Annotated in this window: 208 protein-coding genes, 7 tRNA genes, 1 pseudogene and 1 riboswitch (2 of these 217 cut by a window edge); of the genes and pseudogenes, 161 read left to right on the top strand and 55 right to left on the bottom strand. The window is 72.6% G+C overall.

Going from position 1 to position 228,124, the window contains the following annotated elements; genetic code table 11:
• A protein-coding gene (locus ACQUSR_RS05365; RefSeq protein WP_431041366.1) for an ABC-F family ATP-binding cassette domain-containing protein crosses the window boundary here: on the top strand, positions 1-409 show its final stretch. It extends 1,229 nt beyond the left edge of the window; the window shows 409 of its 1,638 coding nt (coding positions 1,230-1,638); its start codon lies beyond the left edge, outside the window; it ends in the stop codon at positions 407-409.
• A gap of 128 nt (positions 410-537) precedes the next feature.
• On the opposite strand, the gene ACQUSR_RS05360 is transcribed toward ACQUSR_RS05365, so the two are convergent.
• The 3 genes from ACQUSR_RS05360 to ACQUSR_RS05350 form a co-directional block, all read right to left on the bottom strand.
• Positions 538-2,928 (bottom strand): Tex family protein, encoded by a 2,391-nt coding sequence (locus tag ACQUSR_RS05360; protein ID WP_431047401.1) that lies wholly within the window; start codon positions 2,926-2,928, stop codon positions 538-540.
• Between the two features lie 121 nt (positions 2,929-3,049).
• Complete coding sequence (locus tag ACQUSR_RS05355; protein WP_431041365.1) at positions 3,050-3,913, bottom strand: SCO6745 family protein; 864 nt, start codon at positions 3,911-3,913, stop codon at positions 3,050-3,052.
• Between the two features lie 92 nt (positions 3,914-4,005).
• On the bottom strand, positions 4,006-4,788 hold the full coding sequence (locus ACQUSR_RS05350; RefSeq protein WP_431041364.1) for an enoyl-CoA hydratase/isomerase family protein: 783 nt from the start codon (positions 4,786-4,788) through the stop codon (positions 4,006-4,008).
• A gap of 310 nt (positions 4,789-5,098) precedes the next feature.
• On the opposite strand from ACQUSR_RS05350, the gene ACQUSR_RS05345 reads away from it, so the two are divergent.
• Entirely contained in the window at positions 5,099-5,563 is a 465-nt protein-coding gene (locus ACQUSR_RS05345; protein ID WP_431041363.1) for an ATP-binding protein, read from the top strand.
• Here the strand turns inward: ACQUSR_RS05345 and idi are convergent.
• From idi to galE, 3 genes are all read right to left on the bottom strand, one after another.
• Positions 5,538-6,143, bottom strand: a complete 606-nt coding sequence (gene idi / locus ACQUSR_RS05340) for an isopentenyl-diphosphate Delta-isomerase (RefSeq protein ID WP_431041362.1) — start codon at positions 6,141-6,143, stop codon at positions 5,538-5,540. The two genes, ACQUSR_RS05345 and idi, sit on opposite strands and share 26 nt — an antisense overlap.
• A gap of 54 nt (positions 6,144-6,197) precedes the next feature.
• Positions 6,198-7,115, bottom strand: coding sequence for a cation diffusion facilitator family transporter (locus tag ACQUSR_RS05335; RefSeq protein WP_431041361.1), 918 nt, complete (start codon positions 7,113-7,115; stop codon positions 6,198-6,200).
• A 139-nt stretch (positions 7,116-7,254) separates the two neighbouring features.
• A complete protein-coding gene (gene galE, locus ACQUSR_RS05330) occupies positions 7,255-8,241 on the bottom strand; it encodes a UDP-glucose 4-epimerase GalE (protein ID WP_431041360.1) in 987 nt (328 codons plus the stop codon).
• Positions 8,242-8,499: 258 nt separating this feature from the next.
• Here galE and ACQUSR_RS05325 point away from each other — a divergent pair, with 258 nt between their 5' ends.
• The 18 genes from ACQUSR_RS05325 (at position 8,500) to ACQUSR_RS05240 (ending at position 30,029) form a co-directional block, all read left to right on the top strand.
• Positions 8,500-10,305 (top strand): DUF5941 domain-containing protein, encoded by a 1,806-nt coding sequence (locus tag ACQUSR_RS05325; RefSeq protein WP_431047399.1) that lies wholly within the window; start codon positions 8,500-8,502, stop codon positions 10,303-10,305.
• Positions 10,302-11,045: a sugar phosphate nucleotidyltransferase gene (locus ACQUSR_RS05320; RefSeq protein ID WP_431041359.1), complete on the top strand. Its 744-nt coding sequence runs from the start codon at positions 10,302-10,304 to the stop codon at positions 11,043-11,045. The genes ACQUSR_RS05325 and ACQUSR_RS05320 overlap by 4 nt, the downstream gene beginning before the upstream one ends.
• On the top strand, positions 11,033-12,094 hold the full coding sequence (locus ACQUSR_RS05315) for an iron-containing alcohol dehydrogenase family protein (RefSeq protein ID WP_431041358.1): 1,062 nt from the start codon (positions 11,033-11,035) through the stop codon (positions 12,092-12,094). Before ACQUSR_RS05320 ends, ACQUSR_RS05315 begins: the two co-directional genes overlap by 13 nt.
• A complete protein-coding gene (locus tag ACQUSR_RS05310; protein WP_431041357.1) occupies positions 12,072-12,851 on the top strand; it encodes a CDP-alcohol phosphatidyltransferase family protein in 780 nt (259 codons plus the stop codon). Before ACQUSR_RS05315 ends, ACQUSR_RS05310 begins: the two co-directional genes overlap by 23 nt.
• Positions 12,852-12,862: 11 nt before the next feature.
• Positions 12,863-13,744: a glycosyltransferase family 2 protein gene (locus ACQUSR_RS05305; RefSeq protein ID WP_431047397.1), complete on the top strand. Its 882-nt coding sequence runs from the start codon at positions 12,863-12,865 to the stop codon at positions 13,742-13,744.
• A gap of 78 nt (positions 13,745-13,822) precedes the next feature.
• Positions 13,823-14,758 (top strand): ABC transporter permease, encoded by a 936-nt coding sequence (locus tag ACQUSR_RS05300; protein WP_431041356.1) that lies wholly within the window; start codon positions 13,823-13,825, stop codon positions 14,756-14,758.
• The gene (locus ACQUSR_RS05295; protein WP_431041355.1) at positions 14,751-15,557 is read left to right on the top strand and encodes an ABC transporter ATP-binding protein; all 807 of its coding nucleotides are present in this window, start codon (positions 14,751-14,753) and stop codon (positions 15,555-15,557) included. The genes ACQUSR_RS05300 and ACQUSR_RS05295 overlap by 8 nt, the downstream gene beginning before the upstream one ends.
• A gap of 361 nt (positions 15,558-15,918) precedes the next feature.
• On the top strand, positions 15,919-16,794 hold the full coding sequence (gene hpnC, locus ACQUSR_RS05290; protein ID WP_431041354.1) for a squalene synthase HpnC: 876 nt from the start codon (positions 15,919-15,921) through the stop codon (positions 16,792-16,794).
• Positions 16,795-16,808: 14 nt separating this feature from the next.
• Positions 16,809-17,732: a presqualene diphosphate synthase HpnD gene (gene hpnD / locus ACQUSR_RS05285; protein WP_431047395.1), complete on the top strand. Its 924-nt coding sequence runs from the start codon at positions 16,809-16,811 to the stop codon at positions 17,730-17,732.
• A gap of 76 nt (positions 17,733-17,808) precedes the next feature.
• Complete coding sequence (hpnE, locus tag ACQUSR_RS05280) at positions 17,809-19,302, top strand: hydroxysqualene dehydroxylase HpnE (RefSeq protein WP_431041353.1); 1,494 nt, start codon at positions 17,809-17,811, stop codon at positions 19,300-19,302.
• The gene (locus ACQUSR_RS05275) at positions 19,299-20,396 is read left to right on the top strand and encodes a polyprenyl synthetase family protein (RefSeq protein WP_431041352.1); all 1,098 of its coding nucleotides are present in this window, start codon (positions 19,299-19,301) and stop codon (positions 20,394-20,396) included. The genes hpnE and ACQUSR_RS05275 overlap by 4 nt, the downstream gene beginning before the upstream one ends.
• A gap of 195 nt (positions 20,397-20,591) precedes the next feature.
• A complete protein-coding gene (shc, locus tag ACQUSR_RS05270; protein ID WP_431041351.1) occupies positions 20,592-22,541 on the top strand; it encodes a squalene--hopene cyclase in 1,950 nt (649 codons plus the stop codon).
• Complete coding sequence (locus ACQUSR_RS05265; protein ID WP_431041350.1) at positions 22,541-23,236, top strand: 1-hydroxy-2-methyl-2-butenyl 4-diphosphate reductase; 696 nt, start codon at positions 22,541-22,543, stop codon at positions 23,234-23,236. The genes shc and ACQUSR_RS05265 overlap by 1 nt, the downstream gene beginning before the upstream one ends.
• A 5-nt stretch (positions 23,237-23,241) precedes the next feature.
• The gene (gene hpnH / locus ACQUSR_RS05260) at positions 23,242-24,267 is read left to right on the top strand and encodes an adenosyl-hopene transferase HpnH (RefSeq protein ID WP_431041349.1); all 1,026 of its coding nucleotides are present in this window, start codon (positions 23,242-23,244) and stop codon (positions 24,265-24,267) included.
• A 4-nt stretch (positions 24,268-24,271) separates the two neighbouring features.
• Positions 24,272-25,438 (top strand): flavodoxin-dependent (E)-4-hydroxy-3-methylbut-2-enyl-diphosphate synthase, encoded by a 1,167-nt coding sequence (gene ispG, locus ACQUSR_RS05255; protein ID WP_431041348.1) that lies wholly within the window; start codon positions 24,272-24,274, stop codon positions 25,436-25,438.
• Between the two features lie 21 nt (positions 25,439-25,459).
• Positions 25,460-27,397, top strand: a complete 1,938-nt coding sequence (gene dxs / locus ACQUSR_RS05250; protein ID WP_431041347.1) for a 1-deoxy-D-xylulose-5-phosphate synthase — start codon at positions 25,460-25,462, stop codon at positions 27,395-27,397.
• Complete coding sequence (locus ACQUSR_RS05245) at positions 27,394-28,809, top strand: aspartate aminotransferase family protein (protein ID WP_431041346.1); 1,416 nt, start codon at positions 27,394-27,396, stop codon at positions 28,807-28,809. Before dxs ends, ACQUSR_RS05245 begins: the two co-directional genes overlap by 4 nt.
• A gap of 20 nt (positions 28,810-28,829) precedes the next feature.
• Positions 28,830-30,029 carry a serpin family protein gene (locus ACQUSR_RS05240; RefSeq protein ID WP_431041345.1) on the top strand — a complete coding sequence of 400 codons (1,200 nt, stop codon included), beginning with the start codon at positions 28,830-28,832 and terminating at the stop codon, positions 30,027-30,029.
• Between the two features lie 153 nt (positions 30,030-30,182).
• On the opposite strand, the gene ACQUSR_RS05235 is transcribed toward ACQUSR_RS05240, so the two are convergent.
• A complete protein-coding gene (locus tag ACQUSR_RS05235) occupies positions 30,183-30,992 on the bottom strand; it encodes a tyrosine-protein phosphatase (RefSeq protein ID WP_431041344.1) in 810 nt (269 codons plus the stop codon).
• 215 nt (positions 30,993-31,207) lie between these two features.
• On the opposite strand from ACQUSR_RS05235, the gene ACQUSR_RS05230 reads away from it, so the two are divergent.
• Positions 31,208-32,065: an SGNH/GDSL hydrolase family protein gene (locus ACQUSR_RS05230; protein ID WP_431041343.1), complete on the top strand. Its 858-nt coding sequence runs from the start codon at positions 31,208-31,210 to the stop codon at positions 32,063-32,065.
• Positions 32,066-32,184: 119 nt separating this feature from the next.
• Here the strand turns inward: ACQUSR_RS05230 and ACQUSR_RS05225 are convergent, their stop codons facing one another.
• Positions 32,185-32,628 carry an ATP-binding protein gene (locus ACQUSR_RS05225; protein WP_431041342.1) on the bottom strand — a complete coding sequence of 148 codons (444 nt, stop codon included), beginning with the start codon at positions 32,626-32,628 and terminating at the stop codon, positions 32,185-32,187.
• Positions 32,629-32,765: 137 nt separating this feature from the next.
• On the opposite strand from ACQUSR_RS05225, the gene ACQUSR_RS05220 reads away from it, so the two are divergent.
• The 3 genes from ACQUSR_RS05220 to ACQUSR_RS05210 are packed head-to-tail and all read left to right on the top strand — an operon-like array spanning position 32,766 to position 34,547.
• Entirely contained in the window at positions 32,766-33,641 is an 876-nt protein-coding gene (locus ACQUSR_RS05220; RefSeq protein ID WP_431041341.1) for a helix-turn-helix domain-containing protein, read from the top strand.
• Positions 33,642-33,644: 3 nt separating this feature from the next.
• Positions 33,645-33,902 (top strand): DUF397 domain-containing protein, encoded by a 258-nt coding sequence (locus ACQUSR_RS05215; protein ID WP_304464694.1) that lies wholly within the window; start codon positions 33,645-33,647, stop codon positions 33,900-33,902.
• Positions 33,903-33,941: 39 nt separating this feature from the next.
• A complete protein-coding gene (locus ACQUSR_RS05210) occupies positions 33,942-34,547 on the top strand; it encodes a hypothetical protein (RefSeq protein ID WP_431041340.1) in 606 nt (201 codons plus the stop codon).
• 10 nt (positions 34,548-34,557) lie between these two features.
• Here ACQUSR_RS05210 and ACQUSR_RS05205 read toward each other — a convergent pair whose 3' ends face one another.
• The 4 genes from ACQUSR_RS05205 to ACQUSR_RS05190 form a co-directional block, all read right to left on the bottom strand.
• On the bottom strand, positions 34,558-35,775 hold the full coding sequence (locus ACQUSR_RS05205) for an MBL fold metallo-hydrolase (protein ID WP_431041339.1): 1,218 nt from the start codon (positions 35,773-35,775) through the stop codon (positions 34,558-34,560).
• 91 nt (positions 35,776-35,866) lie between these two features.
• A complete protein-coding gene (locus tag ACQUSR_RS05200) occupies positions 35,867-36,562 on the bottom strand; it encodes a gamma-glutamyl-gamma-aminobutyrate hydrolase family protein (RefSeq protein ID WP_431041338.1) in 696 nt (231 codons plus the stop codon).
• A 45-nt stretch (positions 36,563-36,607) separates the two neighbouring features.
• Entirely contained in the window at positions 36,608-38,068 is a 1,461-nt protein-coding gene (eat, locus tag ACQUSR_RS05195) for an ethanolamine permease (protein WP_431041337.1), read from the bottom strand.
• Positions 38,069-38,366: 298 nt separating this feature from the next.
• Positions 38,367-39,143, bottom strand: a complete 777-nt coding sequence (locus tag ACQUSR_RS05190; protein WP_431041336.1) for a FadR/GntR family transcriptional regulator — start codon at positions 39,141-39,143, stop codon at positions 38,367-38,369.
• An 80-nt stretch (positions 39,144-39,223) separates the two neighbouring features.
• Between ACQUSR_RS05190 and ACQUSR_RS05185 the strand changes: the two genes are divergently transcribed.
• The 4 genes from ACQUSR_RS05185 to ACQUSR_RS05170 all read left to right on the top strand — a co-directional run bounded on the left by ACQUSR_RS05185 (position 39,224) and on the right by ACQUSR_RS05170 (position 43,989).
• Complete coding sequence (locus ACQUSR_RS05185; protein WP_431041335.1) at positions 39,224-40,591, top strand: glutamine synthetase family protein; 1,368 nt, start codon at positions 39,224-39,226, stop codon at positions 40,589-40,591.
• A gap of 118 nt (positions 40,592-40,709) precedes the next feature.
• On the top strand, positions 40,710-42,071 hold the full coding sequence (locus tag ACQUSR_RS05180; protein ID WP_431041334.1) for an aldehyde dehydrogenase family protein: 1,362 nt from the start codon (positions 40,710-40,712) through the stop codon (positions 42,069-42,071).
• Between the two features lie 5 nt (positions 42,072-42,076).
• Positions 42,077-42,874, top strand: a complete 798-nt coding sequence (locus ACQUSR_RS05175) for a 3-oxoacyl-ACP reductase (protein WP_431041333.1) — start codon at positions 42,077-42,079, stop codon at positions 42,872-42,874.
• Between the two features lie 80 nt (positions 42,875-42,954).
• Positions 42,955-43,989 (top strand): DUF2510 domain-containing protein, encoded by a 1,035-nt coding sequence (locus ACQUSR_RS05170; protein ID WP_431041332.1) that lies wholly within the window; start codon positions 42,955-42,957, stop codon positions 43,987-43,989.
• 21 nt (positions 43,990-44,010) lie between these two features.
• Here ACQUSR_RS05170 and ACQUSR_RS05165 read toward each other — a convergent pair whose 3' ends face one another.
• Positions 44,011-45,207: an alanine racemase gene (locus ACQUSR_RS05165; RefSeq protein WP_431041331.1), complete on the bottom strand. Its 1,197-nt coding sequence runs from the start codon at positions 45,205-45,207 to the stop codon at positions 44,011-44,013.
• A gap of 24 nt (positions 45,208-45,231) precedes the next feature.
• On the bottom strand, positions 45,232-45,975 hold the full coding sequence (locus ACQUSR_RS05160; protein WP_431041330.1) for a hypothetical protein: 744 nt from the start codon (positions 45,973-45,975) through the stop codon (positions 45,232-45,234).
• Between the two features lie 271 nt (positions 45,976-46,246).
• Between ACQUSR_RS05160 and ACQUSR_RS05155 the strand changes: the two genes are divergently transcribed.
• From ACQUSR_RS05155 to ACQUSR_RS05140, 4 genes are all read left to right on the top strand, one after another.
• On the top strand, positions 46,247-47,230 hold the full coding sequence (locus tag ACQUSR_RS05155; protein WP_431041329.1) for a hypothetical protein: 984 nt from the start codon (positions 46,247-46,249) through the stop codon (positions 47,228-47,230).
• Between the two features lie 509 nt (positions 47,231-47,739).
• On the top strand, positions 47,740-48,891 hold the full coding sequence (gene mycP, locus ACQUSR_RS05150) for a type VII secretion-associated serine protease mycosin (protein WP_431047393.1): 1,152 nt from the start codon (positions 47,740-47,742) through the stop codon (positions 48,889-48,891).
• 559 nt (positions 48,892-49,450) lie between these two features.
• Complete coding sequence (locus tag ACQUSR_RS05145) at positions 49,451-50,185, top strand: SseB family protein (RefSeq protein ID WP_431041328.1); 735 nt, start codon at positions 49,451-49,453, stop codon at positions 50,183-50,185.
• Between the two features lie 109 nt (positions 50,186-50,294).
• Positions 50,295-51,101 carry an MIP family channel protein gene (locus ACQUSR_RS05140; RefSeq protein ID WP_431041327.1) on the top strand — a complete coding sequence of 269 codons (807 nt, stop codon included), beginning with the start codon at positions 50,295-50,297 and terminating at the stop codon, positions 51,099-51,101.
• A 36-nt stretch (positions 51,102-51,137) separates the two neighbouring features.
• Here ACQUSR_RS05140 and ACQUSR_RS05135 read toward each other — a convergent pair whose 3' ends face one another.
• Entirely contained in the window at positions 51,138-51,506 is a 369-nt protein-coding gene (locus ACQUSR_RS05135; RefSeq protein ID WP_431041326.1) for a DUF1844 domain-containing protein, read from the bottom strand.
• 399 nt (positions 51,507-51,905) lie between these two features.
• Here ACQUSR_RS05135 and infC point away from each other — a divergent pair, with 399 nt between their 5' ends.
• The 10 genes from infC to ACQUSR_RS05085 all read left to right on the top strand — a co-directional run bounded on the left by infC (position 51,906) and on the right by ACQUSR_RS05085 (position 63,259).
• Positions 51,906-52,580 (top strand): translation initiation factor IF-3, encoded by a 675-nt coding sequence (gene infC / locus ACQUSR_RS05130; protein ID WP_431041325.1) that lies wholly within the window; start codon positions 51,906-51,908, stop codon positions 52,578-52,580.
• Positions 52,581-52,711: 131 nt separating this feature from the next.
• A complete protein-coding gene (gene rpmI, locus ACQUSR_RS05125; RefSeq protein ID WP_197991099.1) occupies positions 52,712-52,906 on the top strand; it encodes a 50S ribosomal protein L35 in 195 nt (64 codons plus the stop codon).
• A gap of 128 nt (positions 52,907-53,034) precedes the next feature.
• The gene (rplT, locus tag ACQUSR_RS05120) at positions 53,035-53,427 is read left to right on the top strand and encodes a 50S ribosomal protein L20 (RefSeq protein ID WP_304464710.1); all 393 of its coding nucleotides are present in this window, start codon (positions 53,035-53,037) and stop codon (positions 53,425-53,427) included.
• Between the two features lie 305 nt (positions 53,428-53,732).
• Positions 53,733-54,563, top strand: coding sequence for a TrmH family RNA methyltransferase (locus tag ACQUSR_RS05115; RefSeq protein ID WP_431041324.1), 831 nt, complete (start codon positions 53,733-53,735; stop codon positions 54,561-54,563).
• A 38-nt stretch (positions 54,564-54,601) separates the two neighbouring features.
• Positions 54,602-55,861 carry an ATP-binding protein gene (locus ACQUSR_RS05110; protein ID WP_431041323.1) on the top strand — a complete coding sequence of 420 codons (1,260 nt, stop codon included), beginning with the start codon at positions 54,602-54,604 and terminating at the stop codon, positions 55,859-55,861.
• A 116-nt stretch (positions 55,862-55,977) separates the two neighbouring features.
• Entirely contained in the window at positions 55,978-57,123 is a 1,146-nt protein-coding gene (pheS, locus tag ACQUSR_RS05105; protein WP_431041322.1) for a phenylalanine--tRNA ligase subunit alpha, read from the top strand.
• Positions 57,123-59,636 carry a phenylalanine--tRNA ligase subunit beta gene (gene pheT / locus ACQUSR_RS05100; protein WP_431041321.1) on the top strand — a complete coding sequence of 838 codons (2,514 nt, stop codon included), beginning with the start codon at positions 57,123-57,125 and terminating at the stop codon, positions 59,634-59,636. The genes pheS and pheT overlap by 1 nt, the downstream gene beginning before the upstream one ends.
• Positions 59,637-59,965: 329 nt before the next feature.
• The gene (locus ACQUSR_RS05095; protein WP_431041320.1) at positions 59,966-61,189 is read left to right on the top strand and encodes a PP2C family protein-serine/threonine phosphatase; all 1,224 of its coding nucleotides are present in this window, start codon (positions 59,966-59,968) and stop codon (positions 61,187-61,189) included.
• A gap of 49 nt (positions 61,190-61,238) precedes the next feature.
• A complete protein-coding gene (locus ACQUSR_RS05090; protein WP_431041319.1) occupies positions 61,239-62,567 on the top strand; it encodes a transcriptional regulator in 1,329 nt (442 codons plus the stop codon).
• A 161-nt stretch (positions 62,568-62,728) separates the two neighbouring features.
• A complete protein-coding gene (locus ACQUSR_RS05085; protein WP_304464717.1) occupies positions 62,729-63,259 on the top strand; it encodes an NUDIX domain-containing protein in 531 nt (176 codons plus the stop codon).
• Between the two features lie 70 nt (positions 63,260-63,329).
• Here the strand turns inward: ACQUSR_RS05085 and ACQUSR_RS05080 are convergent, their stop codons facing one another.
• Both ACQUSR_RS05080 and ACQUSR_RS05075 read right to left on the bottom strand, forming a co-directional pair.
• Positions 63,330-63,587: a hypothetical protein gene (locus ACQUSR_RS05080; RefSeq protein WP_431041318.1), complete on the bottom strand. Its 258-nt coding sequence runs from the start codon at positions 63,585-63,587 to the stop codon at positions 63,330-63,332.
• Positions 63,588-63,804: 217 nt separating this feature from the next.
• Complete coding sequence (locus ACQUSR_RS05075) at positions 63,805-64,662, bottom strand: 3-hydroxybutyryl-CoA dehydrogenase (protein WP_431041317.1); 858 nt, start codon at positions 64,660-64,662, stop codon at positions 63,805-63,807.
• Positions 64,663-64,921: 259 nt separating this feature from the next.
• On the opposite strand from ACQUSR_RS05075, the gene ACQUSR_RS05070 reads away from it, so the two are divergent.
• Positions 64,922-66,214 carry a glycoside hydrolase family 10 protein gene (locus ACQUSR_RS05070; protein WP_431041316.1) on the top strand — a complete coding sequence of 431 codons (1,293 nt, stop codon included), beginning with the start codon at positions 64,922-64,924 and terminating at the stop codon, positions 66,212-66,214.
• A 31-nt stretch (positions 66,215-66,245) separates the two neighbouring features.
• On the opposite strand, the gene ACQUSR_RS05065 is transcribed toward ACQUSR_RS05070, so the two are convergent.
• Positions 66,246-66,449 carry a DUF1918 domain-containing protein gene (locus ACQUSR_RS05065; RefSeq protein WP_431041315.1) on the bottom strand — a complete coding sequence of 68 codons (204 nt, stop codon included), beginning with the start codon at positions 66,447-66,449 and terminating at the stop codon, positions 66,246-66,248.
• A 105-nt stretch (positions 66,450-66,554) separates the two neighbouring features.
• A complete protein-coding gene (locus ACQUSR_RS05060) occupies positions 66,555-67,511 on the bottom strand; it encodes a DMT family transporter (protein WP_431041314.1) in 957 nt (318 codons plus the stop codon).
• Between ACQUSR_RS05060 and ACQUSR_RS05055 the strand changes: the two genes are divergently transcribed.
• The 7 genes from ACQUSR_RS05055 to ACQUSR_RS05025 all read left to right on the top strand — a co-directional run bounded on the left by ACQUSR_RS05055 (position 67,510) and on the right by ACQUSR_RS05025 (position 74,916).
• Positions 67,510-68,961: a PLP-dependent aminotransferase family protein gene (locus tag ACQUSR_RS05055; RefSeq protein WP_431041313.1), complete on the top strand. Its 1,452-nt coding sequence runs from the start codon at positions 67,510-67,512 to the stop codon at positions 68,959-68,961. The genes ACQUSR_RS05060 and ACQUSR_RS05055 overlap by 2 nt on opposite strands.
• A gap of 298 nt (positions 68,962-69,259) precedes the next feature.
• Positions 69,260-70,288 (top strand): N-acetyl-gamma-glutamyl-phosphate reductase, encoded by a 1,029-nt coding sequence (argC, locus tag ACQUSR_RS05050; RefSeq protein WP_431041312.1) that lies wholly within the window; start codon positions 69,260-69,262, stop codon positions 70,286-70,288.
• Positions 70,285-71,439 carry a bifunctional glutamate N-acetyltransferase/amino-acid acetyltransferase ArgJ gene (argJ, locus tag ACQUSR_RS05045; protein ID WP_431041311.1) on the top strand — a complete coding sequence of 385 codons (1,155 nt, stop codon included), beginning with the start codon at positions 70,285-70,287 and terminating at the stop codon, positions 71,437-71,439. Before argC ends, argJ begins: the two co-directional genes overlap by 4 nt.
• Positions 71,436-72,344: an acetylglutamate kinase gene (gene argB / locus ACQUSR_RS05040; protein WP_431041310.1), complete on the top strand. Its 909-nt coding sequence runs from the start codon at positions 71,436-71,438 to the stop codon at positions 72,342-72,344. The genes argJ and argB overlap by 4 nt, the downstream gene beginning before the upstream one ends.
• On the top strand, positions 72,341-73,567 hold the full coding sequence (locus tag ACQUSR_RS05035) for an acetylornithine transaminase (RefSeq protein ID WP_431041309.1): 1,227 nt from the start codon (positions 72,341-72,343) through the stop codon (positions 73,565-73,567). The genes argB and ACQUSR_RS05035 overlap by 4 nt, the downstream gene beginning before the upstream one ends.
• Before the next feature lie 7 nt (positions 73,568-73,574).
• Positions 73,575-74,165 carry an arginine repressor gene (locus ACQUSR_RS05030; protein WP_431041308.1) on the top strand — a complete coding sequence of 197 codons (591 nt, stop codon included), beginning with the start codon at positions 73,575-73,577 and terminating at the stop codon, positions 74,163-74,165.
• Positions 74,166-74,211: 46 nt separating this feature from the next.
• Positions 74,212-74,916 (top strand): hypothetical protein, encoded by a 705-nt coding sequence (locus tag ACQUSR_RS05025; protein WP_431041307.1) that lies wholly within the window; start codon positions 74,212-74,214, stop codon positions 74,914-74,916.
• Positions 74,917-74,953: 37 nt separating this feature from the next.
• Here the strand turns inward: ACQUSR_RS05025 and ACQUSR_RS05020 are convergent, their stop codons facing one another.
• From ACQUSR_RS05020 to ACQUSR_RS05000, 5 genes are all read right to left on the bottom strand, one after another.
• Entirely contained in the window at positions 74,954-76,780 is a 1,827-nt protein-coding gene (locus ACQUSR_RS05020; RefSeq protein WP_431041306.1) for an ABC transporter ATP-binding protein, read from the bottom strand.
• Positions 76,777-77,190 (bottom strand): lasso peptide biosynthesis B2 protein, encoded by a 414-nt coding sequence (locus tag ACQUSR_RS05015; protein ID WP_431041305.1) that lies wholly within the window; start codon positions 77,188-77,190, stop codon positions 76,777-76,779. The genes ACQUSR_RS05020 and ACQUSR_RS05015 overlap by 4 nt, the downstream gene beginning before the upstream one ends.
• Positions 77,183-77,455: a lasso peptide biosynthesis PqqD family chaperone gene (locus ACQUSR_RS05010; protein WP_431041304.1), complete on the bottom strand. Its 273-nt coding sequence runs from the start codon at positions 77,453-77,455 to the stop codon at positions 77,183-77,185. The genes ACQUSR_RS05015 and ACQUSR_RS05010 overlap by 8 nt, the downstream gene beginning before the upstream one ends.
• The gene (locus ACQUSR_RS05005) at positions 77,452-79,038 is read right to left on the bottom strand and encodes an asparagine synthase-related protein (RefSeq protein WP_431041303.1); all 1,587 of its coding nucleotides are present in this window, start codon (positions 79,036-79,038) and stop codon (positions 77,452-77,454) included. Before ACQUSR_RS05005 ends, ACQUSR_RS05010 begins: the two co-directional genes overlap by 4 nt.
• Positions 79,039-79,396: 358 nt before the next feature.
• Complete coding sequence (locus ACQUSR_RS05000) at positions 79,397-79,519, bottom strand: keywimysin-related RiPP (RefSeq protein WP_431041302.1); 123 nt, start codon at positions 79,517-79,519, stop codon at positions 79,397-79,399.
• Between the two features lie 249 nt (positions 79,520-79,768).
• On the opposite strand from ACQUSR_RS05000, the gene ACQUSR_RS04995 reads away from it, so the two are divergent.
• From ACQUSR_RS04995 to ACQUSR_RS04970, 6 genes are all read left to right on the top strand, one after another.
• Positions 79,769-80,185: a VOC family protein gene (locus ACQUSR_RS04995; protein ID WP_431041301.1), complete on the top strand. Its 417-nt coding sequence runs from the start codon at positions 79,769-79,771 to the stop codon at positions 80,183-80,185.
• A 136-nt stretch (positions 80,186-80,321) separates the two neighbouring features.
• Complete coding sequence (locus tag ACQUSR_RS04990; RefSeq protein WP_431041300.1) at positions 80,322-81,515, top strand: argininosuccinate synthase; 1,194 nt, start codon at positions 80,322-80,324, stop codon at positions 81,513-81,515.
• Positions 81,516-81,656: 141 nt separating this feature from the next.
• Positions 81,657-83,090 carry an argininosuccinate lyase gene (argH, locus tag ACQUSR_RS04985; RefSeq protein WP_431041299.1) on the top strand — a complete coding sequence of 478 codons (1,434 nt, stop codon included), beginning with the start codon at positions 81,657-81,659 and terminating at the stop codon, positions 83,088-83,090.
• Between the two features lie 163 nt (positions 83,091-83,253).
• Positions 83,254-83,805: a TetR/AcrR family transcriptional regulator gene (locus ACQUSR_RS04980; protein WP_431041298.1), complete on the top strand. Its 552-nt coding sequence runs from the start codon at positions 83,254-83,256 to the stop codon at positions 83,803-83,805.
• Positions 83,802-85,340 carry an MFS transporter gene (locus tag ACQUSR_RS04975; protein ID WP_431041297.1) on the top strand — a complete coding sequence of 513 codons (1,539 nt, stop codon included), beginning with the start codon at positions 83,802-83,804 and terminating at the stop codon, positions 85,338-85,340. The genes ACQUSR_RS04980 and ACQUSR_RS04975 overlap by 4 nt, the downstream gene beginning before the upstream one ends.
• 146 nt (positions 85,341-85,486) lie before the next feature.
• The gene (locus tag ACQUSR_RS04970) at positions 85,487-86,311 is read left to right on the top strand and encodes an alpha/beta fold hydrolase (RefSeq protein ID WP_431041296.1); all 825 of its coding nucleotides are present in this window, start codon (positions 85,487-85,489) and stop codon (positions 86,309-86,311) included.
• Between the two features lie 73 nt (positions 86,312-86,384).
• Here ACQUSR_RS04970 and ACQUSR_RS04965 read toward each other — a convergent pair whose 3' ends face one another.
• Complete coding sequence (locus ACQUSR_RS04965; RefSeq protein WP_431041295.1) at positions 86,385-87,062, bottom strand: lysophospholipid acyltransferase family protein; 678 nt, start codon at positions 87,060-87,062, stop codon at positions 86,385-86,387.
• A 254-nt stretch (positions 87,063-87,316) separates the two neighbouring features.
• Here ACQUSR_RS04965 and ACQUSR_RS04960 point away from each other — a divergent pair, with 254 nt between their 5' ends.
• The 3 genes from ACQUSR_RS04960 to ACQUSR_RS04950 all read left to right on the top strand — a co-directional run bounded on the left by ACQUSR_RS04960 (position 87,317) and on the right by ACQUSR_RS04950 (position 89,779).
• Positions 87,317-88,462 carry a glycerophosphodiester phosphodiesterase gene (locus ACQUSR_RS04960; protein WP_431041294.1) on the top strand — a complete coding sequence of 382 codons (1,146 nt, stop codon included), beginning with the start codon at positions 87,317-87,319 and terminating at the stop codon, positions 88,460-88,462.
• A 164-nt stretch (positions 88,463-88,626) separates the two neighbouring features.
• Positions 88,627-89,148 carry an RNA polymerase sigma factor gene (locus tag ACQUSR_RS04955; protein ID WP_431047391.1) on the top strand — a complete coding sequence of 174 codons (522 nt, stop codon included), beginning with the start codon at positions 88,627-88,629 and terminating at the stop codon, positions 89,146-89,148.
• Between the two features lie 127 nt (positions 89,149-89,275).
• Positions 89,276-89,779 (top strand): GNAT family N-acetyltransferase, encoded by a 504-nt coding sequence (locus ACQUSR_RS04950; RefSeq protein WP_431047389.1) that lies wholly within the window; start codon positions 89,276-89,278, stop codon positions 89,777-89,779.
• A gap of 32 nt (positions 89,780-89,811) precedes the next feature.
• Here ACQUSR_RS04950 and ACQUSR_RS04945 read toward each other — a convergent pair whose 3' ends face one another.
• Together ACQUSR_RS04945 and ACQUSR_RS04940 are read right to left on the bottom strand one after the other, a co-directional pair.
• Positions 89,812-90,276: a hypothetical protein gene (locus tag ACQUSR_RS04945; protein WP_431041293.1), complete on the bottom strand. Its 465-nt coding sequence runs from the start codon at positions 90,274-90,276 to the stop codon at positions 89,812-89,814.
• On the bottom strand, positions 90,269-90,637 hold the full coding sequence (locus ACQUSR_RS04940) for a hypothetical protein (protein WP_431041292.1): 369 nt from the start codon (positions 90,635-90,637) through the stop codon (positions 90,269-90,271). The genes ACQUSR_RS04945 and ACQUSR_RS04940 overlap by 8 nt, the downstream gene beginning before the upstream one ends.
• Before the next feature lie 394 nt (positions 90,638-91,031).
• On the opposite strand from ACQUSR_RS04940, the gene ACQUSR_RS04935 reads away from it, so the two are divergent.
• From ACQUSR_RS04935 to ACQUSR_RS04900, 8 genes are all read left to right on the top strand, one after another.
• Positions 91,032-92,102 carry a methionine ABC transporter ATP-binding protein gene (locus tag ACQUSR_RS04935; RefSeq protein WP_431041291.1) on the top strand — a complete coding sequence of 357 codons (1,071 nt, stop codon included), beginning with the start codon at positions 91,032-91,034 and terminating at the stop codon, positions 92,100-92,102.
• On the top strand, positions 92,099-92,776 hold the full coding sequence (locus ACQUSR_RS04930) for a methionine ABC transporter permease (protein WP_431041290.1): 678 nt from the start codon (positions 92,099-92,101) through the stop codon (positions 92,774-92,776). Before ACQUSR_RS04935 ends, ACQUSR_RS04930 begins: the two co-directional genes overlap by 4 nt.
• A 60-nt stretch (positions 92,777-92,836) precedes the next feature.
• Positions 92,837-93,649, top strand: coding sequence for a MetQ/NlpA family ABC transporter substrate-binding protein (locus ACQUSR_RS04925; RefSeq protein WP_431041289.1), 813 nt, complete (start codon positions 92,837-92,839; stop codon positions 93,647-93,649).
• Between the two features lie 188 nt (positions 93,650-93,837).
• Positions 93,838-94,476 (top strand): GNAT family N-acetyltransferase, encoded by a 639-nt coding sequence (locus tag ACQUSR_RS04920; protein WP_431041288.1) that lies wholly within the window; start codon positions 93,838-93,840, stop codon positions 94,474-94,476.
• Between the two features lie 87 nt (positions 94,477-94,563).
• A complete protein-coding gene (cbiE, locus tag ACQUSR_RS04915; RefSeq protein ID WP_431041287.1) occupies positions 94,564-95,811 on the top strand; it encodes a precorrin-6y C5,15-methyltransferase (decarboxylating) subunit CbiE in 1,248 nt (415 codons plus the stop codon).
• Between the two features lie 242 nt (positions 95,812-96,053).
• Entirely contained in the window at positions 96,054-100,352 is a 4,299-nt protein-coding gene (gene cobT, locus ACQUSR_RS04910) for a nicotinate-nucleotide--dimethylbenzimidazole phosphoribosyltransferase (protein WP_431041286.1), read from the top strand.
• A 268-nt stretch (positions 100,353-100,620) separates the two neighbouring features.
• Positions 100,621-101,841, top strand: a complete 1,221-nt coding sequence (gene cobA, locus ACQUSR_RS04905) for a uroporphyrinogen-III C-methyltransferase (RefSeq protein ID WP_431041285.1) — start codon at positions 100,621-100,623, stop codon at positions 101,839-101,841.
• Positions 101,842-101,885: 44 nt separating this feature from the next.
• Positions 101,886-102,704, top strand: a complete 819-nt coding sequence (locus tag ACQUSR_RS04900) for a TrmH family RNA methyltransferase (RefSeq protein ID WP_431041284.1) — start codon at positions 101,886-101,888, stop codon at positions 102,702-102,704.
• A gap of 59 nt (positions 102,705-102,763) precedes the next feature.
• On the opposite strand, the gene ACQUSR_RS04895 is transcribed toward ACQUSR_RS04900, so the two are convergent.
• Positions 102,764-104,038 (bottom strand): protein kinase domain-containing protein, encoded by a 1,275-nt coding sequence (locus ACQUSR_RS04895; protein WP_431041283.1) that lies wholly within the window; start codon positions 104,036-104,038, stop codon positions 102,764-102,766.
• Between the two features lie 704 nt (positions 104,039-104,742).
• Here ACQUSR_RS04895 and ACQUSR_RS04890 point away from each other — a divergent pair.
• The 3 genes from ACQUSR_RS04890 (at position 104,743) to ACQUSR_RS04880 (ending at position 107,004) form a co-directional block, all read left to right on the top strand.
• Complete coding sequence (locus tag ACQUSR_RS04890) at positions 104,743-104,949, top strand: hypothetical protein (protein ID WP_431041282.1); 207 nt, start codon at positions 104,743-104,745, stop codon at positions 104,947-104,949.
• A gap of 664 nt (positions 104,950-105,613) precedes the next feature.
• Positions 105,614-106,633, top strand: coding sequence for a phosphotransferase (locus tag ACQUSR_RS04885; RefSeq protein ID WP_431047387.1), 1,020 nt, complete (start codon positions 105,614-105,616; stop codon positions 106,631-106,633).
• 71 nt (positions 106,634-106,704) lie between these two features.
• Positions 106,705-107,004: a zf-TFIIB domain-containing protein gene (locus ACQUSR_RS04880; RefSeq protein WP_431041281.1), complete on the top strand. Its 300-nt coding sequence runs from the start codon at positions 106,705-106,707 to the stop codon at positions 107,002-107,004.
• A 54-nt stretch (positions 107,005-107,058) separates the two neighbouring features.
• Here ACQUSR_RS04880 and ACQUSR_RS04875 read toward each other — a convergent pair.
• The 5 genes from ACQUSR_RS04875 to ACQUSR_RS04855 all read right to left on the bottom strand — a co-directional run bounded on the left by ACQUSR_RS04875 (position 107,059) and on the right by ACQUSR_RS04855 (position 107,537).
• Positions 107,059-107,130 (bottom strand) — tRNA-Val (locus tag ACQUSR_RS04875).
• A gap of 40 nt (positions 107,131-107,170) precedes the next feature.
• Positions 107,171-107,242, bottom strand: a tRNA-Val gene (locus ACQUSR_RS04870).
• A 43-nt stretch (positions 107,243-107,285) separates the two neighbouring features.
• Positions 107,286-107,357: transfer RNA gene (locus ACQUSR_RS04865), tRNA-Val, on the bottom strand.
• A gap of 1 nt (position 107,358) precedes the next feature.
• Positions 107,359-107,432, bottom strand: a tRNA-Cys gene (locus ACQUSR_RS04860).
• Between the two features lie 32 nt (positions 107,433-107,464).
• Positions 107,465-107,537: transfer RNA gene (locus ACQUSR_RS04855), tRNA-Gly, on the bottom strand.
• A gap of 232 nt (positions 107,538-107,769) precedes the next feature.
• Here ACQUSR_RS04855 and ACQUSR_RS04850 point away from each other — a divergent pair.
• From ACQUSR_RS04850 to ACQUSR_RS04840, 3 genes are all read left to right on the top strand, one after another.
• A complete protein-coding gene (locus ACQUSR_RS04850; protein WP_431047385.1) occupies positions 107,770-108,870 on the top strand; it encodes a chorismate-binding protein in 1,101 nt (366 codons plus the stop codon).
• A complete protein-coding gene (locus ACQUSR_RS04845; protein WP_431041280.1) occupies positions 108,867-109,691 on the top strand; it encodes an aminotransferase class IV in 825 nt (274 codons plus the stop codon). The genes ACQUSR_RS04850 and ACQUSR_RS04845 overlap by 4 nt, the downstream gene beginning before the upstream one ends.
• Positions 109,692-109,789: 98 nt before the next feature.
• A complete protein-coding gene (locus ACQUSR_RS04840; RefSeq protein WP_431041279.1) occupies positions 109,790-110,626 on the top strand; it encodes a GNAT family N-acetyltransferase in 837 nt (278 codons plus the stop codon).
• Between the two features lie 64 nt (positions 110,627-110,690).
• On the opposite strand, the gene ACQUSR_RS04835 is transcribed toward ACQUSR_RS04840, so the two are convergent.
• On the bottom strand, positions 110,691-111,200 hold the full coding sequence (locus tag ACQUSR_RS04835) for a DsbA family protein (protein ID WP_431041278.1): 510 nt from the start codon (positions 111,198-111,200) through the stop codon (positions 110,691-110,693).
• Between the two features lie 165 nt (positions 111,201-111,365).
• Here ACQUSR_RS04835 and ACQUSR_RS04830 point away from each other — a divergent pair, with 165 nt between their 5' ends.
• Together ACQUSR_RS04830 and ACQUSR_RS04825 are read left to right on the top strand one after the other, a co-directional pair.
• Positions 111,366-111,785 carry a hypothetical protein gene (locus ACQUSR_RS04830; protein ID WP_431041277.1) on the top strand — a complete coding sequence of 140 codons (420 nt, stop codon included), beginning with the start codon at positions 111,366-111,368 and terminating at the stop codon, positions 111,783-111,785.
• Between the two features lie 92 nt (positions 111,786-111,877).
• Positions 111,878-112,048: a hypothetical protein gene (locus tag ACQUSR_RS04825; RefSeq protein ID WP_431041276.1), complete on the top strand. Its 171-nt coding sequence runs from the start codon at positions 111,878-111,880 to the stop codon at positions 112,046-112,048.
• Between the two features lie 17 nt (positions 112,049-112,065).
• On the opposite strand, the gene ACQUSR_RS04820 is transcribed toward ACQUSR_RS04825, so the two are convergent.
• Both ACQUSR_RS04820 and ACQUSR_RS04815 read right to left on the bottom strand, forming a co-directional pair.
• Entirely contained in the window at positions 112,066-112,623 is a 558-nt protein-coding gene (locus tag ACQUSR_RS04820) for a CGNR zinc finger domain-containing protein (protein ID WP_431041275.1), read from the bottom strand.
• A gap of 220 nt (positions 112,624-112,843) precedes the next feature.
• Entirely contained in the window at positions 112,844-113,257 is a 414-nt protein-coding gene (locus ACQUSR_RS04815) for an SsgA family sporulation/cell division regulator (RefSeq protein ID WP_003959770.1), read from the bottom strand.
• 190 nt (positions 113,258-113,447) lie between these two features.
• On the opposite strand from ACQUSR_RS04815, the gene ACQUSR_RS04810 reads away from it, so the two are divergent.
• The 4 genes from ACQUSR_RS04810 to ACQUSR_RS04795 all read left to right on the top strand — a co-directional run bounded on the left by ACQUSR_RS04810 (position 113,448) and on the right by ACQUSR_RS04795 (position 114,722).
• The gene (locus ACQUSR_RS04810) at positions 113,448-113,903 is read left to right on the top strand and encodes a TIGR02611 family protein (protein ID WP_431041274.1); all 456 of its coding nucleotides are present in this window, start codon (positions 113,448-113,450) and stop codon (positions 113,901-113,903) included.
• A gap of 76 nt (positions 113,904-113,979) precedes the next feature.
• Positions 113,980-114,051: transfer RNA gene (locus ACQUSR_RS04805), tRNA-Val, on the top strand.
• Between the two features lie 68 nt (positions 114,052-114,119).
• Positions 114,120-114,587, top strand: a complete 468-nt coding sequence (locus ACQUSR_RS04800) for an SRPBCC family protein (protein WP_431041273.1) — start codon at positions 114,120-114,122, stop codon at positions 114,585-114,587.
• Between the two features lie 63 nt (positions 114,588-114,650).
• A tRNA-Val gene (locus ACQUSR_RS04795) sits at positions 114,651-114,722 on the top strand.
• 58 nt (positions 114,723-114,780) lie between these two features.
• Here the strand turns inward: ACQUSR_RS04795 and ACQUSR_RS04790 are convergent.
• Positions 114,781-115,506 (bottom strand): exonuclease domain-containing protein, encoded by a 726-nt coding sequence (locus ACQUSR_RS04790; RefSeq protein ID WP_431041272.1) that lies wholly within the window; start codon positions 115,504-115,506, stop codon positions 114,781-114,783.
• Positions 115,507-115,733: 227 nt separating this feature from the next.
• Between ACQUSR_RS04790 and ACQUSR_RS04785 the strand changes: the two genes are divergently transcribed.
• The 4 genes from ACQUSR_RS04785 (at position 115,734) to ACQUSR_RS04770 (ending at position 120,312) form a co-directional block, all read left to right on the top strand.
• Positions 115,734-116,312: a DUF4365 domain-containing protein gene (locus ACQUSR_RS04785; RefSeq protein WP_431041271.1), complete on the top strand. Its 579-nt coding sequence runs from the start codon at positions 115,734-115,736 to the stop codon at positions 116,310-116,312.
• Positions 116,312-117,496 (top strand): hypothetical protein, encoded by a 1,185-nt coding sequence (locus ACQUSR_RS04780; protein ID WP_431041270.1) that lies wholly within the window; start codon positions 116,312-116,314, stop codon positions 117,494-117,496. The genes ACQUSR_RS04785 and ACQUSR_RS04780 overlap by 1 nt, the downstream gene beginning before the upstream one ends.
• Before the next feature lie 140 nt (positions 117,497-117,636).
• Positions 117,637-119,616 carry a threonine--tRNA ligase gene (gene thrS / locus ACQUSR_RS04775; RefSeq protein ID WP_431041269.1) on the top strand — a complete coding sequence of 660 codons (1,980 nt, stop codon included), beginning with the start codon at positions 117,637-117,639 and terminating at the stop codon, positions 119,614-119,616.
• A 135-nt stretch (positions 119,617-119,751) separates the two neighbouring features.
• Positions 119,752-120,312, top strand: a complete 561-nt coding sequence (locus tag ACQUSR_RS04770) for an HIT family protein (RefSeq protein WP_431047383.1) — start codon at positions 119,752-119,754, stop codon at positions 120,310-120,312.
• Between the two features lie 33 nt (positions 120,313-120,345).
• On the opposite strand, the gene ACQUSR_RS04765 is transcribed toward ACQUSR_RS04770, so the two are convergent.
• Positions 120,346-121,995, bottom strand: a complete 1,650-nt coding sequence (locus ACQUSR_RS04765) for a hypothetical protein (RefSeq protein ID WP_431047381.1) — start codon at positions 121,993-121,995, stop codon at positions 120,346-120,348.
• A 124-nt stretch (positions 121,996-122,119) separates the two neighbouring features.
• The gene (locus tag ACQUSR_RS04760; protein ID WP_431041268.1) at positions 122,120-124,273 is read right to left on the bottom strand and encodes an elongation factor G-like protein EF-G2; all 2,154 of its coding nucleotides are present in this window, start codon (positions 124,271-124,273) and stop codon (positions 122,120-122,122) included.
• A 234-nt stretch (positions 124,274-124,507) separates the two neighbouring features.
• Here ACQUSR_RS04760 and pgsA point away from each other — a divergent pair, with 234 nt between their 5' ends.
• The 15 genes from pgsA to ACQUSR_RS04685 all read left to right on the top strand — a co-directional run bounded on the left by pgsA (position 124,508) and on the right by ACQUSR_RS04685 (position 140,576).
• Positions 124,508-125,185: a phosphatidylinositol phosphate synthase gene (pgsA, locus tag ACQUSR_RS04755; protein WP_431041267.1), complete on the top strand. Its 678-nt coding sequence runs from the start codon at positions 124,508-124,510 to the stop codon at positions 125,183-125,185.
• A complete protein-coding gene (locus ACQUSR_RS04750; RefSeq protein WP_431041266.1) occupies positions 125,182-126,288 on the top strand; it encodes a phosphatidylinositol mannoside acyltransferase in 1,107 nt (368 codons plus the stop codon). The genes pgsA and ACQUSR_RS04750 overlap by 4 nt, the downstream gene beginning before the upstream one ends.
• Entirely contained in the window at positions 126,285-127,445 is a 1,161-nt protein-coding gene (locus tag ACQUSR_RS04745) for a glycosyltransferase family 4 protein (protein ID WP_431041265.1), read from the top strand. The genes ACQUSR_RS04750 and ACQUSR_RS04745 overlap by 4 nt, the downstream gene beginning before the upstream one ends.
• A gap of 458 nt (positions 127,446-127,903) precedes the next feature.
• The gene (locus tag ACQUSR_RS04740; protein ID WP_431041264.1) at positions 127,904-128,443 is read left to right on the top strand and encodes a hypothetical protein; all 540 of its coding nucleotides are present in this window, start codon (positions 127,904-127,906) and stop codon (positions 128,441-128,443) included.
• Between the two features lie 209 nt (positions 128,444-128,652).
• Positions 128,653-129,576: a pyridoxal 5'-phosphate synthase lyase subunit PdxS gene (pdxS, locus tag ACQUSR_RS04735; RefSeq protein ID WP_144382433.1), complete on the top strand. Its 924-nt coding sequence runs from the start codon at positions 128,653-128,655 to the stop codon at positions 129,574-129,576.
• A gap of 134 nt (positions 129,577-129,710) precedes the next feature.
• Positions 129,711-130,301: a pyridoxal 5'-phosphate synthase glutaminase subunit PdxT gene (gene pdxT / locus ACQUSR_RS04730; RefSeq protein WP_431041263.1), complete on the top strand. Its 591-nt coding sequence runs from the start codon at positions 129,711-129,713 to the stop codon at positions 130,299-130,301.
• Positions 130,302-130,363: 62 nt separating this feature from the next.
• Entirely contained in the window at positions 130,364-131,113 is a 750-nt protein-coding gene (locus ACQUSR_RS04725; RefSeq protein ID WP_431041262.1) for a YebC/PmpR family DNA-binding transcriptional regulator, read from the top strand.
• A 115-nt stretch (positions 131,114-131,228) separates the two neighbouring features.
• Positions 131,229-131,801: a crossover junction endodeoxyribonuclease RuvC gene (gene ruvC / locus ACQUSR_RS04720; protein ID WP_431041261.1), complete on the top strand. Its 573-nt coding sequence runs from the start codon at positions 131,229-131,231 to the stop codon at positions 131,799-131,801.
• A complete protein-coding gene (gene ruvA, locus ACQUSR_RS04715; protein ID WP_431041260.1) occupies positions 131,798-132,424 on the top strand; it encodes a Holliday junction branch migration protein RuvA in 627 nt (208 codons plus the stop codon). Before ruvC ends, ruvA begins: the two co-directional genes overlap by 4 nt.
• Before the next feature lie 61 nt (positions 132,425-132,485).
• Complete coding sequence (gene ruvB / locus ACQUSR_RS04710; RefSeq protein ID WP_431041259.1) at positions 132,486-133,577, top strand: Holliday junction branch migration DNA helicase RuvB; 1,092 nt, start codon at positions 132,486-132,488, stop codon at positions 133,575-133,577.
• 177 nt (positions 133,578-133,754) lie between these two features.
• Positions 133,755-134,243: a preprotein translocase subunit YajC gene (yajC, locus tag ACQUSR_RS04705; protein WP_431041258.1), complete on the top strand. Its 489-nt coding sequence runs from the start codon at positions 133,755-133,757 to the stop codon at positions 134,241-134,243.
• A gap of 187 nt (positions 134,244-134,430) precedes the next feature.
• Positions 134,431-136,167, top strand: a complete 1,737-nt coding sequence (gene secD / locus ACQUSR_RS04700; RefSeq protein WP_431041257.1) for a protein translocase subunit SecD — start codon at positions 134,431-134,433, stop codon at positions 136,165-136,167.
• A 1-nt stretch (position 136,168) separates the two neighbouring features.
• Positions 136,169-137,329 carry a protein translocase subunit SecF gene (gene secF / locus ACQUSR_RS04695; RefSeq protein ID WP_431041256.1) on the top strand — a complete coding sequence of 387 codons (1,161 nt, stop codon included), beginning with the start codon at positions 136,169-136,171 and terminating at the stop codon, positions 137,327-137,329.
• Positions 137,326-137,880 carry an adenine phosphoribosyltransferase gene (locus ACQUSR_RS04690; RefSeq protein ID WP_431041255.1) on the top strand — a complete coding sequence of 185 codons (555 nt, stop codon included), beginning with the start codon at positions 137,326-137,328 and terminating at the stop codon, positions 137,878-137,880. Before secF ends, ACQUSR_RS04690 begins: the two co-directional genes overlap by 4 nt.
• Positions 137,881-138,035: 155 nt before the next feature.
• On the top strand, positions 138,036-140,576 hold the full coding sequence (locus ACQUSR_RS04685) for a RelA/SpoT family protein (RefSeq protein WP_431041254.1): 2,541 nt from the start codon (positions 138,036-138,038) through the stop codon (positions 140,574-140,576).
• Between the two features lie 61 nt (positions 140,577-140,637).
• Here the strand turns inward: ACQUSR_RS04685 and ACQUSR_RS04680 are convergent, their stop codons facing one another.
• Both ACQUSR_RS04680 and ACQUSR_RS04675 read right to left on the bottom strand, forming a co-directional pair.
• Positions 140,638-141,867, bottom strand: coding sequence for a DUF349 domain-containing protein (locus ACQUSR_RS04680; RefSeq protein ID WP_431041253.1), 1,230 nt, complete (start codon positions 141,865-141,867; stop codon positions 140,638-140,640).
• A 224-nt stretch (positions 141,868-142,091) separates the two neighbouring features.
• The gene (locus tag ACQUSR_RS04675; RefSeq protein ID WP_431041252.1) at positions 142,092-142,892 is read right to left on the bottom strand and encodes a peptidylprolyl isomerase; all 801 of its coding nucleotides are present in this window, start codon (positions 142,890-142,892) and stop codon (positions 142,092-142,094) included.
• Positions 142,893-143,028: 136 nt separating this feature from the next.
• On the opposite strand from ACQUSR_RS04675, the gene ACQUSR_RS04670 reads away from it, so the two are divergent.
• The 4 genes from ACQUSR_RS04670 to ACQUSR_RS04655 all read left to right on the top strand — a co-directional run bounded on the left by ACQUSR_RS04670 (position 143,029) and on the right by ACQUSR_RS04655 (position 147,354).
• Positions 143,029-143,739 carry an MBL fold metallo-hydrolase gene (locus ACQUSR_RS04670; RefSeq protein ID WP_431041251.1) on the top strand — a complete coding sequence of 237 codons (711 nt, stop codon included), beginning with the start codon at positions 143,029-143,031 and terminating at the stop codon, positions 143,737-143,739.
• Positions 143,740-143,750: 11 nt separating this feature from the next.
• Positions 143,751-145,013, top strand: coding sequence for a histidine--tRNA ligase (gene hisS, locus ACQUSR_RS04665; protein WP_431041250.1), 1,263 nt, complete (start codon positions 143,751-143,753; stop codon positions 145,011-145,013).
• A gap of 209 nt (positions 145,014-145,222) precedes the next feature.
• Positions 145,223-145,900, top strand: coding sequence for a vitamin K epoxide reductase family protein (locus ACQUSR_RS04660; protein ID WP_431041249.1), 678 nt, complete (start codon positions 145,223-145,225; stop codon positions 145,898-145,900).
• Positions 145,901-145,980: 80 nt separating this feature from the next.
• On the top strand, positions 145,981-147,354 hold the full coding sequence (locus ACQUSR_RS04655; protein ID WP_431041248.1) for a replication-associated recombination protein A: 1,374 nt from the start codon (positions 145,981-145,983) through the stop codon (positions 147,352-147,354).
• An 88-nt stretch (positions 147,355-147,442) separates the two neighbouring features.
• On the opposite strand, the gene ACQUSR_RS04650 is transcribed toward ACQUSR_RS04655, so the two are convergent.
• Positions 147,443-148,153: a DUF2470 domain-containing protein gene (locus ACQUSR_RS04650; RefSeq protein WP_431041247.1), complete on the bottom strand. Its 711-nt coding sequence runs from the start codon at positions 148,151-148,153 to the stop codon at positions 147,443-147,445.
• Between the two features lie 194 nt (positions 148,154-148,347).
• Here ACQUSR_RS04650 and rpsD point away from each other — a divergent pair, with 194 nt between their 5' ends.
• Positions 148,348-148,959 carry a 30S ribosomal protein S4 gene (gene rpsD / locus ACQUSR_RS04645; RefSeq protein WP_304464785.1) on the top strand — a complete coding sequence of 204 codons (612 nt, stop codon included), beginning with the start codon at positions 148,348-148,350 and terminating at the stop codon, positions 148,957-148,959.
• Between the two features lie 260 nt (positions 148,960-149,219).
• On the opposite strand, the pseudogene ACQUSR_RS04640 reads toward rpsD, so the two are convergent.
• A pseudogene (locus ACQUSR_RS04640) lies at positions 149,220-150,218 on the bottom strand (ATP-binding protein); the annotation flags it as partial.
• Positions 150,219-150,399: 181 nt separating this feature from the next.
• On the opposite strand from ACQUSR_RS04640, the gene ACQUSR_RS04635 reads away from it, so the two are divergent.
• The 14 genes from ACQUSR_RS04635 (at position 150,400) to nusB (ending at position 163,756) form a co-directional block, all read left to right on the top strand.
• Positions 150,400-150,840 carry a DUF948 domain-containing protein gene (locus ACQUSR_RS04635; RefSeq protein WP_431041246.1) on the top strand — a complete coding sequence of 147 codons (441 nt, stop codon included), beginning with the start codon at positions 150,400-150,402 and terminating at the stop codon, positions 150,838-150,840.
• Between the two features lie 7 nt (positions 150,841-150,847).
• Positions 150,848-151,180: a DUF6167 family protein gene (locus ACQUSR_RS04630; protein ID WP_431041245.1), complete on the top strand. Its 333-nt coding sequence runs from the start codon at positions 150,848-150,850 to the stop codon at positions 151,178-151,180.
• Entirely contained in the window at positions 151,180-153,864 is a 2,685-nt protein-coding gene (alaS, locus tag ACQUSR_RS04625; protein ID WP_431041244.1) for an alanine--tRNA ligase, read from the top strand. Before ACQUSR_RS04630 ends, alaS begins: the two co-directional genes overlap by 1 nt.
• A 5-nt stretch (positions 153,865-153,869) precedes the next feature.
• Positions 153,870-154,334, top strand: a complete 465-nt coding sequence (gene ruvX, locus ACQUSR_RS04620) for a Holliday junction resolvase RuvX (RefSeq protein WP_431041243.1) — start codon at positions 153,870-153,872, stop codon at positions 154,332-154,334.
• A 103-nt stretch (positions 154,335-154,437) separates the two neighbouring features.
• The gene (mltG, locus tag ACQUSR_RS04615; protein WP_431041242.1) at positions 154,438-156,177 is read left to right on the top strand and encodes an endolytic transglycosylase MltG; all 1,740 of its coding nucleotides are present in this window, start codon (positions 154,438-154,440) and stop codon (positions 156,175-156,177) included.
• 13 nt (positions 156,178-156,190) lie between these two features.
• Positions 156,191-157,027, top strand: coding sequence for a shikimate dehydrogenase (locus ACQUSR_RS04610; protein WP_431041241.1), 837 nt, complete (start codon positions 156,191-156,193; stop codon positions 157,025-157,027).
• 160 nt (positions 157,028-157,187) lie between these two features.
• Positions 157,188-158,372, top strand: a complete 1,185-nt coding sequence (aroC, locus tag ACQUSR_RS04605) for a chorismate synthase (protein WP_431041240.1) — start codon at positions 157,188-157,190, stop codon at positions 158,370-158,372.
• Between the two features lie 26 nt (positions 158,373-158,398).
• On the top strand, positions 158,399-158,881 hold the full coding sequence (locus tag ACQUSR_RS04600; protein WP_431047379.1) for a shikimate kinase: 483 nt from the start codon (positions 158,399-158,401) through the stop codon (positions 158,879-158,881).
• Positions 158,878-159,981, top strand: a complete 1,104-nt coding sequence (gene aroB, locus ACQUSR_RS04595; protein WP_431041239.1) for a 3-dehydroquinate synthase — start codon at positions 158,878-158,880, stop codon at positions 159,979-159,981. Before ACQUSR_RS04600 ends, aroB begins: the two co-directional genes overlap by 4 nt.
• Positions 159,978-160,418 (top strand): type II 3-dehydroquinate dehydratase, encoded by a 441-nt coding sequence (gene aroQ, locus ACQUSR_RS04590; protein WP_431041238.1) that lies wholly within the window; start codon positions 159,978-159,980, stop codon positions 160,416-160,418. The genes aroB and aroQ overlap by 4 nt, the downstream gene beginning before the upstream one ends.
• A 155-nt stretch (positions 160,419-160,573) precedes the next feature.
• Positions 160,574-161,497 (top strand): Pro-rich N-terminal domain-containing protein, encoded by a 924-nt coding sequence (locus tag ACQUSR_RS04585; RefSeq protein WP_431041237.1) that lies wholly within the window; start codon positions 160,574-160,576, stop codon positions 161,495-161,497.
• Positions 161,498-161,564: 67 nt separating this feature from the next.
• Positions 161,565-162,689: a M24 family metallopeptidase gene (locus ACQUSR_RS04580; protein WP_431041236.1), complete on the top strand. Its 1,125-nt coding sequence runs from the start codon at positions 161,565-161,567 to the stop codon at positions 162,687-162,689.
• Between the two features lie 63 nt (positions 162,690-162,752).
• Positions 162,753-163,319 (top strand): elongation factor P, encoded by a 567-nt coding sequence (efp, locus tag ACQUSR_RS04575; protein WP_431041235.1) that lies wholly within the window; start codon positions 162,753-162,755, stop codon positions 163,317-163,319.
• 2 nt (positions 163,320-163,321) lie between these two features.
• Positions 163,322-163,756, top strand: coding sequence for a transcription antitermination factor NusB (nusB, locus tag ACQUSR_RS04570; RefSeq protein WP_431041234.1), 435 nt, complete (start codon positions 163,322-163,324; stop codon positions 163,754-163,756).
• 192 nt (positions 163,757-163,948) lie between these two features.
• Here the strand turns inward: nusB and bldD are convergent, their stop codons facing one another.
• Positions 163,949-164,449, bottom strand: coding sequence for a transcriptional regulator BldD (bldD, locus tag ACQUSR_RS04565; RefSeq protein WP_135337455.1), 501 nt, complete (start codon positions 164,447-164,449; stop codon positions 163,949-163,951).
• Between the two features lie 195 nt (positions 164,450-164,644).
• Between bldD and pyrR the strand changes: the two genes are divergently transcribed.
• The 14 genes from pyrR (at position 164,645) to ACQUSR_RS04495 (ending at position 181,379) form a co-directional block, all read left to right on the top strand.
• A complete protein-coding gene (gene pyrR / locus ACQUSR_RS04560) occupies positions 164,645-165,238 on the top strand; it encodes a bifunctional pyr operon transcriptional regulator/uracil phosphoribosyltransferase PyrR (RefSeq protein ID WP_431041233.1) in 594 nt (197 codons plus the stop codon).
• 95 nt (positions 165,239-165,333) lie between these two features.
• Positions 165,334-166,302: an aspartate carbamoyltransferase catalytic subunit gene (locus ACQUSR_RS04555; RefSeq protein ID WP_431041232.1), complete on the top strand. Its 969-nt coding sequence runs from the start codon at positions 165,334-165,336 to the stop codon at positions 166,300-166,302.
• 18 nt (positions 166,303-166,320) lie between these two features.
• Positions 166,321-167,610 (top strand): dihydroorotase, encoded by a 1,290-nt coding sequence (locus ACQUSR_RS04550; RefSeq protein ID WP_431041231.1) that lies wholly within the window; start codon positions 166,321-166,323, stop codon positions 167,608-167,610.
• Positions 167,607-168,191, top strand: a complete 585-nt coding sequence (locus tag ACQUSR_RS04545; protein ID WP_431041230.1) for a hypothetical protein — start codon at positions 167,607-167,609, stop codon at positions 168,189-168,191. The genes ACQUSR_RS04550 and ACQUSR_RS04545 overlap by 4 nt, the downstream gene beginning before the upstream one ends.
• Positions 168,188-169,327: a glutamine-hydrolyzing carbamoyl-phosphate synthase small subunit gene (gene carA, locus ACQUSR_RS04540; protein ID WP_431041229.1), complete on the top strand. Its 1,140-nt coding sequence runs from the start codon at positions 168,188-168,190 to the stop codon at positions 169,325-169,327. Before ACQUSR_RS04545 ends, carA begins: the two co-directional genes overlap by 4 nt.
• A complete protein-coding gene (gene carB / locus ACQUSR_RS04535; protein ID WP_431041228.1) occupies positions 169,320-172,631 on the top strand; it encodes a carbamoyl-phosphate synthase large subunit in 3,312 nt (1,103 codons plus the stop codon). Before carA ends, carB begins: the two co-directional genes overlap by 8 nt.
• 85 nt (positions 172,632-172,716) lie before the next feature.
• On the top strand, positions 172,717-173,826 hold the full coding sequence (locus ACQUSR_RS04530; protein WP_431041227.1) for a quinone-dependent dihydroorotate dehydrogenase: 1,110 nt from the start codon (positions 172,717-172,719) through the stop codon (positions 173,824-173,826).
• The gene (pyrF, locus tag ACQUSR_RS04525; RefSeq protein WP_431041226.1) at positions 173,823-174,671 is read left to right on the top strand and encodes an orotidine-5'-phosphate decarboxylase; all 849 of its coding nucleotides are present in this window, start codon (positions 173,823-173,825) and stop codon (positions 174,669-174,671) included. Before ACQUSR_RS04530 ends, pyrF begins: the two co-directional genes overlap by 4 nt.
• 237 nt (positions 174,672-174,908) lie before the next feature.
• Entirely contained in the window at positions 174,909-175,232 is a 324-nt protein-coding gene (locus ACQUSR_RS04520; protein ID WP_431041225.1) for an integration host factor, read from the top strand.
• Positions 175,233-175,292: 60 nt separating this feature from the next.
• Positions 175,293-175,892 (top strand): guanylate kinase, encoded by a 600-nt coding sequence (gene gmk, locus ACQUSR_RS04515; protein ID WP_431041224.1) that lies wholly within the window; start codon positions 175,293-175,295, stop codon positions 175,890-175,892.
• A gap of 34 nt (positions 175,893-175,926) precedes the next feature.
• Positions 175,927-176,199, top strand: a complete 273-nt coding sequence (rpoZ, locus tag ACQUSR_RS04510) for a DNA-directed RNA polymerase subunit omega (protein WP_304464803.1) — start codon at positions 175,927-175,929, stop codon at positions 176,197-176,199.
• Positions 176,200-176,305: 106 nt separating this feature from the next.
• Entirely contained in the window at positions 176,306-177,514 is a 1,209-nt protein-coding gene (gene coaBC, locus ACQUSR_RS04505; protein WP_431041223.1) for a bifunctional phosphopantothenoylcysteine decarboxylase/phosphopantothenate--cysteine ligase CoaBC, read from the top strand.
• Between the two features lie 363 nt (positions 177,515-177,877).
• Complete coding sequence (gene metK, locus ACQUSR_RS04500; RefSeq protein ID WP_431041222.1) at positions 177,878-179,101, top strand: methionine adenosyltransferase; 1,224 nt, start codon at positions 177,878-177,880, stop codon at positions 179,099-179,101.
• A gap of 127 nt (positions 179,102-179,228) precedes the next feature.
• Positions 179,229-181,379, top strand: coding sequence for a primosomal protein N' (locus ACQUSR_RS04495; protein ID WP_431041221.1), 2,151 nt, complete (start codon positions 179,229-179,231; stop codon positions 181,377-181,379).
• Between the two features lie 104 nt (positions 181,380-181,483).
• Here ACQUSR_RS04495 and ACQUSR_RS04490 read toward each other — a convergent pair whose 3' ends face one another.
• Complete coding sequence (locus ACQUSR_RS04490; protein WP_431041220.1) at positions 181,484-182,017, bottom strand: hypothetical protein; 534 nt, start codon at positions 182,015-182,017, stop codon at positions 181,484-181,486.
• Between the two features lie 225 nt (positions 182,018-182,242).
• On the opposite strand from ACQUSR_RS04490, the gene fmt reads away from it, so the two are divergent.
• The 7 genes from fmt to ACQUSR_RS04455 all read left to right on the top strand — a co-directional run bounded on the left by fmt (position 182,243) and on the right by ACQUSR_RS04455 (position 189,628).
• A complete protein-coding gene (gene fmt, locus ACQUSR_RS04485) occupies positions 182,243-183,175 on the top strand; it encodes a methionyl-tRNA formyltransferase (RefSeq protein ID WP_431041219.1) in 933 nt (310 codons plus the stop codon).
• A 94-nt stretch (positions 183,176-183,269) separates the two neighbouring features.
• Positions 183,270-184,712, top strand: coding sequence for an RsmB/NOP family class I SAM-dependent RNA methyltransferase (locus ACQUSR_RS04480; protein ID WP_431041218.1), 1,443 nt, complete (start codon positions 183,270-183,272; stop codon positions 184,710-184,712).
• Positions 184,713-185,010: 298 nt separating this feature from the next.
• Positions 185,011-185,166, top strand: coding sequence for a hypothetical protein (locus tag ACQUSR_RS04475; RefSeq protein WP_431041217.1), 156 nt, complete (start codon positions 185,011-185,013; stop codon positions 185,164-185,166).
• 125 nt (positions 185,167-185,291) lie between these two features.
• Complete coding sequence (locus ACQUSR_RS04470; RefSeq protein WP_431041216.1) at positions 185,292-186,383, top strand: hypothetical protein; 1,092 nt, start codon at positions 185,292-185,294, stop codon at positions 186,381-186,383.
• Positions 186,380-187,645 (top strand): MFS transporter, encoded by a 1,266-nt coding sequence (locus ACQUSR_RS04465; protein ID WP_431041215.1) that lies wholly within the window; start codon positions 186,380-186,382, stop codon positions 187,643-187,645. The genes ACQUSR_RS04470 and ACQUSR_RS04465 overlap by 4 nt, the downstream gene beginning before the upstream one ends.
• Before the next feature lie 55 nt (positions 187,646-187,700).
• On the top strand, positions 187,701-188,657 hold the full coding sequence (locus tag ACQUSR_RS04460; RefSeq protein WP_431041214.1) for a JmjC domain-containing protein: 957 nt from the start codon (positions 187,701-187,703) through the stop codon (positions 188,655-188,657).
• 29 nt (positions 188,658-188,686) lie between these two features.
• On the top strand, positions 188,687-189,628 hold the full coding sequence (locus ACQUSR_RS04455; protein WP_431041213.1) for an aKG-HExxH-type peptide beta-hydroxylase: 942 nt from the start codon (positions 188,687-188,689) through the stop codon (positions 189,626-189,628).
• On the opposite strand, the gene ACQUSR_RS04450 is transcribed toward ACQUSR_RS04455, so the two are convergent.
• Positions 189,574-191,760, bottom strand: coding sequence for an MMPL family transporter (locus tag ACQUSR_RS04450; protein ID WP_431041212.1), 2,187 nt, complete (start codon positions 191,758-191,760; stop codon positions 189,574-189,576). The genes ACQUSR_RS04455 and ACQUSR_RS04450 overlap by 55 nt on opposite strands.
• 144 nt (positions 191,761-191,904) lie before the next feature.
• Between ACQUSR_RS04450 and rpe the strand changes: the two genes are divergently transcribed.
• The 3 genes from rpe to ACQUSR_RS04435 all read left to right on the top strand — a co-directional run bounded on the left by rpe (position 191,905) and on the right by ACQUSR_RS04435 (position 195,352).
• Positions 191,905-192,591 carry a ribulose-phosphate 3-epimerase gene (rpe, locus tag ACQUSR_RS04445; RefSeq protein WP_431041211.1) on the top strand — a complete coding sequence of 229 codons (687 nt, stop codon included), beginning with the start codon at positions 191,905-191,907 and terminating at the stop codon, positions 192,589-192,591.
• A 129-nt stretch (positions 192,592-192,720) separates the two neighbouring features.
• Positions 192,721-193,713 carry a sugar-binding transcriptional regulator gene (locus ACQUSR_RS04440; protein ID WP_431047377.1) on the top strand — a complete coding sequence of 331 codons (993 nt, stop codon included), beginning with the start codon at positions 192,721-192,723 and terminating at the stop codon, positions 193,711-193,713.
• Positions 193,714-193,912: 199 nt separating this feature from the next.
• Positions 193,913-195,352 carry a GuaB1 family IMP dehydrogenase-related protein gene (locus tag ACQUSR_RS04435; RefSeq protein WP_431041210.1) on the top strand — a complete coding sequence of 480 codons (1,440 nt, stop codon included), beginning with the start codon at positions 193,913-193,915 and terminating at the stop codon, positions 195,350-195,352.
• Positions 195,353-195,395: 43 nt separating this feature from the next.
• Here ACQUSR_RS04435 and ACQUSR_RS04430 read toward each other — a convergent pair whose 3' ends face one another.
• The gene (locus ACQUSR_RS04430; RefSeq protein ID WP_431041209.1) at positions 195,396-196,139 is read right to left on the bottom strand and encodes a DUF2637 domain-containing protein; all 744 of its coding nucleotides are present in this window, start codon (positions 196,137-196,139) and stop codon (positions 195,396-195,398) included.
• A 308-nt stretch (positions 196,140-196,447) separates the two neighbouring features.
• Here ACQUSR_RS04430 and ACQUSR_RS04425 point away from each other — a divergent pair, with 308 nt between their 5' ends.
• Together ACQUSR_RS04425 and ACQUSR_RS04420 are read left to right on the top strand one after the other, a co-directional pair.
• Positions 196,448-197,944, top strand: coding sequence for an amino acid permease (locus ACQUSR_RS04425; RefSeq protein ID WP_431041208.1), 1,497 nt, complete (start codon positions 196,448-196,450; stop codon positions 197,942-197,944).
• A 10-nt stretch (positions 197,945-197,954) separates the two neighbouring features.
• Positions 197,955-198,410, top strand: a complete 456-nt coding sequence (locus ACQUSR_RS04420) for an Lrp/AsnC family transcriptional regulator (protein ID WP_304464815.1) — start codon at positions 197,955-197,957, stop codon at positions 198,408-198,410.
• Positions 198,411-198,557: 147 nt separating this feature from the next.
• Here the strand turns inward: ACQUSR_RS04420 and ACQUSR_RS04415 are convergent, their stop codons facing one another.
• Positions 198,558-200,075 (bottom strand): MFS transporter, encoded by a 1,518-nt coding sequence (locus tag ACQUSR_RS04415; RefSeq protein ID WP_431041207.1) that lies wholly within the window; start codon positions 200,073-200,075, stop codon positions 198,558-198,560.
• 65 nt (positions 200,076-200,140) lie between these two features.
• Here ACQUSR_RS04415 and ACQUSR_RS04410 point away from each other — a divergent pair, with 65 nt between their 5' ends.
• The 3 genes from ACQUSR_RS04410 (at position 200,141) to ACQUSR_RS04400 (ending at position 203,889) form a co-directional block, all read left to right on the top strand.
• Positions 200,141-201,088: a LysR family transcriptional regulator gene (locus tag ACQUSR_RS04410; RefSeq protein WP_431041206.1), complete on the top strand. Its 948-nt coding sequence runs from the start codon at positions 200,141-200,143 to the stop codon at positions 201,086-201,088.
• Between the two features lie 132 nt (positions 201,089-201,220).
• Positions 201,221-202,018: a carbon-nitrogen hydrolase family protein gene (locus tag ACQUSR_RS04405; RefSeq protein ID WP_431041205.1), complete on the top strand. Its 798-nt coding sequence runs from the start codon at positions 201,221-201,223 to the stop codon at positions 202,016-202,018.
• A 146-nt stretch (positions 202,019-202,164) separates the two neighbouring features.
• Entirely contained in the window at positions 202,165-203,889 is a 1,725-nt protein-coding gene (locus ACQUSR_RS04400) for a flavin monoamine oxidase family protein (protein WP_431041204.1), read from the top strand.
• A 93-nt stretch (positions 203,890-203,982) separates the two neighbouring features.
• Here the strand turns inward: ACQUSR_RS04400 and ACQUSR_RS04395 are convergent, their stop codons facing one another.
• The 4 genes from ACQUSR_RS04395 to ACQUSR_RS04380 all read right to left on the bottom strand — a co-directional run bounded on the left by ACQUSR_RS04395 (position 203,983) and on the right by ACQUSR_RS04380 (position 208,299).
• The gene (locus tag ACQUSR_RS04395) at positions 203,983-204,690 is read right to left on the bottom strand and encodes a DUF5995 family protein (RefSeq protein WP_431041203.1); all 708 of its coding nucleotides are present in this window, start codon (positions 204,688-204,690) and stop codon (positions 203,983-203,985) included.
• A 76-nt stretch (positions 204,691-204,766) separates the two neighbouring features.
• Entirely contained in the window at positions 204,767-206,149 is a 1,383-nt protein-coding gene (locus ACQUSR_RS04390) for a uracil-xanthine permease family protein (RefSeq protein ID WP_431041202.1), read from the bottom strand.
• A gap of 42 nt (positions 206,150-206,191) precedes the next feature.
• A complete protein-coding gene (locus tag ACQUSR_RS04385; protein WP_431041201.1) occupies positions 206,192-206,947 on the bottom strand; it encodes an ArsR/SmtB family transcription factor in 756 nt (251 codons plus the stop codon).
• Positions 206,948-207,054: 107 nt separating this feature from the next.
• Positions 207,055-208,299, bottom strand: coding sequence for an MFS transporter (locus tag ACQUSR_RS04380; RefSeq protein ID WP_431041200.1), 1,245 nt, complete (start codon positions 208,297-208,299; stop codon positions 207,055-207,057).
• Between the two features lie 114 nt (positions 208,300-208,413).
• Here ACQUSR_RS04380 and ACQUSR_RS04375 point away from each other — a divergent pair, with 114 nt between their 5' ends.
• The 10 genes from ACQUSR_RS04375 (at position 208,414) to ACQUSR_RS04330 (ending at position 217,886) form a co-directional block, all read left to right on the top strand.
• Positions 208,414-209,628, top strand: a complete 1,215-nt coding sequence (locus ACQUSR_RS04375; RefSeq protein WP_431041199.1) for an ROK family protein — start codon at positions 208,414-208,416, stop codon at positions 209,626-209,628.
• A gap of 103 nt (positions 209,629-209,731) precedes the next feature.
• Positions 209,732-209,862: riboswitch (FMN riboswitch) on the top strand.
• A gap of 150 nt (positions 209,863-210,012) precedes the next feature.
• Positions 210,013-211,143 (top strand): bifunctional diaminohydroxyphosphoribosylaminopyrimidine deaminase/5-amino-6-(5-phosphoribosylamino)uracil reductase RibD, encoded by a 1,131-nt coding sequence (gene ribD, locus ACQUSR_RS04370; RefSeq protein WP_431041198.1) that lies wholly within the window; start codon positions 210,013-210,015, stop codon positions 211,141-211,143.
• Position 211,144: 1 nt separating this feature from the next.
• The gene (locus tag ACQUSR_RS04365) at positions 211,145-211,780 is read left to right on the top strand and encodes a riboflavin synthase (protein WP_431041197.1); all 636 of its coding nucleotides are present in this window, start codon (positions 211,145-211,147) and stop codon (positions 211,778-211,780) included.
• A complete protein-coding gene (locus ACQUSR_RS04360; RefSeq protein ID WP_431041196.1) occupies positions 211,777-213,069 on the top strand; it encodes a bifunctional 3,4-dihydroxy-2-butanone-4-phosphate synthase/GTP cyclohydrolase II in 1,293 nt (430 codons plus the stop codon). The genes ACQUSR_RS04365 and ACQUSR_RS04360 overlap by 4 nt, the downstream gene beginning before the upstream one ends.
• A gap of 31 nt (positions 213,070-213,100) precedes the next feature.
• Positions 213,101-213,586, top strand: coding sequence for a 6,7-dimethyl-8-ribityllumazine synthase (ribH, locus tag ACQUSR_RS04355; RefSeq protein WP_431041195.1), 486 nt, complete (start codon positions 213,101-213,103; stop codon positions 213,584-213,586).
• 33 nt (positions 213,587-213,619) lie between these two features.
• A complete protein-coding gene (locus ACQUSR_RS04350) occupies positions 213,620-213,892 on the top strand; it encodes a phosphoribosyl-ATP diphosphatase (RefSeq protein ID WP_431041194.1) in 273 nt (90 codons plus the stop codon).
• Positions 213,893-213,948: 56 nt separating this feature from the next.
• Positions 213,949-214,797, top strand: coding sequence for an ATP phosphoribosyltransferase (gene hisG / locus ACQUSR_RS04345; protein WP_431041193.1), 849 nt, complete (start codon positions 213,949-213,951; stop codon positions 214,795-214,797).
• A gap of 46 nt (positions 214,798-214,843) precedes the next feature.
• Positions 214,844-215,296: a PH domain-containing protein gene (locus ACQUSR_RS04340; RefSeq protein ID WP_431041192.1), complete on the top strand. Its 453-nt coding sequence runs from the start codon at positions 214,844-214,846 to the stop codon at positions 215,294-215,296.
• Positions 215,297-215,445: 149 nt separating this feature from the next.
• Complete coding sequence (locus ACQUSR_RS04335; RefSeq protein WP_431041191.1) at positions 215,446-216,792, top strand: hemolysin family protein; 1,347 nt, start codon at positions 215,446-215,448, stop codon at positions 216,790-216,792.
• Between the two features lie 2 nt (positions 216,793-216,794).
• Positions 216,795-217,886 carry a hemolysin family protein gene (locus ACQUSR_RS04330; protein ID WP_431047375.1) on the top strand — a complete coding sequence of 364 codons (1,092 nt, stop codon included), beginning with the start codon at positions 216,795-216,797 and terminating at the stop codon, positions 217,884-217,886.
• A 13-nt stretch (positions 217,887-217,899) separates the two neighbouring features.
• Here the strand turns inward: ACQUSR_RS04330 and ACQUSR_RS04325 are convergent, their stop codons facing one another.
• On the bottom strand, positions 217,900-219,807 hold the full coding sequence (locus ACQUSR_RS04325; RefSeq protein ID WP_431041190.1) for an AAA family ATPase: 1,908 nt from the start codon (positions 219,805-219,807) through the stop codon (positions 217,900-217,902).
• 482 nt (positions 219,808-220,289) lie between these two features.
• Positions 220,290-220,889: a uridine kinase family protein gene (locus tag ACQUSR_RS04320; RefSeq protein WP_431041189.1), complete on the bottom strand. Its 600-nt coding sequence runs from the start codon at positions 220,887-220,889 to the stop codon at positions 220,290-220,292.
• Between the two features lie 159 nt (positions 220,890-221,048).
• Between ACQUSR_RS04320 and ACQUSR_RS04315 the strand changes: the two genes are divergently transcribed.
• A complete protein-coding gene (locus ACQUSR_RS04315) occupies positions 221,049-222,410 on the top strand; it encodes a peptidase C39 family protein (RefSeq protein ID WP_431041188.1) in 1,362 nt (453 codons plus the stop codon).
• A 333-nt stretch (positions 222,411-222,743) separates the two neighbouring features.
• The gene (locus ACQUSR_RS04310; protein ID WP_431041187.1) at positions 222,744-224,915 is read left to right on the top strand and encodes a putative bifunctional diguanylate cyclase/phosphodiesterase; all 2,172 of its coding nucleotides are present in this window, start codon (positions 222,744-222,746) and stop codon (positions 224,913-224,915) included.
• A 36-nt stretch (positions 224,916-224,951) separates the two neighbouring features.
• On the opposite strand, the gene bla is transcribed toward ACQUSR_RS04310, so the two are convergent.
• Positions 224,952-225,866, bottom strand: a complete 915-nt coding sequence (bla, locus tag ACQUSR_RS04305) for a class A beta-lactamase (RefSeq protein WP_431041186.1) — start codon at positions 225,864-225,866, stop codon at positions 224,952-224,954.
• Between the two features lie 109 nt (positions 225,867-225,975).
• On the opposite strand from bla, the gene ACQUSR_RS04300 reads away from it, so the two are divergent.
• The 3 genes from ACQUSR_RS04300 to ACQUSR_RS04290 form a co-directional block, all read left to right on the top strand.
• Entirely contained in the window at positions 225,976-226,920 is a 945-nt protein-coding gene (locus ACQUSR_RS04300; protein WP_431041185.1) for a LysR family transcriptional regulator, read from the top strand.
• Entirely contained in the window at positions 226,911-227,813 is a 903-nt protein-coding gene (locus ACQUSR_RS04295; RefSeq protein ID WP_431041184.1) for a serine hydrolase, read from the top strand. The genes ACQUSR_RS04300 and ACQUSR_RS04295 overlap by 10 nt, the downstream gene beginning before the upstream one ends.
• Before the next feature lie 180 nt (positions 227,814-227,993).
• Positions 227,994-228,124: the start of an SDR family NAD(P)-dependent oxidoreductase gene (locus ACQUSR_RS04290; RefSeq protein ID WP_431041183.1), read on the top strand. 664 nt of this gene lie beyond the right edge of the window; the window shows 131 of its 795 coding nt (coding positions 1-131); it begins with the start codon at positions 227,994-227,996; its stop codon lies off the right edge, out of view.

The raw sequence follows: 228,124 nt of genomic DNA, 5'->3' as shown, positions 1-228,124 counted from the left end.
GGGGGTGGTGGTCGGCGAGGTCGACCAGGCCCGCAAGCTGTTCTTCGGCGGCGAGTCGCTGCTGGAGGCGTTCGGGGCGGCCGTACCGGAGCTGGCGCCCGCCGACGTGCGCACCCTGCTCGCGAAGTTCGGCCTCAAGGCCGACCACGTGCTGCGGTCGGCCGCGACGCTGTCGCCCGGCGAGCGCACCCGCGCGGCGCTGGCGCTCCTCCAGGCCCGGGGCGTCAACCTCCTCGTCCTGGACGAGCCGACCAACCACCTGGACCTGCCCGCGATCGAGCAGCTGGAGTCGGCGTTGGCGTCGTACCCGGGCACGCTGCTGCTGGTGACGCACGACCGCCGGATGCTGGAGGCGGTGCACACGACGCGGCGGCTGCGGGTCTCGGAGGGCCGCGTCACGGAGGACTGACGCCTCGCGGCGCGCCTTGTCCCCTCCCCGCCCCTTCCCGCTGCGTCCAATGTGCGGCTCCGCCGGGTGGCGGGGTCTGGGGCGGAGCCCCAGTTCGGGAAGGGGTGGGGAAGAGGCGCCCGCGAGGGCTACAGCAAGCCCGCCCGGCGCAGCGCGTCCGCCATCGCCCCGTTCACCGGAGCCGCGTCCCGGCCGCCGCCGCCGCGCCCCTCGCGGCCGTTGCCCCGGCGCTGCTGCGGGGCGCCGCGCTTGGCGCCGCCGCCACGACCGCCGCGGTCCGCGCGCTCGCCGCGCTCGCCGCGGTCACCGCCCCGGACCCCGCCGGACGGCGCACCGGCGCCGTCGTCCAGTCGCAGCGTCAGCGAGATCCGCTTCCGCGGGATGTCCACGTCCAGGACCTTCACCTTCACGATGTCGCCCGGCTTGACCACGTCGCGCGGGTCCTTGACGAACGTCTTCGACATCGCCGAGACATGCACCAGGCCGTCCTGGTGGACGCCGATGTCCACGAACGCGCCGAACGCCGCCACGTTGGTGACGACCCCCTCCAGGACCATGCCCGACGCCAGGTCGCCGATCTTCTCGACGCCCTCCTTGAACGCGGCGGTCTTGAACGCGGGTCGCGGGTCGCGGCCCGGCTTCTCCAGCTCGCGCAGAATGTCCGTCACGGTCGGCAGACCGAACTTCTCGTCCACGAAGTCGGCCGGCTTCAGCGACCGCAGCACCGACGAGTTGCCGATCAGCGACGCGACCTCGCTGCCCACGGTCTTCACCATCGCCCGCACCACCGGGTACGCCTCGGGGTGCACGCTGGAGGCGTCCAGCGGGTCGTCGCCGCCGCGGATCCGCAGGAAGCCCGCGCACTGCTCGTACGCCTTCGGGCCCAGCCGCGCGACGTCCTTGAGCGCCTTGCGCGACTGGAACGGGCCGTTGGTGTCGCGGTGCGTCACGATGTTCTCCGCGAGCCCGGCGCCGATGCCCGACACCCGCGCCAGCAGCGGTGCGGACGCGGTGTTCACATCCACGCCGACGCCGTTCACGCAGTCCTCGACCACCGCGTCCAGCGAGCGCGAGAGCTTCACCTCGGACAGGTCGTGCTGGTACTGGCCGACGCCGATCGACTTCGGGTCGATCTTGACGAGCTCGGCCAGCGGGTCCTGGAGCCGCCGGGCGATGGAGACCGCGCCGCGCAGCGACACGTCGAGACCGGGCAGCTCCTGCGAGGCGAACGCGGACGCGGAGTACACCGACGCGCCGGCCTCCGAGACCATCACCTTGGTCAGCTTCAACTCGGGGTGCTTGGTGATGAGTTCACCGGCCAGCTTGTCCGTCTCACGCGACGCCGTGCCGTTGCCGATCGCGACCAGCTCGACCGCGTGCTCCTTCGCCAGCCGCGCCAGCTTGGCGAGGGACTCGTCCCACTTGTTCTGCGGGACGTGCGGGTAGACGGTGTCCGTGGCGACGACCTTGCCGGTCGCGTCGACGACGGCGACCTTCACGCCCGTACGGAATCCGGGGTCGAGGCCCAGCGTGGCGCGGGTCCCGGCCGGCGCGGCCAGCAGCAGGTCCCGCAGGTTGGCGGCGAAGACCCGGACCGCCTCGTCCTCCGCGGCCGTACGCAGCCGCAGCCGCAGGTCGATCCCGAGATGCACCAGGATCCGGGTGCGCCAGGCCCACCGGACGGTGTCCGCCAGCCACTTGTCGGCCGGGCGGCCGCGGTCGGCGACCCCGAAGCGCCGGGCCACCATCGACTCGTACGTGCTCGGGCCGGAGGCCACGACGTCCGCGGCGGGTTCCTCCGGCTCCAGGACGAGGTCCAGGACCTCCTCCTTCTCGCCGCGGAACATCGCCAGCACCCGGTGCGAGGGCAGCTCCGTGAAGGGCTCGGCGAAGTCGAAGTAGTCGGCGAACTTCGCGCCCTCGGTCTCCTTGCCGTCCCGCACCTTCGCGGCCAGCCGGCCCCGGCCCCACATGCGCTCGCGCAGCTCGCCGATCAGGTCGGCGTCCTCCGAGAACCGCTCGGTGAGGATCGCCCGCGCGCCGTCCAGGGCCGCCTGCGGGTCCGCCACGCCCTTGTCCGCGTCCACGAAGGCCGCGGCCGCGGCCAGCGGCTCCACGGACGGGTCGGTCAGCAGCCCCTCGGCGAGCGGTTCGAGGCCGGCCTCGCGGGCGATCTGCGCCTTCGTCCGCCGCTTCGGCTTGAAAGGCAGGTAGATGTCCTCCAGGCGCGCCTTGGTCTCGGCGTCCCGGATCCGCGCCTCCAGCTCCTCGGTGAGCTTGCCCTGCTCGCGCACCGAGTCGAGGATCGCCGCCCGCCGGTCCTCCAGCTCCCGCAGATAGCGCAGCCGCTCCTCCAGGGTCCGCAGCTGGGCGTCGTCGAGCATCTCGGTCGCTTCCTTGCGGTAGCGCGCGATGAACGGCACGCTCGACCCGCCGTCCAGCAGCTCGACGGCGGCCCTGACCTGCCGCTCCCGTACACCGAGTTCCTCGGCGATCCTGCCTTCGATGGACATCGTCACGCTCACGCTCGGTTCCTTGTCATCCCGTCCGATCTGCGGTCTGCATTGTGGCAGGTGACGGGCGCGGAGCGGCGGTGACGGGTCGGACATGCCGGTGACGGGCCCCGGCCGGCCGCTTGCGTCAGCCCTTGCCGATGAGATCGGCCGGGAAGGCGCCCGCCTCGAACGCCGCCGTCGTGAACGCCCCGGCCAGCTCGGTCAGCCGCGCGACGCCCGCCGCGCCCAGGTGCTCGTACGGCGCCCGGTCCAGCCGGTCCGTCGCGTCCTCCAGGGCCTTGCGCAGGTCCGTACCGGCCGGCGTCAGCTCGCCCTCGGCGTCCAGCAGCCCGCGCTCACGCAGCCGGTCCTGGGCCGCCGCCCACTCCTCCGGCGTCCAGCCGCGGGTCGCGAGGATCCACTTCGGGGACATCCCGCGCCCGCTCGCCGTGTGGCTGGCCAGCGCCTCGACGGGGTCGAGACCCGCCTCGACCAGGGTCATCAGATGGCCGTCGCCGCGGTGCTCGCGCAGCAGGGTGGCGGCGTGCCAGAGAGCCAGGTGCGGGGCCTGTGGGACCGGCAGGTCGGCGTGGGCCGCGTACAGCGGGCGGGCGGCGCGCGAACACGCCTCGGTGGCGCGCAGCGCCAGTTCGGCGGCCTCGGCCAGCTCCTTCGACGCGAGCGCCTCCTCGCCCAGCACCCGACGCAGCACGGAGTCGGCGGCGCGCAGCCGGGCGTCGAGCGCGGCCTGCGGGGTGACCACGTCCCAGGCGGCGGGTATGTGCCGGGCGACCAGCTCGTACTTGAAGTTGAAGAAGGTCGCGGCGACGGTGCCCGCGCCGACCCTGCCGAACGCCGCGGAGCGCCCCACGAAGTACGAGGCGGACCGGTCCGCCAGGCGGAGCGCCGTGAGCTCCCGGTGGTAGTCGGGGGCGAAGTAGACGGCGGAGTGGAGGGGGTTGACGACGTTGTGGCAGTGCCGTCCGGCGCGTGCGGGGAGTGAGGTCATGCCCGGCACGTTACCTGCGGGTACGGGCGACCGGAAGGGGGATCCAGTGATTGACCGACCGGTAGGTATGCCTGGCTGGAACCGTCCGGCGGTCAGTCCGCCGGCGGGGTCCAGGTGAACCGCGGGCTCCGGCGCTCCAGGAAGGCGGCCACCCCCTCCGCCTGGTCGCCGCTGCCCCGCGCCTGCCGCGCCCAGTACGCGATGCGGTCCTCCGTGACGGGCCCCGCCGCGAACTCCTTCGCCGCCGCCTGCGTCAGCTGCGACCGGGCGGCGAGTACCGCCGTGAACTCGGCCACGCGCTCGTCCAGGCCTCCCGCGGGCAGCACCTCGTCCACCAGGCCGGTGCGCAGCGCCCGTGCGGCGTCGATCAACTCGGCCGAGAACAGCAGGTACTTGGCGGTGGCCGGGCCCACCAGCGCCACCAGCCGCCGGGTGGAGGAGGGGCCGTAGACGATGCCGAGCCTGGCCGGGGTGATCCCGAAGCGGGCGTCCTCCTCCGCGAACCGCAGGTCGCACGCGGCGGCGAGCTGGCAGCCGCCGCCCACGCAGGAGCCCCGGATCGCGGCGAGGGTCGGCTTGGGAAAGGCGGCGAGCGCCTGCTCGGCGGTCGCCGCCAGTGCCTTGGACTCCTCGTTGCCGCCGGTCAGCGTGCCGATGTCGGCACCGGCGCAGAAGGTGTCCCCGGCGCCGGTGAGCACCAGGGTCCGTACGGCCGGGTCGGCGGCCAGCCGGTCCAGCAGCGCGGGCAGCTCACGCCACATTCCGGTGGTCATGGCGTTGCGTTTGGCGGGGTTGCGGATGACGACCGTGGCGACGCCGCCGGCGACGTCGTGCTCCAGGCCCGGTTCCGTACGCTGCTCCCTCTGCGGCTCCATGCGGCGGATCGTATCCGGGGCCGCCGACGCGCCCTCGGGCCGCCGGTCAGATCACAGGGGGTCACCAGAGCCGTCGGCGCGCTCCGGTGTACTCGGAAGTACTCGGTCGACTCCTGTCGCCCGCGCGACCTGAAGGTGCCGATCCAGTCGAAAGCCATCAATAGTTGCTGACTTGTGGTCAGTAGGCCGGACTATGCCCCGTGATTCCCAACACTCGACGTAGCGGTCGAGCGGCGATGGGTGGGTATCGGTCATGGAGATCCTCGGGAACGTCCCGCCTGACCACGGTCGGGCGGCTCCTCGTGCCCGCATGGCGTACGAGGGGGTCTGGCGGTTCACCGCCCCCGCGCTGGACTCCTCCGTACCGCGGGCCCGGCACGCCGTGCGCGACCTGCTGGCGCGTCAGGGCGTGCCCACGCACGGCGACCTCCTCCCCAGCCTGCTGCTGATCGTCTCCGAGCTGGTCACCAACGCCGTCCGGCACGCGGCCCTGCTCTCCCCGGAGATCGCCGTCGAGGTGTCGATCGGCCCCGACTGGGTGCGGGTGGCCGTGGAGGACAACCATCCGTACCGGCCCAAGGCGCTGGAGGCGGACCAGGGGCAGACCGGCGGCCGGGGCCTGCTGCTGGTGCAGGCGATCACGGCGGAGGCGGGCGGCGCCTATGACGTCGCGCACACCGCGAGCGGCGGCAAGGCGGTCTGGGCCGCCCTGCCGTTCACCCCGCCCGCCGCGGCGGCCCCCGCTCACATCACCAACCCGCACCGGGCCCGGTGAGCTCCCGGATCACCGGGCGGGCGGCGTCCAGGACCGTCGGGAACCAGGCCGAGAACGTACGGGTCTCGCGCAGCCGCGCCAGCTCCCCCGGGGTCACGAACGCGGTCTCGCCGATCTCGGCCGGATCCGGCCGCAGCTCCGCCCGGACCAGCCCCGCGAACAGGTGGTTGTACTCCTGCTCGACCAGACCCGACGCCGGGTCCGGATGGTTGTAGCGGACCGTTCCCGCCTCCCGCAGCAGCGTGGGCGCGACCCCCAGCTCCTCCCCGGTGCGCCGGGCGGCGGCGACGAACGGCGGCTCGCCGGGGTAGGGGTGCCCGCAGCAGGTGTTCGACCAGACGCCGGGGGAGTGGTACTTCCCCGGCGCCCGGCGCTGGAGCAGCAGCCGCCCGGAGTCGTCGAAGAGGAAGACGGAGAACGCGCGGTGCAGGCGGCCGGGTGCCAGATGGGCCGACAGTTTCTCGGCGGTGCCGATCGTCCGACCGTCCTCGTCGACCAGTTCCAGCAGGATCTGGTCCGTGGAGCCGCCCGGGGCGGGAGACGTGCCGGTGCTGCGGCCGTTGGTGGGTGTGATCGACATTGACCATCCTCGTCGTCGGTCCGGAATCATCAAGTCTGACGTAATCCTGCCCGGCTACAGGCAAGATCTGGCCTCGTGCTCCGCATGTCCACCGGGCTCCAGCTGGAACGTGCAGTGAGTGACGTCGAAATGCTCACCCAGACAGCCCTGCAGGTCGTGCAGCATCCGCTCGTGACCGACCGCGTCCAGCGCCTGAGGGCTGACCACCACATGCGCGGACAGCACCGGCATCCCCGAGGTGATCGTCCATACGTGCAGGTCGTGCAGGTCCTCCACCCCGTCGACGGAGAGGATGTGGGCCCGTACCTCCGCCATGTCCACGTCCTTGGGCGCCGCCTCCAGCAGCACGTTCAGCGTCTCCCGCAGCAGCTTCCAGGTACGCGGGACGATCATGAGCGCGATCAGCACCGAGGCCACCGGGTCGGCCGCCTGCCAGCCCGTGGTCAGGATGATCAGGGCCGAGACCAGGACGGCGACCGAGCCCAGCGCGTCCGCCAGCACCTCGAGGAAGGCGCCCCGTACGTTCAGGCTGTCCCGCTGCCCGGGCAGCAGCAGCGCCAGCGACACGGCGTTCGCGGCAAGGCCGATCGCACCGAAGACGAGGGTCAGCCCGCCCTCGGTCCCGGCGGGGGAGAAGAGCCGGCGCACCGCCTCGACCAGGATGTAGCCGCCGACCCCGAAGAGCAGCAGGCAGTTCCCCAGCGCGGCCAGGATCTCGGCGCGCGCGTATCCGAAGGTGCGGCGCGCGCTCGGCGGCCGGTTCGCGAAGTGGACCGCCAGCAGGGCCATGGCCAGACCGAGCGCGTCGGTCGCCATGTGCCCGGCGTCCGCCAGCAGCGCCAGTGACTCGGCCGCGACGCCGCCGACGATCTCCACGGCCATCACCCCCAGGGTGATGCCCAGGGCGCAGCGCAGCCGCCACTGGTGGGCGGCCGTCGCCGTGCCGTGGCCGTGACCGTGGCCCGCGCCCATAGCTCCTCCCGCCACTGGGGCTCCCGTCACCGGGACCGCCGGCGCCTCGCACCGGGACCACCGGTGCCTTACCGGTGGTCCCAGTGAACTACGGCGGCGCGCGCCGGGCCGGTCAGGGCGCCACGGCGGGTAACCCGGGTCAGGCGCGCCGCGCCTCCGGATGGCGCAGGCACCATCCCTCCCACGCCGACTCCACCATGGAGCGCACATCGTGCCGGGCGGTCCAGCCCAGCTCCTTGCCGATCAGTTCGGTCGAGCCGACCACCCGCGGCGGGTCGCCCGCCCGGCGCGGCTCCACCACCGGCGTCAGCTCCGTACGCCCGGTGATCTCAAGGATCAGATCCGCCATCTCGCGCACCGAGACGCCCAGGCCGGTGCCGATGTTCACCGTCAGATCGCCCGCGCCGTGCTGCCCGGCCAACCGGCGGGCGACCGCGAGGTGCGCGGAGGCCAGATCCTCGACATGGATGTAGTCACGGACACAGGTGCCGTCCGGGGTCGGGTAGTCGGTGCCGAAGATCCGCGGGGGCTCTCCGTGCGTGATCCGCTCGAACATCATCGGGACGAGGTTGAACACCCCGGTGTCGGCGAGCTCGGGCCGCGCCGCGCCCGCCACGTTGAAGTAGCGCAGACAGGCCGTGGAGATCCCGTACGCCGCGCCGGTTGCCCGGACCAGCCACTCGCCCGCCAGCTTGGTCTCGCCGTACGGGTTCACCGGCCGGCAGGGGGTCTCCTCCGTGACCGGATCCGCGTCCGGACTCCCGTAGACGGCCGCGGAGGACGAGAACAGGAAACTGCCGATCCCGGCCGCGGCGACCGCCTCCAGCAGCACGGTCAGCCCGTGCACGTTCTCGCGGTAGTAGCGCAGCGGCTGCTCGACGGACTCCCCGACCTGCTTGGCGGCCGCGAGGTGCACCACCCCGGTCACGCCGAGGTCGGCGAACGTCGCGTCCAGCAGTTCGCGGTCGAGTGTGGAGCCGGTCACCAGGGGAACGCCGTCCGGCAGCCGCTCGGCGATTCCGCTGGACAGATCGTCCAGCACCGCCACGCTCTCTCCGGCCTCCGCCATCGTCCTTACTACATGTGCCCCGATATATCCGGCACCGCCGGTGATCAGCCACGTCATGACGGCACCCTACCCACAGGGCCGCGGGGAGGGCGTTTGTCGGGGGGAGCGCCGATCCACCATGATGATCGCGGCAAGGCGCAATCCGTCGGTCACCCGATCGGGCGGTGAATGTGCGGTGAACGGATGCTTCCGTCCATCCGATAGCCTCTGCCGACATGCCGCCGCCCGCGCAGGGCCGTGGCACATGCCGCCCGCTGCCCGGATCGCTGTCGGCCGGGTCTGGCCGCCATGCCAGTTGCCAAGGAGTGAGTTCGTCTGTCGACCGCCATCCTCACCGGTCCGCCGGTCGTCGGCTCGTCCCTCGTGGACGACCTTCGGTCTCTGGGGTTCGACGTGCGTATGGCGGCTGACGCCGCCGAGGTAGCGACCGAGCTGGCCGCCGTCCCGGCGGGCGAGCGGGTCGCGGTCGTCGACGCCCGTTTTCTCGGCCACGTGCACGCGCTTCGGCTCGCCCTGACCGATCCCCGCTTCCCCGCGGCCGCGATCCCGGGCGCGGTCAGCGTCCAGCCCGAGGCTCGTTCTGCGCTCACGCGGGTTGTGGGCATTCGTTCCGCCGGGCGGAACGGGTGGGCACAACCGGTGCCGGACCTGCTTGCCCAGGACATGGTGGCCGCAGGCGTCAGCCTGCACACGCCCGAGCTCGGCGTGCTCGTCGCCTCCGTGCCCACGGACCCGCAGGACAGGGCAAGCGCGCGCGCCGCCGTCGACCGCGTCGACGACGAAGACGTACGGCTGCGCAGCGCCGTGAAGTCCCGCGACGGGTTCTTCACCACCTTCTGCATCAGCCCGTACTCCCGCTACATCGCCCGCTGGTGCGCTCGCCGCGGCCTCACCCCCAACCACGTCACCACCGCCTCCCTCCTCACCGCGCTCATCGCCGCGGGCTGCGCCGCCACCGGCACCCGCCCCGGCTTCATCGCGGCCGGCGTCCTGCTGATCGCCTCCTTCGTGCTGGACTGCACCGACGGGCAGCTCGCCCGCTACTCGTTGCAGTACTCCACCCTCGGCGCCTGGCTCGACGCCACCTTCGACCGCGCCAAGGAGTACGCGTACTACGCGGGCCTCGCGCTCGGCGCGGCCAACGCCGACGGCGACGACGTATGGGCGCTGGCGCTCGGCGCGATGGTGCTCCAGACCTGCCGGCACGTCGTCGACTTCTCCTTCAACGAGGCCAACCACGACGCCACCGGCAACACCAGCCCCACCGCCGCCCTCTCCGACCGGCTCGACAGCGTCGGCTGGACGGTGTGGGCGCGCCGCATGATCGTGCTGCCCATCGGCGAGCGCTGGGCGATGATCGCCGTGCTCACCGCCTGCACCACGCCCCGCATCACGCTGTACGCGCTGCTCATCGGCTGTGCGCTGGCCGCCTGCTACACCACCGCGGGCCGCGTGCTGCGCTCCCTGACGCGGAAGGCGCACCGGACCGACCGGGCCGCGGCCGCGCTCGCGGACCTCGCCGACTCCGGGCCGCTCGCCCAGGGCTTCGCCGCCGCCCTCCGGGGCCCGGCCCGCGCGCTGCCCGCCTTCGCCGCCCCGGCCGTGGCCCTGCTCGGCAGCGTGGCGATGGTCACCGTGGCGGCCGTCACACCCTTCGGCGGCCCGTGGCCGCTGCTGGCCGCCCTCGGCTACGCGCTGGCCTCCGGCCTCGCGGTGGCACGGCCCCTCAAGGGCCCCCTCGACTGGCTCGTACCGCCGTTCTTCCGGGCCGCGGAGTACTGCACTGTTCTGGTCCTGGCCGCCAAATCGGACGTGAACGGCGCCTTGCCCGCGGCTTTCGGACTGGTGGCGGCCGTCGCCTACCATCACTACGACACGGTGTACCGCATTCGCGGTGGCACCGGCGCGCCCCCGCACTGGCTGGTGCGGGTGATCGGCGGGCATGAGGGGCGGACACTGGCCGTCGCGGCCGCCGCCGCTCTCTGGCAGAACCAAGGCTTCACTTTTGCGCTGACGGCCCTCGCGGGCGCGCTGGCGCTGGCGGTGCTCAGCGAGAGCATCCGCTTCTGGGTGTCCTCCGGAGCACCCGCCGTACACGACGAAACAGGAGAACCCGCATGATCGGCCTCGTGCTGGCCGCCGGCGCCGGACGGCGTCTGCGTCCCTACACCGACACTCTGCCCAAGGCCCTGGTGCCCGTGGACGGCGAGACGACCGTCCTCGACCTGACCCTCGGCAACTTCGCGGAGATCGGCCTGACCGAGGTCGCGATCGTCGTCGGCTACCGCAAGGAGGCCGTGTACGCGCGCAAGGAGGCCCTGGAGCAGAAGTACGGCCTCAAGCTCACCCTCGTCGACAACGACAAGGCCGAGGAGTGGAACAACGCCTACTCCCTGTGGTGTGCCCGTGACGTCATCGCCGCCGCCGACGGCGTGATCCTCGCCAACGGCGACACCGTGCACCCGGTCTCCGTCGAGAAGACCCTGCTCGCCGCCCGCGGCAACGGCCAGAAGATCATCCTCGCCCTCGACACGGTGAAGAACCTCGCCGACGAGGAGATGAAGGTCATCGTGGACCCCGAGAAGGGCGTCCAGCGCATCACCAAGCTGATGGACCCGGCCGAGGCCACCGGCGAGTACATCGGTGTCACGCTCATCGAGCAGGCGGCGGCCGCCGAGCTCGCCGAGGCGCTGAAGGCCACCTTCGAGCGCGACCCCGACCTGTACTACGAGGACGGCTACCAGCAGCTCGTCAACGACGGCTTCAAGGTGGACATCGCGCCGATCGGCGACGTCTCGTGGGTCGAGATCGACAACCACGACGACCTCGCCAAGGGCCGGGAGATCGCATGCCGGTACTGACCCGGCTCATCCCGTCGCCCGTCGTCGTCGACATCTCCCCGGGCGCGCTGGACGACCTCGCGGGTCTCCTGGCCGACCAGCGGATCTCCGCCTCCGGCAAGCTCGCCATCGCCATCAGCGGCGGCTCGGGCGCCAAGCTGCGTGAGCGGCTGGCGCCCGCGCTGCCCGGCGCTTCCTGGTACGAGGTCGGCGGCGGCACGCTGGACGACGCGATCAAGCTCGCCGACGCCATGAAGAAGGGCCACTACGACGCGGTGGTCGGCATGGGCGGCGGCAAGATCATCGACTGTGCGAAGTTCGCCGCGGCACGGATCGGCCTCCCGCTGGTCGCCGTCGCCACGAACCTCTCGCACGACGGTCTCTGCTCGCCGGTCGCCACGCTCGACAACGACGCCGGCCGGGGCTCGTACGGTGTGCCCAACCCGATCGCGGTCGTGATCGACCTGGACATCATCCGCGAGGCCCCGATCCGCTTCGTGCGGTCCGGCATCGGCGACGTGATCTCGAACATCTCCGCGGTGGCCGACTGGGAGCTCTCCCACGAGGTGACCGGCGAGGCGATCGACGGACTGGCCGCCGCCATGGCACGCCAGTGCGGCGAGGCGGTGCTGCGCCACCCCGGTGGCGTGGGCGAGGACAGCTTCCTCCAGGTGCTGGCCGAGGGCCTGGTCCTCACCGGCATCTCGATGTCCGTCGCGGGCGACTCCCGCCCCGCCTCCGGCGCCTGCCACGAGATCAACCACGCCTTCGACCTCCTCTACCCCAAGCGGGCGGCCAGCCACGGCGAGCAGTGCGGCCTGGGCGCGGCCTTCGCCACGCACCTGCGCGGGGACAAGGAGACCTGCGGCCAGATGGTCGAGGTGCTGCGGCGGCACGGGCTGCCCGTCCTGCCGACCGACATCGGCTTCAACGAGGACGAGTTCGTCAAGGTTGTGGAGTTCGCGCCGCAGACCCGGCCCGGCCGCTACACCATCCTCGAACACCTGAACCTCTCCACCGACGCGATCAGGGACGCATACGCCGACTATGCAAAAACCATCAGTAGCTGAACTCCGGCCGGTCGTTCACCCCCCGGGGGTGAAGGACCGGCGGAGCGGTGAGCACTGGGCCGGCCGGCTCTACATGCGCGAGCTCTCGCTGCGCATCACCCGGCACCTGGTGAACACCCGGGTCACGCCCAACCAGCTGACCTACCTGATGACCCTCGCCGGTGTCCTGGCCCTTCCGGCCCTGCTGCTGCCGGGGATCGCCGGGGCGCTGCTCGGCGTACTGATGGTTCAGCTCTACCTCCTGCTCGACTGCGTCGACGGCGAGGTCGCCCGCTGGAAGAAGCAGTACTCGCTCGCCGGCGTCTACCTGGACCGGGTCGGCGCGTACCTGTGCGACCTCGCGGTGCTGGTCGGCTTCGGCCTGCGCGCCGCCGACCTGTGGGGCGACGGCTCGCCCGAGTGGCTGTGGGCCTTCCTCGGCACCCTGGCCGCGCTCGGCGCCGTCGTGATCAAGGCCGAGACCGACCTGGTCGGCGTCGCCCGGCACCAGGGCGGGCTGCCGCCGGTGCAGGAGGCGGCGGCCGAGCCGCGCTCGTCCGGGGTGGCACTGGCCCGCAAGGCCGCCGCGGCGCTGAAGTTCCACCGGCTCATCCTCGGCATCGAGGCCTCGCTGCTGATCGTGGTCCTGGCGGTCCTGGACACGGTCAGGGACGACCTCTTCTTCTCGCGCCTGGGCGTGGCCGTGCTGGCCGGCATCGCCGTCCTGCAAACCCTGCTTCACCTCGTGTCCATCCTCGCGTCGAGCAGGCTCAAGTGAACGCGGCCACGATGAAGGTCGGCGCGGTGGTGCTCACCATGGGCAACCGCCCCGCCGAGCTGCGCGCGCTGCTGGAGTCGGTCGCCAAACAGGACGGCGACCCGATCGAGGTCGTGCTCGTCGGCAACGGCTCGCCGCTGCCCGAGTACGACGTCCCCGGACTGACCGTGCGGACCGTCGAGCTGCCCGAGAACGTGGGCATCCCGGCGGGCCGCAACGCCGGGATCGAGGCGTTCGGACCGGGAGGGAGCGATGTCGACGTCCTGCTCTTCCTCGACGACGACGGGCTGCTGCCGAACCCGGACACCGCCGAGCTGTGCCGCCAGGCCTTCGCGGCGGACCCGAAGCTGGGCATCATCAGCTTCCGCATCGTCGACCCCGAGACCGGTACCACCCAGCGCCGCCACGTGCCCCGGCTCCGGGCCTCGGACCCGATGCGCTCCTCGCGCGTCACCACCTTCCTCGGCGGTGCCAACGCGGCCCGTACCAGCGTCTTCGCGCAGGTCGGCGGGTTGCCGGACGACTTCTTCTACGCGCACGAGGAGACCGACCTCGCCTGGCGGGCGCTGGACGCGGGCTGGATGATCGATTACCGGTCAGACATGGTCCTGAACCACCCGGCGGTCGCGCCCAGCCGGCACGCGGTCTACCACCGCATGGTCGCCCGGAACCGGGTCTGGCTGGCCCGGCGCAATCTGCCCGCCCTGCTCGTACCGGTCTATCTCGGCGTGTGGCTGCTGCTGACGCTCCTGCGTAAGCCGTCCAAGGCCGGGCTGCGGGCCTGGTTCGGCGGATTCCGCGAAGGCTGGAAGACTCCGTGCGGGCCCCGCCGCCCCATGAAGTGGCGTACGGTATGGCGCCTGACCCGACTGGGCCGACCTCCTGTCATCTGACAAGCTCGGATCTGAGAGCATCGGGCGCGATCCGGGGCACGGCCCCGGCAGCGCACCCTGAGGACGAAAGTGTCAACTGTGAGCGAGACTACGCACGACAGTGCGGTCGCCATGAGTGCCCCGCCATCCCCCGACGACGGCCTGACCCCCGCCGAGCTGGCGCGCAAGTACGGGCTGGAGGTCAGCGGCGCCCGAGTGGGCCTCAAGGAGTACGTCGGCCAGATGTGGGGCCGGCGGCACTTCATCCTGGCCTTCTCGCAGGCCAAGCTCACCGCGCAGTACAGCCAGGCCAAGCTCGGCCAGCTGTGGCAGGTGGCCACACCGCTGCTGAACGCGGCGGTGTACTTCTTCATCTTCGGCCTGCTGCTGGGCGGCCGGGGTGGCATGGAAAACGACATGTACATCCCGTTCCTGGTGACGGGTGTGTTCGTCTTCACGTTCACCCAGAGCTCCACCCTCGCCGGGGTGCGCGCGATCTCCGGCAATCTCGGGCTGGTGCGGGCCCTGCACTTCCCGCGGGCCTCGCTCCCCATCTCCTTCTCCCTCCAGCAGCTCCAGCAGCTGCTGTTCTCGATGATCGTCCTGGTCGTCCTGCTGCTGGGCTTCGGGCACTTCCCGGACTTCGCCTGGCTGCTGGTCATCCCGATCCTCGCGCTGCAGTTCGTCTTCAACACCGGCCTGGCGATGGTCATGGCCCGGCTGGGCAGCAAGACCCCGGACCTCGCCCAGCTCATGCCGTTCGTGCTGCGGACGTGGATGTACGCGTCCGGCGTGATGTTCCCGCTGCAGCACATGCTCGACAAGGCGGGCGCCCACAGCTGGGTCTCCGACCTCCTGCTGGCCAACCCGGCCGCCGTCTACATGGACCTGATGCGCTTCGCCCTGATCGACGGCTACACGTCGGACCACCTGCCCCCGCACGTGTGGGCGCTGGCGCTCGGCTGGGCCCTGCTCGCCGGCATCGGCGGCTTCGTGTACTTCTGGAAGGCAGAGGAGCAGTACGGCCGTGGCTGATCAGAACGTCGCACAGAACCGGGACAGGGCCGCCCAGGGCGGACGGATCCCCACCGTCATCGCCGACGATGTGCACATCGTCTACAAGGTCAACGGCGGCGCCCGCGGCCGCGGCAGCGCCACCGCCGCGCTGAACCGCATCGTCCGCCGCAAGAACGCGCCGGGCATGCGCGAGGTGCACGCCGTCCGCGGCGTCACCTTCGTCGCGTACCGGGGCGAGTCCATCGGCCTGATCGGCTCCAACGGCTCCGGCAAGTCGACGCTGCTCAAGGCGGTGGCCGGGCTGCTGCCGACCGAGCGGGGCAAGGTCTACACCGACGGCCAGCCGTCGCTGCTGGGCGTGAACGCGGCGCTGATGAACGACCTGACCGGCGAGCGGAACGTCATCCTCGGCGGGCTCGCCATGGGCATGTCGCGTGAGCAGGTCCGCGAGCGCTACGAGCAGATCGTGGACTTCTCGGGCATCAACGAGAAGGGCGACTTCATCACGCTGCCGATGCGGACGTACTCCTCCGGCATGGCGGCCCGGCTGCGGTTCTCGATCGCGGCCGCCAAGGACCACGACGTGCTGATGATCGACGAGGCGCTGGCCACCGGCGACCGGAAGTTCCAGAAGCGCTCCGAGGCCCGCATCCGGGAGCTTCGGAAGGAAGCGGGCACCGTCTTCCTCGTCAGCCACAACAACAAGTCGATCCGGGACACCTGCGACCGGGTGCTGTGGCTGGAGAAGGGCGAGCTGCTGATGGACGGCCCGACCGACGAGGTCATCAAGGCGTACGAGAAGGAGACGGGCAAGTAGTCCGGCCTCCTATGCGACCAGGCCCTATGTGATCAGGCCCCCGCCGGAATCCCGGCGGGGGCCTGATCACATAGGGCACCCCGCCCGTCCGTCCGTGCCGACTCGCACACAAATCCCCGCGCACGTTCGTGCGGTGCGGGGCGTAAGCTGGATCGGTGCCCATTTGGACCATGCCCGACGCATGTCCCCGTCACCGGTTCGGGGGCGTGGGGTCACCCGCCCTTGACAGGGCGGCGCGGCGTGTCCGCTTCGTGCCGATCCTGTTGGCCGGTGTAGAACGGGGGATGTGACGGCATTGGCCAGACGACGGCCCACCTCCAGGACTCCCACTGGGCCCGGTCGACAGGCGCACGCCCAGGCCGTGCTGGACAAGTCCGCGCACGAGAACTTCCCCGTCGCCCCGTTCTTCGTCCCGCGCGCGTGGCGTACCGATCTCATGGCCGTCTACGGCTACGCCCGCCTGGTGGACGACATCGGCGACGGCGACCTCGCCCCGGGCGGTGCCGACGCCGAGCTGCTCGGTCTTGACCGGGCCGCGGCCGACGATCGGCTCGAGATGCTCGACGCCTTCGAGACCGACCTGCGGCGGGTCTTCGACTCCGGGCCCGAGCCGCGGCATCCGCTGCTGCTCGCCCTGCGCCCCACGGTGCGCCGCCACGGCCTGACGCCCGGGCCCTTCCTGGGCCTGATCGAAGCCAACCGGCAGGACCAGCGGGTGCGGCGCTACGCCACGTATGACGACCTGGTCGCCTACTGCGAGCTGTCCGCCAACCCCGTCGGCCGGCTGGTCCTGGGCATCACCGGGACCACCAGCCCCGAGCGGGTCCGGCACTCCGACGCCATCTGCACGGCACTGCAGATCGTCGAACACCTCCAAGACGTGGCCGAGGACCTCGGCCGGGACCGGATCTATCTGCCCGCCGCCGACATGGAGCGCTTCGGCGTCGGTGAGGCCGACCTGGCCGCCCGGAGCGCGGGTGCGCCGCTGCGGGCGCTGATCGCGTACGAGGCGGAGCGCGCCGGGCGTCTGCTGACCGCCGGGGCTCCGCTGGTGGGCAGCGTGGACGGCAGGCTCCGGCTGCTGCTCGCCGGATTCGTGGCCGGCGGCCGGGCGGCGCTTGCCGCGATCGCCGCCGCGGGACACGACGTACTCCCCGGGCCGCCCAAGCCCACCAGGCGCGGTCTGCTGCGCGAGGTCGCCGCGACGCTGCGGCGCGAGGGGCGGGACGGACGGTGAACGGATCCCAGCGGATGTCCCCGCCGGTGCTCGCGGCGTACCGCTACTGCGAAGCCGTGACCGGACAGCAGGCCCGCAACTTCGCCTACGGCATCAGACTGCTGCCCGCCGAGAAGCGCTGTGCCATGTCCGCGCTGTACGCCTTCGCCCGCCGTATCGACGACATCGGCGACGGCGGGCTGGACGCCGATGCCAAGCGGGCACGGCTCGCGGACACCGGCGCCCTGCTGGCCCGGATCCGGGACGGCGGGATCGCGGAGGACCACACCGACCCGGTCGCCGTCGCCCTCGCGGACGCCGCGCGCCGCTTCCCGATCCCGCTCGGCGGATTCGACGAGCTGATCGACGGTGTGCTGATGGACGTGTCGGGGCGGACCTACGAGACCTGGGACGAACTCGTCGGCTACTGCCGGTGCGTGGCGGGTGCCATCGGGCGGCTCTCCCTGGGGGTGTTCGGTACGGTGCGGGGCGCACGCGACCCCGAGCGCGCCGCGGAGTACGCCGACACTCTCGGCCTGGCACTCCAACTGACGAATATCCTCAGGGACGTTCGGGAGGACTCCCGCAGTGGGCGCACCTACCTGCCCGCCGAGGACCTGGCCAAATTCAGCTGTCCGACGGCCTTCCACAGCCCCGTCCCGCCGCCCGGCGCCGACTTCACCGGTCTGGTGCTCTTCGAGGTCCGGCGGGCGAGAGCCCTGTTCAAGGAGGGGTTTCAGCTGCTGCCGATGCTCGATCGGCGCAGTGGGGCGTGTGTCGCGGCGATGGCCGGGATCTATCGCAGGCTCCTGGAGCGCATCGCCCGCGATCCCGCCGCCGTCCTGCGCGGCCGGGTCTCGCTCACCGGCCGCGAGAAGGCGTACGTCGCCCTGCGCGGGCTGTCGGGAGCGGACGCGTGGACGGTCGCCCGGCGCGGCGTGGGGGGACAGCCGCGATGATCCGGGCATACATGCACGTGCGATCAACCGACCGACGCGACTCCGCGTCCTTGACCACGCCTGAGGGGGTGAGCAGATGACGTCCCGCACCACGCGCACCGAGCGGCGGAGCGCCCACGCGGCCGGCCGCCCCGACGGGGCGGCCGCCGTGGTTGTCGGCGGCGGTCTCGCGGGCACGACCACCGCCCTGGCGCTGGCCGACGCGGGGCTTTCGGTGACCCTCCTGGAGAGCCGACCCCGGCTGGGCGGACTGGCCTTCTCCTTCCGCCGCCCGTCCCCGGCCGGTGAGCTGACCGTCGACAACGGCCAGCACGTCTACCTGCGCTGCTGTACCGCCTACCAGTGGTTCCTCCGCCGGATCGACGGCGCCCGGCTCGCCCCGCTGCAGGGGAAGCTGGACGTGCCGGTGCTCGACCCCGGCCACCGTGAGGGCCTGCGGCTGGGCCGTATCCGGCGCACCCGGCTGCCCGTGCCGCTGCACCTGGCCGCCAGCCTCGCCACGTATCCCCATCTGTCCCCAGCCGAACGGGTCAGGGCGGGCCGCGCCGCCCTCGCCCTCAAGGGCCTCGACCCGATGGACCCGGCGCTGGACGGCGTGGACTTCGCCACCTGGCTGCGAGCGCAACGGCAGTCGCCGCGGGCGGTCGAGGCGCTCTGGGACCTCGTCGGGGTGGCCACGCTCAACGCCACCGCCGACGAGGCCTCGCTGGGCCTGGCCGCGATGGTGTTCAAGACGGGGCTGCTGTCCGAGCCCGGCGCGGCCGACATCGGCTGGGCCCACGTCCCGCTGGGCGAGCTGCACGACACCCTGGCCCGCGCCGCCCTCGACAAGGCGGGGGTACGGGTCGAGCCGCGCACCCGGGCCACCTCCGTCACCCGCGACCCCGACGGCCGATGGTCCGTCACCACCGAGAGCGGGCCGCACGGCGGCGGCCGGCTGGACGCCGACGCCGTGGTGCTCGCCGTACCCCAGCGGGAGGCGCACGGGCTGCTGCCCGAGGGAGCCCTGGACGACCCCGGCCGACTGCTGCGCATCGGCACCGCGCCGATCCTCAACCTGCACGTCGTCTACGACCGCCCGGTGCTGCGCAAACCGTTTTTCGCGGCGATCGGCAGCCCGGTGCAGTGGGTCTTCGACCGTACGGAGTCCTCCGGGCTCAGCCGCCACCCCGACGCCGCCGGCAGCCAGTACCTGGCCGTCTCCCAGTCCGCCGCCCACGACGACATCGACCGGCCCGTGGCCGAACTGAGGAGCCGCTACCTGCCCGAACTGCGGCGGCTGCTGCCGGCCGCGCGCGGTGCCGCCGTCCGCGACTTCTTCGTCACCCGCGAGCGCACCGCGACGTTCGCCCCCACTCCGGGCGTGGGCCGGCTGCGGCCGCACGCCGCCACCAACGCCCCCGGTCTCTGGCTGGCCGGAGCGTGGACCGCCACCGGATGGCCGGCGACCATGGAGAGCGCCGTCCGCAGCGGCCTGCGGGCCGCGGACGCCGCGCTCTCCCACCTTGGCCGCCCCTATGAGAACCCGCTCCCCGCCCTGCGCGAGGAGATCCCCAAGGAAGCGGCATGAGCAGCACGACACAGAACAGAGGAGAGCTTGTGACCCCGGTGACCCCAGCTGTCGACACCGCAGGTGTCAGCGCGCTGCTGGAGCGCGGCCGCATGCTTGCCACCCCGGTGCTGCGGGCCGCCGTGGCCCGGCTGGCGCCGCCGATGGACGCCGTGGCCGCCTACCACTTCGGCTGGATCGACGCCCAGGGCCGCCCCTCCTCCGGAGACAGCGGCAAGGCGGTGCGCCCCGCTCTGGCGCTGCTCTCCGCGGAGGGTGCCGGGGCCCCCGCCGAGGTCGGCGTCCCCGGCGCGGTCGCGGTCGAACTCGTCCACAACTTCTCCCTGCTGCACGACGACCTCATGGACGGCGACGAGCAGCGCCGGCACCGGGACACCGTGTGGAAGCTCTACGGCCCCGCGCAGGCGATCCTCGTCGGCGACGCGCTGGCCGCCCTCGCCAACGAGGTGCTGCTGGAGCTGGGCACCGTGGAGGCGGGCCGGGCCACCCGGCGGCTGACCACCGCCGTCCGCAAGCTCATCGACGGCCAGGCCCAGGACATCTCCTACGAGCACCGCGAGCGGGTCACCGTCGAGGAGTGCCTGGAGATGGAGGGCAACAAGACGGGCGCGCTGATCGCCGTCGCCTGCTCCATCGGCGCGGTGCTGGGCGGTGCCGACGACCGTACGGCCGACACCCTGGAACGCTACGGCTACCACCTCGGCCTCGCCTTCCAGGCGGTCGACGACCTGCTCGGCATCTGGGGCGACCCGGAGGCCACCGGCAAGCAGACCTGGAGCGACCTGCGGCAGCGCAAGAAGTCCCTGCCGGTCGTCGCCGCGCTGGCCGCCGGCGGACCGGCCTCCGAGCAGCTCGCGGAACTCCTCTCGGCCGACGCGCAGAAGCCCGACGCGGAGTTCATGGACTTCGACGAGGAGGAGTTCGCCACCCGCGCGGCCATGATCGAACGGGCGGGCGGACGCGAATGGACCTCGCAGGAGGCCCGCAGGCAGCACGCGACCGCGATCGCCGCCCTGTCGGAGGTGGAGTTGCCCGCCCGGGTGCGCGGGCAGCTCGCGGCGCTCGCCGACTTCGTCGTCGTACGAGAGAGATGACCGCCGACGCCCGCCCCGGGCACACCGGCCACCCCGTCGGGTCCGCCCACCCGGGCCCCGCCGCCCGCACCGACAACTCCATATAGCTCGCAGTCGCCGACCGGCACCCGGCCCGGCCTCCACCGCGGAGGCCCGGGCGCCGGCCGACAAGAACCCCAGCACGGCAGACAGAGATCTCACCTGCAAGGGGAAGCCATGACAGCGACCACCGTCGAACCCTCCGAGACCCCGTCGGAGCCCGCCGCGTTGCGAGCGGCTCGCGACGCCATGGCCCGCGCCGTGGACCACCTGCTGGCCCGCCAGGACCCCGCGGGGTGGTGGAAGGGCGACCTGGAGACCAACGTCACCATGGACGCCGAGGACCTGATGCTGCGCCAGTTCCTGGGCATCCAGGACCGCGAGACCTTCGACGCCGCGGCCCGCCACATCCGCTCGCAGCAGCGCCCGGACGGCACCTGGGCCACCTTCCACGGCGGGCCGCCCGAACTCTCGGCCACCATCGAGGCGTACGCCGCGCTCCGGCTCGCCGGCGACGAGCCCGACGCACCCCACATGGCCGCCTGCTCCGCCTGGGTGCGCGACCGCGGGGGAGTCGCCCGAAGCCGGGTCTTCACCCGGGTCTGGCTCGCGCTCTTCGGCTGGTGGAAGTGGGAGGACCTGCCCGAGCTGCCCCCGGAGCTCATCTACCTGCCCCCGTGGGTCCCGCTCAACATCTACGACTTCGGCTGCTGGGCCCGGCAGACCATCGTGCCCCTGACCATCGTCTCCGCCAAGCGGCCCGTACGCCCCGCGCCGTTCGCCCTGGACGAGCTGCACACCGACCCGCGCCGCCCCGATCCGCCGCGGGCCGACGCCCCGGTGACCACCTGGGAGGGCGCCTTCCAGCGGCTGGACAGGCTGATGCACGCCTACCGCAAGGTGGCCTTCCGGCCGCTGCGCCGGGCCGCGATCAGGACCGCGGGCCGCTGGATCATCGAGCGCCAGGAGAACGACGGCTGCTGGGGCGGCATCCAGCCCCCCGCCGTCTACTCCGTCATCGCCCTGCACCTCCTCGGCTACGACCTGCGGCACCCGGTGCTGCGCGCGGGCCTGGAGTCCCTGGACCGCTTCACCGTCCGCCGGCCCGACGGAAGCCGCATGGTCGAGGCGTGCCAGTCCCCGGTCTGGGACACCTGCCTGGCCACCATCGCCCTCGCCGACGCGGGGCTCGAACCGGACCATCCCGCGCTGGTCAGGGCCGCGGAGTGGATGCTCGGCGAGCAGATCACCCGGCCCGGCGACTGGGCGGTACGACGGCCGAACCTGCCCCCGGGCGGCTGGGCGTTCGAGTTCCACAACGACAACTACCCGGACATCGACGACACCGCCGAGGTCGTCCTCGCGCTGCGCCGCGTCGACCACCCCGACCCCGAGCGCGTCGAGGAGGCGATCCGGCGCGGCGTCCGCTGGAACCTCGGCATGCAGTCCAGGAACGGCGCGTGGGGCGCCTTCGACGTGGACAACACCAGCCCGTTCCCCAACCGGCTGCCGTTCTGCGACTTCGGCGAGGTCATCGACCCGCCGTCGGCCGACGTCACCGCGCATGTCGTGGAGATGCTCGCCTGGGAGGGCCGGGCCCGGGACCCGCGTACCCGGCGCGGCGTCGCCTGGCTGCTGGCCGAACAGGAGGCCGACGGATCCTGGTTCGGCCGCTGGGGCACCAACTACGTGTACGGCACCGGGTCCGTCGTCCCCGCCCTCGTCGCCGCGGGCCTGCCCGCCTCCCACCCCGCCGTCCGGCGGGCGGTCAGCTGGCTGGAGCGGGTACAGAACGACGACGGCGGCTGGGGCGAGGACCAGCGCTCCTACGACGACCCCGCGGGCTGGCGCGGCCGCGGCGCCTCCACCGCCTCCCAGACCGCGTGGGCGCTGCTCGCCCTGCTGTCGGCGGGGGAGCGGGAGAGCGAGCCAGTCGAACGGGCGGTGAGCTGGCTGGCGCGGACCCAGACCGAGGACGGGACCTGGGACGAGCCGCAGTTCACCGGCACCGGCTTCCCCTGGGACTTCTCCATCAACTACCACCTGTACCGGCACGTCTTCCCGGTCACCGCGCTCGGGCGGTTCGTCCACGGCGAGCCGGACATGACCCGGTCCCGGAGACCCTGATGCCCGCGGAACCGGTCCCGCCGGCCGGCGCCGCACCGCTGCTGATCGCCTGCGCGCTCGGCATCGAGCGGCTCGCGCTGCGCGGCGCCGACCGCCCGGGGCCGCCCGGCCCCGTCACCGTGCTGCGCACCGGCATGGGCCCGCAGGCCGCCGAGCGCGCCGTGACCCGGGCGCTGGCCGCGGCGGGCCCGGCCGTGCGGGAGACGGCGGTCATCGCCACCGGATTCTGCGCGGGCCTGGCTCCCGGGATGCACCCCGGCGACCTGGTCGTCGCCGAGGAGACCCGTGACGAGCACGGCCGCACCCCGTGCACCGGCGGCGACACCTTGATCGCCGCCCTGACCGCCCTGACCGCCCTGTCCTCGCGTTCCGCGCCGTCGCGCGGCGGCGCCCCGCGCGCCCTGCACACCGGGCCGCTGGCCGGCTCTGGGCAGGTGGTGCGCGGCGCGCGGCGCGCGCGGCTGCGGGCCACCGGAGCGATCGCGGTGGACATGGAGTCCGCCGCCACCCTGCGCACCGCGGCGGCGGCCGGGGTGCGTCCGGTTGCGGCCGTCCGGGTGGTCGTGGACGCTCCTGAACATGAACTCGTCCGCATCGGAACCCTGCGCGGTGGAATATCGGCTTTCCGCGTACTACGCACACTGCTTCCGGCGTTCTTTGAATGGCACCGTTCTTTGCCGCTCCCCAGGAGGTGAGCTAGATGGCCATGCCGCTCCGTCAGTCCATCCGGGTCGCGACGTATCTCTTTGAGCAGAAAGTGATCCGTCGGCGCGAGAAGTTCCCGCTCATCGTGGAACTCGAACCGCTCTATGCCTGCAATCTCAAATGTGAGGGGTGCGGCAAGATCCAGCATCCGGCCGGTGTGCTCAAGCAGCGCATGCCGGTGGCCCAGGCGGTCGGCGCGGTCCTGGAGTCCGGGGCGCCCATGGTCTCCATCGCCGGCGGCGAACCGCTGATGCACCCGCAGATCGACGAGATCGTGCGGCAGCTCGTGGCGCGCCGGCGGTACGTCTTCCTGTGCACCAACGCGATGCTGCTGCGCAAGAAGATGGACCTGTTCCGCCCCTCTCCCTATTTCGCGTTCGCGGTGCACATCGACGGGCTGCGGGAGCGTCATGACGAGTCGGTGGCGAAGGAGGGCGTGTTCGACGAGGCGGTGGCGGCGATCAAGGAGGCCAAGAGGCGCGGCTTCCGGACCACCACCAACTCGACGTTCTTCAACACCGACACGCCGCAGACCGTCGTCGAGGTCCTGAACTTCCTCAATGACGACCTTCAGGTCGACGAGATGATGATCTCGCCCGCCTATGCCTATGAGAAGGCGCCCGACCAGGACCATTTCCTCGGTGTCGAGCAGACCCGCGAACTGTTCCGGAAGTCCTTCGCGCACGGCAACCGAAAGCGCTGGCGGCTCAATCACAGCCCGCTCTTCCTGGATTTCCTGGAGGGCCGGACCGATTTCCCGTGCACGGCCTGGGGCATCCCGAACTACTCCCTCTTCGGCTGGCAGCGCCCCTGCTATCTGATGGCCGACGGATACGTTCCGACATACCGCCAGTTGGTCGAAGAGACCGACTGGGACAAGTACGGACGGGGCAAGGACCCGCGCTGCGACAACTGCATGGCGCACTGCGGCTACGAGCCGACCGCCGTGATCGCCACCATGGGCTCGCTGAAGGAGTCGCTGCGCGCGGCCCGCGAGACCCTGAGCGGGAACCGCGGGTGACGCCATGACGGCAACGGAACCCGTCGCTCTCGGCCTCCCCGGGATGCCGTCCCGGCCGCTCGCCGAGCGCCGCAGGTCACGGCGCATCCAGGTGGGGCCGATCCCGGTCGGTGGCGACGCTCCTGTCTCGGTGCAGTCGATGACGACGACGGTGACGGCGGACATCGGTGCGACGTTGCAGCAGATCGCGGAGTTGACGGCGTCGGGGTGCCAGATCGTGCGGGTGGCGTGTCCGTCGCAGGATGACGCGGACGCGCTGCCGGTGATCGCGAGGAAGTCGCAGATCCCGGTGATCGCGGACATCCACTTTCAGCCGAAGTACGTGTTCGCGGCGATTGACGCGGGGTGTGCGGCGGTGCGGGTGAATCCGGGGAACATCCGGCAGTTCGACGACAAGGTGAAGGAGATCGCGAAGGCGGCCTCGGATGCCGGGGTGCCGATTCGTATCGGGGTCAACGCGGGGTCGTTGGACAAGCGGTTGCTGGCGAAGTACGGGAAGGCGACGCCGGAGGCGCTGGTGGAGTCGGCGCTGTGGGAGTGCTCGCTGTTCGAGGAGCACGGGTTCCGTGACATCAAGATCTCGGTGAAGCACAACGACCCGGTGGTCATGGTCAACGCGTACCGGCAGCTCGCCGCGCAGTGTGACTACCCGCTGCACCTGGGTGTGACGGAGGCGGGTCCGGCGTTCCAGGGGACGATCAAGTCGGCGGTCGCGTTCGGGGCGCTGTTGAGCGAGGGGATCGGCGACACCATCCGCGTCTCGCTGTCCGCCCCGCCGGCGGAGGAGGTCAAGGTCGGCATCCAGATCCTGGAGTCGCTGAACCTGCGGCAGCGCCGACTGGAGATCGTCTCGTGTCCGTCGTGCGGTCGGGCGCAGGTGGATGTGTACAAGCTGGCGGATCAGGTCACGGCGGGTCTGGACGGTCTTGAGGTGCCGCTGCGGGTCGCGGTCATGGGCTGTGTGGTCAACGGTCCGGGTGAGGCGCGTGAGGCCGACCTCGGTGTGGCGTCGGGCAATGGCAAGGGGCAGATCTTCGTCAAGGGCGAGGTGATCAAGACCGTGCCGGAGTCGAAGATCGTGGAGACCCTGATCGAAGAGGCCATGAAGATCGCCGAACGGATGGAGGCCGAGGGAGCCCCCACCGGGACCCCCGACGTGAGCGTGAACTGAACCAGGCAGAGGGGGATCACCATGTCACTCTTGGAGAACATCCGCGGACCGCGCGACCTCAAGGCCCTGCCCGCCGGACGCCTCGCCGAACTCGCCGCCGAGATCCGCGAGTTCCTCGTCCACGCCGTGGCCAGAACCGGCGGCCACCTCGGGCCCAACCTCGGAGTCGTCGAGCTGTCGATCGCCCTGCACCGGGTCTTCGACTCGCCCGCCGACCGCGTCCTGTGGGACACCGGGCACCAGGCTTACGTCCACAAGCTGCTCACCGGCCGCCAGGACTTCTCCAAGCTCCGGAGCAAGGGCGGCCTGTCCGGCTACCCCTCCCGCGCCGAGTCCGAGCACGACGTCATCGAGAACAGCCACGCCTCCACCGTCCTGGGCTGGGCCGACGGCCTGGCCAAGGCCAACGAGGTCCTCGGCCGCACCGACCGCCGCATCGTCGCGGTCATCGGCGACGGCGCGCTGACCGGCGGCATGGCCTGGGAGGCGCTGAACAACATCGCCGCCGCCAAGGACCGCCCGCTGGTCATCGTCGTCAACGACAACGAACGGTCCTACGCCCCGACCATCGGCGGCCTGGCCGACCACCTCGCAACCCTGCGCACCACCGACGGCTACGAACGCGTCCTCGCCTGGGGCAAGGACGCGCTGCGGCGCACCCCCGTCGTGGGTCAGCCGCTGTACGGGTCGCTGCACGGCGCCAAGAAGGGCCTCAAGGACACCCTCGCGCCGCAAGGCCTGTTCGAGGACCTGGGGCTGAAGTACCTCGGCCCCGTCGACGGCCACGACACCGCCGCCCTGGAATCCGCCCTGCGCCACGCCCGGCGCTTCCACGGCCCCGTCCTGGTGCACTGCATCACCGAGAAGGGCCGCGGCTACCGGCCCGCCCTGGAGGACGAGGCCGACCGCTTCCACACCGTCGGGGTCGTGGACCCGCTCACCGGCGCGCCACTGGCCCCCGCGGCCGGCCGGTCGTGGACGTCCGTCTTCGGCGAGGAGATGGTGCTGATCGGCGACGAGCGGCCCGACGTGGTGGCGATCACGGCGGCGATGCTGCACCCGGTCGGCCTCACCGCGTTCGCCGAGAAGCACCCGGACCGGGTGTGGGACGTGGGCATCGCCGAACAGCACGCGGCCGTCTGCGCCGCCGGGCTCGCCACCGGCGGCCTGCACCCGGTCGTCGCCGTCTACGCCACCTTCCTCAACCGGGCCCTCGACCAGATCCTGATGGACGTGGCGCTGCACCGGTGCGGTGTCACGTTCGTCCTGGACCGGGCGGGCGTCACCGGAACCGACGGACCCAGCCACAACGGCATGTGGGACATGGCGGTCCTCCAGGTCGTCCCGGGCCTGCGGATCGCCGCCCCGCGCGACGCCGACCAACTGCGCGCCCAGCTCCGCGAAGCCGTCGAGGTGGCCGACGCGCCCACCGTCGTCCGCTATCCGAAGGAGTCGGTGGGGGAGCCGATCCCCGCCCTGGCGCGGGTCGGCCGAATGGACGTGCTGCGGCGGCCGGAGGAGCCGGGCGGCGGTGGGGGACCGGGCCTTGTCGACGAGGCGTCCGGCGGCGGCATCGTCGACGTACTGATCGTCGCTGTCGGCGTGATGGCGGGCGTCGCCCTGGACGCCGCCGCGCTGCTCGCCGAACGCGGCATCGGCTGCACGGTCGTCGATCCCCGCTGGGTCAAACCCGTCGACCCCGCCCTGCCGCCGCTCGCCGCCCGCCACCGGTGCGTCGCCGTCATCGAGGACAGCGTCCGCAGCGCGGGCGTGGGCGCCGCGGTCTGCCAGGCCCTGCGCGACGCCGAAGTCGACCTTCCGGTACGGACCTTCGGCATCCCCGAGCAGTTCCTCGCCCATGCCAAGCGCGGCGAGGTGCTCGCCGACATCGGACTGACCCCCGCCGAGATCGCGGGCAGGATCAGCGCCGCCCTCGCCGCGAAGGAGACCGGCGTATGACCTCCACCGAGCGGGCCTCCACCGAGCGGGGCCCGGGCTTCGACCTCGGGAAGCTGCTCGCCGAGCGCGGAGCCGAGCGGTACGACCTGCACACCCGTCACCTGAACCACCAACTGCCGCGCATGCTGCGCACCATCGGCTTCGACATGGTCTACGAGCGGGCCGAGGGCGCGTACTTCTGGGACGCCGACGGCCGGGACTACCTCGACATGCTCGCCGGATTCGGCGTCATGGGCGTGGGCCGCCACCACCCCGTCGTACGCCAGGCCCTGCACGACGTGCTGGACGCGGGACTCGCGGACCTGACCCGCTTCGACTGCCCGCCGCTGCCCGGCCTGCTGGCCGAGCGGCTGCTGGGCCACGCACCCCACCTGGACCGGGTGTTCTTCGGCAACAGCGGTACGGAAGCCGTGGAGACCGCCCTGAAGTTCGCCCGCCACGCCACCGGCAGGCCGCGCGTGCTGTACTGCGCGCACGCCTTCCACGGGCTGACGACCGGCGCCTTGTCGGTCAACGGTGAGGACGGGTTCCGCAGGGGCTTCGACCCGCTGCTGCCGGACACCGCCGTCGCGCTGGGCGATCTGGACGCGCTGGAGCGGGAACTGCGGCGAGGGGACGTCGCGGCGTTCATCGTCGAGCCGATCCAGGGCAAGGGCGTACACCCCGCCCCGCCCGGCTACCTGCGCGCCGCACAGGAGCTGCTGCACCGGCACAAGGCGCTGCTCATCGCCGACGAGGTGCAGACCGGACTGGGCAGGACCGGGGACTTCTTCGCCTACCAGCACGAGGAGGGGGTGGCCCCGGACCTGGTCTGCGTCGCCAAGGCCCTGTCCGGCGGATACGTCCCGGTGGGCGCCACGCTGGGCAGGGACTGGATCTTCAGACGCGTCTACTCCTCCATGGACCGGGTGCTCGTCCACTCGGCGAGCTTCGGCTCCAACGCCCAGGCCATGGCGGCGGGTCTGGCCGTGCTCGCGGTCATGGAGGACGAGCAGATCGTCGCGAACGCGCGGGCCACCGGCGATCTCCTGCGCACCCGCCTCGCCGCGCTGACCGACCGCTACGAGCTGCTGCACGACGTACGCGGGCGCGGGTTGATGATCGGCATCGAGTTCGGCAGACCCCGGTCGCTGAGCCTGCGCGGCCGCTGGACGATGCTCCAGGCGGCCCGCAAGGGGCTGTTCGCGCAGATGGTGGTGGTGCCGCTGCTGCGGCGGCACCGGATCCTCACCCAGGTATCGGGCGACCACATGGAGGTCATTAAGCTCATCCCACCGCTGATCATCGGCGAGCGGGAAGTGGACCGCTTCGTCGGGGCGTTCACGGCGGTGATGGACGACGCCCACACCGGCGGCGGCCTGATGTGGGACTTCGGCCGCACCTTGATGAAGCAGGCGGTGGCCGGGCGCTGAGTCGCGGAGGGGGACGGGGAATGCTGGACACGGGGACGGTGCGCGGCGTCAACGCGATGACCGGGGACTGGGCGCGGGCCGCGGTGGGCGAGGCGGCCGAGGGGACGGTCTTCTCCGCCGCCGGGGTCTGGCCGCTGCTCGCGCTGCTGGCGCAGGGCGCGGACGGCCCCGCCCGCCGTGAGCTGGAGGCCGCGCTGGGCATCGAAGGGGCGGACAGCCCCCTGGCCTCGGGGCGCGCGGTGATCGAGGCGCTGGCCGCGATGGACGGCGTGGCCGCGGCCACGGGCCTGTGGACCCGGCCGGACCTGGTCCCCGTACGGGCAGCGTGGGAGGCGGCGCTGCCGCCGGGGGTGCGCGGCGAGCTGACCGGCCACCCGGAGCGGGACCAGGCGGAACTGGACGCCTGGGCCTCCCGGTGCACCCGCGGCGAGGTCGCGCGCATGCCGGTGCCGGTGACCCCGGACACCGTGCTGGTGCTGGCCGGGGCGCTGCTGCTGGAGACCACCTGGGGCGTGCCGTTCGCCGAGGGCTGGCTGGAACCGGAGCGCGGCCCCTGGCAGGGCCGGCGGCTGCTGGGGCTCCACCAGACCGTCAAGGACCTGGACCGGGTGCGGGTCGCCCCGCACACCGCCGCCGGGCCGCTGACCCTCGCCGAGGTCCCCGGTCACAACGGCCTGGCGGTGCATCTGCTGCTGGGCGCCGAGGGCACGCCCGGCGGTGAGGTGCTGAACGCGGGCCTGGCCGCCCTCGGCGGGGACTGCGCCACCGTGCCCGGCTCGGCCCTGCCCTTCGGCGAGTCCGGGCCCGGCGTCAGCGTGTGCGAGGCCACCGCGTGGGAGCCTGACCCGACGCTGACGATCTGCACCCCGCGGTTCACCGTCCGGGCCGACCACGACCTGCTGAAGCGGCCGGAACTCTTCGGCCTGCGCACCGCCATGGACGCCTCGCGCGGCCACTTTCCGGGCATCAGCCCGACGCCGCTGGCGGTCTCCTCCGGGCAGCAGACCATGACGGCGGGATTCAGCGCCGAGGGGTTCAAAGCGGCCGCGGTGAGCGCCGTCGGGATGGGCGTCGGCGGTGTTCCATGGGCCCGGTCGAGGCAGATCGGGGTCCGCTTCGACCGGCCCTTCGGCTTCCTGGCCGTGCATCGGGCCTCCGGCCTGGTGCTGGCGGCGGGCTGGGTCACCGACCCCGACGACGCTCCGGACCGCCCCTGGTGAGCCGACCGGCGTGGCGGGCCGGGGCTGGGGCCGAGCCCCGGCCCCCGGCGGCGAATCCGGCCGGAAGCGGGTCGGCCCGTGAGCGGCGGGTGCCGGGGGCAGCCAGAAGCAGCAGTTGTGCCGGGGTCGGCCCGTGAGCAGTGGGTGCCGGGGTCAGTCCGTGAGCAGCCGGGCCCGCAGCCGCTCGCGCGTCCGCTCGTCCAGCCCGAGGCCCTGCGCGAGGTAGCTCTCCGTACCGCCCCAGGTCTCCTCGATCGCCCCGTACGCCGCCGCCAGGTACTCCAGGCGGGCGTCGAACAGCGGGCTGAGCAGCTCCAGCACCTCCGGCGACATCGCGTCGGCCGAGGTGCTCTTGCGCCAGACCTTGTACCGGCGGTGCGCGGCGGCGGACTCCAGGTAGTCGGCCTCGATGGCGTCCCGGTCGACCCCGAGCGCGAGCAGGGTGACCGCGACGGACAGCCCGGCGCGGTCCTTGCCCGCCGAACAGTGCAGCAGCGCGGGTGAGCTGCCGTCGGCCAGCGCGCTCAGCAACCGCCTGTGCTCGGCGGTACGGGTCCGGATGATCTCCCCGTACGAGGCGATCATGCGGCCCGCGGCCCGCCCGTCGGCGAGCAGCTCGCGCAGCGTGGGCAGGTCGCCCTCGCGCACCATGGTCCAAAAGCCCGCCCCGTCGGCCGGATCGCTGAGCGGGATGTTCACGTTCCGCACGCCGGTGAGCGTCACGTCCGGGCCCTCGAGCTTGATGTCCGCGGCGTTGCGGAAGTCGAAGATCGTGTGCAGGCCGAGGGTGTCGAGGAAGGCCGCGTCCTGCTCGGTCGCGTGCGCCAGATGACCGCTGCGGAAGAGCACGCCGTGCCGGACCCGCCGCCCGTCGGTGGCGGGCAGGCCGCCCACGTCGCGGAAGTTGCGTACGCCCGCGAGCTCGGGCTCGACCGACGGGACCTGCGGGCTCTGCTGCGTCACGGGCACTCCTCGTGGGTCTCTCGGCGGCGCTGCCGCCGGCGCGGTGCGGCTGATACTGCCCAGCGGCTGTCCTGACCATACGACATGCGTTTCGGCGGAAAGAGTCTCGTCTGTATTCCGCATTCGGCAAAACTGACCAGGTGGGATAGATCACCCTTCGTCAACCCCTGGTTACGGTGGCGTAAGTCACTTCCGAGCGTGAAAGATGTACTGACGTGGCAGACGATTCGAAGACATTCACCAATAACGCGATCGGGTCGTACGCAGCCGTCGGGGACAGCTTCACCGAAGGCGTCGGCGACCCAGGACCTGACGGGCAGTTCGTCGGCTGGGCCGACCGGCTGGCCGTCCTGCTGTCCGACCGGCGCTCCGCCGCCGGGCCCGGGACCGGCGCCCAGGGCGGACCCGGCTCCGACGGCCAACCCGACCCCGCCTCCACCGACTTCCGCTACGCCAACCTCGCGGTACGCGGCCGCCTTCTGGACCAGATCGTCGCGGAGCAGGTGCCGCGCGCGAAGCAGCTCGCCCCCGACCTGGTGAGCTTCTGCGCGGGCGGCAACGACATCCTGCGGCCCGGCGGCGACCCCGACGACATCGCCGAGCGCTATGAGGCGGCGGTCGCCGACCTCACCGCCTCGGTGGGCACGGTGCTGGTGTGCACCGGATTCGACACCCGCGACGTGCCCGTACTCCGCCATCTGCGCGGGAAGATCGCCACCTACACCGCCCATGTCCGGGCCATCGCCGACCGGTACGACTGCCCGGTGCTCGACCTGTGGTCGCTGCGCTCGGTGCAGGACCGGCGGGCCTGGAGCGACGACCGGCTGCACCTGTCGGCGGACGGCCACACCCGGGTCGCGCTGCGTGCCGCCCAGGTGCTCGGCCTCGGCGTACCGGCCGACCCGGACCAGCCGTGGCCGCCGGAGGGCGTCCGCACGGCCGCCGAGGTCCGCCGCGACAACATCCACTGGGCGCGCGAGCACTTGGTGCCGTGGATCGGGCGGCGGCTGCGCGGCGAGTCCTCCGGGGACCACGTGGAGCCCAAGCGCCCCGATCTCCTGCCGCTGCGCTGACCCGGCCCGCGGCCGTCGGCCGCCGCGCCGTCCCCGAAGCGCCGGCCGGGCCCCCGTACCCGGCCGGCGCCGCCTGAGGAACCGGCCGCGGGCGTCCCACGCCCCCGGCCGATCCGGTCCTAACCGGTCAGGCAGGCCCATACGGTGCGGCCTTGGCCGCTCTCGTGCGGCCGCACGCCCCAGGACTCCGCGAGCGCCTCCACGAGCATCAGCCCGCGTCCGCCCTCCTGGTCGGCGCTCACCGGCCGCGTCCGCGGCTGGGTCCGGGCGCCGCCCTGGTCCGCCACCTCCAGCCGCAGCAGCGCCTCGGCCAGCCGCAGTTCGCAGCGGACCGACGCCGTGGTGGTGTGCCGCACCGCGTTCGTGACCAGCTCGGAGACCACCAACACGGCGTTCTCCCGCACCTCTTCGTCGATGCCCCAGTCCCGCAGGCGCACCAGGACCAGACCTCTGGCCTCCGCTACGGAGCTGCTCAGCGCCGGGAGAAGGAACGCGTCCTTGAGGCACCGGGTGACGGAACGGCCCGGGCGCCCTAACGAGAGAGCCTCATGGAAAGGAGCCACGCCGTCACTATGCTCTGTGCTCCGCGCAGATGGCAAGGATCAGTCTGTAAATTACAGAATCGTGCTGGACAGTCTGTCGTCGCGGCTGAGCCCGTGCCAGACTGCTGTGCGATGAACGTAGTTGGAGGGGAGCGGTAGTGGCGGAGACGCGGCCGGGTGGCGCCGGCGCCCCGACCGTCCTGCGGGTCGTGCTCGGCAAGCGGCTACAGGACCTACGGGAGAAGGCGGGGCTGTCGTACGAGCAGGCGGGCCGCGCCCTCGACGTCACCCACGCCACCATCCGGCGGATGGAGAAGGCCGAGGTCGGACTCAAGCTCCCGTACGTCGAGAAGCTCCTGGCGACCTACGGAGTCGCCGACGGCGAGGAGATCGACGCCTTCCTCGCCCTGGCCCGCGAGGCCAACCGGCCAGGCTGGTGGCACCGGTTCAAGGACGTCCTGCCCGACTGGTTCAGCGCCTTCGTCAGCCTGGAGGGCGAGGCCAGCGTCATCCGCGCCTACGAACCCCACTACGTGCCCGGGCTGCTCCAGACCGAGCGTTACGCCCACGCGGTGCTCCGCGCCGGCATGCCGCACGCCGCAGACAGCGAGATCGACCGCCTCGTCGCGCTGCGCGTGGAGCGGCAGACGCGGCTCACCCGCCAGGACCCGCCCCTGCTGTGGGTCGTGATGGACGAGACCGTACTGCGCCGCCCCATCGGCGGACCGGAGATCATGCGCGAGCAGATCGACCGGCTCATCGAGGCCGGCGAGACGATGCCCAACGTCAGGCTGCAGATCATGCCGTTCGCCTCCGGACCGCATCCGGCGATGTACGGCCCGTTCCACATCTTCCGGTTCCCCATCCCGGATCTGCCGGACATCGCGTACAGCGAGAGCCTGGTCGGCGGTGTGTACATCGACCGCCGCGACGACGTGTCGGTGTTCCTGGAGGCGCTGGACCGGATGTGCGCGCAGGCCGCGCCCGCACAGACCACACAGGCCATTCTGGGTGGCATTCGCAAGGAGATCTGAACCATGGATCGCATACGCACCGACCGCACCGGAATCTACAACGGCATGCCGGCGAGGGACCTCGGCACCGAGGGCTGGCACAAGCCGTGGAGCGGCGGGAACGGGGGAAGCTGCGTCGAGGCCATGAAGCTCGGGGACGGCCGGGTGGCGCTGCGCCAGTCCACCGATCCCGACGGGCCCGCCCTGATCTACACCGTGCACGAGATCGAGAGCTTCATCCAGGGGGCCAAGGCCGGCGAGGCCGACTTCCTGATCGCGTGAGCCCCCTCGCCCGCTCGTCCACCCCTTAACCTTCCCGCCATGACGACCTTGATGACGTACGCGGGGCCGGTCGACGCCCGTGCGCTGGTGACGCGCACCGGCGGGGTACCCCTCACGCCGGCCGGATTCAGCTGGCCCCGGTGCGCCAAGTGCGCCGGGCCCATGCAGTTCCTGGCGCAACTGCTCCTGGACGACCTCGTCCTGGCGGTCTTCATGTGCCAGAACGACCCGGGGATGTGCGACGACTGGGACCCGGCGTCGGGTGGCAACCGGGCCCTGCTGTTCCCACGCGGTGGGCTGGCGGCCGCCCCGGTGCCGGACCAGGGCGCCACCCTGCTGTCCGAGGTGTGCGGGATCGAGTACGCGACCATCGACGGGGCCGACTACGACGAGGCGCGCGACCAGTGGTCCAAGACGCGGGACCGCGACGTGCTGGAGGTCCTCGGCCAGTTCGGCGGTGCGCCGTCGTGGTTGCAGGGCGACGAGACGCCGCCGTGTCCATCGTGCGCGCGGCCCATGGGCTTCGCCGCGCAGCTCGAAGAGGGCCATGACCACCGCACGGCGATGAACTTCGGCGGAGGCGGCTGCGGATACGCGTTCGCCTGCGCGCCTTGCCGGCGCGCCGTGTTCCTCTGGCAGTGCTGACCGCCGGCTGCTACGAGAGGATCTCGTACGGGTCGCTCCGGACGGCGTCCGGGGAAGTCCGGGGACCTGCGTCCGGCCCCGGACCCGCACCGGGCCGGCGCGCCGCGACCGCCCGCCACCACGGCTCCAGCGGCAGCCCGTCCGCGGGCTCGAACGGCTGGCCCGGGCGGGGCATCACCACCGTCGCCCCGGCCGTCTCGGCGGCGGCCACGCTGCCCTCGGCCGGCTCCTCCCAGGGATGCGGGGCGAGGTTGAAGGTGCACCAGTGGATGGGCAGCATGAGCCCCGTCGGAGTGCCGCCCTGTAGATCGGTGTGGGCGCGCACGCCCTCCTCGGGCGTCATGTGGATGTCCGGCCAGAAGTCGGAGTACGCGCCGATCTGGATCATCGTCACGTCGAACGGCCCGTACACCGCGCCGATGTCCGCGAAACCGGGGAAGTAGCCGGTGTCCCCGCTGTGGTAGATCCGGTGGTCCGCACTGGCGACCACCCAGGACGCCCACAGCGTGTGCTGGGTGTTGCGCAGCGCCCGCCCGCAGAAGTGGCGGGCCGGGGTGGCCGTGAACGTGAGCCCCCCGACCTCGGCGGACTCGTTCCAGTCCAACTCGGTCATCCGGTCCACCGGGACGCCCCAGCGCTCCAGATGGGCACCGACGCCGAGCGGGACGACGAACCGCGCACCGGTGCGCAGCAGCGCCCGGACCGTCGGCATGTCGAGGTGGTCGTAGTGGTCGTGGGAGATCAGCACCGCGTCCAGCGGGCCCAGCTCGCGCAGCGGCAGCGGCACCGGATGCAGCCGCTTGGGCCCGGCGAAGGCGAACGGCGAGCAGCGCTCCCCCCACACCGGGTCGAACAGCACCCGCCGCCCGCCGATCTCCGCCAGCACGCTCGAATGCCCCATCCACGTCAGCCGCAGCCCGGAGGCGGGCGGCGCGGCGAGGTCCGCGATGGTCGTCGGGTGCACGGGCACGGTGCCGGCTGGCGCCCGCCGGGCCCGGTCCTCGGCGCGGGAGTACGTGGACAGGAACTTCAGCATGGACCCCGACGGGACGGTGCGGGCCGCCACCGGGTTCGTGAACACACCATCCGCGAAGTTCGGCGACCGCCGGATGCGCTCCATCCGCTCCCCGCTCGGCTCCGCTCCGAAGGCTGCGGGGCGCAGCGCGGCGAGCCGGGGACGACGCGGCCTCCGGTTGGCGGACAGCTCCGGCGCGTGGGAACCGGTCACGGCACCTCCAGGGTGAACGAGCGGGTCATCCCATTATCAGCCGGATCACGGGTCGCGCTCCGGGGCATAGCCCGCACCGGCCACCCCGGCCTCAGCGCGCCCCCTTCCGCGCCGCTTCCACCAGCGCCTCCATGACCCGCGGATCATCACCGGCCTCCGGGTGCCACTGCACCCCCAGCACGAACCCGGCGGGGTCCGGCAGTTCCAGCGCCTCCACCGTCCCGTCGTCGGCGAAAGCGCTGGTGACGAGCCCGTCGCCGAGCCGGTCCACGGCCTGGTGGTGATAGGTCGGAACCGACACCGGCCCGGGCAGCACCCGCGCCAGCAGCGTGCCCGGCACCGGCCGCACGTCGTGGTGGGCGAAGACGCCCGGCGGCCCGCCGTGCGCCTCCAGGTGCTGGACGAGCGTGCCGCCCCGGGCGACGTTCAGCAGCTGCATGCCCCGGCAGATCCCCAGCAGCGGCACCCCGGCCGTCAGCGCGGCGTCGATCAGGGCGAGTTCCCAAGCGTCGCGCTCCCGCGCGGGCGGACCGGTGCGGGGGTGCGGATCGGCTCCGTACCGTACGGGCTCCACGTCCGGGCCGCCCGCGATCACCAGCCCGTCCAGCCGGGCGACGACGTGGGCCGCCGCGTCGGGGTCGTCCGGCGGCAGCTGCGCCGCCAGGCCCCCCGCGCGCTGCACCAGCCGGTGGTATCCGGCGGGCAGCAGCGCCGCGGGCAGGTCCCAGACGCCCCACCGGGCCGAGGACTCCAGGTAGGTGCTGATGCCGATGAGGGGTGTGGACAACGGGTGCTCCGGTCTCGTTCTCGGTCTTGTTCGTCGGTCTCGGGCTCAGTCTCGGGAGAGTTCGGCCTCGGCCGCCGCCAGGGCCGCGAACTCCTCCTCGGGAGCGGCGGCGACCAGGCGGTGCCGGCTGTAGAAGGCGAAGTAGGCCAGTGCCACGGCGTACACGCCGAGCGCGATGAACGCCGCGTCCTTGTCGACCAGGAAGGTGGCCACCAGCGCGGAACAGGCCAGCACGAACGCCACCGACGATGTCACGACACCGCCCGGCGTACGGTACGGCCGGTGCAGCCCCGGCTCGCGGCGGCGCAGCACGATGTGGGACAGAGCCATCAGGGCGTACGAGATGGTGGCGCCGAACACCGCGACGTTCAGCATCCGGGCGCCGTCCTCCGACCAGGCGGCCAGCCCGAAGCCGAGCGCGCCCGGCACCAGCAGCCCCAGGTACGGCGCCTTGCGGCGGCTGGTCAGGGACAGGAAGCGGGGCAGGTAGCCGGCGCGCGAGAGGGCGAACAGCTGGCGCGACCCGGCGTAGATGAGGGAGAAGAACGAGGCGACCAGACCGGCGAGCCCCGCGTAGTTGACGATGCGGGACAACACGGTCGCCTTGCCGTCCGGCTGGAGCGCCTCGACCAGCGGATCGCCCGCCGACGCGACGGCGGCCGAGCCGCGCGCGCCGCACGCGGCGACGAAGGTGACCAGCGCGAGCAGCAGCAGGATGCCCATCGCGGCGGCCATGGCCTTGGGGAGCGTGCGGGCCGGGTCCTTGGTCTCCTCGGCGGCCAGCGGTACGCCCTCGACGCCCAGGAAGAACCACATGCCGAAGGGGAACGCCGCCCAGATGCCCAGGATGCCGAACGGCAGCCAGGAGTTGGCGCCGAACGCGTCCTTGTCGACGGGGATGTCGTTGAGCGAGCCCCCGTCGAACTCGGTGAGCGCGGCGCAGGCGAAGATGATCAGCGCGACGACGGCGATGGCGGTCACCACCAGGCTGAAGCGCAGCGCCTCGCCGACCCCCCACAGATGGATGCCGATGAACAGGGCGAAGCAGGCGAGATAGACCGGCCAGCCCGATTCCAGCCCGAAGAGGTTGAGGGACTCGACGTACTCGCCGATGAAGAGGGCGATGGCGGCGGGCGCGAGGACGTACTCGATGAGGATGGCCGTGCCGGTGAGGAAGCCGCCCCAGGTGCCCAGGGCGCGGCGGGCGAAGCCGTAGCCGCCGCCGGCCGTCGGCAGGATCGCCGAGAGCTCGGCCAGCGCGAAGACCAGACACGTGTACATCAGGCCCATCAGCACGGCGGCGATGGCCAGCCCGCCGAAGCCGCCCTCCGACAGGCCGGCGTCCCAGCCGGAGAAGTCACCGGAGACGACGTAGGCGACGCCCAGCCCGGTCAGCAGCAGCGGACCCGCGCTGCCGCGGCGCAGGGTGCGCCGCTCCAGATAGCCGTCGTCGGGGCCCTCGTGCACGGGGGAGGGGGCCGTTCGGGAGGGGGTTCCGTCTGCCATGGGGTGCTCCTGGCTGAACGCGGGGCGAAGGGGGGCGGCAATGGTGTGGGGCCATACCTTTGCCTTCTCTGGTGGCGCCGCGCAAGACCCTTGCGTAAAACCGCTGTAACGCGGACCTCACAACGTGGGCCTCGCAACGCAGACCTCACATGGCCGGGCGGATCCGCGTCGCCCCCGCGGCCCGGGAGCCGCCCCCTGCCCGGGAGCCGCCCCCTGCCCGGGTGCCGCCCGCGGCCCGGGAGCTGCCCTCTGTCCAGGAGTCCGCCCGCGGCCCGGCGCGGCAGCCGGCGCCGCGACATCAGCTGAGAAACCCGCGCAGCAGCGCCGCCGTGCCCGCGCAGTGCTCCCGCATCACCTCGCGCGCCCCGTCCGCGTCCCCGTCCAGCACGGCCTCGACCAGCGCGGTGTGCTGGGCCTGCGAGTGCTCCAGGTTCCGCACCAGCAGCGGGATGCAGTTCAGCAGGTCGTTCACGGTCGCCCGGACGGCCGCGTACTGGGCCGCCAGCGACGGCGACCCCGACAGCTCGGCCAGGGTCAGATGCAGCAGGGTGTCCAGCCGCCGGTACTCGGCCGGCGGCGCGGCGCCCGTCGCCTCCAGCGCGGCGCGCAGCCGCTCCGCCTGCTCGCCGGTCAGCCCGTGCGCGGCGCACAGCCCGGCCGCCCCCACCTCCAGCACCTCGCGGAAGCGCAGCGTGTCCTCGACGTCCACGCCGGCCACCCGGCGGCGCAGCTCGTCCTCGCCGTCGGCGGGCTCCGGCCGGGCGCACACGAACGTGCCCCCGTACCGGCCGCGGCGGCTGACCACCAGCCCCTGGTCCTGCAGCACCTTCAGCACCTCGCGCAGCGTGACCCGGCTGATCTGCAACCGCTCGGCCAGCTCCCGCTCGGCGGGCAGCCGGCCGCCGTCCGGCACCAGCCCGAGCCGGACGATCTGGAGTATCTGCTCCAGCGCCTCCTCGAAGCCGTTGCCCGCCCTGACCGGACGCAGCACCGGCGCCAGCCGGTCGTCCTCGGCGCCGCCGCTCCGGGCCTCGATCCGAGGCTCATCCCCGGCCTCGATCCGGTCCGCTTCCATAAACCCTCCGCCGCTACTTCCCAATCAATGGTCTGTGCCCCTACCTTATGACCTCCGGTCCACCGACAGGAGGCATCACTGTGTCAGACCGCACGCCCCCGCTCTCCGTCGACGAACTGAGAAAGCTCGTCGACACCGGGGAGATCGACACCGTCGTCCTTGCCTTCACCGATATGCAGGGAAGACTGCAGGGCAAGCGGTTCGCCGCCCGCTTCTTCCTCGACGACGCCCTGGAGCACGGCACCGAGGGCTGCAACTACCTCCTCGCCGTGGACGCCGACATGAACACCGTCGACGGCTACGCCATGTCCTCCTGGGAGCGCGGCTACGGTGACTTCGCCATGCACGGTGACACCGGCACCCTGCGCCGCACCCCGTGGCACCCCGGCACCGCCCTGATCACCGCCGACCTCGCCTGGCACGACGGATCCCCCGTCCTCGCCTCCCCGCGGCAGATCCTGCGCCGCCAGCTCGACCGGCTCGCCGAGCACGGCTGGACCGCCTACGCGGGCACCGAGCTGGAGTTCATGGTCTTCAAGGACACCTACGAGAACGCCTGGTCGCGCGGCTACCGCGAGATGACCCCGGCCAACCAGTACAACGTCGACTACTCCGTACTCGGCACCGGCCGCGTCGAGCCGCTGCTGCGCCGCATCCGCAACGAGATGGGCGCCGCCGGCATGACCGTGGAGTCCGCCAAGGGCGAGTGCAACCTCGGCCAGCACGAGATCGCGTTCCGCTACGACGACGCTCTCACCACCTGCGACCAGCACGCCATCTACAAGACCGGGGCCAAGGAGATCGCCGCCCAGGAGGGCATGGCGCTCACCTTCATGGCCAAGTACGACCAGCGCGAGGGCAACTCCTGCCACATCCACCTGTCGCTGCGCGACGAGGCCGGGCACCCGGTGCTCGCCGATGACGACGGCGAGTACGGCATGTCGAAGCTCATGCGGCACTTCCTCGCCGGACAGCTCGCCGCGATGCGCGACCTCACCCTCCTCTACGCGCCCAACATCAACTCCTACAAGCGGTTCCAGCCCGGTTCCTTCGCGCCCACCGCCGTCGCCTGGGGCCCGGACAACCGCACCTGCGCGCTGCGCGTCATCGGCCGCGGCCACGGGCACCGCCTGGAGAACCGGCTGCCCGGCGGCGACGTCAACCCCTACCTCGCCGTCGCGGGCATGATCGCCGCCGGTCTGCACGGGATCGAGAACGAGCTGGAACTGCCCGGCGCCTGCACCGGCAACGCGTACAACGGCGACGCCCGGCACGTCCCCACCACCCTGCGCGAGGCCGCCGACCTGTGGGCCGCCAGCCCCATAGCGCGCGCCGCCTTCGGCGACGACGTCGTCGAGCACTACCTGAACATGGCGCGCGTCGAGCAGCAGGCGTTCGACACCGCCATCACGGACTGGGAGCGCTTCCGCTCTTTCGAACGCATGTAGCGAGGTTGTGGGCAATCGTCCCGCACGGCGGGACGGGTGGGCACAACCCGACCACCGGCGTGCAGCCACGTATGAAACGCGACGTCGCGCGCCGCGAGGGCGAACACCAGGAGACACCGTGCAAGAGCTTCACGTATTGAACCCGGCCACCGAAGAGGTGATCGCGACGGTCCCGGCCGCGACCCCGGCCGACGTCGACGCAGCCGTGGCCCGCGCCGCCCAGGCGCAAAACGGCTGGGCGGCCCTGCCGCCGACCGACCGCGCCCGGCTGCTGCGCCGCTTCGCCGCCACCGTAGACGCCCACGTCGACGACCTCGCCGAACTGGAGGTCCGCGAGGCCGGCCACCCGATCGGCAACGCCCGCTGGGAGGCGGGCAACGCCCGCGACCTGCTCGACTACGCCGCCGGGGGAGTGGAGCGGCTGGCCGGCGCCCAGATCCCCGTCCCCGGCGGCCTGAACGTCACCTTCCACGAACCGCTCGGCGTCGTCGCCGTCATCGCTCCGTGGAACTTCCCCATGCCCATCGCCGCCTGGGGCACCGCACCCGCCCTCGCCGCGGGCAACGCCGTCATCCTCAAGCCCGCCGAGACCACCCCGCTCACCGCGCTGCGGCTGGCCGAACTCGCCCTGGAGGCCGGGCTGCCCGAAGGGCTCTTCCAGGTCCTGCCCGGCGAGGGCCCGGTCGCCGGCAACGCCCTGGTGGAGCACCCCGGCGTCGCCAAGGTCGTCTTCACCGGATCTACCGCCGTCGGCAAACGCATCATGGCCAAGTGCGCGGACGGCGTGAAGCGCGTGACCCTCGAACTCGGCGGCAAGAGCCCCAACATCGTCTTCGCCGACGCCGACATCGAGGCCGCCGCTGCCGCCGCCCCGGGCTCCTTCCTCGACAACACCGGCCAGGACTGCTGCGCCCGCAGCCGCATCCTCGTCCAGCGCTCCGTCCACGACCGCTTCATGGAGCTGCTGGAGCCCGCGGTGCTGTCCTTCACCGTCGGCGACCCGGCCGACCCCGGCACGCAGATGGGCCCGCTGATCTCCGCCGCCCAGCGCGAGCGCGTACGGTCCTACGTCCCCGAGTCCGCCCCCGCGGCCATCCGCGGCGAGGCCCCCGCGGGCAAGGGCTTCTGGTATCCGGCCACCGTCCTGGAGGGCTGGCCGTCGGACCGTACCGCCGTCGAGGAGATCTTCGGACCGGTCGCCGTCGTCATCCCCTTCGAGGACGAGGCCGACGCGATCCGGATCGCCAACGCCACCGACTACGGCCTGTCGGGGTCCATCTGGACCCGCGACGTCGGCCGCGCCCTGCGCGTCTCGCGCGCCGTCGCCGCCGGGAACCTGTCCGTCAACTCCCACAGCAGCGTCCGCTACTGGACCCCCTTCGGCGGCTTCAAGCAGTCCGGCCTCGGCCGGGAACTGGGGCCGGACGCCCTCACCGCTTTCACCGAGACCAAGAACGTCTTCATCAGCACGGAGGCCTGAACACCATGACCACGACCGACACCACCGACGACAACGTCTGCCGCCGCCTGGTGGGCCGTACCGCCGTCATCACCGGAGCGGGCAGCGGCATCGGCCTGGCCACCGCACGCCGGATCGCCTCCGAGGGGGCGAACGTCGTCTGCGCCGACATCGACCCGGTCGCGGGCAAGGCCGCCGCCGACGAGGTCGGCGGGCTGTTCGTCCAGGTGGACGTCACCGACGCCGAGCAGGTCGAGGCGCTGTTCCAGACCGCCCACGACACCTACGGCTCCGTCGACATCGCCTTCAACAACGCCGGCATCTCGCCGCCCGACGACGACTCCATCCTCACCACCGGGCTGGACGCCTGGAAGCGCGTCCAGGAAGTCAACCTCACCTCCGTCTACCTGTGCTGCAAGGCCGCCATCCCCTACATGCAGCGGCAGGGCAAGGGCTCCATCATCAACACCGCCTCCTTCGTGGCCGTGATGGGCGCCGCCACCTCGCAGATCAGCTACACCGCCTCCAAGGGCGGCGTCCTGGCCATGTCCCGCGAGCTGGGCGTGCAGTTCGCCCGCGAGGGCATCCGGGTCAACGCCCTGTGCCCCGGGCCGGTCAACACCCCGCTGCTGAAGGAGCTGTTCGCCAAGGACCCGGAGCGCGCCGCGCGCCGCCTGGTGCACGTTCCCGTCGGCCGCTTCGCCGAGCCCGAGGAGATCGCCGCCGCCGTCGCCTTCCTCGCCAGCGACGACTCCTCGTTCGTCAACGCCGCCGAGTTCCTGGTCGACGGCGGGATCGCGGGCGCGTACGTCACGCCTCTGTAACCATTGCCCGGAGCGGAGCCGGTGCGGGGTGCAGGGAGTAGTAAAGGCCGAGGTCACGTGCCTAAGGTGTCGGCGTGAGCATGACGACACCACCCGGTTGGTACCCCGACCCGGCCCACAGCGGCCCTGGCCTCGCCCCGGAACGCTGGTGGGACGGAGCCGCCTGGACCGAGCAGCGCCGCACCGCCCAGCCCGCTCCCCAGGGGCAGCCCACCCCCGGGGACCCGTCCCTGCACGCCGCGCCGACGATGGTCGGCATGCCGGGCCCGGCCGCCCAGGCCGCTCCCGCCCCCGGGACGCCGCAGCCGGGGTTCCCCGCCTCCCCGGCATACCCGGGCTCCCCCGGAGCCCCCGGCTACCCGGGATATCCCGCCGCACCCGACGGCGGCGCGCCGCGCGGCCGCGGCTCGAAGGCCGTCGCGGCGGCGGTCGCGGCGGTCGTCCTCGTCGCCGCGATCGTCGGCGGTGTCCTCCTGCTCCAGGACGACGACGGCGACGGCGACGAGCGGGCCAAGCAGGGCCAGAGCTCGCCGCCGGTCCCCGGCTCCGGCGGCGACAAGGGCGGCGACGCCGCGTCTGCCGCCGCGGACGCCATCAACGGCATCACACTGCCCGTGTTCACCGGCTGGGAGAAGCGGAACCACTCCGCCGGCGTGCTCCTCGCCAAACAGCCCTACCCCTGCCCGAACAACCCCGACGGCGACTGTCTGCGCGGCGGTGTGGTCACGCAGAACGCCGCCGGCGGCGGGTACCGGGCGACGACGGCGGAGGGCATAGCCAAGGAGGACATCGCCGAGAACGCCAAGGGCAACTACAGCGTCAAGTCCTACGGCGGCATCACCTCGCACACGGAGCTCAAGTCGGAGCCGGTGACCGTCGCGGGGCAGAAGGGCTACCGCGTCCTCTGGCGGATCGAGAACAAGGTGGGCGACGACGGATACGTCCAGTCGGTCGTCTTCCCCCGGCCCAGCGGAGGGGCCGGCGGGCCCCAGTCGATGATCGTCGTCCAGTTCGGCTTCGACGTGCACGACGAGGCCCCGGCGCTCACCGACATGGACAAGATCGTCAACGGCATCAAGCCGCTGAGCGCCCCGGGCGACAACGGGTCGGTGTGACGGGACCGGGGCGCGGGCCGGTCACAGGAACGTGCGGCCCTCGCCCCGGTACGTCGGCACCGTCTCCACCACCCGGTCACCGTCGACCAGGCACAACCGGTCGAAACGCTCGCACAGCTCACCGGCCTTGGCGTGCCGGAACCACACCTTGTCCCCGACCAGCAGGTCGTCTGCCGGCGGGCCCAGCAGCGGCGTCTGCACCTCGCCGGCCCCCTCCCTCGGGTCGTACCGCAGCCCCTCGGGCAGATACGGCTCCGGCAGCCGGTCCCGGCCCGCCACCCCCGACGCCGGATAGCCGCCGCCCAGCACCGTCACCACACCGACGCCCGGCCTGCGCACCACGGGCAGCGCGAACAGCGCCGCCGGGCGTCCCTGGAACGAGGTGTAGTTGTCGAACAGCCGCGGCTGGTACAGCCCCGAACCCGCCGCGATCTCGGTGACAGCCTCCTCCGCGGCGGTGTGCTGCACGCTGCCCGTGCCGCCCCCGTTCACGAACTCCAGATCCGCCACCGCCCGGACCGCCCGCACCGCCGCCGCCCGCCGCGCCGCCAGTTCCCGGCGCGCCGCGGCCTGCATCAGCCGTATCGCCCGCGACCGCACCGGATGCCCCGCCACCGCGTCGCCCACGCCGGCCACATGGCCCTCGTACGCCATCAGCCCGACCAGCCGGAAGCCCGGCCGCCGGCCGATCAGCCGGGCCAGCTCCGCGAGCCGCTCCGGATCACGCAGCGGAGACCGCAGCGCGCCGATCCGCACCCGCCCGCCCAGCAACCGCAGCGAGGTGTCCAACTCCAGACAGACCCGCACCACCTCGGTGCCGCCGCGCACCGCGTCGATCAGATCGAGCTGCGCCGGGTCGTCCACCATCACGGTCACGGCGGACGCCAGCTTCGGGTCCCCGGTCAGCTCCGCGAACCGGTCCCGGTCGGCCGACGGATACGCCAGCAGCACGTCCTGGAAGCCCTCGCGCGCCAGCCACAGCGACTCGGCGAGCGTGAAACCCATGACCCCCGTGAACCCGTCGAGCGCCAGCACGCGCTCCAGCAGCGCCCTGCACCGGACCGACTTGCTCGCCACTCTGACGGGTTTGCCCTGGGCGCGCCGTACGAGGTCGCGCGCGTTGGCGTCGAACGCCCGCAGATCGACGATCGCGACAGGGGCGTCGAGGTGCGCGGTGGCCCGCTCGTAACGGGCCCGGTCAGCGGCTGCGAGGGACATGAACGGCAGCTTGCCAGAATGCGGTTACCGGAGGGTAGAGGGCCAGCCGGTGCGCATGGCAGCCGGTGCCCCGTAGAGTGTCGCGCACGCCATGACCGGCAGGTCAGGGGCGTGATGTCCGCATACGGGCCGGGCTGCCCCGAAAGCGATGAGGCGGCCGCGGCGCGAGGTGAACAAGGTCCCGAGGAGTGACGAGGGGGTGCAGGTGAGCACCGACGCGGAGTACGCACGCCCGCCCCGCCCCGTGCCACCCCCCATGCCCGCATCGCCTCCACCACCCGTGCCCCCGCCTCCGCCGTCCGGGCCTGATTCTCCGGTGGCCGCGCCTTCCTCGCCTCTGCCGTCCGGGCCTGCCTCGCCTCTGCCATCCGGGTCTGCTTCCTCTGTGGCCGCGCCTGTTTCCCCCGCGTCCACGCCGCCGCCGGGGCCGCCCTTGCCCGCCTCGCCGTCGGCCGCGGCGAGCCGGAGCGCGCTCCCGGCGCCGTCCGGCCCGCCCGCGGCTGTCGCGTCGCGTGCGCCGCAGGGGTCGCCCGTGCCGCCCGCGCCCGAGGGGCCGTCGGCCGCGGCCGCACCCCAGGGTCCGGCCGCTTCTCCCGTGCCCACGGTGTCACCCGCACCCCCCGCGTCGCCCATGTCGCCCGCATCGCCCGTGTCGGCGGCGGCACCCGCGTGGGCTGTGCCCTCTGCCACCGCCGTGGCGTCGTCCACGCCGCCCCGTCGCGGCGTGCCGGTGGCCGACGACCCCACTCCGGTCCTGCCGCGTCGCATCGTGCGCCCCACCTCCCGGTCGGGCGCGGCCGCGCCCGTCGGCACGCCGCGCGTGCCTCCGCTGCCTCCGCGCCCAGTACGCGGTCCGGGTCCCGGAGCGGACACCTCGGCCTCGGTACGGGACGAGAGCGGGGCGGCCGCGGCCGCGACGCCGGGCGGGACGCCGCACCCGCCCGCCGCCCCCGGCATATCGCGCGAAGGCGGTCCGGACGCACCGGAGCGCCCCGGCCATTCGCCCGTACCACCGCGCCGTACTCCGGCTCCGACTCCGATGCCCACTCCGACTCCGGCGGATCACCCTCCGGCGGGCCCTTCAGCACCCGACGACACCGCCTTCGCCCTGACTGCCGAGGCGCCTCAGGACGGGAGTCCGGCTCCCGCGTCCGGCGCGGAGCCGTGGTACCGCACGGGTGGGACGGACGCCGCGCCCCACCCCGCCGGGCCCCCGCCGTATCCGCCCGCCACGGCGGACCACGACGACGCGTCCGTCCGTACCCGTACTCGCACGCGCGCCCGCGCCGCGACCGCCGCCGCATGCCTCGTACTCGGGCTCGGGCTGCTCGTCGGAGCCGCGGCCGGCAGCTGGCTCACCGGCGGCCCCGATGACCGGCCGACGGCGGAGGCCCGGTTCGCCCAGGCGCGCGCCGCCTGGCACAGCGTTCCGGTCGACGGCCTCTTCCCACCTGTCCTGAAGGGCAGGGAGGCAGGCCCCGGCGGCGCCGACCGCACCTGGATCCGGATCGCGGTCGCGCCGGACAGCAGCTGCGGCGGCGCGTTCGACCCACTGCTGGACAAGGCGCTGTCCCCCGTGGGCTGCAAGCGGTTGCTGCGCGCCACGTACACCGACGCCACGAGCACCAGCGTGACGACGGTCGGTGTCCTGGTGACCAGGGCGGACGCGGACGGTATGCGAGCGCTGCGCAAACGCTTCACCGGCGAGGCCCTCGACCGGCGCGCCGACCTGATGCCCCGGCCGTACCCGGCGAAGGGCACCGCCGCGGCCGAGTTCGGCGACAAGCAGCGTGCGACCTGGCGGATAGGCGTCCTGACCGACGCCCCGGCCATCGTCTACACGGTCACGGGCTTCGTCGACGGACGTACGGTCGGCGACCCGCGGCCCGCGAAGGAGGCGACGGCGAAGGGTGCGACCAGCACCCCGGCGCTGTCCGGCCTCGGCCATGACGCCGTGGGCGTGGCGAAGGGCATCGAACGCGCTTTCCGCGCGGCGGTGTCGGAGACGGAGGGCTCCCGGTGACTGTCCGAAGGCCGGGTGGCGAGCGGGGCCCCGAGCGGGTGACGGAAGCCGCACCGCGGCGCGCGCCGCAGCGTCCCGGCGGCACACGTACGGCTGGGGGCGACGGAGCCCACGAGCGGGGCGGAGGAGACCACGGGGCTCACGGAGGCCACGGGGTCCACGGGGTCCACGGGGTCCACGGGGTCCACGGGGTCCACGGGGTCCACGGGGTCCACGGGGCTCACGGAGACCACGGAGCCCCCGGAGACCACGGGGCCCACGGAGGCCCAGGGACGACCTTGCGACCAGGCCGTCACCAGCCCGCGGCGGGTACGCCGGCCGGTACTCCGCACGTCGCAGCGGAATCCGGCCTGCCCGGCTCCGGGACCGCCACCCCGGACGGCCCTCCGCGCGCCGCGGCGGACTCGGCGCCGCCCGGTCCGCGCCGCAGCCGTCCGCACCGCCTCCTGGGCGCACCCCGGGTGGCCGCCGCCGCGCTCGCCTCCGCCGTCCTCGCGGTGCTGCCCTCCATGCCGGCGCAAGCCGACGGCATACGGGAGCAGGAATGGGCGCTGGACGCCATCCACGCCCGTGACGCCTGGCGGACGACCAAGGGCGACGGCGTGACCGTCGCCGTCCTCGACACCGGCGTCGACGGCGAGCACCCCGACCTCAAGGGCCAGGTGCTCCCCGGCAAGGACCTCATCGGCTTCGGGGCCCGGCGCGGAGACCGGGCCTGGGCCCGCCACGGCACCGCCATGGCCGGGATCATCGCCGGTCGCGGGCATGGCACGGGAGGCGGCGACGGCATCGTCGGCGTCGCGCCCGAGGCCGAGATCCTCCCGGTACGGGTGATCCTGGAGGACGCCGACCCCGCCCGGAAGAAGGCCCGCGGCGCCCGTGGCAGCGCACTCGCCGAAGGGATCCGGTGGGCGACCGACCACGGCGCCGACGTGATCAATCTGTCGCTCGGCGACGACAGCGAGTCCGCCCACCCGGAGCCCGCGGAGGACGCGGCGGTGCAGTACGCACTGGGCAAGGGCGTGGTGGTCGTGGCCTCGGCGGGCAACGCCGGGGAGAAGGGCGACCGGGTCTCGTACCCGGCCGCGTACCCCGGCGTGATCGCGGTCACCGCCGTCGACCGGTACGGCTCGCGTGCGGCGTTCTCCACGCGCCGCTGGTACGCCACGGTCTGCGCCCCCGGCGTCGACGTCGTCATCGCCGACCCCGACCGCCGCTACTACCAGGGGTGGGGGACCAGCGCGGCCGCCGCGTACGTCTCCGGGGCCGCCGCGCTCGTCCGCTCCGCCCACCCCGAACTGAGCCCGGCCCAGGTCAAGCGCCTCTTGGCGGATACCGCGCAGTCGGGCCCCGACGGCGGCGGGCACAGCGACGAACTGGGCGCGGGCCTGGTCGACCCGGCGGCCGCGATCGAGGCGGGAGACGAGGTGCGGCCGCGGCCGCAACGGCCCGCGCCCGCCGCGTATTCGCGCCGCTACTTCGGCGAGGGCCCGGCCCGCACCCGTAACGCGGCCGAGGGAAGCGGCTCGAACCGGCTGGCTCTGACCGCGGGCCTCACGGGGGCCGTGCTCCTGGTCACCGCCGTCGCCGTGTGGCGGGGTACGGGTCCGCTGCGCGGGTTCGGCGGCGGCGCGGGCCGACCGGGAACCCGGACCCGCTGAGCACCGAGGCACGCCGCCCGGCCCCCTTCCGGGCTTCCCGGCCGCGTCGATGCGCGGCTCCGCCGCGGGGGCCCTCGAACGCCGAACGGGCCGGACGCCCAGCCGGTTGGGCCCCACGCCCGAGGGGCTACGGGGATCGGGCGCCCCAGCCGATCGAGGACCGGAGCCCGGGGCAGAGCACCTCGCCGGGCGGGAGTGCGTCGCTGTGCCGGCATGTCCCGCCGGGCTGGAACGCCCGCTTCGGAGCACCCGCCGCTCGGAGCACCCCAAGCCGGAACGCGTCACCGGACCGGAACGCCCCGCAGGGCCGGAGCACCCGCCGCCCTGGAGCACCCGTCCCGGAGCACCCGCTGAGCCGGAACACCGCTCCGGAGCCCCCGCCGACCCGAACGCGTCACCGGACCGGAACGCCCGCCGCCCCGGAACGCCCGCTGGGCCGGAACGCGTCGCGGTCGAGGGCGCCCGCGCGCGAACCCATTCCCATCCCACACGCGGCGCCACGCGGCACCCGTACCGGCCCGCCGACCGTCCCGCCGCGCCCCCCGGCTACCCTCGTCGCGTGGCGCTCAAGAACATCCCCGACCCTGGCTTCTCCGGCGACGACGGCTCCGCCGACCCTCGCCTGACCGCGGCGCTCGCCGCCTGGGCCGCCGATCCGTCGGCCGAGCCCGAGGTGCTCGGGGCACTGGCGGGAGCCCGGCTGCTCGTCCCGCTGGTCGCCGTACTCGGCGAGGTCGAGGAAGGGCCCGACGGCCTGCGCCGCGAGAAGACCAGCGACATGGCCGTGGCGACGCTCCAGGCGCCCGGTGGCCGCCGGGCACTGCCCGCGTTCACCTCGACCGACTCACTGGCGCGCTGGCGGCCGGACGCCCGCCCGGTGGCGGTGCCGCTGCGCCAGGCGCTGGAGGCCCTCGCCCACGAGAAGGCGGACACCCTGGTCATCGACCTCGCGGGACCGGTGACCTACCAGCTGACCGGCCCCGCGCTGCTCGCCCTCGCGGAGGGCCGGACCAGCGCGGACCCGCTCACCGACCCCGCCGTGGCCGAGGCGATCCGTACCGTGCTGGCCGCCGAGCCCGGCGTGGTCCGCGCGCACCTGGCGGCCGCCGCGGACGCCGACGGGACGCTCGCGCTCGCCCTCGCGCCGGGCGCCGACGCGCGCGAGACCGCGCAGCGTGTGGCCGGGGCGCTGGCCGCGCACGAGTCGCTCCGCGCCAGGCTGGTGCGCGGGCTGACCCTGGCACTCCTGCCGCCGGAGGCCTCCGTACCCGGAAAGCCGCTGTTCAGCCGCTGACCGCGCGCCGCCCGCGCACTGCCTCCCCGACTCTGATCTTCGAGAGGCGAAACCTCCTTGCTTGCCCCAGAATGCAAGCAAAGATCGCGATCCGACTGAGGAGAGCGTCATGGAGACCAGAACGGACGTCATCGAGACGAGAACGGTCGTGGCGGAGTTCGTCGGGACCCTGCTCCTGGTGTTCTTCGCCGTCGGATCGGCGGTCCTCGGCGCGCGCTACATCGGCACCACCGGCATCGCGCTCGCCTTCGGCTTCACACTGGTCGCACTGACCTACGCACTGGGTCGGGTGTCCGGGAGCCACCTCAACCCGGCGATCACCCTCGGGGTCCTGCTGGCACGCCGTATCGAGCTGCGTGCCGCCATCGAGTACTGGCTCGCGCAGCTCCTCGGCGCCATCGCGGGCGCGGCCCTGCTCCTGCTGCTCGCGAAACAGGTGCCGGACCTGGAGATCAGCGGTTCGTTCGGCAGCAACGGCTACGGGGACCGCTCCGCCGTGGGCATGGAGGCGGGCGGCGCGTTCCTGGCCGAGGTGATGCTCACGCTGCTGCTCGTCTACGTCTATCTCTCGGTGACCCGCACCGTGTCGGTGGGCGGTCTGGAGCCGCTGCCGATCGGCCTGACCCTGGCCGTGGTGACCCTGGTCGGCGTCCCGCTGACCGGGGCGTCGGTGAACCCGGCCCGCAGCCTGGGCCCGGGGATGTTCGCGGGCGGCGACGCGATGGAGCAGTACTGGCTCTTCCTGATCGCACCGCTGGTCGGCGGCGCGCTCGCGGCTGTGGTCCACCGGTTCACGCATGCCGACCTGGGGGCGGAGGGGATCGGCCTGGGGCCTGCGGGTCCGAAGACGGCCGCGGGTCTGGAGACGGCCGAGAGCCCGAACAAGGCCCCCGGCCAGGACGAGGGCGCCGACTAACGAGTAGGGCGCCCCCGCCCGCGCGTCGGCGCGGCTTCAGCCGCCGAAGATCGGGCCCGTGTACTTCTCGCCCGGCCCCTGCCCCGGCTCGTCCGGGACCACCGACGCCTCGCGGAACGCCAGCTGCAGCGACTTCAGCCCGTCCCGCAGCGGCGCGGCGTGGAAGGAGCTGATCTCGGTGGCGCTCGCCGTCACCAGGCCGGCCAGCGCGTTGATCAGCTTCCGGGCCTCGTCCAGGTCCTTGTGCTCCGCGCCCTCCTCGGCCAGCCCCAGGTTCACCGCGGCGGCGCTCATGAGGTGGACCGCGACCGTGGTGATCACCTCGACCGCGGGCACATCCGCGATGTCGCGCGTGATGTCGTCGTAGCCGGGGGTGTCGTTCGGGGCGGGGGTGGCGTCGCTCATGGCTCACTTTCCGATGGGTGTCGGCCGATGGGTGCCGGCCGCGTTCGGCCGGGTGTCGGCTTCACATGGGGGCAGGCGATGGGTGCCAGCTGGGGCAGGCGATGGGTGCCGGCGCCTGCCGGGTGCCGGCCTCCCAGCCTAGATCCCCAGGTCCGGCGGCCGAGAGGCGCCTCCGTTCGGCGTCGTGTAGAGTAAATGCCACGACCGGCTGGACAGCTATGCCCAGTCCGCAAGTGGAGGCTCCAGTCTCCCACCCAGTCGACCTCAGGTCGGCGGGTCACAGGTCAGGCTGCGCCCCGCGGTGATCGCGGCGGTGCTCCCGTCCGTTGGAGCCCCGCCTGCATTCCGTCGGGGCGTTTTGCATGTCACGGCGCGGTGGTCGTACAGAACAGACGTTACGTGGCTGTCGCTCAGGCGGTCGCGTGGTGCAACCGAGGAGGATCCATCAGCGCCGAGCCCCGCATCAACGACCGGATTCGCGTCCCCGAGGTGCGACTCGTCGGTCCCAGCGGCGAGCAGGTCGGCATTGTGCCGCTTGCCAAGGCCCTGGAGCTTGCGCAGGAGTACGACCTCGACCTGGTCGAGGTGGCGGCGAACGCCCGTCCGCCGGTCTGCAAGCTCATGGACTACGGAAAGTTCAAGTACGAGTCGGCCATGAAGGCCCGTGAAGCGCGCAAGAACCAGGCGCACACGGTCATCAAGGAGATGAAGCTCCGGCCGAAGATCGACCCGCACGACTATGACACCAAGAAGGGTCACGTCGTTCGGTTCCTCAAGCAGGGCGACAAGGTCAAGATCACGATCATGTTCCGCGGACGTGAGCAGTCCCGGCCGGAGCTCGGCTACCGGCTGCTGCAGCGGCTCGCGGAGGACGTCCAGGACCTCGGCTTCGTGGAGTCGAACCCGAAGCAGGACGGCCGGAACATGATCATGGTTCTCGGTCCGCACAAGAAGAAGACCGAGGCGATGGCCGAAGCTCGCGAGGCGCAGGCCGCCCGCAAGGCGGAGCGCCAGGGCGTCGCCCACATGGACCAGTCTCCGGGCCACGCCACGGAGCAGTCCGCCGAGGCGTGACTTCGGGGCCCGTGCCCCGACAGCCCGGGGCCACGGTCCCGGGAGACCAACGAAACAGCTGACGCTTTCGCATGCCGGTTTCACCGGCCTGGTTGCACCGGAAGCGCCACCGACGATGGAGAGTACGGCGCATGCCGAAGAACAAGACGCACAGCGGTGCCAGCAAGCGCTTCAAGATCACCGGCTCCGGTAAGGTACTGCGGCAGCGCGCCGGCAAGCGCCACCTGCTTGAGCACAAGCCGTCGACCCTGACGCGTCGCCTCAGCGGCACCGCCGAGATGGCCCCGGCCGACGCCAAGAAGATCAAGAAGCTTCTCGGCAAGTGACGCCCCCGCCCCGCTCCGGCGGGGTGCGCCCCCTCCTCGCCCGTCCTCGGGCAGGAGGAGCCCACCGATCGGGACCCATTCGTTTCCGGGCCGTGTGAACCTGCGGCCCCGTACAAGGAGTTAATCAAGTGGCACGCGTCAAGCGCGCAGTCAACGCCCACAAGAAGCGCCGGGCGATCCTGGAGCAGGCCAGCGGCTACCGGGGCCAGCGCTCCCGCCTGTACCGCAAGGCCAAGGAGCAGGTCACCCACTCTCTGGTCTACAACTACAACGACCGCAAGAAGCGCAAGGGCGACTTCCGTCAGCTGTGGATCCAGCGCATCAACGCCGCTGCCCGCGCCAACGGCATGACCTACAACCGCTTCATCCAGGGTCTGAAGGCCGCCAACGTCGAGGTGGACCGCAAGATCCTGGCCGACCTCGCGGTCAACGACGCCAACGCGTTCGCCGCGCTGGTCGAGGTGGCCCAGAAGGCGCTGCCGAGCGACGTCAACGCCCCGAAGGCCGCGGAAGCAGCCTGACGACCGCGTCAGCCGGACGTTTCCGCCGGACCCGCAGGCGAGTGCTTCGCCTGCGGGTCCGCGCGTTCCCGGCCGACACGGAACGCGGCCGGACGGTACCACCGGTCGCGAGCGTTGCAGTCCGGCTACCGGCTACCGGCTACCGGCTACCGGCTACCGGCGTCCGGCCGTCTGCGTCCGGCGCCAGGCCGCGAGCATCTGACGCCGGCCGCGTGCATCCGACACCGGCCGCCGCGGCCGTGCGCAGCGGCGCCCGAGGCGGTGAACCCGCGCGAACCTCCCTACCCCGAAGCGAGTGCAACGACATGGCCCCCGAGCTGACCTCCCTGCGATCGCCGCGCGTCGTCGCGGCCCGCCGCCTGGCGAAGCGCAGCTTCCGCGGCAAGGAGCGCCGGTTCCTGGCCGAGGGCCCCCAGGCCGTACGCGAGGCGGTCGCCCACCTGGTCGAGGTGTACGTGACGCCGGAGGCGGCCGAGCGCCACGCCGACATCGTCGCCGCCGCGCGCGCCGCCGGGGTGCCGGTGCTCACCGCTACCGACGAGGTCGTCGCCGCGATGTCCGACACCGTCACCCCCCAGGGCATCCTCGGCCTCTGCCGGTTCCTGGACTCGCCCTTCGAGGAGATCGTCGCGGCCCGCCCCCGGCTGGTCGCCGTCCTGGCGCACGTCCGCGACCCCGGCAACGCCGGGACGGTCCTGCGCTGCGCGGACGCGGCGGGCGCCGATGCCGTCGTGCTCACCGACGCCTCCGTGGACCTGTACAACCCCAAGTCGGTGCGGGCCTCCGTGGGCTCCCTGTTCCACCTTCCCGTCGCCGTCGGTGTACCGGTTGAAGAGGCCGTACGGGGGCTGCGCGCGGCAGGCGTCCGGCTGCTGGCCGCGGACGGCGCGGGCGATCGCGACCTGGACGCCGAACTCGACGCCGGCCGGATGGGCGGTCCCACCGCGTGGATCTTCGGCAACGAGGCATGGGGCCTGCCCGAGGAGACCCGCGCACTCGCCGACGAGGTGGTGCGCGTTCCGATCCACGGCAAGGCCGAGAGCCTCAACCTGGCGACCGCCGCCGCCGTGTGCCTGTACGCCTCCGCGCGTGCGCAGCGTGCTGCCGGAGGGTGCCGCAGCGTGACCTCCACCTAGTAGGGTTGCGACCCTGACGGCCGAGAGGGGGTGCGGGGATGGACGTGAGGACCTCCGATGCGAGGGCCGCCGACGCGAGGACGACCGGTGCCCGCGTGCCCGGCGCCCGCCCGCCCGGTGCCTACGGGCCCGCGGACCCCTCGCCGTCGCCCTCGTCGCCGTACGAGAGCCGGGAGCCGGCTCCGCCCGGCATCGGTCCGCAGTCCGTCCCCGGCCCGCAGTCCGGCCACGATCCGCAGTGTGGGCTCGGCCTGCACCCCGACGACCTGCCCGACGGTCTCGTCGTCGCCGACGAGACCGGCCGCATCACCTGCTTCAACGCCGCCGCCGCCCGGATCACCGACGTACGGCCCGCTGACGTCATCGGGCTGCCCGTGGAGAAGGCGCTCCCGCTGGAGGATCTGGAGGGGCGCCGCTGGTGGGCGCTGACCGATCCCTACGGCGGGCTGGCCATCCGGGTCGGCCAGCCCGAGCGGAATCTGCTGCTGCACGGCCGTGAGGTGCTGGTCTCGGCCCGGTATGTGCGCGAGCGCCCGGCCGGGCCCGTCTCCCGCCTCGTCGTCTCACTGCGCGGCACCGAGGCTCGCCGCCGCACCGAGCTCAGCCACGCCGAGCTGATCGCCACCGTCGCGCACGAGCTGCGCTCCCCGCTCACCTCGGTGAAGGGCTTCACCGCGACCCTGCTGGCCAAGTGGGAGCGGTTCACCGACGACCAGAAGCGGCTGATGCTGGAGACCGTCGACGCCGACGCCGACCGCGTCACCCGGCTCATCGCCGAACTGCTCGACATCTCCCGAATCGACTCCGGGCGGCTGGAGGTGCGCCGCCAGCCGGTCGACGTGACCGCCGCGGTCCGCCGCCATGTCCAGGCGCACACCGCCGCCGGCCAGGCCTCCGACCGCTTCCACATCCGGGTGCGGGAGCCGTTGCCCAGCCTGTGGGCCGACCCCGACAAGATCGATCAGGTGCTCGGCAACCTGCTGGAAAATGCCGTGCGGCACGGCGAGGGAACCGTCACCATCGAGGTGGCGCCCTCGTCATCCCCGCACGAGCGGGGATGCGCCGGAACGGCCGTGACCGTGAGCGACGAGGGCCCGGGCATTCCGGAGGAGTCGATGGGCCGTGTCTTCACCCGCTTCTGGCGGGGCAGCAAGCGCGGCGGCACGGGCCTGGGCCTGTACATCGTCAAGGGCATCGTCGAGGCGCACGGCGGGACGATCACCGTCGGCCGCGCCCCCGGCGGCGGCGCCAGGTTCCGATTTACGTTGCCCGTGGGCGCCCCGGCCTTCATGGCTTGACCCGCCCACGGGCTCTTCGCCCCCCGCGCGCCCCGTAGACTCGACCTTTGGCACCTTTGTGTCCTTGTCGTCCGTCCGCGGGGACCCCCAGCCAGCCAACCGGAAGCACGGAAGAGATGTCGGCACCCAATAAGTCGTACGACCCGGTCGAGGTCGAGGCACTGAAACCGGAAGAGATCGCCCGCGTGCGCGACGAGGCGCTCGCCGCCGTCGCCGCCGCCGGTGACCTCGACGCCCTGCGCGAGGTCAAGGCCGCCCACGCCGGCGACCGCTCGCCGCTCGCGCTGGCCAACCGAGAGATCGGCGCGCTCCCGCCGCACGCCAAGGCGGACGCGGGCAAGCGCGTGGGCCAGGCACGCGGCCAGGTCAACCAGGCCATCAAGGTCCGTCAGGAGGAGCTGGAGGCGGAGCGCGACGCCCGCGTGCTGGTCGAGGAGGCGGTGGACGTCACGCTGCCGTACGACCGCACGCCGGCCGGCGCCCGGCACCCGATCACCACGCTCTCCGAGCGGATCGAGGACATCTTCGTGGCCATGGGCTACGAGGTCGCCGAGGGCCCCGAGGTCGAGGCGGAGTGGTTCAACTTCGACGCCCTGAACTTCCCGCCGGACCACCCGGCCCGCGAGATGCAGGACACGTTCTTCGTCCAGGGCAACGACAAGACCGGTGCCGACAGCGGCTCCGCCGCGGGTGACTCCGGCGTCGTGCTGCGCACCCACACCTCGCCCGTCCAGATCCGGTCGATGATCGACCGCGAGCCGCCCATCTACGTGATCTGCCCGGGCCGGACGTTCCGCACCGACGAGCTGGACGCCACCCACACCCCGGTCTTCACCCAGGTCGAGCTGCTCGCCATCGACGAGGGCCTGACCATGGCCGACCTCAAGGGCACCCTCGACCACATGGTCCGGGCGCTGTTCGGCGAGGGCATGCGCACCCGGCTGCGGCCCAACTTCTTCCCGTTCACCGAGCCGTCCGCCGAGATGGACATGGTGTGCTTCGCCTGCCGCGGCGAGTCCGTGGGCAACCCGGACCGCCCCTGCCGCACGTGCGGCAGCGAGGGCTGGATCGAGCTGGGCGGCTGCGGCATGGTCAACCCGCGGGTGCTCGTGGCCTGCGGCGTCGACCCGGAGAAGTACAGCGGCTTCGCCTTCGGCTTCGGCATCGAGCGGATGCTGATGTTCCGGCACAACGTTGAAGACATGCGAGACATGGTCGAGGGCGACGTGCGCTTCACTCGGCCGTTCGGGATGGAGATCTGATGCGGGCCCCGCTTTCCTGGCTGCGGGAGTACGTCGACCTGCCGGCCGGTACCACCGGCCGCGAGGTGCAGGCCGCGCTCATCGCCGCCGGCCTGGAGGTCGAGACCGTCGAGCAGCTCGGCGCCGGCCTCACCGGCCCCCTGGTCGTCGGCCAGGTCCTCACCATCGAGGAGCTGGAGGGCTTCAAGAAGCCGATCCGCTTCTGCACCGTCGACGTCGGCACCGCGAACGGAACCGGCGAGCCGCAGGAGATCGTCTGCGGCGCCCGGAACTTCGCGGTCGGCGACAAGGTCGTCGTCGTGCTGCCCGGCGCGGTCCTGCCCGGCGACTTCAAGATCGCCGCGCGCAAGACGTACGGCAGGGTCTCGCACGGCATGATCTGCTCCGGCGACGAGCTGGGCATGGGCGACGACGGTACGCACGGCATCATCGTGCTGCCGCCGGAGTACGAGCCCGGCACCGACGCCATCGAGCTGCTGGAGCTGCGCGACGAGGTCCTCGACATCGCCGTCACCCCCGACCGCGGCTACTGCCTGTCGCTGCGCGGCCTCGCCCGCGAGCTGGCCACCGCCTACGGGCTGCCGCTGCGCGACCCGGCCCTGCTGGACGTCCCGCCGCCCAACTCCTACGGCTACCAGGTCCAGGTCTCCGACCCCGTCGGCTGCGACCGCTTCACGGCCCGCACCGTCACCGGACTCGACCCGCACGCCAAGTCCCCGATCTGGCTTCAGCGCCGCCTCCAGAAGGCGGGCATGCGCCCGATCTCGCTGACCGTCGACGTCACCAACTACGTGATGCTCGAACTGGGCCAGCCGCTCCACGCCTACGACCGGACCCGGGTCGACGGGCCCATCGGGGTGCGCCGCGCCGAGCCCGGCGAGAAGCTCACCACCCTCGACGGCACCCAGCGCGTGCTGGACGCCGAGGACCTGGTCATCACCGACAACCGCGGACCGATCGGGCTCGCGGGCGTCATGGGCGGCGCCGACACCGAGATCGCCGACACCGCGGAGGAGCCTACGGGCACCACCGAGGTCGTCATCGAGGCCGCCCACTTCGACCCGGTCGCCATCGCCCGCACCGCCCGCCGCCACAAGCTGTCCTCGGAGGCGTCCAAGCGGTTCGAGCGCGGCGCCGACCCGAACACCACCTCGGCGGCCGCCCAGCGCACCGTCGACCTGCTGGTGCTGCTCGCGGGCGGCACCGCCGAGGCCGGGGTCACCGAGATCGTCGCCCCCCGCGGGCCGCGCACCATCACCATCCGCGCCGACCACCCGGACAAGGTCGCCGGTGTCGCCTACGGCCGCGAGACCGTGGTCCGCCGCCTCCAGCAGGTCGGCTGCGACGTCTACGGGGCCGACGACCTGACGGTCACCGTCCCCAGCTGGCGGCCGGACCTGACCGACCCCAACGACCTCGCCGAAGAGGTCATCCGCCTGGAGGGGTACGAGAACCTCCCCTCGACCCTCCCGCAGCCGCCGTCCGGCCGCGGTCTGACCGAGCGTCAGCGCCTGCACCGGCGGGTCGGCCGCGCGCTGGCCGGCTCGGGTTACGTCGAGACGCTGAACTACCCGTTCCTCTCCGAAGAGGTCTTCGACCAGTTCGGCATGGCTCCCGACGACACGCGCCGGAAGGTCGTCCGCCTGGTCAACCCGCTCAGCGACGGCGAGCCCGCGCTGCGCACCACCCTGCTGCCGGGCCTGTTCGCCGCGCTGCGCCGCAACGACGGCCGGGGCGAGCACGACCTGGCGCTCTTCGAGACCGGGCTGGTCTTCCGGCCCTCCGGTGACGAGCCCGCCGCCGTGCGCCTCCCGGTCGACCGCCGCCCCACCGACGAGGAGATCGCCGCGCTGGACGCCGCGCTGCCGCAGCAGCCGCGCCGGGCCGCCGTCGTCCTCGCCGGGGCCCGCGAGCAGCACGGCTGGTGGGGCCAGGGCACCCCGGCGACCTGGGCCGACGCCGTCGAGGCCGGCCGCACGGTGGCGCGCGAGGCGGGTGTGGAGCTGATCGTCCGCCAGGACCAGCAGGCCCCGTTCCACCCGGGCCGCTGCGCCGCGCTGCTGGCCGTCGTGGACGGCCAGGAGATCCTCGTCGGCAACGCCGGCGAGATCCACCCGCGCGTGGTCAAGGCGCTCGGCCTCCCCGAGCGCACCTGCGCCATGGAGATCGAGCTGGACCGCCTGGAGCGGGCCGGCGCGGGCGCCGTCACGGCACCCCACGTGTCGACCTTCCCGGTCGCCACGCAGGACGTCGCGCTCGTCGTGGACGCCTCGGTCGCCGCCGGCGACGTCGAGGCCGCCCTGCGCGACGGCGCCGGCGAACTCCTCGAATCGCTGCGGCTGTTCGACGTCTTCACCGGCGAACAGCTCGGCGAGGGCAAGAAGTCCCTGGCCTACGCGCTGCGGTTCCGCGCCGCCGACCGCACCCTGACGGCCGACGAGGCGTCGGCCGCCCGGGACGCGGCCGTGGCGACCGCGGTCGAGCGCACCGGCGCCGTACTCCGCGGCGCCTGACGGCACCCGCGGGCGGGAGCGGCGGCGGCACGGCGGGAGCAGTACACGCGGGGCGGGGGAGCACCGCCCGCCCGCCCCGCGTCCCGTCCGGCCACCGGGCGCCCACCGGGCGTCCATCGGGGCGCACCTCGCGACAGACGAGGTGCGCCCCGCGCGCGTCCGAGGCCAGTACCTCGGTCATTGATCACCCGATCGGGTGAAAACCGTCCGGAGTCCGGTCAATTCGGTCCGGAAGATCGCGAGAATCGACCCGATCGCCACGGCCCACCGCACGCGCGTTCCCACGGGCCCGGCCAACCGCCTCATCCGGTTGCTAGGGGGCCGACTGCATGATCGGGACGAACGCGACCGGCGGTGCGCGTACCGGCACCGCACGCGTCGGCCGGGCCGTCGTCCTCATGCTGCCCGCCCTGTGGATCCTGTCCGTGGCCGCCTGGGAGCTGTTCAGCCCGTACGACACCCCGGTCGCCCAACTCCTCGTCGCCGTACCCGCCATCGCCTGCGCCGGCAGCGGCAGCCGGCGCTGCGTCGTGACAGGCGGCGTCAGCGCGGTCTGCGTGCTCATACCGCTCACGGCGGGCGCCCAGGGGCCCGGCGGCCCCGGCACCCTGCTCGGGAGCTGCGGGGCCATCGCCGCGGTCCTCGCCGCCAGCTATCTCGCCTCCGGCCGCGGCGTCCGGCTGGCCCGTGAACTGGACCGGGCCCGCGCCGTCGCCACCGCCGCGCAGGACGTCGTGCTGCGCCCGCTGCCCGCCCGGCTCGACGGCATGGCCCTGGCCGGCGGGCATCTGTCGGCCACCCGGGGTGCCGCACTCGGCGGCGACCTGTACGAGGCGGTGGCCACCGCCCACGGCGTGCGCGTCGTCATGGGCGACGTCCGCGGTCACGGCCTCGCCGCCATCGGCACCGTCGCCGCCGTGCTCGGCAGCTTCCGCGAAGCCGCCTACGACGAACCCGAACTCCCCGACGTCCTCCGCCGCCTGGACCGAGCCCTCCGCCGCCACCTGCGGGACCGGGCGCGCACCTCCCACCCGGTGGGCCGCGGGGACGAGCCGCAGAGCCCGCTCGCCGAGGAGTTCGTGACCGTACTCCTGCTGGAACTGCGCCCCGACGGCGAGGTGATCGCCCTCAACTGCGGCCACCCCTGGCCCTATCGGCTCACCGCCGCACCGGCGGACGGCCCGCCCGCGCGGCAGCTCGCCCCCGACGGCGTACTGCCCCCGCTCGGCCTCTTCCCGCTCCCCGCCGACCTGCCCCCGGTGCCCTGCGGCCACCTGCGGCACGGCGACGCCCTCGTGCTGCACACCGACGGAGCGGAGGACGCCCGTGACCGTGACGGCGCGTTCTTCCCCCTCGGTGCCGCCCTGAACCGCGCCGCCCGCCACCCGGCCATCGTCCCCTCCGACGTCGTCGCGGAGATACAGCGCGGCGTCCTCGCCCACACCGGCGGACGGCTCGCCGACGACGTCGCCCTGCTCGTACTGCGCCACGACCGCGCCGAAGCACCCACCCCGACCACCGCGTGCGCCGTCCACAGTTCACACGGGGTGTGAATCGCCCTCCGTTACGATGGTTACACAGAGCGCATCGGAGAGGGGGGCGATGGAGCCCAACACACTGCTCGACTCCATACTCGACGAAGCCGGGATGTCCCATGCGGGTCTGGCCGTGCGCATCAACGAGGCGGGCCGGGCGCGCGGACTGGCCCTGCGCTACGAACACACCGCCGTGGCACGCTGGTTGAAGGGGCAGCGCCCCCGCGGCCAGGTGCCGGACCTGATCTGCGCAGTCCTGGGAAAGCGGTTGCACCGCACCCTGACCCTCGACGACATCGGCCTCGGCACCCCCGGCCACCCCGCGACATCCCTCTCCGGCTTCGTCGAGCGCGCCACCGCCCTGTGGCGCTCCGACGAACAGCAGCGGCCCCACGTCATCGGCGCCCCCGCCGTCACCGGCACCCCGGCCGTCATCCCCGTATGGGAGTGGGAGAACCCGCCGGAGGACTCCGACGTCTCCCGGCGCGGCCTGACCAGGGTGGGCCAGGCGGACATCGAGATGCTGCGCGCCGCCCGCGCCCACTACGAGCAGATGTACCGCAAGGCGGGCGGCGTCGCGACCCGCGCCCGGGTCGTCGGCTTCCTCAATGCCGAGGCGGCGCCGCTGCTGCGCGGCGGCTACAGCGACGCCACCGGCCGTCAACTGCACCGGGCCACCGGCGGACTGGCCGCCGTCGCCGGCATCTGCGCCTACGACTCCGACGCGCACGGCCTGGCCCAGCGCTACTTCCACCAGGCGCTGCGGCTGGCCAAGGCCAGCGGGGACCGGGGACTGGGCGCGTACGTCATCGCGCTGCTGGTCAACCAGTCCCTGTATCTGAAGGAGTACCGCCAGGCCGTGGCGTTCGCCGAATCCGCGGTGCGCGCCGCGCGCGCCGAGGTCACCCCGGCGCTCGCCGCCGACCTGCACGCGATGCAGGCCAAGGCGTACGCGCGGCTCGGCGACGGCGCGGGGGCGCTGGCCTGCATCCGCCGTGCCGAGGCCGCTGCCGAACGCATCCGGCGGGGCGCGGAGCCCGACGAGACGGGGTACGTCCAGCCGGGCCTGGTCAACGTGCAGGTGGCGGAGGCGCTGCTCAGCCTCGGCGATCTGGCGGCCGCCCGCGAGCACGCCACCGCGGCCGTCGGCACCCCGGCGCACGACCGCGGCCGGGTGCACCGGCTGGCCATGCTCACCCACATCGAACTGCGCCAGGGCGACGCCGACCAGGCCGTGGCCACCGCGGTGGAGATGGCCCAGCGGGCCCGCGGAATGGAGTCACGGCGCCTGCGCGACCGGCTCCGGTCGGTGCGCGAGCACCTCACCGAGAGCCGCTGCGCGGCGACGTCCGAAGCCGCCGAACTCATCGACGGAGCACTGCGCGTGCCTCTGTGAGCTGGGGGCACCTCCCTGGGGGCACCTCCCGGACGGAGTCTGGGGGAGCAGTCCGAGGGAGGTGACTGGGGGAGCGCGCGACACGGTGAGCGCCTCCTTCCGGGTGCGTACGGGCCGTTGCGTCGGCATGCTGCCGTCTACGCGACGGAAGGTGGCTGACAGTGCGATGGAAGAATCTCGCCGAGCGGACCGTGTACGAGAACAGGTGGTTCCGGGTGAACCTCGCCGACGTGGAACTCCCCGACGGCCGCCATCTCGATCATTTCCTGATCCGGCTGCGGCCGGTCGCCGTGGCCACCGTGGTCAACGAGGCCAACGAGGTGCTCCTGCTGTGGCGGCACCGCTTCATCACCGACAGCTGGGGTTGGGAACTGGCCGCCGGAGTCGTCGAGGACGGTGAGGACATCGCGGCCGCGGCGGCCCGTGAGATGGAGGAGGAGACCGGCTGGCGGCCCGGACCGCTGCGGCACCTGCTGTCGGTCGAGCCGTCCAACGGGCTGACGGACGCGCGGCATCACATCTACTGGGCGGAGGAGGCCGCGTACATCGGCCACCCGCAGGACGACATCGAGTCCGACCGGCGCGAGTGGGTGCCGCTCAAGCTCGTCCCCGACATGGTCGGGCGCGGCGAGGTGCCGGCCGCGAACATGGCGGCGGCCCTGCTGATGCTGCATCAGATCCGGCTCGGCTGAACGGTTCGGCCGAGCCGGATCTGTTCGGCTCTCTGGCCTCTCGGCTGGCCGCCGAACGGCCGCGGCTCCGCTAGTGGCCCACGGCCTGCCACAGGGTGAGTACCAGTCCGCCGAGCCCGGAGAGCGCGGCGATCGACGGCAGCGGCCAGCGGGCGTGCTCCAACGTCCTTACCCGCGCGGCCAGTTGCGCCAGGTCCTGCTCGGCCGTCTCGGCCCGGTGGGCGAGGAGCGCGAGCCTGCCGTCGATCCGGGTCAGTCCGACGTCGACGCTTCCGCGGAGTTCCGCGAGCTCCGCGGCGGTCACGCCGTGCTCGGGCTCGGTGGTCACGGATCGTTCCCCCTTCTTCGGTGGGTGCGTGGGGTATCCAACGATCCGAGTGAACCGCGCATCGGGCGCGCGCGGGAGCGTGTGAGCAGGGTGGATGTGTGTCAACGCCGCACACCCCGTGCGAACTCGGAGTGCGGGGCCCTCACACACCAGGGCCCGGCCGCGGCCATCGCCGGGACCGGGCCCTGCCCCGCCCTGTGCGCAAGGGCGCAGGCGGTCAGTACGAGTAGAAGCCCCAGCCGGTCTTGCGGCCCAGCCGGCCCGCGTCCACCATGCGCTGGAGGATCGGGGGAGCGGCGTACAGCGGCTCCTTGAACTCGGCGTACATCGAGTCCGCGATCGCGGCGATGGTGTCCAGGCCGATCAGGTCGGACAGCTTGAGCGGACCCATCGGGTGCGCGCAGCCCAGCTCCATGCCGTTGTCGATGTCCTCGCGGCTCGCGATGCCCGACTCGAACATCCGGATCGCCGAGAGCAGGTACGGGATCAGCAGCGCGTTGACGATGAAGCCCGAGCGGTCCTGCGCCCGGATGGCGTGCTTGCCGAGCACGTTCTGGACCAGCGCCTCGGAGCGCTTGATGGTCTCCTCGCCGGTGGTCAGCGCGGGGATCAGCTCGACGAGCTTCTGCACCGGCGCCGGGTTGAAGAAGTGGATGCCGATGACCTGGTCGGGGCGGGAGGTGGCGACCGCCAGCTTGACCAGGGGGACGGAGGAGGTGTTCGAGGCCAGGATCGCGTCGGGCCGGGTGACCACCTGGTCAAGGATCTGGAAGATCTCCGTCTTGACCTGCTCGTTCTCCACGACCGCCTCGACGACCAGATCGCGGTCGGCGAACTCGCCCAGGTCGGTGGTGAAGCTGAGCCGCGCCAGCGCCGCGTCCCGCTCCTCGGGCGTGATCTTGCCCCGCTCCGCGGCCTTGCCGAGGGAGCTGGTCAGACGGGTACGACCCAGCTCCAGGGCCTCGCCGGTGGTCTCGGCGACCTTGACGTCCAGTCCGGAACGGGCGCACACCTCGGCGATGCCCGCGCCCATCTGACCGCAGCCCACCACTCCGACGCGTGCCACGTCTGCCACAGTGTCCGTCACATCGTGCCTTTCGCTGATCTACGGGACGGCGGGCCCCGTACGCCCTCCCGCGTTCGGCAGGAGTGGTCCACGGCGCCCGCACTCGCCCCAGACGTTACTCCGCCAGGGTGGGCAGCCGTCCGTCCGGGCGGTCTGGGAGCGCTCCCACGGGTGTGGAGCATTGCCCCCGGCTCTGGTGCCGTTCATCATCAGCGCAACGTGACCAGTACGTGACGCACGCTCAAGTCGAGCGACCAAGGGAGCGATCATGGGTGAGATCACGCGCAGAGGCCTGACGGTGACGGCGGCCGGGTTACTCGCCGCCACGGCGGTGCCGGCCGCGGCGGCGGCCGCCCCGGCGACCGACGGGCCCCCTCAGGAAGCGGCCGACGCCCGGGCCGCCGCTCGTCCGCCACGGGCGCCGGGGCGCCGGCACCAGTTCCGTGGGATGTGGCTGGCCACCGTCGCCAACCGCGACTGGCCGTCCAAGCCTGGCCTCCCGGCCGGGCAGCAGCGCCGGGAACTCCTCGCCCTTCTCGACTCGGCGGTCAAGCGCCGGCTCAACGCCGTGGTCTTCCAGGTCAGGCCCACCGCGGACGCCCTGTGGCCGTCCCCGTACGAGCCGTGGACGGAGTACCTCACCGGGAGGCAGGGCCGGAACCCCGGCTGGGACCCGCTGGGCGTCGCCGTGCGCGAGGCCCATGAGCGCGGCCTGGAGCTGCACGCCTGGTTCAACCCGTACCGCGTCGCCAACCACACCGACCGCTCCCGGCTGGTGCCCGGCCACCCGGCCCGGAGGCATCCGGAGTGGGTGGTGCCGTACGGCGGCAAGCTCTACTACAACCCGGGCCTGCCCCGGGTCCGCCACTTCGTCCAGGACGCGATGCTGGACGCCGTCGCACGCTACGACGTCGACGCCGTGCACTGGGACGACTACTTCTACCCGTACCCGGTGGCCGGTCAGAAGTTCAACGACGACGCGGCGTACGCACGCTACGGCAAGGGCTTCCCGGACCGGGCCGCCTGGCGGCGGAACAACATCGACCGCCTCGTGCTGGAGACGGCCCAGCGGCTGAGGAAGCTGAAGAAGGGCCGAGTACGGTTCGGCATCAGCCCGTTCGCCATATGGCGCAACAAGGCCACGGACCCGCGCGGTTCGGACACCCGCGCCGGTGTGCAGACCTACGACGACCTGTACGCCGACACCCGCAAGTGGGTCCGCGAGGGGTGGATCGACTACATCGTGCCGCAGGTCTACTGGAACATCGGGTTCCCGGTGGCCGACTACGCCAAGGTCGTCCCCTGGTGGGCGCGGACCGTCCGGGGCACGGACGTCGACCTCTACATCGGCGAGGCGCTCTACAAGGCCGGTGCGCAGGGGCAGCCCGCGCCCTGGCAGGACCCCGCCGAGCTGTCCCGGCACCTCACCTTCGACCGGGACTTCCCCGAGGTGCGCGGCAATGTCTACTTCTCCGCCAAGGAGGTGGCCGAGGACCGGATCGGAGCGATGGCACGCGTCGTCGCCGACCACTACCCGGGCCGGGTGCGACCGCCGCACTGAACCCGGCCGGGCGGGCGGCACGGGAGAGCCGTCAGGCGGGTTCTCCCGTGCTCCTCCGGTGGTCCACCACCGAGTCTGGTCCCGGCGTCATGATCGTTTCGTGGCCGTTCTCGGCACGGACGCGATACGGCGGTTCGCCGTTCTGCCCGAGCACCTCGACGATCTCCACGACGTGGTCGTGCTGTCCGACGACCCTGCCGTGCACTACCAGCCTGTCACCCTTGCTCGCATGCATCGCTCATGGCCTCCTGTCCGGCTCCTTCAGGAGATTGCTCGGTAGTTGCAGTCTATGGCGGGCTTCGCGGGTGTGCCCCTGATCGTCACGCTCCGGCCCTCTGGGTCACGCCGTCCGAGCCCGCTGGGTCACGGCGATGCAGACCAGCACCGCCGCCGCGGTGACCGGAGCGGCCGGGGTCAGGTGCTCGCCCAGCAGCAGCACCGACCACACCAGGGTCAGCAGCGGCTGGGCCAGTTGGAGCTGACTCGCCCGCGCCACGCCGATCGCCGCCATGCCCCGGTACCAGACCACCAGGCCCGCGAACTGCGAGCCCGCGGCCAGCCACAGCAGTCCGGCGACGGCGTGTCCGGTCAGCCGCGCCGGCTCGGCCGGCAGAGCGACGGCCGCGCCCACCACGGCCAGCGGCAGGCAGCCGACCAGCGCCCAGCCGATCACCTGCCAGCCCGGCATGTGCCCGGCCAGCCGCCCGCCCTCGGTGTAGCCCGCCGCGCACACCAGCAGCGCCGCGAACAGATACAGATCGCCTGTAGTCGGCGCGCCGCCGCTCTGCTGTACGGCGAAACCCAGCACCGCCGCCGCACCGGCCAGCGCCGCCGCCCAGAAGGTACGGGAAGGTCGCGCCCCGGTCCGCACGGCGGAGAACGCGGCCGTGGTGAGCGGCAGCAGACCCACCACCACCGCCGCGTGCGAGGTCGTCGAGGTCTGCAACGCGAGCGTGGTCAGCAGCGGGAAGCCCACGACGACCCCGGCCGCCACGACGGCGAGCCCCGGCCAGTACCGGCGATCGGGCAGCGGTACGCGCAGTGCGGCCAGGCAGCCGCCCGCGATCAGCGCCGCCAGCACCATCCGCAGGGAGGTGACGGACCAGGGGCCGAGGCCCTCCAGCGCCCAGGCGGTGGCGGGGAAGGTGAGCGAGAAGGCGGCGACACCGAGCCCGGCGAGCAGGGTGCCGGCGCCGGCACTCGCGGTGGCCCGTGTACGCGCGCCCGCGCCCGCGCCGCTCGCGCCGGTGCTCACCGCTATCGAGGTGGCGGGGATAGCGCTATCGTCATCTCTCATGCACGAGCGTAGCAGTGTGGCGGAGTTGGCCAACATCCTGCGGAGCGAACTCGACCGCTACTCGCCAGGTGAGAAGCTGTCATCCAGTCGAGCCCTGGTGGAGCGCTTCCGCGTCAGCCCCGTGACCGTCTCCCGCGCGCTGGCCGCGCTCGCCGCCGAGGGCCTGGTCGTCACCCGGCCCGGCGCCGGCGCCTTCCGGGCCGCTCGACCGCGTCCACGCCCCCCGCGCGCCGACGACACCTCCTGGCAGGAGGTCGCCCTGAGCGCGGAGACCCCGGGCGAACCGGTGCCCCGCTCCGTCGACGCCTCCGGGGTGCTCGCCACGCTCGCCGCCCCGCCGCCCGGCGTCGTCGAACTCAACGGCGGCTATCTGCACCCCTCGCTCCAGCCGGAGCGCGCCATGGCCGCCGCCCTGGCCCGCGCCGGACGGCGGCCGGGCGCCTGGGGACGCCCGCCGACGGAGGGGCTGGCCGAGCTGCGCGCCTGGTTCGCCCGCGAGATCGGCGGCGCGGCGGGCGTCGTCGCCCCCTCCGACGTCCTGGTCACCGCGGGCGGCCAGAGCGCGCTGACCACCGCGCTGCGTGCGCTCGCCGCCCCCGGTGCGCCCGTCCTGGTCGAGTCCCCGACCTACCCCGGCATGCTCGCCGCGGCCCGCGCCTCCGGTCTGCGCCCGGTGCCCGTACCCGTCGACAGCGACGGCGTCCGCACCGATCTGCTCGCCCAGGCGTTCCGGGTCAGCGGCGCCCGCGTCTTCGTCTCGCAGCCGCTGTTCCAGAATCCGACCGGCGCGGTGCTCTCCGTCGAGCGGCGCACCGAGGTGCTGCGCGTGGCGCACGAGGCCGGGGCGTTCGTCGTCGAGGACGACTTCGCCCGCCGCCTGGTGCACGAGGGTGCCGCCCCGCTGCCCGCCCCGCTCGCCGCCGACGACCCCGACGGTGTCGTGGTGCACGTCTGCTCCCTCACCAAGGCCACCTCGCCCAGCTTCCGGGTGGGCGCGCTCGCCGCCCGCGGCCCCGCCCTGGAGCGCCTCCGCGCCATCCAGATCGTCGACAGCTTCTTCGTGCCGCGCCCCTTCCAGGAGGCCGCCCTCGAACTGGTCGGCGCGCCGGTCTGGCGGCGCCACCTGCGCCACATCGCCGCCGAACTGCGCGGTCGCCGCGACGCCCTGGTCACCGCGCTCCGGTGGGAACTGCCCGAGGCGGCCGACATACGGCACGTGCCCTCCGGCGGCTTCCACCTGTGGCTGCGCCTGCCCGACGGCACGGACGAGTTCGCGCTGGCCGCCGCCGCCCTGCGCGCGGGGGTGGCCGTCGCCCCCGGGCGGCCCTACTTCTGCGCCGAACCGCCCGCCCCCCACCTGCGGCTGAGCTTCGCCTCGGCGGCGGGCGCCGGCGAACTGGCCGAGGGGGTACGCCGGCTCCGTACCGCGTACGACGACATTCTGGCCTGATCGTAAGGCGACGCCCTGGCCTCACTGTGCGGCGACATCCCGGCCTGACCGTGCGGCCGCATCCTGGCCCGGCCCGCGCCGCCGACCGGCGGCCCGCGGCGCCTCGGCCCCCGTGTCCGGTCGACGAGACGGCCCTCCTCGGGCCGTCTCTGCCGCAGGAACGGGCCGGCCGGGTCTAGCGTTCAAGAGATCCCTTCGGCAGCGGCGGGTCCGCGTGGCCTCGGTGGGACGGGGCCGCGCCACGCATTGCATAAAACTGCCGAGAACCGTATAGTCATGCCATCAAGAGGAGGCTTCCATGAAGGTACGTGCGGCAGTGGCAGGAGCAAGCGGGTACGCGGGCGGCGAAGTGCTGCGCCTGCTGCTCGCGCACCCCCGCGTCGAGATCGGTGCCCTGACCGGCAACTCCAACGCCGGGCAGCGCCTCGGAGGACTCCAGCCCCATCTGCTGCCGCTCGCCGACCGCGTGCTGGAGCCCACCACGCCCGACGTCCTCGCGGGTCACGACGTCGTCTTCCTCGCGCTGCCGCACGGGCAGTCCGCCGCTGTCGCGGAGCACCTCGGGGACGACGCGCTGATCATCGACTGCGGGGCGGACTTCCGGCTGAAGGACGCCGCGGACTGGGAAAAGTTCTACGGCTCCGCCCACGCGGGCACCTGGCCGTACGGGCTGCCCGAGCTGCCCGGAGCCCGGGACACGCTGAGCGGCTCGCGGCGCATAGCGGTCCCCGGTTGCTATCCGACCTCCGTCTCGCTCGCGCTCTTCCCGGCGTACGCGGCCGGGCTGGCCGAGCCCGAGGCCGTGGTCGTCGCGGCGTCCGGGACGTCTGGCGCGGGCAAGGCGCCCAAGCCGCATCTGCTCGGCAGCGAGGTGATGGGCTCCATGAGTCCGTACGGCGTCGGCGGCGGGCACCGGCACACGCCCGAGATGATCCAGAACCTGTCGGCGGTCGCCGGGGAGCGGGTCTCGGTGTCCTTCACCCCGACCCTCGCCCCCATGACCCGCGGCATCCTCGCCACCTGCTCCACCAAGGCCCGACCGGGGGTCACCGCTGCCCAGGTCCGCGAAGCGTACGAGAAGGCCCTGGCCCCCGAGCCCTTTGTCCACCTCCTGCCCGAGGGGCAGTGGCCCGCCACCGCCGCGGTGTACGGCTCCAACGCCGTGCAGATCCAGGTCGCCTACGACGAGGCAGCCGGCCGGATCATCGCGATCAGCGCCATCGACAACCTCACCAAGGGCACCGCGGGCGGCGCGGTGCAGAGCATGAACATCGCACTGGGTCTCCCGGAGGAGACCGGACTTTCCACGATCGGAGTCGCACCGTGAGCGTTACGGCAGCCAAGGGCTTCACGGCCTCCGGGATCGCCGCCGGGATCAAGGAGAGCGGCGGCCCGGACCTGGCCCTCGTGGCCAACCACGGGCCGCGTCTCGCCGCCGCGGGCGTGTTCACCTCCAACCGGATCAAGGCGGCCCCCGTCCTGTGGTCCGAGCAGGTCCTCAAGGGCGGTCAGGTCTCCGCCGTCGTCCTCAACTCCGGTGGAGCCAACGCCTGCACCGGCCCCAAGGGTTTCCAGGACACCCACGCCACCGCCGAGAAGGTCGCCGAGGTGCTCGGCCACAGCGCGGGGGAGGTCGCGGTCGCCTCCACCGGCCTGATCGGGGTCCCGCTGCCGATGGACAAGCTGCTGCCGGGTGTGGAGAAGGCAGCCGCCGAACTCTCCGCCCACGGCGGCGAGAAGGCCGCCATCGCCATCAAGACCACCGACACCGTGCACAAGACCGCCGTCGTGCAGAGCCCGGCGGGCTGGACGGTCGGCGGTATGGCCAAGGGCGCGGGCATGCTCGCCCCCGGCCTGGCCACGATGCTGGTCGTCCTGACCACCGACGCCGACACCGACGCCCCGGCGCTGGACGAGGCGCTGCGTGCGGCGACTCGTACGACCTTCGACCGGGTCGACTCCGATGGCTGCATGTCCACCAACGACACCGTGCTGCTGCTGGCTTCGGGTGCCTCTGGGCTGGCGCCGGACGCCGGCGAGTTCGCGGAGGCCGTCCGGGCCGTCTGCGACGATCTGGCCCGGCAGCTGATCGGCGACGCCGAGGGCGCGTCCAAGGACATCCGGATCGAGGTCGTCAACGCGGCCAGTGAGGACGACGCCGTCGAGGTGGGCCGCTCCATCGCCCGGAACAACCTGCTCAAGTGCGCGATCCACGGCGAGGACCCCAACTGGGGCCGGGTGCTCTCCGCGATTGGCACCACCACCGCCGCCTTCGAACCCGACCAGCTCAACGTCGCCATCAATGACGTCTGGGTCTGCAAGAACGGCTCCGTCGGCGAAGACCGCGAACTGGTCGACATGCGCTACCGCGAGGTGCGGATCACCGCCGACCTCGCGGCGGGCAGCGAGTCCGCCGTCATCTGGGCCAACGACCTCACCGCCGACTACGTCCACGAGAACAGCGCATACTCTTCATGACCACTCGCAAGCACACTGCACTACCCAAGGCGCGCATCCTCATCGAGGCGCTGCCCTGGCTGACCCGCCATCACGGCAAGACCGTCGTCGTCAAGTTCGGCGGCAACGCCATGGTCGACGACGGTCTCAAGGCCGCGTTCGCCCAGGACGTGGTCTTCCTGCGACACGCGGGCCTGCGCCCCGTCGTCGTGCACGGCGGTGGACCGCAGATCAGTGCCCAACTGGATCGACTCGGCCTGGAGTCGGAGTTCAAGGCGGGGCTGCGCGTCACCAGCCCCGAGGCCATGGACGTCGTACGGATGGTGCTCGCCGGACAGGTCCAGCGCGAGCTGGTCGGCCTGCTCAACCAGCACGGCCCGCTCGCCGTCGGCCTGACCGGCGAGGACGCGCACACCATGACGGCCACCAAGCGGTACGCCGAGATCGACGGCGAGCACGTGGACATCGGCCGGGTCGGCGAGGTCACCGACATCGACACCGGCGCCATCCAGGCCCTCCTGGACAACGGCCGGATCCCGGTGGTGTCCTCCATCGCCCGCAGTGCCGACGACGGCCACGTCTACAACGTCAACGCCGACACCGCGGCCGCCGCCCTCGCCGCCGCGCTGGGAGCCGAGACGCTGATGGTGCTCACCGACGTCGAGGGCCTGTACGCGGACTGGCCGAACAGCGACGACGTCATCAGCCAGCTCACCGCGAGTGAACTGGAGAAGCTGCTGCCCGAACTGGCCAGCGGCATGGTCCCCAAGATGGAGGGCTGCCTGTTCGCCGTGCGGAACGGGGTCACCACCGCGCGCGTGATCGACGGACGGGTACCGCACTCCATCCTGCTGGAGATCTTCACCGACGAGGGAATCGGCACCATGGTCGTGCCGGACCCAGTGCATCAAGGGGAGGAAGCATGAGCGAGGTACCGGACAACGCCATCCTGACCCAGCGCTGGCAGGGCGCGCTGATGGACAACTACGGTACGCCCCGGCTGCCGCTCGCCCACGGCGAGGGCGCGAGGGTGTGGGACGCGGACGGCCGCGAGTACCTGGACTTCATCGGCGGCATCGCCGTGAATTCCCTCGGCCACGCACACCCCGCCGTCGTACGGGCCGTGTCCGACCAGATCGCCACCCTCGGCCATGTCTCCAACCTCTACATCGCCGAGCCGCCGGTCGCGCTCGCCGAACGGCTGCTCCACCTGCTCGGCCGCTCCGGCCGCGTCTACTTCTCCAACTCCGGTGCCGAGGCCGTCGAGGCCGCCTTCAAGATCGGGCGGCGCACCGGCCGCACCCATATGGTGTCCACCACCGGTGGCTTCCACGGCCGCACCATGGGCGCTCTCGCCCTCACCGGACAGCCCGCCAAGCAAGACCCGTTCCGGCCGCTGCCCGGCGACGTCACCCATGTGCCGTACGGCGACGTCGAGGCCCTGCGGGCCGCCGTGACCACCGACACCGCGCTGGTGATCATCGAGCCGATCCAGGGGGAGAACGGCGTCGTCGTGCCCCCGGCGGGCTATCTGGCGGCGGCGCGCGAGATCACCCGGGCCACCGGGACGCTGCTCGTCCTCGACGAGATCCAGACGGGTATCGGCCGAACGGGCCATTGGTTCGAGCACCAGGCACAGGGCGTCGAACCGGACGTCGTCACCCTGGCCAAGGGGCTCGGCGGCGGCCTGCCCATCGGCGCCACCGTGGCCTTCGGCCCCGCCGCCGACCTGCTGACGCCTGGTCAGCACGGCTCCACCTTCGGCGGCAACCCGGTCGCGTGCGCCGCCGCGCACGCGGTGCTGGACACCATCGTCGCCGAGGACATCCTCGACCGGGTCAAGCGCGCGGGGGAGCGGCTGAGGGAGGGAATCGAGGCGATCGGACATCCGCTCGTCTCCCATGTCCGCGGCGCGGGCCTTCTGCTGGGTATCGTGCTTACAGAATCCCTCGCACCACGGGTGCAGCAGGCGGCTCAGGACGCGGGCCTCCTGGTGAACGCGGCCGTGCCGGACGTCATTCGACTCGCCCCGCCGCTCATCGTCGGCGACGACGTCGTGGACACCTTCCTCCAGGCGCTCCCCACAGCCCTGGACACGGCCCTGCACGCCCACCGCGTGGAGACGGGGTCCAACACATCCGGAGACTGACGAGAACATGACCGAGGCGCAGCACAACGAGCTACGGGACAGCGACGCACGGGACGCCAACGCGGCGGCACAAGCCGCCGCACAGGCCGCCGGCCAGGCCGTGCCGCAAACCCGCACCGCCCGCCACCGCCGGATCGTGGACATCCTCAACCGGCAACCGGTGCGCTCCCAGAGCCAGCTCGCGAAGCTGCTCGCCGATGACGGGCTCTCCGTCACCCAGGCGACCCTCTCCCGGGACCTCGACGAGCTCGGCGCCGTGAAGATCCGCAACACCGGCGGAGAACTGATCTACGCGGTGCCGAGCGAAGGCGGATTCCGCACGCCGCAGGCGCCCCTGGGGGAGTCCGCCAAGGAGGAGCGCATGCGCCGCCTCTCCGGCGAACTCCTCATCTCCGCCGAAGCCTCGGCCAACCTGGTCGTGCTGCGGACGCCGCCGGGCGCCGCCCAGTTCCTCGCCTCCGCCATCGACCAGGCCGAACTGCACGACATCCTGGGCACTATCGCGGGCGATGACACGCTGCTGCTCATCAGCCGTGACCCGGCCGGGGGACAGGCGCTCGCGGACCATCTGCTGGGCCTGGCCCAGAAGGCCCGCTAGCGGAAAATCGGTACCGGCACGATCGCACCCACCCTAGGCTGCCCGGGTGCTGATCCACACCGATGGCGACGCCGCCGCCCACCCCGACCTCGCTCCCCTCACGAGCCGGAGCTGGCAGAACCGCACCCATCGTGAGGCGCTGGCCGAACTGGTCCAGTCGGGCTGGACCCCCTGCGGACTCGGCGACTGGGCGATCGCGCTGCGCTCGCCCTCCGGACGGTTCGCCGCACGGGTCTGCCCGTTCGACCCCGCGTACGCGGCGTTCCTGGAACTGTGCCGCCGGTGCCCGGGCAACCGCTATCTGCCGCGTGTCGAACTCGCCGCCGCTCTCGACGGCGGAGGCACCCTCACGGTGCTGGAGTTCTTGGCTCCCGCGCCCGCGGAGCTCGCCACCCGCGCGGCCGAACGCTGGCACGCCGACGGCTCCGACGAGGATCCGGAGTTCGAGGCCCTACGGCACGCGGCGCGGGGCGTCGACGAGGAGTACCGGACCGCGACACCGTGGTGGTACGGGATCGACCTCAACGCGGGCAACGTCCGCCGCGCGCTCGACAGCCGGCTCACCCTGGTCGACGTCTTCTGCATGGACGGCGCCGCGCTGTACGGGCAGGTGCTCAAGGACGCGGACGTGGTGCGGCGGCAGATAGGGGAGGACCGGGTCCGGCACCTGCTGGAGATCCCGTACATCGCCCGGGAGTCCAGCCCCGAGGAGATCGACGAACTGCGCCGCGCCTGGGGCACGCACGCCTAGACGGCCCCGGACGCCTGCCGGAAGCCTCCTCGCGGACCTACGCGGGGAACGCGTGCCCGTCGTGCTGGGCGTGCGACAGCAGGCGGTAGTGCTCGCTGGTGTCCATCAGCTCGCGGTGGCTGCCGGTGGCGACCACTTCGCCGCCGTCGAGTACGACGATCAGATCCGCGCCCTGGATGGTCGAGAACCGGTGCGCGATGAGCAGCAGCGCGCATTCCGCCGAGATACGCCGGATGGAGCGGCGCAGCGCCGCCTCGTTGACCGCGTCCAGATGGGCTGTCGGCTCGTCGAGCAGCAGCAGGCTGGGCCGGGTCAGCAGCGACCGGGCGATGGCGATCCGCTGGCGCTCGCCGCCGGACAGCGCCATCCCGTGCTCTCCGGCATCCGTGTCCAGCCCGCGCGGCAGCCGGGAGACCAGCTCGGCCAGATGCGCCAGCTCGATCACCCGGTCGAGCTCGTCCGCGCCCGCGTCCGGAGCGGCGTACAGCAGATTCTCCCGCAGCGTGCCGTACAGCACCGGGGCGTGCTGCTCGACCAGGCCGATCCGCGCTCGGTGCTCGGCATGCCCGAGCTGCCGCAGGTCGTGGCCCTCGAACAGCACCTGGCCGCGGTCCGGGTCGTAGAACCGCTCGACGAGCGCGAAGACGGTCGACTTGCCGACCCCCGAGCTGCCGACCAGCGCGACATGCCCCTGTGGCGGCACCTGGAAGGAGACCCCGCGCAGCACCGGCCGACGCGGGTCGTACGCGAACCACACGTCCCGGAACTCCAGCACCGGGCCGTCCCGCCGCCGCTCCGGCCCGGCCGGACGCCTGGCGGGCGGAGCCTCCGGCTCTCCCGGCAGATCGAGGACCTCGGTGATGCGCCGGAGCGCGCCCGTGCCCTGCTCCATGGTGCTCACCGCCTGGAAGACGGCACCGAGCGGGGCGATCAGATAGAGCATGTACAGGAGGAACGCCGCCAGATCCGCGATCGAGCCGCTGCCCCCGGCCACCCGCACCCCGCCCACCAGCAGGACCACCAGGAAGGAGCCGTGGAGAGTGAGCTCGAGCGCCGGCGCCACCAGGGCGTCCAGCTTGCCCATGCGGACGCTCGCTTCGTAGGCGGTCCTCGCGTGTGCCGCGATGCGCTCGGCCTCCCGCCGCTCGGCGCGGCTGGCCCGTACGGTGCGGATGGCGCCCAGCGCCCGCTCCAGTTCCGCGGTCATGGCGCCGAGGCCTTGCTGGGCCCGGAGCGAGGCCCGCCCGATCGCCTTCAGCACCGAGCTGACGATCAGCGCGCCCACGACGATCAGGGCCAGCACGATGAGGAACAGGAGCCAGTCCAGCCAGATCATCAGGGCGACGACGCCGATGAGGCCGATGGTGCCGCTCACCGCGTCGGTGAACCCCTCGGCGATGAGCAGGCGCAGCGCCGTGCTGTCGGCGCTGGTGCGCGAGATCAGGTCGCCGATCCGGTGCCGGTCGTAGGTTCTCATCGGCAGCCGCAGCAGATGGTTGATGAGCCCCAGCCGGATGCCCAGGACCACTCCTTCGCCGGTTCGTGCGAGGACGTACCGGGCGACCGCCTGGACCGCTGCCTGGGCGACGAAGAGGGCGACCAGTACGCCGATGTAGCCGGCCAGGCCGTGGCCGGAGCCGGCCGCCTCGATCACGTTCTTGACCACCAGGGGCTGGGCCAGGCCCAGCGCCGAGCCGACCAGCGTTAGTGCCACCGCGCCGGAGATCCAGCGCCAGTGTCCGCGCAGGACGCGCAGCACCTGGCGCGGCGCCGACTCCGGTACGGCGGGCTCGGTGTCCCGGGGTTCGGGATTCCGGGGCGCGGGACCCGCGGTCGCGGGCTCGTGGTCGGGGCGGCGGCTCATGGGACGGTGAAGAAGGTCCGGAAGTAGTCGGGTGGGTGGTCCTCGCCGACCACCAGGCCCTCCGCCTCCACCCAGGCGTGCGCGCCGAACGGCGGCATCCGCCGGGCCCCCACGCACCAGGTCGGCCACTGGCCGTGCATCCGGCAGAGCAGGGCGGTCGCCAGCGACCTGGGCAGGCACCCCTCGGGTCCGGTGCAGGCGAGGCTGACCGCGGTGACGGCGTCCCGCGCCGCCTTGGCCTCCGCGTAACTGGCCGGACGGGCGTTGCGGCTCAGCCGGCCGAGCACCGTGCGGATCCGGCGGGGAGGCCGGCCGGCGAGTACCCGGGCGCAGCCCACGGCCAGGTGGGTGAGGATCCGGCGCGGCAACGGCACCGAGCGTGGATCGTGGGAGATGACCTGGCTACTCACCGGTATGACTCTCCTCCAGCAGGTCCGAGGACCGGAGGGCCACCAGCAGCTCCCGTACGTCCCGGCGGGCGGACTCGGTGTCCACGTCGTACGCGTCGGCCAGTTCCCGCGCCGCCTGGTCCGGGGTGCCTCCGGCCAGCAGCGTGCGCAGCACCTGGGCTCCCGTCGGGTTCAGGTTCCAGTACTCGCCGGAGTTCTCGTCCAGCAGCGCGATGCCGTAGTCGGTATCGGCACGGGACACGCCGTCGCGCAGTCTGAGCGTCATGGCCTCACTCCCGTACTCGGGATGGACGTACCGCGCAGTGTGCGCAGCCACACCTCGCAGGCCACCGACTGGTAGAGCGCGCCGTGCAGATCACGCGGATCGGCCTCGAGCGGATGACGGCACAGCTCACGCAGCTTGCCGGCGTCGATCAGCCCGAGCCCGCCGAGCTGCGACTCTTCCCACAGCCGCAGCATGTCCGCCCGGTTCTCGCGCAGCGCGTCGTCCAGATCGTTGACGCCTCCCGCCTTGGTCTGCCGGCTCAGGATCTCGTCGGGGAGGGTGCCGCGCATCGCCTCCAAGAGCAGCGGTTTGTAGTGCCAGGGGGTGTATTTCTCCTCGGGCCGCACGGACAGCGCCGCCTCCAGCACCCGGTCGTCGCAGTAGGGCGCGGCGAGTCTGAGTCCGGCCCTGGCCGCGAGCCAGTCGACCTCGCGGAGCGGACGCGTCGCGTCCAGCATTCCCAGCAGGTTGCCGTGGTGTTCCCGGCGCGCCGACAGCGGCTCGGCCGTGGGTGCCTCGGCACGGATCAGCTCTCGTACGGCGTCGGCCGCGTCCGCCGTCACCCACGGCGGCAGCAGGGGCGGTGGCCCCCAGCCGAGCGGGGGCGTGTCTTCCGTCGGCGGGGGCGCGGTCAGCCGGTCTGCCACCCCGAGCAGCCAGGAACTGTAACTGCGGTTGCCCCATAGTTGCCGGAGCATCAGCCCCGGCGGCCATCGATACTTGGCGGCGAGGCCGCGCAGCTGGCGCAGCGCGAACGCGGGGCGCCGGGCCAGCAAGGACCGCAGGTGGAAGGGCGAGCCGGTCAGCAGCTCGTCGCCGCCGAACCCGGTCAGGTGCAGCCGCGAGCCGCGGGCGGCGGCACGGCGGGCGATGGCGAGCCATCGCGCGTGGTCTGCGGCGGCCCGGCAGGGCTCGTCCATCGGCTCGTCCAGATCCAGCAGGCCGTGGTAGACATTCGGCAGCTCCTCCACGGGAATGACATGGTGCTCAAGGCTGGGAAGCGCGGCCGCGGTCCGGTGCGACCAGAACACGTCGTCTTCGAGCGGGTCCGGGCTCGCTGCCGTGTACGCGACGACCCGCGCGCCCGACCGGACCGCCAGGGAGCACACCGATGTCGAGTCCAGTCCGCTCAGATCGCTGCTGACCAGCTCCTGCCCCTTGACCCGCGCGGCCACCGCGGCTGCAAGCGCCTCGCGCAGCGCGCGAGCGCCTTCCGCCAAGGGGCGCTGCGGCTCGGGGGGCGCCCACCACCTGACCTGTCGTGACTCCCGGTCAGCGCCGAGTACCAGGCAGCTGTCCGTCGGCACATGGCGCACGCCGCGCCACAAGGGCAGGTCCGTCAGGGGGTGGAGAACGGGCGGGTACAGCAGATGCAGCGCCAGACGGCGCTCGTCCAGCGGCGCGTCGAGCAGGAAGGCCAGGGCGTCCGCCCGGTCCGACGCGACGGTGACGGAGCCGCATTCCGCGGCGAACACCCGCCGGAAACCGGTGACTGTGCCCTGGAAACGCACCTCCCCCGCCACTGATGCGATCACATGGGAAGTCCCGGTCAGTTTCGCCGCCCATGTGTCGAGATCGGTCACGTCACGCAACCGTGCGGCAGTTTCGGTGAGTTCTTCACAGGTCACGTCATGCTGACCGATCACGGTGATCGCGTTGTTCTCGCACTGCCCGGTGGTGACGCTGCCGGAATTCCACCGCCCCACCAGCCACGGGCGGCCGGAGGGGTGACGGATTGCCTTTTCGGCGCAGCTCCGCAACGCGTCGTCAACAGGGCCTGCCCCAGAGTGATCCGGGAGGACCACGAACCACGAGGGAATGGCGGCGAGGCCGGTCGGTACCACGGCTACACCGCCCTTCTAGCCCGGTGGCAGGCGACCACGCGCCCACCACCAGGTCTTTCAGGGGTTGGTTACGGTTACTGTCGTCCCTGCCGGCCGGTCAGCTGAACAGCCGGTGGAGGGCGAAGAAGTCCCGACGCCCACGCCGCTTGAAGAACCACAGCCCGGTCACCTTGGTGAAGGAACCGACCGCGGTCAGCGTCGGACGCTCGTACGTACGCATACGGTCTTTCCACCTCCATTGTGCAAGTGGGCGCTTGCCACGGCCCTGAACCAGACGGTATTAAAGCGCTCAACTACCCATATCTGTCCGCCTTTCGCTGGACCGTTGGCATTTCCAGGGTAAACCCGCCGATGCGTCATACGCCGTACAGGTCGGTGACCTGACGGTGACGGAGGTCTGCCAAGATCCACACGCGACCGGTCAGGAACGGAGAAGCGAAACCTCCCGCCCGACCGTAGCGTGAATCGCATGGACATCACGCTTTCACAGTGCTTCATCGCCGTCGACGACCATGACAAGGCACTCCCCTTCTACCGGGACGTTCTCGGCCTGGAGGTGCGCAACGACGTCGGGTTCGAGGGGATGCGCTGGGTGACGGTCGGCGCGCCGACGCAGCCCGACGTGAGCATCGTCCTCGAACCGCCCCTCGCGGACCCGAGCGCCTCGCCCGCCGACAAGCGGGCCATGGCGGAACTGCTGACGAAGGGCCTGCTGCGCGGCGTCATCTTCAGTACCGACGACTGCGACGCCGCCTTCGAGCGCATCCGCGCCGCGGGCGGCGAGGTGCTGCAGGAGCCGGTCGACCAGCCCTACGGCGTCCGCGACTGCGCCTTCCGCGATCCCTCCGGCAACATGGTGCGCTTCGCCCAGCCCCGGAATCGGTGAGCTCTGGTCCCGCGAATCCGCAGGAGGGCGGCGAAGGAGTCGGTCGGCCCTGACGGTCGGCAGCGGGCGCGTTGACGAAACATACGGTGGAGTGCATACTTATACCCATCAGCGTATGGACCGTAAGGAGAATCCCGTGACCGAGCGCGTCGTACTCGCCTACTCGGGCGGACTGGACACCTCTGTCGCCATCGGCTGGATCGCCGAGGAGACTGGCGCCGAGGTCATCGCCGTTGCCGTGGACGTCGGCCAGGGCGGCGAGGACCTGGACGTCATCCGTAAGCGCGCGCTCGCCTGCGGCGCCGTCGAGGCCGAGGTCGCGGACGCCAAGGACGAGTTCGCCGACGAGTACTGCCTCCCGGCGATCAAGGCCAATGCGCTGTACATGGACCGCTACCCGCTGGTGTCGGCGCTGTCCCGGCCGACGATCGTCAAGCACCTCGTCGCCGCCGCCAAGAAGCACGGTGCCTCCACCGTCGCGCACGGCTGCACCGGCAAGGGCAATGACCAGGTTCGGTTCGAGGCCGGGATCTCCTCCCTCGCCCCCGACCTGAAGTGCATCGCCCCGGTCCGTGACTACGCGATGACGCGCGACAAGGCCATCGCCTTCTGTGAGGCGAAGGACCTGCCGATCGCGACCACCAAGAAGTCCCCGTACTCGATCGACCAGAACGTCTTCGGGCGGGCCGTGGAGACCGGCTTCCTGGAGGACATCTGGAACGCGCCGATCGAGGACATCTACGAGTACACCTCGAACCCGGCCGCTCCGCGGGAGGCCGACGAGGTCGTGATCTCCTTCCGCGAGGGCGTGCCGGTGGCCATCGACGGCAAGCCCGTCACCGTGCTCCAGGCCATCCAGCAGCTGAACGAGCGGGCGGGTGCCCAGGGCATCGGGCGGATCGACATGGTCGAGGACCGGCTGGTCGGCATCAAGTCCCGCGAGGTGTACGAGGCCCCGGGCGCCATCGCGCTGATCACCGCCCACCAGGAGCTGGAGAGCGTCACGGTCGAGCGTGAGCTGGCCCGGTACAAGCGGCAGGTCGAGCAGCGCTGGGGCGAGCTGGTCTACGACGGCCTGTGGTTCTCCCCGCTCAAGCGGGCCCTGGACGGCTTCATCAACGAGGCCAACCAGCACGTCACCGGCGACATCCGGATGACCCTGCACGGCGGCCGCCCCGTCGTCACCGGCCGGAAGTCCGACGTCTCGCTGTACGACTTCAACCTCGCCACCTACGACACCGGCGACACGTTCGACCAGTCGCTGTCGAAGGGCTTCATCGAGATCTTCGGTATGTCGTCGAAGATCGCGGCCAAGCGCGACCTGGCCTGATCTCTCCGCTGCCGCTGCGGGCAGTCGTGCTGCTGGGGCGGCACGGGTGGGCGCAGCGGCGCCCACGGCGGGCAGCCGCTTCTCCCCACCGCACCGCCCACCGGCGGACAGCCGCCACACCCACCACGAGGAGCAGAGCAAGTGAGCAACGGTAACGGCGTCGGAGACGTTCGGCTCTGGGGCGGCCGCTTCGCCGACGGGCCCGCCGAGGCCCTGGCCAAGCTGTCGGCCTCGGTCCACTTCGACTGGCGCCTCGCGCCGTACGACATCGCGGGGTCCCGCGCGCACGCGCGTGTGCTGCACGCCGCGGGGCTGCTCACCGCCGACGAACTGGACCGCATGATCGCCGGGCTGGACCAGCTGGAGGGCGATGTGGCCTCCGGCGACTTCGTGGGCACCATCGCCGACGAGGACGTGCACACCGCGCTGGAACGCGGGCTGCTGGAGCGGCTCGGCCCCGAGCTGGGCGGCAAGCTGCGGGCCGGCCGGTCTCGTAACGACCAGGTGGCCACGCTCTTCCGGATGTATCTGCGGGACCATGCGCGGATCATCGGCGCCCTGCTCACCGATCTGCAAGAGGCGCTGGTCGGCCTGGCCGAGGCCCACCCGGCCGTCGCCATGCCGGGCCGTACGCATCTTCAGCACGCCCAGCCGGTGCTCTTCGCGCACCATGTGCTCGCCCACGTCCAGGCCCTGTCGCGGAACGCGGAGCGGCTGCGCCAGTGGGACGCCCGCACCGCCGTCTCGCCGTACGGATCGGGGGCCCTGGCCGGCTCGTCGCTGGGCCTGGACCCGGAGGCGGTCGCCCGCGACCTCGGCTTCGAGCACGGTTCGTCGGCGAACTCCATCGACGGCACGGCCTCCCGGGACTTCGTCGCCGAGTTCGCCTTCGTCACGGCGATGATCGGCGTCGACCTCTCCCGCATCGCGGAGGAGGTCATCATCTGGAACACGAAGGAGTTCTCCTTCGTGACGCTCCACGACGCCTTCTCCACCGGCTCCTCGATCATGCCGCAGAAGAAGAACCCCGACATCGCCGAACTCGCCCGCGGCAAGTCGGGCCGCCTCATCGGCAACCTGACCGGCCTGCTGGCGACGCTGAAGGCACTGCCGCTGGCGTACAACCGGGACCTTCAGGAGGACAAGGAGCCGGTCTTCGACTCCTGCGACCAGCTGGAGGTGCTGCTCCCGGCGTTCACCGGCATGATGGCCACGCTGACCGTCAACCGCGAGCGGATGGAGGAGCTGGCTCCGGCGGGCTTCTCGCTGGCCACCGACATCGCCGAGTGGCTGGTCAAGCAGGGCGTGCCGTTCCGGGTCGCCCACGAGGTGGCGGGGGAGTGCGTCAAGGAGTGCGAGGCGCACGGCATCGAGCTCGACCAGTTGACGGTCGAGCAGTTCGCGAAGATCTCCCCGCACCTGACCCCCGAGGTCCGCACCGTCCTGAACGTGCCCGGCGCGTTGGCCGCCCGTAACGGACGCGGCGGCACCGCTCCTTCCGCGGTCGCCGTGCAGCTCGCGGAGGTCAAGGAGGATCTGGCCGTGCAGCGGCAGTGGGCGGACGCCAAGCGCTGACCGGGGCGGAGGATCCAGCCCGACCAGCCCGACCAGCCCGACCAGCCCGACCAGCCCGACCACGAACGAAGCAGCCCGGCGCCGGTGGAGCGGCGCCGGGCTGCTGTGCGCGTCCACGCTCTTGAATGAGACACTCATGTCTCATCTGGGGTATGGTTGTCTCATGTCTGTTGATCGCGCCCAGGTGCTCCGGGAAGCCGCCGCCCTGCTCACCCGTAAATCGACCGCGTCCATGGACGAGATCGCCAGAGCCGCCGGAATTAGCCGCGCCACCCTCCACCGGCACTTCGCCGGGCGTGACGCGCTGATACGCGCCGTGGAGGAGCTGGGCATCGAGCAGTTCGAAGGAGCGCTGGACGCCGCCCGGCTGGACGAGGGCGACGCGATCGACGCGCTGCGCCGACTGGTCGCGGCCGTGCGCCCGGTCTCCGGGGTCCTCGCCTTCCTCTACACCGAGAACCAGCTCTTCGAGGGCGAGGAGATCAACGAGGGCTGGGCCCGGCTGGACGCGCGCGTGGGCGCCCTCTTCCGGCGCGGCCAGGAGGAGGGCGTGCTGCGGATCGACCTGACCCCGGCGTGGCTGACCGAGGCGCTGTACGGGCTGATCGCGGCGGCCGCGTGGGCGGTCCACGACGGACGGCTCGCAGCCAGGGACATGGACTACATGCTCGTCGAGCTGCTGCTGGGCGGGGCACGGCGGAGCGCGGAGTCATGAGCACCGAGCTGACGGAACGGGGCGTCATACCCGAGCTGCGGCCGGGGCGGTGGCTCGCGCTCGCCGTCCTGGTGCTCGCCGTCCTCCTCGTCGCCGTGGACGCCACCGTGCTGGGGCTTGCCACCCCGTACCTGAGCGAGGATCTGCGCCCCTCCAGCACCCAGCTGCTGTGGATCGGCGACGTCTACTCCTTCGTCATCGCCGGACTGCTGGTCTCCATGGGCAGCCTCGGCGACCGCGTCGGCCGTAAGAAGCTGCTGCTGTGCGGTTCGGTCGCGTTCGGTGCCGTCTCCGTGCTCAACGCCTACGCCGGCAGCCCCGAGATGATGATCGTCGCACGGGCCCTGCTGGGTGTGGCCGGCGCGACGCTCATGCCCGCCACGCTCGCCCTGATCCGCAACCTCTTCCACGATCCGCGTGAGCGCAGCCTCGCCGTCGGTATCTGGGGCGCGACGGCGTCGGCCGGTGCCGCGGTCGGCCCGGTCGTCGGCGGGTTCCTGCTGGAGCACTTCTGGTGGGGGTCGGTGTTCCTCATCAACCTGCCGGTGATGGCGGTCCTCGTCCTCGTCGGCGTTCGTCTGCTGCCCGAGTCGCGCGATCCCGCTCCCGGCCCCTGGGACCTGCTCAGTGTGGCGCTGTCCCTGGTCGGGGTGGTCGCCGTCGTCTACGCGGTGAAGGAGGCGGCGGCCTACGGGATGCGCTGGGACGTCGCGGCGGCGGGCGCCGTCGGCGCCGGTGCCCTGCTGTGGTTCGTACGGCGGCAGCTCACGCTCCCCGTACCGCTCCTGGACATGCGGCTGTTCCGGCACCGCGGCTTCTCCGGCGCGGTCCTGGCGGACCTGCTCACCATCCTCGGGCTGTCCGGCCTGATCTTCTTCCTCTCCCAGTTCCTGCAACTGGTGCAGGGCCGTGAGCCGCTGGAGGCGGGCCTCGCCGAACTGCCCGCCGCCATCGGGGCGGTGACGGCCGGCCTGGTGGCGGGGACGGTGGCCCGCCGGTTCTCGGTGCGGGCCGTGGTCTCCGGCGGACTGGCGGCGGTCGGCCTCGCGCTCGCCGCGCTGGCCTGGCTGGAGACCAGTACCGGCTATCCGGTGCTCGGTGCGGCCCTGCTGGTCGTCGGCGTCGGCGCGGGCTTCTCCTTCACCGTCACCGCGGACGTCATCCTCTCCAGCGTGCCCAAGGAGCAGGCCGGTGCCGCCTCGGCGGTCTCGGAGACGGCGTACGAACTGGGCGCGGCGCTCGGCATCGCCGTGCTCGGCTCCATCGTCACCGGGGTCTACCGCGGCTTCACCGTCCCCGCCGGCGCGGCGGGTGTGACCGGTGAGGCGCACGACTCCCTCGGCGGCGCCGTGGAGTCGTCGGCCGGGCTACCCGCCCCTGTCGCCGCGGAGCTGCTGGACTCGGCCCGCGAGGCGTTCGTCGAGGGGCTGCGGAGCGCGGCCGTGTTGGGCGCGTCCGTGCTTCTGGTGGCGGCGGTGGCGGCCTGGTTCCTGCTGCGCGGGCAGGAGCTGGCGGACAGCGCGCACGAGGAGTGACCCCGCGTCAGTAAGTAACCCTCAGTAACGGTGCGGTAGTGACGCAGTACTCATTGACGGGCAGTTAACGCGCTAGTGAAATAGCTGATCGCCGGTCGACAATGCCGACCGGCGATCAGCATGTCCCGACAATGGAGGGGGATTTTATGCGTTTTCGCGCGATTGTTCGCTCGCTGCTCGCCACCGCCGCGGTGGCCACGCTGTCTCTGACCGGGTTAGTCACTCCGGCAGCCGCCTCGGGAACGGACCTTCCGCCGCCCGGTGCCAACAACTGGTCCTGCAAGCCCGACTCCGCCCACCCCGAGCCGGTCGTGCTGGTCAACGGCACGCTCAAGCACATGTGGGAGAACTGGCTCACGCTCTCGCCCAGGCTCAACAGAGCCGGCTACTGCGTCTTCGCCTTCAACTACGGCACGTTGGGCACCGCCCCGATCGCCGACTCCGCGGCCGAACTGCGCGACTTCGTCGCCGCCGTGCGCGCCGCGACCGGCGCGGCCAAGGTCGACATCGTCGGGCACAGCCAGGGCGGCATGATGCCGCGCTACTACGTGAAGTTCCTGGACGGGGCCGACAAGGTCGACGACCTCGTGGGCATCGTGCCGTCCAACCACGGCACGACCAACCCGCTCGCCCTGGCGGCCGGCTGGACCTTCTGCCCGGCATGTCTGGAACAGCGCCCCGACTCCGACCTGCTACGACGGCTCAACTCCGGCGGCGAGACCCCGCCGGGCCCCGACTACACGGTCATCACCACGCGCTACGACGAGGTGGTGATCCCGTACACCAGCGCCTACCTCAGCGGCCCGGCCAAGAGCGTCACCAACATCAAGCTCCAGGACCGCTGCCCGCTCGACCCCTTCATGCACGACCAGTCCCCCAAGGATCCGGTCGTCGCCCAGTGGGTGCTCAATGCCCTGGGCCGCCCGGGCCCGGCCGACCCGGACTTCCAGCCCCACTGCCTCAGCCTCTGAAACCGCTTCAGGGTCTTCGGGGCGATCCCCCGAAGACCCTGAAGGCACGCGACCGGTACACGACCGGCGGGCGTCAGGCCGCCTTCTGCGCCCTGGCCTTGGTGGCGTAGATGTCCACGTACTCCTGGCCCGAGAGTCGCATCACGTCGGTCATCACCTCGTCGGTGACCGCCCGCAGTACATAGCGGTCGCGGTCCATGCCCTCGTACCGCGAGAAGTCCAGCGGGGCGCCGAAGCGGACCGTCACCGGCGCGATGCGCGGCATGCCCTTGCCGTCGGGCTGCACCCGGTCGGTGCCGATCATCGCGAACGGCACCACCGGTGCGCCGGTCATCAGCGCCAGCCGGGCGATGCCGGTGCGGCCCCGGTACAGCCGGCCGTCGGGGGAGCGGGTGCCCTCCGGGTAGATCCCGAAGGCATGACCCTCCTCCAGCACCCGGCGCCCGGTCATCAGCGCGGCGACGCCGCCGTGGCCGCCGTCCCGGTCCACCGGGATCATGCCGGCGGCGGTGAAGAACCAGGCCATCAGCCGGCCCTTGAGGCCCTTGCCCTTGACGTACTCGTCCTTGCCGATGAAGAACACCGGCCGCTTCACCACCAGCGTCAGGAACATCGAGTCGATGAACGTGACGTGGTTCCCGGCGACGATCACCGGACCGCTGGTCGGAATGTGCTCCGCCCCCTCGACGCGCGGGCGGAACAGTACGCGCAACAGCATTCCGAGCGTCGCCTTGAGGAAGATGCGGGACAACGGGTCCTCCGGTCGTGGTGGTCGGTCAGCGCTGCGGCGTACGGCTCATCCAGCGCACCGTTCACCGCACCTCGCGCAGCTGAGGACGATACTCGCGGGTCACACCCGTTCGCACACCGGGTTCACACAGCGGATACGCACTGTTGACTGAGGTTTTCCGCGCGTTTGGCACGCTGCCTCGCGCTGGCAAGCCGGTCATGCATACGATCACCAGGTCTTTTGGCAGGTGCCGGACAGCACGACAAGGAGTGTTCATGGAGCAGGAGCAGCAGCTGGGGCGGCGCGCCCTCCTGGGGGCGGCGGCCCTCGGTACGGGAGCGATGGTGCTGGGCGCGGCGGGAACCGCCGAAGCCGCCGGGCACAGCGGACCGGCCTCGTACAAGGAGCTGCCGGTGCCCACCGTCGTCGGGCACCGCGGGGCCTGCGGCTATCGGCCCGAGCACACCCTCGGTTCCTACCAGCTCGCCCTCGACATGGGCGCGGACGTCATCGAGCAGGACCTGGTCCCCACCAAGGACGGGCACCTGGTCTGCCGGCACGAGAACGACATCACCGCCACCACCGATGTCGCCGACCGCCCGGAGTTCGCGGGACGCAAGACCACCAAGACGGTCGACGGGGCGGCCCACACCGGCTGGTTCACCGAGGACTTCACGCTCGCCGAGCTGAAGACGCTGCGCGCCAAGGAGCGCATCCCGGACGTCCGCCAGCGCAACACCCTCTACGACGGCGTGTGGCAGGTGCCCACCTTCGAAGAGGTCCTGAAGTGGGCCGAACGCGAGGGCCGCGCCCGTGGGCGCCGCATATGGCTGCACATCGAGACCAAGCACCCCACCTACTTCCGCAAGCTGGGCCTGGGCCTGGAGGAGCGGCTGGCCAAGCTGCTGCGCCGGTACGGCCGGGACGCGGCGGACTCCCCGAACTTCCTGCAGTCCTTCGAGCCCAGCAGCATCCAGCGGCTCGGCAAGCTGGGCGTGCGGTGCCCGAAGGTCGTCCTGCTCGACGAGCCGGCCGTCAAGCCCTGGGACTTCGTGGAGTCCGGTGACCCGCGCACCACGGCCGACCTGCTCAAGCCCGAGGGCCTCAAGTGGATCGCCGGCTTCGCCCAGGGCATCGGCCCCTGGCTGCCGCAGGTCATCGCGCAGGACGACAAGGGCAAGCTCGGCGAGCCCACCACCCTCGTCCGCGACGCGCACGCCGCGGGGCTGCTCGTCCACCCGTACACGATGCGCAACGAGAACAGCTTCCTGCCGCTGGACTTCCGGGTCGGCGACGACCCCGCCGCGTACGGCAACGCCCTCGGCGCCTTGAAGGCGTACTTCGCCACCGGCATCGACGGCATCTTCTCCGACAACCCGGACACGGCGCTGCTGGCGCGGCAGGCGTTCCTGCGGTCCTGACGGCGTGTCGGGGCCACCGGCACCGGGTACCGGAGCCGGTGGCCCTTCGGCCACCGGGCGTCGGCCACCTGGGCGTCGTCCACCCGGAGGCCCGTTGTCCCCCGGTCGGGTGAGCTGTGGCCGTGTCGGCAACCACGCGCCGACGCGGCCACGTCCCGCCCGGCATGGACCTTGTGGAGGAACTGCGTCCGCTGCTCGCCGCCGAAGCCGCGGCCGAGGCGCACGGCGCCGGTATCGACCCCGCTGACCTGGAGCAGGGGGTGTGGTTACGGCTGCTGGAGCTCACCCGCACCGCGGGCCCGCCGCCGCAACCCGCCGCCTGGCTGCGGACCGCGGTACGGGAGGAGGCGCGCGGCGCCCGCCGCCGCGCCCACCGCGAGGTGCCCTATGACCCGGTCGGCGGCGGGCCGTCCGGCGGTCCCGAATCCTGCGCCGAGGGCCGGGTGCTGGCCGCCGAGACCGGGCGCGCGCTGCGCGAGGCGGTGCGCCGGCTGCCCGGCCGCTGCCCTCGGGTACTGGGCGCGCTGCTCTCCCGGTCCGATCCGACGTACCGGGAGATCGCGGGCGAGTTGGGAATCTCACAGGGCAGCCTGGGGCCGGTTCGTTCCCGATGCCTGGGTTGCCTGCGCAGAATGCTCACGGCGGAGGTTGCGGCTCCTGCCCTACGGGGAAGAGAGCGTGAGTAGCAATCGGCCCGCCACTCGGAGACGGCGTGCACCCTCACGGCGGCTCCACCAGGCCACACACCCCCGGTCGCCCACCCTCACCCTCGATGCGGCCGGGTGACTTCGGACATGGGGAGGCATGCGCACCATGGGCATGAGCGTGACCATCTCTGCGGCGACCGGGCACGACGCCGAGCAGATCCTCAAACTCCAGTACCTGTGCTACCAGCGGGAAGCGGAGCTCTACAACGACTACTCCATCGAGCCGCTGACCCAGTCCCTCGACGACCTCCGTGCCGAACTGGGCGAGGGCTGTGTGCTCGTCGCCCGGCTCGGCGCGGAGGTCGTCGGCTCGGTCCGCGGCGTCGTCGACGAGGACGGCACCGCCGCCATCGCCAAGCTGATCGTCCATCCGCGGATGCAGCGGCACGGCCTCGGCGGCCGGCTGCTGGCGGCGATCGAGGAGCGGCTCGCGGAGGAGGGGGCGGCCAAGCGGTACCGGCTGTTCACCGGCCACCGCAGCGAGGGCAACCTGCGCCTGTACCGCCGATGCGGCTACGCCCAGGTCGGCACGGAGGAGGTCAACCGCCGGCTGAGCCTGGTGCTGCTGGAGAAGACGGTCACGGCGTCGGCGTTCGCCACCAGCGCCTGACCCCGCGTCGGTACGCCACGGCCCGCCGGAGTTCAGCCCCGGCGGGCCTTTCGCAGCCAGACCAGGCCCGTGACCGGCAGGAAGATCGGGATGAACAGATACCCCATGCCGTAGTCCGACCACACCGTCTCGTCGGGGAAGGCGGACGGCGCCACCAGCGTCCAGGTGCCCACCGTCAGCACCCCCAGTAGCTCGGCGGCGCAGCAGACCAGCGCCGCCTTGCGGGCGCCCTCGCCGCCGCGTACGAGCGAGAGGGTGATGAAGGCGTACACGGCCGCGGAGACCGCCGACAGCACGTACGCCAGCGGAGCCTCCTCGTACTGGGCGATCAGCTGGAAGATCGAGCGGGACGCCGCCGCGACGGTGAACACCCCGTACAGCATCACCAGCAGCCGGCCGGGCCCCTGGCCCAGGCCCGCCCCCCGGGCGCCCGCGCCCGCGCTCGCCTCGGACCCGGCCTGCCGGGCAGCGGACTGCTCGGAAGCGGACTCAGGCACCGCTGCCTCCCCAGATGTCGAACAGGCGGACTTCGAGAACGGCCATGACCACCGCGCCGGCGGCCACCGTCGCCGAGCCCCAGCGGGTCCGCTCCGCCAGCGACATGAAACCGCCGATCGGCACCGCGAGGGCCGAGCCGATCAGGTACGCCAGGAAGATCGCCGTGCCCTGGTCGGGCTTCTCGCCGCGCGCCAGCTGGACGACCCCGATCACCAGCTGGACGAGCCCGAGCACGGAGACCACGGCCATGCCGATGAAGTGCCAGTCCTTGGTGGGCTGGTCGCGGTAGGCGGCGAACCCGCACCAGGCGGCCAGGGCGAGGGCGGCCACACCGATCGCGACCGTCAGAGGGTCAAGCATGGGACGACTCTAATCGGCGCGAAACACCGCGTTGCGGCCGGGCCCGGGGTGTCCTCGGATGTTCGGGGAGTGGACAAGAGTGTCCGCTATCTGGACTTAGTTGAGTCGTTCATCAGTCCGTCTGCTTTACTGGCCCGCATGACCGCGACGAGCAACCGCACTTTTGCGACCGAGGCGATGGAAGCGCCCGGTGCTCGTTGTATGTGTCGAATGTGTGACTGCTGAGGGCCCCTGCCTGCACCTCGCGCCCCGAAGCGAGATAGCGCGCCCCGCGTCAACGGAACCCGCAGCCGCGCCCACGCGCCCGCCGGGTCCTGTCCATGCCGCGTTCGCAATGAATGCCCCGTGCCCGGCGGTACCGCCGCCGCGCACTCGACAGTGACGGAAAACCCCTGTGATCACCACTACGGGCCTGACAAAGGTCTACCGCTCACGAGGCCGCGAGGTCACCGCCCTCGACGGTGTCGACCTGCACGTCCGCGAAGGAGAGGTATACGGCGTCGTCGGCCAGAGCGGCGCCGGCAAGTCCACCCTCATCCGCTGCGTGAACCTCCTGGAGCGGCCCAGCTCCGGCACGGTCACCGTGGCGGGCCAGGACCTCACCGCACTGGCCGGTCGCGGCCCCCGCGCGGGCAAGGCCCTGCGCCGGGCGCGTACCCGCATCGGCATGGTCTTCCAGCACTTCAACCTGCTCTCCTCGCGCACCGTGCAGGACAACATCGAGCTGCCGCTGGAGATCCTCGGCGTCTCCGGCAAGGAGCGCTCCCGCAAGGCCCTGGAGCTGCTGGACCTGGTCGGCCTCGCCGACAAGGCGAAGGCGTACCCCGCCCAGCTGTCCGGTGGCCAGAAGCAGCGCGTGGGCATCGCCCGGGCGCTGGCCGGCGACCCGAAGGTGCTGCTCTCCGACGAGGCGACCAGCGCCCTCGACCCCGACACCACCCGCTCCATCCTCCAGTTGCTGCGCGACCTCAACCAGCAGCTCGGGCTCACCGTGCTGCTGATCACGCACGAGATGGACGTGGTCAAGACGATCTGCGACTCGGCCGCGCTGATGCGCGGCGGGCGGGTCGTGGAATCCGGCACCGTCGCGGAACTGCTGGCCACCCCCGGCTCGGAGCTGGCGCACGCGCTCTTCCCGGTCGGCGGAGAGCCCTCGGCCCCGGGCCGCACGGTCGTGGACGTCACCTTCCAGGGCGAGGCCGCGACCCGGCCGGTCATCTCCGAACTGGCCCGTACGTACAACGTCGACGTCTCCATCCTCGGCGCCGCCATGGACACCGTCGCGGGCCGCCAGGTCGGCCGGATGCGGATCGAACTGCCCGGCCGCTTCGAGGAGAACGTCGTCCCGATCGGATACCTGCGCGAGCAGGGCCTGCAGGTGGACGTGGTGGAGCAGGACGGCCGCCCCGACGCGGCGGCCGCCGTTCCCGCCGCCCCCGCGCTGCTGAAGGAAGGTGCCAAGTGACCTGGTCGGAGATGCGGCCCCTGCTGGAGCAGGCGTCCGACGAGACCCTCTACATGGTCGGCTGGTCGGCCCTGATCGCCATCCTCGGCGGACTGCCGCTCGGCGTCCTGCTGGTCCTGACGGACCGTGGCGGCCTGCTGCAGAACGCCGTGGTGAACAAGGTCCTCGGCCAGGTGGTGAACATCGCGCGCTCGATGCCGTTCATCATCCTGATGGTCGCCCTGATGTCCTTCACCCGATGGGTGGTCGGCACCACGATCGGCCAGGACGCCGCGATCGTCCCGCTGGCCATCGGCGCCATCCCGTTCTTCGCACGGCTGGTGGAGACCTCCGTACGCGAGGTGGACCACGGGCTGGTCGAGGCCGTCCAGTCGATGGGCGGCAGCACCTTCACCGTCGTGCGCAAGGTCCTGCTGCCCGAGGCGCTGCCGTCGCTGATCGCCGGTGCCACCACCACCGTCGTCTCGCTCATCGGCTACTCGGCCATGGCCGGCACGGTCGGCGCGGGCGGGCTCGGCGACCTCGCCGTCCGCTACGGCTACCAGCGCTTCGAGTCGGACCTGATGTGGATCATCGTGGCCATCCTCGCGGTCGTCATCTCCCTCATCCAGCTCGCGGGCGACCTCGCCGCACGGCTGCTGTCCCACCGGGGCCGCGCCTCCACCGGCTCCTGACCCCGCACGCGGCGGACTCCCACCCCCGCACCCCCCCAGTAAGAGAGAAAGGCACTTTTCGTGCGTAATTCTGTCAAGATCACCACTGCCGTCCTCGCCGCCGGAGCCCTCAGCCTCGGGCTCACCGCCTGCGGAGGAGGCAAGGACGACGACGCGTTCGTCGTCGCCGCGAGCCCGGTCCCGCACGCGGAGATCCTCACCTACGTCAAGGACAACCTCGCCAAGGACGCCGGCCTCAACCTCGAGGTCAAGGAGTTCACGGACTACATCACGCCGAACACGGCGACCCAGGACGGCTCGGTCGACGCCAACTACTTCCAGACCCAGCCCTACCTCGACAACTTCAACAAGAAGAACCACACCGACATCGTGTCCGTGGTCTCGGTCCACCTGGAGCCCCTCGGGCTGTACTCCCGCTCGCTGAAGTCGGCGGACGACCTCAAGAAGGGCGCGACCGTCGCCATTCCGAACGAGGCCGTGAACGAGGCGCGTGCGCTCAAGCTGCTCGAGGCGAACGGCATCATCAAGCTCAAGAGCGGCGCGGGCACCGAGGCCACCCCCAAGGACATCGAGAAGAACCCCAAGGGTCTGAAGTTCAAGGAGCTGGAGCCCGCCCAGCTGCCGCGCTCCCTGGACGACGTCGACGCGGCCGTGATCAACGGCAACTACGCGATCGAGGCGGACTTCAAGCCCGCGAAGGACGCCCTGGTGCTGGAGTCCGCCAAGGACAACCCGAACAGCAACCTCCTGGCCGTGAAGAAGGGCCACGAGAACGACAAGGACGTCAAGAAGCTCGCCAAGCTGCTCACCTCTCCCGAGGTGAAGAAGTTCATCGAGGACAAGTACGACGGCTCCGTCATCGCCTCGTTCTGATCCGGCGCCCCGCCCGGGCTCCGTCCTGCCGGTCTCCGGCGGCTGACCCGCTCGGCCGAGGGCTCCCGTCCGCCGCCGCCCGGCCGGACCGGAGCCCTCGGCCGCCGCATTCCGTGCTGCACGTCAAGGGCCGATGCTGCATGCTGGGCTCTCCCGATGGCCCTGGCCCTGGTGTAACGGAGCGACACATGACATCCACCTTCCCGGATATCTCCATCAACACGGACCGGCTGGTGCTGCGCCCGTTCGACGCGTCGGACGTCCCCGAACTGACGGACATGATGAACGACGAGCTGGTCACCGCCTGGACCTCCGCCCCGCACCCGTACACCGCCGCCGACGCCCGCGAGTGGATCACCCGCACCGCCCCCGCCGAACGGATCTCCGGCCGCGGCATCGCCTTCGCCGTCACCGAGTTCCTCACCCAGCGCCTGGTGGGCATCGTTCATCTGACCAACACCGACTGGCGGTGCCTGTCCAGCGAGATCGCCTACGTCACCGCCCCCTGGGCACGCGGCGAGGGCTACGCCTCGGAGTCCGTCCTGGCCGTCGCGGGCTGGCTCTTCCGCGACCAGAAGTTCGAGCGTCTGGAGCTGCGCACGGCCGCCGACAACACCGCGTCCCAGCAGGTCGCCCAGAAGGTCGGCTGCGTCAGCGAGGGCGTCCTGCGCAACGCCTGGATAGCCCGTACCCAGACGGAGGACGGCGGCTGGACCGACATCCGCACCGACCTCATCGTCTGGAGCCTGCTCCCCGAGGACCTCGAAGGCGGCGTGGGGGAGCCCCTCAGCGGAGCCGGGTACGCCACGTTCGCCGACTGGGGCTGACATACCCGGTCCTTCGGCCTCCGCCGACCGGGGTACGCTCAACCAAGCCCCGACCCGCCTGCGAGAACAACCGGGAGACTCACGACGATGGCCGACCGCGTCACGGTGATCGGTTGGGACGGTTCCCCGCTGACCGACGCGGCTCGCTCCGCCGTCGCCGCCGCCACCCTCGTGGCCGGCGCCGCACACCACCTGGCCCTGCCCGACGTACCGCCCGGAGCGGAGCTGATCAGGCTCGGCAGCGTCGACCTCGCCGCCCGCCGGATCGCCCAGCACCGCGGCTCCGCCGTCGTCCTCGCCGACGGCGACCCCGGCTTCTTCGGCGTCGTACGCACCCTGCGGGCCCCCCAGCACGGCCTGGAGGTCGAGGTCGTGCCCGCCGTCTCCTCCGTCGCCGCCGCCTTCGCCCGCGCGGGCATGCCCTGGGACGACGCCCAGGTCGTCGTGGCCCACAGCCGCGACCTGCGGCGCGCGGTCAACGTCTGCCGCGCCCACACCAAGGTCGCCGTGCTCACCTCGCCCGGCGCGGGGCCCGCCGAACTCGCGCTGCTGCTCCAGGGCGTCCACCGGACCTTCGTCATCTGCGAGGCGCTGGGCACCCAGCGGGAGCAGGTGACCGTCCTCACCTCCGACAAGGTCGCCGACCACACCTGGCGCGACCCGAACGTGGTCATCGTCATCGGCGGCTCCGGCACCCGCCCGGCGCCGGCGCAGGGCTGGGGACACCTCCGGCCCGAGACCCAGGGCGGCTGGATCGCCGGCCGTGAACCGGACTACCCCGCGGGCGTGCGGGGCTGGGCGCTGCCCGCCCCCGCGTACGCCACCGTGCCGGCCGAGCACGAGTCCCCGCAGCTGCGCGCCGCCCAACTGGCCCGCCTCGGGCCGCGCGTGGGCGACCTGGTCTGGGACATCGGCGCGGGCAGCGGCGCGGCCGCCGTCGAGACGGCGGGCTTCGGAGCCGCCGTCATCGCCGTCGACCGCGACGCCGAGTCCTGTGCGCGGATCACCGCCCTGGCCCGCCGGTTCGGGGTGCAGCTCCAGGTCGTCCAGGGCATCGCCCCGCAGGTGCTGGAAGACCTGCCGGAGCCGGACGTGGTCCGGGTCGGCGGCGGCGGGGCGGCCGTCGTCGCCGCGTGCGCCGCCCGCCGCCCGGAGCGGATCGTCGCCCACGCCGCGACCCGCGACGAGGCCGAGGCGATCGGCGAAGCGCTCAGGGACGGCGGCTACGGCGTGGAGTGCGTCCTGCTGCAGTCGGTCGAGATGGACACCCGGGTCTGGGCGGAGCGGGAGCGCGCCGTCGCCTTCCTGCTCTGCGGCCACCGGCCCCACCCATGACCGCCGCTGAGCGGGGCGCGGGGTAGGCTGGCAGATCGTTGTACCGCCTGTACCGCCGCCCGGTGTTCGGTGATTTATATGCCAATGGCCGGAATGCGCCCCCCGCTTGGTGGGCCGCGGTACGGCAGGGCCGGGGACGTGCAACGTGCCGCGCACCGCGCACGCTCGTTCTTGCTGTGGGCGGGGTTGGAATGAGCACGAGCTGAGCACTGGCTGAGCACTAGCGATGGGCGAGGGAACGCATGACCGACACCGGCCAGGTCCCGGGCGAGGGGCTGCCGGAGAACGCAGGCGGACAACCCGGACTTCCGCCGCACTCCGCGGACGTTCACACCCCTGCCGACGCCGCACACCTCCAGCACCCGGGCGCGCCCGCCCCGACGGCGTACGCCTACCCCGACCCGCAGGTCGCACACCGGCAGGACGGCCCCGCCGGCGGTGACGAGGACGACCAGCTGCTGATGCCGGGCGCGCAGGGCGCGTGGGTGGAGCAGCAGGCGCAGTATCAGGTACCGCAGCAGGCAACGGCGGCCAACCGCCGGCCGCTGCACATGGGCCCGCCGGTGCCGGACGCGCCCACCGGCGGCGTCGTACGCTCGCTCGCCGACCGCGGCCCGGCCACCGCGTCGGCCGTCGCGCCGCACAGCGCGCCGCTTCCGCAGCAGGCCGCGCCCATGCCCGCCGGCGGACCGGAGTACCTGGACACGCAGTCCGTGGAATCCGCCGTGCCGGACGCGCAGATGACGGAGCCGCTGCCCGAGCCACTGCCGGGTCCGCAGCTCGGCGAGCTGCCGCCGATGGCCGCCGGGCCGTGGCCGGGCGACCCGCAGCAGGGGCTCGGCGTACCGGAGGAAACGGCCGGTCAGGTGGCGCAGCACGCCCCCGAACCGGTGTACGTGGAACCGCTCCCGCCGCCCGGGGAGATGCCCGGCGCCGCGATGCCGATGGCCGAGGCGCCCCCGGTGGCCCCGGCACCGGTGGGTCAGGTGCCGGCGGCCGAGACGCCCGTGGCCCAGGTGCCGGTGGCCCAGGCGCCGGTGGCGGAGACGCCCGGCGCGGGCGCGCCCGTGGGCGAGGCTCCTGCCGGTGAGGCGCAAGGATCCGAGGTACAGGGGGCCCCGGCGCAGGGGGCCGAGGCACAGGGCGTCGACGCGGTCGCGCCGGAGGCCGCTGTGAGCCAGGCGCCGGTCGCTGACGTGAACGAGGCGCCGGTCGCTGACGTGAGCGGGGGGCCGGTGGCTGAAGGCGTGTCGCTGCCTGAGCCTGCGGTGTCCGAGGTGGCGGTGGATCAGGCGGCGGCCGCGGACGCGCCGGTGGCCGACGCGCCCGCCGCCGGGCCGGACGCCGCGCCGCCCGCGGCCGGGGTTCCCGCCGACACGCCCGCCGTCGCCGCACAGCAGCCGGCGGAAGGCTCCGTCCTGCCCGAGCAGACGGGTGCGGTGGCCGAGCAGGCGGGCGTAGCAGCCGAGCAGACGGCGGTGGCCGCGCAGCCGGGCGTCGTGCCCGAGCAGCCTGGCGTCGTGCCCGCGCAGGCCGCGGTCGTCGCGCGGCCCGGTCAGTCCGTCGCGCCGGGTACCCCGGCGGAGGGCGTGCAGTCGGTCGCGGCCGCGGAGGCGCAGACCGAGCCGCTGCCGCAGGCGGTGCCGGTGGCCCAGGCGGCCGTACCGGCACAACCGGCGCCCGGTGGCGTGCCCGAAGCCCAGCAGTCCGCGCAGGCCCCGCAGTCCGCGACCCCCGTGCCGGGAGCCGAACCGCAGGGCGCGGTCCCGTTCGTGCCCGCACAGGCGGCCGGTGAGCCCGCCCCCGCCCCCGCCCCTGCGTCCGTCCCGGAGCAGCCCGCGCCCGCACCGGCGCAGCCGGTCGCGGCCGACGTGACGCAGGCCGAAGCCCCCGCCGCCCAGCCTGCGGCCGCCCCGAGCGGCTCCGAGCAGGAGCCCGCGGCCGAGGACGGGCAGGAAGCCGTGGCGGTTCCGTCGGCCGAGGAAGCTCCGTCGGCCGAGGAAGCTCCGGCAGCAGAGGTGGCCGAGGCCGCCGAGGCGGCGCCGGTGACCGAGCCCGCGACCGTCTCCGAGAACGAGCCCGCGCCGGTGACCGAGGACGAGGTCGCTCCCGCGAGCGAGGCCCCGGCCGTCGCTCCGGCCGGTTCCGCCTCGCAGCCTCAGCAGTCGGTGGCGTCAATAGACGAAGACACCCCGGCCGGGCCCGCCGACGGTGCCGAGGCCGCCGCCCCGGCCGCCGTGCCTGAGGGGCACGCGGCCGAGGAGACGGAGACGGTCCAGGCCGCCCAGGCGCCCGAGGCCCCAAGGCCCGAGACCCCGGCGGCTGACGCTCCCGCAGCGGATGGGGCCACCGAGGCCGACGCGGCTCCCGCAGCCGAGCCTGCCGCCGCTGCGGCCCCCGCGGCCGCCGAGCCCGTACCGGAGTCCTCGGCGCCCGACGTCCCGTCCGCGGACGCCCCGTCCGCCGAGGCCGGAGCCGATGCCCCGTCCGCCGAGGCCGCGGTCGGCGCCCGATCCGCCGAGGTCACGTCCGCCGACGCCGCGGCCGAGATTCCGACCGACGTCTCGAGCGAGGTCCCCGCCGAGGCGATCACGGGTCCCGCGGCGGAAGCCGCCGCCGACGGCACCGGGTCCGCTGCCCAGCCGCCCGCCGCCCGGCCCGCGCAACAGCCAGCCGCACCAGGCGAGGCCGAAGCCCCGGGCGAGTCGGCGGAAGCCGGTGCCGCCGAGTCCGGTGCCGCCGACGCGCCGGGCACCGACGGACCGGACCCCGACGCGCCGGAGGAGCCGCCCGCGCCCCCCGCCGGCCCGCCCGCCGAGGGGTACGGCGAGGCCGAGCGCGCCGCCGTGCACCGGGTGATGCGGGAGCGCCGCGACATCCGCAACGGCTTCCGGACCGACCCCATCCCGCACGAGGTGCTGCTGCGCGTCCTGGAGGCCGCGCACACCGCGCCCAGCGTCGGCCACTCCCAGCCGTGGGACTTCGTCGTCATCCGGTCCGAGGAGACCCGCCGTACGATGCACGAGCTGGCCACCCGCCAGCGCGAGGCGTACGCCAAGTCCCTGCCCAAGGCCCGGGCGAAGCAGTTCAAGGAACTGAAGATCGAGGCCATCCTCGACACCCCGGTCAACATCGTCGTCACCGCCGACCCCACGCGCGGCGGCCGGCACACGCTCGGGCGGCACACCCAGCCGCAGATGGCGCCGTACTCCTCGGCGCTGGCCGTCGAGAACCTCTGGCTCGCCGCGCGCGCCGAGGGGCTCGGTGTCGGCTGGGTCAGCTTCTTCGACGAGCGCGAGATGGTGCGGGCACTGGGCCTCCCGGAGCATCTGGAGGTCGTGGCCTACCTGTGCGTCGGGTACGTGGACGAGTTCCCGGACGAGCCGGAGCTGATGCAGGCGGGGTGGGCCAAGCGTCGCCCGCTGTCGTGGGTGGTCCACGAGGAGACGTACGGGCGGCGCGCGCTGCCCGGCGAGGAGCCGCACGACCTGCTCCAGGAGACCCTCCGCGGCATCCGCCCGCTGGACGCCAAGGCGCTCGGCGAGGCGTGGGAGCGCCAGAAGCGGATGACCAAGCCGTCCGGCGCGCTCGGCATGCTGGAGATCATCTCCGCGCAGCTCAGCGGCCTGTCCCGGAAGTGCCCGCCGCCGATTCCGGAGCCCGCCGCCGTGGCGATCTTCGCGGGTGACCACGGGGTGCACGCCCAGGGCGTCACCGCCTGGCCGCAGGAGGTCACCAGCCAGATGGTGGCCAACTTCCTGGGCGGCGGGGCCGTGTGCAACGCCTTCGCCAACCAGGTCGGCGCCGAGGTGTGCGTGGTGGACGTCGGCGTCGCGGGCGATCTGCCCAGTACGCCGGGCCTGCTGCCCCGCAAGGTGCGTGCGGGCACCGACGACTTCACCGCCGGCCCCGCCATGAGCCGCGAGGACGTGCTGCGCGCCATCGAGGTGGGCATCGAGACCGCCCGCGACCTGGTGGCCGCCGGGAACAAGGCGCTCCTCACGGGTGAGATGGGCATCGCCAACACCACCGTGTCGGCCGCGCTGATCTCGGTGTACACGGGTGCCGATCCGGCGGAGATCACCGGGCGCGGTACGGGCATCAACGACGAGATGCACGCCCGGAAGATCGATGTCGTACGGCGCGCGCTGGAACTGCACCAGCCGGATCCGGCGGACCCGATCGGCGTCCTGGCGGCGATCGGCGGACTGGAGCACGCGGCGATCGTCGGTCTGCTGCTCGGTGGCGCGTCCTTGCGTACGCCGGTGATCCTGGACGGAGTCAGCGCGGGGGCTGCCGCCCTGGTGGCGCGGGCGATCGCACCGGAGGCGCTGGCGGCGTGCATCGCCGGGCACCGCAGCGCGGAGCCCGGGCACCGGGCGGCCCTGACCAAGCTGGGGCTGCGGCCGCTGGTCGACCTGGATCTGCGCCTCGGGGAGGGCACGGGCGCGCTGCTCGCGCTTCCGGTGGTGCAGAGCGCCGCGCGGGCGATGCACGAGGTGGCGACGTTCGATTCGGCCGGGGTCACCGAGAAGGGCTGACCGCCGACCCGCCGGTGCCCGGCCCCGGGCACCGGCGGTCCTGCCCGTTCCACCGTTCCCCGGCTGCCTGGGAAGACCCGGCCTGCCGGTGTACCTCCCCTGCCGCGAGGCAGCGCCGACCACGTCGCGGGTGGCGGTGCCGGCCGCAGGTCGTAGGGTATGCGCCAGAAGGACCGGGGGAGGGGCCCGGGGAGGCCGGCCCCATACTTGATCAGCCGCTTCAGTGCCGCAGCGGTCAGCGCAACCGTACGAGGAGAGCCGCACCGCCATGCCTGAGAACTTCGCTTACCCCGTCGGACTGCGCCTGTCCGGGCGGCGTGTCGTCGTGCTCGGGGCGGGGCAGGTCGCGCAGCGCCGGCTGCCGGCACTGATCGCCTCCGGTGCGGACATCCTGCTGGTGTCCCCGTCGGCGACCGCCTCCGTCGAGGCGATGGCCGACGCGGGCGAACTGCGCTGGGAGCGGCGCAAGTACCGGGACGGCGACTTCGAGGGCGCCTGGTACGCGCTGATCACCACCGACGACCCGGAGGCCAACGCGGCGGCGTCCGCCGAGGCGGAGCGGCGGCGGGTGTGGTGTGTGCGCAGCGACGACGCCGAGGCCGCGTCGGCGTGGACCCCGGCGACCGGGCGCAGCGAGGGCGTGACCGTGGCCGTGCTGACCGGCCAGGATCCGCGTCGCTCCGCGGCCGTGCGGGACGCGGTGGTGGAGGGGCTGCGCGACGGCTCGCTCGCCGCGCCGCACCGCCGGAGCCGCACGCCGGGTGTCGCACTCGTGGGCGGCGGGCCCGGCGACCCGGATCTGATCACCGTGCGGGGGCGGCGGCTGCTCGCCGAGGCCGACGTCGTCATCGCCGACCGGCTCGGGCCGCGTGACCTGCTGGACGAGTTGCCGCCGCACGTCGAGGTGATCGACGCCGCCAAGATCCCCTACGGCCGGTTCATGGCCCAGGAGGCCATCAACAACGCGCTGATCGAGCACGCGAGGGCAGGCAAGGCGGTCGTGCGACTCAAGGGCGGGGACCCGTTCGTCTTCGGCCGCGGCATGGAGGAGGCCGAGGCGCTGGCGGCGGCCGGGATCCCGTGCACGGTGGTGCCGGGCATCTCCAGCTCCATCAGCGTGCCGGGCGCCGCCGGGATCCCGGTCACGCACCGGGGTGTCGCGCACGAGTTCACCGTGGTCAGCGGCCATGTCGCGCCGGACGACCCGAGTTCGCTGGTCGACTGGGCGGCGCTGGCCAAGCTGCGCGGCACACTGGTGCTGCTGATGGCCGTGGAGAAGATCGGCAAGATCGCCGCGGCGCTCATGGCTCACGGCCGGGACGGGGACACGCCCGTCGCCGTCGTACAGGAGGGGACGACCGCGTCGCAGCGGCGGGTGGACGCGACGCTCGCCACGGTGGGGGAGACGGTCGCCGCCGAGGGCGTACGCCCGCCCGCCGTGATCGTGATCGGCGACGTCGTCGCCGTCGGACCGCGTAACCGCCGGTAATACTCGGCGTTGGCACCACAACCAGGACAAGGCAGTATCACCCTGTGGCTGAACTCATCACCGTCGACGACCCCGGCGACCCGCGCCTGAGCGATTACCTCGGCCTGACCGACGTGGAGCTGCGCCGGCAGCGCGAGCCCGCCGAAGGGCTGTTCATCGCCGAGGGCGAGAAGGTGATCCGGCGTGCCCGGCAGGCCGGGTACGAGATGCGCTCGATGCTGCTGTCGGCCAAGTGGGTCGACGTCATGCGCGACGTCATCGACGAGGTTCCGGCGCCGGTGTACGCGGTCAGCCCGGACCTGGCCGAGCGGGTGACGGGCTATCACGTCCACCGCGGCGCGCTCGCCTCCATGCAGCGCAAGCCCCTGCCGGACGCCGGGACGCTGCTGTCCGCGGCGCGCCGCGTCGTCATCATGGAGTCGGTCAACGACCACACCAACATCGGCGCCATCTTCCGCAGCGCCGCCGCGCTGGGTATGGACGCGGTGCTGCTCTCACCGGACTGCGCGGACCCGCTGTACCGGCGGTCGGTCAAGGTGTCCATGGGGGCGGTGTTCTCGGTGCCGTACGCGCGCCTGGAGACCTGGCCGCGCGGTCTGGACGCGGTGCGCGACGCCGGGTTCACCCTGCTGGCGCTCACCCCCGACCAGAAGGCCACCGCCATGGACGAGGCCGCCCCGCACCGGCTGGACCGGGTCGCGCTGATGCTGGGCGCGGAGGGGGAGGGGCTGTCCCGGCAGGCGCTGATGGCGGCCGACGAGTGGGTCCGGATCCCGATGGCCCACGGCGTCGACTCCCTGAACGTGGGCGCCGCCGCGGCCGTCGCGTTCTACGCGGTCACCGCCGGCCGACCGCGGGACTGAACCGCGCCGCGGGTCTGAACCGTGCCGCAGGCCTGACCGTCATCAGGGGAGCGGCTCCCTCAGAGCCCGCCGGGGGTCTCGGGAGCCGTCGGAGCGGGTCGCCGGTCGAGCAGTCCGTCCACCGGGCCCTGGCAGCCCTGCGCCGCTCCGATGCCGAGTGCCGCCAGCAGCGTCACCACGATGAAGACGATCAGCCGCTGGCGCAGCAACCGGCGGTTCGGGCCGGCCGGGCGGCGGCCGCCGGAGCCGGTACGCGCCGGAGGCCGCCGCCCGGGACGCTGTACCGGAGTACGCCCGCCCGGACGGCTGCCCGGTGCCGTGCGCGATCCCGAGCGGGGCGCGGGTGGGCGTGATCCTCGCCCGGGCGTCGTCCGGGTGGCGCCCTGGGGGCGTGGCGTCGCCCCTTCCTCGGGACGGCGCTCGGTGCGCTGCCGCGCGTACTCGTCGGCACGCCGCCCGGTCGGCCGCTCCGGATGCTGCCGCGGGCCCGGCGCGCGGGTGTCCTGCACCCCGTGTGCCTCGCGGGCCGCGATCTCCTTCAACCGCAGCGACAGCTGGAGCGTGCTGGGTCGGTCCTCCGGGGCCTTGGCCAGGCAGGCGTGGATCAGCGGGGCGAGCGCGTCGGGCACCGCCATCAGCTGCGGCTCCTCGTGCACCACGCGGTAGAGCATCACCTCGGAACTGCCGTGCCCGAACGGGGTGTCGGAGGTCGCCGCGTACGCGAGGGTGGCGCCCAGCGCGAAGACGTCCGTGGCCGGGGTCACCGCCGCACCGCGCACCTGCTCGGGGGCGAGGAAACCGGGGGAGCCGACCGCCGTGCCGACGTGCGTCAGCGTGCTGGCACCGGTGGCCCAGGCGATGCCGAAGTCGATGATCCGCGGCCCCTTGGGGGACAGCAGGATGTTCGACGGCTTCAGATCACGGTGCACCACCCCCGCGTCATGGACCGCCAACAGCCCCTCGGCCAGGGCCGAACCGATCGACGCGACCTGCGCGGCGGGCAGCGGGCCCGCCTCGTTGATCTTGTCGTGCAGGGACGGCCCCGGGACGTACTGGGTGGCGAACCAGGGCCGTTCCGCGTCCAGATCGGCGGCCACCAGCCGGGCCGTACAGCCACCGCGGATCCGGCGCGCCGCCGACACCTCGCGAGCGAACCGCGACCGGAACTCCTGGTCCTCGGCCAGATCCGGGCGGATCACCTTCAGCGCCACGCGCTGGCCGCGCCGGTCGGAGCCGAGGTAGACCACGCCCATGCCGCCCGCGCCGAGCCGCCGATGGAGGCGGAACGAGCCGACGACACGCGGGTCCTCGCGGCGGAGCCGCATCATCGCCATGTCCGTCCCCTACCTCCGGTGGGGAGGCCCCACTCTCCGCTGCCGTTCCGTCTGACGAGCCACAGCTTACGGATTGACGGCCCGCCGTGCTGCGAGGCCGCGCATGCGTCGGACGACGGATTGTCAGAGGCCGCCGGGATCGACGAGTTGTGGGCCGGAGCCGGGGGAGCCGGGCTCCGTGCCGCGCCGCGTGGCCCCAAGCCGCCGTGGCGGAACGGAGTTTGATCCTGCGACAGGTGATCGTGCGGTGACGGTCACCGGTGCCGGGGACACGACCCGGACGTCTCAAGTGGCGGCGGACGGGATGGGCCGCCGGGCGGGGACGGCGGTGCGGCAGGGAGCGGTGGAAGTGAGCGAAGTCACTGGGGGCGCCTCCGGACTGGGCCCGGGGGACGGGGGTGTGGTGCGTACGGCCCGCCCGAGGCTGACCGGGCCCCGGCGCCGGCCGAGCACCCGGCCCCGGGGCGTCGAGGAGCAGGTGGGCGGATCCCTCCGGGAAGACCCCAGGTCCTGAGCCGGGTGTCTCCACCCAGGGGAGTACGCGCACCGGGTGGACGTCATCCTCATGGAGGCCCGCTAATCAGTACGAAGGCATGACGCCGGGGTACCGCCCCCGCGCCTAATGTTGAGGTCAAGCGGCGGGCGCAGCACTCGTCCCCCGAGGTCAGACGCCCGCCGCTGCTATGGACAGGGAGTGAGGAGCGATGGCGGACACGGCAGCGCGCACGGCCTCCCGGACGCGCGGACGGCATGTCGTCGACGCGTTCGGGGACCAGCTGACCGGCACCCGCCATCCCTTGGTCGCGGTGGCGATGGTGCTGCCGCTCGCGACGCTCCTCGCCGTCCTGTTCGGCGGCTGGGAAGCGGTCGCCACACAAGCGTCGTCCGTGGCGGGAATGCTGGGGCGCTGAGGCGCCCCGGGTCCGGGAGAGCGGCCCGGACCGGGGACTTCCGGCCATTAACCCCGTGGGGACGGGGGTGCGGCGGACGGCACGAATGCCCGGGTGGTTGGGGAACCGCCCGGGCATCGCGCCTTTTTGGCGCGAGTGGTTCGCGCCACGTGGCCACTTGGCCGCCGCCCCGGAATCGGCGGCGCAGCCGCCCCCGCCAGGCCTCCGCGCGTGTCGCGCCGCCGTGGCGCTCCTCACCCCTACCCCGATGCGCGGCCCTGCCGGGACGCGGCCTCTTTCCGGGCCCGCCCCGAACCGTGGTCCTGCCGGGATGCGGCGTCGTGCCGAGCCTGCCCCGAACCGTGGCCTCTGCCGGTGTTCCAGAGCGTGGCCGGCGGACCGTGCTGGGAGCCCGGCGCGCACAGCGTGGGAGCCTCCCCTCGCCCGGTGGGCTCGGCCGCGGAGATACGCGGCCCGGGAGGACCGCGCGGAGCGGGCGAGAGGCCGGCCGGGCGCGGACGCGGCGCCCGCTTCGCGTCACCGGTGGGTAGCATCCCCTCGACATCAGCACGTACGACGCGGGGCGGGAACCGTGAGCGCAGGACCGGGCGATCTCGCCGCGCCCCATATACGGCAACTCGCCGAGGCCGCCTGCCGGGCGAGCGCCCAGGTGCCCGAGGCGCCCATCGACCTGGAGACCCCGCACACGCCGCGGCGCGGCGGCAGCCGTGCCGGCGAGGCGGCCGTGCTCGCGGACCGCCCCGACGGGACAGTGGTCCGCTGCGGCCCCGTCGTCGCCAAGGCGCACGCCCCCGCCGCCGCGCCGGACGACCCGGCAGACCTGGCCGCGCGACTGCGTCTCGCCGCCGATCCACGGGCGGCGGGCATCCTGTTGCCCCCGCTGACGCCCGAGCCGGGCATCCTGCCGGGCGGCCGCCCCATGACCCTGTGGCCGTACGGCGCACCCGTCTGCCCGGACCGGCCCGAGGCGGCGCCGTGGGAGGAGGCCGGAGCGCTCCTCGCACGGCTGCACACGCTCCCGTACGGCGACCTGCCGCTGCCGCCGGCGCGCGGCCCCGCCAAGGCCGCCCGCGCGGTCGCCCGGCTCATCGGGTCCGCCGCCCGCGACACGGCGGCGGCCGAGGCCGTGCTGCGCGCCTGGGAGGGCCTGCCGCCCTGGGCGCGCGCCGAGGCCCCGGTCCCGGTCGCCCGTGCCGAAGCCTCCAGCCTGAGCGGCGGTGGCCGAGCCCCTGCCCCGAGCGGCCGCGCCGAGCCCCCGGGCCCGGCCACCCACGCGGAGGCCCCCGGCCCGGGCGGCCGCGCCGTATGCCACGGGGATCTGCACCTGGGACAGCTCGTACGGCACCCGGCGCCCGACGGGCCGTGGCTGCTCATCGACATCGACGACCTGGGCCTGGGCGACCCGGCCTGGGACCTCGCCCGCCCGGCCGCCTGGTACGCCACCGGGCTGCTCGCGCCCGGGGACTGGACCCGGTTCCTCGCCGCCTACCGCGCCGCCGGCGGCCCCGCCGGGGGCTTCGGCGACGACCCCTGGCCCGTGCTGGACGTCCCCGCCCGCGCGCTGACCGTGCAGTCGGCAGCAACCGCTCTTGCCAAGGCCGCGGCCGCCCGCGCCGGGCTGGACGAGGCGGCGGAGGCGATGGTCGACGCATGCGCCCGCATCGCCGGACTCCCGAGGCCGTAGGGTGAAGTCGACGTGCCCGCCGGGATGTTCCCGGCGGTGCGACCGTCCGATGTGTAAGGAGTTGAGCGGACATGCAGTGTCCCAAGTGCCACGCGCCGATGCATACCTACGACCGCAACGGTGTCCAGATCGAGCAGTGCAGCGGCTGCCGGGGGATCTTCCTGGACTACGGCGAGCTGGAGGCGCTGACCCGGCTTGAGGCGCAGTGGACGCAGCCCGCTCCGCCGCCCGCCGCGCCCGCCCCGCAGGCGTACCCGGCGCAGCCGTACCCCGCGGCCCCCGCCCCCGCCTGGGGCGCCCCGCAGCACCACGGACACCACGGGCACCACGGTCACAAGCGGGGCTTCGCCCACATGCTCTTCTCCTCCTGAGTGAGCACACGGCTGAGGGCCGGAGCGGATGCTCCGGCCCTCAGCCGATCGGTGTGGACGATACTGGGATTGAACCAGTGACCTCTTCCGTGTCAGGGAAGCGCTCTCCCGCTGAGCTAATCGTCCTCGGGACCGCGATCGCCCTCAGGCGACCCCGGGTACAGCGTGCGCGATACTGGGATTGAACCAGTGACCTCTTCCGTGTCAGGGAAGCGCTCTCCCGCTGAGCTAATCGCGCGGGCAGGCCCTCACGGGCCTGCGTCAAGTCCTCGCGGACCCAGTGGACGATACTGGGATTGAACCAGTGACCTCTTCCGTGTCAGGGAAGCGCTCTCCCGCTGAGCTAATCGTCCATGGAGGTGGAGACGGGATTTGAACCCGTGTAGACGGCTTTGCAGGCCGTTGCCTCGCCTCTCGGCCACTCCACCACACTCGCAGGGGACGGGAATCCCCCACTTCGAGCGGACGACGAGATTCGAACTCGCGACCCTCACCTTGGCAAGGTGATGCTCTACCAACTGAGCCACGTCCGCACATGTCCCCGGATGAGATCCGGAGGCATCGTATCCCCGGGGCGCTTTCGCGTCCCGGCGACGTGTTGAACTCTAGCGGATTCCTGAGCCAGCTCAAATTCCGTTTGCCCAGCGTGCTGCGCTGCTCGCGGCGCGCTCACCCGCTGTTCACCCGCCTGAGGCAGCGTTCACCCGCCTGAGGCGGCCCGCCGGAGCCCGCCATACACTCGCAGGCGTGTACGACCTGCCCCCTCTGTCCCGCCCGTCGCCCGCCACCGCCCTCAGCGGTCTGCGCGATGCGCAGGCCCCTCTTGCCAGGTTCGGCGGCCTCGTCGCCACCGACCTGCGCGATGTCACCCGGGACCCCGAAGCGCTGGAGTCCGCGGGCTTCTGGGCGGTCGTCGCCGACTTCGAGGGAGGTCTGCTCTGCGCCCGGTTCGGGGACGTACGCGGCGAGCCCGTACCCCGGCCCGTGCCCGGCGCCTGGCGCGGCCCCGCGCCCACCGACTGGACCTCCTCCCTGGACCGGGACGCCTATATCGCGGGCGTACGGCGGGTTCGCGAGCACATAGCGGCCGGTGACGTTTACCAGGCCAACCTGTGCCGGGTGCTGACCGCGCCGCTGCCCGACCCGGCCCGCGCCGACGTGGACGCCCTGACCGCACTGCTGGCGCGCGGCAACCCCGCCCCGTACGCAGGCACGGTCCGGCTGCCCGCCCACGGTGTGGAGGTCGCCACCGCCTCACCCGAGCTCTATCTGCGGCGCACCGGCCGCGCCGTGGAGTCCGGTCCGATCAAGGGCACCGGGCGGACGGCGGCGGACCTGCTGGAGAAGGACCACGCCGAGAACGTGATGATCGTGGACTTGGTCCGCAACGACCTGGGGAGGGTGTGCGCCACCGGCTCCGTGACCGTGCCCGCGCTGTGCGCCGTCGAGCCTCACCCCGGCCTGGTGCACCTGGTCTCCACCGTGCGCGGCGAGCTGGCCGAGGGGGCGGGCTGGCCGGAGCTGTTCGCCGCGACCTTCCCGCCCGGCTCGGTCACCGGCGCCCCCAAGTCCAGCGCGCTGCGGATCATCGGGGAGCTGGAGACCGCGCCCCGCGGGCCGTACTGCGGCGGCATCGGCTGGGTGGACGCCGACAGCGGCAGCGGCGAGCTGGCCGTGGGCATCCGCACGTTCTGGATCGACCGCGACCACCCGGGCGTACCGGTGCTGCGCTTCGGCACCGGCGCGGGCATCACCTGGGGCTCCGACCCGGAGCGCGAATGGGATGAAACCGAACTGAAGGCCTCCCGGCTGCTCACGGTAGCGTCGGGATCGGCACATCCGCTGACGGGAGGGAACGCACGGTGAGGATCTGGCTCGACGGAGCGCTGCGGGACGTGGACGACGCACGGGTGTCCGTGCTCGACCATGGGATGACCGTGGGGGACGGCGTCTTCGAGACCCTGAAGGCGGAGCACGGCAGGGCCTTCGCGGTCACCCGCCACCTGGAGCGGCTGGCCCGCTCCGCGCGCGGTCTGGGGCTGCCCGAGCCGGACCTGGACGAGGTGCGGCGCGCCTGCGCCGTCGTGCTGGAGGCCAATCCGATGCCGCTCGGCCGGCTGCGGATCACCTACACCGGAGGGTTGTCGCCGCTCGGCTCCGACCGGGGTACGACGGGGCCGACCCTCGCCGTCGCCCTCGGCGAATGCCCCCGCCGGCCGGACACCACCGCTGCGATCACGGTCCCCTGGACCCGTAACGAGCGCGGGGCGCTGGCCGGTCTGAAGACCACCTCCTACGCCGAGAACGTCGTGGCGCTCGCCCGCGCGCACGAACAGGGCGCGACCGAGGCGCTGTTCGCCAACACCGTCGGCCAACTCTGCGAAGGCACCGGTTCCAACGTCTTCGTCGTCCTCGACGGCGAGCTGCACACCCCGCCGGTCGCCTCCGGCTGCCTGGCCGGCATCACCCGGGCCCTCGTCGTGGAGTGGGTCGGCGCCAAGGAGACGGACCTGCCCCTGGAGGTGCTGGAGCGCGCCGACGAGGTCTTCCTCACCTCCACGCTGCGGGACGTCCAGGCCGTGGCGCGGCTGGACGGCCGGTCGCTGCCGGGCGCGCCGGGGCCGGTCACGGCCGAGGCCCTGCGGATCTTCACCGAACGGTCGGCGGCGGACCCCGACCCCGCCTGACCCACCTGACCCGCCAGGGCGGTACGTCCGCCGGTTCGGGGGAACGAAGATCCGAAACCGGGGTGACGCGCCTCCCCGGCGCCGGGTAGAACACCAGGGTGACCACCACCCTGCGGCCCACCGGACCAGAACGGCGTACCGACGACGGCGGGCGCTCCCGCGCGTACGACGTATGCGTCAACAGTCGCCCCGTCGGCCGGATCGACCTCGCCACCGACCATCGCTTCGGCCCCTCGGTGGGGCGGATCGAGCGGCTGGAGGTCGATCCGGCGGACCGGCACCGCGGCCGGGGCACGGTCGCCGCGCTCGCCGCCGAGGAGGTGCTGCGCGGCTGGGGCTGCGAACGGATCGAGGCCGGTGTCCCCGCCGGTGCCACGACCGCGCTGGGGCTCGCGGGAGCGCTCGGCTACAGCGAACGCGGCCGGAACATGATCAAGCACCTCGGCCAGTCCCCGGAGCTGCCCGCGGGCAGCACGGCCCGCCGCCTGTCGGACACGGAGTACCCGGCCTGGCTGGCCCACGAGCGCGAGGGCTACGTCCAGGAGTGGACCGCCCGTGGCGTCCCCGAGGAGCAGGCGCGCGCCAAGGCGGACAACGACTACGCGCAACTACTGCCCCAGGGCCCGGCCACCCCCGGGGCATGTCTGCGCATCCTCGCCCACGACGGCACCGACGTGGGGACGATATGGGTCGCGCTGCACAACCCGCGCGGCGACCAGGGGGAGGCGTACGTCTACTCCGTCGAGGTCGCCGAGGAGCACCGCGGGCGGGGCCACGGCCGCACCCTGATGCTGGTCGCCGAGCGCGAGTGCCTGGCGGCCGGCGTGCGCGACCTCGGACTCCACGTCTTCGCGGGCAGCACCACCGCGCTGCGGCTGTACGAGTCGCTCGGCTACCGCCCGACCCGGTTCAACCTCTTCAAGCAGCTGGTCTAGCGGCGGGCGGCCCGTCCGGCGGCCGGCGCCGGAAGGCCGCGCCGGTCAGCCGCCGGCCGGCCGGTCAGCCGGCCAGCAGGCGGGTGGCGATCTCCTCGATCCGCTCGCGCAGGCCCTCCTGGCTCTTGCCGCCGTCCAGCCGCTCCCCGCCGATCACATACGTGGGCGTGCCGGTCACGCCGATCGCCTTGCCCTCCGCCTCGTCGGCGTCGACGATCAGCAGGTGCCGCCCGTCGATCAGCGCGGTGTCCATCTCCTCGGCGTCCAGGCCCAGTTCCCGCGCGACCGCCACGAGCAGCTCCTCGCCGCGCGCGCCCAACTCCTCCGTACGCTCCAGCACCGCCTCGACGTAACTCCAGCCCTGGCCCTGCTCGGCGGCCTCCTCCGCGGCCTGCGCCGCCGCGCGGGCGTGCTTGTGCCGTTCCAGCGGGAAGTGCCGGAGCCGGATCTCGAGCCGGTCCCCGAACCGTTCGCGCAGCGCGCGCAGATCGGTCAGCGCGGTATGGCAGTCGGGGCACTGGAGCTCGCACCACACGTCGAGGACGAGGGGGCGGGGAAGGTCGGCGTCGCTCATGGGGCCAGTCTCCCAGCTCCCGCGGGTGTCCTCGAACCCGGAGCCGGTGGCACCTGGGGAGGAGGGCCGCCCCCGAGATGTCCCTGAGGCGGCCTCGGGGCCGTGGCCCGTACCGCGCCACAGGGTGCAGGATGGAAGCACAGTTCTCATCGCCAGGAGGATCCGATGCTGATCGACACCGTGTGCGTCGCACTCTCCGCGGGCGGTCTGGGCATCGCCCTGCTGACGGCGTACCGCAAGCGCTTCCTGGCCGCCGCCCGGATCGCCGCCTACGCGCTGATCCCCATCGGCCTGGCCATGACCGGGATCCTCGACTGGATCGCGGACCTGGTCTTCGATCCCACGGTGTGGCTCGGGTTCGCGGTGCTGGGCCTGTCCTGGCTGCTGTTCACGGTCACCCGCGCCGTGGAGCGGCGGCGGGCCGGAGAGCTGGAGGCCGGCGAGGGCACGGGGCGCGCGGCGGTCCCCTCCTCGGACGGCTCCGGACGCAGGCCGCTGGGCAGGGGGAAGGCCAAGCGGTCGGCGGGCTCGGGCGACGAGGACCTCTCCGACATCGAAGCCATCCTCAAAAAGCACGGGATCTGAGGTCCAGCATCCGAGACGGGACCCCGAACTACCGGCAGAAAACAGCGTGTTGGCCGCGGGGTGTTCGCCGCTGGGCCATGATCGTGCCCGAGATGCTGCAACAACCAGGGGAGACCTCTCCCGTCGAGAGCCCGACCGTTCCGCCCAGCGAAGAGCCCCGTGGCTGTCTCTTCGCCCTCTCCCAGCCTCCGCTCATGCTCTTCCTCGGGGTCATCGGCGCACTGCTGCTGCTCACCGCGGTCCACGATCTGTACCGGTGGTGAGAGTCAGGGGGAGACGGTCACTCCGCGGCCTCGCGCCGCCGCGCCCGGTAGGCCGCGACATGCAGCCGGTTGCCGCAGGTACGGCTGTCGCAGTAGCGGCGCGAGCGGTTGCGGGACAGGTCGACGAAGGCGCGTCCGCAGTCCGGTGCCTCGCAGCGCCGCAGCCGCTCGCGCTCGCCCGCGACCACCAGGAACGCCAGCGCCATGCCGCCGTCCGCGGCGAGGTGGTCGGCGACGGACGCGCCGGGCGCGAAGTAGTGCACGTGCCAGTCGTAGCCGTCGTGGTCGGTGAGCCGGGGAGTGGTGCCCGCGGCCGCGACCATCCGGTTGAGCAGGTCGACGGTGCTCTTGGTGTCGGTCGCGGCGAAGACCCGGGCGAACTGGTCGCGCACGCCGTGTACGGCCGCCAGGTCGCGTTCCCCGAGCGTCCCGACGTCGCTGATGTCGCTCTGTTCGACGAAGCGCCGCAGTGCGGCGACGTCGCCGAGGCCGTCGTGGCCCTCGCCCTGCGGCGCGGTGTTCACCAGCTCGACGACCACGTCGAGCGCGTACCGGGTGTCGTGGTTGATCAGCACGGTGTGGGCTCCCTGGCCGGCTGGGGCGGCGGTGGCCGCTCAGCGACCGCCGCCTTCGATCCTGCCGACTCTAGCGGCTGCGCGCGACGGTGCCGCCGCCACGGGACGCCGCGGCGACGGCACCGTCGTCACCTGTGCTGTGCCATTGCTGTGCCATTGTCGTGGGTGCGCCGTCTCCCCGAGTCGGACGGCGTCCTGTCTCAGCTCGCCTCGGACCCCCTCAGCTCTCCGCCAGGATGTGGGAGAGCTCCGTATCGAGATCGAAGTGGCGGTGCTCGGTGCCCGGGGGCACAGCGGCGTCGGTTCGCTTGAGGAACGATTCCAGGGCCCGCGCCGGGGCCTCGAGCAGAGCCTCGCCTTCCGGAGAGCTCAGGGCGATGCAGACGACGCCCTGACCGTGGCTGCGGGACGGCCAGACGCGGACGTCGCCGGTGCCCGTGGGCCGGTGCAGGCCCTCGGCGAGGAGATCGCGGGCGAACACCCACTCGACCGTCTCCTCGGCTCCGGTGTGGAAGGTGGCGTGCACGGCATAGGGATCGGCCGTGTCATACCGCAGGCCCGCGGGTACAGGCAGTGAGGACTCGCTCGACACAACGAGGCGCAGGTGCAGCTCGCAGCTGACCGTGGTGTTCATAAGCGCCAGGGCCTTTCGCTCAGTGTGCGCTCGGGGATTCGCACGTCGGCGAAATCGACATGCCACCTACGGTGCCGTTGTAAACCCCTCTGCCCGTTTTGTGGGTGTTCTGATAGCTCGTGCGGCGGATTATTCGGCGCGTCGATTCCGCCGTACCGGTGACGCCGCGGCATCGGGTACGTTTGGTTATATGAATGCGGAGAGTGACGGTCGACAGGGCGTCGCCGATTCGGCGGCCGACTCTGCGACGACGGGGGACGGCGCCAAGGCGGAACCGGCACTCGGTTCCAAGGCGCCGGGATTCATCAAGAGATCCCGCGCCCTGCATCTGAGCTGGCAGGTCGGGGTCTTCGTGGTGGGGCTCGCGGTCGTGGTCGTGGGCATCATCATGCTGCCCCTGCCCGGCCCCGGCTGGGTGGTGATCTTCGGCGGCATGGCGATCTGGGCGACCGAGTTCGTCTGGGCGCAGCTCGCGCTGCGCTGGACCAAGCGCAAGGTCACCGAGGCGGCGCAGCGCGCGCTGGACCCGAGGGTGCGGAAGCGGAACCTCACCCTGACGGTCATCACGCTGGTGATCTGCGCGGCCGCCGCGGCGGTCTACCTCTGGAAGTTCGGCATCGTGATGCCGTGGAAGATCGACGAGTGATCGAGGAGCGGCCCGTGACCGGCCGGCGGCTGGTCACGGGCACCGTCTGACATGCGCTAATGTTGGGCCTGCGCCCGGGCGATTAGCTCAGTGGGAGAGCGCTTCGTTCACACCGAAGAGGTCACTGGTTCGAACCCAGTATCGCCCACCCGGACCGAGGGCCCGGAGGTTTCACACCTCCGGGCCCTCGGCGTATCCGCGCCGCACACTGGTCTCATGGACTGGTGCCACTACCGCTTCCGCAGCCGCTGGGACCTCGACGCGCCCCCGGACGCCGTCTACGCGGCGCTCGCGGCGGCCGCGGACTATCCGCGGTGGTGGCCGCAGGTCCGCGAGGCGGCCCGCGGCGAGGGCGGCGGTGGCAGCGCCCGGATCCGCTCCCTCATCCCCTACGACCTCGTCGTGACAGCCGACCGGGTACGGGAGGACCCGGTGGCCGGGGAGCTGTGGACCGCGCTCCACGGCGACCTGGAGGGCTGGGCGCGGTGGACCGTACGCGCTCGCGGCGCCGGTGCCCGCGCCCTCTTCGAGCAGGACGTCGTGGTCCGCAAGCCGCTGTTGCGCCGCCTCGCCGTACCGGGCCGTCCCCTCTTCCGCGCCAACCACGCGCTGATGATGCGCGGCGGGCTGCGCGGACTGAGGGCGCTGCTGGCCGAGCGGGAGCGGGACCGAAACGCGGTTTGAACGAAGCCGCCCGCGACCTGTATTGTTCAGGTCGTTCCGCCGGGCAGACCGGCCGGAAACCCGGGGCGATTAGCTCAGTGGGAGAGCGCTTCGTTCACACCGAAGAGGTCACTGGTTCGAACCCAGTATCGCCCACCCCGACGAGGCCGGGCCGCCAACAGGCGGCCCGGCCTCGGGCATTGCCGGACGCGCACTACGCCGCGGCGGTCAGCTTCGGGCGCAGCGGCCACGCCGGGTCGCACGTCTCCTCCGAGCCGTTGCGCGCGAACCACGCCTGAAGGCCGCGGGCCTGTGCCGCGTACCACACCGCCTGCCGGGTGTGCAGCTCCGCCGGGCTCAGCCCCTCCAGCCGGCCCGCGAACCGGCGGCCGACCGCCCGGACGACCTCCAGCGCCGCGACCGCGTCGGCCGCCGCGTCGTGCGCGTCCAGCAGATCCACCGCGTAGTGCGCGCACAGATCGGTCAGCGTACGGCGCCCCTTGCGATAGCGGTCCAGATGCTTGTCGAGCACCCGCGGATCGAGCACACACAGCGAACTGGTCGACAGATAGGCGGCCAGCGAGGAGTTCCGATGCCGCTTCAACTCCCGGTCCAGCAGCGTCAGATCGAACGGCGCGTTCATCACCACCAGCGGTGTGCCGCGCATCGACTGCTCCGCCAGCGCCCGCGCCACCTCCTCCATCACCGGCGCCGGCCACCGCCCGTGGCGCTGCAGATGGTCATCGGTCAGCCCGTGTATCGCGCTCGCCGCCTCCGGGACGGGCACCCCGGGGCTCACCAGCCACCGCATGACCTCCGGCACCCCGCCCGGCACGCGCTGCACGACCAGCGCGGCGGACACGATCCGGTCACGTTCGACATCGACACCCGTGGTCTCCGTGTCGAAGGCGGCGAGAGGTCCCTCGAACCAGCACGGCATGGCCCCAACTCCTCGTGCTTGCGTGCCGAATGGCATGTACGACCGGGCCCGAGCAGGTGATACCCGAGGAAACCGGCCGTCGAACCGTCCTTCGTGCGCCGCCGATCGGTCCTCCGTGCGCCGCCGAACCGCCTTCGTTTGCCGACACTCCGGCCAGGAGACAACACAGGTGTACGGACCGGCTCTTCGCCGGACAGATACGGCAAAGCCCGGAAGGCGATGGCGACATGGCGCTCGCGCAGCCCGACCCGGCCACTCAGGCGCACAGCCCGTCACCCGAGCCGATCGCCCCACTGCGCGGCGCGCTCGCCACCACCGCCTGCATGGAGACCCTTCAGGTGGGCTATCTGCACGCCGTCGCGGCCGCCGCCGGCTGCTCCCTGGCTCAGCCCTTCCCCGACAACGGCATCGACTGGCACGTCAGCCACGCCTCCCGCGGCCACACCGTCGACGACGAAGTGACGATCAAGGTGCAGCTGAAGTGCACCTACCAGCTCGCCCCGCGGCCACCGGGCGCCACCTTCGCCTTCACCCTCGACAACGACCACCTGGTCAAGCTCGCCCGCAGCCCGGTGTCGGTGCACAAGATCCTCGTCGTGATGATCGTGCCCCGCCGCCAGGAGGACTGGCTCCGCGCCGGACACGACCGGCTCGCGCTGCGGCACTGCTGCTACTGGACCAACCTGGCGGGCCACCCGGTCACGGGCCGCCGCCGGACCACCGTGCGGATTCCGACCACGCGCGTCTTCGACGACCGCGCGCTCTGCGAGATCATGACCCGGGTCGGGGTGGGAGGGAGACCCTGATGCACTGGCCGACCGACGAGCCCGTACCCACCCCCCAACCCGGCCGGGTCGACCCGGCCGTGCTCGGCGCGCTGCTCGCCCGGCACGGCTGGCGGCGCCGCGGCGGCGCGCCCGGCCGGTACGCCCGCTGGACACCGCCCGGCCCCCTCGGCGGCGGCACCAGCCTGCTCGTACCCGAGAGCCACGACTTCCCCGACAGCGGCGACCTGCTCGCCGAGGCGCTCACCGCCCTCGCCCGCAGCGCCGCGCCGAGCGCCCGCGACGTGCTCGTCGGCCTCACCGTCCCCAGCGACGAGATCCGCTGGTGGCGGGATGTCCCCGAGTCCGTCGAGGGGGCGGCGGCCTGGACCGCCCAGGAGCAGCTGCGCGCCGCCGCCCGCACGATGCTGCTGGCCGGCGCCCTGGCCACCCGCGAACGCGCCGGATACCACGGCGCCCGGCACCGCCGCGCGGCCGAGGCGACGCTGGACCGGGTCCTGGTCGGCCCCGTCACCCCGGCGCCCGGCGGCCGGGCGCTGACCGTCTTCGTCCCCGTCAGCGGCGGGCGGGCGGTCACGGCCGCCCTGCTGCGCGCGCTGTACGCCGCCCGCGACGCCGCCGACTACCAGCGGGCCACCGGCGGCATGGAGGCGTTCGACGCCGCGGTGCGGGCGGGCGTCAGCCGCGAGCTGACCGACTCCCTGGTGGCACTGGTACGCGGCAGCGAAGGCACCCGCGTCGCGCTGGCGTGGTCACCCGCGGCGGGCCCTCCGGACGGCTTCACACCCCGGCCGGAACCGGTGGAGTTCACCCCCGGCGACCTGCCCGCGCTGCGCGAGGCCGGCGCCCGCTACCTGCGGGACGAGCCGTCCGTCCCGGTCCGGATCACCGGCGCCGTGGTCCGGCTGCGCCGCGCCGCCCCCGGCGGCCCCGGCACCGTGCGGCTGCGGGTGCTCGCCGGGGCCGACGTCGACCAGGTGCGCATCGCCCTGGACGAGGACGACTACCGCATCGCGGGGCACGCGCACCTGGTCGGGCTGCCGGTCCGGGTCAGCGGCCGACTGGAGAGCCGGGGCGGCTTCCGCCGGCTCACCGGGGCGACCGGTGTCACCCCCGTCGAGGTCGACGAGGCCGAGCGGGACCGGCTGGTCAAGGCGCTCCAGGAGAACCTGGACTTCTTCGAGGAGGCATGCGGCGGCGGCTGAACCCGCGCGCCGCCGGGCCCGGCCCGTACGAACGGGTGCGGGCCGGCGGCAAACCGTTTCGCGGTCACACCCTCCGGCTCGGTACGATTCACGCTGCGCGGCGAATCCGCTGCGACGCATCCATGAGTCAGGAGAGACCGGTGTCAGACGTCCGTGTGATCATCCAACGCGATTCCGAGCGGGAAGAGCGCGTGGTGACCACGGGCACGACGGCGGCGGACCTCTTCGACGGGGACCGTGCCATCGTCGCCGCGCGCGTGGCCGGGCAGCTCAAGGACCTGGCGTACGCGCTCGCCGACGGCGACGAGGTGGAGCCGGTCGAGATCTCCAGCCCGGACGGCCTGGACATCCTGCGCCACTCCACCGCGCACGTGCTCGCGCAGGCCGTGCAGGAGCTGTTCCCGGAGGCGAAGCTGGGCATCGGCCCGCCGATCCGCGACGGCTTCTACTACGACTTCGACGTCGAGAACCCGTTCCACCCGGACGATCTCAAGCGCATCGAGAAGAAGATGCAGGAGATCCAGAAGCGCGGGCAGAAGTTCGCCCGCCGCGCGGTGACCGACGAGGCCGCGCGCGAGGAGCTGGCCGACGAGCCGTACAAGCTGGAGCTGATCGGGCTCAAGGGCTCGGCCGCCGACGCCGCCGAGGGCGCCTCCGCCGAGGTCGGCGCGGGCGAGCTGACCATCTACGACAACCTGGACGCCAAGACCGGCGAGCTGTGCTGGAAGGACCTGTGCCGCGGTCCGCACCTGCCCAGCACCCGCGTCATCCCGGCCTTCAAGCTGATGCGCAGCGCCGGCGCGTACTGGCGCGGCAGCGAGAAGAACCCGATGCTCCAGCGCATCTACGGCACCGCCTGGCCGTCCAAGGACGAGCTCAAGGCGCACCTGGAGTTCCTGGCGGAGGCCGAGAAGCGCGACCACCGCAAGCTCGGCAACGAGCTGGACCTGTTCTCTATCCCGGAGGAGCTGGGCTCGGGCCTGGCCGTGTTCCACCCCAAGGGCGGTGTGATCCGCCGGGTCATGGAGGACTACTCGCGCAAGCGGCACGAGGAGTCGGACTACGAGTTCGTCAACACCCCGCACATCACGAAGGCCAACCTCTTCGAGACCTCGGGGCACCTGCCGCACTACGCCGAGTCGATGTTCCCGCCCATGGAGTTCGAGGGGCAGGACTACTACCTCAAGGCCATGAACTGCCCGATGCACAACCTGATCTTCAGGGCACGCGGGCGTTCGTACCGAGAATTGCCCTTGAGGCTCTTCGAGTTCGGCACGGTCTACCGCTACGAGAAGTCCGGCGTGGTCCACGGCCTGACCCGCGCCCGCGGCTTCACCCAGGACGACTCGCACATCTACTGCACCAAGGAGCAGATGGCGGACGAGCTGGACAACCTGCTCACCTTCGTCCTGAACCTGCTCCGCGACTACGGCCTCAGCGACTTCTACCTGGAGCTCTCTACCCGCGACGAGTCCGAGAAGTTCATCGGTGAGCCCGAGGAGTGGGCGGAGGCCACCGAGACGCTGCGCCAGGCCGCGGAGAAGCAGGGCCTGGAGCTGGTCATGGACCCGGGCGGCGCGGCCTACTACGGTCCGAAGATCTCCGTGCAGGCCAAGGACGCCATCGGCCGCACCTGGCAGATGTCGACGCTCCAGGTGGACTTCCAGCAGCCGAAGCGCTTCAACCTCGAGTACACGGCGGCGGACGGCTCCCGGCAGCGGCCGGTCATGATCCACCGCGCGCTGTTCGGCAGCATCGAGCGGTTCTTCGCGGTGCTGCTGGAGCACTACGCGGGCGCCTTCCCGGCGTGGCTGGCTCCGGTCCAGGCGGTCGGCATCCCGATCGGCGACGGCCATGTCCCGTACCTGCGGGAGTTCGCGGCCCAGGCGAAGGCCAAGGGGCTGCGCATGGAGGTTGACGCGTCCTCCGACCGCATGCAGAAGAAGATCCGCAACGCGCAGAAGCAGAAGATTCCGTTCATGGTCATCGCCGGTGACGAGGACGTGGCCAACGGTGCGGTCAGCTTCCGCTACCGCGACGGCTCGCAGAAGAACGGCATTCCGCGTGACCAGGCGATCGCCGAGATCGTTGATGTGGTGGAGCGCCGGATCCAGGTGTGATGCCTTCCCCGCATGAGCGGGGGTGATCCGCTGTAGCCGTACAACGGCGGCCAGCTCATGGCGTGGTCCCCGCACATGCGGGGGTTCGGGCCCCGGGGCGCTGACCCGGGGCCCGTTTCCATGCCGCCACGCCATATGCTGGCCCGCATGACGAGTGAGCCGGAGCAGCAGATCGGAGTCGGTACCCAGGACGCCTTCCAGCGCCTGTGGACGCCCCACCGGATGGCCTACATCCAAGGCGAGAACAAGCCGACCGGGCCGGGGGCCGATGACGGATGCCCGTTCTGCACCATTCCGGAGAAGTCCGACGAGGACGGGCTGATCGTCGCGCGCGGATCGCACGTCTACGCCGTACTCAATCTCTACCCCTACAACGGCGGACACTTGATGCTCGTCCCGTTCCGCCACGTCGCCGACTACACCGAGCTGGACAGCCGCGAGACCGTCGAGCTGGCGGAGTTCACCAAAGCGGCAATGGTCGCCCTCCGTACCGCCTCCGGCGCGCACGGTTTCAACATCGGCATGAACCAGGGCGCCGCGGCCGGCGCCGGGATCGCCGCGCATCTGCACCAGCACGTGGTGCCGCGCTGGGGCGGCGACACCAACTTCATGCCGGTCGTCGGCCACACCAAGGTGCTGCCGCAGCTGCTCGCCGACACCCGGCGGATGCTCGCCGACGCCTGGCCGCTGGGGTAGCGGGCGCCCCTGCCGGGCGCCCGCCACCGGCCATTACGCCATGTACTCGTCGGCCTTCGACGGCACCGGGGCCTGGACGGCGCCGCTGAGGAACGTCGCCCGCTGGCCGAACTTCTCGGTGTCCACGCCGTTGTCCTTGAGCACTCGGATCGCCGCCTCGTGGACCACGCGCAGGACGGGGGTGGCGGCGCGCAGCGCGTCGTCGGCCATGAAGCGGTGGCGCCACGGCTTGTCCGCCCAGGCGTGCCGCAGCCCGAACGGCTCGGGCAGGGTGAGCTTGCCGCCCAGGTAGTCCAGCAGCGGCGGGTACCAGGTGAGGGGGGCGCGCGCGGCGAGCCGTACCACCTCCTTGGCGTCCACCAGCGGCAGCGGGACCTCCTTGGTCTCCCAGAACTTGACCGTCTTGCTGACCGTCTTGGACGGCGCGGTGGGCTTGGTGGTGAACAGCGGGTGCACCGGGCCCAGCGCGTGCCCGGTGACCTCGATCCGCAGCGTGTTGTGCAGGTACGTCACCGTGACCAGCATGGTGATCACCAACTGGCCGTCCCACAGCACGAACTGCACGCCCAGGTAGTGCCGGTCGCCGGCGCCGAACTGCTGCTGGTCGCAGATCCGCTGGAGCTCGACGCCCTTTATCTGGTAGCCCTCCTCCTCGGTGGTGCCGCCGCGCGCCACCTCCTTGGCGCCCTCGCCGACGGGGGAGACCACCCAGTGCCGCACCGAGGGCGGGGTGAAGCCGCCGGTGTGCAGCGAGCCGCGCTCCAGCAGCCGCAGCTGGTCGTGGATGGACTTGATCACGTCCCAGCTGCGGAAGGGGTTGATCTCCTTGCCCTCTTCGGCCGGCACCAGGTCCTCGGCCATGTGCCAGCTGCCCCAGCGGGTGCCCATGCCGAGTATGCCCTTGCCGCCCGCGTAGAAGACGACGTTGCTGTACTGCTCGGCGGTGAGCTTCTCCAGGCCCTTGCGGAGCTGCTCGGCGGCGCCGCCCGGCGCGCTCGGCACGGCCTCGGGGATCTTGGCGCCGACGCCGCCGCCGGAGAGCAGGCCCGTCCAGCGGTCCCGCAGATCCTCCGCCGTGTGCTCGCTGATCCGCTTCGCCAGCCACCAGCCGATCACCGGGGCCACCGGGACCGCGCGCAGATACCAGCCCAGCGGCCCGCCGACCGGCATCTTGATCATGAAGAAGACGACGGCGGCCGCCAGGGCGACCAGCACCAGCGTGCCCACCGCGCCGACCCGCTTGTCCTGCGACCCGGCGATCGTGCGGCGCAGCTGGAAGGCGCCCAGCCACAGCAGCACACCGGGCAGGAAGAGGAGTCCGAAGACGACCATCAGCGCCGTCAGGCGGGCGTCGCGCTGCCTGCGGATGCGGTTGGCCGCCAGGCAGTGCTCCACGACCGTCTGCGGTTCGGTGCCGAAGGACTGGATCAGTTGCTTGCGTCCACCGCCCAGCATCCGCAGCTGCACCGCTCGCGCGAACGCCTCACCCAGATTGGGCTCGAAGAGGGATATCCGGGGTGCTTTGACCTCCGACACCGTCCAGTCGGAGTTCGCGTCCAGCAGTTTGGCCACCGGGCTGTCGCGATAGGCCGCTGACGCGAGGGCCTGCGTCGCCGCGGTCTGTCCCGCCGCCCCCGTGAGCGGGACCTGTGCCCCGGGACTGAAGTCGTATCCGTCCGTCACCAACGCCCCCAATACCGCATGCTGCTTGAGCTGCGGTATCAGGGTATCCACCGAGGGCGCCACCTGTCGCCGGGGCGTCGCAGAAGCCGCCCGCCCAAGGGGAGTTGGGCGGGCGGCGGCGCGATCAGGCCGCGGCGGTGGCCTGTTCCCGGATACGTTCCGCCAGTTGAGGGGGCATCGGCTCATGCCGGGCGTAGTCGCGGCTGAACCGCCCGGTGCCGTGCGACAGCGAGCGCAGGTCGATCGCGTACCGCCCGATCTCGATCTCCGGGACCTCGGCGCGGATCAGCGTGAGGCCGCCGCCGGACTGCTCGGTGCCCAGGACACGGCCGCGCCGCCCCGACAGATCGCTCATCACCGGGCCCACGTACTCGTCGGAGACCAGCACCCGCACCTCGGCGACCGGCTCCAGCAGGTGGATCGGGACCTCGGCGGCGGCCTCCCGCAGGGCGAGCGCGCCCGCGGTCTGGAACGCGGCGTCCGAGGAGTCCACCGAGTGCGCCTTGCCGTCGAGCAGCGTGACGCGCACGTCGACCAGCGGGTATCCGGCGGCGACGCCGCGGGCCGCCTGGGCCCGGACGCCCTTCTCCACGGACGGGATGAACTGCCGCGGCACCGCGCCGCCCACCACCTTGTCCACGAACTCGATGCCCGAGCCGCCGGGCAGCGGCTCCACCAGGATCTCGCAGATGGCGTACTGGCCGTGGCCGCCGGACTGTTTCACGTGCCGTCCGCGGCCGGGCGCCGGGGCGCCGAACGTCTCGCGCAGCGACACCTTGTGCGGGACGGTGTCGACCTGGACGCCGTACCGGGTGCGCAGCCGCTCCAGTGCCACGTCCCGGTGCGCCTCGCCCAGGCACCACAGCACCACCTGGTGGGTGTCCTGGTTCTGCTCCAGCCGCATCGTCGGGTCCTCGGCCACCAGCCGGGCCAGGCCCTGGGAGAGCTTGTCCTCGTCCGGCTTGCTGTGCGCCTGGATGGCCACCGGCAGCAGTGGGTCGGGCATCTCCCACGGCGCCATCAGCAGCGGCTCGTCCTTCGCGGACAGGGTGTCGCCGGTCTCGGCGTGGTTGAGCTTGGCGACACAGGCCAGGTCCCCGGCGATGGCCTGGGCCAGGGTGCGCTGCTGTTTGCCGAACGGCGCGGACAGGGCGCCCACCCGCTCGTCCACATCGTGGTCCTCATGACCACGGTCCTCCAGGCCGTGCCCGGACACGTGCACCGTCTCGTCCGGGCGCAGGGTCCCGGAGAAGACCCGCACCAGCGAGATCCGGCCGACATACGGATCGGAGGAGGTCTTGACCACCTCGGCGGCCAGCGGGCCGTCGGGATCGCAGGTCAGCGCCGGGCGCCGGGTGCCCTCGGGGGTGGTGACCGCGGGGGCCTCGCGCTCCATCGGGGTGGGGAAGCCGCCGGTGACCAGTTCCAGCAGCTCGATCGTGCCCAGTCCGTGCCGGGCCCCTTCGGCGGCGGGCGCGGCGGCCAGCACCGGGTGGAAGGTGCCGCGCGCGACGGCCTTCTCCAGGTCCTCGACCAGGGTCTTCATGTCGATCTCGGCGCCGCCCAGATAGCGGTCCATGAGGGTCTCGTCCTCGCTCTCGGCGATGATCCCCTCGATGAGCCGGTTCCGGGCCTCGGCGATCCGCGGCAGAAGCTCTTCGGCCGGTGCGGTCTCCTTCCGTTCGCCGGACGCGTAGTCGAAGATCCGCTCGGTCAGCAGGCCGATCAGCCCGGTGACGGGAGCGTGCCCGTCCGCGCCCGCCGTGCCGCGCAGCGGCAGGTACAGCGGCAGTACGGCGTCGGGGTCGTCGCCGCCGAACGCCGCCTGGCACGTCTGGACCATCTCCTCGAAGCCGGCCCGCGCCGACTCCAGGTGGGTGATCACCAGGGCGCGGGGCATTCCGACGGCCGCGCACTCCTCCCACACCATGCGGGTCGCGCCGTCCACCCCGTCCGCCGCCGAGACGACGAAGAGGGCCGCGTCCGCTGCTCGCAGACCGGCCCTCAGTTCACCGACGAAGTCGGCGTATCCGGGGGTGTCCAGTAGATTGATCTTGATCCCGGCCCATTCGACGGGGACCAGGGACAGCTGCACGGAGCGCTGCTGCCGGTGCTCGATCTCGTCGTAGTCGGAGAGCGAGCCGCCGTCCTCGACCCGGCCCGCGCGGTTCACCGCGCCCGTGGCCAGGGCCAGCGCCTCCACCAGTGTGGTCTTGCCGGATCCACTGTGGCCGACCAGCACCACGTTCCTTACGGAGCCGGGCTGGTCGGCCGTCATAGCCCTGCCGGCGGCCCCTGGGTTCGTATAGGTCCTCGTCCTGACGCCCATGTGTCTCGCCTCCCGGTCGACACCTGCGGTACTTCGAGCTTTCCACCGCGGTCACCAGCCGTCCATACGTCGCACACCCGGGCGTATCGTGATGCGTTCACTCCGGCCGCCGGACGCGTGACTACGATGGGCCAGCCGGTGGTCTCTTGACCGCTCGGCCCGTATCGACCCTCTGGGAAGGCCATGCTGAACAAGTACGCGCGTGCGTTCTTCACGCGTGTTCTCACACCGTTCGCCGCCCTGCTCATCCGCCTCGGGGTCAGCCCTGACGCGGTGACCCTCGCCGGGACCGGTGGTGTGATCGCGGGTGCGCTGGTCTTCTTCCCCCAGGGCGAGTTCTTCTGGGGGACGGTCACCATCACCTTGTTCGTCTTCTCGGACCTGGTGGACGGGAACATGGCGCGGCAGCTGGGCCGCTCCAGCCGCTGGGGCGCCTTCCTGGACTCCACCCTCGACCGGGTCGCGGACGGCGCGATCTTCGGTGGGCTCGCGCTGTGGTACGCGGGCGGCGGGGACGACAACGCGCTCTGCGCGGTCGCCATCTTCTGCCTGGCCAGCGGCCAGGTGGTGTCGTACACCAAGGCGCGCGGCGAGAGCATCGGCCTGCCGGTGAACGTGAACGGGCTGGTGGAGCGCGCCGAGCGGCTGGTGATCTCGCTGGTGGCGGCCGGTTTCGCGGGGCTGCACAAGTTCGGGGTCCCGCACATCGACATCCTGCTGCCGATCGCGCTGTGGATCGTCGCCGGCGGCAGCTTCGTCACGCTCGTCCAGCGGATGGTCACCGTCCGCAGGGAGTCGGCCGAGGCGGACGCGGCGGACGCGCAAACGGCCGCGGCGACCCCGGGAGGCGACCCGCGGTGAGGGAACGGCTGACCGACGCGCTGTACGGACTCGGCTGGGGCACGGTCAAGAAGCTCCCCGAACCGGTGGCCGTCGGGCTCGGCCGGCGCATCGCCGACCAGGCATGGAAGCGGCGGGGCAAGGGCGTGCTGCGCCTGGAGGCCAACCTGGCGCGCGTGGTCCCCGATGCCTCACCGCGGCGCCTCGCCCAGCTGTCGCGCGCGGGCATGCGCTCGTACATGCGGTACTGGATGGAGTCCTTCCGGCTCCCGGCGTGGAGCAAGGAGCGCGTGAAGAGCGGCTTCGACTGCGCCGACGCGCACCATCTCGTGGACGGCCTGGCCAGCGGGCGCGGCGTCATCCTGGCGCTGCCGCACATGGCCAACTACGACCTGGCGGGGGCCTGGGTCACCACCAAGCTCGGCGTGCCCTTCACCACCGTCGCCGAGCGGCTCAAGCCGGAGACGCTGTACGACCGGTTCGTGGCCTACCGGGAGGGGCTCGGCATGGAGGTGCTGCCGCACACCGGTGGCAGCGCCTTCGGGACGCTCGCCCGGCGGCTGCGCGCCGGGGGCCTGGTGTGCCTGGTCGCCGACCGCGACCTGTCGGCGTCGGGCGTCGAGGTGGAGTTCTTCGGTGAGACGGCCAAGATGCCGGCGGGACCGGCCCGGCTCGCCGCCCAGACCGGGGCGCTGCTGCTTCCGGTCACGCTCTGGTACGACGACTCCCCGGTGATGCGGGGACGGGTGCATCCGCCGATCGAGGTACCCGCGACCGGCACCCGGGCCGAGCAGGCGGCTGCCGTGACGCAGGAACTGGCCGACGCCTTCGCGGCCGGGATCGCCGCGCATCCGGAGGACTGGCACATGCTCCAGCGGTTGTGGCTGGCGGACCTTGACCCGGCGGCGGGCCTGGGGAACGGCGAGGACGACGGGCCGGGGAACGGCGACGACAGCGGGCCGGGGAACGGGCTGCACGCACAGCCGGACCGCTCGGCGGCCGGGTCCGACGGCTCGGTGCCCGGGTCCGACCGCTCCGGGTCCGGCCGCTCCGGGTCCGGGGGAGGGGCCGGCCGCGCGGCGACCGGGCCGCGCGACGACAGCTCCGGAACGGAGAAGCCGTGAGGATCGGGATCGTCTGCCCGTACTCGTGGGACGTCCCCGGCGGCGTCCAGTTCCACATCCGCGACCTGGCCGACCACCTGATCCGAGGCGGCCACGAGGTGTCCGTGCTCGCCCCGGCGGACGACGGGACACCGCTGCCGCCGTACGTGGTCTCCGCCGGACGCGCCGTGCCCGTGCCGTACAACGGCTCGGTCGCGCGGCTGAACTTCGGCTTCCTGTCCGCCGCGCGGGTCCGGCGCTGGCTGCACGAGGGCGCCTTCGACGTCATCCACATCCACGAACCCGCCTCGCCCTCGCTCGGCCTGCTGTCCTGCTGGGCGGCGCAGGGGCCCATCGTGGCCACCTTCCACACCTCGAATCCCCGCTCCCGCGCCATGATCGCCGCGTATCCGATCCTCCAGCCGGCGCTGGAGAAGATCAGCGCCCGGATCGCGGTCAGCGAGTACGCGCGACGCACCCTCGTCGAGCACCTGGGCGGCGACGCCGTGGTGATCCCCAACGGCGTGGACGTCGACTTCTTCGCGCGGGCCGAGCCCAGGAAGGAGTGGCAGGGCGGCACGCTCGGGTTCATCGGCCGGATCGACGAGCCCCGCAAGGGGCTGCCGGTGCTGATGCGCGCGCTGCCGCGCATCCTGGCGGAGCGGCCGGAGACCCGGCTGCTGGTCGCCGGGCGCGGCGACGAGAAGGAGGCGGTGGCGGGCCTGCCGCCTCAGATGCGGGACCGGGTCGAGTTCCTCGGCATGGTCAGCGACGAGGACAAGGCGCGGCTGCTGCGCAGTGTGGATGTGTACGTCGCGCCGAACACGGGCGGGGAGAGCTTCGGCATCATCCTGGTCGAGGCCATGTCGGCGGGCGCACCGGTGCTCGCCAGCGACCTCGACGCGTTCGGCCAGGTCCTGGCCGGGGGAGAGGCGGGCGAACTCTTCGCCAACGAGGACGCGGAGGCGCTGGCCGCGTCGGTGGTCCGGCTCCTGGGCGACCCGGCCCGCCGCGCCGGACTGAGCGACCGGGCCCGCAGGCACGTACGCCGCTTCGACTGGTCCACGGTCGGGGCGGACATCCTGGCGGTGTACGAGACGGTGACAGCGGGCGCGGCGTCGGTGGCGGCGGACGAGCGCACGGGCTTGCGGGCGCGGCTGGGACTGGCCAGGGACTGAGCCGGTGCGCGTCCGGCGCGGGCGGTACAGGTTCCGGTTCCGGGACGGTACGCCGCGCCGGGATGCGCGGGCCCGCGGGCCCGGGAGGCCGGCGTGTGCCGCGCCGAAGCGCCCCCTCCGGCCGGTGGGCGACTCACCCCGGGGCCGTGTCCCCCTCCGGGGGCAGGTTGCGTAGCCCCCGAAAGAGGTGCGGGGCGGAGCCCCGAGACGGGGTCCGGGGGCGAGGCCCCCACCCCCATCTAGCCCGTTGGGGGTCCCCCGGACGAAGTTTGGGGGAGTTTGAGGACCGGGGTCCGGGGCGGAGCCCCGGTTTCGGGAAGGGGCGGGGCTGGGGAGAGGCCCAAGGCACGCGTCGGGGGCGCGGTAGGCCGTCCGGGTGACGACCGTCGCCGGGGGCACCTTGGGGGCCCGGACGAGGTCTGGGGGAGGCCCGGCTGGGGGCGGTACCGTGGCGCGCCGTGAGCACTCTGATCTGGATCGTGGTCCTCCTCGTCCTCGTCGCCGTGTACCTGAGCTGGACCGCCGGACGCCTCGACCGCCTGCACAGCCGCCTGGACGCGGCCCGGGCGGCGCTGGACGCCCAGCTGCTGCGGCGCGCCTCGGTCGCCCAGGAGCTGGCCACCGCGGGCGTGCTGGACCCGGCCGCCTCGATCGTGCTCTACCAGTCCGCGCACGCCGCCCGGCAGGCCGAGGAGGAGCACCGCGAGGTCGCCGAGAGCGAGCTGAGTCAGACGCTGCGGGTCGTGTTCGGGGAGCCGGCGCAGGTGGAGGCCGTACAGGAGGCACCGGGCGGCGAGGCGACGCTGGGCGAGCTGGCCGAGGCCGTACGGCGGGTGCCGATGGCGCGGCGGTTCCACAACGACGCGGTCCGCTCGGCGCGCGCGCTGCGCCGGCACCGCACGGTGCGGCTGTTCCGGCTCGCGGGGCACGCGCCGTTCCCGCTGGCTTTCGAGATGGACGATGAGCCCCCGGCGACCCTGGTGGAACGGGCGGCCTGAGCGCCGTACCACCCCACTGGCCTGGTGTTCGTCCCCGCTTCCGGACCGCCCGGCAATCCACTGGCCTCGGATTGGCCCTTGCCGCCGGACCCCGTCGGCCGGTTTTGTCTGTCGGGTAGCAGTCGCGCCCGTGAACTGGCCCGTATCCGGCACGCCGGTACCGGGTCTTCCGGGCCTGTCGCGTCTTTCATCACCAAGTGAGGTCAACCGTGTCCAGCACGCTTCCCAGCACGCCCCGCCCCGACGAGGCTCCCGCCACCGGCACCGCGCGGGTGAAGCGCGGCATGGCCGAGCAGCTCAAGGGCGGCGTGATCATGGACGTCGTCACCCCGGAGCAGGCCAAGATAGCCGAGGACGCCGGCGCCGTCGCCGTCATGGCCCTGGAGCGCGTGCCCGCCGACATCCGCAAGGACGGCGGCGTCGCCCGGATGTCCGACCCGGACATGATCGAGGGCATCATCAACGCCGTCTCCATCCCGGTCATGGCCAAGTCCCGGATCGGCCACTTCGTCGAGGCCCAGGTGCTCCAGTCCCTCGGCGTCGACTACATCGACGAGTCCGAGGTGCTCACCCCGGCCGACGAGGTCAACCACAGCGACAAGTGGGCGTTCACCACGCCGTTCGTCTGCGGCGCCACCAACCTGGGCGAGGCCCTGCGCCGGATCGCCGAGGGCGCGGCCATGATCCGTTCCAAGGGCGAGGCCGGCACCGGCAACGTCGTCGAGGCCGTCCGCCACCTGCGCCAGATCAAGAACGAGATCGCCAAGCTGCGCGGATTCGACAACCACGAGCTGTACGCCGCCGCCAAGGAGCTGCGCGCCCCGTACGAGCTCGTCAAGGAGGTCGCCGAGCTCGGCAAGCTCCCGGTCGTGCTCTTCTCCGCGGGCGGCGTCGCCACCCCCGCCGACGCCGCTCTGATGCGCCAGCTCGGCGCCGAGGGCGTCTTCGTCGGCTCCGGCATCTTCAAGTCCGGCGACCCGGCCAAGCGCGCCGCCGCGATCGTGAAGGCCACCACCTTCTACGACGACCCCAAGATCATCGCGGACGCGTCCCGGAACCTCGGCGAGGCCATGGTGGGCATCAACTGCGACACCCTCCCCGAGGCCGAGCGCTACGCCAAGCGCGGCTGGTAAGCCCTCCGCCGGCGCGGCTCGGGCCGCGCCGGCACCCCTGCGCGGGAACGGCCCCGGCTCCGGCCGCGGGCCGTCCACCGCTGTCCCGGCCCCGCGCCGCCACAGCACTGATCCGTTCGAGAGGTTCCACTCCCGTGTCCACTCCCACCATCGGAGTCCTCGCCCTCCAGGGCGACGTCCGCGAGCACCTCGTCGCGCTCGCCGCGGCCGACGCGCTGGCCCGCCCGGTCCGCCGCCCCGAGGAGCTCGCCGAGATCGACGGCCTGGTGATCCCCGGCGGCGAGTCCACCACCATGTCCAAGCTCGCCGTGATCTTCGGCGTACTGGAACCGCTGCGTGCGCGGATACGGGACGGCCTGCCGGTCTACGGCACCTGCGCCGGCATGATCATGGTCGCCGACAAGATCCTGGACGGCCGCGAGGACCAGGAGACCCTCGGCGGCGTCGACATGATCGTGCGGCGGAACGCCTTCGGCCGCCAGAACGAGTCCTTCGAGGCCGCGATCGACGTCGCCGGCATCGACGGCGGCCCCGTGGAAGGCGTGTTCATCCGCGCACCGTGGGTGGAGTCGGTGGGCGGCGAGGTCGAGGTGCTCGCCAGGTACGACGGACACACCGTCGCGGTTCGCCAGGGCAACGTCCTCGCCACGTCCTTCCACCCCGAGCTGACCGGCGACCACCGCGTGCACGCACTCTTCGTGGACATGGTGCGCGCAGCCCGTTGAGCAGATCCCGGTAGGATCGCAGACGTTCGTATCGAAGTGGGTAACGCGAAGGAGACAGGCGGATGTCCGGCCACTCTAAATGGGCTACGACGAAGCACAAGAAGGCCGTGATCGATGCCAAGCGCGGCAAGCTCTTCGCGAAGCTCATCAAGAACATCGAGGTCGCGGCCCGCATGGGCGGCGCCGACCTGGACGGCAACCCGACGCTCTACGACGCCGTCCAGAAGGCGAAGAAGCAGTCGGTCCCGAACAAGAACATCGACTCCGCGGTCAAGCGCGGTGCCGGTCTCGAGGCGGGCGGCGCCGACTACCAGACGATCATGTACGAGGGCTACGGCCCGAACGGCGTCGCGGTGCTCATCGAGTGCCTGACCGACAACCGCAACCGCGCCGCCTCCGACGTCCGCGTCGCCATGACCCGCAACGGCGGCTCGATGGCCGACCCGGGCTCGGTGTCGTACCTGTTCAACCGCAAGGGCGTCGTCATCGTCCCCAAGGGTGAGCTCTCCGAGGACGACGTGCTCGGCGCGGTCCTCGACGCGGGCGCCGAGGAGGTCAACGACCTCGGCGAGTCCTTCGAGGTCGTGTGCGAGGCCACCGACCTGGTCGCGGTCCGCACCGCCCTCCAGGACGCCGGCATCGACTACGACTCGGCCGACGCCAACTTCCTGCCCACCATGCAGGTGGAGCTGGACGAGGAGGGCGCGCGCAAGATCTTCAAGCTGATCGACGCGCTGGAGGACAGCGACGACGTGCAGAACGTCTTCGCCAACTTCGACGTCTCGGACGACATCATGGAGAAGGTCGGCTGACACCGGGCGAACCAGGGGCCGGCGGGACACACGTCCCGTCGGCCCTCGCGTTGTCAGTGGCGGCCGCTACTGTCGGGGACTGATGTCCGAGGTGGCGCGGGAAGGGGGGCGTGCGATGCGCGTGCTGGGTGTGGACCCGGGGCTGACCCGGTGCGGCATCGGCGTGGTCGAGGGCGCCGCCGGCCGCCCACTGCACATGCGCGGCGTCGGCGTCGTACGGACCCCCGCGGACGCGGACACCCCCGACCGCCTGGTCCTCATCGAGCGCGGCATAGAGGAGTGGTTGGACGCCCACCGCCCCGAACTCGTCGCCGTGGAGCGGGTGTTCAGCCAGCACAACGTGCGGACCGTGATGGGCACCGCCCAGGCCAGCGCGGTGGCCATGCTCTGCGCCGCGCGCCGCGGGCTGCCCGTCGCCCTGCACACCCCCAGCGAGGTCAAGGCCGCCGTCACCGGTTCGGGGCGCGCCGACAAGGCGCAGGTCGGCGCCATGGTCACCCGGCTGCTGCGGCTGGACGCGCCGCCCAAGCCGGCCGACGCCGCCGACGCCCTCGCGCTCGCCATCTGCCACATCTGGCGCGCCCCGGCGACCGACCGGCTCCAGCGGGCCGTCGCCGCGCACCGCGCCACGACGTCACGACCCGCCCCCGGCCCGCTGCCCGGGGGACCCCAGAGAGGCACCACATGATCGCCTTCGTCAGCGGCCCGGTGGCCGCACTCGCGCCCGACACCGCTGTCATCGAGGTCGGCGGCGTGGGCATGGCGGTGCAGTGCAGCCCGGGCACCCTGTCCACGCTGCGGCTCGGCGAACCCGCCCGGCTCGCCACCTCCCTCGTCGTCCGCGAGGACTCCCTGACGCTGTACGGCTTCGCCGACGACGACGAGCGGCAGGTCTTCGAGCTGCTCCAGACCGCCAGCGGCGTGGGACCCCGGCTCGCCCAGGCCATGCTCGCCGTACACAGCCCCGATGCGCTGCGCGTCGCGGTCGCCACCGGCGACGAGAAGGCGCTCACCGCCGTCCCCGGCATCGGCAAGAAGGGCGCCCAGCGGCTGCTGCTGGAGCTCAAGGACCGGCTCGGCGCGCCGACCGGTCAGGCGGCGGCGCCCGCCGCCGCGCCCGGCCACCGTGCCCCCGACTGGCGCGAGCAGCTCAGCGCCGCCCTGGTCGGCCTCGGATACGCCGCGCGGGAGGCTGAGGAGGCCGTCGCCACCGTCGCGCCCCAGGCCGAGGCCGCCATCGCCGCCGGCGGGCAGCCGCAGATCCCCCAGCTGCTGCGCGCCGCCCTCCAGACCCTGAACCGGGCCCGATGAGCAGAAGCAGCCAACCGCACCCGCATCGCCCCGCCCCGCAACGAACCGTGAGGTTTCACCCGTGAACTGGGATGACGAGCCCGTACCCGCCCCCGCGACCGGCCTGCCCGCCGCAGGCGACCGGCTCGTCGGCGCGGTCGCCGACGGCGAGGAGCAGGCCATCGAGGCCGCGCTGCGCCCGAAGGACCTCGGCGAGTTCGTCGGCCAGGAGCGTGTCCGCGAGCAGCTCGACCTCGTCCTGAAGGCGGCGCGGCAGCGCGGCGGCACCGCGGACCACGTGCTGCTCTCCGGCGCCCCGGGCCTCGGCAAGACCACCCTCTCCATGATCATCGCGGCCGAGATGGGCGCCCCGATCCGCATCACCTCCGGGCCCGCCATCCAGCACGCCGGCGACCTCGCCGCGATCCTGTCCTCGCTCACCGAGGGCGAGGTGCTCTTCCTCGACGAGATCCACCGCATGTCCCGGCCCGCCGAGGAGATGCTGTACATGGCCATGGAGGACTTCCGCGTCGACGTCATCGTCGGTAAGGGCCCCGGTGCCACCGCGATCCCGCTCGAACTGCCGCCCTTCACCCTCGTCGGCGCCACCACCCGGGCCGGGCTGCTGCCACCGCCGCTGCGCGACCGCTTCGGCTTCACCGGCCACATGGAGTTCTACGCCCCGGCCGAGCTGGAGCGCGTCCTCCACCGCTCCGCCCACCTGCTCGACGTACAGCTGGATCCCGAGGGAGCCGCCGAGATCGCCGGCCGGTCCCGGGGCACGCCGCGGATCGCCAACCGGCTGCTGCGCCGGGTCCGGGACTACGCCCAGGTCAAGGCGGACGGCCTGATCACCGCCGAGATCGCCGGCCGCGCCCTGGAGGTGTACGACGTGGACGCCCGCGGCCTGGACCGGCTGGACCGCGGGGTGCTGACCGCCCTGCTCACCCTCTTCGGCGGCGGCCCGGTGGGCCTGTCCACCCTCGCCGTCGCGGTGGGGGAGGAGCGCGAGACGGTGGAGGAGGTCGCGGAGCCCTTCCTGGTCCGCGAAGGTCTGCTGGCCCGTACGCCGCGCGGCCGGGTGGCCACCCCCGCGGCCTGGGCCCACCTCGGCATCGCCCCGCCCCGGCAGGGTGCGGGCGGGGCCGGGCAGACAGGCTTGTTCGAAGCGTGACCGGGACGTGGCGGCGCGGAGACTGGTCCGGTCAGGAACCCTGGTGCCATGCTGGGCGTTGTTCCTTAGGCGCGGGCTCGCTTAGACTCCGCCGATGCCGTCCGTAGCGGGCGGCATACCCACCCCCGTAGACCAGGCCGCGTTCCCCCCGCGGTCGTGCGAAGGAAATTCCGTCCCGTGAATATCGTGACTCTCCTGCCGTTCATCGTGCTCATCGGGGCCATGTTCCTGATGACGCGGTCGGCCAAGAACAAGCAGCGCCAGGCCGTGCAGATGCGCGACTCGATCCAGCCGGGCTCCGGCGTGCGGACGATCGGCGGCATGTACGCCACGGTCAAGGAGGTGCACGACGACACGATCCTCCTCGAGGTCGCTCCCGGCGTGCACGCGATCTTCGCCAAGAACGCGGTGGGTGCTGTCCTGGAGGACTCCGAGTACAACTTCATCGTGCACGGCATCGAGCCGGAGCCGGTGGACGCCGACGCCCCGGTCGTCCCCGACGACGCCTCCTCGCTGACCGAGGCCGACGCCGACGGCTCCGTCCAGGACGAGAGCGAGAAGACGGACGTCGAGAAGGTCGACGTGGCGAAGACCGACCTGACCAAGTCGGACGACGACAAGGCCGACCGCGCGGCGGACGGCAAGGGCGACAGCGGCACGAAGTAAGACCCTTTACGGAGCCGCGTCGCTCCACCCTGGTGATCTTGGTGGGGTCCTCACGGGCCCCCGGGCCCAGGGGGAGCGTCGCGGTTCCGTGACGGTCTAGGCTCCGGCGGGGGCTCGTCCCCACAACATTCGTGGCCGCCCGGCGCACACCCGATGCCGGGGCGGTTGGACAGGGAGATACGAGAAGGTGGCAGCACCGAAGAAGGGCCGCAGGTCCCCCGGGGCCCAGGGCCGGCCCGGGCGCACCCTGGTCTTGATCCTGATCGCCATCGTGGCGCTCACCGCGGGGATGTTCGCCTCCGGTGAAACCACGCCGCGATTGGGCATCGACCTCGCGGGCGGCACCAGTTTCACACTGCAGGCCAAGAACCAGCCGGGCAAGCCCAACGCGATCAACTCGAAGAATCTGAACACCGCCGTCAACGTCATCGACCGGCGGGTCAACGGGCTGGGTGTCTCCGAGTCCGAGGTCCAGACCCAGGGCGACAAGCACATCATCGTGAACATCCCCAAGGGGACGGACGCGAAGCAGGCCCGCCAGCAGGTCGGCACCACCGCTCAGCTGTTCTTCCGGTCGGTGATCACCAGCGCTCCCGGCACCCCGACCCCGGAGCCGGGCGACACGGGTAAGAAGGACCAGGGCCAGGAGAAGGACAAGCAGGCCGACCAGGGCGACAAGACCAAGCCGTCCGGCACGCCGAGCCCCACCGCCACCACCCAGGGCCGCCCCGTCACCGACGCCCTCAAGGCCGACGAGACCCCCAAGCCCAAGGCCACCGAGAAGCCGGACGCCAAGAAGCCCGGCTCCGAGAAGCCGGCCGAGGACGACCCGGCCAAGCAGTTCGCCGCCCTGGACTGCCGCACCCCCAAGGCGCGCGCCGCGGCCGCTGAGAAGGCCGTGGGCGCCAAGGAGGACGCGACCATCGCCGCCTGCGGCGACAAGGGCATGAAGTACCTGCTCGGCCCCGTCCAGCTGCCGGGCACCGAGGTCTCCGAGGCAAAGGGGGCCTTCGACCCCCAGCAGAGCGGCTGGCACGTCCAGCTCGAGTTCACCGGCAAGGGCGGGAAGCGCTTCGGCGACATCACCGAGGAGCTCTCCAAGAAGCCCGAGGGGCAGAACCAGTTCGGCATCGTCCTCGACGGCGAGGTGTTCTCCGCCCCGAGCGTGAGCACCCCGATCCGCGGCGGCAGGGCCGTCATCAACGGCGACTTCACCCAGTCCTCGGCCGACAGCCTCGCCAACGTGCTGTCCTACGGCGCCCTGCCGCTCTCCTTCGACATCGTCGACGAGCAGACGGTCTCCGCGGCACTCGGCAGCGAGCAGCTCAGGGCCGGTCTGATCGCCGGCGCGATCGGCCTCGCGCTGGTCGTCATCTACCTCCTCGTGTACTACCGCGGCCTGTCCCTGGTGGCCCTCGCGAGCCTCGGGGTCTCCGCGATCCTGACCTACGTGATCATGACGCTGCTCGGGCCCGGTATCGGCTTCGCGCTGAACCTGCCCGCCGTCTGCGGTGCCATCGTCGCCATCGGCATCACCGCGGACTCCTTCATCGTCTACTTCGAGCGCATCCGCGACGAGATCCGCGAGGGCCGGACCCTGCGTCCCGCCGTCGAACGCGGCTGGCCGCGCGCCCGGCGCACCATCCTGGTCTCGGACTTCGTGTCCTTCCTCGCCGCCGCGGTGCTCTTCGTCGTCACCGTCGGCAAGGTGCAGGGCTTCGCCTTCACGCTCGGCCTGACCACCCTGCTCGACGTCGTCGTGGTGTTCTTCTTCACCAAGCCGCTGATGACGATCCTGGCGCGGAAGAAGTTCTTCGCCAGCGGCCACCCGTGGTCCGGTCTCGACCCCACGCGTCTCGGCGCCAAGCCCCCGCTGCGCCGCCGCCGCACCCCCGCCGCCCCCGCCGACCCGAAGGAGGCCTGAGATGTCGCGACTCGGAACTCTCGGCGCCAGGCTGTACCGAGGCGAGGTCGGCTACGACTTCGTCGGCAAGCGGAAGATCTGGTACGGCATCTCGATCCTCATCACCATCACGGCCATCGTCGGCCTGGCGGTGCGCGGCCTCAACATGGGCATCGAGTTCTCCGGCGGCGCGGTCTTCAACACGCCCAAGACCAGCATGTCCGTCTCGGAGGCCAAGGAGACCGCGGAGTCGGCCGCCGGCGGCCACACCGCCGTCGTCCAGAAGCTCGGCAGCGGCAAGCTCCGCATCCAGATCAGTGACCTGGACACCAAGGAGGCCGTGCCGGTCCAGGAGAAGATCGCCGACAAGCTCGGCGTCCCGGTCGGCAAGGTCGACACCCAGCTGGTCGGCCCCAGCTGGGGCGAGGAGATCGCCAGCAAGGCCTGGAAGGGCCTGGCGATCTTCATGGTCCTGGTGGTGATCTACCTCGCCATGGCCTTCGAGTGGCGGATGGCGTTGGCCGCGCTGATCGCGCTGATCCACGACCTCACCATCACCGTCGGCGTCTACGCGCTCGTCGGCTTCGAGGTCACCCCGGGCACCGTGATCGGTCTGCTCACCATCCTCGGCTACTCCCTCTACGACACCGTCGTCGTCTTCGACGGCCTGAAGGAAGCGTCGAAGGACCTCACCAAGCAGTCCCGCTACACGTACAGCGAGATCGCCAACCGGAGCCTCAACTCGACCCTGGTGCGCTCCATCAACACCACCGTCGTGGCACTCCTCCCGGTCGGCGCACTGCTGTTCATCGGCGGCGGCCTGCTCGGCGCGGGGATGCTCAACGACATCTCGCTGGCCCTGTTCGTCGGCCTCGCCGCCGGCGCGTACTCCTCGATCTTCATCGCCACCCCGCTGGTCGCCGACTTCAAGGAGCGCGACCCGGAGATGAAGGCCCTGGCCAAGCGGGTGCGCGCCAAGCGCGCCTCCGCTGCCGCCAAGGCGGAGTCCGCGGGCGACCCGGGGGACGCCTCCGCCGCGGACGAGGACGCGAACGCGGGCGACGACCGGGACGACGACCCCGAGGACGACGGCATGGCCGCGTCCGCCGGAGCCACCGGCCGGCGCCAGCAGCCCGCCTCCCGCAACCGCGGCCGCGGCCGCCCGTCGGGGAAGCGCCGATGAGCGCCGCGGGCAGCGACGAGCTGCGCGGACTGCTCCTCAGCCGCATCCACGACGTCCCCGACTACCCGAAGCCGGGCGTGATGTTCAAGGACATCACCCCGCTGCTCGCCGACGCCCAGGCGTTCGGCGCGCTCACCGACGCGCTGGCGGACCTGTGCGTACGGCACCGCGCGGACAAGGTCGTCGGGCTGGAGGCGCGCGGCTTCATCCTGGCCGCGCCGGTCGCGGTCCGGGCGGGGGTGGGCTTCGTACCCGTACGCAAGGCGGGCAAGCTGCCCGGTGCCACGCTCGGCCAGTCCTACGAGCTGGAGTACGGCTCCGCGGAGATCGAGATGCACGCCGACGCCCTCGCCCCCGGCGACCGCGTTCTGGTGATCGACGACGTGCTCGCCACCGGCGGCACCGCGGAGGCTTCGCTCCAGCTCATCCGGCGGGCGGGCGGCGAGGTCGCCGGATTGGCCGTACTGCTGGAGCTCGGCTTCCTCGACGGCCGCCGCCGACTGGAGCCCGAGCTGAAGAACGCGCCGCTGGATGCGCTGATCACGGTCTGAGCGGCATGGACCGTACGAGGGCGGGAACCCGGGCACCATCGGGTCCCGCCCTCCGGCACGCCGGGGCGCACGGCGGCCGCGCGGTCACCTCCGTGGCGGGATCGATACCATGGCATCCCGACCCCTGTGGTCCGGTCCCCGCTTGAGGAGTGCTCTTGCCAGACGAGGCCCAGCCGCTGACCGCCGCGCACCCGGACGAGCCGACCGCCGCCGACACCGCGGCGGCCCGGGAGCTGCCCAAGACCGGCGGTGGGGCGGAGGCGCGGTCCAAGGCCCAGCCGTCGGCCGGACCGGTCACGTCGGCGGCCAAGAGTCCCGCGACCACCAAGAGCCCGGCACCGGCCGCCCCCTCGCCGGCGGCTCCCGCCCGCCCGGCCCAGGGCCCGGCCCCGCGCTCCGGCTCCTCCAACCGGGTCCGCGCCCGCCTCGCCCGCCTGGGCGTGCAGCGCTCCAGCCCGTACAACCCGGTCCTGGAGCCGCTGCTGCGGATCGTACGGAGCAACGACCCCAAGGCCGACGCCGCCACTCTGCGCCAGATCGAGCGCGCCTACGAGGTCGCCGAGCGCTGGCACCGCGGCCAGAAGCGCAAGAGCGGCGACCCGTACATCACCCACCCGCTCGCGGTGACCACCATCCTCGCCGAGCTGGGCATGGATCCGGCCACCCTGATGGCGGGCCTGCTGCACGACACGGTCGAGGACACCGAGTACGGCCTCGACACCCTGCGCCGCGACTTCGGCGACCAGGTCGCCCTGCTCGTCGACGGCGTCACCAAGCTGGACAAGGTCAAGTTCGGCGAGGCCGCCCAGGCCGAGACCGTCCGCAAGATGGTCGTCGCCATGGCCAAGGACCCGCGTGTCCTGGTCATCAAGCTCGCCGACCGCCTGCACAACATGCGCACCATGCGCTACCTCAAGCGGGAGAAGCAGGAGAAGAAGGCCCGCGAGACGCTGGAGATCTACGCCCCGCTGGCCCACCGGCTGGGCATGAACACGATCAAGTGGGAGCTGGAGGACCTCGCCTTCGCGATCCTCTACCCCAAGATGTACGACGAGATCGTGCGGCTGGTCGCCGAGCGGGCGCCCAAGCGCGACGAGTATCTGGCCGTCGTCACCGACCAGGTCCAGGCCGACCTGCGCGCCGCCCGCATCAAGGCGACCGTCACCGGACGCCCCAAGCACTACTACTCCGTCTACCAGAAGATGATCGTGCGGGGCCGCGACTTCGCCGAGATCTACGACCTGGTCGGCATCCGGGTCCTGGTCGACACCGTCCGCGACTGCTACGCGGCACTGGGCACCATCCACGCGCGATGGAACCCGGTCCCGGGGCGGTTCAAGGACTACATCGCCATGCCCAAGTTCAACATGTACCAGTCGCTGCACACGACGGTCATAGGGCCCAGCGGCAAGCCGGTCGAGCTCCAGATCCGCACCTTCGACATGCACCGGCGCGCCGAGTACGGCATCGCCGCCCACTGGAAGTACAAGCAGGAGGCCGTCGCCGGCGCCTCCAAGGTGCGCACCGACGTACCGCGCCACACCGGCAAGGGCGCCGGAAAAGACACCGTCAACGACATGGCGTGGCTGCGCCAGCTCCTGGACTGGCAGAAGGAGACCGAGGACCCCGGCGAGTTCCTGGAGTCCCTGCGCTTCGACCTCTCCCGCAACGAGGTCTTCGTCTTCACACCCAAGGGAGACGTCATCGCGCTCCCGGCCGGCGCCACCCCGGTCGACTTCGCGTACGCGGTCCACACCGAGGTCGGCCACCGCACCATAGGAGCGCGGGTCAACGGGCGGCTGGTCCCGCTGGAGTCGACCCTCGACAACGGCGACCTGGTGGAGGTCTTCACCTCCAAGGCGCCCGGCGCCGGGCCGTCCCGCGACTGGCTGGGTTTCGTCAAGTCCCCGCGCGCCCGCAACAAGATCCGCGCGTGGTTCTCCAAGGAGCGCCGCGACGAGGCCATCGAGCAGGGCAAGGACGCCATCGTCCGCGCCATGCGCAAGCAGAACCTGCCGATCCAGCGGATCCTCACCGGCGACTCGCTGGTCACCCTCGCCCACGAGATGCGCTACCCCGACATCTCCTCGCTGTACGCGGCGATCGGCGAGGGCCATGTCTCCGCGCAGAGCGTGGTCAGCAAGCTGGTGCAGGCCCTGGGCGGCGAGGAGGCCGCCAACGAGGACATCGCCGAGACGGCCCCGCCCATCCGCCGCACCAAGCGCCGCGCCACCGCCGACCCGGGCGTCGTGGTCAAGGGCGTCGAGGACGTGTGGGTGAAGCTGGCCCGGTGCTGTACGCCGGTCCCCGGCGACCCCATCATCGGCTTCGTCACGCGCGGCAGCGGCGTCTCCGTCCACCGCGCCGACTGCGTCAACGTCGACTCGCTGTCCCAGCAGCCGGAGCGCATCCTCGACGTCGAGTGGGCACCCACCCAGTCCTCGGTCTTCCTGGTCGCCATACAGGTCGAGGCGCTGGACCGGTCCCGGCTCCTGTCGGACGTCACCCGCGTCCTGTCCGACCAGCACGTGAACATCCTGTCCGCCGCCGTACAGACCTCCCGCGACCGGGTCGCCACCTCGCGCTTCACCTTCGAGATGGGCGACCCCAAGCACCTGGGCCACGTGCTGAAGGCCGTCCGGGGCGTGGAGGGCGTGTACGACGTCTACCGGGTGACTTCGGCACGCCAGCGCTGACCCCATGAGGAAGCGGCCCCGGCGCGATGCGCCGGGGCCGCTTCCTCATACGGCGAGAACCTCAGCCGCCGAACTCCTCCAGGCCCTTCAGAGCCTGGTCCAGCAGTGCCTGCCGGCCTTCCAGCTCCTTGGCGAGCTTGTCCGCCTTGGCGTTGTTGCCCGCAGCGCGCGCGGCGTCGATCTGCCCGCGCAGCTTGTCCACGGCGTCCTGAAGCTGACCGGTCAGCCCCTGCGCGCGCGCCCGCGCCTCAGGGTTCGTACGACGCCACTCGGCCTCCTCGGCCTCCTGGATCGCCCGCTCCACCGCGTGCATCCGGCCCTCGATCTTCGGCCGGGCGTCCCGCGGCACATGGCCGATGGCCTCCCACCGCTCGTTGATCGCGCGGAAGGCCGCCCGCGTCGCCTTCAGCTCCGACACCGGGAGCAGCTTCTCGGCCTCGGCGACCAGCTCCTCCTTGCGGGTCAGGTTCTCCCGCTGCTCGGCGTCGCGCTCCGCGAACACCTCACCGCGCGCCTGGAAGAACACGTCCTGCGCCCCGCGGAACCGGTTCCACAGGTCGTCCTCGGCCTCGCGCTGGGCGCGGCCCGCCGCCTTCCAGTCCGCCATCAGGTCGCGGTAGCGGGCCGCGGTCGGACCCCAGTCGGTGGAGCCGGACAGCGCCTCGGCCTCGGCGACCAGCTTCTCCTTGGTCTTGCGGGCCTCCTCGCGCTGCGCGTCCAGCGACGCGAAGTGCGCCTTGCGACGCTTGGAGAACGCCGAGCGGGCGTGCGAGAAGCGGTGCCACAGCTCGTCGTCCGACTTGCGGTCCAGCCGCGGCAGGCCCTTCCAGGTGTCGACCAGGGCACGCAGCCGCTCACCGGCCGCCCGCCACTGGTCGCTGGCGGCCAGCTTCTCGGCCTCGGCGACCAGCGCCTCCTTGGAGTGCCGGGCGTCCTCGGACTGCTTCGCCTTGGCCGCCTTGCGCTCCTCGCGGCGGGACTCGACCTCGCCGACGAGCTTGTCGAGTCGCTTGGCCAGCGCGTCCAGGTCCCCGACCGCGTGGTGCTCGGCGACCTGCTGACGCAGATGGTCGATGGCGGTCATCGCGTCCTTGGCCGACAGGTCGGTGGTCCTGACCCGGCGCTCCAGGAGGCCGATCTCGACGACCAGGCCCTCGTACTTGCGCTCGAAGTAGGCGAGGGCCTCTTCAGGAGAGCCCGCCTGCCACGAGCCGACGACCTGCTCGCCGTCGGCCGTACGCACGTACACGGTCCCCGTCTCGTCGACGCGGCCCCATGGGTCGCTGCTCACAGCGCCTCCTCCACATGATGCCGAGGCGGGCGGGCGGCCCGCTGGCATCGTCCACAGTTTCTTCCGGCCGGGCCGCGCCCGGACCGGTCCGACGGGCTGCTGTCACACCGCTTCCTGGCGGCGCGAGGTTCTCGCGCGGGGCGGCAGCCGTCGGCGCAGGCGCCCCGCACAACGCCAACATAGGCGACCGGCGCCCCGGCTGTCCGCATCCAGCGCGACCGAAATCAGTCCTTCTCGACGGTTGCCTTGCTGATGGCGACGGTCTTCTTCGGGGCGCCGTCGTCCGGGTACTGGGGGTTGGCGGGCGTCAGACCCCCCTCGGCGATCTTCCGCACCGCCTTGAGCCCGGCCTCGTCCACGGTGCCGAAGGGGGTGTACGACGGCGGCAGTTCGCTGTCCTTGTAGACGATGAAGAACTGGCTGCCACCGGTGTGCGGCTGGCCTGTGTTGGCCATGGCAACGGTCCCCGCGGGGTACTTCACCGTCCCCTTCTTCTTGTCGGGCGTGCCCAGGCTGCCCAGGTTCTCGTCCGGGATGGTGTACTCCGGGCCGCCCATGCCGGTGCCCTCAGGGTCGCCGCACTGCAGCACGAACGGGTTCATGGCGACCAGCCGGTGGCACTTCGTGTCGTCGAAGAAGCCCTTGTCCGCCAGATGCTTGAACGAATTCACCGTGTGCGGGGTCTTGGCGGCGTCCATCGCTATGGTCAGATCCCCCTGATTGGTCTTCAGGGACATCGTGTACTTGGCCTTCTTGTCGATCGCCATCTTCGGCTCGGGCTTCGGCTTCGGGGCCGAAGGCGTCGGCGTCGGTGTGGCCTCCGCTGCGGAGTCCGACGACTTGTCGTCGCCCGAGAAGGCCCCCGCCGCGGCCGCGACGGCACCCGCCGCCAGCACCGCCGCGAGGCTGGAAGCGATCACCGCATTGCGCTGGCGCACCTTGCGCCGCGCCCCCTCACGCCGTTGCTGCTGCCGGGCGAACTTCTCCCGCGCGAGCTGCTTCCGCCGCTGCTCGTTACTGACCACCGGGTCCACTCCTCAATCCTCTGGGCCGTCTCTCCGGGCGCCTGGCCGTACCGTATACGGGTTCGCTGTGCGGGCAGCGCCGCCGGTAGGCTCTGGAACTGCCGAAATCTTCAGCCGCCGACTGTGAGGGACGATCGTGCTCATTGCGGGGTTCCCCGCCGGGGCCTGGGGGACCAACTGCTATCTGGTCGCCCCCGCCGCCGGTGAGGAGTGCGTGATCATCGACCCGGGCCACCAGGCCGCCCAGGGTGTCGAGGAAACGATCGCCAAGCATCGGCTCAAGCCCGTCGCCGTCGTCCTCACCCACGGCCACATCGACCATGTCGCCTCGGTCGTCCCGGTGTGCGGCGCGCATGACGTACCGGCCTACATCCACCCCGCCGACCGGTACATGATGAGCGATCCCGAGAAGGCCCTCGGCCGCTCCATCGGGATGCCGCTGATGGGCGAGCTCACCGTGGGGGAGCCGGACGACGTCCACGAGCTGACGGACGGCACCCGGCTGCGGCTGGCGGGAATGGACCTGACCGTCGCGCACGCTCCGGGCCATACCAAGGGGTCGGTGACCTTCCAGCTGCCCGAGCAGGCGGACATCCCGTCCGTCTTCTTCTCGGGCGACCTGCTGTTCGCCGGCTCCATCGGACGTACCGACCTGCCCGGCGGCGACATGGCCGAGATGCGTCAATCGCTGGCCCGCGTGTGCCTGCCGCTCGACGACTCGACCGTGGTGCTGTCCGGCCACGGCCCCCAGACCAGCATCGGCCGCGAGCGCGCCACCAATCCCTATCTGCGGGAGGTGGCCGCCGGCCAAGGAGCCGGGACCACGGCTCCGCGACGAGGAATGTGACAAGAACTTCCGTGAGTACCTTCCAGGCCCCCAAGGGCACCTACGACCTCATCCCGCCGGACTCCGCGACGTTCCTGGCGGTACGCGAGGCCATCGCCGCGCCGCTGCGGCGCTCGGGCTACGGCTACGTCGAGACCCCCGGCTTCGAGAACGTCGAGCTGTTCGCGCGCGGCGTCGGCGAGTCCACCGACATCGTGACCAAGGAGATGTACACCCTCACCACCAAGGGCGGCGACGAGCTTGCGCTGCGCCCCGAGGGCACCGCCTCCGTCCTGCGCGCCGCGCTGGAGGCCAACCTGCACAAGGCCGGGAACCTGCCGGTCAAGCTCTGGTACTCCGGCTCGTACTACCGCTACGAACGCCCGCAGAAGGGCCGCTACCGCCACTTCTCGCAGGTCGGCGCGGAGGCCATCGGGACCGAGGACCCGGCACTCGACGCCGAGCTGATCATCCTGGCCGTCGACGCGTACCGGTCGCTGGGGCTGCGGAACTTCCGGCTGCTGCTCAACTCCCTGGGTGACCGAGAGTGCCGCCCGGCCTACCGCGCGGCGCTCCAGGACTTCCTGCGCGGCCTCGACCTGGACGAGGACACCCGCCGCCGGGTCGAGATCAACCCGCTGCGGGTCCTGGACGACAAGCGGGAGGCCGTGCAGAAGCAGCTGACCGGCGCGCCGATGCTCCGCGACCACCTGTGCGAGGCGTGCAAGGCGTACCACGAGCAGGTCCGCGAGCTGCTGACCGCCGCGGGCGTGGCGTACGAGGACGACCCCAAGCTGGTGCGCGGCCTGGACTACTACACCCGCACCACCTTCGAGTTCGTCCACGACGGCCTGGGCTCCCAGTCCGCGGTGGGCGGCGGCGGCCGCTACGACGGCCTGTCCGAGATGATCGGCGGCCCCGAGCTGCCGTCGGTGGGCTGGGCGCTGGGCGTGGACCGCACGGTCCTGGCGCTGGAGGCCGAAGGTATCGAGCTGAACCTGCCGGCGGCCACCAGCGTGTACGCGGTGCCGCTGGGCGAGGAGGCCAGGCGCGTGCTGTTCGGGCTGGTCACCGAGTTGCGCAGGGCCGGGGTGGCGACCGACTTCGCGTACGGCGGCCGTGGCCTGAAGGGCGCGATGAAGTCGGCGAACCGCAGCGGCGCGCGCCTGGCGGTCATCGCGGGGGAGCGCGACCTCGCGGAGGGCGCCGTCCAGCTCAAGGACCTGGAGTCCGGTGAGCAGACGGCGGTGCCGCTGGCCGAGCTGGCCGAGACGGTCCGCGCCCGCCTGGCCTGACCTGACGTCCCGGGGCTGAGCCCCGGGACGTCAACCCCGTGGGCGCCGATTCATCCTGTCGGCGCCCATGCCCTTATGCGCATCGAACGGTGGACACGGCAGGATGGCGAGGGTTGTCCACAGGGGCGGACCGGAAGGCCACCGGTGCGGCACAATGGCGGCCGGTGTCCGGCAGGGCCGCGTGGCCTCAGGAGCGACGGAAGCGGGATATGGCGACGACAGTGGCGGACGGCGTGGACAGCGCGGACGGCGTGGACACGGACCGCGCCCGGACCGATGGTGTCCGCGGCGCGGTCGGCAGCGGCCGTGCCTTCGCGCTGCTGCTCGTGATCACCGGCGCGCTGGGGCTCCTCGCCGCGTGGGTCATCACGATCGACAAGAACAAGATCCTTGAGGCCAAGGCCGAGGGCAAGGTCTACACGCCCGGTTGCAGCCTCAACCCGATCGTCTCCTGCGGCAACATCATGGAGAGCGACCAGGCCCACGCGTTCGGCTTCCCGAACCCGATGCTGGGGCTCGTGGCCTACGGCATCGTGATCTGCGTGGGCATGTCGCTGCTGGCCGGGGCCCGCTTCCCGCGCTGGTACTGGCTGACGTTCAACGCGGGCTGCCTGTTCGGTGTCGGCTTCTGCACCTGGCTGCAGTACCAGTCGCTGTACGTCATCGGCTCGCTGTGCCTGTGGTGCTGCCTCGCGTGGGCCGCGACCATCGTGATGTTCTGCTACGTGACGGGCTACAACATCAAGCACGGCTTCCTGCCGGTGCCCGAGCGCCTCAAGCGCGGGCTGCTGGAGTTCCACTGGGTGGTGCCGGTGCTGTGGATGGCCGTCATCGGCATGCTGATCCTCACCAAGTGGTGGGACTTCTGGACCGGCGCCCAGGGCTGACGCCGCACCTCCTCGCCTCTCGCCGCCGGCCGCGTTCCGTGGCCGGCGGCGTTGTCAGTGCCGTGGCATAGGCTCGCCGTGTGGAGCCAGACCTGTTCACCGCCGCCGCCGAGGACCGTCAGGAGAAGGACCCGGCGGGCAGCCCGCTGGCCGTGCGGATGCGCCCGCGCACCCTCGACGAGGTCGTGGGCCAGCAGCATCTGCTGCGGCCGGGGTCGCCGCTGCGCCGGCTCGTCGGCGACGCCGGGCACGGCGGCCCGGCCGGACCGTCCTCGGTGATCCTGTGGGGCCCGCCCGGCATCGGCAAGACGACCCTGGCGTACGTCGTCAGCCAGGCCACCGACAAGCGCTTCGTGGAGCTGTCCGCGATCACCGCGGGGGTCAAGGAGGTCCGGGCGGTCATCGACGGGGCGCGCCGCTCCTCGGGGGCGTTCGGCCGGGACACCGTGCTCTTCCTGGACGAGATCCACCGGTTCAGCAAGGCTCAACAGGACTCGCTGCTGCCCGCCGTCGAGAACCGCTGGGTCACGCTGATCGCGGCCACCACGGAGAACCCGTACTTCTCGGTGATCTCACCGCTGCTCTCCCGGTCTCTGCTGCTCACCCTGGAGCCGCTGACCGACGACGACCTGCGCGGGCTGCTGGTCCGTGCGCTCACCGACGAGCGCGGGCTGGCCGGCGCCGTCACCCTCCCCGCGGACGCCGAGGCCCATCTGCTGCGGATCGCGGGCGGCGATGCCCGACGGGCGCTGACCGCGCTGGAGGCGGGCGCGGGCGCGGCGATCGCCAAGGGCGAGCCGGAGATCACGCTGACCACGCTGGAGGAGACGGTCGACCGGGCAGCGGTGAAGTACGACCGCGACGGCGACCAGCACTACGACGTGGCGAGCGCGCTCATCAAGTCCATCCGCGGCTCGGACGTGGACGCGGCGCTGCACTACCTGGCCCGGATGATCGAGGCGGGGGAGGACCCGCGGTTCATCGCGCGGCGGCTGATGATCTCCGCGAGTGAGGACATCGGCCTGGCCGACCCGACCGCCCTGCCGACCGCGGTGGCCGCGGCCCAGGCGGTGGCGATGATCGGTTTCCCGGAGGCCGCGCTCACCCTCAGCCACGCGACGATCGCGCTGGCGCTCGCACCCAAGTCGAACTCCGCCACGACGGCGATCGGCGCGGCGCTGGAAGACGTCCGCAAGGGGCTCGCCGGGCCGGTCCCGCCGCATCTGCGCGACGGGCACTACCAGGGCGCCAAGAAGCTCGGCCACGCCCAGGGCTACCTGTATCCGCACGATCTGCCGGGCGGCATCGCCGCGCAGCAGTACGCGCCGGACGCGCTGCACGGCAAGCGCTACTACGAGCCCACCCGGTACGGGGCGGAGGCGCGCTACGCGGACGTGGTCGAGCGGGTCCGGCTCCGCCTGCGCGGCGAGCGGGGCGACGGCGAGCCGTCGTAGCCCCGGGTCGGCCGAGGCGGCCGCGAGCCCGGCCTGCCCCTCAGTCCCCGCCGCCCACCGCTGTGGCGGCGGAGCCGTGCCGCCGTGGCTATTCCGCCGCCGCCTCGAAGAGCAGATGCATCGCGCGGCGCAGTTCCGCGATGTCCGCCACCGGCTCCGGGAAGTCGAACCGCGCGTCGAAGACCTGCTGGGCCGAGCCCGTGAACCGCACGCGCAGACCGAAGCGGTCCAGCGCCACCGGGACCGGCCGCCCGTGCGAGCCGCACACCGCGCGATCGCCGAGCAGTCCGCACAGCCCGCGCACCTGGTCGCTGTGGGCCGCGTGCAGATGCTGCAGCAGCTCGGCCTCGTGCGGGGCGAGCGGATCCGCGACGGCCGCCGCGAAGGCGTCCGGCTCCACGTCCTCCACGCCCCACAGGTCGTCCACACCCGCCTCGCCGACCTCCAGCCGCAGCAGCGTCCAGGAGGGCCCGTCCGCCGTGCCGAGGGAGAGGATCTCGCTGACCGGGTGCTGCTCGGCGAGCAGCATGGCGCAGGCCGCCCGTTCCTCGTCGCGTACGGGGGTCAGCCAACCGGCGACCCAGGCGCGTCCGCGGATGCGATGGGGGACCGAAACGGGGGCGACGTCAGTGATCTCCATCACGCAGGTCAGTTCGTCGTCCTGGGCGTACGCGGCCGCGCGGGCCGCCGCGGAGTGGCCGGAGACCAGCAATAGCACGTCTCCGTCGGGAGTCACGGCGCGCGCGGCGGGTCCGTACCCGCCGGGTTCGTCGGCGACCTCGATTCCGGGAATCGCCAAGGAGGCCGTAGCCTTGGAGTCCACGAGAGTGCGTACGCGCTCCGCCGCCGTAGGCCGCGGAGCGTCTTCCACGGGACGCGGCTGACCTTCCTCGGTGCTGTGAGCAGCACTGGGCAGGGGGATCCCAGGTCGAATCATGCGTTCTCCTCGGCTAAGGTAAGGCTAACCTAACTTACAACGGAGGTTCGTTCCACGTGAACCAGTCGCGTCCCAAGGTCAAGAAGTCGCGTGCGCTCGGCATCGCGCTGACCCCGAAGGCCGTCAAGTACTTCGAGGCCCGCCCGTACCCGCCGGGTGAGCACGGCCGTGGCCGCAAGCAGAACAGTGACTACAAGGTCCGTCTGCTGGAGAAGCAGCGTCTGCGCGCTCAGTACGACATCAGCGAGCGCCAGATGGCCCGTGCCTACGACCGCGCTCGGAAGGTCACCGGCAAGACGGGCGAAGCCCTGATCATCGAGCTTGAGCGCCGTCTGGACGCGCTCGTCCTGCGGTCGGGTATCGCCCGCACGATCTACCAGGCCCGCCAGATGGTCGTCCACGGCCACATCGAGGTCAACGGCCGCAAGGTCGACAAGCCGTCCTTCCGCGTCAGCCCCGACGACGTCGTGATGGTCCGCGAGCGCAGCCGCGAGAAGCACCCCTTCCAGGTCGCGCGTGAGGGTGGCTACGCCCCCGACGGCGAGACCCCGCGCTACCTGCAGGTCAACCTCAAGGCGCTCGCCTTCCGCCTCGACCGGGAGCCGAACCGCAAGGAGATCCCGGTGATCTGCGACGAGCAGCTCGTCGTCGAGTACTACGCCCGCTGATCCAGCGGCATCAGCCCGTACGGCGCCCCTCCGGCGCCTGAGGGCACCTGGGTACTTCCCCGCATTCGGCCCGCGGGCTCCCCACCGACTCCGGTCGGTGCGGCGCCCGCGGGCCGTCGCCGTCCCCGGCGCGCTCCGCCAGCACCCGCGCCACCGCCGCGGCCGGCCCGTCGCGCCGGCCCTCCCGCAGCGCCCGTTCGTACGCCGCGTCACCCAGCGCGGCCCGCGCCCGTCGCGCACAGTCCCGATGCGACGCCTCGCAGCTCCTGGTCGAGCCGCGCGGTAACCTCCGCCTGCCGGGGGCTGAACCAGTCCAGCTCGCACCACGTCGCCAGGCCCAGGTACCAGTCGCGGTGCCGCCTGCGCAGCCGTTCGGCCTCCCCCCCCAGCTCGGCCAGCCAACGGGCGCCGTACTCCCGCACGGTGGCCAGCATCCGGTAGCGGACCTGGTCGGCCGCGTCCTCCCGGACGACCACGGACTGCGTCACCAGACCGGTGAGCGCGGTCAGCACCTCCCCGCCCGCCAGTCCCGTGCCCGTGCACAGGTACTCCACCGCGTCGAGGTCGAAGTCCCCGTCGAAGACCGACAGCCGCGCCCACAGCAGCCGCTCCCGCGGAGTGCACAGCTCATGGCTCCAGCCGATGGCCGTCACCAGCGTCCGATGCCGGGGCGGCGCACCCCGCCCCGGACCGCTCAGCACCTGGAACCGGTCCTCCACCCGATGCAGCAACTGCTCGACCGACAGCGCCCGCAGCCGCCCCGCCGCCAGCTCCAGCGCCAGCGGAATGCCCTCCAGCCGGCGGCACAGCTCGGCGACCGACTCCGCGCGCGCCCGCGCCGTCGCCTCGAAGCCCGGCAGCACCGCGGCCGCCCGCTCCGCGAACAGCGCCACCGCGTCCGGCTCCGTACGCATCGGGCCCAGCGGGACGCAGTGCTCGCCCGCCGCCTCCAGCGGCCGCCGAGCCGTCGCCAGCACCCGCAGCCCCGGCGCCCGGCTCAGCAGACCGCTCACCAGCGCCGCGCACGCGTCCACCAGGTGCTCGCAGCCGTCCAGCACCAGCAGCGCCTCGCCCTGGGCGAAATGCCGGGCCAGCGCGGCGAGGGGCGCACGGCCCGGCCCCGCTTCGAGGCCCAGCGCCTCCAGCACCGCGCGGTCCAGCCGCTGCTCCAGCACGGCCAGTTCGGCCTCGCGGCCGATGAACCGGTCGACACAGCAGGGAAGGTTGCCCGGGACGGCCGGGTACGAAGGGCGCCGCATGGGACACGGGGCGTACTGAACGGTATGCGCACCGTACAATCCCGCCGGGCCGCCGCCCCGCGACCGACGGCCGTCCGGTTACGCGGACCGGGGGTTATCCGGTACGGACGCGCAGCCGCGGCGCGATAAGGTCGATGAAGCGAAACGATGGCGCTAACGACGCAGCAGGGAGCGGTGCAACGTGTCCGGTGGAGAGGTGGCCGGGATCATCGTGGCCGTCTTCTGGGCGATCCTCGTGTCGTTCCTCGCGCTCGCGCTGGTCCGGCTCGCGCAGACGCTCAAAGAGACCACCAGGCTGGTGGCGGAGGTGACCGAGCAGGCAGTCCCGCTGCTCAGCGACGCCTCCGCGACCGTGCGGAGCGCGAACACCCAGCTCGCCCGGGTGGACTCCATCGCGGCCGACGTCCAGGAAGTCACCGCCAACGCCTCCGCGCTCTCCTCGACCGTCTCCACCGCCTTCGGCGGGCCGCTGGTCAAGGTCGCCGCGTTCGGCTATGGCGTCCGGCGCGCGATCGGCCGCAAGCAGGCGCCCGAGCCGGAGCCCCGGCGCACCGTCATCGTCGGCAAGACCCTGCCGTCCGCCCGCTGGGGCGGCCGCCGCAACCGTGGATCGAAGGGCTGAGAGTCGGATGTTCCGCCGCACGTTCTGGTTCACCACCGGCGTCGCAGCCGGCGTGTGGGCCACCACCAAGGTCAACCGCAAGCTCAACCAGCTCACCCCGGAGAGCCTCGCGGCACGAGCCGCCGACCGCGCCGTCCTGGCCGGCCGACGGGCCAAGCTCTTCGCCCTCGACGTCCGCGAGGGCATGGCCGACCGCGAGACGGCCCTGCGCGACGCGCTCGGCCTGACCTCGGCGCCCCCCGCGAACGACCTTCCCGAGCTGCCCGCGCCGCGCAGCGGCGGCCGGCCCTCCCAGACCTATCCCACCCCCTACCGCACCACCGGAAAAGAGGACCACTGATGGAGTCGGCTGAAATCCGCCGCCGCTGGCTGCGCTTCTTCGAAGAGCGTGGGCACACCGTCGTGCCGTCGGCGTCGCTGATCGCGGACGACCCGACACTGCTGCTGGTCCCCGCGGGCATGGTGCCGTTCAAGCCGTACTTCCTCGGCGAGGTCAAGCCCCCCTACGCGCGCGCCACCAGCGTGCAGAAGTGCGTCCGCACGCCGGACATCGAAGAGGTCGGCAAGACCACCCGGCACGGCACGTTCTTCCAGATGTGCGGCAACTTCTCCTTCGGCGACTACTTCAAGGAAGGCGCCATCAACTACGCCTGGGAGCTGCTCACCACGCCCCAGGACAAGGGCGGTTACGGCCTGGAGCCCGAGAAGCTCTGGATCACCGTCTACGAGCAGGACGACGAGGCGGAGCGCATCTGGCGCGAGGTCATCGGCGTCCCCGCCGAGCGCATCCAGCGCCTGGGCATGGGCCCCAACTACTGGTCCATGGGCGTCCCCGGCCCCTGCGGCCCCTGCTCCGAGATCAACTACGACCGCGGCCCCGAGTTCGGCGTCGAGGGCGGCCCGGCCGTCAACGACGAGCGGTACGTGGAGATCTGGAACCTGGTCTTCATGCAGTACGAGCGAGGCCCGGGCTCCGGCAAGGAGGACTTCCCGATCCTGGGCGAACTGCCCAGCAAGAACATCGACACCGGCCTCGGTCTCGAACGCCTCGCCATGATCCTTCAGGGCGTGCGGAACATGTACGAGACCGACACCCTGCGCGTCGTGATGGACAAGGCCACCGAGCTCACCGGCGTGGCCTACGGCGCCGACGCCGCCTCCGACGTCTCGCTGCGCGTCGTCGCCGACCACATCCGCACCTCGGTGATGCTCATCGGCGACGGCGTCACCCCCGGCAACGAGGGCCGTGGCTACGTGCTGCGCCGCATCATGCGCCGCGCCATCCGCAACATGCGGATGCTCGGTGCCACCGAGCCGGTCGTCGGCGCGCTGGTCGACGTCGTCATCAAGACCATGGGCGAGCAGTACCCGGAGCTGGTCCAGGACCGCAAGCGCGTCGAGACCGTTGCCCTCGCCGAAGAGGCCGCCTTCCTCAAGACCCTCAAGTCCGGCACCAACATCCTCGACACCGCCGTCACCGAGACCAAGGCCGCCGGTGGCACCGTGCTCGCCGGCGACAAGGCGTTCCTGCTCCATGACACCTGGGGCTTCCCGATCGACCTGACCCTGGAGATGGCCGCCGAGCAGGGCCTGTCCGTGGACGAGGACGGCTTCCGCCGCCTGATGCGCGAGCAGCGGGAGCGGGCCAAGGCCGACGCCAAGGCCAAGAAGACCGGCCACGCCGACCTGTCGGCCTACCGCGCGGTCGCCGACACCTCCGGCTCCACCGAGTTCACCGGCTACACCCTCACCGAGGGCGAGGCCCGGATCGTCGGTCTGCTGGTCGACGGCGTGCCGTCGCCCGCCGCCTCTGAGGGCGACGACGTCGAGGTCGTCCTGGACCGCACCCCGTTCTACGCCGAGGGCGGCGGCCAGCTCGCCGACAGCGGCCGGATCAAGCTCGACTCCGGCGCCGTCGTCGAGGTCCGGGACGTCCAGCAGCCGGTGCCCGGCGTCAGCGTCCACAAGGGCGTCGTCCAGGTCGGCGAGGTGACCGTCGGCTCCGCCGCGTACGCCGCCATCGACGTCAAGCGCCGCCGGGCCATCGCCCGCGCCCACAGCGCCACCCACCTCACCCACCAGGCGCTGCGCGACGCGCTCGGCCCGACCGCCGCCCAGGCCGGCTCGGAGAACTCGCCCGGCCGGTTCCGCTTCGACTTCGGCTCGCCGAGCGCCGTGCCCGGCACCGTGCTCACCGACGTCGAGCAGAAGATCAACGAGGTGCTCGCCCGCGAGCTGGACGTCCAGGCCGAGATCATGAGCCTGGACGACGCCAAGAAGCAGGGCGCCATCGCCGAGTTCGGCGAGAAGTACGGCGAGCGGGTCCGCGTGGTCACCATCGGCGACTTCTCCAAGGAGCTGTGCGGCGGCACCCACGTGCACAACACCGCCCAGCTCGGCCTGGTGAAGCTGCTCGGCGAGTCCTCGATCGGCTCCGGTGTGCGCCGCATCGAGGCCCTGGTCGGCGTGGACGCCTACAACTTCCTCGCCCGCGAGGCCACCGTCGTCGCCCAGCTGACCAACCTGGTCAAGGGCCGCTCGGAGGAGCTCCCGGAGAAGGTCGCCGGCATGCTCGCCAAGCTCAAGGACGCCGAGAAGGAGATCGAGAGGTTCCGCGCCGAGAAGGTGCTCCAGGCGGCCGCCGGGCTCGCCGAGGGCGCCAAGGACGTTCGCGGCGTCGCCCTGGTCACCGGCCAGGTACCGGACGGCACCTCCGCCGACGACCTGCGCAAGCTGGTCCTCGACGTGCGCGGCCGACTGAGTCAATTGTCGGGGGCCGGCGACCGCCCGTCGGTCGTGGCGCTGTTCACCATGGCCAACGGCCGCCCGCTGACCGTCATCGCCACCAACGAAGCCGCCCGCGAGCGCGGCCTCAAGGCCGGCGACCTGGTCCGTACGGCCGCCAAGACCCTCGGCGGCGGCGGTGGCGGCAAGCCGGACGTCGCCCAGGGCGGCGGCCAGAACCCGGCCGCGGTCCCGGACGCCATCGAGGCCGTCGAGCGCCTCGTGGCCGAGCAGGCGTGACGCTCATGCGACGCGGCAGGCGTATCGCCGTCGACGTCGGGGACGCCCGGATCGGGGTCGCCCAGTGCGACCCCGACGGGATCCTCGCCACTCCGGTGGAGACCGTGCCGGGGCGCGACGCCCCGGCCGCCCAGCGGCGGCTGGCCGCGATCGTCGAGGAGTACGAGCCGATCGAGGTCGTGGTCGGGCTGCCCCGCTCGCTCAGCGGGCGGGAGGGCCCGGCCGCGGCCAAGGTGCGGGCCTTCGCGCAGACCCTCGCCAAGCGGGTCGCTCCGGTGCCGGTGCGGCTGGTCGACGAGCGTATGACGACCGTCACGGCGACCCAGGGCATGCGCGCTTCGGGAGTGAGCTCCAAGAAGGGCCGCAGCAGTGTCGATCAGGCCGCTGCCGTGGTGATTCTGCAGAACGCACTGGAGACCGAACGGGTGTCCGGGGAGCCGCCGGGCGAGGGCGTCGAAGTGGTCATCTGATCGCGATACGGTAACGTTCCGCGCGTTAACGGCAGCCGATGTATCCGCCCGCGCCACGAGCGCCGCGCCACCTCGGCTGCCGCCGCGCGGCCCTAGGGGATCGATGACTGAGTATGGCCGGGGCCCCGGCTCCCAACCGTGGCACCCCGACGACCCTCTGTACGGGGACCAGGGGTGGGGCGGGCAGCAGGCCGGGGCGGGTCATGATCCGTACGGGCAGGACCCGCTGGGGCAGCAGCCCTACGCGCAGGATCCTTACGGCGGTCAGCAGTATCCCGAGCAGTACCCGCAGGCGCAGGACTACCAGCAGTACCCGCAGCACGGGCAGCAGCCGTATCCCCAGCAGCAGTGGCAGGGGCAGGGCCATGAGCCGGGGTACCCCCAGCAGCCGCAGGCCCAGGGCCAGCACACCGGCGGCTGGGACCCCGGCTACGGCGCGGTCGACCCCACCGACCCGTACGCCCGTCCCGCCGACCCGCACACCGGCGAGTACCCCGACCACTACGCCGCCCCCGGCGCCTACCCGCCGCCCGAGCCGCACTACGCGCGTCAGCAGCAGGCGCAGCACGAGCAGCAGCCGGGTTATGCCCAGGAGCCGATGACGGCCGGGGCGGGGGCAGCGGCGCCGTCAGCTCCGGTGGAGACCGGCGGCGGTCCGGCCAAGCCCGAGCAGTCCGAGCAGGACGACCGCATCGGCGCCTTCCTGGCGGACGACGGCGAGGATGACGGTCCCGAGGAGCCCGGCCGCGGCCGCGGCCGTGCCGGCAAGAAACCCAAACGCCGCAGCGGCCTGGCCTGCCTGTTCACCGCCGTCGTGCTGGTCGGTGTCGTCGGAGGCGGCGGCTACTACGGCTACCAGTTCTGGCAGAGCCGCTTCGGCGAGCCTGCCGACTACGCGGGCGAGGGCACCGGGCAGGTCACCGTCGAGATCCCCGCGGGCGCGGGCGGCGCCGAGATCGGCGGCATCCTCAAGGACGCCGGAGTGGTGAAGAGCAGCGGCGCCTTCGTGAAGGCCGTCGAGGACAGCGGAAAGGTCATCCAGCCGGGCTCGTACACCCTCCGCAAGGAGATGTCCGGGGCCGCGGCCGTCGCGATGCTGACCGATGCCTCCGCGAACGGCCTCACCGTCACCGAGGGCATGCGCAACGCCGTTGTCTACGCCGCGATCGACAAGAAGATCGGCCTCAAGGCGGGCACCACCGCCGACATCGCCAAGCGTGAGGCCAAGAACCTCGGACTGCCCGACTGGGCCAACGACAACTCCAAGATCAAGGACCCGCTGGAGGGCTTCCTCTACCCGGCCCGCTACAGCGTGGGCAAGGGCGCCAAGCCCGAGGCCGTGCTGCGGCAGATGGTCAAGACCGCCAACGCGAAGTACGCGGACTACGACCTGAAGGGCGAGGCCAAGAAGCTCGGTCTGGACTCCCCGCTCCAGGTGATCACCGTCGCCAGCCTGGTCCAGGCCGAGGGCGTCACCCACGACGAGTACCGGAAGATGGCCGAGGTGGTCTACAACCGCCTCAAGCCCGACAACCCCGAGACCTACGGCAAGCTCCAGTTCGACTCGACGTACAACTACATCAAGAACCAGAGCAAGACCGACATCGGCCTCGACGAGATCAAGAAGTACGACAACCCCTACAACACGTACTTCTACAAGGGGCTTCCGCCGGGGCCGATCGGCAATCCGGGAGAGAAGGCACTCAAGGCTGTGCTGAACCCGACCCACGACGGCTGGTTCTACTTCCTCTCGCTCGACAACAAGACGACCCAGTTCACGAAGACCTACGCGGACTTCCAGAAGCTGTACAACGAGTACAACGACAGCAAGAAGAAGGGCTGAGGGAGGCGGGCAGATGACCTACAACCGCAGGGCGGCGGTGCTCGGTTCGCCGATCGCCCACTCCCTCTCCCCGGTCCTGCACCGCGCCGCCTACGCCGAGCTGGGTCTGACCGGCTGGACGTACCACCGCTTCGACGTGAACGAGGCCGGACTGCCGGACTTCGTCACCGGACTCGACCGGCGGGTGTGGGCCGGGCTGTCGCTGACCATGCCGCTCAAGCGCGCGGTCATCCCGCTGCTGGACGAGATCAGCGACACCGCGGCCTCGGTGGAGGCGGTCAACACCGTCGTCTTCACCGACGACGGCCGCACGGTCGGCGACAACACCGACATCCCCGGCATGGTGGCGGCGCTGCGCGAGCGCGGCATCGAACGGGTGGAGCGCGCGGCGGTGCTCGGCGCCGGGGCCACCGCCGCCTCCGCGCTCGCCGCCCTGTCCCGGATCTGCCCGGGGGAGGTCACCGCGTACGTCCGCAAGGCGAGCCGCGCCGCCGAGATGCGGGGGTGGGGCGAGCGGCTGGGGGTGCCGGTACGGACCGCGGACTGGGCCGACGCGGCGGAGGCGTTCGAGGCGCCGCTGGTGATCGCCACCACCCCGGCGGGTGCCACCGACGACCTGGCAGCCGCCGTCCCCGAGTGCCCCGGGGCCCTGTTCGACGTGCTGTACGACCCGTGGCCGACCCCGCTCGCGGCCGCCTGGTCCGCGCGCGGCGGCGCCGTGCTCGGCGGCCTGGACCTGCTCGTCCACCAGGCCGTGCTCCAGGTCGAGCAGATGACGGGCCGGACACCGGGACCGCTGGCCGCGATGCGCGCGGCGGGCGAGGCGGCACTGGCGGCCCGCGCCGCCTGAACCCGCCCGCGGCGGGCCACTGCGCCCCGGGCCGCGGGTCCACCCACTGAGACCGCGTCTGAGACGCCGACGCGGACGTGGGAGGATCGGAGGTGGCGGGCCAGGGCCGCGCACCCGGCCGCGCCGTCATACGCGTCAGGCGCGAGCATGAGGAGCACCGTTGAGCAGGTTGCGCTGGCTGACCGCGGGGGAGTCGCACGGCCCCGCACTCGTCGCGACGCTGGAAGGACTGCCCGCCGGCGTGCCGATCACCACCGAGATGGTGGCGGACGCGCTGGCCCGGCGGCGGCTGGGCTACGGCCGCGGTGCCCGGATGAAGTTCGAGCGCGACGAGGTCACCTTCCTCGGCGGCGTACGGCACGGTCTGACCCTCGGCAGCCCGGTGGCCATCATGGTCGGCAACACCGAGTGGCCCAAGTGGGAGCAGGTCATGGCCGCCGACCCGGTCGACGCCGAGATCCTCGCCGGGCTGGCCCGCAACGCGCCGCTCACCCGGCCCCGGCCCGGCCACGCCGACCTCGCCGGCATGCAGAAGTACGGCTTCGACGAGGCCCGGCCCATCCTGGAGCGCGCCAGCGCCCGGGAGACGGCTGCCCGGGTCGCCCTGGGCACCGTCGCCCGCTCGTACCTCAAGGAGACGGCCGGGATCGAGATCGTCAGCCACGTGGTGGAGCTGGCCGCCGCCAAGGCCCCGTACGGCGTCTACCCCGAGCCGTCCGACGTCGAGAAGCTCGACGCCGACCCGGTGCGCTGCCTGGACGCCGACGCCAGCAAGGCGATGGTCGCCGAGATCGACCAGGCCCACAAGGACGGCGACACCCTCGGCGGGGTCGTCGAGGTGCTGGCCTACGGCGTGCCGGTGGGCCTCGGCTCGCATGTGCACTGGGACCGTCGCCTGGACGCCCGGCTGGCCGCCGCCCTCATGGGCATCCAGGCCATCAAGGGCGTCGAGGTCGGCGACGGCTTCGACCTCGCCCGGGTCCCCGGCTCCAAGGCCCACGATGAGATCGTGCCGACGGCGGAAGGCCTCAAGCGGACCTCCGGCCGGTCCGGTGGCACCGAGGGCGGCCTGACCACCGGTGAGCTGCTGCGGGTACGGGCCGCGATGAAGCCGATCGCCACCGTGCCGCGGGCGCTGGCCACCGTCGACGTCACCACCGGCGAGCCCACCCAGGCCCACCACCAGCGCTCGGACGTGTGCGCGGTCCCGGCCGCGGGCATCGTCGCCGAGGCGATGGTGGCGCTGGTGCTGGCGGACGCGGTCGCCGAGAAGTTCGGTGGCGACAGCGTCGCCGAGACCCGCCGGAACGTCCAGGGCTACCTCGAGAACCTGGCCATCCGGTGACGCCCGCCGTCGTACTCGTCGGCCCCATGGGCGTGGGCAAGACGACGGTCGGCCGGCTCCTCGCGCAGCGCCTGGGCACCACCTTCCGGGACACCGACGCCGACATCGTCGCGGCCACCGGCAAGGAGATCTCGGAGATCTTCATCGACGAGGGCGAACCGCGCTTCCGCGAGCTGGAGCGGCAGGCCGTCGCGGCCGCCGTCGCCGAGCACCGCGGGGTCCTGGCCCTGGGCGGGGGAGCGGTCATGGACGAGGGCACCCGCGCCCTGCTCGCCGGGCTGCCCGTCGTCTTCCTGGAAATGGGCGTCCACGAGGCCGTCAAGCGCACCGGCCTCGACGCGCCCCGGCCGCTGCTCGTGGTCAACCCGCGGCAGCGCTGGCGCGAGCTGATGGAGCAGCGCCGCCCGTACTACACCGAGGTGGCGCGCGCCGTGGTCTCCGCCGAGGGCCGCAGCCCCGAGGACGTCGCCGACGCGGTCCTGGACGCACTCGAACTGAGGAAGGCATGACCACCGACACCACTCCCGCCCCCACCCGCATCCACGTCGGCGGCAGCGCCGGCAGCGACCCGTACGACGTCCTGGTCGGCCGCCGGCTCCTCGGCGAGCTGCCTGGACTCATCGGCACCGCGGCCAAGCGCGTCGCCGTGCTGCACCCCGAGGCCCTCGCCGAGACCGGGGAGGCGGTCCGCCAGGACCTCGCCGAGCAGGGCTACGAGGCGATCGCCATCCAGCTGCCCAACGCCGAGGAGGCCAAGACCGTCGAGGTCGCCGCCTACTGCTGGAAGGCGCTCGGCCAGACCGGCTTCACCCGCAGCGACGTCATCGTCGGCGTCGGCGGCGGCGCCACCACCGACGTCGCGGGCTTCGTCGCCGCGACCTGGCTGCGCGGCGTGCGCTGGATCGCCGTGCCCACCACCGTGCTCGGCATGGTGGACGCCGCGGTCGGCGGCAAGACCGGCATCAACACGGCCGAGGGCAAGAACCTCGTCGGCGCCTTCCACCCGCCCGCCGGGGTGCTGTGCGACCTGGCCGCGCTGGAGTCGCTGCCGGTCCACGAGTACGTCAGCGGCCTCGCCGAGATCATCAAGGCCGGGTTCATCGCCGACCCGGTGATCCTCGACCTGATCGAGGCCGACCCGGAGGCGGCCCGGACGCCCGCCGGGCCGCACACCGCCGAGCTCATCGAGCGCTCCATCCGGGTCAAGGCCGACGTGGTCTCCTCCGACCTCAAGGAGTCGGGGCTGCGCGAGATCCTCAACTACGGCCACACGCTGGCGCACGCGATCGAGAAGAACGAGCGCTACAAGTGGCGGCACGGGGCCGCGGTCTCCATCGGCATGGTCTTCGCCGCCGAACTCGGCCGTCTGGCCGGCCGGCTGGACGACGCCACCGCCGACCGGCACCGCGCCGTCCTGGAGTCGGTCGGGCTGCCGCTGACCTACCGCGGCGACCAGTGGCCCAAGCTGCTGGAGACCATGAAGGTCGACAAGAAGTCGCGCGGCGACCGGCTGCGGTTCATCGTCCTGGACGGGCTGGCCAAGCCGACGGTGCTGGAGGGACCGGACCCGGCGGTGCTGCTCGCGGCGTACGGCGAGGTCTCGGAGTGAGCCGGAAGGTGCTCGTCCTCAACGGGCCCAACCTCGGGCGGCTCGGCAGCCGCGAGCCGGACGTCTACGGCGCCACGTCGTACGCCGGACTGGTCCAGGAGTGCACCGCGCTGGGCGAGGAACTCGGCTTCGACGTCGAGGTCCGGGAGACCAACGACGAGGGCGAGATGATCCGCTGGCTGCACGAGGCCGCGGACGGGTCGATCCCCGTCGTGATCAACCCGGGCGCGTTCACGCACTACTCGTACGGCATGCGGGACGCGGCCGCCCAGCGCACCGCCCCGCTGATCGAGGTGCACATCTCCAACCCGCACGCGCGCGAGGAGTTCCGTCACACCTCCGTCATCGCCGCCGTCGCCAGCGGCACCATCGCGGGCTTCGGAATCGGCTCCTACCGGCTCGCGCTGCGCGCTCTGGCCGGGGAAACGCCTGGCTGACGGCGCGCGCCGGACCCGAGGCGGGCCCCGGCCCACTTCCCCGGCCGTGCACACAGCGACGGCCGGGGAAGGTACCGTTCGGTACGACCCGGCCCCACGGCCGTGTCACGGCATGCCAGTTGCCGTACGCACCGCACGAGACGGAGTGCCACCGGATGCAGCACACAGGGGGAGCGCCGCTGCCACCGCCCCACGGGGCAGGGCAGGGCCCCGGTGTCGGCTGGACCCAGGACGCGAGCCACCACCCCGTTCCGCCGCCTCCCGCGCAGCCCGCGGCGGCCCCGGCGCCGCCCGCCGCACCCCCCGCGGGCCATGTGCCGCCGCACCCGCAGCCCGGGACCGGGCCGATGCCGCCGGCGGGGCCGCCCGGAACCGGGCCGGTGCCCCCGCCCGGGCCGCCCGCCGGGGCGGCACCGCTCGAGGCCACGATGACCACGGGCCATGTCCAGCTCCCGCCCGGCGGGCCCGTGCAGATGCCCCAGCACGCCCCGGCCGGTGCGACCGCGGTCGCCGACGCCTCGCTGGCCGCCGTCGCCGTGCTGCTGATAGGCCCGGCGGGGGCGGGCAAGACCACCGTCGCCCGCCACTGGGCCGACCGCCGGCGGGTGCCGACCGCCCACATCAGCCTGGACGACGTCCGCGAATGGGTCAGGTCCGGCTTCGCCAACCCGCAGTCCGGGTGGAACGACAACTCCGAGGCGCAGTACCGCCTCGCCCGCCGCACCTGCGGCTTCGCGGCCCGCAACTTCCTGGCCAACGGGATCTCCTGCATCCTCGACGACGCCGTCTTCCCCGACCGCCCGGTCGTCGGCCTCGGCGGCTGGAAACGGCATGTCGGCCCCGGCCTGCTGCCTGTGGTGATCCTGCCCGGCCTGGAGATCGTCCTGGAGCGGAACGCCGCGCGCAGCGGCAACCGCAGGCTCAGCGACGAGGAGGTGGCCCGGATCCACGGCCGCATGGCCGGCTGGTACGGCTCGGGCCTGCCCATCATCGACAACTCCACGTACGACGTGGAGACCACCGCCCGGGTGCTGGACGAGGTCGTCGCCCGCTCCATCGCCAGCCCGCCGAGCTGGTAGCCGGGCCGCCGCCCATCCGGACCCGCTCAACCGGCCGCCGCGCTCCGCACTCCGTACGCTCGGAACCATGTCCGAGGTGTACGCGGCACGCCGTACGCGGCTGCGTGAACGCTCCGCGGCGGCGGGCGCCGAGGCCGCGCTGGTCTCCCGCCCCGCCAATGTGCGCTATCTGTGCGGGGCCGCGCCCCGCGGTGCGGTGCTGCTGCTGGGGGCCGCCGACGACCTCGGTGACCTCCTGGTGTGCCCGCAGGATCCGGCGGAGGCCGCGGGGGGCGCGGAGCTCGTCCGGCCCGACGACGCGCTGCGGCTGATGTCCCTGTCCGCCGCCGACACCGACGCCGCCGTGGCCGCGGTCGCCCTGGCCGAGGGCGCGGGCGCGGCGTCCCTCGCCGTCGAGGAGCACCACCTCAGCGTCGCCCGGCACCGGACCCTGCGCGCGGCGGCCCCCCGGCTGCGGCTGGCCGACCTGGGCTGTGCCGTCGAGCAGCTGCGCCTGGTGAAGGACGAGGAGGAGATCTCCTGCCTGCGGATCGCCGCCGAGATCGCGGACCAGGCGCTCGGCGAGTTGCTCGAGTCGATTCTCGTCGGGCGCACCGAACGCCACCTGGCGCTGGAGCTGGAGCGGCGGCTGATCGACCACGGCGCGGACGGCCCGGCGCTGCCCACGGCCGTCGGCTGCGGCCCGAACGCGGGACGCGCCCGGCACAAGCCCACCGACCGGCGGGTGGAGGAGGGCGACTTCCTCTGCGTCTGCCTGGGCGCGAACTACCGGGGCTACCGCTGCGAGGTGGGCCGGACCTTCGTCATCGGCACCACCCCGGCCGACTGGCAGATCGAGCTGTACGAGCTGGTCTTCGCGGCGCAGCGGGCCGGCCGGGAGGCGCTGCTGCCCGGCGCGGCGTACCGGGACGTGGACCGGGCGGCCCGCCATGTCCTCGACGCCGCGGGGTACGGAGAGGGCTTCGGGGCCCGTACCGGGCACGGCGTGGGCCTCGAAATCGACGAGGACCCTCGGCTCGCCCCCTCGGCCATGGGTAAACTGGACGCTTGCGTGCCGGTCACCGTCGAACCGGGGGTCCACCTCCCGGGCCGGGGCGGTGTCCGTATCGATGACACGCTCGTCGTCCGTCCCGAGGCGGACGGCGGGCCCGAGCTACTCACCATCACGACCAAGGAGCTGCTCGCGCTGTAGCCTCACGGCGCTCGCGTGGCATCTTCTGGTCCCACCAGCTTCAGTCCAGGAGATCCCGCAACCGTGGCATCCACGAACGACCTCAAGAACGGCATGGTGCTCAAGCTCGAAGGCGGCCAGCTCTGGTCCGTCGTCGAGTTCCAGCACGTCAAGCCCGGTAAGGGCCCGGCCTTCGTGCGTACCAAGCTCAAGAACGTGCTCTCCGGCAAGGTCGTCGACAAGACCTTCAACGCAGGCGTGAAGGTCGAGACCGCCACCGTCGACAAGCGCACGATGCAGTTCTCGTACATGGACGGCGAGTACTTCGTCTTCATGGACATGGACACCTATGACCAGCTGCACGTCGACCGCAAGTCCGTCGGCGACGCCGCCAACTTCCTCATCGAGGGCTTCGAGGCGACCGTGGCGCAGCACGAGGGCAGCGTGCTCTACGTCGAGCTCCCGGCCGCGGTCGAGCTGACCATCAAGCACACCGAGCCGGGTGTCCAGGGCGACCGCTCCACCGGCGGCTCCAAGCCCGCCACCCTGGAGACCGACTACGAGATCCAGGTCCCGCTCTTCATCACCACCGGTGAGAAGATCAAGGTCGACACCCGTTCGGGCGACTACCTCGGCCGGGTGAGCAGCTAACCGTGGCCGCCCGTAACAAGGCCCGTAAGCGCGCTTTCCAGATCCTCTTCGAAGCCGATCAGCGCGGTTGCTCCGTGCAGACCGTGCTCGCGGACTGGATCCGGCACGCCCGGACCGACGACCGGCAGCCGCCGGTCACCGAGTACACGATGCAGCTGGTCGAGGGCTACGCGCAGCACACGGCGCGGATCGACGAGCTGCTGGCCACCTATGCGGTGGGCTGGACGCTGGACCGGATGCCGGTGGTGGACCGGAACGTCCTCCGGCTCGGTGCGTACGAGCTGATCTGGGAGGACGGCACGCCGGACGCGGTGGTGATCGACGAGGCGGTGCAGCTCGCCAAGGAGTTCTCCACCGACGACTCCCCGGCCTTCGTCAACGGCCTGCTGGGCCGGCTCAAGGAGCTCAAGTCCGGTCTCCGCCGCGAGCAGCCGTAACCCAAGCCCAACGCCTCGGGCCCGGAGCGCGACCCGCGCACCGGGCCCGTCCGCGTATCCGGGCCTGTGCCACGGGCCCTTGCACACCCCAAGGGCCCTGGCACACCCGAAAAGCCGCCGGGGGCGGCGGAACCTCATGGCTCCGACGCCCCCGGCGGCACGTTTCTGCAGGTGGAATGGGTGGGTGGACGCCTAAACGTCCTCGTGCTGGACCGCGCGACGCGCGTCCGCGCCGAGCACGCCCCAGCTGATCAGCTGCTCGGTCAGCACCGAAGGCGACTGGTCGTAGATCACGGCCAGCGTGCGCAGGTCGTCCTGGCGGATCGACAGCACCTTGCCGTTGTAATCCCCGCGCTGGCTCTGGATCGTCGCCGCGTACCGCTGCAGCGGGCCCGCCTTCTCGGCCGGCACATGGGCCAGGCGCTCAAGGTCCAGCACCAGCTTCGGCGGCGGCTCGGCGGCCCCGCCCGGAGTGGTGCCGGGCAGCAGCTCCTGCACCGGGACGCCGTAGAAATCGGCCAGCTCGGCAAGGCGCTGCACGGTCACGGCACGGTCGCCGCGCTCGTAGGAACCGACCACCACGGCCTTCCAGCGGCCCTGGGACTTCTCCTCGACACCGTGAAGGGAGAGGCCCTGCTGGGTGCGGATGGCACGGAGCTTGGCTCCGAGCTGTTTGGCGTATTCGCTGGACATAAAGCTCCCCGGACGAGACTGGTAACTCACTGTGAGGTTACGCAGCGTAATCTCCATTCGTCAAGCCGAATGAACCTCACTGTGCGCCGTCAGGGGTGATGCCGGCGCTCCCGGTTGACCCTGCTACTGTGAATGGCGCAATTCCGACGTCCTTTAAAGTCCGTCCCGTGAGGCGGAGAAGGAGGTCCGTTTCGTATGGACGCAAACAGCCCGAACTCCGCGCCCGCGGTCCCGGCCCGCCCCGTTCTGGAGGCCCCGGACATCGCGCGGGTGCTCACCCGTATCGCCCACGAGATCGTCGAACGCGCCAAGGGCGCCGAGAACGTGGTGCTGCTGGGCATCCCCACCCGCGGGGTCTTCCTCGCCCGGCGTCTCGCCGCCAAGCTGGCGGACATCACCGGCCGGGACATCCCCGTCGGCTCGCTCGACATCACCATGTACCGCGACGACCTGCGGCTGCGCCCGGCCAGGGCCCTGGCCCGCACCGAGATCCCCGCCGACGGGATCGACGGCCGCGTCGTCATCCTCGTCGACGACGTGCTGTTCTCCGGCCGCACCATCCGCGCCGCCCTGGACGCGCTGAACGACATGGGCCGGCCGCGCGCCGTGCAGCTCGCGGTCCTCGTCGACCGCGGTCACCGCGAACTGCCGATCCGTGCCGACTACGTCGGCAAGAACCTCCCCACGTCGCTGCGGGAGACGGTCAAGGTCCAGCTCACCGAGGAGGACGGCCGCGACAGCGTGCTCCTCGGAACCGCCCGCGAGACCGCCCCGGCCGGCGAGCAGTAGCACTCCCATGTACGGCCCCGGTATCCGCTCGGGGGCCGTGCCCGCGCCTGCCCGCCCGTAGCCACCGCCACCCGCCTCACCCACGGAGTAACCGGATGAAGCGCCACCTCATCTCGGCCGCCGACCTCACCCGCGACGACGCCGTCCTGATCCTCGACACCGCCGAGGAACTGGCCCGGCTCGCGGACCGGCCGATCAAGAAGCTGCCCACCCTGCGCGGCCGCACCGTCGTCAACCTCTTCTTCGAGGACTCGACCCGCACCCGCATCTCTTTCGAGGCCGCCGCCAAGCGGCTCTCCGCCGACGTCATCAACTTCTCCGCCAAGGGCTCCTCGGTCTCCAAGGGCGAGTCCCTGAAGGACACCGCGCTCACCCTGGAGGCGATGGGCGCCGACGCCGTCGTCATCCGGCACCACGACTCCGGCGCCCCGCACCGGCTGGCCACCTCCGGCTGGATCGGCGGCTCGGTCGTCAACGCCGGCGACGGCACCCACGAGCACCCCACGCAGGCGCTCCTCGACGCCTTCACCATGCGCCGCCGGCTCGTCGGAGTCGAGGCCGGCCAGGGCCACGACCTGTCCGGCCGCCGCATCACCATCGTCGGCGACGTCCTGCACAGCCGGGTCGCCCGCTCCAACGTGCTGCTGCTGAACACCCTCGGCGCCGAGGTGACCCTGGTCGCCCCGCCCACCCTGGTCCCGGTCGGCGTCGAGAGCTGGCCCTGCGAGGTCAGTTACGACCTGGACGCGGTCCTGGCCAAGTCCGACGCCGTGATGATGCTGCGCGTTCAGCGCGAGCGGATGAACGCGGCCTTCTTCCCCACCGAGCGCGAGTACGCACGCCGGTACGGCCTGGACGGCGAGCGCATGGCCCGGATGCCCGAGCACGCCATCGTCATGCACCCCGGCCCGATGAACCGCGGCATGGAGATCACCGCCGAGGTCGCCGACTCCCCGCGCTGCACCGCCGTGGAGCAGGTCGCCAACGGCGTCAGCATCCGCATGGCCGTCCTCTACCTGCTGCTCAGCGGCGCCGAACTGCCTGCCGACACGACCACCGCGTAACCTACGGAGACTTCCACCATGAGCATGACCCTGATCCGCGGCGCCCAGGTCCTCGGCGGCGACCCGCAGGACGTCCTCATCGACGGCGAGACCATCGCGGCCGTCGGAGTCGCACTGGAGGCCCCCGAGGGCGCCACCGTCATCGAGGCCGAGGGCCGGATCCTGCTTCCCGGCCTCGTCGACCTCCACACCCACCTGCGCGAGCCCGGCCGCGAGGACTCCGAGACCGTCCTGACCGGCACCAAGGCCGCCGCCGTCGGCGGCTACACCGCCGTCCACGCCATGGCCAACACCTTCCCCGTCGCCGACACCGCGGGCGTCGTGGAGCAGGTCTGGCGGCTCGGCAAGGAGTCCGGCTACTGCGACGTCCAGCCCGTCGGCGCCGTCACCGTCGGCCTGGAGGGCAAGAAGCTCGCCGAGCTCGGCGCGATGCACGACTCCGCCGCCGGCGTCCGGGTCTTCTCCGACGACGGCAAGTGCGTGGACGACGCGGTGATCATGCGCCGGGCGCTGGAGTACGTGAAGGCGTTCGACGGCGTCATCGCCCAGCACGCCCAGGAGCCCCGGCTCACCGAGGGCGCCCAGATGAACGAGGGCATCGTCTCCGCCGAACTGGGCCTGGCCGGCTGGCCCGCCGTCGCCGAGGAGTCGATCATCGCGCGCGACGTGCTGCTCGCCGCCCACGTCGGCTCCCGGGTGCACATCTGCCACCTGTCCACCGCCGGCTCCGTCGAGATCGTCCGCTGGGCCAAGTCCAAGGGCTGGCACGTCACCGCCGAGGTCACCCCGCACCACCTGCTCCTCACCGACGAGCTCGTGCGCTCCTACGACCCCGTGTACAAGGTGAACCCGCCGCTGCGCACCGAGGCCGACGTGCTGGCCCTGCGCGAGGCCCTCGCCGACGGCACCATCGACTGCGTCGCCACCGACCACGCCCCGCACCCGCACGAGGACAAGGACTGCGAGTGGGGCGCCGCCGCCATGGGCATGGTGGGCCTGGAGACCGCGCTCTCCGTCGTGCAGCACACGATGGTGGACACCGGTCTGCTGGACTGGGCCCAGATCGCGGACCGGATGTCCTTCCGCCCCGCCGCCATCGGCCGCCTCGACGGCCACGGCCGCCCCGTCGCCGCCGGAGAGCCCGCCAACCTCACGCTGCTGGATCCGGCATACCGTGGTGTGGTGAACCCCGCGGGCTTCGCCTCCCGCAGCCGCAACACCCCCTACCGGGGCCTGGAGCTGCCGGGCCGCGTGACGCACACCTTCCTGCGGGGCCGGGCCACGGTCGTAGACGGGAAGCTGACGTGACACCTTTCATCACTCTGGCGGCGGAGCGCGAGTCCCAGGAGGTCACCGACTGGGCCGCGCGGCTCGGCTGGGTCGTGGGCCTGGTCCTCCTCATCGGCCTCGTCTACTGGCTGATGCGCGAGGGCTGGAAGTGGCGCGGCACGCTCCAGAGCGACCTGCCCGAGCTGCCCGAACCCCCCGCCGACCCCGGTCCTGCCCGGCTGACCGCGGCCGGCCGCTACCACGGCTCCACCACCGCCGGGCAGTGGCTGGACCGGATCGTCGCGCACGGCCTCGGCACCCGCAGCCGGGCCGAACTCACCCTCACGGACCAGGGCCTTGCCGTCGTACGGCCCGGCGCGCGCGACTTCTTCGTCCCCGCCGCGGAGCTGCGCGGCGCCCGGCTCGACAAGGGCATCGCGGGCAAGGTCCTCACCGAGGGCGGACTGCTGGTGATCACCTGGCGCCACGGCGACAAGCTGATCGACTCCGGCTTCCGCTTCGACCACGCCGCCGAGCACCCCGCGTGGACCGCGGCCATCGACACCCTCACAGGCGACAACGCCGTCGCCGTACAGCACGACCAGGAAGGCCAACGATGACGACCTCCACCCCGGGGGCCAGGACCCCCGCCGTACTCGTCCTGGAGGACGGTCGCACCTTCCGTGGCCGTGCCTACGGGGCCGTGGGGGAGACCTTCGGCGAGGCGGTGTTCTCCACCGGCATGACCGGCTACCAGGAGACCCTCACCGACCCGTCGTACCACCGGCAGGTGGTCGTCATGACCGCCCCGCACGTCGGCAACACCGGCGTCAACGACGAGGACCCGGAGTCCAAGCGGATCTGGGTCTCCGGCTACGTCGTCCGCGACCCCGCCCGCGTCCCGTCCAACTGGCGCGCCCGCCGCTCCCTCGACGACGAGCTCGCCGCCCAGGGCGTCGTCGGCATCAGCGGCATCGACACCCGGGCCCTCACCCGCCACCTGCGCGAGCGCGGCGCCATGCGGGTGGGCATCTTCTCCGGCGAGGCGGTCGCCGACGAGGCGGCCATGCTCGCCAAGGTGCAGGCGTCCCCGCAGATGAAGGGCGCCGACCTCAGCGGCGAGGTCGCCACCCTCGAGCCGTACGTGGTCCCGGCGATCGGCGAGAAGCGTTTCACCGTCGCCGCCGTCGACCTCGGCATCAAGGGCATGACCCCGCACCGGATGGCCGAGCGCGGCATCGAGGTGCACGTGCTGCCCGCCTCCGCGACCATCGACGATGTGTTCGCGGTGCAGCCCGACGGCGTGTTCTTCTCCAACGGACCCGGTGACCCGGCCACCGCCGATCACCCGGTCTCCGTCATGCGCGGCGTGCTGGAGCGGAAGACCCCGCTCTTCGGCATCTGCTTCGGCAACCAGATCCTCGGCCGCGCCCTGGGCTTCGGCACGTACAAGCTCAAGTACGGCCACCGCGGCATCAACCAGCCGGTGCAGGACCGCACCACCGGCAAGGTCGAGATCACCGCGCACAACCACGGCTTCGCCGTCGACGCCCCGCTCGACGGCCCCACCGAGTCCCCCTACGGCCGGGTCGAGGTCTCCCACGTCTGCCTCAACGACGACGTGGTCGAGGGTCTGCAGTGCCTCGACGTCCCCGCTTTCAGCGTCCAGTACCACCCCGAAGCCGCCGCAGGTCCGCACGACGCCGCGTACCTGTTCGACCGCTTCGTCTCCCTGATGGAGGGCCAGCGTGCCTAAGCGCACCGACATCCAGTCCGTTCTGGTCATCGGCTCCGGCCCGATCGTCATCGGCCAGGCCGCCGAGTTCGACTACTCCGGCACCCAGGCGTGCCGGGTCCTCAAGGCCGAGGGCCTGCGGGTCATCCTGGTCAACTCCAACCCCGCCACGATCATGACCGACCCGGAGATCGCCGACGCCACGTACGTCGAGCCGATCACCCCGGACTTCGTCGAGAAGATCATCGCCAAGGAGCGCCCCGACGCGCTGCTGCCCACCCTGGGCGGCCAGACCGCGCTGAACACGGCTATCTCCCTGCACGAGAACGGCGTCCTGGAGAAGTACGGCGTCGAGCTGATCGGCGCCAACGTCGAGGCCATCCACAAGGGCGAGGACCGCGACCTGTTCAAGGAGGTCGTCGAGGCGGTCAACGCCAAGATCGGCCACGGCGAGTCCGCCCGCTCGGTCATCTGCCACACCATGGACGAGGTGCTGGCGGGCGTCGACACGCTCGGCGGCTACCCGGTCGTGGTCCGCCCCTCCTTCACCATGGGCGGCGCCGGCTCCGGCTTCGCCCACGACGAGGAGGAACTGCGCCGCATCGCCGGCCAGGGCCTGACGCTGTCTCCCACCACCGAGGTGCTCCTGGAGGAGTCCATCCTCGGCTGGAAGGAGTACGAGCTGGAGCTGATGCGCGACAAGCACGACAACGTCGTGGTCGTCTGCTCCATCGAGAACTTCGACCCGATGGGCGTGCACACCGGCGACTCCATCACCGTCGCCCCGGCGATGACGCTCACCGACCGCGAGTACCAGATCCTCCGCGACATCGGCATCGCCGTCATCCGCGAGGTCGGCGTGGACACCGGCGGCTGCAACATCCAGTTCGCCGTCAACCCCGACGACGGCCGGGTCATCGTCATCGAGATGAACCCGCGTGTCTCCCGGTCCTCGGCGCTCGCCTCCAAGGCGACCGGCTTCCCGATCGCGAAGATCGCCGCCAGGCTCGCCGTCGGCTACACCCTGGACGAGATCCCCAACGACATCACCGAGCAGACCCCGGCGTCCTTCGAGCCCACGCTCGACTACGTCGTGGTCAAGGTGCCCCGGTTCGCGTTCGAGAAGTTCCCGGCCGCCGACGCCACCCTCACCACCACCATGAAGTCGGTCGGCGAGGCCATGGCGATCGGCCGCAACTTCACCGAGGCACTGAACAAGGCCCTGCGCTCGCTGGAGAAGAAGGGCAGCCAGTTCGCCTTCACCGGCGAGCCGGGCGACAAGGCGGAGCTGCTGGTCAAGGCCCAGGTCCCCACCGACGGCCGGATCAACACCGTGATGCAGGCGATCAGGGCCGGCGCCTCCCCGGAGGAGGTCTTCGACGCCACCAAGATCGACCCGTGGTTCGTCGACCAGCTCTTCCTGATCAAGGAGATCGCCGACGAGCTGGCGGCCGCCGCCGAGCTCGGCCCCGAGCTGCTGGCCGAGGCCAAGCGCCACGGCTTCTCCGACGCCCAGATCGCCGAGATCCGCGGCCTCGGCGAGGACGTCGTACGCCAGGTCCGGCACGCCCTCGGCGTCCGCCCCGTCTACAAGACCGTCGACACCTGCGCCGCCGAGTTCGCCGCGAAGACCCCGTACTTCTACTCGTCCTACGACGAGGAGAGCGAGGTCGCGCCGCGCGAGAAGCCCGCCGTGATCATCCTCGGCTCGGGTCCGAACCGGATCGGCCAGGGCATCGAGTTCGACTACTCCTGCGTCCACGCCTCCTTCGCGCTGCACGACGCCGGGTACGAGACCGTGATGGTCAACTGCAACCCGGAGACCGTCTCCACCGACTACGACACCTCCGACCGGCTCTACTTCGAGCCGCTCACCCTGGAGGACGTGCTGGAGATCGTCCACGCCGAGACCCAGGCCGGGCCGGTCGCCGGCGTCGTCGTCCAGCTCGGCGGCCAGACCCCGCTGGGCCTGGCGCAGGCGCTGAAGGACAACGGCGTGCCGATCGTCGGCACCCCGCCGGAGGCCATCCACGCCGCCGAGGACCGCGGGGTCTTCGGCAAGGTGCTCCAGGACGCCGGGCTGCCCGCGCCGAAGTACGGCACCGCGTTCTCCTTCGAGGAGGCCAGGCACATCGCCGCCGAGATCGGCTACCCGGTCATGGTCCGGCCCTCGTACGTGCTCGGCGGCCGCGGCATGGAGATCGTCTACGACGAGCCGTCGCTGGGCGAGTACCTGGAGCGGCACGCGGGACTGATCTCCGAGCACCCCGTCCTCATCGACCGCTTCCTCGACGACGCGATCGAGATCGACGTCGACGCCCTCTACGACGGCACCGAGCTCTACCTCGGCGGCGTCATGGAGCACATCGAGGAGGCCGGAATCCACTCCGGCGACTCTGCCTGCGCGCTGCCCCCGATCACCCTCGGCGGCTTCGACATCAAGCGGCTGCGGGCCTCCACCGAGGCCATCGCGCGCGGCGTCGGGGTCCGCGGCCTGATCAACATCCAGTTCGCCATGGCCGGGGACATCCTGTACGTGCTGGAGGCCAACCCGCGCGCCTCCCGTACGGTCCCGTTCACCTCCAAGGCCACCGCCGTGCCGCTGGCCAAGGCCGCCGCCCGGATCTCGCTGGGCGCGACCATCGCCGAGCTGCGCGCCGAGGGCATGCTGCCGGCCGCCGGCGACGGCGGCACCCTGCCGCTGGACGCGCCGATCTCGGTCAAGGAAGCCGTGATGCCGTGGACGCGGTTCCGCGACCCGTCCGGCGCCGGCGTGGACACCGTCCTGGGCCCGGAGATGCGCTCCACCGGCGAGGTCATGGGAATCGACTCCGTCTTCGGCACGGCGTACGCCAAGTCCCAGGCCGGGGCGTACGGCGCGCTGCCCACCAAGGGCCGGGCCTTCGTCTCCGTCGCCAACCGCGACAAGCGCGCGCTGATCTTCCCCGCGCGTGAGCTGGTCGCGCACGGCTTCGAGCTGATGGCCACCTCCGGCACCGCCGAGGTGCTCAGGCGCAACGGCATCAACGCCACCGTCGTCCGCAAGCAGAGCGAGGGCGAGGGACCGAACGGCGAGAAGACCATCGTCCAGCTCATCCACGACGGCCAGGTCGACCTGATCGTCAACACCCCGTACGGCACCGGCGGCCGCCTCGACGGCTACGACATCCGTACGGCCGCCGTCGCCCGCGCGGTGCCCTGCCTGACCACGGTCCAGGCGCTCGCCGCCGCCGTCCAGGGCATCGAGGCGCTGAGCAGGGGCGAGATCGGCGTCCGGTCGCTCCAGGAGCACGCGGAGCAGCTGATCGCCGCCCGCGAGGAGTGACCCCCCGCGCCCGCCCGCCCCGAGCCGGGGCGGGCGGGCGCGTGCGCCAACCCCCTGCACTCCCTCGCCGCGGAAGGCCCCCACCGTGTACGCCCTCTTCTTCAAACTCCTCTTCCGGCGCATGGACGCCGAGAAGGCCCACCACCTGGCGTTCGGCTGGATCCGGCTGGCCGCCCGCATCCCGGTGCTGCGCACCTTCGCGGCCGCCGTGCTCGTCCCCCGCCACAAGGCCCTGCGAACCGAGGCCCTGGGCCTGCGGATGCACGGCCCGTTCGGGCTCGCCGCCGGATTCGACAAGAACGCCACCGGGATCGACGGGCTGGCGATGCTCGGCTTCGACCACGTCGAGATCGGCACCGTCACCGCCGAGCCGCAGCCGGGCAACCCCAAGAAGCGCCTCTTCCGGCTCGTACCGGACCGGGCGCTGATCAACCGCATGGGCTTCAACAACGACGGTTCCGCCGCCGTCGCGGAGCGTCTGGCGGCCCGTAACCCCGTCTTCAAGACCACCCTCGGCGTCAACATCGGGAAGACCAAGGTCGTCCCCGAGGCCGAGGCCGTCGCCGACTACGTGACCTCCACCGAGCGACTGGCCCGCCACGCCGACTACCTGGTCGTCAACGTCTCCTCGCCGAACACCCCGGGCCTGCGCAACCTCCAGGCCACCGAGGCGCTGCGCCCGCTGCTCACCGCCGTCCGCGAGGCCGCCGACCGCAGCGTGCCCGGCCGCCGGGTCCCGCTGCTGGTCAAGATCGCCCCGGACCTCGCCGACGAGGACGTCGACGCCGTCGCCGACCTCGCCGTCGAGCTGGGTCTGGACGGCGTCATCGCCACCAACACCACCATCGCCCGCGACGGCCTGGGCCTCACCGCGGACCCGGCGCTCGTCGCCGAGACCGGCGGCCTGTCCGGCGCCCCGCTCAAGGCCCGCTCCCTCGAGGTGCTGCGCCGGCTGTACGCCCGCGTCGGCGACCGCGTCACGCTGATCGGGGTCGGCGGCGTCGAGACCGCCGACGACGCCTGGGAGCGGATCCTCGCGGGCGCCACGCTGGTGCAGGGGTACAGCGGCTTCATCTACGAGGGCCCGTTCTGGTGCCGCAAGATCCACAAGGGGCTGGCCGCCCGCCTGGCCGCCAGCCCGTACGCCACCCTCGCCGAGGCGGTCGGCGCCGACACCCGGAAGGAGACCGCATGACCTCCCAGGAGTCCCAGCAGCCCTTCGGCGCGCGGCTGCGCGCCGCCATGGACACCCGCGGGCCGCTGTGCGTCGGCATCGACCCGCACGCCTCCCTGCTGACCGCCTGGGGGCTGAACGACGACATCGCGGGCCTGGAGCGCTTCACCCACACCGTCGTCGAGGCGCTGGCCGGGCGCGTGGCCGTCCTCAAGCCGCAGTCCGCGTTCTTCGAGCGCTTCGGCTCACGCGGCATCGCCGTACTGGAGCGCGCCGTCGCCGACGCCCGCGACGCCGGAGCGCTGGTGCTCATGGACGCCAAGCGCGGCGACATCGGCTCCACCATGGCCGCGTACGCCGCGACCTACCTCGACCCGGCGAGCCCGCTGTTCTCCGACGCCGTCACGGTCAGCCCGTATCTCGGCTTCGGCTCGCTGCGCCCGGCGCTGGACCTGGCGCGGGAGAGCGGCGCGGGCGTCTTCGTCCTCGCCCTGACCTCCAACCCGGAGGGTGCCGAGGTGCAGCACGCGACGCGGGCCGACGGCTCGTCCGTCGCGGCCGCCATGCTGGACCACCTGCGAGCGGAGAATGCCGACGCGACCCCCCTCGGTTCGTATGGCGCCGTCGTCGGCGCCACGCTGGGCGAACTGTCCCGCTACGACTTGGCGATCAACGGACCGCTGCTCGCTCCCGGCATCGGGGCGCAGGGCGCGACCCCCGCCGACCTGCCCGCGGTCTTCGGTGCCGCGGTCCGGGACGTGGTCCCGAGCGTCAGCCGCGGGGTGCTGCGGCACGGCCCCGACCCGGCCGCGTTGGTCGACGCCGCGGAGCGGTTCGCCGAAGAAGTGCGCGCGGCGGTCGGCTGACCCGGCCGCACCGGCCGGCCAACCCGGCCGTTTTGCCCCGGAAAGTCCTCGGAAAGTCCAGGTCGATCGAGTCTGACCTGGACTTTTCGTCTGTTCTCGCTGACTGGAGCGGCGTCTGCCGCTAGTCTCCGTGACGAGCGGTCGTGCAAGCGCGTTGCGCGTTGCTCCCCAGGTGAGGGGCGACTAGGTTCCTCACCGGTCCATATCCGACAGTTCGACATCCGAGGTGACGTAGGCGTGGCTCTTCCGCCCCTTACCCCTGAACAGCGCGCAGCCGCGCTCGAAAAGGCCGCCGCGGCTCGCCGGGAGCGCGCCGAGGTCAAGAATCGGCTCAAGCACTCCGGCGCTTCCCTGCACGAGGTCATCAAGCAGGGCCAGGAGAACGATGTCATCGGCAAGATGAAGGTGAGCGCTCTGCTGGAGTCGCTGCCGGGCGTCGGCAAGGTCCGCGCCAAGCAGATCATGGAGCGGCTCGGCATCTCCGAGAGCCGTCGCGTGCGCGGTCTGGGCTCCAACCAGATCGCCTCGCTGGAGCGTGAGTTCGGCGGCAAGGCCGTCTGACGTTCCCCGGTTCTCCAGGGATCGTTTCCAGGCACTCCCGGGAACCTGGATAATCGCTGCATGAGTACTACGGTCTCCCGGGGGACGGACACCCCCGTTCCCCCGGCCAGACGCCCGCGGCTGACCGTGCTCTCCGGCCCCTCCGGGGTCGGCAAGAGCACGGTCGTCGCGCATCTGCGCAAGGCACACCCCGAGGTCTGGCTCTCGGTCTCCGCCACCACCCGCAAGCCGCGACCCGGCGAGCGGGACGGTGTCCAGTACCACTTCGTCGACGACGAGGTCTTCGACAAGCTCATCGCCAACGGCGAGCTGCTGGAGTGGGCCGAGTTCGCGGGCAACCGCTACGGCACCCCGCGGGAGGCGGTCCAGCAGCGGCTGGAGAAGGGCGAGCCGGTCCTGCTGGAGATCGATCTCCAGGGCGCCCGGCAGGTCCGCGAGTCGATGCCGGAGGCGCAGCTGGTCTTCCTCGCCCCGCCCAGCTGGGAGGAGCTGGTCCGCCGGCTCACCGGCCGGGGAACCGAGTCGCCCGAGGTCATCGAGCGGCGGCTGGCGGCGGCGAAGATCGAACTTGCCGCGGAGCCGGAGTTCGACGCGACCCTGGTCAACACCTCCGTCGAGGACGTAGCAGCCGAGCTGCTAGCCTTGATGGGAATTGCATGATCTTTACTCCCCATTCGGAAGGCGAAGGCAGAGAGTGTCCTCTTCCATCACCGCGCCCGAGGGCATCATCAACCCGCCGATTGATGAGCTGCTTGAAGCGACGGACTCGAAGTACAGCCTCGTGATCTACGCCGCCAAGCGGGCGCGCCAGATCAACGCGTACTACTCGCAGCTCGGCGAGGGCCTGCTGGAGTACGTCGGTCCGCTCGTGGACACCCACGTCCACGAGAAGCCGCTGTCCATCTCGCTTCGCGAGATCAACGCCGGTCTGCTGACCTCCGAGGCCGTGGAGAGCCCGGCTCAGTAATCGGTGGATACCTTCATCACGGGCCCGGCAGCACAGCTGCCGGGCCCGTGGTGTGTCATGGATGTGCGGGAGCACGAGTACACACGACGGCGTGGGAGAACGAGCGATGGACAAGCGACAGGTCGTCCTGGGGGTCAGCGGCGGGATCGCCGCGTACAAGGCGTGTGAGCTGCTGCGCCGCCTCACCGAGTCCGGACACGAGGTACGGGTCGTCCCGACCGCCTCGGCGCTCGAGTTCGTCGGCGAGCCGACCTGGGCCGCGCTGTCCGGCAACCCCGCGTCCACCGAGGTGTGGGAGACCGTCCACGAGGTCCCGCACGTCCGGATCGGCCAGTCCGCCGACCTCGTGGTCGTCGCGCCCGCCACCGCCGACCTGCTGGCCAAGGCCGCCCACGGCCTCGCCGACGACCTGCTCACCAACACCCTGCTCACCGCGCGCTGTCCCGTGGTCTTCGCGCCCGCCATGCACACCGAGATGTGGGAGCACCCGGCCACCCAGGAGAACGTCGCCACGCTGCGCCGCCGCGGCGCCGTGGTCATCGAGCCCGCCGTCGGCCGGCTCACCGGCGCCGACACCGGCAAGGGGCGGCTCCCCGACCCGGCGGAGATCTTCGAGGTGTGCCGCCGGGTCCTCGCCCGGGGCGCCGAGGGCGTCGTACCGGACCTGGCCGGGCGGCATGTCGTGGTCAGCGCGGGCGGCACCCGCGAGCCGCTGGACCCGGTCCGATTCCTGGGCAACCGCTCCTCCGGCAAGCAGGGCTACGCGCTGGCCCGCGTCGCCGTCGCACGCGGTGCCCGGGTGACCCTGCTCTCCGCCAACAGCGAACTTCCGGATCCGGCGGGCGCCGACGTCGTCCGGGTGGGGACGGCCGCGCAGCTGCACGAGGCGGTGCTCAAGGCCGCCGCCGACGCGGACGTGGTGGTGATGGCCGCCGCCGTCGCGGACTTCCGGCCCGCCGTCCACGCCGCCGGGAAGATCAAGAAGCGGGACGGCCAGGACCCCGAGCCCATCGCGCTTGTCCGCAATGCGGACATCCTCGCGGAGATCTCCGCCGAGCGTGCCCGCCCCGGCCAGATCGTCGTCGGCTTCGCCGCCGAGACCGACGACGTGCTCGCCAACGGGCGCGCCAAGCTGGCCCGCAAGGGCTGCGACCTCCTGGTGGTCAACGAGGTGGGGGAGCGAAAGACCTTCGGCGCCGAGGAGAGCGAGGCGGTCGTGCTGGCCGCCGACGGCACCGAGACGCCCGTGCCGTACGGCCCGAAGGAGGCCCTCGCGGACACCGTCTGGGACCTGGTCAGCGCCCGTCTGGCCTAGCCCGGGCCGCGCCCCGGCCCGGCCCGGTCCCCGCCTCCCGGGCGGTCCCGGCCCCGTCCCGCTCGGCCGGGACGCCGGGGCGGCACCCGTCCCCGTTGGTGATCCGCGCCATGGTCGCCGGCCCCACGCCAGGCGGTATCCGGTCGCTCCAGACCCTCGTATGGCGGGTTCTCGCCCACGTCCGAGGCTGTGTTTCCCCGCGCGGAGAGGTATGTTCCCGGTCAGGGCACGTTCGTCCTTCGAGACGGGATGCCCGACTCGGCCAGTACGCCGGATAAACTGGCCCAGGAACCGCACCGGGCGCAGCCCCCGAGCGGCTCCACCCATGATCAGCCAGCAGCCGCTGCAACCCCAGGGAGCGATGTGTCCCGCCGCCTGTTCACCTCGGAATCTGTGACCGAGGGCCACCCTGACAAGATCGCTGACCAGATCAGCGACACCATCCTCGACGCGCTCTTGAAGGAGGACCCGACCTCCCGGGTCGCCGTCGAGACCCTCATCACCACTGGTCTGGTCCACGTGGCCGGTGAGGTGACGACCAAGGCGTACGCGCCGATCGCCACGCTGGTGCGCAACAAGATCCTCGAGATCGGCTACGACTCGTCGAAGAAGGGCTTCGACGGCGCCTCCTGTGGCGTGTCGGTGTCCATCGGCTCCCAGTCCCCGGACATCGCGCAGGGTGTCGACACGGCGTACGAGGCCCGGGTCGAGGGGTCCGCCGCAGGTGACGAGGGTGACGAGCTGGACCGCCAGGGCGCCGGTGACCAGGGCCTGATGTTCGGCTACGCGTGCGACGAGACGCCCGAGCTGATGCCGCTGCCCATCAGCCTGGCGCACCGGCTCTCCCGCCGGCTGACCGAGGTGCGCAAGAACGGGACCATCCCGTACCTGCGCCCGGACGGCAAGACCCAGGTCACCATCGAGTACGACGGCAGCAAGGCCGTCCGCCTCGACACCGTCGTCGTCTCCTCGCAGCACGCCTCCGACATCGACCTGGACTCGCTGCTGGCCCCGGACATCCGCGAGTTCGTCGTCGAGCACGTGCTCAAGGAGCTGGTCGAGGACGGCATCAAGCTGGACACCGACGGGTACCGCCTCCTGGTGAACCCGACCGGCCGCTTCGAGATCGGCGGCCCGATGGGCGACGCGGGCCTGACCGGCCGCAAGATCATCATCGACACCTACGGCGGCATGGCCCGCCACGGTGGCGGCGCCTTCTCCGGCAAGGACCCGTCCAAGGTCGACCGCTCCGCCGCGTACGCGATGCGCTGGGTCGCCAAGAACGTCGTCGCTGCGGGCCTCGCCTCCCGCTGCGAGGTCCAGGTCGCCTACGCGATCGGCAAGGCCGAGCCCGTCGGCCTCTTCGTGGAGACCTTCGGCACCGCCACGGTCGACGCGGAGAAGATCGAGCAGGCCATCTCCCAGGTCTTCGACCTCCGCCCGGCCGCGATCATCCGCGACCTCGACCTGCTCCGCCCGATCTACGCCCAGACCGCGGCGTACGGCCACTTCGGCCGCGAACTCCCGGACTTCACCTGGGAGCGCACGGACCGGGTGGAGGCGCTGCGCGAGGCCGTCGGCCAGTAAGCGGCTCCCAGCCGGACAACCGCAGGAGGCGCCCCCGTGACCACGGGGGCGCCTCCTGGCGTCCGCGCACCCGCACCACCGGACGGACCCGGTCCCGCTGTCGGTGCCGTCTGGTAGGACTGGTGCTGTGAGCAGGGACAACGAGCGGGAGGAGCCCCCGGCGCGGACGCCGGACGGGGGTGAGCAGCTCGCGCTCATCCGGGAGACCGTGCGCAAGGCCAAGCCGCCCAAGGCCAGGCCGCGGACCTGGCGGGGGGCCGCGCTCGCCGGGGAGCTGCCGGTGGCGCGGGTGCTCGTGGACAAGGGTCCCGTCCATCTGGACAAGCTCTGGGACTACGCCGTGCCCGCCGAGATGGACGAGCAGGCCCGGCCCGGAGTGCGGGTGCGGGTGCGGTTCGGGGCCGGTACGGGGAACGTCCGGGACGGACGCCGGGAGGGCGGGGGGCTGCTCGACGGGTACATCGTCGAGCGGATCGCCGAGTCCGACTACCGGGGGCCGCTGGCCGCCATCGCCCAGGTCCTGTCGCCCGAGCCCGTCCTCACTCCCGCGCTGCTCGGCCTCTGCCGGGCCGTCGCCGACCGGTACGCCGGATCCCTCGCCGACGTGCTGCAACTGGCCATCCCGCCCCGGAACGCCAAGGCCGAAGCCGGGTCCTCGCCCGCCCCGGCACCCCCGCCGCCGCGGCCCGAGCCGGGCACCTGGACGCGCTATCCCGCCGGGCCCGGATTCCTCGACGCGCTCGCCCGGGGCGACGCGCCGCGCGCCGTATGGACCGCGCTGCCCGGTCCGCACTGGCCCCGCGAACTGGCCACCGCGATCGCCGCGACCCTGTCCGCCGGGCGCGGCGCGCTGGCGGTGCTGCCCGACGGGCGGTCCGCCGCCCGGGTCGACGCGGCGCTGACCGAGCTGCTCGGCAGCGGGCGGCACACCCTGCTCGTCGCCGGGGCCGGACCCGAGGAGCGCTACCGGCGCTGGCTCGGCGTCAGCCGCGGCTCCGTGCGGGCCGTGGTCGGCACCCGCGCCGCGATGTTCGCACCGGTGCGGGACCTCGGCCTGGTCGCCATCTGGGACGACGGCGATTCCAGCCACAGCGACACCAACGCCCCCCAGCCGCACGCCAGGGACGTGCTCCTGCTGCGCGCCGTGCACGAGCGGGCCGGCTTCCTCGCGGGCGACCTCAGCCGCACCGTGGAGGCCGCGCAGCTGCTGGAGAACGGGTGGGCGCTCCCGCTGGAGGCCGACCGCGAGCAGATCCGGGCCGCCGCGCCGGTGATCCGCACGGTCTCCGACAGCGAACAGGCCCGCGACCCGCACGCCCGCGCGGCCCGGCTGCCCACCGTCGCCTGGCAGACGCTCCGCGAGGCGACGCTCCGCGGCCCGGTCCTGGTCCAGGTGCCGCGCCGCGGGTACGCGCCCAGGCTGGCCTGCGACCGCTGCCGCGAACCCGCGCGCTGCGCCCACTGCGCGGGGCCGCTGGAGGCCGTCGACGCCGACACCCTGCGCTGCGGCTGGTGCGGGCGCGCTGAGGAGCGCTGGCACTGCGCCGCGTGCGGCGGGAACCGGCTGCGAGCCCAGATCGTCGGCGCCCGGCGCACCGCCGAGGAGCTCGGCCGGGCCTTCCCCAGCGTGCCGGTCCGCACCTCCGGCCGAGACCACGTCCTCGACACCGTGCCCGACCGGCCCGCCCTCGTCGTCAGCACCCCTGGCGCCGAGCCGGTCGCCGAGCGCGGTTACGCCGCCGCGCTGCTGCTCGACGGCTGGGCCCTGCTCGGCCGCCCCGACCTGCGCGCGGGCGAGGACGCGCTGCGCCGCTGGCTGGAGGCCGCGTCACTGGTCCGCCCGCAGGGCGAGGGCGGAACGGTGGTGATCATGGCCGAGCCGACACTGCGGCCGGTGCAGGCGCTGGTGCGCTGGGACCCGGCCGGACACGCATCCCGGGAGCTGGCCGACCGCGCCCAGCTGGGTTTCCCGCCGGTCTCCCGGATGGCGTCCGTCGCCGGACCGCCGGAGGCCGTCGCGGACCTGCTGGATACGGCGGAACTGCCGGAGGGCGCCGAGATCCTGGGCCCGGTGCAGGTGCCGGCCGCCGGAGTGCCCGGGACCCCTGGGCGCGGGCGCCCCGAGCCGGGGGAGACGTGGGAGCGGGTGCTGCTGCGCGTACGCCCCGGGAACGGCGCCGCCCTCGCCGCCGCGCTGAAGAACGCGCAGGCGGCCCGGCTGATCCGCCGCGAGGGCGCGCCCGTGCGGGTACGGATCGATCCGCTGGACCTCGGCTGACGGGCCGCCTCGGCATGCCTCTCGCCGCCGCGGACCTGCCGCGTGCCCCCTGGCCGCCGCAGCCCTGTTCGCCGCGTGCCGTGCGCCGCGTGCCGTGCGCCGCGTCAGCCGTTGCGGGGGGCCGGGAAGGCGCTGGTGCGAGGCTCCTCGCGCATGGCAGGGGTGGGCTGGCCCGGGACGGTCGGCACCGAGCGCGCGGCCGGCACCGACGGAACGATCGGCACCGTGGTGGTGGCGGTGACGGACCGCCCGGTGGCCGATTCGCCGCCGTCCGCGGAACTCTGCGCCGAGGCCCGGCGCGCCCCGTAACGGCGGTGCACCGCCTGCTTGGTGACCCCGAGCGCCGAACCCACGGCGTCCCAGGAGAATCCGAGCGAACGGTCGAAGTCCACCGCCGCCGTCACCAGCGTCTCGACGCTGTCCCGCAGCTCCTGGGCCAGGCGCACGGTCGGCGCGGGTGCGCGTCCGTAGACGACGAAGCCCGTGGACGGGCCGGTACGCCGCGGGCGGTAGACATTGCCGAGCTGGGCGGTGAGCGTGCGCAGTGCGTCCACCTGTCGGCGGACCCGCTCGATGTCCCGGACCAGGAGGTGCAGGCTGGCCCGTGCCTGGGCGTCGTGGGTTGCGTGGTCGGCCATGAACAAGCCTCTCGAACCGGCGTTGGAAGATAAGGGAAAACGATCGGGCCGCTGCAGCGGCCCGATTCGGTCAATCTCACTTGACCAACGCGGCACCCGGCGTCTTGGTCACGGTCCGGGGCGTGCGGGGTCACGCGCGTACGCCCCCCGGAATCCGGGCGCCGGGCACATCGCCCCATAGACTGATGCGTCGTTCCGCTGCGTGTGAGAGGTAGTTCGCCACCCATGAGGCTCGTCTTCGCCGGTACCCCCGAAGTCGCCGTACCCGCCCTGGACGCCCTGATCGCGTCGGACCGGCACGAGGTCGTGGCCGTGGTCACGCGCCCCGACGCCCCCGCCGGGCGCGGACGGCGCCTGGTGGCCAGCCCCGTCGCCGAGCGCGCGGAAGAGGCGGGCATCGAGGTGCTGAAGCCGGCCAAGCCGCGCGACGAGGAGTTCCTGGCGCGGCTGCGGGAGATCGCCCCCGACTGCTGCCCGGTCGTCGCCTACGGAGCGCTGCTGCCCAAGGCCGCGCTGGAGATCCCGGCCCGCGGCTGGGTGAACCTGCACTTCTCGCTGCTGCCCGCCTGGCGGGGCGCGGCGCCCGTCCAGCACGCGGTGCTCGCCGGTGACGAGATGACCGGCGCGTCCACGTTCCTGATCGAGGAGGGCCTGGACTCCGGGCCGGTGTACGGCGTGCTGACCGAGGCGGTCAGGCCCACCGACACCAGCGGGGACCTGCTCACCCGGCTGGCGTTCGCCGGTGCCGGGCTGCTCGCGGCGACCATGGACGGCATCGAGGACGGCACCCTGAAGGCCGTCCCGCAGCCTGAGGAGGGCGTCTCGCTCGCGCCGAAGCTCACCGTGGCGGACGCGGAGGCCGACTGGACCGCGCCCGCCCTCCGGGTGGACCGCGTGGTGCGCGGCTGCGCCCCCGCGCCGGGCGCCTGGACGCTGTTCCGGGGGGAGCGGCTGAAGCTGATGTCGGTGGCGCTGGTGACGGACCGTTCGGATCTGGCGGCGGGAGAGATCGCCACGACCAAGAACGCGGTGTACGTGGGCACCGGCAGCCACGCGGTGGAACTGCTGTGGGTGCAGCCGCAGGGCAAGAAGCCGATGCGCGCCGCCGATTGGGCCCGCGGGGTGCGGATCGCCGCGGGCGAGCGGCTGGGCGCGTAGCCGGGGCGCCGCCCGGCGGCCGGCGGGTCTGGCGGCGCACGCGGCGCGACGTACGCTGGAGCGGTACCTTCCTCTCGATCCGGAGCACCTTTTCGTGAGTCAGCCGCCGCCGCGCCGCCGCCCCAGCAAGCCCTACCGCAGGCCCAAGAAGGACCCCGTCCGCATCCTCGCCTTCGAGGCGCTGCGGGCCGTCGACGAGCGGGACGCGTACGCGAACCTCGTCCTGCCACCGCTGCTGCGGAAGGCCAGGGAAGAGGGGGAAGAAGGAGGCTTCGACGCGCGGGACGCGGCGCTGGCCACCGAGCTGGTGTACGGCACGCTGCGCCGCCAGGGCACGTACGACGCGATCATCGCCGCGTGCGTGGACCGGCCGCTGCGCGAGGTCGACCCGCCGGTGCTCGACGTTCTCGGCCTGGGCGCGCACCAGCTGCTGGGCACCCGGATCCCGACGCACGCCGCCGTGAGCGCCACCGTGGAGCTGGCGCGGGTGGTGCTGGGCGACGGGCGGGCCAAGTTCGTCAACGCGGTGCTGCGGAAGATCGCCGCCGATGACCTGGACGGGTGGCTGGAGCGGGTCGCGCCGGAGTACGACGACGATCCCGAGGACCATCTGGGGGTCGTGCACTCCCATCCGCGCTGGATCGTCTCCGCGCTGTGGGACGCGCTGGGCGGCGGCCGCGCCGGAATCGAGGATCTGCTCGAAGCCGACAACGAACGGCCGGAGGTGACCCTGGTCGCGCGCCCCGGGCGGGCGGACGCGGCGGAGTTGCTGGAGGCGCTCGGCGAGCGCGGGGTGCCGGGGCGCTGGTCGCCGTACGCCGTCCGGCTGGCCGAGGGCGGCGAGCCCGGCGCGCTGGAGGCGGTGCGCGAAGGCCGGGTGGGGGTGCAGGACGAGGGCAGCCAGCTGGTGGCGATCGCGCTGGCGAACGCGCCGGTGGACGGCTCCGACGCCCGATGGCTCGACGGCTGCGCCGGGCCCGGCGGCAAGGCCGCGCTGCTCGCGGCGCTGGCCGCCGAGCGCGGCGCGGCGCTGGTCGCCTCCGAGAAGCAGCCGCATCGGGCCCGGCTCGTGGCCCGGGCGCTGGCCGGCAACCCCGGCCCGTACCAGGTCATCGCCGCGGACGGGACCAGGCCCGCGTGGCTGCCCGGATCCTTCGACCGGGTGCTGGTGGACGTCCCGTGCAGCGGCCTGGGCGCGCTGCGGCGGCGGCCGGAGGCCCGCTGGCGGCGGCGGCCGGAGGACCTGGACGGCTTCGCCCCGCTCCAGCGCGGGCTGCTGCGGGAGGCACTGAGCGCCGTGCGGGTGGGCGGTGTCGTCGGGTACGCCACCTGCTCGCCGCACCTCGCGGAGACGCGGGCGGTGGTGGAGGACGTGCTCAAGGGCCGCGGTGGCGCACCCGTCGAGGCGGAGTGGATCGACGCCCGGCCGCTGATGCCCGGCGTCCCGGCGCTCGGCGACGGGCCGGACGTCCAGCTGTGGCCGCATCTGCACGGCACGGACGCGATGTATCTGGCGCTGCTGCGGCGCACCCGTTGACCTTCCCGGCTGCCCTGTCAAGGTGGCCTTTCCGGTCATGCGTGGGCTTGGGGGAGGGGCCTCGGGGCGGTCGGCCCGGCGGTGATCATCTGTCCCTTTTTGATGGGCGCCAGTGAACCGATCGTGTTGTGGTGACTACGGAACGTTCGCGTTTTCTCACTCCCTTCCGGAAGTGGGTGGGAAAGTTCCAGACAACCCTTGATCATGCTCGTTGACCTGGGTGTTACGGCCGCATATCGTCGATCCGCAATTTCCTGTTGAATTGACTGGACGGAGGCCGGCTTTGCCTGTCAGTGAAATGATTTCCGCCAGCACCACCACCGACCAGGCCGAATACGAAGCCCTGGTAGAGGCCACCCTGCGCGAGCTTGCCGCGGCCGAGACGGACGACGTTCTCGTCCCGGTCGACGGTGGTGGCGAGGGTCCGACGATGGCCTGGATGGTCTCCACCTGAGCACGTGGCTGAGGGGAGTTCCGGTCGTATCCACGGATGCGGCCGGAACTCCCCTGCTGTGAAATGCGCGCGGAATTCACGGAATGACGAGAGGGCGGCTGGCTACCTTGACGAATCGCAGCATCATGACCGGTGTAGACGCCCTCCTGACGAAGTATTCCGGGGTGACGGCGAGCGATTCCTGCATCGTCGCGTACTCGCCCGACAGCCGCGACTCGGCCGCCTGGATCGCGGTCGGCCTGAAGCAGCGGGGCATCAGTCCCAGCCTGATCGCCATGCGTCCACTGGTGGACCACGAATTCGCCGGCCGCCTGAACGCGGTCCTCCCGGACCCGGCGGAGCTGGCCGGCCGGCTCATCGTCTTCACCGTCGAAAAAGACACGATGTCGCACTTCGGCCCGCTGGTGGAGGTCCTCCAGCGGTACGGCGGCGAGCGGTGCATGGTGGTGCGCATCATCAGCGCCTCCCCGCACTTCTTCGAGAAGTCGCTGAATCTCTCGCCGACGGAGCTGAGCGCACGCAACGCGTCGTTGCTGAACCGCCTGCTCGGAGTCCGGGACATTCGCGTCCGTACCCGCGGCGGAACCGATCTGCGCATTGGCCTCGACTCGAACAAATTCGACTGGATAAGCAACCGCGGGGTGTGGCGACCCGGCGGGTTCACCATCCTGCCGGCCGGTGAAATAGCCACCTATCCGGCCCGCATCGATGGGGTGCTGGTGGCGGACGGCGCACTGAACTGCAATGTCATCACCGGTATCGACACCCGGCTCGGGGAGAACCCGCTGCGGGTCGAGATAGCCGACGGCAGGGCTGTCGGATTCGAATGCGGTGACCCGGACATCAGGAAACTGGTCGGGCTGTGCTTCCGGCAGCCGAACGGAAAGAACGTCGGCGAGCTCGGGTTCGGCACCAATTCCGGAATCGACGAGTTCATCGCGGCCAACTCGCATATCAACGAGCGCCGGGTCGGCGTGCACATCGGGTTCGGGCAGCACAACCAGGACCAGAGCAAGGTCGACTACCTGGAGAAGGTGCACCTCGATCTGATCACGGACGGCGCGGAGATCTTCGTCGACGGAGATCCGGAGCCGATCGACCTGGCGGCGCTGCCGCTCTCCACCGAGCCGCATCCGCAGATCGCCCGCGACGAGGACATCACAGGGGACTGCTGCGGATTCGGGTACGGCCAACTGACCGAAGAAGGCGCCCGGTGATCCCAGGCCGGACCGTCCGTACCCGGCTGGCCGACAGCATGCTGGGGCTGCGCGCCTTCCGGTTCCTGTGGGCCGGCCAGGCGGTCAGCGCCATCGGTGATCAGATCTTCCTCGTCGCCGTCTCCCTCCGGGTGGTCGAGGACGGCGGTGACGAGGGCGACGTCGCCCTGGTCCTCTGCGGCCGGATGCTGGCCGCAGTCGTGTTCGCCCTGGCCGGTGGGGTGTGGGCCGACCGGCTGCCCCGCCGGTGGGTCATGCTCGTCGCCGACGGCTTCAGAATGGTCGCCGTCGCCGGGGTCGTGGCGGCGCCGGGAGAGGTCGGGGCGCTGGGCCTGGCGGCGCTGACCTTCGCCATCGGGAGCGGCGAGGCGTTCTTCCGCCCGGCGTACGGCGGACTGGTGCCCAGCATCGTCCCGGCCGACCGGCTGGTCGCGGCCAATGCCTGGCGGGGGGCGACGGAGAGCACCACCGCCGTGCTCGGGCCCGCGCTCGGCGGCCTGATCGTCGCCGTGGCGGGCACCCGGCTCGCGTTCGGGGTCAACGCGGCGACCTTCGCCGTCAGCCTGCTGTGCGTGCTGATGGTCACCGAACCCGCCCGTGAGGTCGCACCCCGGACCTCGATGCTCACCGAGGTCCGGGAAGGGCTGTCGGCGGTCCGCCACACCAAGTGGGCCGCGGCCATCATGCTCATGACCGCCGTCCAGACCATGCTGGTCGTCGCGCCGCACATGGTGCTGCTGCCCATCATCACCAGCGAGGAGTTCTCCGGCGCGTCGTCGTACGGTGCGGTTCTCGCCGTCTTCAGTCTGAGCGGACTCGCGGGGACGATCGCCATCGGGCGGCTGAAACCGCGCCGTCCGGGAGCGGTGGCCGTCCTGTGCAACTCCCTGTTCGTCGCGGTTCCGCTGGTCCTGCTCACACCGGTCTCTCTGGCGTGGGTCATGGTCGGCTACGCCGTCGCCGGAGTGGCGATGATGCCGTTCAACGTGCTGCTGGAGACCGCGCTCCAACGCCAGTTCCCCGCCGCCCTGCTCGGGCGTGTCACCTCTGTGGACTGGCTGGTCAGCCTCGCCCTCCTGCCGCTGGGGCTGGTCCTGTGCGGACCGGCGGTGGATCTGCTGGGACGTACCACGGTGCTGCTCGTGGCAGCCGCCGTACACGTCACCGCCGCCGCGCTCGTCCTGCTGGTCCCGGGCGTCCGCGACTTCCATCAGAAGGCGGCGGACGCGCCGCAGGGCAACGACGTTCAACTGGCCCGCTGATGACGCCCATTCCGGTCCTGAAGCCCTGTTCCGGCCCGAGCAACGGGAGTACACCGTGGCTGTAGAGAGACTCGTCGACGACCCGGCTCGCCTGCGGGAGATCCGGGACGAGACGCCGTACGTCAGCCGTCGGCTCGGACCGCTGGACGATGTCTTCTCCTGCGAGCTGGCACAGGAGTTGCTGTTCACCCGGGGCCTGCGGGCACCGTACGTCCGATTGCTGCGCGACGGTCACGAGATGGGGGTGCGGCGGGAGGCGGCCGCGCATTCGGGCCGAGCCCCTTCCGTCAGCGAGCGCCGCCAGCTGTCGGGGCTCGCGGACCCGCACCACGTCATGGCGCAGATCGATGCCGGGGCCACGCTCGTCCTGCAGTCCCTGTCTCTCTACTGCCCCGAAGTCGCCGCGTTCTGCGCGGAACTCAGCGCCGAGATCGGATATCCGGTCTCGCCGACCGCGTTCCTGACGCCTCCCAGAGCCACCGGCGCCGCCCCGCACTACGACCTCTCCAGTGTCTTCATCCGGCAGCTCGCGGGCGCCAAGACCTGGCGGGTCCAGGCGCCCGACCAGCGGTGGCCGGTGACACGGTGCAAGCCGGGGATCGTCCCCGACACGCCCGTGGTCATGGAGGTGCGCCTGGAGGCCGGCGACTGCCTGTACATCCCCCGCGGCTTCTACCACGAGGGCAGCACCGGCGAGGACGGCTCGATCCACCTGTCCTTCTCGGAGGGAACCGAGGACGCGTGGGTCACGCTGATGCACGACGTGCTCGACCTGGCGGCTCGCGACGTCGAGCTGCTGCGCGGGCGGCTTCCGGGCCCGGCCGAGGCGATGAGCGGACAGCTGCGGACGTCGTGGGCACCCGTCCGCGAAGCCCTGATCACCTACCTCGGCGACCTCCCGGACGAGAAGGTGGCCGCGCTCCTGATCAGGCGCACGCGCGCCAAGGAGGCGCCGCTTCCGCCCGCGCCGGGCGCCCTGGCCGGGCGGCTCTCGCTGAACGGGCAGTCGTGACACAACCTCGGGAACCCTCGGGAGGGGCAATGGGAGCCGACATACCAGCCGACGCGTACGCCGAGATCGTCGCTGTCGGACCGACTCCGAAGGGAACGGTCCGGCTCGCGCGGTCCTATCACCGGGGCGCCCTGGACCGGCTCGCCCCCCACCTGGGCGAGTCGCCCTCCGTCACCTGCCTGCATCCACGCGCCGTATGGGCCGGGGAGGAGATCCGCGCGGGGCGGAAGCCGGATCAGGAGTGCCTCGACGCCATCCGGGCCGATCTGGCGCGGGCGCGGACGGGCATCCCGCCGCTGGAACACGTGACGGGCCATCCCGGATATCCGCAATGGTGCCGCGGCGCCCTGGACGACCTGCGGTCCGACATCCTCAAGGCCACCGGCGCGGGGAAGGCCGATCTGGCCGCCGCGGCGGCGCCCGACGCCGCCGACCACGTCGAGGAGGCCGCCAGGGTCCTGCGGCGCGTATGGCCCGAGGCCGCGCTCGAATGCGATGTGCTCGTGCGCGCCGTGGTGTACGTGGGCGGCGGCGCCTTCCGCTCCGCGACGCTGCTGCGGACCTACGGCGCGGTCTACGCCGGGGCCGAGCACCTGGCGACCCCGCCCGCCGCGTTCGAGATGCTCTTGCACGAGACGGGCCACCACTCGCTGTATCTGCGCAACGCCTTCGAGGTCTTCGTGGTCAACGGGGACGACATGGTGTCGCACCCCCTGCGGCCGGACCCCCGCCCCGTCTCCGGGACCCTGCACGCCGCCCACGTCCTGGCGCGCATGGCGGCCGGCCTGAACCGGTGGTGGGCCGAGCCCGGCGCGCCCGCCGAGGTCCGCGAGCGGCGGGACGAGGACCTGGCGCGCCTCCACGCGGCGGTCTCGGTGCTGAAGGGCGCCGCCCGGTGGACCCCGGCCGGCGAGGACTACTTCGAGAATCTGCTGCGCTGGGAGCGGGAGCTGACCGAATCCTGCGCATAGCGGGAGTCCTCCCGCGCCAGCCGGTGCGGCCACCACATGTGCGGCCCGATGTCCAGGAACAACGCGGTGACCAGCACCGACCGCACGACGAAGGTGTCCAGCAGCACGCCGACGGCCACCGCGAACCCGATCTCGGCGAAGCCGGTGACGGGCAGCGTGGCCAGCGCCGCGAAGGTGCCGGCCAGGACCAGCCCGGCGGAGGTGATGACCGCTCCGGTGGCGGCCAGCGCGGTGAGCGCGCCGGCCCGCGTGCCCTGACGGCCCGACTCCTCCCTGACCCGGGTGGACAGGAAGATGTTGTAGTCGATGCCCAGCGCGACCAGGAACACGAACGCGAACAGCGGGAAGGCGGTGTCCTCGCCCGCGAAGTCGAAGACGTGGCGGAAGGCGAGGGCGCTGATGCCCAGCGCCGCCGCGTACGACAGCACCACCGTGGCGATCAGCACCAAGGGCGCCACCAGGGCCCGCAGCAGCACCGCGAGGACCACCAGGACCACGACCAGCACCAGGGGGATGACGACCTGGTTGTCGCGGGTCGAGGCGGCATCGGCGTCGAGCATCGCCGCCGTGCCGCCGCCCACCATCGCGTCCGCGCCCGGGATGCCGTGCACCACGCCCCGTACCCGCTCGACGGTGTCCTTGGCGGCCGAGCCGTCGGAGGGGTCCGTCAGCGTCGCCTCGAACAGCACCCGGCCGTCCCGTTCCGGCGCGGTGGCCGGCGGCCGGATCACCGAGCCCTCCGCCACGCCCCGGGTGGTGTTCACCGCCGCCGCGACCGCCGCCGCCCGGTCGGCGTTCGCGACCACGATCAGCGGGTCGCCGGTGCCCGCCGGGAAGTAGCGGGCCGAGACCTCCTGGCCGGTGATCGAGTCCTGGGTCTCGGTGAACGCGTCGGCGTTGCTCAGGCCCGCCGCGCGCAGCCCGAGGATGCCGAACGACAGCCCGGCCAGGGCGACGGCCGTCACCACCCACACCACGCGCGGCCGCCCGGCGATCCGCCGGCCCATCCGGGCCCACGCGCCCCGCTCGGTCGGCTCCGCCGAGCCCTCGTGCGGGATGGCCGGCCAGAAGATCCACCGGCCGAAGATCACCAGCAGGGCGGGGAAGAGCGTCAGCATGGCCAGCAGCGCGACGGCCACGCCGATCCCGGCGACCGGGCCGAGCCCACTGGTGGAGTTCATCTCGGCGATCAGCAGCACGAGCATGCTGATGACCACGGTCGATCCGCTGGCCAGGACCGCCGGGCCCGCGCGGTGCAGGGCCAGCGCCATCGCCTCGTGCCGGTCGTGGTGGCGGCGCAGCTCCTCCCGGTAGCGGGCGACCAGCAGCAGCGCGTAGTCGGTGCCCGCGCCGAAGACGAGGACGGTGAGGATGCCGGCGCTCTGCGCGTTGACGGTGAGGCCCCCGTGCTCGGCCAGCAGATAGATGATCGCCTGGGCGGCCAGCAGCGCCCCGTAGACGGCCACCAGGGGCACCACCAGCAGCGTGGGGCTGCGGAAGGTGATCAGCAGCGCCACGATCACCACGGCGAGCGCCGCGATCAGCAGTGTGGAGTCGATGCCCGCGAAGGCCGTGGCGAAGTCGGCGGATGTGCCGCCCGGACCGGTGATGTGCACCGACAGGCCGTCCCCGCCCCGGCCGGTGATCCCGCGCATGGCGTCGACGGCGTCGTCGATGCGCTCCCAGCCCCGCTCGTCCATGGTGACCGGCACCCAGATCTGTGCGGCGCGCGGTGCCCCCGGGCGGTCGAGGACCGGGCCGCGGGTCTCCGCACCCCTGGTGCCGTGGGCGCGCAGCGCCCGCAGCTCGGTGGCGTCCTCGGCGATCCGCGCGCGGTCCGCCGGGGTGAGCCCGCCCTCCCGCGCGTAGATCACCACGGCCGGGATCGACCGCGCCCGGAACTCCTTGGAGAGGTCCAGCACCCGCGTGGACTCGGCGCTGCCGGGGAGCCAGGACTCGGCGTCGTTGTCCTGGGCGCCCATGAGCTTGGAGGACAGCGGCGACAGTCCTAAGATCACGACCAGCCAGACCACGACCGTCAGCCATTTGGTGCGGCGGCCGCAGACCAGCCTGGCCACACCGGGCGGTCCCGCCTCCGCCGAACCGGTCCCCGCCGACCCCGCGTCCGCCATCGACACCCCTCGCGCCGGTGGGCGCGCGCCATCGGGCGATCCCGCGCGCCCACGGTGGATCCTCGAGACCGTGGAGGCCGCTGCTGCGGGCCGGCGGCACTCCCGCCGCCACACGCGGCCGACGGCCGTGGCAGGCTTGGCGCCATGGCCGTTCAGATCAATCCCAGTATCCTCTCAGCCGACTTCTCGCGCCTGGCGGAGGAAGCCGCAGCCGTCGAGGGCGCCGACTGGCTGCACGTCGACGTGATGGACAACCACTTCGTCCCGAACCTCACCCTCGGCATGCCGATCGTGGAGTCGCTGAGCCGGGCCACCGGCACTCCGCTCGACCTGCACCTGATGATCGAGGAGCCGGACCGCTGGGCACCGGGGTACGTCGAGGCGGGGGCGGGGTCGGTCACCTTCCACGCGGAGGCGGCGGCCGCCCCCGTACGGCTGGCGCGGGAGATCCGGGCCAAGGGCGCGCGGGCCTCGATGGCGCTCAAGCCCGCCACCCCCATCGAGCCGTACGAGGACCTGCTGCCCGAGCTCGACATGCTGCTCGTGATGACCGTCGAGCCCGGGTTCGGCGGCCAGGCGTTCCTCGACATCATGCTGCCGAAGATCCGCCGTACGCGTGAGCTGATCAGCAAGCACGGGCTCCAGATGTGGCTGCAAGTGGACGGCGGGGTGTCCGCCGAGACGATCGAGCGGTGTGCTGAGGCCGGTGCCGACGTCTTCGTCGCCGGATCCGCGGTGTACGGGGCGCAGGATCCGGCCGCCGCGGTGCGGGCCCTGCGCGCTCAGGCCGAGACGGCCACGGCTTCCGCCTCCTGGGCATGCGGCCATTGAGTCACCGCTCGGTGAACGGAAGGGTGAAGGGCAGATCAAAGACTCCCGTTTCTGACAGGATGACGGTGAGTCCAGAACGTGAACAGTGAGGAGACCGCGGTGTCGACGGGCGGCCGTTCAGCCACGCGGATGGGACCCGCCGAACTGGTGCAGGCGGCCGCCATGGCGCGCCGCTTCTACCTTGAGGGCAAGTCCAAGATCCAGATCGCCGAGGAGTTCGGCGTCAGCCGCTTCAAGGTCGCGCGCGTCCTGGAGACCGCGCTGGAGCGCGATCTGGTGCGTATCGAGATCCGGGTGCCGGCGGAGCTGGACGCGGATCGCTCCGACGCGCTCCGCGCCCGCTACGGCCTGCGGCACGCGGTGGTGGTGGAGTCCCCGGCCGACGCCGCGGACGACGCCCCGGACCCGGAGAACCTCGGCGAGGTCGCGGCCGACCTGCTCGGCGAGCTGGTGAACGAGGGCGACGTCCTGGGCCTGGCCTGGGGGCGCTCCACCATCCACATGGCCGCCGCCCTGCACCGGCTGCCGCCGTGCACCGTCGTCCAGCTCACCGGGGTGTACGACGCGGGCACCGCCGAGCGCGGCTCGGTGGAGGCGGTCCGCCGTGCCGCCGCGGTCTCCGGCGGCGAGGCCCACCCGATCTACGCCCCGATGCTGCTGCCCGACCCGGCCACGGCCGCCGCGCTGCGCGGCCAGACGGGGATCGCCCGCGCCTTCGAGTACTTCGACAAGGTCACCGTCGCGGCCGTCTCCATCGGCTCGTGGGAGGCGGGGATCTCCACCGTCTACGACATGCTGAGCGACGAGGAGCGCGCGAAGTACGCCTCGCTGGGCGCCGCCGCCGAGATGTCGGCCCACCTCTTCGACACCGAGGGCCGCCGGATCGGCCGGGACCTGGGGGAGCGGTGCATCACGGTCGAGGCCGACCGGCTGCGCCGGATCCCGGAGGTCGTCGCCATCGCCGGTGGCCGCCGCAAGGCCGCCGCGATCGGCGCGGTACTCCGCTCGGGCCTGGTGACGAGCCTGGTCACGGACACCGCCGCGGCCGACTACCTGCTGCTGGAGACGGGGCCGGGACCGCGCCCGGCGCTGGACCGGGCGGACCCCGACGGGGCCGTCTGACGACCGCGTCCGCACGCTTGGTCGAATCTACGGGAGCGCGCCCCCGCCTCCTGGTAGAAGGCACAGAATGCGGCTCCTGGACCGTCGGGGGATGGAAAATCATGGATGATAGGTCTAGGAGCCGCAGCCCGATCCGATGCCGGTTCTGAGCTGACTCCCCGCCCGCTGCCCCAGCAATACCGCAGGTGAGAGAGTTAGCATGCGATTTCTGAACGACTTGAAGCCGCCGTACGACCTGACGTACGACGATGTGTTCATGGTGCCCAGCCGCTCTGCCGTGGGCTCGCGGCAGGGGGTGGATCTCGCCTCTCCCGACGGGACCGGGACCACGATCCCCCTGGTGGTCGCCAACATGACCGCGATCGCCGGGCGCCGCATGGCCGAGACGGTCGCCCGCCGCGGTGGCCTCGTCGTCATCCCCCAGGACATCCCGCTCGACGTCGTCACCGACGTGATCTCGTGGGTCAAGAGCCGCCACCTGGTGCTCGACACCCCGATCGTGCTGGAGCCGCACTCCACCGTCGCCGACGCGCTGGCGCTGCTGCCCAAGCGGGCGCACGGCGCGGGTGTCGTGGTCGAGGACGGCCGCCCGGTCGGTGTGGTGACCGAGTCGGACCTGACCGGTGTGGACCGCTTCACCCAGCTCACCGAGGTCATGTCCACGGAGTTGCTGCTGCTCGACGCGGACATCGACCCGCGCGAGGCGTTCCACCGGCTGGACTCCGCCCACCGCAAGTTCGCGCCCGCCGTGGACGCGGCCGGCCGGCTCGTGGGCATCCTGACCCGCAAGGGCGCCCTGCGCGCCACGCTCTACACCCCGGCCGTGGACGCCGCGGGCAAGCTGCGCGTCGCCGCCGCCGTCGGCGTCAACGGCGATGTCGCCGGACGCGCCAAGGTGCTGCTCGACGCCGGTGTGGACACCCTGGTGGTGGACACCGCGCACGGCCACCAGGAGTCGATGATCAGCGCGCTGAAGGCGGTGCGCGCGCTCGACCCGAAGGTGCCGGTCGTCGCGGGCAACATCGTCGCGGCCGAGGGCGTGCGGGACCTGATCGAGGCCGGTGCCGACATCATCAAGGTCGGGGTCGGACCGGGCGCCATGTGCACCACCCGGATGATGACCGGCGTCGGCCGCCCGCAGTTCTCCGCGGTGCTCGAATGCGCCGCCGAGGCCGCCAAGTTCGGCAAGCACGTGTGGGCGGACGGCGGCATCCGGCACCCGCGCGACGTCGCCATGGCGCTGGCCGCCGGCGCGTCGAACGTCATGATCGGCTCGTGGTTCGCGGGGACGTACGAGTCGCCGGGCGACCTCCAGCACACCGCCGACGGGCGTCCGTACAAGGAGAGCTTCGGCATGGCCTCGGCGCGCGCCGTGCGCAACCGCACGTCCGATGAGTCGGCCTACGACCGGGCCCGCAAGGCGCTGTTCGAGGAGGGCATCTCCACCTCCAGGATGTTCCTGGACCCGGCGCGGCCGGGCGTGGAGGACCTGATCGACTCGATCATCGCGGGCGTGCGCAGTTCGTGCACCTACGCGGGCGCCGCCTCGCTGGAGGAGTTCCACGAGCGCGCCGTCGTCGGTGTGCAGAGCGCCGCCGGCTACGCGGAGGGCAAGCCGCTGCACGCCAGCTGGAGCTGAGTCGGCCTCGGTCGCCGGACGGGCGCGAGCCGCCCGTCCGGCGTCAGCCGCGCGGCTGCGGGCGCCGCTGGCGAGGCAGCGCGTGGCGCGGCGGGCTGGTGAGGGTGATCTGGCGGACGAGCTGGTGGAAGGCGACCAGCGCGGACACCGGGGGCAGCGCGGCGACGGCGATCCCGGGCAGCGTCTTGGGCGCGTGCGCGACGCACAGGAACACCGCGATGGCCGAGAAGAGGACGACCACCGCCCAGGAGTGCCCGGCGCCGTGCTGGTGCAGTGCCGCGCGCAGCACCGACAGGGACGCGACCAGCCACGGCCCGTAGACCAGCAGCGGCCACCAGTCGGCCAGCGAGTCGGTGGTGCTGGGGCTGGCCAGGAAGCGCAGCGGACCGTAGGAGATCATCCCGCCGAGCACGCTCAGCATGGCGACGATGACCGCGGTGATCGCCGCGAAGATCAGACTGATCAGCTGGAACCAGGGCATCGACGGCAGCCGGAGGCGGACCCGGCGGCGCCGGCCCCGCCCCCGGGCGTGCGCGTGCGTGTGCGAGTGTGCCGGAGCGCTCGGCGTCAGCGGCTCGGCGGCCGGTTCCGGAACCTCGGCGGACGCCTGGAGCAGCCGGGCGAGATCCCCTTCGAGATCCCAGCGGCTGTCGAGCGTCTCGGGGTCGGGGAGCGGCATGCTGTGCACGTCGTAGTCGGCGGCGAGGTCGAACCGGTCGCCGGGAACGGGGCCGTGACCTGCGGGGTAGGGCCCGAAGCCGGGCGGTCCCGGAGGGGGATACGTCATGGTTATACGCCCGGTCCCGTCGTCGCACGCCATCTTCCGACGCCGCTGTCGGGGGGCTGAAGGACCGCGTTCCGGGGGCTCTCTCTCGTCGTCACGTCACACCAACGACGGCCAAAATGGTGGCGTATCGCTGCATTCGAGTGAAAACAGTCGTCGCGTCGTGTGCATGTGATGTCTGCAACGATTCCACGTGCGCGACCTCTGGGCGCAATGTTTATGCATATATGCGCAACAATGATGCATTACATGCGCCGCTACCCAGCTCGTAGGGTCTTGCGTCGACCAGTAGCGATGAAGGAGCCACCTACGTGTTGGACCACGGCGCAGCCCCGCCCGCCGAAGGCCGTCTGACCGCGGCGCCCCAGCGGCTCCGCACCCGCCTGACGCGGCGCAAGCCCGTCGAACGGCTGGTCACCGAGGGCGGCAAGGGCGACGGCGGATCGCTCCGGCGTTCCCTGGGCGTGTGGCAGCTGACCATGATCAGCATAGGCGCGACCCTGGGCACCGGCATCTTCGTCGTGCTCGGCGAGGCCGTGCCGGACGCCGGTCCCGCGGTGGTGCTCTCCTTCGTCCTCGCCGGGCTGACGGCGCTCTTCTCCGCGCTGTCGTACGCGGAGCTGGCGGGCAGCGTCCCGGTGTCCGGGTCCTCGTACTCCTACGCGTACGCCACCCTCGGCGAGTTGGTCGCCTGGATCTGCGGCTGGTGTCTGATCCTGGAGTACGGCGTCTCGGTGGCGGCCGTCGCCGTCGGCTGGGGCGAGTACCTCAACACCTTCCTCGACGGCACCCTCGGCGTGACCATCCCCGCCGCGATCGCCGCCCCGCCCGGCGACGGCGGCCACTTCAACCTGCCCGCGCTGGTGCTGGTCCTGCTCTGCATGGCCTTCCTGCTCGGCGGGGCCAAGGAGAGCGCCCGCGCCAACACGATCATGGTCGTGGTGAAGATCGCCGCGCTGCTGCTCTTCTGCGCCGTCGCCGTCACCGGCATCAAGGCCGGGAACTACCAGCCGTTCATGCCGCTGGGCCTGGCGGGGGTCAGCGCCGCCGGTTCAAGCCTCTTCTTCTCCTACATCGGCTTCGACGCGGCCTCCACCGCCGGCGAGGAGGCGAAGAACCCGCAGCGCGACCTGCCGCGCGCCATCATGCTCTCCCTGCTCATCGTGACCGTCGTCTACTGTCTGGTGGCCGCCGTCGCCGTGGGCGCCCTGCCGTGGCGGGAGTTCACCGGCTCCGAGGCCGCCCTCGCCGGGATCATGGAGCACGTCACCGGACAGAGCTTCTGGGCCGTGCTGCTCGCCGCCGGTGCCGTCATCGCCATCGCCTCCGTCGTCCTGACCGTGCTCTACGGCCAGACCCGGATCCTGTTCGCGATGTCCCGCGACGGGCTCGTACCGAGGGTGTTCTCCAAGGTCCACCCGCGCACCGGCGTCCCGCGGGCCAACACCTTGATCGTCTCGCTCTTCTGCGGCGTCCTGGCCGCCGTGGTCCCGCTGGGCGAACTCGTCAACGCCACCAGCATCGGCACGCTGTTCGCGTTCGCGCTGGTCAACGTCGGCGTGGTGGTGCTGCGCCGGACCCGCCCCGACCTGAAGCGCACCTTCCGGGTGCCGCTGTCGCCGCTCTTCCCGGCCATCGGCTTCGGTCTGTGCGTGTACATGATGACCCGCCTGGACCTGATCACCTGGAAGTACTTCGGGTTGTGGATGGTGGCGGGACTCGCGGTCTATTTCGGTTACGGTATGCGCCGTTCCCGACTGGCCACCGCGGACCCGGCCAGCGCCGACCTCGCCGCAGCAGAGAAGTGACCCACGCGCAGTGCGACTGAATGATCTCGACGAACGCATCGTCCACGCCCTCGCCGAGGACGCCCGGCGCTCCTACGCCGACATCGGCGCCGAGGTCGGCCTGTCCGCGCCCGCCGTGAAGCGGCGCGTGGACCGGCTGCGGGCCGAGGGCGCCATCACCGGCTTCACGGTACGGGTCGACCCGGCGGCGCTCGGCTGGGAGACCGAGGGCTTCATCGAGATCTACTGCCGCCACAACACCTCGCCCGACGACATCCGGCGCGGACTCTCGCGCTACCCGGAAGTGGTGTCCGCGTCGACCGTCACCGGCGAGGCGGACGCCCTGGTGCAGGTCTTCGCCTCCGACATGCGCCACTTCGAGCGGGTGCTGGAGCGGATCGCCGGCGAGGCGTTCGTGGAGCGTACGAAGTCGGTGCTGGTGCTGTCGCCGCTCCTGCGGCGGTTCTCGTCGGGTGCCCCGGGATAGGGGCACGCCGCCCGGTGGCGGTGGGCACAGGGCCCGCGGCCCCGGTGGTGACGGGCCGCCAGCCCGGGTCCGGTGGTGACGGGGCCGCGCGGCCCGCCGAGCCCTCGGGGCGCCCGGCGGTTCACGGCCCCTCACCGCACGGCCTCGCTACGCCCTCGGGGCCCGCCCGGTCCGGCGCAGGCCGAAGGCGACCGCCAGACCCAGGACCAGCAGCGCCGCCGCCGCGAAGCGGTAGCCCACCGCGACCGCGTCGGTGTACGCCGACACCACCCGCGCATGGACCTCCGGCCCCAGCCGGTCCGCCTCCGCGAGCACGTGCGACGCGGAGTCCGCGCGATCCGCCGGCCCGTCCGGTACCCCGGCGTCGAACCGCACCGTCAGCGCCGTGCCGATCACCGCCACCCCCAGCGCCGCGCCCAGCTCCCGCGCCGCCGCGTTCAGCCCGGACCCCACGCCCGCCTTCGCCTGCGGCAGCGCCGTCACCACCGCGTGCGACAGCGACGGCATCGCCATCCCGCACCCGACCGCCATGACCAGCAGATATCCCGCGTACAGCGGATACGGCGTCCCGGCGTCCGCCGTGGACAGGGCGGCGAGACCGGCCGCGACCAGCAGCAGTCCGGCGGTCACCGTGGCACGCACGCCGATCCGCCGCGCCCAGCCGACGCTCCGCCGGGTCACCACCATCATCCCGATCGCCACCGGCAGCACCCCGAGGCCCGCCCGCAGCGCGCTGAACCCCTTCACGTACTGGAGGAACTGCGCGTTGACGAAGAACAGCGCGAACATCCCGAAGAACGTCGCGGCGATACCGACCACCCCTGCTCGCACCGCGGGCAGCCGGAACAGCCGCGGATCCAGCACCGGGTGGGCCGCGCGCAGCCCGTGCCGGACGAACAGCGCCAGGACGGCCGCCGCGAGGCCGAACGCGCCGAGCACCGGCGCCGACCCCCAGCCGCGGCCGGGCCCCTCGATGATCCCGTACAGCAGCGCGAACAGCCCCAGGACCAGCAGCGCGGAGCCGGGCACGTCCAGCGCCGCGGAGCCGCGCGGCGCGCGGGGCGCCACCCGCGCCGTCCACACCAGCAGCAGCGCGCCCAGCGGCACATACGCCCAGAACAGGCCCTGCCACGGGAGGTACTCCAGGATCAGCGCCCCGCCGGTGTTGCCCAGGATGCCGCCCACCCCCACCGCCGCGCTCCAGCTCGCCACCGCCGCCGCGCGCCGCTCCGGGGCCGTGACCTGGAGCAGCAGCGACATCGTTGCGGGCATCATCAGCGCGGCACCCGCGCCCGAGACACCGCGCCCGGCCAGCAGCAGCGGCACCGACGGGGCGGCCGCGCACAGCGCCGTACCGCCGGTGAACAGCGCCAGCCCGGTCAGCAGCGCTCCCTTGCGGCCGAAGCGGTCGCCGAGCGCTCCGGCCGGGATCAGCAGCCCCGCGAAGACGATGACGTAGGTGTCGACGATCCACAGCAACTGGGCGGACGAAGGCCGCAGATCGCTCGCCGACAGCTGGGGGATGGCCAGATTGATCGCGGCCACCAGAGACTGCGCGACCAGCACGCAGGCGCACATCGCCAGGAGTACGGCGCGGTGGCCGCCGGGCGTGGCGGAGCGCGCCGCGGCGCCGGCGGTGGACGTGGACGAGGGGTGTAGGGACATGTCCCTGACGCTAGGGACGCGCTGACTTGCCTTCAAATGCAAAGTAGCTAAGGGATACTTGCGTCATGCGCATAGAACCTGTTGAGAGCGGCTCGCAGCCCTTCCGCGCCGACCTGAATCTGCTCATCGCCCTGGACGCGCTGCTCGCCGAGGAGAGCGTCACCGGCGCCGCCGACCGGCTGGGCCTGTCCGGCCCCGCGATGAGCCGCACCCTGGGCCGGATCCGCCGGGCCCTCGGCGACCCGGTGCTGGTGCGCGCCGGGCGCCACATGGTGCCCACGCCCCGCGCGCTCGCCCTGCGCGCCGACGTCAGCCGGGTGCTGGACGACGCGCGGGCCCTGTTCGCCGCGACGGCGCCCGCCGACCCCGCCGCCCTGACCCGCGCCTTCACCCTCTCCGCCCACGACAGCAACGTCGTGGCGTTCGGCGCCGGGCTGCTGGACCGGGCCGCGCGCACCGCCCCCGGGGTGACCCTGCGCTTCCTCGCCGAGGGCTCCGACTCGGTACCCCCGCTCCGGGACGGCAGCGTCGACCTGGAGATCGGCGTCATCGACCGCAACGAACCGGAGATCCGCGTCGAGCCGCTGGGGGAGGACCGCATGGTCGGCGTCGTCCGGCCCGGCCACCCGCTCCTGGACGGCCCCGTCACCGCGCACCGCTTCGCCGCCGCCGACCACCTCGTGGTCTCCCGGCGCGGCCGGCTCTCCGGCCCCGTGGACGACGCGCTCGCCGCCCGCGGGCTGCGCCGCCGCGTCATCGGCTCCGCGCCCACCATGGCCGCCGCCCTGTTCCTGCTGCCGCGCGGCGACGCCGTCGGACTGGCCGGCGAGCGCCTCGACGCCGCCGCCGTGGCCGCCCTGGGCCTGCGCACCTTCGAGGTCCCGCTGCCCCTGCCGCCGCTGCCCATGGCCATGGCCTGGCACCCCCGGCACGACGCGGACGGCGGCCACCGCTGGCTCCGCGCGCTGGTCAGGGACGTGGTGCGCGACACTTTCGCCCGCCCCACGCAATGAATCGCCGCCCACCGGCCGGTTCACGAAACGAACCGACGGCAGACCCGCAACAGTCGCGCCTTGTCCCCACTCGTGCCGGGACCGTACCGTCATAGCGTCCCTGCCAGGTCATACGCACCGCCCGAGGTCTCCATGCCGTCTCTGCGCACCGCTCTCCTCCAGAGCTCCGGTCACCCCGGCGACGTCGCCGCCGGTCTCAAGGTGCTGGACGAGGCGGCCGGACGGGCGGCGGCCGCGGGCGCCCGGCTGCTCGTCACCTCCGAGATGTTCCTCACCGGCTACGCGATCGGCGACGGCGTGCACCGGCTCGCCGAGCCCGCCGACGGGCCCTCCGCCGAGGCGGTCGCCGCGATCGCCACCCGCCACGGCGTCGGCGTGCTGTACGGCTACCCCGAGCGCGACGGCGAGGACGTCTTCAACGCCGCGCAGCTGATCGGCCCGGACGGGGAGCGCCTGGCCAACTACCGCAAGACCCACCTCTACGGCCCCTTCGAGCACAAGTGGTTCACCCCTGGGGACACCCCGGTGGCCCAGGCGGAGCTGGACGGCCTGCGGATCGGGATCATGATCTGCTACGACGTGGAGTTCCCGGAGAACGTCCGCGCCCACGCGCTCGCCGGCACCGACCTGCTGCTGGTGCCCACCGCCCAGATGCACCCCTTCCAGTTCGTCGCCGAATCGGTCGTGCCGGTGCGCGCCTTCGAGAACCAGATGTACATCGCGTACGTCAACCGCACCGGCCGCGAGCGGAGCTTCGACTTCGTCGGGCTGAGCTGTCTGGCGGGTCCCGACGGCGCCACCCGGGCCCGCGCCGGCCGCGGTGAGGAACTGGTCATCGGCGACGTCGACCCCGAGCTGCTGACCGCCTCCCGCACCGAGAACCCGTACCTGCACGACCGCCGGCCCGGCCTGTACGGCTCCCTGAGCTGACATCCGCGGCGCCGCCCCGGCGCCTTCTGGACCGACCGCCCCTTTCCCCTTCACCCCGCGCGGCCGTCACCGGCCCCGCCCCCCGAGGCCGCCCCCTGCCCTCGCCCCCGTGTGCCTTCGTCCCCCGTGCAAGGAGTCCGTACCCCATGACGTCCACGGTGCCCACCGCCGTCCACGACGAGCAGGACGAGCCGACCCCCGGCCTGCCGCCCATCACCATGTTCGGGCCGGACTTCCCGTACGCCTACGACGACTACCTGGCCCACCCCGCCGGCCTCGGCCAGGTCCCCGCGACCGAGCACGGCACCGAGGTCGCGGTGATCGGCGGCGGCCTGTCCGGCATCGTCGCCGCGTACGAGCTGATGAAGATGGGGCTCAAGCCCGTCGTCTACGAGGCCGACCAGATCGGCGGCCGGCTGCGCACCGTCGGCTTCGAGGGCTGCGATCCGTCGCTGACCGCGGAGATGGGGGCGATGCGGTTCCCGCCCAGCTCCACCGCCCTCCAGTACTACATCGACCTGGTGGACCTGGAGACCCGGCCGTTCCCCAACCCGCTGGCCCCGGAGACCCCGTCCACCGTCGTCGACCTCAAGGGCGAGTCGCACTACGCCGAGTCCATCGACGACCTGCCGCAGGTGTACCGCGACGTGATGGACGCCTGGAACGCCTGCCTGGAGGAGGGCGCGGACTTCTCCGACATGAACCGCGCCATGCGCGAACGCGATGTGCCGCGCATCCGCGAGATCTGGGCGAAGCTGGTGGAGAAGCTGGACAACCAGACCTTCTACGGCTACCTCTGCGACTCCGAGGCGTTCAAGTCCTTCCGGCACCGGGAGATCTTCGGCCAGGTCGGCTTCGGCACCGGTGGCTGGGACACCGACTTCCCCAACTCCATCCTGGAGATCCTGCGCGTCGTCTACACCGAGGCCGACGACCACCACCGCGGCATCGTCGGCGGCAGCCAGCAGCTGCCGCTGCGGCTGTGGGAGCGTGCGCCGGGCAAGATCGTCCACTGGCCGCAGGGCACCTCGCTGGCCACGCTGCACGTCGGCGGCGAGCCCCGGCCCGCCGTCACCCGGCTGCACCGCACCGCCGGCAACCGCATCACCGTCACCGACGCCTCCGGCGACATCCGCACCTACCAGGCGGCGATCTTCACCGCCCAGTCCTGGATGCTGCTGTCCAAGATCGAGTGCGACGACTCGCTGTTCCCCATCGACCACTGGACGGCGATCGAGCGCACCCACTACATGGAGTCCAGCAAGCTGTTCGTGCCGGTCGACAGGCCGTTCTGGCTCGACAAGGCCGTCGACGACAAGGGGGAGCCCACCGGGCGTGACGTCATGTCGATGACGCTCACCGACCGGATGACCCGCGGTACGTACCTCCTGGACGACGGCCCGGACCGGCCCGCCGTCATCTGCCTCTCGTACACCTGGTGCGACGACAGCCTCAAGTGGCTGCCGCTGTCCGCGAGCGAGCGGATGGAGGTCATGCTCAAGTCGCTGGGCGAGATCTATCCCAAGGTCGACATCCGCAAGCACATCATCGGCAACCCCGTCACGGTGTCGTGGGAGAACGAGCCGTACTTCATGGGCGCGTTCAAGGCGAACCTGCCCGGCCACTACCGCTACCAGCGGCGCCTGTTCACCCACTTCATGCAGGACCGGCTGCCCGACGACAAGCGCGGCATCTTCCTCGCCGGAGACGACATCTCCTGGACGGCGGGCTGGGCCGAGGGCGCCATCCAGACCGCGCTGAACGCCGTGTGGGGCGTCATGCACCACTTCGGTGGTGCGACGGACGCCACCAACCCCGGTCCCGGTGACGTGTACGACACGATCGCGCCGGTCGAGCTGCCAGAGGACTAGACGTCCTCGGGCCCATCAGACCCGGGCCGCTGCCCCAGCACCCCCCAAGTGCGGGGCAGCGGCCCGTCTCCACACGCGCCCGGTGAGCGGCGCTCAGCGCAGCGGCGTCAGCAGGAAGCGGCCGACCAGGCCGACACTGGCGTCGAGCCGCTCGGCGAACTCCTCGGCCAGGTCGGGAAGCCCGCGCAGCCCCCACAGGCCGCGGAACGCGGCCCACGCGGCGTCCCGCGCCCGCTCCAGGCTCCAGGACCCCACCACGTGGGTGAGCGGATCCGCCACGTCCAGGAGGTCGGGGCCCGGCATCAGCTCCTCCCGGATCCGCTCCTCCAGCAGCGTCAGCAGGTCGCCGACCCGGTCGAAGTCGCCTTCCAGCGAGGCCGGTTCGGCCTCCCGCGCCCGGCAGGTGTCGGCCAGGGCCAGCGCCAGGTCGTGCCCGATGTGCGCGTTGATCCCGGCCAGCGCGAACTGCAGCGGCCGCACCGCGGGATGGGCGCGCGAGGTGAACAGCGGCCGCCAGCAGGCGGGCGGCCGCCGCCCGGCCGCGGCCGCGTCCACCGCGGCCAGATAGCGCCCCGCGAACCGCACGTCCAGCTCCTCCGCCAGCCCCGGGTCCTGGAAGTACCCGGTGGTCAGGCGGTGGCCGACCTCCTCGGTGACGGACAGGTACACCTGGTTGAAGACCGCCACCCCGTCCCGTGGCGGCAGCGCGGCGCCGATCTCGCGCATCCGCGCCACCACATGGTCCACCGTGCGCGGAAGGGCCGGCTCGGATTGCGGGAGGATCTCCTCGGCCGAAGTCATGGCACTCAGCGTCCCAGCGGGACACCGCCCCGGCCCGCCGCGTGCCGCCGCTTCCCCGGAACGGGCTAACGAGGCCCTACGGGGCGGTCTTCTCGTCGTACGCGCTGGTGCCGGCGTCCAGCAGCGGCTCCTGCCGCTTGAGATGAGCCGGGGCGAGTGCGCGCAGCACGTGGTAGCCGGTGATGACGACGATCGTGCCGAGCGCGATCCCGCTCAGCTCGAAGTTGTCGCTGACCTTCAGGCCGACCCCGCCGACGCCGATGATGACGCCCGCCGCGACCGGCACGAGGTTCAGCGGATTGCGCAGGTCCACCTCGTTGTGCACCCAGATCTGCGCCCCGAGCAGCCCGATCATCCCGTACAGGATCACCGTGATGCCGCCGAGCACGCCGCCGGGTATCGCTGCGACCACCGCCCCGAACTTCGGGCACAGGCCGAAGAGCAGCGCGAAGCAGGCCGCGGCCCAGTAGGCGGCCGTGGAGTAGACGCGAGTGGCGGCCATGACGCCGATGTTCTCGGAGTACGTGGTGGTGGCCGGGCCGCCGACCGCCGTGGACAGGATGGTGGCCGCGCCGTCCGCCGCGATGGCGGTGCCCAGTTTGTCGTCCACCGGGTCGCCGACCATCTCGCCGACCGCCTTCACGTGCCCGGCGTTCTCGGCGATCAGCGCGATCACGACGGGCAGCGCGACCAGGACGGCCGACCACTCGAAGCTCGGCGCGTGCAGGGACGGCAGCCCGATCCAGTCCGCCTCGCCCACCGCCGACAGGTCCAGCCGCCAGTGGTCGACGGCCTCGGTGCCCCCGTTCACCGAGTGGATCTTGCCGAAGATCCGGTCCAGCGCCCAGGACAGCGCGTACCCGAAGACCAGGCCGAGGAAGATCGCGACACGGGACCAGAAACCCCGCAGGCACACCACGGCGAGCCCCGTGAAGAGCATCGTCAGCAGGGCGGTCCACTGATCCGACGGCCAGTACGTACGCGCGGTCACCGGCGCCAGGTTGAAGCCGATCAGCATGACGACGGCGCCCGTGACCACCGGCGGCATCGCCGCGTGGATGATCCTGGCGCCGAAGTGCCGCACCGCAAGGCCGCTGAGCAGCAGGACCCCGCCGACCACCAGGATGGCGCCGGTCACGGCCGCGCTGCCGCCGCCCTGCGCCCTGATCACGGCGGCCACCCCCACGAAGGAGAGGCTGCAGCCCAGGTAGCTGGGCACCCGGCCGCGGGTCGCCAGGAGGAACAGCATGGTCGCGACGCCCGACATCATGATGGCGAGATTCGGGTCGAGACCCATCAGAACGGGCGCGACGAAAGACGCCCCGAACATCGCCACGACGTGCTGCGCGCCCAGCCCCGCCGTCCGCGGCCACGACAGCCGCTCATCGGGTCTGACCACGGCTCCGGGGGCGGGGGTGCGCCCGTCACCGTGCAGGGTCCAGCGCACGCCCAGGCCCATGACTGCTCCACTTCTTCCAGGTGATGGGGGATCGGAGCAATGTTAGTGGCCGAAAACAGCGGTCCTTCCGGCGTCGTCCGCGATGGCTCCTGCGGCCCCGTACGTGATGCCCAGCAAGTCGTGCAGGGCCCGCCGCCCCTCCTCGGTCACCCGCAGCGCCCGCTGGCTGCCGATCCGGACGCACCAGCCGGCGTCCAGCGCGTGGCGGCAGAGCGCGGCCCCGGCCACCCCCGCCAGGTGCGGCCGGCGCTCCGTCCAGTCCAGGCAGTCGCGGGCCAGCGGCCTGCGGCCGCGCGGCGCGGTGGCCAGGTCCATGCCCAGGTCCCGGTACCAGGCCATGCCCGCGTCCGTCAGCGCGAACCCCGTGGCCCGCTGGAGCAGTCCGCGGTCCAGCATGGCGGTGGTGATCGCGGTGCCGAGCCGCCCGGCCAGATGGTCGTAGCAGGTACGGGCACGGGCCATGGCCTCGCTCGCGCCGGACGCCCGCAGCGTGCGAGGCGGCGGGGACGGCGCGGCATGCGCGGACAGGTCCTCGATGAGCTGCGCGACCCGCGGACCGGCCAGCCGGACGTAGCGGTGGCGGCCCTGCCGTTCCTGCGTCAGCAGACCGCCCTCGACGAGACGGCTGAGATGTTCGCTCGCCGTGGACGCGGCGACCCCGGCGTGCCGCGCGAGCTCACCGGCGGTCCACGCCCGCCCGTCCAGCAGGGCCAGGCAGAAGCGCGCCCGCGTCTCGTCGGCCAGCAGCCCTGCCAGCCTGGCCAGTTCCGGTCCTGTGTGCGGCTCGCGGTGCGTCATCCGACCATCATGCGCCCGCGGCGTTTCGGTGTCCGCCGAAATATCGGGGACGGCGGGGCGGGGAGGACACCGCAGAGGGATGCGGCCCGTCCCGGGCGCCGCGGCGGCTAACCCGTGTGCTCTCGCCGCGCGGGCTCGCCGCCTTGCCGCGCCGACGCGGCCGCGCCCCGCCCCCGCGCGGACGGGGCACCGCCGGCCAGCACGCCCGCGCCCGCCACCAGGCCCAGCGCCAGCGCCGTGACCAGGCCGAACGACACCGTCAACGAGGTCAGGTCGGCGACCGAGCCCATCGCGGCCGGGGCGATCAGCCCCGAGGTGTACGTGATCGTGGCGACGCCCGCGATCGACTGGCTCGGGGCCGGGCCGCTGCGGCCCGCCGCCGCGAAGGCGAGCGGGACGACGACGGCGATGCCCAGGCCGATCAGCCCGAAGCCCGCGATGGCGACCGCCGCGCCCGGGGCCGCCATCACCAGCACCCCGCCGGCCGTGGCGAGCGCCCCGCCGACGCGGACCGTACGCACCGGGCCGAACCGCTCCACGACCGCGTCACCCGCCAGCCGGGCCACGGCCATCGTGCAGGCGAAGGCGGTGGTGCAGGCTGCCGCGAGTCCGGGGGAGGAGCCCAGCGCGTCGCGCAGATACACCGCCGACCAGTCCAGGCTCGCGCCCTCCGCGAAGACCGCGCAGAAGCCGATCGCGCCGATGACCAGCGCCGAGCGCGGCGGGAGCGCGAAGCGGGGCGGCGGATGCTCCTCGGGGGCGCCGCGCACGTCCAGCACCCACCGGCAGGCGACGGCCCCGAGCACCACGAGCACCGCGGCCGCGACGCCCAGATGCAGCCGGCCGTCGGCCTCGGCGTGTGCGGCGACCGTGCCCGCCGCGGAGCCGACGAGGAGGCCGGCGCTCCACATCCCGTGCAGCCCGGACATGACGGACCGGCCGAGACGCTGCTCGATCTCCACCCCGAGGGCGTTCATCGCCACGTCCGACATCCCCGAGGTCGCGCCGTAGACGAACAGCGCTCCGCACAGCGCGACCTGCCCGGGGGCGACGGCGGGCAGCGCGAGCGACGCGCACCACAGCGCCAGCAGTCCGCGCAGCGCGGCACGCGCGCCGAAGCGGTGGCTGATCCGCCCGGCCAGGGGCATCGCGACGGAAGCGCCGATCGCGGGGAAGGCGAGGGCGACCCCGAGCTGTCCGGCGCCGATGTCCAGCCGCTCCTGGAGCCAGGGGATGCGGGTGGCGAAGTTTCCGGCGACGGCGCCGTGCACGGCGAACACGGCGGCGACCGCGAACCGGGCCCGCCGTACCTCTGACATGTGCGGCCCGGCCGCCGTGTCGCTGCTGCCCATGGTGCTTCCCACCCTCCCCGTTCGCCCGCCCCCTGCGCGCGGTGGAAACTATCAGGGACCCTGCCTGATGAATAGGGTCCCGGCAGCGGCGCGATCTGATGGAAGGATCCGGGCATGACCTCGACGCGCACAGCCCCGGTGGGCCGTACCGCCTCCCCGAGCACGGCGCGGGCCATCAACGACCGGCTCGCCCTCCGGCTCCTCCAGGAGCAAGGGGCGCTGACGGCCAGCCAGCTCAAGGCGCTGACCGGGCTGTCCCGGCCCACCGTCGCCGATCTGGTGGACCGGCTGCAGGACGCCGGGCTGATCGCGGTCGTCGGCGAGTCGGGCGCGGAGCGCCGCGGGCCGAACGCCCGGCTGTACGGGATCGTCGCCGCCCGCGCCCACCTCGCCGGGGTCGACGCCCGTACGGACAGCGTCGCCGTGTGCGTCACGGACCTGCTCGGCGACGTCCTGGCCGAGGCGGCGCTGTCCGTCGACCCGGACGCCGACCCCGCCCGCGCCGTGCGCGGCGCCGTCGACCTCCTGGCGCGTACGGTCGGGGACTCGGGCGCCGTACGGCTGCACACCGTCGCCGTAGGCGCGCCGGGACTGGTCGACCCGGCCACCGGGGAGCTGGTCTCCGCCACCGGGCGCCCCTCCTGGCACCAGCGGCTGGCGGCTGCCCTGCACGACCGGCTCGCGGTGCCGGTGCTCCTGGAGAACGAGGTCAACCTCGCCGCTCTCGCCGAGCAGCGCACCGGCGCCGCCCGCGACCGGGACACCTTCGTGCTGCTCTGGCTCGGGCACGGCATCGGCGCGGCCGTCGTCCTGGACGGAGCGCTGCGGCGCGGGGCGTCCGGCGGCACCGGCGAGATCGGCTTCCTGCCGGTCCCCGGCACCGGGCAGCTGCCGTCGGCGACCGACTGCGGGGGCGGCTTCCACGCCCTGGCGTCCGCCGCGGCCGTACGCCAACTGGCCCGCGAGCACGGCTTCGTGGATGAGGCGACCCAGGATGCGGCGGACGGTGCGGAAGCCGCGACGCGGGCGGCCGTACGGGCGGGCAGGCGCGGCGAACCGTTTCTGGACGCGCTCGCGGCCCGGATCGCGGTCGGCGCGGCCGCCGTGTGCGCCGTACTCGACCCCGGCTGCGTGGTCCTGGGTGGCGAGGTCGGCCGCGCCGGCGGCGCCGCGCTCGCCCATGAGGTCGAGCGGCACCTCGCGCGGATGTCGCCGCTGCGCACCGAGGTCCGGGCCGCGGCGGCGGGCGGCGGCGGTGTGCTGCGCGGCGCGGTCCTCACCGCGATGGACGCCGCCCAGGACGACCTCTTCGGCAGCGGCGACCGCTGAGTCGGCGCCGTCCATTCCCCGGACACCGGGTGAGACAAGCCACAGGGAACCCGTCTCCAGCCCCGTTGCGGCGCATGGCACACTGGGGGCGTACCAGTGACGTCAGCGCACTCCGGGGTCGGTGAAAATCCGAACCGGCGGTTACAGTCCGCGACCCGTCCGCAGCCAGCGGCCGGTTGACCAGGTGAAACTCCTGGACCGACGGTGAAAGTCCGGATGGGAGGCAGTGCGCGGCGGGCGAAGCACCGGTGCGCCGCCGGCCGGCGGCCGTCCCTTTCCGGGGCGTGCCCTGTCCGGTTTCCCGGCGTACGCGCGGTGTGGCGTTCCCGCTTCCTGTCGTACCGACAGCCCCGGAGTCCGTGCCAGAAGAGGCAGGAGGACCCGGTGGCCACCGCAGCCGAAACCCGCGCCATGCGCCGCGCCATCGCGCTCGCCGCCCACGGCCTCGGCCACACCAGCCCCAACCCCGTCGTCGGCTGCGTCATCCTCGACGCCGGCGGCGACCGCGCGGGCGAGGGCTGGCACCGCCGCGCGGGCGGCCCGCACGCCGAGGTCGAAGCCCTGCGCGCGGCCGGCGACCGGGCCCGCGGCGGCACCGCCGTCGTCACCCTCGAACCCTGCAACCACACCGGCCGCACCGGCCCCTGCTCTCAGGCGCTCATCGCCGCCGGCGTCGCCCGCGTCGTCTACGCCGTCGCCGACCCGAACCCCACCGCCACCGGCGGCGCCGCGGCCCTCCTGGCCGCCGGGATCGACGTCGAAGGCGGGGTGCTCGCGGACACCGCGGCCGCCGGCAACGAGGCGTGGCTGACCTCGGTCCTGCGCCACCGCCCCTTCGTCCTGTGGAAGTACGCCGCCACCCTCGACGGCCGCAGCGCCGCCGCGGACGGCACCAGCCGCTGGATCACCTCACCCGAGTCCCGCGCCGACGTGCACCGGCTGCGCGCCGAAGCGGACGCCGTCCTCGTCGGCTCCGGCACGGCCCGCACCGACGACCCGCACCTGGCGGTCCGGATCAGCGACGGCGAGACGGAGATCACCCAGCCGCTGCGCGTCGTCCTGGACACCGGCGGCACCGCCGTCGCACCGGGCGCGCGCGTCCTGGACGACGCGGCGCGCACCCTCATCGCCGTCGCACAGGACGCCGACACCGCCCATCTGGCCGGGACCGGCGCCGAGGTGCTGCGGCTGCCGCGCTCGGCCGACGGCCGCGGCCTGGACATCACCGCACTGCTGCGCGCGCTCTACGAGCGCGACGTCCGCTCCGTCCTGCTGGAGGGCGGACCGACCCTCGCCGGCGCCTTCCTGGCCGCCGGAGCCGTCGACAAGGTCGTCGGCTATCTCGCCCCGGTGCTCCTCGGCGACGGCCCCGCCGCGCTCGCCGGCGCCGGAATCACCACCATCACGCAGGCGTTGCGGCTCGACGTGACCGACACCGTCCGGCTCGGCCCGGACCTGCGGATCACCGCCGTACCCGCCCCGTCCGCCCTTCCGACCGACTCCGAGGAGAACTGACGTGTTCACGGGCATCGTTGAAGAACTGGGTGAAGTCGTCGCCATCGAGGACCTGGGCGACGCCTCCCGCTTCCGGCTGCGCGGCGAGCTGGTCACCCAGGACGCCAAACACGGCGACTCCATAGCGGTCAACGGCGTCTGTCTGACCGTCGTGGACACCGCGGACGGCGAGTTCACCGCCGACGTCATGGCCGAGACCCTGAAGCGCTCCAGCCTCGGCGCCCTCGTTCCGGGCTCCCGGGTCAACCTCGAGCGCCCGATGGAGCTCGGCGGCCGGCTCGGCGGCCACCTCGTCCAGGGGCACGTCGACGGCACCGGCGTCATCACCGAGCGCACCCCCGCCGAGCACTGGGAGATCGTCAGGATCTCGCTGCCGCCCGCCGTCGCCCGGTACGTCGTGGAAAAGGGCTCCATCACCGTCGACGGCATTAGCCTCACCGTCGTCGACGCGGCCGACGACCACTTCACCGTCAGCCTCATCCCGACCACGCTCGCCCTCACCACCCTCGGCATCAAGCAGGTCGGCGACCCGGTCAACCTCGAGGTCGACGTCATCGCCAAGTACGTGGAGCGGCTCATGGGGCGCGACACGCAGGACAAGAGCCACGCAGCAGCACACGAAGGAGGCCAGGCATGACCGTGCTGGACACGCTGCCGAACTGGACCGACGACCTGGCCCTGGACCCGATCGAGCGGGCCATCGCCGAGATCGCCGCGGGCCGTCCGGTGGTCGTCGTGGACGACGCGGACCGGGAGAACGAGGGCGACCTGATCGTGGCCGCCGAGAAGGTCACCCCCGAGATCGTCGCCTTCATGATGAGCGAGTGCCGCGGCCTGATCTGCGCCACGCTCGAAGGCCCCGACCTCGACCGGCTGGAACTGCCGCAGATGGTGCAGCACAACAGCGAGTCCATGCGCACGGCCTTCACCGTCTCCGTCGACGCCACCGCCGAGCACGGGGTGAGCACCGGCATCTCCGCCGCCGACCGGGCCACCACGCTGCGCCTGCTGGCCGACCCGGCAAGCGTCCCGGGCGACTTCGCGCGGCCCGGCCACATCTTCCCGCTGCGCGCCCGCCCCGGCGGCGTGCTGGTCCGCAACGGCCACACCGAGGCCGGAGTCGACCTGACCCGGCTGGCGGGGTTGCGCCCGGCCGCCGCGATCGTGGAGATCGCCGGTGAGGACGGGGTCATGCTGCGCCTGCCGCAGCTCGTCCCGTTCGCCCGCAAGCACGGCCTGGCGATCATCTCCATCGAGGACCTGGTCGCCTACCGCCGGTCCGCCGAGCCGACCGTGCGGCGCGAGGCCGAGACCCGGCTGCCCACCCGCTTCGGCGACTTCCGCGCCTACGGCTACCGCTCCACCGTCGACGGCGTCGAGCACATCGCCCTGGTCACGGGCGAACTCGGCGACGGCGAGGACGTCCTGGTCCGGGTCCACTCCGAGTGCCTGACCGGGGACATCTTCGGCTCCCTGCGCTGCGACTGCGGCCCCCAGCTGCACAGCGCCCTGGACCGGGTCAGCACCGAGGGCCGCGGCGTGGTGCTCTACCTGCGCGGACACGAGGGCCGGGGCATCGGGCTGCTGTCCAAGCTGCGCGCCTACGAACTCCAGGAGCTCGGCCGCGACACGCTGGACGCCAACCTGGAGCTGGGCCTGCCCGCCGACGCCCGCGACTACGCCGCCGGCGCCCAGATCCTCGCCGACCTCGGCGTCCGGTCCGTCCGGCTGATGACCAACAACCCCGACAAGACCTCCGCCCTGGTCCGGCACGGACTGCGGATCACCGGCCGGGAGCCGATGCCGGTCCAGGCCGGGGAGCACAATCTGCGCTATCTGCAGACGAAGCGGGATCGAATGGGGCATGACCTGCCCTGGCTGGAGTCCGGGCACACCGCCCCGGTCCCCGCCTGCGGCACCCGCTGAACCCACCGAGCAACAGAGCACGAGGAGAGACATGAGCGGCAAGGGCGCCCCCGAACTGACCGTGAAGAACTGCGGCGACCTGCGCGTGGCCGTGGTGGCCGCGCAGTGGCACGAGAAGGTGATGGACGGTCTCGTGGACGGCGCGCTGCGCGCGCTCCACGAGCTGGGCATCGACGAGCCGACGCTGCTGCGCGTCCCCGGCAGCTTCGAGCTTCCGGTGGTCGCCAAGGTGCTGGCCGGTCGCGGTTACGACGCGATCGTCGCGCTGGGCGTGGTCATCCGCGGCGGCACCCCGCACTTCGAGTACGTCTGCCAGGGCGTCACCCAGGGCCTCACCCAGGTCAGCATCGACACCGGCGTACCCGTCGGTTTCGGCGTCCTGACCTGCGACACCGAGGAGCAGGCCCTGGACCGGGCGGGCATTGAGGGCTCGACCGAGGACAAGGGGCACGAAGCGGTCACCGCCGCCGTCGCCACCGCCACCATCCTCCGTTCGGTGTCCGAGCCCTGGCGCTGACCCGGCCCGGGACGCAAGTAGGCTAGGGGGACCATGGCCAACAAGACATTCGAGGAGCTCTTCACCGAGCTCCAGCACAAGGCCGCCACCGGCGACCCCAGCAGCTCCCGCACCGCCGAGCTCGTGGGCAAGGGTGTGCACGCGATCGGCAAGAAGGTCGTAGAGGAGGCCGCCGAGGTGTGGATGGCCGCCGAGTACGAGGGCGCCGACCGCACGGCGGAGGAGATCTCCCAGCTGCTGTACCACCTTCAGGTGATGATGGTGGCCCGCGGGATCTCCCTCGACGACGTATACGCTCACCTCTGACCGGCTCCGCCGGCCAGGCCCGCCCAACACCCCGACGTACGAAGGAAAACGCCGTCATGCTGCGCATCGCCGTCCCCAACAAGGGTTCCCTGTCCGAGCCTGCGTCGGAGATGCTCCATGAGGCGGGCTACCGGCAGCGCAAGGACCGCAGGGAACTGGTCCTGGTCGACTCCGACAACGACGTGGAGTTCTTCTTCCTGCGGCCGCGCGACATCGCCGTGTACGTCGGCTCCGGCCGCCTCGACATCGGCATCACCGGCCGTGACCTGCTGCTGGACTCCGGTTCCCAGGCCGAGGAGATCATGCAGCTCGGCTTCGCCGGGTCCACCTTCCGCTACGCCACCCGCCCCGGCACCGCCAAGGACGTCCACGACCTCGGCGGCATGACCGTGGCCACCTCCTTCTCCGGACTGGTCGCCAAGCACCTCGCCGACCACGGCGTGGACGCCTCCGTGGTCCGGCTCGACGGCGCCGTCGAGACCGCCATCCAGCTGGGCGTCGCCGAGGTCATCGCCGATGTCGTGGAGACCGGCACCACCCTGCGCAACGCCGGCCTGGAGATCATCGGCGAGCCGATCCTGAAGTCCGAGGCCGTCGTCATCCGGCGCACCGGCGCCCCCGCCGACGACCCCAAGGTCCGGCAGTTCCTCCGCCGTATGCAGGGCGTCCTGGTCGCCCGCCGCTACGTGATGATGGACTACGACATCCGCGTCGAGCAGGTGGAGGCCGCCGTCGCGCTCACCCCGGGGCTGGAGTCGCCGACCGTCTCCCCGCTGCACCACGAGGGCTGGGTCGCGGTCCGCTCCATGGTGCCCGCCAAGGATGCCCAGCGGATCATGGACGAGCTGTACGAGCTCGGCGCCCGGGCGATCCTCACCACCGGCATCCACGCCTGCCGCCTCTGACCGACCCACCTCGACCTCCACCGACACCGACCGAGAGCCGAACGCCGTGTCCGCCCCCGTGCCGCTGCCCGACCTGCCGGTCACCTTCCGGCCGACCCGTACCCGGGCCGTCCTGCTGACCGTCGGCGGCGCGCTGTTCGCCGTCCTCACCGCGATCGCGCTGCTGCTGGCCCGGCTGGGCGCGGCGGAGAGGCTCACGTTCATCCTCACCGGGGCGCTGTTCTTCGGTGTCACGCTGCTGTTCAGCAGGCCCCGGGTGGTCGCCGACCGGGACGGCGTCACGGTCGTCAACCTGACCACCCGGCGCCGGCTGGCCTGGCCGGAGGTGCTCCGCGTCAACCTGCGCTCCGGTGACCCCTGGGTGTTTCTGGACCTGGCCGACGGCACCAGCCTGCCCGCCATGGGCATCCAGCCCGGCATCGCCAAGCAGCGCGCGATCCGCGACGCCAAGGCGCTGCGCGCGCTCGCCGAGGAGTACGGCACCTCTTCGCGCCGCTGATCGTCGTGATTACCCTGTTCCCCAGGGCGCGCCACGCGCCCCGCCCCTCACCCGGGCCCCTGCCACCTTAAGGAGTGACTCCCTCCAGCGATGGACGGATCGTCCTGTAGTACCTGCGCCGCCCCTCGTCACAGACGCAAGGCGGCGGCATGAGCGCCACGAACTCCCTGCTGCTGCTCATGGCGGCACTCGTTCTCATCCTGGCCAACGGCTTCTTCGTCGCCGCCGAGTTCGGCCTGGTCACCGTCGAGCGCGCGGACGCCGAGCGGGCCGCCGCCGAGGGCGACCGCCGGGCCCGCACCGTCTCCCGCGCCCTGCGTGAGCTGTCCTTCCAGCTCTCCGGCACCCAACTGGGCATCACGATCACATCCTTGATCGTCGGCATGCTCGCCGAGCCCGCGCTCGGCCATCTGCTGAGGGCCCCGCTGACCGCCACCGGACTGCCGCACGGCGCGGTCCCCGGCGTCGCCGTGGTCGTGGGCATGCTGGTGGCCTCCGCCGTCCAGATGGTCATCGGCGAACTCGTGCCGAAGAACTGGGCCGTCTCCCGGCCGATGCAGGTCGCCCGCTTCGTGGCCGGCCCGCAGGACGCGTTCTCGCGCTTCTTCCGGCCGCTGATCGCCCTGCTCAACACCGTCGCCAACCGGCTGGTGCGGGCGCTGGGCGTGGAGCCGACCGAGGAGCTGGCCTCCGCCCGCACCCCCGGCGAACTGGTCTCCCTCGCCCGCCACTCGGCCCAGGCCGGCGCCATCGAGCAGGACACCGCGGACCTGTTCGTCCGCACCCTGTCGCTGGGCGAGCTGACCGCCCAGCACGTGATGACCCCGCGGGTGCGCGTCAGCGCCCTGCAGTCCACCGCGACCGCGCAGGACGTACTCAACCTCACCCGCGCCACCGGCCTGTCCCGGTTCCCCGTCTACCGCGAGCGGCTGGACGAGGTGGTCGGCATGGTGCACCTGAAGGACGCGCTCGCGGTGCCCGCGGCCGAGCGGCTGCGTACCCCGGTCGGGCGCGTCGCCCGTCCCCCGCTGCTGATCCCCGAGACGCTGCCGGTCCAGCCGCTGCTGGAGCAACTGCGCAGCGAGCAGCCCATAGCCGTCATCGTCGACGAGTACGGCGGTACGGCGGGAGTGGTCACCCTGGAGGACATCGTCGAGGAACTCGTCGGCGAGGTCCGGGACGAGCACGACGACGAGGCCGCCCACAGCCCCGACCTCACCCCGCTGCCGACCGAGGACGGCCGCGCCGCCTGGGACGCCGACGGCAGCTGCCGGGTGGACACCCTGCGGCACATCGGGCTCGAGGTCCCCGACGGCCCGTACGAGACCGTGGCCGGGCTCGTCGCCGACCTGCTGGCCCGGATCCCGGTGCCCGGCGACACCGCCGAGCTGCCCGGCTGGAAGCTGTCCGTCCGGCAGGTCGGCCACCATCGCGCGGAACGGGTGCGGATCGTCCGCGCCGCCACCGCCCCGGTACCGGTGGGAGCGGACCGATGACGATGACCGCACTGCAACTGCTCTTCGCCGTGGCCCTGGTGCTGGCCAACGGCTTCTTCGTCGGCGCCGAGTTCGCCCTGGTCTCCGTGCGCCGCAGCCAGATCGAGCCGCACGCCGCCGCGGGCTCCCACCGGGCCCGTACGGTCCTGAGCGGCCTTGAGAACCTGCCGCAGATGATGGCGGCGGCCCAGTTCGGCATCACCGTCTGCTCGCTGACCCTGGGCGCGGTCGCCGAACCCACCGTCGCCCAGCTGCTGGAGCCGGCGTTCCACTCGATCCACCTGCCCGAGCAGCTGATCCACCCGCTCGGCTACGCCATCGCACTCGCCGCCGTGGTCTGCCTGCACCTGGTCATCGGCGAGATGGTGCCGAAGAACCTGGCCATGGCGGCCCCGGAGAAGACCGCCCTGTGGCTCGCGCCCGGCCTGGTCGCCTTCGCCCGCCTCTGCCGCCCGGTGACCGTCGGACTCGGCGCCTGCGCGCGGTGGGTGCTGCGGCTGTTCCGGGTCGAGCCCAAGGACGAGGTCGAGGCGGTCTTCACCAGCGAGCAGCTCACCCACCTGGTGGCGGACTCCCGGCAGGCCGGACTGCTCGACCCCGGCGAGCACGAGCGGCTCGCGGACGCCCTGGAACTGGGCAGCCGCCCGGTCACGGACGTCCTGCTGGACCCGGCGGGCCTGGTCACCGTCGACCCGTCCGTGACCCCCCGCCGGATCGAGGAGCTGACGGTGCGCACCGGCTACTCCCGCTTCCCGATACGCGGCCCCGGCGGCGGCTTCATGGGCTACCTCCACGTCAAGGACGTCCTGGACCTGGAGGACCCGGAGCGCGCCGTGCCGCAGCACGTCTGGCGCCCGATCGAGACGCTGCGCGCCGAACTCCCCCTGGACGACGCCCTGACCGTGATGCGCCGCGCCGCGTCCCACCTGGCCGCCGTCACGGACGCGTCGGGGAGGGTGCTGGGGCTGGTGGCGCTGGAGGACGTCTTGGAGATGCTGGTCGGCGAGGTCCGCGATCCGGCGCACCGGCTGCCGGTGCGGCCGCGCGTGGCCGCCGCGACCGAGGACGCCCAGGAGGCGGTCCCGGTGCCGTAGCCTGCCGCAGGCGTCACGCGAACGGCGGGTCCTGCGGGCCGCGGTCCATCGGGCCGCGGCCCGACAGCACCTCCCCGTACGCCTGCATCAGATCCGGCAGCCGCAGCGTCGCGAGGTCGTCGCGGCCCGGCGTGCCGTTCCACCCCGACAGCCGCAGGTCGCGGTAGGCGCAGCTCTTCTCGTACAGCGTGCGCAGGAAGCGGCCGTTGCCCAGCTCGTCTATCCAGCCCTGGTCCACCACGTGCCCGCTGATGCTGCGCAGTTCCTCCACGGACTCCTCGTCCCAGCGGTCCCCGTTCTCGGCGGCCAGCACCTCGCCGATGGCGGTCAGCTCCAGCGGGCGGTAGCTGGGGAAGTCCACCCGGGTGGTGAACCGGGAGCCGAGCCCGGGGTTGGCGGCCAGGAGGCGGTCCATGCCCTCGGGGTAGCCCGCCAGGATCACCACGAGCCGGTCGCGGTTGTCCTCGGCCCGCTTGAGCAGCACCTGGAGCGCCTCGTCCCCGTACGCGTCGCCCTTGCTGTAGCCGGAGTTGGACAGGCTGTACGCCTCGTCCACGAAGAGCACCCCGCCCAGCGCGGAGTCGATCAGCTCGTTCGCCTTGACCGCGGTCTGGCCCAGGTACTCGCCGACCAGGTCGGCCCGGCCCGCCTCCACCAGATGGTCGCCGCCGAGCAGCCCGAGGGCGTAGAACACCCGGCCGAGGATGCGGGCGACCGTGGTCTTGCCGGTGCCGGAGGGGCCGGAGAAGACGAAGTGCCGCTTGGGCGGCTGAACCGGCAGGCCCTGCCCGGCGCGCAGCCGCGCCATGTTCAACTGCGCGGACAGCGCCCGCACCTGCCGCTTCACCGGCTCCAGGCCGACCATGCGCTCCAGCTGCTGGAGCGCCGCGCGCAGCAGTTCGGGGTCGGAGGGGCCGGGCTCGGCGGGGTCGGCGGCCTTCTGCCGCCGCCCGCCGGCGGCGCCGCCGGCGCCTGAGGTGCCGAGGCGCGCCGGGCCGCCGAGGGGGCGCGGCTCGCGTCCGTCACCGGTGTCCGGCGGCATCGGCGGCGGGTCGGGGTCGGTCACCGGCGGGCCGGTGCTCTCCCGGCTGTCGGAGGCGTCCTGGCCGACGCCGGTGGTGGACGGGACGGCCGCCAGATCCGCCGTCTCGTCCAGGCCGTCGCCTTCCGCGATGGCCGCCAGCCGGGCCGCGGTGTCCATGAACGCCGCGTCGATGCGGTGCACCGCGCGGTACAGGGGGAGGGCGGCGGCCGTGCGCCCGGTGCCCTCGTGGGCGCGCGCCAGCCAATAGCGCAGCTCCTTGCGCTGCGGCTGCTCGCTGCGGCAGCGCATCAGCGCCGCGGCCAGCAGCGGTTCCGCCTGGCTGAACATCTCCAGCCGCACCCGCGCCATGCCGCCGAACAGCCCGGCCTCGATGCCCAGCAGGGGATCGTCCAGCAGCGGCTCGGTGTGCCGCACCAGCTGCTCCCAGTCCTTGACCAGATAGGCGCGGCAGGCATGCAGGAAGCGCGCCTGCGGATCGGCCTCCACCGGCGGGCAGCCCGCCAGGGCGCGGTCCAGCTCGGGTACGTGGCGGCCGTCGAGCCAGTGCGAGGCGTGCGCGAGCAGCAGGTCGCGGCCGCTCTCCAGCACCGGCTGCACCCACCAGCCCAGCCAGTACCAGGAGTTGAGGGTGCGTCGGTGGCGGGCGCGCTGCTCCCCGAACCGGTCCCGGTGGCGGTACATGCGCAGCAGCGCGGTGCCGGTGTCGGCGCGGAGCGCGTGCAGCCCCAGCCAGGCGTCGGCCATCCCCGGGTCGTGCCGCGCCGCGGTCCGGAACTCGTCCTCGGCCTGCGCGTAGGCGCCCATGGTGTAGGCGTCGACGCCGCGCAGCCAGGCGAGGTCGGCCGGGGCGTGTGAGCCCTGCGTGCCGAAGTCCATCACGTCCCCCACAAACCGTGCCCCGTGGTGAGCCGCCGGGCGAGTGCCTGGCCGCCTTCCTGCCCAACCGCCGTGCCGTGGCCGGGGATTGGCCAGTGTGCCAGTGCCTCCGCCGGAACAGGACCTGTCGGCTGCACCGATTCGCATCGTACCTGCGCAGGCGGCATGGGCCGAGGGTGCGGTACGCCGTTCATGCCAGGTGGGGCGAGGGAGCGGCCCCGGGCGGCAGGAGGGAGCTCTGCGCTGATGGTGACCCAGGGTGAAGGGAAAAGGAGGAGGAAATGCGCGAATCACTCGTGGTGGACAGGACGAAGCCCCCGGTCACGGGGGAACAACCGGGGGCTTCGCGTTGCCGGGCGACTCGTACGAGCCGCACATTGAGAACGTAAGACCTGTATGGCCCCCAGGTCAAGCCGAGTTGGGGCACTCGTAGCGCCTTGGACGGGCCGCCGGCTCCGCGGACCGCCCGCCGCTACGGACAGTCACGCCGGGGGGATCCCGGTGGTCGCCGCGGGCCCCGGCAGCAGCGCGTACCCCGCCGGACCCCGCCGTACCAGCGTGTCGGCGAACGGCCGCGAGGGGTCGGAGACGAAATGGGCCCGCTCCGCCGGCCGCCAGTCGTCCCAGAACGCGGACAGCCCGGGACCGTCGCGCAGCTGCCCCCGGGACCAGGCGGTGCGGTCGGGGACGTCCATCCACAGGAGCCGGGCCAGGTACGGGCGCACCGCGCGGCGGCCGCTGCCCACGCCCTCGATCAGCACCACGGGCGCGGGCGGCAGCGCGCGCGGCCGGTCCGCGAAGCGCCGCCCCACCCAGTCGTAGGGCGCGTACCGCGCGGTGGTGCCGCGCGCGAGCGGCTGGAGGATCTGCACGCGCAGCCGGTCCGTCCAGGCGAACAGCTCGTCATGGGTGGCGAGGTCGTCCGTGTGAACCACCGGCGCGCCGCCGAGCTCGGCGGCCAGCCGGGCGGCGAAGGTGGACTTGCCCGACCCCGCGTGCCCGTCGACGGCCACCAGCCGGACCGGCCCGCAGGACGGGGGTGCGGCCATCAGGTGCCGGGCGAACGAGGAGAGCGTGTCCATCGGCTCCACCCTAGGTCAGCGGGCTGGAACCGCCAGTGGTCCCTACCAATATTGGTGACGCGGCGCGAGGGGAATCACTGGCCTGTGACCGCTCACAACGGCGATAGTTGTGCACCTGCCGCGCACCCGCCCACTGGCCCGAGACTGGGGGATCCCGTCATGACCGGAAACGGAAGCAGGCCGACTCCACGGCGCACCGTCATCGCCGCCGCCCTCGGCACGGCGGCGGGACTGACCGCGGCCGCCCCGGCCGCCGCACTGCCGGCCGGCCGCGCGACGACCACCGGCTGCGTCGACCACCACGCCTGGAGCCGCCACGGCGACTGGTGCGGCGGCACCGCCCAGGGCGTGCGGGTGATCGCCGGCGCGTGCCCCGGCGTGGTGCTGTCCCACCCGGCGGGCACCACCGAGTACACCGACCCGCACACGGGCACCACCGCCGCCTGGGACTACGCGACCTGGACCTCCCCGGTCGTGCGGCCCGCCGTGCCCGCGACCGAGGCCGTCGTCGCCTGGAACGCCCACACCCCCGCGGGCACCTGGCTGCAGATCGAACTCCAGGCCACCTACACCGACGGCGCCACGTCCCCCTGGTACGTCATGGGCCGCTGGGCGTCCGGCGACGCCGACATCCGGCGTACCTCCGTCGACGGCCAGACGGACGGCAGGAGTTCGGTGTGGACCGACACCCTCTCCGTCGACGACCCCGCCGAGGGCCTGCGGCTGGCCGCGTACCAGGTGCGGCTCACCCTCCACCGCGCGCCGGGCTGCGCGCTCACCCCGACGGTGTGGCGGCTGGGCGTCATGGCCTCCGACGTCCCCGACCGCTTCGAGGTGCCGCCCTCCGTCCCCGGACTCCCCGGCGGCCGGGAGCTGGCGGTGCCGTGCTACTCGCAGAACACCCACATCGGGCAGTACCCGGAGTACGACAACGGGGGCGAGGCGTGGTGCAGCCCCACCAGCTCGCAGATGATCGTCGAGTACTGGGGCCGCGGACCCACCGCCGGGGAGCTGGCCTGGGTCGACCCCGAGTACGACGACCCCCAGGTCTGCCATGCCGCCCGCTTCACCTACGACTACCAGTACGAGGGCTGCGGCAACTGGCCCTTCAACGCCGCCTACGCCGCCACGTACCGCGACCTGCGCGGCGTGGTGACCCGGCTGGACGGCCTGAGCGGCGCCGAGCGGCTGGTCGCCGCCGGCATCCCGCTGATCACCTCGCAGTCCTTCGTCAAGTCCGAACTCGACGGGGCGGGTTACGGCACCGCGGGCCATCTGATGACTGTGATCGGCTTCACCGCGGAAGGCGATGTGATCGCCAACGACCCGGCCGGACCGTCCAACGCGACGGTACGGCGCGTCTACAAGCGCCGCCAGTTCGAGAACATCTGGCTGCGCACCAAGCGCTACAACGACACCGGCAAGGTCGTCTCCGGTACCGGAGGAGTTTGCTATCTGTATTTTCCGGCGCGGCTGAACGCGTCGCAGAAGCGGGCGCTGGCCTCCGTCGGAGTCTGCTGATCGAGCGGCGGAAACGCGGTACGTTACGTAACCGCGGGTTGTCGTTTCGTAACCCCTGGCCGAATGCGGACCGTTGATTTCCGTTTGCTTCTTCCCATCGAACGGACGATCAGTAGTGTCGGCTCGGCACCGGTGAGACAGGAGCCGGACCGAGTGTTCGACGAGTTGGAGATGCTGACTGATGGAGAACAAGGCGGCGCGGCCCATTGATCCGGACCAGCCGGTTGCCCTCGCGGACGTCGCCGTGCTCCACTTCCCCGAGGGGGCGGGCGGCGACGGCTCGGGCGGGAGTCCGGTGGGCTCCGGAGTATTCGCAGGCGTAGGACGGGAGATATGACCTCGGGCACAGCCGGCAGAGACGGAAGACAGGCTGCCGACGACGGATCGCTGCGGCGGTTCGCGGCCGTCTGGAGCCGCGCCGTCTTCCCCGCCACCGCGACCTCGATGACGCGGGACGAGTTCGAGGAGTTCCTGCTCCCGCTGGCCCGCCGGCTCCAGACGGCGCTGCGCGCCCCGTCCTTCGACACCCAGGCCGCCTACGAGGCCGGCGCCGCCCTGGTGGACGCGCAGTGCACCGACCCCGACGCGCTGCCGCAGATCCTCGGCACGATCGACACCTGCCTCGTGCCGTACTGCGCCCCCGACCTTCCGCTGCCGCCGGAGGAGGCGCGCGCCCGCTGCACCAGGCTCCAGCACGCCCTGGCCGCCGGATTCGTCCGCCAGCTGCGCGAGCGGACCCGCAGCGAGCAGGAGGCCATCTCCCAGGCCGCGCTCGCGGCCGCCACCGAGGCGGAGGTGGCGCTGCACGCCAGCGAGGCGAGGTTCCAGGCGGTGTTCGAAGGGGCGTCCATCGGCGTCTCGATCGCCGACCTCGAGGGCCGGGTGCTGGTCGTCAACGACGCGGTGGCCCAGATGTTCGGCGGCCGGGAGTACTTCCAGACCAGCCGCAACGTCCTGAACTGGATGCGCCGCGAGGACGCGCCCGGCGTGCTGGACCTCTACCACGAACTGGTCTCCGGCAAGCGCGACTTCTACCGCATAGTGAAGCCCCACGAGCATCCTGACGGCAGCGTCATGTGGGTCAACCTGACGGTCTGCCTGCTGCGTGACTCCACTGGCCAGCCGCAGTACCAGCTCGCGCTGCTCGAGGACATCACCGAGCAGCGGCTGCTGGAGGAGCGGCTGCGGTACGAGGCCACCCACGACGAGCTCACCGGGCTGCCCAACCGCACCCTGTTCCTCGAACGCCTCGACGAGGCGCTGGAAGAGGGCGCCGAGACCAAGCGGTTCGGCGTCTGCTACCTGGACCTGGACGGCTTCAAGACCGTCAACGACAGCCTCGGCCACGCAGTCGGCGACCAGCTGCTGATCGCCGTCGCCGAACGGCTGGCGGCCTGCGCGACCTCCCCCGGCGAGATGGTGGCGCGGGCCGGCGGCGACGAGTTCGCGGCCCTCATCGCGGGACCCGACGCCGCCGCCGACACCGCCACCCTCGCCCACCGGATGCTCACCGCGCTCGCCGAGCCCGTCACCGTGGACGGCCGTGAACTGCTGGTACGGGCCAGCATCGGCGTCGTCGAGGGACGCGCGGGCGAGATCGGCCGGGCGGAGGTCATGCGCAGCGCCGACATCACCATGTACCGGGCCAAGGCCGCGGGCGGCAACCGCTCCGTGCTCGCCGACGCCGACTCCAACGCCCGCGTCATCGCCCGCCACAGCCTCACCAACCGGCTGCCGTCGGCGCTGGAGAACGGCGAGTTCTTCATCGAGTACCAGCCCCTGGTCCGGCTCTCCGACGGCAGCGTGCGCGGCGCGGAGGCACTGGTGCGCTGGCTCCATCCGGTCCACGGCGTCCTGGGCCCCGACCAGTTCATCCCACTGGCCGAGAGCACCGGGCTGATCGTGCCGCTGGGTCACTGGGTACTGGAAGAGGCCGCCCGGCAGGCCCGCGCCTGGCGGGAGAACACCGACGGCCTCTGCGGCGGGGACCAACTGCGGGTCAACGTCAACCTCTCCCCGCTGCAGCTGGCCCACAAGACCCTGGTCGCCGACACCGTGGCCGTCCTGAAGGACGCGGGCCTGTGCCCCACCGCACTGTGCCTGGAGGTCACCGAGTCCGACCTGATCGGCGCCGACGAGGACGCGCTGCGGCCGCTGCGCCAGCTCTCCGAACTGGGCGTCGACATCGCCCTGGACGACTTCGGCACCGGCTACTCCAACCTCGCCTACCTGCGCCGGTTGCCGGTCAGCACGCTCAAGCTGGACCGCTCCTTCACCCGGGGCATGCAGCGCGCGCCCGCCGACCCCGTCGACGTCAAGATCGTCGAAGGCATCGTCTCGCTCGCCCACACGCTCGACCTGGCCGTGACGGTGGAGGGCGTCGAGACCGGGGTGCAGGCCGAGCACCTGCGGATGCTGGGCTGCGACACGGCCCAGGGCTGGTACTACGCCCGCCCCGGGCCGCCGGAACGCCTGCACACCCTGGCGCTCGCCGACGCCAGCTAGCGGCCTGCCTCTGAACGTCGACGTCGACGGAGGAGGTCACGTGAGGGTGTCCACGACGTAGGCGGCGGCCTCGGCGATGACGGCCTCGTCGTACTTCGAGTCGGCGGTGGACTTGCTCGACATGATCGCGACGACCAGCGGTGCGGAGCCCGGGGGCCACACGACGCCGATGTCGTTGAGCGTGCCGTAGTCCCCGGTGCCGGTCTTGTCGGCCACGCGCCACCCCCGCGGCATGCCGGCCCGGATGCGCCGGGTCCCGGTGACGCTGCGTTCCAGCAGGTCGCGGAGGAAGGCACGCTTGCCGGCCGGCAGGGCGTCCCCCAGCACGATCCGCTGGTAGTCCACGCCGATCGCCCGCGGTGTGGTCGTATCGCGCGGGTCGCCGGGCCTGGCCTCCGTGATGGCGGGCTCGATCCGGTCCATCCGCGTGACGTCGTCGCCGAGGCCGCGCAAGTACGCCGTCAGCTCGGCCGGGCCGCCGAGGTCGCGGAGCAGCAGGTTGCCCGCCGTACCGTCACTGAAGCGGACCGCGGCATCGCACAGGTCGCGGATCGTCATGCCCGTGGCCACGTGCCGCCGGGTGATGGCGGAGCTCTTCATCAGGTCGGCTTCGGTGTAGGTGACGACGGTGTCCAGATGCGCCATGGGGTTGCGGTGCAGGACGCCCGCTGCCGCGAGGCCCTTGAACGTCGAGCAGAACGCGAACCGCTCGTCCGCCCGGTGGGCGATGGTCGCACCGGAGCCGGTCGCGACGGCGTAGACGCCCAGGCGTGCGTCGAACTTCCGCTCAAGGCCGAGCAGGTGGTCGTGCCGCTGAGGCGGTCGGGTGGGGGAGTGCGACGTGGTCGTCGCGGCTGGGGCGGCGGGCTGCGTCGTGCTGCACCCCGCCAGCGGCAGCAGTGCGAACGCCTTGAGCAGGGTGCGGCGAGTGGTCGGTCGTGCCGTGGCCATCGTCCCTCCGTTGATCGACTACGGGAGGAACGAGCCTCGCAGGGACGTCAGATGCCGTCCAAGACAGAAACCGCCGGATCGATGCCGATCCGGCATTTAGAGTGGTCGCGTGGACGTCATCGCGGCCTGCAAGGCATTCGTCGCCGTGAGCGGGCACGGCAGCTTCACCGTCGGCGCGGCGGCGGCGCGCATCCCCCAGTCCGTCGCGAGCCGGCGCATCGCGGCCCTGGAGAAACACTTCGGGGCCCGGCTCCTCACCCGGTCCTCGCGGAGCGTCACGCTGACCCTGTTCGGCCGGGAGATGCTGCCGTCGGCCCGGCGGCTCGTCGAACTGGCCGAGGCGATGGAGCACGACGCCGAACAGGCCAGGCTGCGCCCGTTCCGGCTGGCCGTGCCGGAGGTCTGCGGTCCCCGCCCGCTGGCCCGGCTCGTCGCCGAGGCCCGGGCCCACGACCTGAACCTCGACCCGCGCCCGGCCGGACCGGACCGGCGCGCCGAACTCGCCCGCACGCTGGAGGTGCGCGCGGCCGTCGTCGCCGTGCCGCCAGACGACGGCGCCTGGCGGGTGCCGTTGGGCCTCGCCGGCCACGCCGACCCCGGCGACGTGCCGGCGATCTACGTGGAGACGCTGCGCGCGGGCCGTGCCGAGCGGGACGTCCGCCGACGCCGGGTGCTGATCCAGGCGGAGGACGACGTGCCACACGTCCGGGACCGCATCCGGCGGCTCGGGCACGCCGTGGGGCTGCAACCCGCCCAGGTCGTCGTGACGAGTTCGCTGGTCGCGGCGACGGCCGAGGTACTGGCCTCGACCGACCTGCTGCTCAGCTCGCACGGCCAGGCCGACGAGTTGGGCCTGCACTGGCGGCCGATCGGCGAGCTGGACGCGGCGCGCGGCTACGACGTCACGGCCCGGTCGCGGGACGACGGCAGGCGGGTCCGGTCGCTGCCGCCAGCGCTGATCGGGCGCTGCCTCGGCGTGCCGGAGGGGGAACCGGACGGGGTGCCGGAGGGGGAACCGGACGGGGTGCCGGACGGGGAACCGCGATGGGCGTGACCAAGGTGCTGCGCGACGCCCGACAGGCCCTCGACGACGCCGGCCTGCGCGGCTCGTTCCTCATCCGCGACCTCGACACCGGCGACGAAGTGGGCATCGACGCCGACGTCGAGTACCCGGTCGCGTCACTGGTGAAGGTGCCGCTCGCGGTCGCCACCCTGGAACGCGTCGCGCGCGGCGAACTCGACCCGGCCACTCCGATCCCCGTGCCACCCGGCCGCAGCACGGTCCCCGGCCCGATCGGCCTGAGCAAGTTCCGCCACCCCGCCACGATCGCGCTGGAGGACCTGCTCTACCTCAGCACCTCGATGAGCGACAGCGTCGCGGCCGACACCCTGTTCGGCCTCACCCCGCCCTCCGCCGTCGCTGCCGAGCTGCGGCGGCTCGGCCACGACGGCATCGCCGTCCGCCACCTCATGGCGGACCTGGTCGACACCCCGGCCGAGCGGTTCCCGCGGGCCGAGGCCCACCTCGCCCACTCCCTCGCCATCACCGCCGGGACGGCGGGCCACGGCCACCCCGTGCCCCAGCTCGACATCAGCCGCGCGAACGCCGGGTCCGCCCGCGCGTACGCGGACCTGCTGCACGGCCTGTGGCGGCCGACGACCATCCAGCCGACCGTCGCCGCCCAGGTGCGCGAGCTGATGGGCGACAACATCGTGCGGCACCGGTTGGCACCGGACTTCATGTCCGACTCGTCGCGGTGGTCGTCCAAGACCGGCACGCTGCTCAATCTGCGGCACGAGGTGGGCGTGGTCGAGCACGACGACGGGCAGACGTTCGCCGTCGCCGCCCTCACCGAGTCCCGCGTGCCCGCCGCCGTGCAGCCCGGCGCGGAGGCGCTGATGGCGCACGTCGCCCGGACGCTGCGGGACGCGGTGCGGATGTGGTGAGCCGGTCACGCTGCCTTGGCCGGGTATGCGGTCCACTGACGGATCGGTGCGTCGGGGACGGAGTCGGTCTTCGGTTCAGCGTGGTTGTCGCGCCAGGAGGTCGGGATCCGGCCATTGTCGGTGAACGGCTAGTTCGGCAGGGACCGTGTCGATGCGGGCGCGCTGACTAGCCTGTCGGCCATGGACCTTGGTCTCATGGGGCGACGTGCATTGGTGACGGCGAGCAGCGGGGGGATCGGCGCGCAGGTGGTGCGGCGCTTGGTCGATGAAGGATGTGCGGTGCTCGTACACGGCCGCGACCCGGTGCGCAC

The organism is Streptomyces sp. P1-3, assembly GCF_050613155.1.
In the GTDB taxonomy this organism is placed as follows: Bacteria; Actinomycetota; Actinomycetes; order Streptomycetales; family Streptomycetaceae; genus Streptomyces.
The sequence above is the reverse complement of the archived record's forward strand: the minus strand, read 5'-3'. Positions and strand labels throughout refer to the sequence as shown.

What these genes read in the sequence shown, in the direction of transcription:
- ACQUSR_RS04335 (WP_431041191.1), top strand. Translation starts at nt 215,446, where the DNA reads ATGAGCGCCACGAACTCCCTGCTGCTGCTCATGGCGGCACTCGTTCTC.
- ACQUSR_RS04600 (WP_431047379.1), top strand. Translation starts at nt 158,399, where the DNA reads ATGGGCGTGGGCAAGACGACGGTCGGCCGGCTCCTCGCGCAGCGCCTG.
- ACQUSR_RS05210 (WP_431041340.1), top strand. Translation starts at nt 33,942, where the DNA reads ATGACGACCTTGATGACGTACGCGGGGCCGGTCGACGCCCGTGCGCTG.
- ACQUSR_RS04785 (WP_431041271.1), top strand. Translation starts at nt 115,734, where the DNA reads ATGGCGCTCGCGCAGCCCGACCCGGCCACTCAGGCGCACAGCCCGTCA.
- ACQUSR_RS04895 (WP_431041283.1), bottom strand. Translation starts at nt 104,038, where the DNA reads ATGGCGATGATGCGGCTCCGCCGCGAGGACCCGCGTGTCGTCGGCTCG.
- ACQUSR_RS05110 (WP_431041323.1), top strand. Translation starts at nt 54,602, where the DNA reads ATGGACGTGAGGACCTCCGATGCGAGGGCCGCCGACGCGAGGACGACC.
- ACQUSR_RS05305 (WP_431047397.1), top strand. Translation starts at nt 12,863, where the DNA reads ATGAAGGTCGGCGCGGTGGTGCTCACCATGGGCAACCGCCCCGCCGAG.
- ACQUSR_RS05350 (WP_431041364.1), bottom strand. Translation starts at nt 4,788, where the DNA reads ATGGAGCCGCAGAGGGAGCAGCGTACGGAACCGGGCCTGGAGCACGAC.
- cobA (WP_431041285.1), top strand. Translation starts at nt 100,621, where the DNA reads ATGCCTGAGAACTTCGCTTACCCCGTCGGACTGCGCCTGTCCGGGCGG.
- ACQUSR_RS04830 (WP_431041277.1), top strand. Translation starts at nt 111,366, where the DNA reads ATGCTGATCGACACCGTGTGCGTCGCACTCTCCGCGGGCGGTCTGGGC.
- ACQUSR_RS04315 (WP_431041188.1), top strand. Translation starts at nt 221,049, where the DNA reads ATGACCGGAAACGGAAGCAGGCCGACTCCACGGCGCACCGTCATCGCC.
- carA (WP_431041229.1), top strand. Translation starts at nt 168,188, where the DNA reads ATGACGACCTCCACCCCGGGGGCCAGGACCCCCGCCGTACTCGTCCTG.
- ACQUSR_RS04580 (WP_431041236.1), top strand. Translation starts at nt 161,565, where the DNA reads ATGTCCGAGGTGTACGCGGCACGCCGTACGCGGCTGCGTGAACGCTCC.
- pheS (WP_431041322.1), top strand. Translation starts at nt 55,978, where the DNA reads ATGTCGGCACCCAATAAGTCGTACGACCCGGTCGAGGTCGAGGCACTG.
- ACQUSR_RS05275 (WP_431041352.1), top strand. Translation starts at nt 19,299, where the DNA reads ATGAGCAGCACGACACAGAACAGAGGAGAGCTTGTGACCCCGGTGACC.
- ACQUSR_RS04385 (WP_431041201.1), bottom strand. Translation starts at nt 206,947, where the DNA reads ATGACGCACCGCGAGCCGCACACAGGACCGGAACTGGCCAGGCTGGCA.
- ACQUSR_RS05320 (WP_431041359.1), top strand. Translation starts at nt 10,302, where the DNA reads ATGATCGGCCTCGTGCTGGCCGCCGGCGCCGGACGGCGTCTGCGTCCC.
- ACQUSR_RS04350 (WP_431041194.1), top strand. Translation starts at nt 213,620, where the DNA reads ATGGCCAACAAGACATTCGAGGAGCTCTTCACCGAGCTCCAGCACAAG.
- ACQUSR_RS04960 (WP_431041294.1), top strand. Translation starts at nt 87,317, where the DNA reads ATGGAGCAGGAGCAGCAGCTGGGGCGGCGCGCCCTCCTGGGGGCGGCG.
- ACQUSR_RS04815 (WP_003959770.1), bottom strand. Translation starts at nt 113,257, where the DNA reads ATGAACACCACGGTCAGCTGCGAGCTGCACCTGCGCCTCGTTGTGTCG.
- ACQUSR_RS04550 (WP_431041231.1), top strand. Translation starts at nt 166,321, where the DNA reads ATGAGCATGACCCTGATCCGCGGCGCCCAGGTCCTCGGCGGCGACCCG.
- bla (WP_431041186.1), bottom strand. Translation starts at nt 225,866, where the DNA reads ATGGCCACGGCACGACCGACCACTCGCCGCACCCTGCTCAAGGCGTTC.
- argB (WP_431041310.1), top strand. Translation starts at nt 71,436, where the DNA reads ATGACCACTCGCAAGCACACTGCACTACCCAAGGCGCGCATCCTCATC.
- ACQUSR_RS05190 (WP_431041336.1), bottom strand. Translation starts at nt 39,143, where the DNA reads ATGGAAGCGGACCGGATCGAGGCCGGGGATGAGCCTCGGATCGAGGCC.
- ACQUSR_RS05170 (WP_431041332.1), top strand. Translation starts at nt 42,955, where the DNA reads ATGACGACACCACCCGGTTGGTACCCCGACCCGGCCCACAGCGGCCCT.
- ACQUSR_RS04375 (WP_431041199.1), top strand. Translation starts at nt 208,414, where the DNA reads ATGACCTCGACGCGCACAGCCCCGGTGGGCCGTACCGCCTCCCCGAGC.
- mltG (WP_431041242.1), top strand. Translation starts at nt 154,438, where the DNA reads ATGACTGAGTATGGCCGGGGCCCCGGCTCCCAACCGTGGCACCCCGAC.
- ruvA (WP_431041260.1), top strand. Translation starts at nt 131,798, where the DNA reads ATGATCGCCTTCGTCAGCGGCCCGGTGGCCGCACTCGCGCCCGACACC.
- ACQUSR_RS05265 (WP_431041350.1), top strand. Translation starts at nt 22,541, where the DNA reads ATGCCCGCGGAACCGGTCCCGCCGGCCGGCGCCGCACCGCTGCTGATC.
- ACQUSR_RS05065 (WP_431041315.1), bottom strand. Translation starts at nt 66,449, where the DNA reads ATGCATGCGAGCAAGGGTGACAGGCTGGTAGTGCACGGCAGGGTCGTC.
- ACQUSR_RS05175 (WP_431041333.1), top strand. Translation starts at nt 42,077, where the DNA reads ATGACCACGACCGACACCACCGACGACAACGTCTGCCGCCGCCTGGTG.
- cobT (WP_431041286.1), top strand. Translation starts at nt 96,054, where the DNA reads ATGACCGACACCGGCCAGGTCCCGGGCGAGGGGCTGCCGGAGAACGCA.
- ACQUSR_RS04380 (WP_431041200.1), bottom strand. Translation starts at nt 208,299, where the DNA reads ATGGGCAGCAGCGACACGGCGGCCGGGCCGCACATGTCAGAGGTACGG.
- ACQUSR_RS05335 (WP_431041361.1), bottom strand. Translation starts at nt 7,115, where the DNA reads ATGGGCGCGGGCCACGGTCACGGCCACGGCACGGCGACGGCCGCCCAC.
- ACQUSR_RS04555 (WP_431041232.1), top strand. Translation starts at nt 165,334, where the DNA reads ATGAAGCGCCACCTCATCTCGGCCGCCGACCTCACCCGCGACGACGCC.
- coaBC (WP_431041223.1), top strand. Translation starts at nt 176,306, where the DNA reads ATGGACAAGCGACAGGTCGTCCTGGGGGTCAGCGGCGGGATCGCCGCG.
- ACQUSR_RS04980 (WP_431041298.1), top strand. Translation starts at nt 83,254, where the DNA reads ATGTCTGTTGATCGCGCCCAGGTGCTCCGGGAAGCCGCCGCCCTGCTC.
- ACQUSR_RS04295 (WP_431041184.1), top strand. Translation starts at nt 226,911, where the DNA reads ATGGGCGTGACCAAGGTGCTGCGCGACGCCCGACAGGCCCTCGACGAC.
- rpe (WP_431041211.1), top strand. Translation starts at nt 191,905, where the DNA reads ATGGCCGTTCAGATCAATCCCAGTATCCTCTCAGCCGACTTCTCGCGC.
- ACQUSR_RS04330 (WP_431047375.1), top strand. Translation starts at nt 216,795, where the DNA reads ATGACCGCACTGCAACTGCTCTTCGCCGTGGCCCTGGTGCTGGCCAAC.
- ACQUSR_RS04880 (WP_431041281.1), top strand. Translation starts at nt 106,705, where the DNA reads ATGCAGTGTCCCAAGTGCCACGCGCCGATGCATACCTACGACCGCAAC.
- ACQUSR_RS05240 (WP_431041345.1), top strand. Translation starts at nt 28,830, where the DNA reads ATGCTGGACACGGGGACGGTGCGCGGCGTCAACGCGATGACCGGGGAC.
- ACQUSR_RS05020 (WP_431041306.1), bottom strand. Translation starts at nt 76,780, where the DNA reads ATGAGCCGCCGCCCCGACCACGAGCCCGCGACCGCGGGTCCCGCGCCC.
- argC (WP_431041312.1), top strand. Translation starts at nt 69,260, where the DNA reads ATGAAGGTACGTGCGGCAGTGGCAGGAGCAAGCGGGTACGCGGGCGGC.
- ACQUSR_RS05245 (WP_431041346.1), top strand. Translation starts at nt 27,394, where the DNA reads ATGACCTCCACCGAGCGGGCCTCCACCGAGCGGGGCCCGGGCTTCGAC.
- ACQUSR_RS04610 (WP_431041241.1), top strand. Translation starts at nt 156,191, where the DNA reads ATGACCTACAACCGCAGGGCGGCGGTGCTCGGTTCGCCGATCGCCCAC.
- idi (WP_431041362.1), bottom strand. Translation starts at nt 6,143, where the DNA reads ATGTCGATCACACCCACCAACGGCCGCAGCACCGGCACGTCTCCCGCC.
- ACQUSR_RS04430 (WP_431041209.1), bottom strand. Translation starts at nt 196,139, where the DNA reads ATGACGTATCCCCCTCCGGGACCGCCCGGCTTCGGGCCCTACCCCGCA.
- ACQUSR_RS05135 (WP_431041326.1), bottom strand. Translation starts at nt 51,506, where the DNA reads ATGAGCGACGCCACCCCCGCCCCGAACGACACCCCCGGCTACGACGAC.
- ACQUSR_RS05160 (WP_431041330.1), bottom strand. Translation starts at nt 45,975, where the DNA reads ATGCGACGCGGCAGGACCGGAGTGGGGTCGTCGGCCACCGGCACGCCG.
- ACQUSR_RS04690 (WP_431041255.1), top strand. Translation starts at nt 137,326, where the DNA reads ATGAGCGCCGCGGGCAGCGACGAGCTGCGCGGACTGCTCCTCAGCCGC.
- pyrR (WP_431041233.1), top strand. Translation starts at nt 164,645, where the DNA reads ATGGACGCAAACAGCCCGAACTCCGCGCCCGCGGTCCCGGCCCGCCCC.
- pgsA (WP_431041267.1), top strand. Translation starts at nt 124,508, where the DNA reads ATGCTGAACAAGTACGCGCGTGCGTTCTTCACGCGTGTTCTCACACCG.
- ACQUSR_RS04475 (WP_431041217.1), top strand. Translation starts at nt 185,011, where the DNA reads ATGATTTCCGCCAGCACCACCACCGACCAGGCCGAATACGAAGCCCTG.
- ACQUSR_RS05155 (WP_431041329.1), top strand. Translation starts at nt 46,247, where the DNA reads ATGCCCACTCCGACTCCGGCGGATCACCCTCCGGCGGGCCCTTCAGCA.
- ACQUSR_RS04770 (WP_431047383.1), top strand. Translation starts at nt 119,752, where the DNA reads ATGCTGGCCCGCATGACGAGTGAGCCGGAGCAGCAGATCGGAGTCGGT.
- ruvC (WP_431041261.1), top strand. Translation starts at nt 131,229, where the DNA reads ATGCGCGTGCTGGGTGTGGACCCGGGGCTGACCCGGTGCGGCATCGGC.
- ACQUSR_RS04780 (WP_431041270.1), top strand. Translation starts at nt 116,312, where the DNA reads ATGCACTGGCCGACCGACGAGCCCGTACCCACCCCCCAACCCGGCCGG.
- ACQUSR_RS04390 (WP_431041202.1), bottom strand. Translation starts at nt 206,149, where the DNA reads ATGGGCCTGGGCGTGCGCTGGACCCTGCACGGTGACGGGCGCACCCCC.
- ribH (WP_431041195.1), top strand. Translation starts at nt 213,101, where the DNA reads ATGAGCGGCAAGGGCGCCCCCGAACTGACCGTGAAGAACTGCGGCGAC.
- ACQUSR_RS05090 (WP_431041319.1), top strand. Translation starts at nt 61,239, where the DNA reads ATGGAGCCCAACACACTGCTCGACTCCATACTCGACGAAGCCGGGATG.
- hpnD (WP_431047395.1), top strand. Translation starts at nt 16,809, where the DNA reads ATGTCCCCGCCGGTGCTCGCGGCGTACCGCTACTGCGAAGCCGTGACC.
- ACQUSR_RS04725 (WP_431041262.1), top strand. Translation starts at nt 130,364, where the DNA reads ATGTCCGGCCACTCTAAATGGGCTACGACGAAGCACAAGAAGGCCGTG.
- ACQUSR_RS04415 (WP_431041207.1), bottom strand. Translation starts at nt 200,075, where the DNA reads ATGTCCCTACACCCCTCGTCCACGTCCACCGCCGGCGCCGCGGCGCGC.
- ACQUSR_RS04940 (WP_431041292.1), bottom strand. Translation starts at nt 90,637, where the DNA reads ATGCTTGACCCTCTGACGGTCGCGATCGGTGTGGCCGCCCTCGCCCTG.
- ACQUSR_RS05215 (WP_304464694.1), top strand. Translation starts at nt 33,645, where the DNA reads ATGGATCGCATACGCACCGACCGCACCGGAATCTACAACGGCATGCCG.
- ACQUSR_RS05165 (WP_431041331.1), bottom strand. Translation starts at nt 45,207, where the DNA reads ATGTCCCTCGCAGCCGCTGACCGGGCCCGTTACGAGCGGGCCACCGCG.
- ACQUSR_RS05035 (WP_431041309.1), top strand. Translation starts at nt 72,341, where the DNA reads ATGAGCGAGGTACCGGACAACGCCATCCTGACCCAGCGCTGGCAGGGC.
- hisG (WP_431041193.1), top strand. Translation starts at nt 213,949, where the DNA reads ATGCTGCGCATCGCCGTCCCCAACAAGGGTTCCCTGTCCGAGCCTGCG.
- ACQUSR_RS04440 (WP_431047377.1), top strand. Translation starts at nt 192,721, where the DNA reads ATGGGACCCGCCGAACTGGTGCAGGCGGCCGCCATGGCGCGCCGCTTC.
- ACQUSR_RS04410 (WP_431041206.1), top strand. Translation starts at nt 200,141, where the DNA reads ATGCGCATAGAACCTGTTGAGAGCGGCTCGCAGCCCTTCCGCGCCGAC.
- pheT (WP_431041321.1), top strand. Translation starts at nt 57,123, where the DNA reads ATGCGGGCCCCGCTTTCCTGGCTGCGGGAGTACGTCGACCTGCCGGCC.
- ACQUSR_RS04825 (WP_431041276.1), top strand. Translation starts at nt 111,878, where the DNA reads ATGCTGCAACAACCAGGGGAGACCTCTCCCGTCGAGAGCCCGACCGTT.
- ACQUSR_RS04890 (WP_431041282.1), top strand. Translation starts at nt 104,743, where the DNA reads ATGGCGGACACGGCAGCGCGCACGGCCTCCCGGACGCGCGGACGGCAT.
- ACQUSR_RS04630 (WP_431041245.1), top strand. Translation starts at nt 150,848, where the DNA reads ATGTTCCGCCGCACGTTCTGGTTCACCACCGGCGTCGCAGCCGGCGTG.
- hpnH (WP_431041349.1), top strand. Translation starts at nt 23,242, where the DNA reads ATGGCCATGCCGCTCCGTCAGTCCATCCGGGTCGCGACGTATCTCTTT.
- ACQUSR_RS05315 (WP_431041358.1), top strand. Translation starts at nt 11,033, where the DNA reads ATGCCGGTACTGACCCGGCTCATCCCGTCGCCCGTCGTCGTCGACATC.
- ACQUSR_RS04450 (WP_431041212.1), bottom strand. Translation starts at nt 191,760, where the DNA reads ATGGCGGACGCGGGGTCGGCGGGGACCGGTTCGGCGGAGGCGGGACCG.
- ACQUSR_RS05010 (WP_431041304.1), bottom strand. Translation starts at nt 77,455, where the DNA reads ATGACGCTCAGACTGCGCGACGGCGTGTCCCGTGCCGATACCGACTAC.
- hpnE (WP_431041353.1), top strand. Translation starts at nt 17,809, where the DNA reads ATGACGTCCCGCACCACGCGCACCGAGCGGCGGAGCGCCCACGCGGCC.
- shc (WP_431041351.1), top strand. Translation starts at nt 20,592, where the DNA reads ATGACAGCGACCACCGTCGAACCCTCCGAGACCCCGTCGGAGCCCGCC.
- ispG (WP_431041348.1), top strand. Translation starts at nt 24,272, where the DNA reads ATGACGGCAACGGAACCCGTCGCTCTCGGCCTCCCCGGGATGCCGTCC.
- mycP (WP_431047393.1), top strand. Translation starts at nt 47,740, where the DNA reads ATGCCGGCGCAAGCCGACGGCATACGGGAGCAGGAATGGGCGCTGGAC.
- secF (WP_431041256.1), top strand. Translation starts at nt 136,169, where the DNA reads ATGTCGCGACTCGGAACTCTCGGCGCCAGGCTGTACCGAGGCGAGGTC.
- rpmI (WP_197991099.1), top strand. Translation starts at nt 52,712, where the DNA reads ATGCCGAAGAACAAGACGCACAGCGGTGCCAGCAAGCGCTTCAAGATC.
- ACQUSR_RS04800 (WP_431041273.1), top strand. Translation starts at nt 114,120, where the DNA reads ATGGACTGGTGCCACTACCGCTTCCGCAGCCGCTGGGACCTCGACGCG.
- ACQUSR_RS05030 (WP_431041308.1), top strand. Translation starts at nt 73,575, where the DNA reads ATGACCGAGGCGCAGCACAACGAGCTACGGGACAGCGACGCACGGGAC.
- ACQUSR_RS04320 (WP_431041189.1), bottom strand. Translation starts at nt 220,889, where the DNA reads ATGGACACGCTCTCCTCGTTCGCCCGGCACCTGATGGCCGCACCCCCG.
- gmk (WP_431041224.1), top strand. Translation starts at nt 175,293, where the DNA reads ATGAGTACTACGGTCTCCCGGGGGACGGACACCCCCGTTCCCCCGGCC.
- ACQUSR_RS04970 (WP_431041296.1), top strand. Translation starts at nt 85,487, where the DNA reads ATGCGTTTTCGCGCGATTGTTCGCTCGCTGCTCGCCACCGCCGCGGTG.
- alaS (WP_431041244.1), top strand. Translation starts at nt 151,180, where the DNA reads ATGGAGTCGGCTGAAATCCGCCGCCGCTGGCTGCGCTTCTTCGAAGAG.
- ACQUSR_RS04470 (WP_431041216.1), top strand. Translation starts at nt 185,292, where the DNA reads ATGACCGGTGTAGACGCCCTCCTGACGAAGTATTCCGGGGTGACGGCG.
- ACQUSR_RS04310 (WP_431041187.1), top strand. Translation starts at nt 222,744, where the DNA reads ATGACCTCGGGCACAGCCGGCAGAGACGGAAGACAGGCTGCCGACGAC.
- aroB (WP_431041239.1), top strand. Translation starts at nt 158,878, where the DNA reads ATGACCACCGACACCACTCCCGCCCCCACCCGCATCCACGTCGGCGGC.
- ACQUSR_RS04950 (WP_431047389.1), top strand. Translation starts at nt 89,276, where the DNA reads ATGGGCATGAGCGTGACCATCTCTGCGGCGACCGGGCACGACGCCGAG.
- ACQUSR_RS05000 (WP_431041302.1), bottom strand. Translation starts at nt 79,519, where the DNA reads ATGCGTACGTACGAGCGTCCGACGCTGACCGCGGTCGGTTCCTTCACC.
- ACQUSR_RS04955 (WP_431047391.1), top strand. Translation starts at nt 88,627, where the DNA reads ATGGACCTTGTGGAGGAACTGCGTCCGCTGCTCGCCGCCGAAGCCGCG.
- dxs (WP_431041347.1), top strand. Translation starts at nt 25,460, where the DNA reads ATGTCACTCTTGGAGAACATCCGCGGACCGCGCGACCTCAAGGCCCTG.
- ACQUSR_RS04405 (WP_431041205.1), top strand. Translation starts at nt 201,221, where the DNA reads ATGCCGTCTCTGCGCACCGCTCTCCTCCAGAGCTCCGGTCACCCCGGC.
- ACQUSR_RS04360 (WP_431041196.1), top strand. Translation starts at nt 211,777, where the DNA reads ATGACCGTGCTGGACACGCTGCCGAACTGGACCGACGACCTGGCCCTG.
- ACQUSR_RS04995 (WP_431041301.1), top strand. Translation starts at nt 79,769, where the DNA reads ATGGACATCACGCTTTCACAGTGCTTCATCGCCGTCGACGACCATGAC.
- ACQUSR_RS04760 (WP_431041268.1), bottom strand. Translation starts at nt 124,273, where the DNA reads ATGACGGCCGACCAGCCCGGCTCCGTAAGGAACGTGGTGCTGGTCGGC.
- ACQUSR_RS04920 (WP_431041288.1), top strand. Translation starts at nt 93,838, where the DNA reads ATGACATCCACCTTCCCGGATATCTCCATCAACACGGACCGGCTGGTG.
- ACQUSR_RS04790 (WP_431041272.1), bottom strand. Translation starts at nt 115,506, where the DNA reads ATGCCGTGCTGGTTCGAGGGACCTCTCGCCGCCTTCGACACGGAGACC.
- cbiE (WP_431041287.1), top strand. Translation starts at nt 94,564, where the DNA reads ATGGCCGACCGCGTCACGGTGATCGGTTGGGACGGTTCCCCGCTGACC.
- ACQUSR_RS04435 (WP_431041210.1), top strand. Translation starts at nt 193,913, where the DNA reads ATGCGATTTCTGAACGACTTGAAGCCGCCGTACGACCTGACGTACGAC.
- pyrF (WP_431041226.1), top strand. Translation starts at nt 173,823, where the DNA reads ATGACCTCCCAGGAGTCCCAGCAGCCCTTCGGCGCGCGGCTGCGCGCC.
- eat (WP_431041337.1), bottom strand. Translation starts at nt 38,068, where the DNA reads ATGGCAGACGGAACCCCCTCCCGAACGGCCCCCTCCCCCGTGCACGAG.
- ruvX (WP_431041243.1), top strand. Translation starts at nt 153,870, where the DNA reads ATGCGACGCGGCAGGCGTATCGCCGTCGACGTCGGGGACGCCCGGATC.
- ACQUSR_RS04975 (WP_431041297.1), top strand. Translation starts at nt 83,802, where the DNA reads ATGAGCACCGAGCTGACGGAACGGGGCGTCATACCCGAGCTGCGGCCG.
- ACQUSR_RS04455 (WP_431041213.1), top strand. Translation starts at nt 188,687, where the DNA reads ATGGGAGCCGACATACCAGCCGACGCGTACGCCGAGATCGTCGCTGTC.
- ACQUSR_RS04490 (WP_431041220.1), bottom strand. Translation starts at nt 182,017, where the DNA reads ATGGCCGACCACGCAACCCACGACGCCCAGGCACGGGCCAGCCTGCAC.
- ACQUSR_RS05115 (WP_431041324.1), top strand. Translation starts at nt 53,733, where the DNA reads ATGGCCCCCGAGCTGACCTCCCTGCGATCGCCGCGCGTCGTCGCGGCC.
- ACQUSR_RS04810 (WP_431041274.1), top strand. Translation starts at nt 113,448, where the DNA reads ATGAATGCGGAGAGTGACGGTCGACAGGGCGTCGCCGATTCGGCGGCC.
- ACQUSR_RS05345 (WP_431041363.1), top strand. Translation starts at nt 5,099, where the DNA reads ATGGCGTACGAGGGGGTCTGGCGGTTCACCGCCCCCGCGCTGGACTCC.
- ACQUSR_RS04325 (WP_431041190.1), bottom strand. Translation starts at nt 219,807, where the DNA reads ATGGACTTCGGCACGCAGGGCTCACACGCCCCGGCCGACCTCGCCTGG.
- ACQUSR_RS04835 (WP_431041278.1), bottom strand. Translation starts at nt 111,200, where the DNA reads ATGAGCGACGCCGACCTTCCCCGCCCCCTCGTCCTCGACGTGTGGTGC.
- ACQUSR_RS05095 (WP_431041320.1), top strand. Translation starts at nt 59,966, where the DNA reads ATGATCGGGACGAACGCGACCGGCGGTGCGCGTACCGGCACCGCACGC.
- galE (WP_431041360.1), bottom strand. Translation starts at nt 8,241, where the DNA reads ATGACGTGGCTGATCACCGGCGGTGCCGGATATATCGGGGCACATGTA.
- ACQUSR_RS05355 (WP_431041365.1), bottom strand. Translation starts at nt 3,913, where the DNA reads ATGACCTCACTCCCCGCACGCGCCGGACGGCACTGCCACAACGTCGTC.
- bldD (WP_135337455.1), bottom strand. Translation starts at nt 164,449, where the DNA reads ATGTCCAGCGAATACGCCAAACAGCTCGGAGCCAAGCTCCGTGCCATC.
- ACQUSR_RS05060 (WP_431041314.1), bottom strand. Translation starts at nt 67,511, where the DNA reads ATGAGAGATGACGATAGCGCTATCCCCGCCACCTCGATAGCGGTGAGC.
- ACQUSR_RS04660 (WP_431041249.1), top strand. Translation starts at nt 145,223, where the DNA reads ATGGCGACGACAGTGGCGGACGGCGTGGACAGCGCGGACGGCGTGGAC.
- ACQUSR_RS04585 (WP_431041237.1), top strand. Translation starts at nt 160,574, where the DNA reads ATGCAGCACACAGGGGGAGCGCCGCTGCCACCGCCCCACGGGGCAGGG.
- ACQUSR_RS05055 (WP_431041313.1), top strand. Translation starts at nt 67,510, where the DNA reads ATGCACGAGCGTAGCAGTGTGGCGGAGTTGGCCAACATCCTGCGGAGC.
- ACQUSR_RS05070 (WP_431041316.1), top strand. Translation starts at nt 64,922, where the DNA reads ATGGGTGAGATCACGCGCAGAGGCCTGACGGTGACGGCGGCCGGGTTA.
- ACQUSR_RS05140 (WP_431041327.1), top strand. Translation starts at nt 50,295, where the DNA reads ATGGAGACCAGAACGGACGTCATCGAGACGAGAACGGTCGTGGCGGAG.
- fmt (WP_431041219.1), top strand. Translation starts at nt 182,243, where the DNA reads ATGAGGCTCGTCTTCGCCGGTACCCCCGAAGTCGCCGTACCCGCCCTG.
- ACQUSR_RS04400 (WP_431041204.1), top strand. Translation starts at nt 202,165, where the DNA reads ATGACGTCCACGGTGCCCACCGCCGTCCACGACGAGCAGGACGAGCCG.
- ACQUSR_RS05310 (WP_431041357.1), top strand. Translation starts at nt 12,072, where the DNA reads ATGCAAAAACCATCAGTAGCTGAACTCCGGCCGGTCGTTCACCCCCCG.
- ACQUSR_RS04395 (WP_431041203.1), bottom strand. Translation starts at nt 204,690, where the DNA reads ATGACTTCGGCCGAGGAGATCCTCCCGCAATCCGAGCCGGCCCTTCCG.